Consider the following 190,843-nt stretch of genomic DNA (forward strand, 5'->3'; position numbering starts at 1 on the left):
AGGCCTTTACGTGGCTCGACCTCAGTGAGTACGGCAATGTCCGCATGCTCGGACAACAACGCAGCCAAGGTCTCCTGGGCGTTACCCAGGCGCAGGTTCACCGTGATGCCGGGGTAACGGGCGCGCAAACTGGCAAGCATCGGCATGACCAGGTGCGGCCCGTCCGCCGCCACCTCCAGGCGCCCGGTGAGCAACTGCCGGTTAGCCTCCAGCATCACCTGCGCTTCCTCGGCCAGGCCAAACATCGCCCGGGTGATCGCCGCCAGTTTGGTGCCTTCCTCCGTCAGTTCTACCCGTCGCGCAGTACGGCGCAACAAGGTGATCTGGTAATGCTCTTCCAAAGCCTTGATGTGCCCGGTGACTGCCGGCTGGCTGATGAACAGCCGTGCGGCGGCCCTTGTGAAGCTGCCTTCGCGCGCCACCGCATCGAAGGCGCGCAGCTGGAACAGATTCATGAATAACCCTCACTGATGGCTGGCATAACAACAAACAATTTGATTGATAGCACGGCAAATTGCAATTTAAGTCCCGTAGCTTCATGCCATCGATTGCGAGGACACGAGAATGAGTACTGCCGAACCCATCCTGCTCACCCCCGGCCCGTTGACCACTTCGGCGCGCACCCGTCAGGCGATGATGGTCGACTGGGGTTCATGGGATGACCGCTTCAACCACCTGACCGCCAGCGTCTGCGAGCAATTGCTGGTAATCATTAACGGCGGCGACAGCCACCACTGCGTGCCACTGCAAGGCAGCGGCACCTTTGCGGTAGAAGCGGCCATCGGCACTTTGGTGCCCCGTGACGGCAAGGTGCTGGTGCTGATCAACGGCGCCTATGGCAAACGGCTGGCTAAAATCTGCGAGGTCCTCGGTCGCTCTTTCAGCACTTTCGAGACCGCCGAAGACGAGCCCACCACGGCGGCCGATGTCGACCGTCTGTTACGGGCGGACGCCAGCATTACCCACGTCGCGTTGATTCACTGCGAAACCAGCACCGGCATCCTCAACCCGCTGCCGGAAATCGCCCAGGTCATCGCGCAACAGGGAAAACGCCTGATCATCGACGCCATGAGTTCCTTCGCAGCCTTGCCGATCGACGCACAGCAGGTCCCGTTCGATGCGCTGATCGCCGCCTCGGGCAAATGCCTCGAAGGCGCACCGGGCATGGGTTTTGTTTTCGCCCGCAAGGAAGCCCTGGCCAATGCCGCCGGCAACTCCCATTCGCTGGCCATGGACCTGTTCGACCAGCACACCTACATGGCCAAGACCGGCCAATGGCGCTTCACCCCGCCGACCCACGTGGTCGCGGCGCTGCATGAAGCCCTGCTGCAATACAACGAAGAAGGCGGCTTGCCGGCCCGGCACCAGCGCTACGCCAACAACTGCCAGGTATTGCTCGACGAAATGGCCAAACTGGGCGTGCGCAGCTTTTTGCCCGCTGCGATCCAGGCGCCGATCATCGTCACTTTCCATGCGCCCAAGGACCCGCGCTATCAGTTCAAGGAGTTCTACGAACGGGTCAAGGCCAAGGGTTTCATTCTCTACCCCGGCAAACTGACCCAGGTCGAAACCTTCCGCGTCGGCTGCATCGGCCACGTCAACGAGGCTGAGATGCACGCGGCTGTGGCGGCGGTGGCTGAAGTGCTGCGGGAGATGGAAGTGCTCGAAATCTAGTGCCCCTGCTCGCGATGACGCCCGCTCAGTCAACACACCTGAATGAAGACCGCTTTCGCGAGCAGGCTCACCCCTACATAAGTCAACCCTTTGAACATTGTGCCCACACAGGAATTCGTCACCATGAACTACAACAACCCAACCAAACTCCAGGCCGCCATCCTCGACTGGGCCGGTACCGTCGTCGACTTCGGCTCTTTCGCGCCGACCCAGATCTTTGTCGAAGCCTTCGCCGAGTTCGACGTCCAGGTGTCCATCGAAGAAGCTCGCGGGCCGATGGGCATGGGCAAGTGGGATCACATCCGCACCCTGTGCGATCAGCCACAAGTCGCCGAGCGTTATCGCGCGGTGTTCGGACGCACCCCCACCGACGACGACGTCACCGCCATCTACAAACGCTTCATGCCCCTGCAGATCGAGAAAATCGCCGAGCATTCGGCGCTGATCCCGGGCGCACTGGATACCATCGCCAACCTGCGCCAACAAGGCATCAAGATCGGTTCCTGCTCCGGTTACCCGAAGCAGGTCATGGACAAAGTGGTCGAGTTGGCGGCCACCAACGGTTACGTCGCCGACCACGTGGTCGCCACCGATGAAGTTCCAAACGGTCGCCCATGGCCGGCCCAGGCGCTGGCCAACGTGATAGCCCTGGGCATCGACGACGTCGCCGCGTGCGTGAAGATCGACGACACCGTGCCGGGCATTCTCGAAGGACGTCGCGCGGGAATGTGGACGGTTGCCCTGATCTGTTCGGGTAACGCACTGGGCCTGGACTACAAAGGCTATCGCGCCCTTGGCAGCGAACAGCTCGACAGCGAGCGCCAGCGCATTCACGCCATGTTCGAAGGCTCGCGCCCGCACTACATGATCGACACGATTTCGGACCTGCCCAAAGTCATCGCCGACATCAACCAACGCCTGGCCAACGGCGAAATGCCACAGACCCGTTGATCACGCAGTCGTGATCCTGCAAGGCGCCAGCCCCCGTCGGGCCTGGCGCCTTTTTGTTGACTGTTGGTTGACCCAGGGCATTGAAAGAAGGGTCGCGACAGGCGCACGGGACGAAACGGGCTTACAGTTAAGGCACACCGTCGAAAGAGCGGTGAACCTGCAAACCGCCCGTGAGGAATACCTGTATGCCGTGGAAGAGTTCTGAATCACGTTACAGCACCGTATCCATCACCTTGCATTGGTTGATGCTGGTCCTGCTGGCGCTGGTGTATGCCTGTATCGAGTTTCGTGGAGCGTTCCCCAAAGGCAGTGGCGGGCGGACGTTGATCACCGAATCGCATTTCATGCTTGGCCTGACGGTCTTCGTCCTGGTCTGGCTGCGCCTGTTGGCGCGCAGTGTCGGCCCCGCCCCCAGAATATTCCCGGCCTCACCGCGCTGGCAGAACGCACTCGCCAAGGCGATGCACTGGGCGTTGTATCTGTTCATGATTGCCATGCCGATGCTGGGTTGGCTGACCACCAGCGCCAAGGGGCATCAAGTGATGTTCTACGGCTTCGACCTGCCGCTACTGATCCCGGAAGACAAGGCGCTGGCGAAACAGATCGAGGGCTGGCATGAGCTGGGTGGCACGATTGGCTACTGGCTGATCGGGCTGCATGCACTGGCGGGGCTTTATCACCATTACGTGGTGCGTGATAACACCTTGTTGCGGATGATGCCTAAACGGGGCTGAGGCGAACCCGGGGCTCAGGGACTTGGCGCCGCCAGAAATCCTCGCCGGCCTTGCAAGCCGCCCGTATGGATGAAAATCAGGCGCGACCCTGGCTTGAGTTTGCCGGCGTCGATGTGCTGTTTTAGCGCGAGCAGTGCCTTGCCGGTGTAGAGCGGCTCCAGTGCAATACCGCTGGCCTGCTCGGTCTGCTCGATGAATTCAAGTAACGGCGCATCGACCTTTGCGAACCCGCCGCGACTGGCGTCGAGCAATTGATAAGCGCTGTGGGGCGAACCGGCCTGCTGCATGATTGCTTCGACCTGCTGCGCCACGCCATGGTCATGCGGCACCGCCAGCGCGCCGTGGACCGGATGCGCACCCGCCTCCGCGAGCACCAGGCCGGCCAGGGTGGTACCGGTGCCACAGGCCAGCCACCAGCCGTCGTAACCACTCCAGCCGAGGCCATGCAATTGCCGGGCGACCATCGACTTGAGTTGCATGCAGCCTCTGGCCCCGAGCAAACCGCCGCCCCCTTCCGGCACTGCCAGCAAGTCTGGATACAGGGCGCGCCAGGGCTCCCAAAACCCTGCCTCATGCCGCGCACGATATCCGCCATAACCCAGCCAGTGCAATTGCATGCCGTACGCTTGCAGGTCCAGAACTGTCGGCGTGTCCTGGGGATGACCGCGCAACAGCCCTACAGTGCCGAAGCCGAAGCGCTTGCCTGCCGCCGCTAATGCGTGGAGATGATTGGAGTGCGCGCCGCCGAGGCTGATGATGCCCCTGGCACCGACGAGGTCTGCGGCCTTGAGATGCTCAATGAGCTTGAACCATTTGTTGCCGCTGATCAGTGGGTCGATCTGGTCGAGGCGCAGGACGGCGACTTCGATACTGGATCGTGTGAGCCAATCGAGCTGAAGGCGTTCGAGGGGGGCGTGGGGGAGCCAACTGGAAGGAGGAAAAAGCATTCGCGTCTGATTGTACCTGGAAAGACCCCCTATTCTAGTCGTTCGAAGGACGCCATCGCGAGCAGGCTCGCTCCCACACTGAATCTGTGGAAGCGAGCCTGCTCGCGATGGCCACTGGCAAGCTGGACCTGCTGTTACAACTGCGCAGCCAGTCGCGATCCCTGGTTGATGGCGCGCTTGGCGTCCAGTTCGGCCGCCACATCCGCGCCGCCGATCAGGTGAACGTTCTGTCCCGCCGCGACCAGGCCATCGTGCAACTCGCGCAACGGGTCCTGCCCGGCGCAGATCACGATATTGTCCACCGCCAGCACCTGCGGCTCGCCGGTTTCGCCAACGCGGATATGCAAACCCTCATCATCGATCTTCAGGTACTCGACACTGTTGAGCATCTGCACCTGTTTGTTTTTCAAGCCGGTGCGGTGGATCCAGCCGGTGGTCTTGCCCAGACCGTCACCGACCTTGGATTTCTTGCGTTGCAGCAAGAACACTTCACGGGCCGGAGCATGGGGCTCTGCCTTGATTCCGGCTACGCCGCCGCGGGCCTGCAGAGCAGTATCGATGCCCCATTCTTTCCAGAACGCGGTCCGATCCAGGCTGGTCGATACGCCTTGATGTACCAGGAATTCCGAGACGTCGAAGCCGATACCCCCCGCACCGATCACCGCCACGCGCTTGCCCACCGGTTTACGCTCGAGGATCACGTCCAGGTAACTCAACACCTTGGCATTTTCCACCCCCGGAATCGCTGGCGTTCTCGGCGCGATACCGGTGGCGAGAATGATCTCGTCGAAACCGCCCTCGACCAGTTGCGCGACGTCTACACGGGTGTTCAGGCACAGTTCCACGTGGGTGGTCTGCAGCTTGCGCCCGAAATAGCGCAAGGTTTCAAAGAACTCTTCCTTGCCCGGCACGCGCTTGGCGATATTGAACTGGCCGCCGATCTCACTCGCCGAATCGAACAGCGTCACCTGATGGCCGCGCTCTGCGGCCACGGTGGCCGCCGACAAACCGGCAGGACCGGCGCCGACGACAGCAATTTTCTTGATCTGCTGCACCGGCAGGTAGTTGAGCTCGGTTTCATGACAGGCCCGCGGATTCACCAGGCAGCTGGTGAGTTTGCCGCCAAAGGTGTGGTCCAGGCACGCCTGGTTACAGCCGATGCAGGTATTGATTTCATCGGCGCGGCCAGCGGCGGCCTTATTGACGAAGTCGGCGTCGGCGAGGAATGGTCGCGCCATCGACACCATGTCGGCGTCGCCTTCGGCCAGAATCTGTTCGGCGATTTCCGGTGTATTGATGCGGTTGGTGGTGATCAGGGGAATGCTCACCGAGCCCCGCAGCTTGGCCGTGACTTTGCTGAACGCGGCTCGCGGTACCTTGGTGGCGATGGTCGGGATGCGCGCTTCGTGCCAGCCGATACCGGTGTTGATGATAGTCGCGCCAGCCTGTTCGATGGCCTTGGCCAGGGTGACGATTTCTTCCCATGAGCTGCCGCCTTCCACCAGGTCGAGCATCGACAGGCGGAAGATGATGATGAAGTTCGGGCCTACCGCTTCGCGCACTCGCCGGACGATTTCCACCGGCAGGCGCATGCGGTTTTCGTAGCTGCCACCCCAGCGGTCGGTGCGATGGTTGGTGTGAGCCGCGAGGAACTGGTTAATGAAGTAACCTTCGGACCCCATGATTTCCACGCCGTCGTACTCGGCTTTCTGTGCCAGGGTCGAGCAGGTGACAAAATCGCTGATCTGCTTCTCGATGCCTTCCTCGTCCAGCTCTTTAGGCTTGAACGGGTTGATCGGCGCCTGGATCGCACTCGGCGCCACCTGCTTGGGGCTATAGGCATAGCGGCCAGCGTGCAGGATCTGCATGCAGATCTTGCCACCGGCCTCGTGCACGGCGCGGGTGACGATCTGGTGTTTGAGTGCCTCTTCCTCGGTGGTCAGCTTGGCCGCGCCGGAGTAAACCCCGCCCTCGTCGTTCGGGCCGATGCCCCCGGTGACCATCAGGCCGACACCGCCACGAGCGCGTTCGGCAAAATACGCCGCCATGCGCTCGAATCCACCCGGCTTCTCTTCAAGGCCGGTGTGCATCGAGCCCATCAGGGTACGGTTGCGCAGCGTGGTAAAACCCAGGTCCAGCGGGGCCAACAGGTGCGGGTAATAAGCGGCGGCCATCGGTAACTCCACAACGAGCGATCACGGAAAAAGTGCAGGAGCTCTACGGCCCCGTCATTCATGCTGAACAGACTAAGAGCCGCGCCGCCATCGCTCAATGACCGAAACTGACAACTTATTGATCCAAATGCGCAGCGCCCCTTGGCAAGCGCCGGCATGGGCCCTACCCTAGTCGCGAACCCTGCACACGGCCGTTGACTGTTTTCCCATGCGCAAACTTCTGTACCTGACCTTATCCATGGCATTGATTGCCGCCCTGACGACCTACGCGATGTGGGCCGCAGACCGTCCCGTGGGACATTACCTCTCCGACCTGCGCATCGATCTCGCGGTCGACCAGGGTATTCCGGGCACTCATGGCAACCTGCTGGGTATCCAACCCGAGTTGTTCCCCACCGATTATCAAAGCCCGGCGCGCCTGCATCGCAAACTGGCGGCTTACCTGCAAAAAGCCGAACAACAGGGCCTGCTCAACGAAAAAACCATCGTCGTACTGCCGGAACACGTCGGGACCTGGCTGATGGTGAGCGGCGAAAAAGACGAGTTGTACCAGGCCACCACGCTGAAGGAAGCCATGAACTGGCTGGCCGCGAGCAACCCCTTGAAGTTCGCCCGGGCCTGGATCGGCGCCGAAGGCGACAATCGCCTGGACGACGCGCATTTGCGGATGAAGGCCAAGGGCATGGCCAAGGACTACCAGGCCCTGTTCGGTGGCCTGGCAAAAGAATTCAACGTGACCCTGGTCGCAGGGTCCATCGTGCTACCCGAACCGAGCATCATCGACGGAAGGCTGAAAATCGGCCGTGGTGCGCTGTTCAACAGCAGCGTGGTGTTTGGTCGTGACGGATTGCCAATCGGCCAGCCACAACGGCAGATCCATCCGGTGTTCGATCAAACTGACGTGATCGCGGCCAACGGCGAGCACGCCATGAATGTCGTCGACACGCCGGCCGGACGCCTGGGCGTATTGATCGGCAGTGACAGCTGGTATCCGGACAACTACCGCAAACTCAACGAACAGGGTGCGCGACTGGTAGCAGTACCGGCCTATGTCATGGGACGCGGCGCCTGGGATCAACCATGGCGCGGCTACAAAGGGCTGGCCACTCCGAGCTCGGTCAGCCTCAAGGCCGGTGAGCTCAGTGAAGGCCAGGCCTGGCAACGGCTGACCCTGACTGCGCAACCACCGAGCAGCCAGGCCATCGGCGGCATAAGTGTGTTCCTGCGTGGCCAGTTCTGGGACAAGGGCAGCGCCGGGCATAGTTTTCTCAGCAGCAACGGCCAGCATTTTGCCGACGGCGATGCCCGTGGCGCACGTCTGCTGAACCTCTGGTTGTAGGCCATGAAACCGCTGCCGATGCGCCTCGGGGACCTGTCGGTGGGCTTCGTCCACAGCCTGGCCGATGCGGTGCGCAGCCACGATCTGGACCCGCAACCCTTGCTCGAGCAATATGGGCTCGACGCCGCGCGCTTGAGCGAAGCCGGTGCGCGGTTATCGATCCCTCGCTACATGCGCCTGGGCCACAGCGCAATCCAACTGACCGGCAATCCCGCATTGGGTCTGCGCATGGGCCAGCTCAGTCGCCTGAGTCAGGCCGGCCTGGCGGGCATCACCGCCGCCCAGGCGCCGACAGTACGCGAAGGGGCCCGCTGCCTGATTCGCTTTGAAGCCTTGTACGGGTCCAATTACCGCGGCCAATCGAGCTTTCACGAAGACGCCCAGGGTGCCTGGTTGCGGTTCTATTCCATCAGCCCGTACAACAGCTACAACCGCTTTGTGGTGGATTCGATCATCTCGGGCTGGTTGCATCAACTGTCCAGCCTGTGCCCTGCCCCGTTGCGCGCCGAACGCATCGAAGTCGAGTTCCAGACCCCGGACTACACGCAAGCTTACGAAGGCCTGGGCGACTGCCCGATTCAGTTTGGCAGCGAGCACAACCAACTGCGCTTGAGCGTTGCCAGCCTCGGCCAGCGTAACCCGGAGCACTGCCCCAGCACTTGGCGCCACCTGTTGCAGCTGTGTGAGCGGGAACTGGAACAATTGACCCGCACGCGCAGCCTGCGTGAACGCATCACTCAGCTGCTGGGGCCGTTATTGAATGGCGGCCGGGAACCCGACCTGGAAGAAGTGGCGGCACGCCTGAAGCTGCCCACCTGGACCTTGCGTCGCAAGCTTGCTGAAGAAGGCACGCAGTTTCGTGCAATCCTCAACGATACCCGTCGCGACCTGGCCATGACCTACATCCGTGACACCGAACTGGCATTCGGAGAAATCGCCTATTTGCTGGGCTTCGCTTCAGCCGAAGCCTTTCAAAGGGCGTTCAAGCGCTGGAGCGGCCAGACCCCCGGCGAATTTCGCCGAAGCCATCGCCAATCAGCTTGACGCCTAGAGCTCGGTAGCGTCTTCGGCAGGTTCCAGCGGATCGAGTTCGAATGCCTGGTACTCGAGCAGTTCTTCTTGATAATCGTCCATTGTTACATCCCTCACTGCTCGTTAAAAAATCTGCCTGAATAAATGACCAGCGCCTTGAGCATAAAGTGCCCGCATGAAAGAAAAATGACGCAGGTGCGCCGCTCGGCGGCTACTGATTAAAACGTAGCAGGCGTCAGGGAATTTATCGCGGGGTATTTTCTAGACAGGCCGTAGAGCTACGGCCTGGGTGACATGGATCAATGACCGAATATTACTGACCTGAAGCGGGCATGGCCGGGATCGGTTCGCTGGGCGGCGGCAGGCTCGATTCTGGCGGTGGCATGACTGTTTCAGTCGATGGCGCAGGCTCGCTGACTTCGGTTGGCGTAATTGGTGCCGCTTCAGCCGGTGGCGTAACCGGCTCGGAAGCCGCAGGAGCCGTTTCGATCGGCGCCGGGGCAGGTTCCGTTACCGGTGCGGCTGGCGCTGGGTCGGCTGCTGGCGCTGGTGCTGGTGCTGGTGTTGCAGCGGGTACCAGCGCAGCCGGTGCGGCCTTGGTTTCAGGCATGCCCAGATCGGTTTTCGGCTTTTCCGGAATGTGTGCAGCTTTTTTTGCTTCCGGGGGCAGGAACAGCTCGACCAGGGCAAAAAAGCGTTCGTAGAACTTGGCGGACGATACCGTTTCGCTGGCCACCTTCACCATCGAATCATCCGACGAACCGATCGGCATCGATACCGAGCCCAACACACCGACACCCAGGCTTGCGGAATTGTTGGTCTTTTTCAACGCATAGCGGTCTTGCAAGGCGTTGGCGAACATAGTCGCGTGGTGCCCTTCGCTGCCGTCATCGGCGCACACCACACTGAAACTGATTTCCATGTGGGTTTCGCCAGTCTGCTGAAAGCTCTTGTGGCCACTCACCAGTTTTGGATCGCTGCTGGTGATGATATAGCCCTGGCTCAACAGAGCCCGACGAGCGGCTTCACAGGTTTGTGCGTCGGTCACCGGGTAATTGCGTGAAAACGTACCGGAGTCATCGAAGTTCTCATGCTCGTAGATGGCGGCTTTTTTCGACGAACAGCCGGCAGCAGCGCCCAGCACCAATGCCAGCCCGACAACACGCATGGGAAATGATTTAAACATTGAACATCCTGGAGAAAACGATTCGGGGCGTATTGTGCAACAGATCGATGCTTAGCGTCGCATCGATTGCGTCTTGTAACAATTACAGGTGGTTGACCATCATTTCACCCTCCCATTCCATCTGGCGTATCAGCAATGTCACTTAACCGAATGCGAGCTCAAAAAAAAAACCCCAGCCGGCTGGCTGGGGTTTTCGTCTAGCGTGTAGCGTGCCAAGGCATCAGAAACGCTTGATGTCTGCAGCACTTTCCAGCTGTTTACGGTACGCGGCGAAGTCCTGCTGGCCAATGCGCGAGGCAAGGAAGCGACGGTATTGAGCCTTCTCTTCGTCGGTCGGTGCAGCGGCTTCGTTGACCGAATTCAGTCGCACGATTACCAGGCTGCCATCTGCCAGGGTCACGCTGCTGTAGGTCGGTTGGTCTTTGGCAGCCGGCTTCGGCATGCGGAACAACGCCTGCAGCACAGCCGGGTCAACCCCTTCCTGAGCGCGGGTGGCGGCTTCGATGACTTTCCAGCCTTGACCGTCAATCGCCTTGTCCGCTGGGGCCTTGCCCTCGCGCAGGCTGGCGATCAACTCGTCGGCCTTGGTCTTGGCGGCAGCACTGGCGTGCTCCTTGGCCAACTGCGAACGAATGCTGGCATTCACGCTTTCCAGCGGCAGTTGAGCTGGCTTGAGGTGTTCCTTTGCGCGCAACACGATCACAGTTTCAGGGTCCAGCTCGATGGCGGTGCTGTTGGCACCTTCATCCAGTACTTCCGGGCTGAACGCTGCAGTGACCACGGCACGATTGGCCGTAACACCTTCGCCACCCTCGCGGCCGAACGGCTTGGAGGTGTGCACGGTCAGGTTCAAGTCCTGGGCCGGCTGGGCCAGGTCGGAGGCTTCGAACGAGGAGTCTTCGAGCTGCTTGGTAGCCTCGACGAAACGCTGTTCAACCTGCTGGGCTTTCAGTTCGCGGGTCAGCTTGTCTTTCAGGCTGGCCAGCGTCGGCACTTCAGGTGCTTCCACGCCCAGCAGCTTGATCAGGTGGAAACCGTAGTCGGTGCGAACCGGTGCGGAAACCTGATCCTTGGCCAGGGTGTACAAGGCCGTTTCGAAGGCCGGGTCATACACACCCGGACCTGCGTAGCCGAGGTCGCCACCGTTGTTCGCCGAACCCGGATCCTGGGAGAACTCCTTGGCCAGAGCCTCAAACTTCTCGCCCTTGGCCAGGCGCGCCTGAATGTCTTCGATCTTCGCCTTGGCTTGCGCTTCGGTGACCTTGTCATTCACTTCGATCAGGATGTGCGCCGCCCGACGTTGCTCGGACAGGTTCGCGATCTCTTTCTGATAAGCCGCCTGCAGGTCCTCGTCCTTGACGCTGACCTGATCGAAGAAGGAAGACTTCTTCATTTCGATGTAATCGATGACCACCTGGTCCGGCGTCATTAACTCCTTGGCGTGCTCGTCGTAGTAAGCCTTGACCTCATCGTCAGTCAGCTTCACAGCCGCCGGATCGGCCTTGACATTCAAGGTGGCGAAATCACGGGTCTGTTTTTCCAGGCGAGCAAACGCCAGCACTTGGGCGTCGGTGACAAAACCGCTGCCTGCCAGGCCTGCACGCAACTGGCCGATCAGCATTTCCTGAGCCAGCATCTGACGGAATTGCATCCGGCTGTAGCCCAGTTGACGAATAACCTGATCAAAGCGCTCGGCGCTGAACTTACCGTCCACCTGGAACTCAGGCGTCTGCAGGATCACTTGATCCAGAGCAGCCTCGGAAAATGCGAACTTGGAGTCCTGCGCACCTTGCAGCAGCAGCTTGCGGTCGATCAGGCCCTTGAGGGCAGATTCGCGCAGCATTTTCTCGTCGAGCAGCGAGGCATCGAAATCCTTGCCCAGCTGTTGCATCAGCTGACGGCGTTGCATATCAACCGCCTGGCTGAGCTCGCTCTGACTGATTTCTTCACCATTGACCTTGGCCGCGTCCTGGCTGTTGCTAGTCGCCTGGAATATGGCTTCGACACCGGTGAAAGCCATCAGTACAACGATGATCCCGATAATGGTTTTGGCAATCCAGCCTTGTGAATTGTCCCTGATATTTTGCAGCATGCGTCCCCCAGAAACGGTTGAACTTCAAAATTAGGCAACCGTGGAGCGTGGGTAGAATCCGGATAGAAGAAAGGCGCATCCGAGGATGCGCCTTCTCGTAACTGGCGGAGCGGACCGAGGGGATCGAACGTGCGACCCTCGGCGTCTCGGACCGGCGACTCGCCGACTGGACTACCGCTCCGCTGCCAGGTCAGGTATGACCCCGACCCGGATAGGCAAAAACCTGAATCGAACTTAGTTGACAGCTTCTTTCAGCGCTTTACCGGCTTTGAAACCTGGTTTCTTGGCGGCTGCGATTTCCAGCGTCTTACCGGTCTGTGGGTTACGACCAATGCGAGCAGGACGATCAGTCACGGAGAAAGTACCGAAGCCAACCAGAACAACAGAGTCGCCAGCCTTGAGAGCGCCAGTGACGGATTCGATTACAGCGTCCAGCGCACGGCCAGCAGCAGCTTTCGGGATATCAGCGGATGCAGCGATAGCATCAATCAGTTCCGACTTGTTCACTCTAAGTCCCCTTATATCTATTTGAGTATGATTCTAAGTTTTTTGGTGAAAGCAAAAACGAGTGCTGAATGGCCTACAGACACTATAAGAGCCGCTTTATAACAAGGGCTCTAAAAAGCTGTCAAGGAAGCCCCCCAGGCAAATGCGTATTAATGCGTGCTAATTCTTTCCTTAGAGTCAGACTCGCGTTTTTCATCCTTTGCGACTATCTCGGGAGCCACATCAGGCAAGGGCTCCGGCGCGTATTGCAGCGCAATTTGCAGGACCTCGTCAATCCATTTAACCGGTTTGATCTGCAGATCCTGCTTAATATTGTCAGGAATTTCCTTCAGATCGCGTACGTTCTCTTCAGGAATGATCACGGTCTTGATTCCACCGCGGTGTGCCGCGAGCAGTTTTTCCTTCAGACCACCAATCGCCAGCACTTGGCCACGCAAGGTAATTTCACCGGTCATGGCGACATCCGCGCGCACCGGGATACCGGTCAGGGCCGATACCAGGGCCGTGCACATGCCTACACCAGCGCTAGGGCCGTCCTTCGGGGTCGCCCCTTCCGGCATGTGGATGTGCGTATCGCGCTTCTCGTGGAAGTCCAGGGGAATCCCCAGGCTCTTGGCCCGGCTGCGCACCACCGTCAAAGCGGCGGTGATCGACTCGACCATCACATCACCCAGGGAACCGGTCTTGATCAACTGGCCCTTGCCTGGCACGACTGCGGCCTCGATCGTCAGCAGTTCGCCGCCCACCTGGGTCCACGCCAGCCCGGTTACCTGACCGATCTGGTCCTGGGACTCAGCCAGGCCGTAGCGGAATTTACGCACGCCCAGGAAGTGCTCCAGCATGTCGGCAGTGACCTTCACCGAGAAGCGTTTTTCCAGTGCGTGCTCTTTGACCGCCTTGCGGCAAACTTTGGCTATCTGGCGCTCCAGCCCCCGTACACCGGCTTCGCGGGTGTAGTAGCGGATGATGTCGCGGATGGCTTCGGCGTCGAATTCCAGCTCGCCCTTCTTCAAGCCGTTGGCAGTGATCTGCTTGGGCGAGAGGTACTTGACGGCGATGTTGATCTTCTCGTCTTCGGTGTAGCCCGGCAGACGAATGACTTCCATCCGGTCGAGCAGCGCCGGCGGGATGTTCATGGAGTTGGAGGTGCACAGGAACATCACATCGGACAAATCGTAGTCGACTTCCAGATAGTGATCGTTGAAGTTGTGGTTCTGCTCTGGGTCGAGCACTTCCAGCAACGCCGACGCCGGATCGCCGCGCATGTCGCTGCCCATCTTGTCGATTTCATCGAGCAGAAACAGCGGGTTACGCACACCCACCTTTGTCATCTTTTGAATCAATCTTCCTGGCATCGAACCGATGTAAGTACGGCGATGACCACGGATTTCAGCTTCATCACGCACGCCACCGAGGGCCATGCGCACGAATTTACGGTTGGTGGCGTGGGCAATCGACTCCGCCAGGGACGTTTTACCGACCCCTGGAGGACCGACCAGGCACAACACCGGGCCGCGAATCTTCTTCACGCGTTTTTGCACGGCGAGGTATTCGAGGATCCGCTCTTTGACTTCTTCCAGACCATAGTGGTCGGCATCGAGGATGTCTTCGGCGCGGGCCAGATCCAGGCGAACCTTGCTCTGGGCCTTCCACGGCACCTGCACCAGCCAGTCGATGTAGGAACGCACCACGGTCGCTTCCGCCGACATCGGCGACATCTGCTTGAGCTTGTTCAATTCGCCCTGGGCCTTGGCCAGGGCATCCTTCGGCAAGCCAGCGACATCGATGCGCTTTTTCAGCTCTTCGATTTCGTTGTGGCCTTCGTCGCTGTCGCCGAGCTCCTTCTGAATGGCCTTCATCTGCTCATTCAGGTAGTACTCGCGCTGGCTGCGCTCCATTTGTTTCTTGACCCGACCGCGAATGCGTTTTTCGACCTGCAGCAGGTCGATCTCGGCATCCAGCAGCGCGAGCACGTGCTCGACCCGGGCCGACAGATCAATGATTTCGAGGATTTCCTGCTTCTGCTCGATCTTCAGGGCCATGTGCGCGGCCATGGTGTCGACCAGGCGGCCTGGCTCGTCGATGCTGTTGAGCGACGACAGGACTTCAGCCGGGACCTTCTTGCCCAACTGCACATATTGTTCGAACTGGGCCAGCAGGCTGCGGACGAAAACTTCCGACTCGCGCTCCGGTGCGTCGACTTCGTCGATCAGGGAGACTTCTGCACGGCAATGGCCGTCCACTTCGCTGAAGCGCTCCACGGCGCCCCGCTGCTCACCTTCGACCAGAACCTTGACCGTGCCGTCAGGCAGCTTGAGCAGCTGCAGGACAGTCGCAATGGTACCTACACGGTAAAGGGCATCTTCACCGGGATCGTCGTCAGCAGGGTTTCTCTGGGCCAGCAGAAGGATCTGCTTGTCACCCGTCATCGCGGCCTCGAGGGCTTCGATAGATTTCTCGCGCCCCACGAACAGCGGGATAACCATGTGCGGATAAACCACAACATCACGCAATGGCAGGAGAGGCAATTCGATGGTTGTCTTCATGATTTCGCCTCTACGGCGGCCATAAGGCCGTAAACAGATGGAAGTAAGCTTGAAACCAAGATGGGGGCTGCCTTGAAAAAAAACAAGCGCAATGACTGTGTTAAAACCTGCAAAAAGCAAAGGGGCCCGAAGGCCCCTTCTTTATTCCAGCTGCGTGACGCTTAAGCGTCTGGCGCGGCCTTGGCAGCCGGCTCACTGTTTTCGTAGATATACAGTGGCTTGGACTTGCCTTCTATCACGCTTTCATCGATCACCACCTTGCTCACCTCGGATTGCGAGGGGATTTCGTACATGGTGTCGAGCAGTACACCTTCGAGAATCGAGCGCAGTCCACGGGCACCGGTCTTGCGTTCCAGGGCACGTTTGGCAACCGATTTCAGCGCGTCAGCCCGGAACTCCAGGTCAACACCTTCCATCTCGAACAGCTTGGCATACTGTTTGGTCAGAGCATTTTTCGGCTCGGTGAGAATCTGCATCAGCGCAGCCTCATCAAGCTCGTCCAGCGTGGCAAGTACCGGCAGACGACCGACAAATTCAGGGATCAGACCGAACTTGACCAAATCGTCAGGCTCGACTTCACGAAGGGATTCACCGACCTTCTTGCCTTCTTCCTTGCTGCGCACTTCGGCGTTGAAACCGATGCCACCCTTGGTGGAACGGTTCTGGATGACTTTCTCCAGACCGGAGAACGCACCGCCGCAGATGAACAGGATGTTACGGGTGTCGACCTGAAGGAATTCCTGTTGCGGATGCTTGCGACCACCTTGAGGCGGAACGGAAGCGACCGTGCCTTCGATCAACTTGAGCAGCGCCTGCTGCACGCCTTCACCGGAAACGTCCCGAGTGATCGACGGGTTGTCGGACTTGCGCGAGATCTTGTCGATCTCATCGATGTAGACAATGCCCATCTGGGCCTTTTCCACGTCGTAATCGCACTTCTGCAACAACTTCTGAATGATGTTCTCGACATCTTCCCCTACGTAACCCGCCTCGGTGAGGGTGGTAGCGTCGGCGATGGTGAACGGAACGTTCAGCAAGCGGGCAAGTGTTTCGGCAAGCAGGGTTTTACCCGAGCCTGTCGGGCCGATCAGCAAGATGTTGCTCTTGCCGAGTTCGACGTCGTCATTCTTTTTGTCGCGCTGGTTCAGACGTTTGTAGTGGTTGTACACCGCTACGGCCAGAACCTTCTTCGCACGCTCTTGACCAATCACATACTGATCAAGGATGCCGCTGATTTCTTTAGGCGATGGCAATTTATGCGCGCTGCTTTCGGCCTGGGCTTCCTGCACCTCCTCACGGATGATGTCGTTGCACAGGTCGACGCACTCGTCGCAAATAAAGACCGAGGGACCGGCAATCAATTTGCGCACTTCATGCTGGCTTTTGCCACAGAAGGAGCAATAAAGCAGTTTGCCGTTGTCCTCGCCGTTGCGGGTGTCAGTCATTCGATCGATCCAAATCCGATAGGCTTGCAACACAAGATGAAGGCTATTGCAGGCTTTTTCAAGTCCGCAGGTGATCAGACAAGCCGACCAGCCCTATTTTGAGCTGCTTATTTTAAGCTGGGCGCTGGGCGATCACTTCATCGATCAGCCCGTACGCACGCGCGGCTTCCGCACTCATGAAATTATCGCGGTTGGTATCGCGCTCGATTTCTTCAAGTGTGTGCCCGCTGTGCTTGGCCATCAGCGTATTGAGACGCTCGCGAATGAACAGGATTTCCTTGGCATGGATTTCGATGTCCGAAGCCTGGCCCTGGAAACCGCCCAGTGGCTGGTGAATCATCACGCGCGAGTTCGGCAGGCAGAAACGCTTGCCCGGGGCACCGGCCGTCAGCAGGAATGCGCCCATGCTGCAGGCTTGTCCGATGCAGGTGGTCGACACGTTCGGCTTGATGAATTGCATGGTGTCGTAGATCGACATGCCTGCAGTCACCGAACCGCCCGGGGAGTTGATGTAGAGATGGATGTCCTTGTCCGGGTTTTCCGCTTCAAGGAATAGCAGCTGCGCACAGATCAGGTTGGCCATGTAGTCCTCTACCGGGCCAACCAGGAAAATCACGCGCTCCTTGAGAAGACGCGAGTAGATGTCATAGGCGCGCTCGCCACGAGCGGATTGCTCGACAACCATCGGGACCAGGCCGCCTGCGGCCTGGATATCAGAGTTCTGCTGAATATAAGAATTACGGAACATGCTCTGCAGTCGCTCCCAAATAGTTATGTCTTGAATACGCATAAGCCAGCGCGAAGGCTGGCTTATGGTGTGTACTTCTTAGCGCAAAAACGATCAGGCGGCTGGTGCAGCTTCTACCGGCTTGACTGCTTCTTCGTAAGAGACCGATTTGTCGGTCACGTTAGCCTTCTGCAGAACAGTATCCACAACTTGTTCTTCCAGCACAACCGAACGAACTTCGTTCAGTTGCTGGTCATTCTTGTAGTACCAGGACACGACCTGCTCAGGTTCCTGGTAGGCCGAAGCCATTTCCTGAATCATTTCGCGAACGCGGGCTTCGTCAGGCTTGAGGTCGAACTGCTTGACCACTTCAGCCACGATCAGACCCAGTACAACGCGGCGCTTGGCTTGTTCTTCGAACAGCTCGGCAGGCAGTTGATCAGGCTTGATGTTGCCGCCGAATTGCTGAACAGCCTGCACACGCAGACGGTCAACTTCGTTGGACAGCAAGGCTTTTGGCACTTCGATCGGGTTGGTGGCCAGCAGACCGTCCATTACCTGATTCTTGACCTTGGACTTGATGGCCTGGCGCAGCTCGCGCTCCATGTTCTTGCGAACTTCGGCGCGGAAGCCTTCCAGACCGGTTTCCTTGATGCCGAATTGAGCGAAGAATTCTTCGTTCAGTTCTGGCAGTTTCGGCTCGGACACAGTGTTCACGGTAACGGTGAACTCAGCGGTCTTGCCGGCCAGATCGAGGTTCTGATAATCCTCAGGGAAGGTCAGGTTCAGAACGCGCTCTTCACCGGCTTTAGCGCCAACCAGGCCGTCTTCGAAACCAGGGATCATGCGACCCGAACCCAGCACCAGCTGAGTACCTTTGGCGGAACCGCCAGCGAACACTTCGCCGTCGACCTTGCCAACGAAATCGATGTTCAACTGGTCATCGTTCTGAGCAGCGCGATCAGTTTCTTCAAAGCGGGTGTTCTGCTTGCGCAGCACGTCCAGCATCTTGTCCAGATCAGCATCAGCTACGTCAGCGCTCAGGCGCTCGACAGCGATACCTTCGAAACCGGCAACGGTGAACTCAGGGAACACTTCGAAGATGGCTACATATTCCAGATCTTTGCCAGCTTCCAGAGATTTTGGCTCGATCGAAGGTGCGCCAGCCGGGTTCAGCTTTTGCTCAACGACGGCTTCGTAGAACGAAGACTGGATCACGTCGCCAACAGCTTCCTGACGGGCATCAGCACCAAAACGGCGCTTGATTTCGCTCATTGGCACTTTGCCTGGACGGAATCCAGCAATCTTGGCCTTTTGGGCAGTCTGCTGCAGACGCTTGTTGACCTGAGTCTCGATGCGCTCAGCCGGCACGGTGATGCTCATGCGGCGCTCAAGAGCAGAAGTATTTTCAACAGAAACTTGCATGGATATTCCTCGTTGCACAGACGTTGGCCGGCCGTTTCCGACCCCAGAATCAAGGGCATGCATTCTAGTAGGTCAAACTCAAGAAGTCACCCTACTGAAAACGGGTAAAAACGTGGCAGGCAATTTATAGGGGCGGATACACCAATGCAGCCCGCCCCAATGGCAAATACGGTCAATCACGCCAGGGCTCTGCACCAACCCTCCTATATATAGAAGCGGTTGCCGGGCAGACCCCGGACAACCGACCTTGCGAGCAAGGCCGGCGGGAGCGCGGCATCATCGAGAAACATAAATACGACGAAACGCCCCGCTACTACGACCCAGTAACTGCGGCCGTGAATCACTGAAACCACTGAAACAAAAAAGGCGCCAGACTGTTAAATCTGGCGCCTTTCGAAATATGGGGTGGACGAAGGGGATCGAACCCTCGACAACGGGAGTCACAATCCCGTGCTCTACCAACTGAGCTACGCCCACCATGTAGCATGACAAGGGAACCGGAGTTTCTCGTCGAACCCCACTCAAGCCAAGCGGCATGACTGAAGCTTTATTTGGTGCGGATGAAGAGACTCGAACTCTTACACCTTGCGGCGCTGGAACCTAAATCCAGTGTGTCTACCAATTCCACCACATCCGCGGGTTGAAGCTGTTAAAGCAAAGGCGCCAGACTGTTAATCTGGCGCCTTTTGAAATATGGGGTGGACGAAGGGGATCGAACCCTCGACAACGGGAGTCACAATCCCGTGCTCTACCAACTGAGCTACGCCCACCATATCGCCTACTTGTGCCAAAGCTGCCTAATGGCGCACCCGGCAGGACTCGAACCTGCGACCATCCGCTTAGAAGGCGGATGCTCTATCCAGCTGAGCTACGGGCGCCTTGTTAATCTGTACTCTTGGACGACTACAAACTAAGTGCTTTCCAGCCTCGCAGAATCGGAACTCCGCTCAACCTTCTTAACCAGTGCTAGGCTGTGCCCGACAAGTGCGACGAATAGTATAGACCGCCCCAAAGGGCGTCAAATCCTTTTTAAAAAAAATTCATTTAATTAAAGGGGTTAGAGGAATTTGCAGACCAAGCGCCTTTGCCCTCACCGCATGACATGCGAGAATGCGTTCTCTTTTTTTCCCCTCTCGATGGTTAATCACGCGCAATGACTGCACAACTAATCGACGGCAAATCGATCGCCGCCAGCCTGCGCCAGCAGATCGCCAAACGCGTCACCGAGCGTCGCCAGCAAGGCCTGCGCGCGCCCGGTCTTGCGGTGATCCTGGTCGGCAGCGATCCTGCCTCTCAGGTTTATGTCTCGCACAAGCGTAAAGACTGTGAAGAGGTCGGCTTCCTGTCCCAAGCTTATGACCTGCCTTCAGAAACCACCCAGGAAGCACTCACCCAGCTGATCGATCGCCTCAACGACGACCCGGCAATCGACGGCGTCCTGCTTCAACTGCCCCTGCCGGAACACCTGGACGCTTCCAAGCTGCTGGAACGCATTCGCCCGGACAAGGACGTTGACGGATTTCACCCTTACAACGTCGGCCGCCTTGCCCAGCGCATCCCGCTGCTGCGCCCGTGCACACCCAAGGGCATCATGACCTTGCTGGAAAGCACCGGCGCTGACCTGTACGGCATGGACGCGGTGATCGTAGGCGCATCGAACATCGTCGGTCGCCCGATGGCCATGGAACTGCTGCTGGCCGGCTGCACCGTGACGGTCACCCACCGCTTCACCAAGGACCTGGCCGGTCACGTCGGCCGCGCTGACCTGGTGGTGGTCGCCGCCGGCAAGCCGGGGCTGGTCCGGGGCGAGTGGATCAAGGAAGGCGCAATCGTTATCGACGTCGGCATCAACCGTCAGGACGACGGCAAGCTGGTCGGTGACGTGATCTACGAAACCGCCCTGCCCCGCGCCGGCTGGATCACCCCGGTGCCTGGCGGCGTAGGTCCGATGACGCGTGCGTGCCTGCTGGAAAACACCCTGTACGCAGCAGAAACCCTGCATGGCTGATGGCATTGTGTGTCTTGCACGCTGAGCCAACAAACCCCGCCAATGGCGGGGTTTTTTGTATTCGCCGAACCCAACCTACCATTCGCCGGAAACCCGCTGTTTTGTACGTCTTTTCAAGGACTTTGACCTGTTATTTGATCAACCATCGACAGTTCTTCAGCCATACTCCTAAAATGCGTCGGTTTTAAGAAATAGCCCGTTACAAAACGGCTTATCCACCTCTTATGAGTCTGCCAGCGTGAAAATCCGTCTTTCCATCCTGACCCTGGTTTTTGCAGTTACAGGGACATTCATCACGCCATCGGTCAACGCCGCCGAAACCACCTCGGCGCCTCGGGATGCCACACAACTGAAGATCGCCTCCGGCAGCGCGTTGCTGATGGACATGCAGACCAACAAAGTCATCTATGCGAGCAATCCGGACGTGGTCGTGCCCATCGCGTCTGTCAGTAAGCTGATGACGGGGCTGGTGGTGGTTGAAGCGCGCCAGAACATGGACGAATACATTTCCATCAACATCAGCGACACGCCGGAAATGAAGGGCGTGTTCTCCCGGGTCAAGCTCAACAGCGAAATGCCGCGCCGGGAAATGCTGCTCATTGCCCTGATGTCTTCTGAAAACCGCGCCGCGGCCAGCCTCGCCCATCACTACCCGGGCGGTTACGTCGCGTTCATCGCCGCCATGAACGCCAAGGCCAAGGCCCTGGGCATGTCCAGCACTCACTTTGTCGAGCCTACCGGACTTTCCCCTCGCAACGTTTCGACAGCGCGGGACCTGAGCAAACTGCTGGTGGCCGCCCACAAGTACCCGCTGCTGACGACGCTAAGCACCACCAAGGAAAAAACCGTGTCGTTTCGCAAACCCAACTACACCCTGGGCTTTCGCAACACCGACCACCTGGTGAACAAGCCGAACTGGGACATCCGTCTGACCAAGACCGGCTTCACCAACCAGGCCGGACATTGCCTGGTGCTGGTGACGACCATGGGCAATCGCCAGGTCGCCCTGGTGATACTCGATGCGTTCGGCAAATACACCCATTTCGCCGATGCCAGCCGGATTCGCAGCTGGGTAGAAACCGGCAAGGGCGCGAACGTGCCATCGGTGGCGCTGCAATACAAGTCGGAGAAGAACCTGAAGAGCCGCCAGAGCGGTGTGGTCGAGGCGTCCAAGTAAACGCAGCCGAAAAAAAAAGCCCCGATCGTCCGGGGCTTTTTATTGCCTGCCATCAGTCGTTCGGCAGCGGCATCTGGTCATCATCCGGAATGCCATCTCCCGCACTTGGATCCCTGTGGTGTTCGGCCGGCGTCACCAGCGGACGCGCCATTGGATCGCGCAGTGGACTGTCCGGATCGAGGACGGGGTCTATATCGTCCTCAGGCGTAGTCGGGACACTGTCCGGACGCTTGTCATTGAAACTCGAATCGGTAGACATACGCACCTCACAGAAAATCAGGGTTTGAGGTCACTTAGCGGGTCGTAAGGCTTGGCCGGTGCCTTCTCGTTCTTGTTCGGATCCTTGTCCAGCGGCGCGATGGCGGGCCCGACGGGATCGACTTGCGGGTCTGCAGCGTCAGGCGAATCAGGATCAAAACCCAGGTCATCACCGGACGAATGCTCCGATGAATGCGGGCCGGCGGGAGTATTTGAATGTGCCATGGGCGCCTCCTTGGTCTGGCCCGGAAAACCCGGGCCTTGTACTTCAGAGGCTTGCGACGCGCGACGGTGCCCGGCAGATGACGAACGGACTACTGAGAGCCCAGCGCCCTCTTCGCCCGCGCGGCAGCTTGCTCCTGACCGGCCTGGGCCAGATCGTTCGCGGCCTTCAGCCAGCGTTGCTGATCAACATTGGCAGGGATCTGCTCCGGCTTCTGAAGCAGTACCGCCCAGCCGCCGCCGTCCTTGAACGCCGACTCGAATGAACTGAAGCTCATCAGGGTCCGGCGATCCATCCCGGCGCGCAACAGAACGGTCTGCTTCTGGGTGTTGTAGCCGGACAGAATGGCGTAGCGCGGCCCAGCCCAGAACGCCGAGCCTTCGTTGAACCGCACCATCACCGGATAACCGGCGGCCACCTGGGTGAGCAATGCTGGCAGATCGTCGTCGAGGGGGTAGACCACCAGGCCATATTCCCGGGCAAGGTTGACCATGTTCTGCTGCAGCTGAGCCTCGGCTGCCGGCAGACGCAGCGGCTTGTCGAGCAAACCGGGCGTGATCGCGATGCCCTGTTGCGACAGCAGGCTGGCCAACACCTGCGGACCGCTTTGATGGGTCTGCCCGCGATAGAAGGTGCCACTGAGCTCGACCCGTTCCGGCAGCCGTTTGATTTGCGGCGAGACGCTGCCGGCGCAGCCAGTCAGGCTCGCAAGGCTCCAGGCGAACAGCGCTGCAGCCATAATTCGAGGAAATACCCGTACCATCATCTCTCTCTTGTTCAAATGCCGGCAATCGATCGACCGGCCAGGTCGTCGATCATAGGGCGACAGGCAGCCAGGGTATAGCCTCAAGTGCCAGTAGCGGCGCTTCGATAGAGCGAACTGGTTGGTGACAGGCGACCTTTGGTCAATAGCCTGCAACATGGCAACGGCTAGACTGTCATTTAGCAAGAGTGGTTGCCCGCAGCAGGGCAAAGAGGAGGCACTGATGAGCCTGGCAATGATCATACTGATGCTGGTAACCGGATGGCTGGCGGTCGCGGCCGCCATGCTGTGGGGCGTGCTGCGTATTGCCCGCCGCCATCATCACCCGGTGCAACCTGCCCCCCTGGCGCAGCCCCGCAAAACCGTATCTGCGCACTGACTGGCCAGGGTTCAACAAACAAAAACGGCCGCCTGGTTACCAGGCGGCCGTTGCGTTTTCAGTCAGCGTCAAGCTTCAGCAGTCGCACGCTTCTGCTTGGCCCGTCGCGACATCATGTTCAGGCATTCGATCGTGGCAGAGAAAGCCATGGCCGCATACACATAGCCTTTTGGAACATGGGCGCCGAAGCCTTCGGCGATCAACGTCATGCCGATCATGATCAGGAAGCCCAGCGCCAGCATCACCACGGTCGGGTTGTCGTTGATGAACTTGGCCAGGGGATCAGCCGCCAGCAACATCACCAGCACCGACACCACCACCGCGATGATCATGATCGGCAAATGCTCGGTCATGCCGACAGCGGTAATGATGCTGTCGATGGAGAACACCAGGTCCAGCATCAGGATCTGCCCGATGGCCGCCGCGAAGCCAAGCGTCACGGTGGAAGTCGCCGACTTTGGATCTTCCGGCGCCGGGTCCATGCTGTGATGGATCTCAGTGGTTGCCTTCCACAACAGGAACAGGCCACCGGCGATCAGGATCATGTCTTTCCAGGAGAACGCGTGGCCGAGGATTTCGATCACGGGTGCCGTCAACTGGACGATGAACGCAATGGTGCTCAACAGCGCCAGGCGCAGGATCAGCGCCATGCCGATACCGATGCGTCGTGCTTTTTGCCGATGCTGCTCGGGCAGTTTGTTCGTCAAAATGGAAATGAAGATCAGGTTATCGATGCCGAGCACGATCTCCATGACCACCAGCGTAGCCAGGGCAACCCAGGCGGTAGGGCTTACAGCAAGTTCTAAAAGATATTCCATGGGTCAGTCCTGACTCGTTGAGACGGTTTAGATTTCCTGGGACGAAGATTCAGTGTCGTCTTTTTCTTCGGCCGATGATTCTTTCTTGCTGATCAAACCGCCGGTGGCGTCGCTGATCGCTTGCTCTGCAGCTTTATGCGTATCGTCGATAGCCTGTTTGGCAGTCTCGGCGGCCTTGCCCATCAACTGCTGAGCGCTTTTTTCAGCCTGGTCGCAGCCCGCCAGTAACAGTAAAGACGCGACCAACAATGCCGTGGTTTTAAACTTCATCAAATTCCCTCGTTAGAACAAACGCAGCCAATACAGTGGCCCGTTGATAGCGCTGCATTCTAGAGATCGAAACAGTTCAGTAAAATTCGTATTTTTGGCTGTTATACTTCGGTTTTAACGAACTGTTGATCGACATGCTCAATTATCGCCAGCTTCACTATTTCTGGGTCGTGGCCAAAACCGGCAGCATTGTGCGCGCCTGCGAACAGCTCAACCTGACGCCGCAGACCATCAGCGGGCAGATCTCGCTGCTGGAACAAACCTATGGGATCGAACTGTTCCAGCGCGTCGGCCGGCAGCTGGAGCTGACCGAAGCCGGGCGCCAGACCCTGCCATTCGTCGAGCAAATGTTCCAGCTGGGAGGCGAACTGGAGCTGATGCTGCGCGCCCAGCCCAACGAACAACAGATTCTGTTTCGGGTAGGGGTGGCGGACGTGGTGCCCAAATCCATCGTCTACCGCCTGATCGCGCCGACCATGGAGTTGAGCGAGCCGATGCGCATCACCTGTCGCGAGGACAAACTCGAACGCCTGCTCGCCGACCTGGCGATCCAGCGCCTGGACCTGGTGATCTCCGACAGCCCCATGCCTTCGCACCTCGACATCAAGGGCTACAGCCAGAAACTCGGGGAGTGCGGCATCAGTTTCTTCGCCACTGCGCAATTGGCGGCGCTATACGGCCAGGATTTTCCCCGCAGCCTTCACGGTGCCCCGCTACTGATTCCCGGGCCGGAAACCGTGGTGCGCAGTCGCTTGCAGCGCTGGTTCGCCGAGCAGCAGATACAGCCAAGAATTGTCGGCGAGTTCGATGACAGCGCGCTGATGCAGGCCTTCGGGCAATCCGGCAGCGGGATTTTCATCGGCCCCAGCGTGATCGCCGATGAAGTCAGACGCCAATATGGCGTGGAGGTGATCGGCCAGACGGACGCGGTCACCGAGTCGTTCTACGCCATCTCGGTGGAGCGCAAGGTCAAGCACCCCGGTATCGTTGCGATTACCGAAGGCGCCCGACGCGAGCTGTTTCCCGGGGTTTAACCCCTCAGGCGCAAACTTCCCTGGGTTTGAAGGTCATCAGGGCGATGGCCAGCAGGATCGAGGCAAGGATAAACGCCGCCCCGGCGAACCCGAGGCCTTGCAGGCCAACGCTGTCGATCACGCGACCACCTACCATGGCGCCCAGGCCGATGCCGAGGTTGGCCCCGGCAATGTTCAGCGACGCGGCAAACGCTGGCGCTTCGGGGGCGGCCTTCATGAGCCGAACGTGGCTGACCAGGAACAACGCAGCCTGGGTCACGCCCCAGATCCCCATCGCCGCCGCCAGGCCCAGGGTCGAATGAATGTTCGGCACCAGCGTCACCATGCCGGCAATCATGAATGCGCAAAACATCACCGAAGCAATCAGCGGATGGCGATCCACGGCACGGCCGCCCAGGGAGTTACCGATCAGGCCGACCGCACCAAAGCCCATCAGGCACCAGCCGACCAGGGTGCCGTTGAAACCGGCAAGCCGCTCGAGGATATCCGCCAGATAGGTGTAGGCGGTAAACATGCCGCTGAACACCAGGATCGACAACAGCACATGGCCGATCATCAACGGGCTGCGCAGGATCTTGAATTGCGAGCGGAAACTGACTTGGTGCTGATGCAGGCTGGTCCTGGGCAGGTAGATAAACAGCAGCAATGCCTTGGCAAACGCGATCACCGCCAGAATGCCGAAGGCACTGCGCCAGCCGAACGCATCGGAAATCAGCGTGCCCACCGGGATGCCAAATACAGTGGCGCAGACGATGCCAAAGCCGATCTTGGCGATTGCCCGCCCGGCGAAGTCAGGGCCCACGATGTCCACTGCCGTTTCACTGGCCAGTGCCCAAAACACCGGCAGCCCCAGCGCCGGAATCAGGCGCGCAGCGGCCATCACCCAGATGTTGGGGGCAAACGCGGCAAGCGTGTTGGCCAGGCCAAACATGATCAATATCGAAATAAACAATTTTCGCCGTTCGAACCGGGCGAAGTACGCGGTCAGGAACGGGCCGAATGCAGCGACCGTGAAGGCGAACAGGGTCACCAGAAGGCCCGCTTGCGGGATGGTGACAGCCAGGTCTCGAGCGATTGCCGGCAACAGGCCGACGATGATGAACTCCGTGGTCAGCACGGTGAAACCGGCGGCCGACAACAGAAGGATGGGCAACAGCATGCAGAACTCCAGGAAAACGACGACACCAGCGCTAGCCCGAAGGCCCACTGGCAGAACTTGAAAATGAGGATCGGCCATCCTACCAGAAGTGTTTGCGCACCGGGATGCACGAACCTGCAAAACCGGTTGAACAACCCGGCGGCCAATCGTCACAGGCCTGAAGGATCGAGCCTGCGCTGTGATAAAGTCCGCGCCCCGCGATATGCACACCCTGTTCGTCGGCTAGCCCGCACCTAAAAAATCAGAGATGCCCGCTTTATGACCCCTTCATCCCCTTCCCTGCTGCACCGCCTGAAAAGCACCGGCCTGGTTACCCAAATCATCATCGGCCTGATCGCCGGCATTGCCCTGGCGCTGCTCGCGCCGGACGTGGCGAAGTCCACTGCATTCATCGGCAAGGTATTCGTCTCGGCGCTGAAAGCAGTCGCGCCGATCCTGGTGTTCGTGCTGGTCATGGCGTCGATCGCCAATCACAAGCACGGCCAGGAGACTCACATCCGGCCGATCCTGTTCCTGTACCTGCTGGGCACATTCGCTGCGGCGGTGGTCGCGGTCGTTGCCAGCATGATGTTCCCGTCGAGCCTGGTGCTCTCCACCCAGGACGTGGCTGTAACGGCACCTGGCGGCATCGGCGAGGTATTGCAGAGCCTGCTGTTAAGTGTGGTGGACAACCCTGTCAGCGCGCTGATGAACGCCAACTTCATCGGCATCCTGGCCTGGGCGATCGGCATGGGAGTGGCCATCCGCCATGCGGGCGACACCACACGCGAAGTACTGGGCGACCTGTCCAACGGCGTGACCCTGATCGTGCGCATGGTGATCCGCTTCGCCCCGCTGGGGATTTTCGGCCTCGTGGCCTCGACCCTGGCCACCTCGGGCTTTGGTGCCCTGGTCGGCTACCTGCACCTGCTGGCGGTCCTGCTCGGTTGCATGCTGTTCGTGGCGCTGGTGATGAACCCGGCCATCGTCTATTGGAAACTGCGTCGCAACCCTTACCCGCTGGTGCTGATGTGCCTGCGGGAAAGCGGCATCACCGCATTCTTCACCCGCAGTTCGGCGGCTAATATTCCGGTGAACCTGGAGTTGAGCAAGCGCTTGGGCCTGCACGAAGACACCTACTCGGTCTCGATCCCGCTGGGCGCGACGATCAATATGGCGGGTGCGGCGATCACCATTACCGTCCTGACCCTGGCTGCCGTGCATACGCTGGGCATTGCCGTGGACATACCCACCGCCATTCTGCTCAGCGTGGTCGCGGCCATCTGCGCCTGCGGCGCCTCGGGTGTGGCCGGTGGTTCGCTACTGCTGATTCCGCTGGCCTGCAGCCTGTTCGGCATCCCGAGCGAGATTGCCATGCAGGTGGTGGCGGTCGGTTTTATCATCGGGGTGATTCAGGATTCGGCGGAGACTGCATTGAATTCGTCGACGGATGTCTTGTTTACTGCGGCCGCTTGCCTGGGTGAAGAAGAGAAGGCTCAGAGACTGGCGTAAAGCTGGACAGCAAAAGATCGCAGCCTGCGGCAGCGCCTACCGGGTGAACACAAATCCACTGTAGGCGCTGCCGCAGGCTGCGATCTTCTGACTTTAAAACTAAAAGCCCGGCAAGGCGCAAACCCTGGCGGGCTTTTTTGTGCCTGGGCAGCTTAGAACGCGCCCATGTAATCGCGCTTGCCCACTTCCACACCGTTATGACGCAGCAAGGCGTAAGCGGTGGTGACGTGGAAGAAGAACTGCGGCAAGCCGTAAGTCAGCAGGTAGGCCTGGCCGGTGAAGCGCTTCTCTTTAGGCGTGCCCGGACGCGTCACGATCTCGATACCTTCCTGGCCGTTGATCTGCTCGGGTTTGATTTCGCCGATGTAGCCCAGCACCTTGGTCAGCAGCGCTTGCAACTCGGCGAAGGTGGTTTCGGTATCTTCGTACTTCGGCACTTCAATCTCGGCCAGGCGCGAGGACACGCCCTTGGCGAAATCGACGGCGATCTGCACCTGGCGCACCAGCGGGAACATGTCCGGGAACAGGCGCGCTTGCAGCAGCGCGTTCGGGTCGATGTTCTTTGCGCTGGCGTGGGCTTCAGCTTTTTTCAGAACGTCGCTCAGGGCGGTGAGCATTTGCGTGAAAACCGGGATGGAGGCGTCGTACAGGGAAATGGTCATGGCAGTCTCGTGTGATGACAGTAGGGAAACGTGGGGGCGATTATAGCCTTGGAACGGATCGACACGCTGATGTGCATGCATGCGTGTCCATTGGCCACTGCCGCAGATTCGGGATAGTCTCTTTAGCGCAAGATTCCCGGCTCGATTGATATGGGGATGAGTCGTGGTTGCCGACCCGACTGCCAATTAGGGATAGAAAAAAATGAGCACTGAACAACAAACGACCCTCGACGAACCGCGGCTCAACAGCACGGAAATCCGCATCCTGGGCTCGTTGATCGAGAAACAGGCGACCAGCCCGGAAACCTACCCGCTGACGCTCAATGCGCTGGTGATTGCCTGCAACCAGAAAACCAGCCGCGAGCCGGTGATGAACCTCACTCAGGGCCAGGTCGGCCAGAGCCTGCGCGCGCTGGAAGGTCGCGGCTTCACCAAACTGGTGATGGGCAGCCGCGCCGACCGCTGGGAGCATAAGGTCGACAAGGCGCTGGAACTGGTGCCGGCACAAGTGATCCTGGCGGGACTGTTGTTTCTGCGCGGCCCGCAAACGGTCAATGAACTGCTGACCCGCAGCGGTCGCATGCATGATTTCGAAGACGCCGAGCAGGTAGTGCATCAACTGGAACGCCTGATCGCACGCGGGCTGGCGCTGCTGATCCCGCGCCAGGCGGGACAGCGCGAGGACCGCTACATGCACGCGCTGGGGGATCCGGCGGACATCGAGGTGATTCTGGCCGCACGGCATAACCCTGCGGAACGCGGCTCGAGCGGTGGCGTTTCGGTGGAAAGGATCGAAGAGCTGGAAGCGCGGATTGCCGCGCTGGAAGAGCGCCTTTCCCGCCTGGAATAACCTGACGAATGTATTTCCTGACATGAACACCCGGGAAATGCGTTCCCCTGACTTGAACAACACGGAAGATGCGTTTTCCATGTAGGGCGCATTGCACCCTATCAATAGGTGGATGACGCCCCCGCGCGGGCACGTCAGCTGCGTGCGAACTCTACCGCCAGGCGAAACTGCTCATCCGTCGGCCGCACGCCGGTGTATAGCACGAACTGCTCCAGCGCCTGGATGGCGATCACTTCAAGCCCTGTGATCACTCGCTTGCCCTCGGCACGTCCGCGCATGATCAGCGGCGTTTCCGAGGGGATTGCCACCACATCGAAGATGGTTTGCGCTTTTTCAATCGCATCTGCCGCAAAGGCCAACTGCTCCGCTTCCGGCCCACCAGTCATGCCGATCGGCGTGACGTTGATCAGCATCTGTGCCCGCTCATTTCCCAGCTCTGCTTGCCATTCATAGCCCAGCGAAGTGGCCAGGGCGCGCCCGGCCTGTTCGTTGCGGGCGACGATCAGGCCATTGCCGTAACCGCCATCGCGCAGCGCACTCGCCACCGCCTTGGCCATGCCGCCGCTTCCGCGCAGGGCGAAGGTTGAATCCTTGGGCACCTGATGGGTTTCAAGCAGCTGCGCAATGGCGATGTAATCGGTGTTGTAAGCCTTGAGGTGGCCATCGGTGTTGACGATGGTATTGATCGACTGGATGGCCGCAGCCGATGCGTCCAGCTCATCGACCAGGGCGATGCAGGCCTCCTTGAACGGCATCGACACCCCGCAGCCACGGATGCCCAACGCGCGAATGCCGCCCACCGCACCAGGCAAGTCCTGGCTGCTGAACGCCTTGTAGTAAAAATTCAGGCCCAACTGCTCGTACAGATGATTGTGAAAGCGCAGGCCAAAATTCCCCGGACGCCCCGAAAGGGACATGCACAGCTGGGTATCTCGGTTGGGGTTCATCTGCATGAAAAAATCTCCATCAAGTGCACTTTCAGATGGACGGGATTGGCCATTCCATCCTGTTCTGTTCGATCATAAAGGTCAGCGTTCGCTTGGGAACGGGACCGTCGGCAAGCCGTTACAGACCTTACACAAAATTTACCCAGCGGCTGTGCTGATTTTGCAAAAAGTGCTGTCTTAGTTGTATCCCCGCGACGATCCTTGGGTCTATTGCAGACGCGAGCGCCGGGTCGAAAAACCGAGGAATTATCATGATCCGTAAAATCTCCACAGTGGCCCTGCTGATCGGCGCTCTCGCGATCACAGGGCAATCACAGGCCCATGGCGGTGGTGGCGGTTGGCAAGGTCCAGCGGTATTTGGTGCGATCGTGGGCTCGGCCATCGTCGGTTCGGCCCTGATCAACGCCAACCGGCCGGTGTATGTGCAGCAACCGGTCTACGCCCAACCACAGCCGGTTTATGTGCAACAGCCGCCACCGGTCTATTACCAGCCGGCGCCGGTCTACGTTCAACAGCCGGTCTACTATCAGCCAGCGCCGGTGTACTACGGTCCACCCCGCGGCTACTACGGTCCACCGCGCGGCTATTACGGCCCGCCCCGTGGTTATTACGGCCGCCCGCACTACTGATAGACCCATCAGGCCCCGCCTCGAAAACGGGGCTTTTTTGTGCCCGCTGATCGGCTCAGGTCTGGATCGATTTTGCCGAGGTCGCTGTCGGAACAGCGCTTGCAAGCAAATTCGGCAAGATTGACTCGATCCTCTTTCCCCGTTTTGGATAAAACAGTCATATTTATGTCATGTCAGGTCCGCAAGCTTGGGCCTGTCCGCCAATAACAGGTTGATAACAACAAGGACGACCTCATGCCCACACAGAATCCGCATCGCAATGTCGGCCTGTGCACCTCCAGCAAGGTGTATGACACGCTGACCGAACTCAAGCACCTGGAAGGCCACCGCAACGCCAAGTTCCTCTCGCTGCTGACCGAAAACCTGGTGCGCAAGGGGGTGCTCAATGAGCAGGAAGTGGTGCATATGCTGGACCTGGTGGTCGACTGAACGCAGCACTCACTGGCGTCAATGACGACTATCGAGAGCGTTGATTGTTCCTGTCGGCGCCGGGCCCGTAAGGTAGCTCCATCGATTGATGGAGGTAGTTATGTCCCAGGTCCAGATCATGTCCGTAGTTGGCAGCGCAGTCCCCGCCCCCTTGAGGGAGCTGGGTCTGCTGGCCTGTTGGTATCTTGTGCAGGACGGTGAGCCAATCAGCGGCCCGCTGACTTCACTGCCGGCCGCACAGGCGTTGTCGCAACGGATCGACCATGGCCGCCTGAATGCTTAAGGCAATTGCACCCGCGGCTTGGTTTCACTGAAGATCGCCCAGCTCGACATGAACAGCGCGGCGATCAGTGGCCCGATCACAAAGCCATTGAGGCCGAACACCGCCATGCCGCCCAGCGTTGAAATAAGGATCATGTAGTCCGGCATCTTGGTGTCTTTGCCCACCAGGATTGGACGCAGTACGTTGTCCACCAGGCCGATGACGAATACCCCGAACAACCCCAGTACCACGCCCTGCCAGATCGCCCCGGTCAGCAGGAAGTAAGCGGCCACCGGCCCCCAGACAATGCCCGCCCCCACCGCCGGCAACAGCGACAGAAACGCCATCAGCACCGCCCACAGCAACGCACTCGGAATATCCAGAAACCAGAACATCAGTCCCCCCAGAGCGCCCTGCGTGACAGCCACCAACAGATTGCCTTTAACGGTCGCGCGCACCACGCGATTGAACTTGAGCTGCAGCCGGCGTTTCTGGTGTTCCTGCAGCGGCACTGCCGCGCGAACCTTGCGCGCCAGCTCGGGGCCGTCGCGCAGGAAGAAGAACAGCAGGTACAGCATGATGAAAAAACTCACGACAAACTCAAACGTGCCCTGGCCAAAACTGAAGGCCTGGGATGCCACGACCTGGCCCCCGGTCATTGCGCTCTTCACCAGTTTTTCCCGCAAGCCGTTCAACTCGCCCATGCCGAAGCGGTCGAGCTGGTGCTGGAAGTAGGTCGGCAGGCTGTGTTTGAACTGGGCCACATAGGCCGCAATATCCAGCTCGCCGCTTTCCACACTCTTGTAGAACACCGCGCCTTCCTGCACCAGCAATGCACTGATGATGATCACCGGCAAAATCGCGATCACCAGGCATACACTCAGGGTGCACAGCGAGGTCACGTTGCGCTGCCAGCCGAATTTCAACTGCAGGCGGCGCTGCAAGGGTGCAAACACAATTCCCAGAATCACCGCCCAGAACACCGCACCGTAAAATGGCAGCAGGATCCAGATGAAGGCGGCGGTGACCACGAACAGCAGTATCACCAACGATTTATTCTGTAGCGTCTTTTCGTTCATGTCCGATCCATGTCAGTCCACAGGCCGCAAGTTCGCGACCTGATGCTTAGTCCACCACGGTCCGCGCGAGTGCCATCCGTTTGTGGATAAAGCATAGATGGAGATCGATAGACCCCGAGGGACTTACAACCCCGCCGCCGCCCAGGCATTTTCACCCAAAAAAAAGCCTGACAGGCAGATGCCGTCAGGCTTGCGAATACAACGACTGATTAATCCGGCACGGTCGCCTGGTGCCGTTTAGCGACGATCATCTGACAGCGGCGAAGGTTCATCCGCTGGCGGCATGTCTTCGTCCGCAGTGGGGTCCATCCAGTCTTCAGGACGATCCGCATCCGCCTCGGACGGATCCCGCGAGGGGTCCATGCCAGGGGGCGCATCGTGATCCATCAACGGCTCATCCGTGCCGGGCATGGGTCTGGCGGGGTCGGTGTCGGGGGTTGTGCCGGGGAAGTTCGTTTCGTTAGCCATGACGCACCTCATTGATGAGGTCCAGCAAATCTGGGCCGTACTTGTTGGAAAGGGGTTAGGGCGCCGCGTGCTGTCCGCGAGACGGACGGTCAGGTGTGATCGGCGAGAAAGCGGTCGCGACTGTTGGTCAGGTGCAACCACATGGCAGCGCGCGCCGCGTCAGTGTCCTGGCGTTTGATCGCATTGAGGATTGCCTCATGCTCAAGGTTGGCCAGCAGGCCCAGCTTGCTCAAGTCCGCCGCGCCGCGTTCGGCGGCGTTGACCCGGGTTCGAGGAATCATCGCGTTACCCAGATGCTGCATGATTTCACTGAAGCAGGCATTGCCGGTGGCTTCGGCGATCAGCAGGTGAAAACGCCTGTCGGCTTCAACGCAACTGTCGTTATTCGCCAGCAAGCGCTGGTAGTCGTCGAGCGCTTGGCGCATTTGCACCAGGTGCTGATCCGAACGGCGCATAGCTGCCAACGCGGCGGCCTGGGTTTCCAGCCCCATGCGCAGCTCCAGGATGCTGCGCACCCCCAGCGCGGTATCGACGTTCAATCGCAGGCCCTGCTGCGTCTCACGCTCCAGCACAAAAGTACCGATGCCGTGACGTGTCTCGACATAACCCGACGCCTGCAGCTTGGAGATTGCCTCGCGCACCACGGTGCGACTGACCCCGTGTTCCTGCACGATCGAGTTCTCGGACGGCAGCTTGTCCCCTGGCTGCATCTGCCCCAGCAGGATGCTCTGGGTCAGCTTGGCGACCAGGTCATGGGCCAGGTTATGGGTGCGCTTGCGAGCGGGTGCTTCGAGGTCTTCTTGCATGGCGTCATCCGAAAGCGGAACTGCTGCAATCGTAGCACTGCGCTGCTCGGGAATCTCTGGAAAAGACAGTTAACTTGTATGACAACATTCAACCAAACCCTAGTAAATAGCTCATTACAGCACCAACACCTCCGCTACAGATTAAAAATACCACCTACTTCTGCCGGTTTACTGAGCAGAACACCTTGCAGACATAAAAATAGCAGTTGTATGATGTCTATCAACAACGCAGCAGAAAGCTCCACCCCGCATAAAAATAATCAGTGGGAGAACATCTGTGAAATCATCCATACACAGGATGAACCAGGCCGCCGATCCGGTCCTGAGTTCCGCCATCTCGAAAGTCAAACGCCACGTCTTGCCGCTGTTCGTCATCATGTTCATCGTCAACTACATTGACCGGGTAAACATCGGCTTCGTCCGCGCCCACATGGAACACGACCTGGGCATCGGCGCTGCTGCCTACGGCCTTGGTGCCGGCCTGTTCTTCATCGGTTACGCGCTGTTCGAAGTCCCCTCCAACATCCTCCTGCAGAAAGTCGGTGCACGTATCTGGCTGACCCGCATCATGCTGACCTGGGGCCTGGTAGCCGCATGCATGGCATTCATCCAGAACGAAACCCACTTCTACATCCTGCGATTCCTGCTGGGCGTAGCCGAAGCCGGATTTTTCCCCGGGGTGATTTACTACTTCACCCGCTGGCTGCCAGGCGTGGAGCGCGGCAAAGCAATCGCGATCTTCCTCAGCGGCTCAGCCATTGCTTCGCTGATTTCCGGCCCTCTGTCGGGGCTCCTGCTGCAAATCAACGGATTGGGGATGCACGGCTGGCAGTGGATGTATTTCATCGAGGGCATGTTCTCCGTCTGCCTGTGCGTGTTTGTCTGGTTCTGGCTGGACTCCAAACCGCACGACGCCAAGTGGCTGAGCCGCGACGAACAGGATGCACTGGTCAAGGCCATCGACGATGAACAACTGGCTCGCGAAGCAGCAACGCCGATCAAGCCGTCACTGGGCAAGCTGCTCAGGGACCGCCAGATCATCCTGTTCTGCGTGATTTACTTCTTCATCCAGCTGACCATCTACGCCGCGACCTTCTGGCTGCCGAGCATCATCAAAAAGATGGGCGACCTCAGCGACATCCAGGTCGGCTTGTTCAACTCGATCCCCTGGTTACTGTCGATCATCGGCATGTATGCCTTCGCGTCTCTCTCAGCCAAATGGAAACACCAGCAAGCCTGGGTGGCCGCCGCGTTGCTGATTGCCGCCGCAGGGATGTTCATGTCCACCACTGGCGGGCCGATCTTCGCCTTCGTCGCGATCTGTTTCGCGGCACTGGGTTTCAAATCGGCTTCGTCGCTGTTCTGGCCGATCCCACAGGCCTATCTGGATGCACGGATCGCTGCCGGGGTGATTGCCCTGATCAACTCGGTGGGCAACCTCGGCGGCTTCGTCGCGCCCACCACCTTCGGCCTGCTGGAAGAGCACACCGGTTCGATCCAGGGCGGGCTGTACGGCCTGGCCGCCACCTCGATCATTGCCGCGATCATCGTCTTCGCCGCACGCAACACACCCAAGCCCGCTCCCGACGTTGTACTGGACCCTGCGCCCAACCACGCCTGAACCCGGTCATAAGGACAAGAAAATGCACGCACAAGACACCGCAAAAGCCCCGATCATTACCAGTATGCAAGTGGTGCCGGTGGCAGGCCACGATGGCATGCTGCTCAATCTGAGCGGCGCCCATGGCCCGTTTTTCACGCGCAATATCGTGATCCTCAAGGACAATGCCGGGCACACCGGGGTCGGCGAGGTACCCGGTGGCGAGCGTATTCGCCAGACGCTGGAAGACGCTCGCTCGCTGGTAGTGGGGAGCCCGATCGGCACCTATCAGAAGATCCTCAATCAGGTGCGCCAGACATTCGCCGACCGCGATGCCGGTGGTCGCGGTCTGCAGACTTTCGACCTGCGCATCACGATCCACGCGGTGACCGGCCTGGAAGCCGCTCTGCTGGACCTGCTTGGTCAGCATCTGGAAGTGCCGGTCGCCGCCCTGCTCGGCGAAGGTCAGCAGCGCGATAAAGTGAAGATGCTCGGGTATCTGTTTTACCTGGGTGATCGCACCGAAACGGACCTGGCCTACCGCAGCGAACCGGACGCGGATAACGACTGGTTCCAGGTGCGTCACGAAAAGGCCATGAGCACCGACGCGGTGGTCCGCCTGGCAGAGGCCGCCCATGCGCGGTACGGGTTCAAGGACTTCAAGCTCAAGGGCGGCGTGTTGTCAGGGGATGAGGAAATCGAAGCCGTGACGGCCCTGGCCGAACGCTTCCCTGACGCACGCATCACCCTGGACCCCAACGGCGCATGGTCGTTGAAAGAAGCGATTCGCCTGTGCAGGGATCAGCATCATGTGCTCGCTTACGCCGAGGACCCTTGCGGAGCGGAAAACGGCTATTCGGGCCGTGAAGTGATGGCCGAATTCCGCCGTGCCACGGGCTTGAAAACCGCCACTAACATGATCGCTACCGACTGGCGGGAAATGGGCCATGCGATCCAGCTGCAATCGGTGGACATCCCCCTCGCCGACCCGCACTTCTGGACGATGCAGGGCTCGGTCCGGGTGGCGCAGATGTGCCATGAGTGGGGCCTGACCTGGGGCTCGCACTCCAACAATCACTTCGATATTTCTCTGGCGATGTTCACCCACGTCGCGGCCGCCGCGCCGGGCGACATCACCGCCATCGACACGCACTGGATCTGGCAGGACGGCCAGCGCTTGACCAAGGCGCCTCTGCAAATCGTCGACGGCTGCGTGCAGGTGCCGAACAAGCCAGGGTTGGGGGTTGAGCTGGATGAGGATCAATTGGCCAAGGCCCATGAGCTTTATAAAGGAATGGGCCTGGGTGCGAGGGACGACAGCGTGGCGATGCAGTTTCTGATTCCGGGCTGGAAGTTCGATAACAAGCGGCCGTGTCTGGTGCGCTAGGGCTTTTTGGCGGTGTACAGATCCGTTTCCTGGGCTTGCGCGTAGTGACACCTGTGGGAGCAAAGCGTCGCTTGCTCAGGATTCACTCCCCACCCAGCCTGTACACTGTGCAAAACACCAAGGACAACCACCCCCCATGCACACCTCCAGCCTCAGCAAAACCCTGGCCTGCAGCGCATTCGGACTCCTCCTCGCCACGACCCACTGCATCGCCGCCGCGCCCTCCGATCAACAAATCGAAGCGACCGTGAAGGCCGCCGTGACCCCCGTCATGCAGCAACAAAACATCGCGGGCATGGCGGTAGCCGTCACCTACAAAGGCCAGGCGCATTATTTCAACTTCGGTGCAGCCTCCAGGGAAACCGGCAAGGCGGTCACTGAAAACACCTTGTTCGAGATAGGCTCACTCAGCAAAACCTTCACCGCGACCCTGGCCGCCTACGCCCAGGCCAGCGGCAAATTGTCCCTGTCGACAAAGGCCAGCCAGATTCTCCCGGCATTGCAAGGTAGCGCCTTCGACAACATCAGCGTGCTGCAACTGGGCACGTATACCGCCGGTGGTCTGCCGTTGCAGTTCCCCGAAAATGACGACTCGCCAGACAAGATGATCGGCTATTTCCAGCAGTGGAAGCCGACCTATGACGCTGGCAGCCATCGACTATATTCCAACCCAAGCCTGGGGCTCTTTGGCTATCTGGCCGCGCAAAGCATGGGGGCGCCATTTGACCAGTTGATGGAAAAGACCTTGCTGCCAAAACTGGGCCTTTCCCATACCTGGCTCAAAGTCCCAACGGCCGAAATGGCACTGTACGCCCAGGGCTACAACAAGGAGGACAAACCCGTCAGAGTCGGCCCGGGAGCGCTCGATTCCGAGGCGTACGGGGTCAAAACCAGCGCCGTCGACATGCTGCGCTATGTCGAGGCAAACATGCGGCCGACGAAGCTGGAAGCGCCGATGCAACAGGCTATCGCTACCACCCACACCGGCTACTACAGCGTCGCAAACATGACTCAGGGGCTGGGTTGGGAGCTGTACAGCTACCCCATCACACTCGACCAGCTGCTGGCCGGGAATTCAACGGAAATGGCGATGCAGGCGCATCAAGTCAAGTGGCTTACCCCCCCGCAACCACAGCCGCAGAATGTACTGATCAACAAGACCGGCTCGACTGGCGGCTTTGGCGCCTATGCGGCGTTCGTGCCGTCCAAGGAGATAGGCATCGTGATTCTTGCGAACAAGAACTTTCCAATCCCCGACAGGGTCAAGATCGCTCACTCGGTTCTGGGCGTGCTGGCACACTGATCGAAACTACCTTTCGTGTGAACACTAAAATGGGCGACCTGTGCAGGTCGCCCATTTTGTTTCAGTCGTCGGGCATTTCAGGCGGCTTGGCGGGTTTAGCCGGTTTGGCAGGTTTCGCGCCCTTGGCGCCCTTGGCCGGCTCGGCTTCGGCCGGTGCCGCCACCGCCGCTGCCGCCGCTTCTTTTTCAGCCATCGGCATGGCATCGATAGTGCTGAAAATCTGCTTCAGGTCTACCGTCCCCAATTGTTCAAGCTTCTTCTCACCATCCTTGCCCACAAGAATGACCTTGGTCTGCGCCCCGGCCCCCATCTTCAGTGCACGAATCAGCGCCATCGTACTTTGCGGGTCGAGGTCTTTGCCCTCTCGCTGGCCCATGGTGTTGATCACCGAATAAAGCACCATGTTGCGGTCGGTGAAGCCTTTTTTGTTGTCGGGCTCTTCCAGGGATTTTTTCAGGCTGACCCACGTCGGGTCCACCGTGCTGGGCGCGATCACGATCAGCGGACGCGAGCGGCCCTTGTCCATGTCCAGCGGTGAATCGCCGTCAGCGGCGAGCAAGGGGCCGGCGAGTACCAGCAAGGTAGTCAGGGTCAAAGACCTGATGAGCATGCGCATCTCCTTTTGTAATCCACGCTCTAATGATTGCGCATCGCGGTGATTGTTCCGGGTGACGCACCGCAATAATGTTTCGCCTTGTTCAAAGCTTAGGTCAGGGCGATTATTGCGCAACCGCCATCCTGTGCGCAGTTGATGACTTGAAACGAACATTCTATGGTCGGCGCACGACAAGCCAGCGTCATGAAAAGGAGCTTCAAGCGCCATGCAAATCGACTACCTGTGCGACCACCCAGCACTCATCCCCGAGTTGGCCGAACTCAATTTCAACGAGTGGGGTCAATACCGTCCCGGCGACACACTGCAAGCCAGAACCGTGCGCATGCGGGCGGCCTGTAGCAAAGGTGCAGTGCCCTCGGTTGTGGTCGCCATTGAAGGTGCACAATTGCTCGGCGGCGCCCTGCTGATCGACAGCGACCTCGACTCCCGCCCGGATCTGACGCCGTGGCTGGCTGGAGTGTATGTGAAGGTCGAGCATCGCGGCCGGGGCATTGCCTCGGCGCTGGTGAACCGAATTGTCGACGAAGCGGCAGCACTGGGCATCGCCGAGTTGTATCTCTATACCGACCAGGCCCAGTCGCTGTATGCCAGGCTGGGTTGGGAAGTTGTCGAGCATACGGTCGATGACGAGGGGCTCGACATCACTGTGATGAAGCGTCTGATCCAAAAGGCCTGACGCACGGCTCACTCAGAACGCCAATTTGTAACCGATCAATACCAGCATGGTCGCCAGGCAAGGTCGCAGCACTTCATCGGAGATCCGTCCGGTGAGGTGACTGCCCAGCCAGATGCCCGGCAGCGAGCCGATCAACAAATAGCCCAGCACGTGCCAGTCCATGTTGCCCATGCTCGCGTGGCCAAGACCGGCGACGAGGGTCAGCGGTACGGCGTGGGCGATTTCGGTGCCCACCAGACGCCGGGTTGGCAGCAGCGGATAGAGGATGAACAAGGCCACGGTGCCCAGCGCGCCAGCGCCAATGGACGTCAGTGCGACCATTGTGCCAAGGACCAGACCGGTGATGACAGTCATCACATTGAGGCGCGGACCGCTCGGGTTGTAGTTGCCGCCAGCTCGTTTGTGGGCGAAATCGAGCAGGCGTTTCTTGAAGAAAATTGCCAGTGCCGTCGCGAACAGTACGAAACCCAAGGCCTGTTTGATAACGGCATTCATGGCATCCGGAGAGCTGTGCAGCGTGCTCAGGAACCACAATGTCATGACCACTGCGGGGACACTGCCGAGGGTCAGCCAGCCGGTGATCGCCCAGTCGATATTCTTGTTTTTGCGGTGAACCAGAACACCACTGGATTTGGTGATGGCCGCGTACAGCAGGTCAGTGCCGACCGCTGTGGCGGGATTGACGCCGAACCACAGCAGGATGGGAGTCATCAACGACCCGCCACCGACGCCGGTCATGCCGACAATAAAACCCACTACCAAGCCTGCAACGACTAACCCGAGGTTTCCAAAGTCCATAAATCGCCCAAACAAACCGCAGGAAAAAACTGGCCCGCAGCATAGCGATTTTTCTTATAACTACTTATATCAATGCGGACTATGGTTATATCGATTCGGCAATGATGTTGAATGGCGGACCGCTCGCGAGCAAGCTTTACTTCCACAGGGGTGCGACGCAGGCAGCCGTGGCAGGCAAGCGTGGCTCCCACAGAATGAGTTCGGATCATTGCAGGTCAGTGCGACCGCCGCCCCGGCTTGAAGCTGTAATGGCTATTAACAAAAACCGTAGCAAACGCCACCAGCGACAAAATCAGCAACGCCCAGGGAAACGCCATCGCGCCCACCCGGTCCAGCAGCAGACCACCGAACAGTCCGCCCCCGGCAATGGCCACGTTCCAGGAAGTCGTCAGCATCGCCTGCACCACATCAACGTTCTCCCCCGCAGAATCTGCAGCCGCCGTCAGCAGCAACGTTGCCGACCCGCCAAATGACAGACCCCACACCGCCATGCAGCCATACACCACCCAAGGCGACGACGCAGCCATGGCCAGCACCAGCGCGGTAAGCGAAAAAACCGCGAGGCTGATCAGCGCCAACCGGCGCAACCAACGGTCCACCAGCAGGCCAATCACCCAGATACCCACCAGCGAACTGACACCGAACACCAGCAGCACCAGGTCCACCCGTTCACCCAGACCCGCCTGGGTCAGGAACGGATCGATGTAGGTGTACAGAATGTTATGCCCCAGCATCCACGTCAGCACCACAAACAACACAGGACGCACGCCCTTCATGCTGAACACCTTGGCCAGGGGCAGGCGCTCGGTGTCGGGCTGGCCGGGACGGTCCGGCACGGCGACCATGATCCAGGCCGCCAGCAGCAGCGCCAGGGCCGACATGATGCCGAACGAGGCGCGCCAGCCAATCAGGTTACCCAGCCAGGTCCCGGCAGGCGTGCCGAGCGACAGCGCGACCGGGGTGCCAAGCATCGCGATCGCCAGCGCCCGACCTTGCAGGCGCGGGGTGACCAGCCCCCGGGCGTAACCGGCCATGATGCCCCACGCCAGGCCCGCCGCCATGCCCGCCAGGAAGCGCGACACCAAGGTCAGCCCGTAGTGACTGGAGAACGTCGTGACTGTGTTGAACAACAGAAATCCGCACACCGTCATCATCAGCACTCGCCGACGCCGCCAGCCGCGAGTCGCCACAGTCAGCGGAATGGCCGCCACGATCGAGCCAAGGGCATAGAGCGTTACCAGCTCGCCGGCCCACACTTCGCTGACCTGCAACCCGGCGCCGATCTGCGTCAGCAACCCGGCCGGCAGGGTTTCGGTGAGCACGGCGATAAAACCGGTCATGGCGAACGCCAGCAGCGCAGCGTAAGGCAGCTTTTCGCTCTTGGCAGAGTGTTCGGTGCGCGCACGTTCGACGGCGGCCTGGTCTGTCATGAAGGTTGCAGCTCCCTTTCAAGCGAGATGAATTGTATACAACTTCACACTGTAACTGACTCGGATCACTGCACCGGTAAAAAATTCAGAAACAGCAGGCTCTGCGCGTAGTTCAGGCCGATCCGTCGATATCGCTCGTCGAGCATCTGGGTCAACAGGTCCAGGCGCGCAACGATCTTGCCGAATTCCACGGCAAAACTCAGGTTGCTGCCCTCCTCCGAGATCTCGTTTGAAAACAGCAAGGGTCCGCCCTGGGGGTTCTGCCGCTGACTGAGGATCCAGGTGGCTTTCTCGATGTTGCGCGCGGCGTTGTTGACGAAGGTCGGATTGATCGCATCCGTCATGTAGAACTCCAGCCGGTCACCGTGGGCCGTCACCAGCATGCTGCCGATGGCATAGAGTCAGGGTGGCCATGCGGTCGACGCTGGTCTGGAGAAATTCCTGGGGTTTGCCTTCGCGAAACTGGCTGATGACGTCCCGTCCCTGCTGCTGGCTGCAACCGGTGACGAACAGCAGCGTCATGCAGGCGATCAGCCAGCGTTGGCCGCGGATGTGCGCGGTGATGAGGGACAACAATTGGGCCATGAATTTTGCGACTTGGGCATTGGCCGGCGGTGGGGATCGCCGCGGGCAGGCCATGGATAGAGCCGCGAATGCTGAAAAAGTGCAGTGCCGACGGTCCGTAAACCTGCACGAAGGATGCGCCATTCAACAACGTCCACCGGCTGCGGTAGCCTGGAGCCTTGCAGCAATGAACCTCATGCCATTCATGCTGCCGAACGTACACCAGCGAATTTTTCAGGAGGTTTGAATGCGCACTTTGCAATTGGCCGGCGTCGAGGTACCGGTCATCGGCCAGGGCACCTGGCGCATGGGCGAGGATTCGTCGCAATACGCCAGCGAAGTCGCGGCCTTGCGCCAGGGCATCGAGCTGGGCATGACCCTGATCGACAGCGCCGAAATGTACGCCGAAGGCGCAGCAGAGGAAGTGGTGGGCGAGGCGATCGCGGGTCAGCGTGACAAGGTCTTCCTGGTCAGCAAAGTGTACCCGCACAACGCCAGCCGCCAGGGTATTCCCTTGGCGTGCGAGCGCAGCCTGAAGCGCCTGGGCACCGATTACATTGATCTTTATCTGCTGCATTGGCGCGGCCAGTATCCGCTGGAGGAAACTGTCGAAGCCTTCGAACGCTTGCGCGAGGCCGGCAAGATCGGCCGCTGGGGCGTATCCAATTTTGATCTGGATGACCTGCACGAACTGGCTGCACCGGCCTGCGCCACCAATCAGGTGCTGTACAACCTGGAAGCGCGCGGCATCGAATTCGACCTGCTACCTTGGTGCCAGCAACAGAGGCTGCCCGTCATGGCCTACTGTCCCATTGGCCAAGGTGGGCATATGCTGGCCCACGCCACCCTTGGACAAGTGGCAGCCCGTCACGCCGCGACACCGGCGCAGGTGGCACTGGCATGGATTCTGCGACAGGACGGGGTGATCGCCATCCCCAAGGCGGTGCGACCCGAGCACGTCAAACTCAACGCCCAAGCCCAGGACATCAGGCTTGAACCCGGGGATCTGGAGGCGCTGGACCAAGTGTTTCGTGCGCCACAACGCAAACAGCGACTGGCCATGGTCTAGGCCATCGGTTTCATCAGAGGGCTTCTACATGAGAAGCACCGATCCGCTGGACTCCTTCAACCTGGACCGCTTCCTCCAGGCGCAGGACCCGGTGTTCGACTACGTCCTCGAGGAACTGGCTGCCGGCTGCAAGCGCCGGCACTGGATGTGGTTCATCTTCCCGCAGATCGCCGGGCTGGGTGGCAGCGAAATGTCGCGGCGCTTCGCTATCCAGTCGGCTGCAGAAGCGATGGCCTATCTGGATCATGCAGTGCTGGGTACACGCCTGCGCACCTGCACTCAATTGGTGCTCAACATCAAGCATCGGTCCATTGGTGACATTTTCGGCCACCCCGACAACCTGAAATTTCACTCCTCCATGACCCTGTTTACGCAGTTCAGCCCTGGGGACAGTCTGTTCCATCAGGCCCTGGACCGTTATTACCACGGCATTCCGGACGAGTGGACCCTGTCGCTACTGGACTCAAAAGAGCCCCAGTTGCCCTCCAATCAGGGTTGAAAAGTCGTCATCGACAAACGGCAGGATGGCGTCCGCGATCGGTTGCAGTTGCCGCGTGACGTAATGGTCATAGTCGACAGGCGCGCTGCGCACCTCCAGCGGCTCAGGGCCGGCTACGGTGATCAGGTAACTGATCCAGCCGCCGTTCTGGTACTGCCGAGGCCGGCCCTGCTGGTCGTTGTAGGCATCGGCGATGCGCGCCGCCCGCACATGTGGAGGCACGTTGCGCTCATAGTCGTCGAGGGTGCGGCGCAGGCGTTTGCGGTAGACGAGGCGCTCGTCGAACTCGCCGGCCAGGGTCTTGCGCACGTAGTCACGCACATAATCCTGATAGGGCTTGCGGTGGAATATCAGCGAATAGAGTTCCTGCTGGAATTGCCGGGCCAGCAGTGACCAATCGGTACGCACCGCTTCAAGGCCCTTGTAGACCATCTCGTCGGTACCATCGGCACGGCGGACCAATCCTGCATAACGCTTTTTACTGCCCTCCTCCGCACCGCGAATGGTCGGCATCAGGAACCGCGTGTAGTGGGTTTCATATTGCAGTTCAAGCACGCTTTGCAGCCCATACTGCTGCTGCACGTGCTCACGCCACCACTGGTTCACGTGATCGACCAGGGCCCTGCCGATCTGCGCGGCTTCTTCCTGGCCATGGGCCCGACGCAGCCAGACGAAGGTCGAGTCGGTATCGCCATAAATCACTGTGTGTCCCTGGGCCTCGATCAGCTGACGAGTGCGCAGCATGATTTCGTGCCCGCGCAAGGTGATCGACGAGGCCAGGCGCGTGTCGAAAAAACGGCAGCCGCTGGACCCGAGCACGCCGTAGAACGCGTTCATGATGATCTTCAGGGCCTGGGACAGCGGCGCGTTGTGCTCGCGCTTGGCAGTTTCCCGGCCTTCGGCCACCCGCGAGACTATTGCCGGCAGGCAGTGCCGCGTGCGGGAAAACCGCGCGCCGCGGAAACCGGGGACCGAGTCGTGGTCGTCAGGGTGCTTGAGGCCTTCGATCAGACCGACCGGGTCGATCAGGAACGTGCGGATGATCGAGGGGTAGAGGCTCTTGTAGTCCAGCACCAGCACCGATTCGTAGAGCCCCGGCTGTGAGTCCATGACAAAACCGCCAGGACTGGCCTGCGGTGGCCGCCCACCGAGGTTCGGCGCAACAAAGCCCTGGCGGTGCATCAGCGGCATGTAAAGGTGGGTGAAGGCCGCTACCGAGCCGCCGCTGCGGTCCGCCGGCAAACCTGTAACGCTGGCGCGCTCGAGCAGGAAGGTCAACAGCTCGGTCTTGGCGAAAATCCGCGTGACCAATTCGCAGTCCTTGAGGTTGTATTTGGCCAGGGCCGGCTTGTCCTCGGCGAACATGCGGTTGATTTCGTCCATGCGCTGATAAGGCGTGCTGATCGCCTTGCCCTCCCCCAACAGGGTCTGGGCGACGTTTTCCAGACTGAACGAGGGGAAACTCCAGGTCGCTGAGCGCAGGGACTCGATGCCGTCGATGATCAAGCGGCCAGCCGCTGCCGCAAAAAAGTGATTGCGGCTGCCATGTTCACGCCACTGCATCTCTTCGCCACCACGCCCCAGCTTGAGCGGCACCGCCAGGCGCCGGGCATGCTCGTGCAGCACCCGCAGGTCGAACTGCACGACGTTCCAGCCGATGATCGCGTCCGGGTCGAAACGGGCAAACCATTCGTTGAGTTTCTTCAGCAACAGGGTGCGTGACTCGCAGTATTCAAGTCGGAAGTCCACCTCGCTGTCGTCACCGTTGGGCGGACCAAGCATGTACACCTGACGCTCGCCACACCCTTGCAGCGCAATCGAGTAAAGCTCGCCACGGGCGGTGGTTTCGATATCCAGGGACACCAGCCTGAGCGTGGGCCGGTAAGCCGGATCGGCTTTCATCTGCGCGTCGAGCACCAGGCCATCGGCATTTGGCGTGCCACCGAAGACCACCGGTGCGGTGATGAAGCGCTCCATCATGTAGCGTTCGGGTGGTCGCACATCGGCTTCGAACATCTCGACGCCGACCTTGCGCAGGGCAGTTTCCAGGCGCATCAACTGGCCGTGTTGCTGACAGTACAGGCCGAGCACCGGGCGATGCTCGAAGTCCAGCAGAGCCAGGGGCCGTAGCTCGACGTTTTTTTCACCCTGTAGCACCTGCTCTGCCTGTCCCCGCTGTTCGGCGGGAATGAACGCCACCGACGGTTGATGGGGCAGGCGAATGCGCCGGGGACCGTTATCGGTCGCCAGCCAGAACTCGACTTCCGTGCCGGCCGGGGTGTCACGCCAATGCCGGGTCAGGACAAAACCCTGCTGTAGATCCACCAGTGCAGCCTCGAGAACGATTCAGGTGGGGATTCTACGCGTATCCTCGTCACAGCTGCCGAGCCAGCGAGGTTATGTGGCGTTGGAACGGGAAATTGTATAAAAAAACTGCCAAATGACGTTTTTTGCATCATATCCGCCGCTTTGCGTCTTGCCCTCGACGCCCGGGTCTATGATTCTTCTAGAACAACGACAACACCAGAGTACCCACCATGAAAACCGTCGCCCAACTGCTCAAGTTGAAAGATCAGAAGAATCAGGAAGTGCACCAGATCAAGCCCGACCACATGGTGCTGGAAGCGTTGATGAAGATGGCCGAGAAGAACGTCGGCGCCCTGCTCGTGGTGGAAAATGACCAGGTGCTGGGGATCATCAGCGAACGGGATTACGCGCGCAAACTGGTGTTGCATGGTCGTTCCTCGGTGGGTACGCCAGTGCGCGACATCATGGTCTCGCAAGTGATCACCGTGGACACCCACCAGACCGTGGACACCTGCCTGGGCATCATGTCCGATAAACGGCTGCGTCACTTGCCTGTGGTCGAGAACGGCAAGCTGATCGGCCTGCTGTCGATCGGCGACCTGGTCAAGGAAGCCATTGCCGAACAGGCCGAGCTCATTCGGCAGCTGGAGCAGTACATTCGCGGCGAATAGTTCGGGTCCCACTTGTGGGTGATCCTGCTCGCGATGGAGTGTCAGTCGACATCATTGGATCTGACATTCCATCGCGAGCAGGCTCGCTCCCACAGTATTGTTCACGTTGGCCAATGCCGGGCAAACACCGGTGCCAATGTCGGATGCCGGTCGATTCGCTCCAGCCACGCATAAAATCCTGGCCGGGTGCTACGCAGATGTTCGCGGCTACCCGCCCAGCGGCTGACCACGGCGGCCAGAACGTCCAGAGCGCCTGGCGCCTCGTCGCCCAGGTACAACTCGCCGGAAAACTGGTCGGCGAACACCTCCCAACTCCAGTGCAGGCGCTGGCGCGCGCCGGCCATGAGGTTCTGCCGGGACTTCTCATCCGATTCGTCCAGCCAGCGCTCGGGGTAGTCGATGATGCCGATCGCCGCATAACAATTGCTGACAATGAACGCCAGACCGCGAATGGCCTGGTCGCGTTCGGCGACGTCGTCCGGCAGCAGGTTCGACTGGGGAAAGGTCAGCCCCAGGTGGATGAGGATCGCGGCGCTCTCGGTCAGGACGCTGCCGTCGGGCAATTGCAGGGTTGGTATCTGCTTCAGCGGATTGAGTTTCTCCAGGGCCTGGGCCGACTCTGGTGAGGCCTCGACATCGATGAAACGATAGGGAATCTCGCAGAGTTCCAACGCCGCCTCAATCGCCGCAGCGCCGGAGTTCCTGTGTCCGTAGAGCTGGTACATACACACCTCCTTTGCAGTTCTCTCTTTGTAGCAGCTGACTCGGCTCCTGCGGAAAAATTTCTTTTTTCGCCTCTGCATCCAAATCGCCCCGTGGCGGGTAGTACCTGTAGCAGCCCTGATGCTGCACAGCGGATTACCCACTTTCGGAGTGCTATCAATGAACGCCAAACAGCTGATGTGCCTTGCCGGTTTGCTTGCCACCACTAACGCCGCCTTCGCCCAGACCGGGTTGCCCGACAGCATCAAGGTGCCGGACGGGCACAAAGTGGCGATGGAGACCACCGGGGTCGGCGAGATCACCTATGAGTGCCGAGACAAGGCCAACGCCGCCGGCATGACCGAGTGGGTTTTCGTGGGGCCCAAAGCGGTACTTAACGATCGCAGCGGCAAACAGGTCGGCACCTATTTCGGCCCGCCGGCCACCTGGCAGGCGAAGGACGGCTCGAAGGTCACCGGTACCCAACTGGCCGTAGCACCTTCGACACCGGGTAACCTGCCTTACCAGTTGGTCAAGGCCAATCCGGCCGAAGGCAAAGGCGCGATGAGCGGCGTGAGCTATATCCAGCGCGTGGCCCTCAAGGGCGGCGTGGCGCCGGGTACCGAATGCACCTCCGCCAACAAGGGCAAGCAGGAAGTGGTGAAGTACCAGGCGGATTACATTTTCTGGGCTGCCAGCTGATTCCGGCACCCACCTCGAATAAACGCCTGGACACTGCAATATTCTGGAACACATGCATTATCCGTGATCCGGGACACCTGCAATTTCTGTGACCTGGAACAGCTGTAGCAGCTCTGGCAGCTGTGGGAACAGGGCTTATCCGCGAGGGTGGTCGGTCAGCAGATTCAACATTTGCTGACAAAAAGCCATCGCGGGCAAGCCTTGCGCCTACAGGAGTCGTGTTTGTTTGCTAGATTGCATGCCAGGTCCCAACAATGGCTGAGCACAGTGTCCTTGCCCGAACCCTTATTCGATTACGAAGCACACCTGGCCGCCTGCGGGCGAGGCGAGCGGCAGGCCTTGCGCGATTTATACGTGCAGGAGAGTCCGCGCCTGCTGGGCGTGGCCAAGCGCCTGGTCCGCGACACGGCACTGGCCGAAGACATTGTCCACGATGCATTTCTGAAAATCTGGAACGGTGCCGCGCGATTCGATCCCGCGCGAGGCTCGGCGCGGGGCTGGATGTACAGCGTAACGCGGCACCTGGCGCTGAATTTCCTGCGCGACCATCGGCGCGAAAACCACGACGAGACCGAAGTGCCGGACGTTGCCGAAGCTTTCGATGACCAGGCCGATTCCGGGCGCATCCATCACTGCCTGGAGCAATTGGATCCGGCACGGCGCACTTGCATCGTGCATGCGTACGTCGACGGTTATTCCCACGCCGAGATATCACACAAGCTCGGCACCCCGCTGGGCACGGTCAAAGCCTGGATCAAGCGCAGCCTGACGGCGTTGCGGGAGTGCATGGGATGATCAGCAGACCCTTGAACGAAACCCCTGAAGAGCGCGACGAACTGGCCAGCGAGTATGTACTGGGCACGCTCCCGGCCGAGTTGCGAGTTCAGGTGCGCCTTCGCCTCGAGGACGACGCCGAGTTGCGCACGGCGGTCGACAGCTGGGAACGTCGCCTGCTCGGCCTGACCGACCTCGTCGAGCCTGTGCTTCCCTCTACCCAATTGTGGCCGAGGATTGAGCGCAGTGTGCAGGTCCTGGAGCCCAAACCCCGGTCACCTGCCCCGCGCGCGCCCTCCTGGTGGAACCTGCTGCCCTTATGGCGCGGGCTGGCCGGTGCCGGGCTAGCAGCCAGTCTGCTGCTCGGTGCATTGCTGTTGACGCAGACCACGGCCAAGCCGACCTACCTGGTGGTATTGGTCGGCCCTCAGGACAAGGCGCCGGGCTGGGTCGTCCAGGCGAGCAACCCAAGGGAGTTGCAGCTGATTCCGCTGGGGGTGGTTGAAGTTCCAGCCGACAAGGCGCTGGAATTCTGGACCAAGGCTGACGGTTGGCAAGGACCGGTATCCCTGGGTCTGGTCAAACCGGGGCAAACCCTGTCGGTGCCGCTGGATAAGCTGCCACCACTGGTCCCGGATCAACTGTTCGAGCTGACTCTGGAGAACCCCAATGGCTCGCCGATCGGCAAGCCGACCGGGCCGATTCAATTCATCGGCCGGGCAGTGAAGGTCATTTGATTGAATTTACCCTGGGCCGTCTGATGCAAACAACCGCGCGATCCCACTGAGGCCTGGGCCCGCTCAGCGGGCTCGGGCCATGCAACGCTGATAGCGCTCATCCACCCGCTTGGCGAACCAGGCGGTGGTGAGTTTTCGAGTAATTTTCGGGCTTTGCAGGACGATTCCCGGCAACACCGCCCGGGGCAATGACCGGCCTTCATTTTGCTCTGCCAATTCGAACACCCGCTGATACAGTTCCGTCTCCTCGAACTCCAGGCTCTTGCCCTTCTCCAGTTGAGCGCGGATGGTCGGATTGCGCATGTCCAGTTGCTTGCCAAGGCTGCGCACCGCCAGTTCGGTGGTCCCGGGCATGATTGCGTCGTAGCGCACCAGATCACCGTCCAGCGCCAGCGGGATGCCAGATGCGCGACTCACGGCATTCTGAAAGGCGGCATTGCGACTGGCGTACCAGCCGGCGTTGAAATCGGCAAAGCGGTACAGGGGTTGTTCGTAGCTCACCGGGTAACCCAACAGGTGGGCGATACCGAAATACATGCCGCCGCGACGACTGAACACTTCACGGCGAATCGTGCCCTCGACCGGATACGGGTACTGTCGCGCATGCTCTTCGGCGAAATCGATGCTGACCTGCATCGGCCCACCGGTATGCACCGGGTTAAATCCGCCGAACAGCGTCTGCCCCATTGGCACCATGCCGATGAAATCATCGAAGATCGCGCTCAGTTCCTTTTCACTGCGTGCGGCATTGAGCCGGGTGCTGTAGCTCTTGCCGTTAGGCGATTTGACCTGCAGCGCGCCACTGACCAGCAGGCGGGGGATATGCACCTTGGCGGCCCGGCGGTCGATCTCTTCACGGGCGATCTTGCCCAGCCCGGGCACTGGCGGGTCCACTTGGAACGTCGACTCCTGCTCGGTGACGGCGAGCACCGAGCAGAGGTTTTGCGTACTAGGATAAATGCCCTGCGCGGCGAATGCGGCATAGATGTCCGTGGCCCAGCCCTGGCGATCGGCTGTTTTGGCCGGCAACAGACGCACCAGTTCCGCCTTGACCTCTGCGGGCTTGCGCGCAGGCGGTTCCGGTGTCCTTTGCGTGGCGCAACCGGCGAGTACCAGTAGCGCGGTGACGCTTGTGATCAATCGATTGGCTTGCATGGTGTTCCATCAGATTCTTCGGGACGGTTAACCATACGATCAATGGCATGGCGCAGGCTATGACTCTTGCCGCCGCTAGCTGTTCCCCCGACTAAACCGGGTGCGATTTGCGCGGGATCTGCATGCAATCCGGGTAGGAGCTGGCGAGAGAAACGAGGCTGCGATCTTTTGATCGGAACGCCGTCCCCAGCAGGCATGCTTTCACCAGAGGGCTTTTTCCGTTGGGCAGGCCGTCTGGACGCGGTTTCGGGCTGGACCATACTTGAGCAACACGGCGAGGAGACCAGCCCCATGAATCGAAGCGATGTGCTGATTGTCGGCGCCGGCCCCACTGGACTGGTACTGGCGCTGTGGTTGAGCAAACTGGGGATTCGGGTGCGGATCATCGACAAGAGCTCGGCGCCCGGCACGACCTCCCGGGCGTTGGCGGTGCAGGCGCGCACCCTTGAACTGTATCGCCAGCTCGACCTCGCCGACGCCGTGGTGCAGAACGGTCATCGCGTTGCCGCGGCGAATTTCTGGGTCAAGGGCGGGCCTGTCGCGCGCTTGCCCCTGACGGCCGTCGGCGAAGGCCTCACGCCCTACTCTTTCCTGGAAGTATATCCCCAGGACCAGCACGAGCGACTATTGATCACCCGCCTCCAAGCCTTTGGAATCAAGGTTGAACGCAGTACCGAACTTGAAAGTTTCGAGGAAACCGGCGACGGCGTCAGCGCGCAATTGCGCTTGCCGGACGGCCAGCAGGAAATTTGCCAGGCGTGTTACCTGGCCGGGTGTGATGGCGCCCGATCGATCGTGCGCAAGGCCCTCGATACCGACTTTCCCGGCGGCACCTACCAGCAGATTTTCTACGTGGCTGATGTGCATGCCAGCGGCGAGGCCCTCAATGGCGAATTGCACGTGGACCTGGATGAGGCCGACTTCCTTGCGGTGTTTCCCATGGCCGAGCAAGGTCGCGCACGGCTGATCGGCACAGTGCGCGATGAGCGCGCGGAACAGTCGGAAAACCTGAGGTTCGAGGATGTCAGCAATCACGCGATCCAGAACATGAACGTGCAGATCGAGCAGGTGAACTGGTTCTCGACCTACCGCGTGCATCACCGGGTGGCGGATCACTTTCGCACCGGTCGCGCGTTTCTGCTGGGGGACGCCGCCCACGTCCACAGTCCGGTCGGCGGCCAGGGCATGAACACCGGGATCGGCGACGCCATCAACCTGGCGTGGAAACTCGCCGCCGTGTTGAGTGGCGGTGCCGAAGCGCGGTTGCTCGACAGTTATGAACCGGAACGCATCGCTTTTGCCCGCAAACTGGTCGCCACTACCGACCGGGTATTCAGTTTGGTCACCGCCCAGGGCCCCATGGCCGACCTGCTGCGCACCCGCCTGGCGCCGTTGCTCATTCCGAGAATGGCCGCGTTCGAAACATCCCGCGAATTTCTGTTTCGCACGGTTTCGCAGATCACTCTGAATTACCGGGCGATGGCATTAAGTGCAGGCGTGGCCGGGCATGTCCATGGCGGGGACCGACTGCCTTGGGCGCACGATGGCGAAGGCGACAATTATGAATCGCTCAAGCAACCGGTCTGGCAGGTGCATGTGTATGGCGACACCAGCGACGAAATGATCGCCTGGTGCGTGGAGCATCACCTGCCGTTGCAGGTATTTGCCTGGCGGCCTGCGTTCGAAGCGGCCGGCCTGGGACGTAACGGGTTCTACCTGTTACGACCGGATACCTATGTGGCGATCGCCGAGAACAGCTCGGATCCGAAGGTGATCGAACGCTATTTCCGTGATCACGGGATTCGTACGTTTTTCACCAACCCCTGACACCCTACACAACAAACATGTGGCAGCGGGCTTGCCCGCTGCCACAGGCAGGTTGCTATTGGTTAGATCCCGGCCAGCGCCAGGTCCATCGCGAAGTAGGTGAAAATCAGATCGGCACCGGCGCGTTTGATCGCCCCCAGGCTTTCGCGGACCACCCGGTCTTCGTCAATGGCCCCGGCCTGGGCGCCGAACTTGATCATCGCGTATTCGCCGCTGACCTGGTACGCCGCCAGCGGCAGGCGCGAGGCCTCGCGGATGTCGCGGATGATGTCCAGGTACGCGCCGGCCGGCTTGACCATCAGCGCATCCGCGCCTTCCTGCTCGTCCAGCAAAGACTCGCGCACCGCTTCGCGGCGGTTCATCGGGTTCATCTGGTAGCTCTTGCGATCGCCCTTGAGGGCACTGCCACCGGCTTCACGAAACGGGCCGTAAAGCGCCGAAGCGAACTTGGTCGAATAGGCCATGATCGGCGTGTGGGTGAAACCGGCGGCATCCAGTGCCCGGCGAATTGCCTGGACCTGCCCGTCCATCGCCGCCGAAGGAGCGATCACATCGGCACCGGCCTGGGCTGCAGCAACGGCCTGCCGGCCGAGGTTGACCAGGGTCTGATCGTTGTCGACTTCATGGTTGTGCATGACCCCGCAGTGGCCATGGTCGGTGTATTCGCAGAAGCAGGTGTCGGACATCACGATCATGTCCGGCACTGCATCCTTGGCGATGCGCGACATGCGTGACACCAGCCCGTTTTCGTTCCAGGTATCGCTGCCGTTGCTGTCCAGGTGGTGGGACACGCCGAACGTCATCACCGAACGGATACCGGCACGGGCGTAGCGCTCGATCTCGCCGGCAAGTTTCGATTCGGGAATGCGCATCACGCCCGGCATGCTCTTGATCGGCACGAAGTCGTCGATTTCTTCCTCGACGAAGATCGGCAGCACCAGGTCATCGAGACTGAACTCGGTTTCCTGGAACAGGCTGCGCAGGCTCGCATTGCGGCGCAGACGGCGTGGACGTGCTTCGGGGAACTGACTGGACATGGGGGTTCCTGGGACAAGACAAAAGTCGTAGGGGGCGAAAGCTTATGCGTTGTGCGGCGTACCGCACAAACGCTTGTTGACCAAGAGTGCGTTACCGGTCGGGCAATAATCACCAGACGGTAAGGTCGGTCTAGAGGGTCAAAGTGCCGCTGATGCAGGTTACCACGGGGCCACCGACCCAGATTTCGTCGCCCACCTGCTCGACCTGGATTCGCCCGGCGCGACCCATGGTCACACCCTGGCTGACCACATAGCTCGGCGGTGCCAGCCCTTCCATGAGTAGCCACTGCGCCAGCCCGGCATTCAGGCTGCCGGTGGCCGGATCTTCAGGCATGCCGTCGCCGCTGATAAATGCACGCACTTCGAACTGCGCGGCATCGCCATCGCGTGCCGGCTGCCAGGGCGCAACGACCCCGACCGCGAGGCCGAGCATTTGCGCATGGTCGGGCTGCAGGTCCAGCACTTGCTGGCGATCAGCCAGCATCACCGCCAGCCAGCCGGCGCCATTATCGACCCACTGACTGCGCAGGATCGCGCCGCGCTCCAGGCCCAATCCCAGGCGCACCCGTTCTACAATCCCGGCATCCACCGGCCCGGTCCTGATCAGCGGCGGCGCCAGGAAGGCCAGCTCCGCGCCCTGGCGACGAATGCGCACCAGCCCGACTCCGCACTCCTGAATCACCTCCTCGGCCATGGGCACGCCGCCGGCTTCCAGCCAGGCATGACAAGTCCCCAGGGTCGGATGACCGGCGAATGGCAGCTCCTTGAGCGTGGTGAAGATCCGCACCCGGTAGTCGGCCCGCGGGTCACGGGGCTGGAGGATGAAGGTGGTCTCGCTGAGGTTGGTCCAGGCGGCAAACGCCGCCATCCGCTCGTCACTCAGTTCATCAGCGCCGAACACCACCGCCAGCGGATTGCCTTTGAGCGGGCTGCGGCTGAACACATCTACCTGCTTGAAATCGAATGAATGCATGGCCTTTCCCTGGTCTTGTTGAATGGACTACTTCGGAATTTCCAGCCCGCGCATGACTGCCGGCCGCGCCAGGAAGCGCTCAAGCACCCGCGTCACGTTCTTGAAGTCGTTGATGCCCACCAGGTCGCCCGCTTCATAGAAGCCGATCAGGTTACGCACCCAGGGGAACGTGGCGATGTCGGCAATGGTGTAGCGCTCGCCCATGATCCAGTCCCGCCCTTGCAGCCGGGTATCGAGCACCTTGAGCAGGCGCTTGCTTTCGTCCACATAGCGACCGAGTGGGCGTTTATCCTCGTAGTCCTTGCCGGCGAATTTATTGAAGAAGCCGAGCTGGCCAAACATCGGCCCGATGCCACCCATCTGGAACATCAGCCACTGGATCGTCTCGTAACGCGCCGTCGATTCCTGAGCCAGTAACTGCCCGCTCTTGTCGGCGAGGTAGATCAGAATCGCCCCGGACTCGAACAGCGCCAAGGGTTGATCGGCCGGACCATGGGGATCGAGGATCGCCGGAATCTTGTTGTTAGCGCTCAGCGAAATGAACTCCGGGGACAGTTGGTCATGGGTTTCGAAGCTGACGCGATGGGGCTCGTAGGGCAGTCCGATCTCTTCGAGCATGATCGAGACCTTGACCCCATTGGGTGTCGGCAGGGAGTACAGCTGGATCCATTCAGGGTACTGGGCCGGCCATTTTTGCGTGATGGGGAACGCGGACAAATCAGTCATGGGAGCATCCAAAGGAAGATGTCAGCCGATGATAATCCGTAGGGGCTGCCGAAGGCTGCGATCTTTTGATCGTGATCCTGATTTTTCAAGGTTGCTGAACATCAAGCGCAAAAGATCGCAGCCTCCGGCAGCTGCGACGACAAGTTGTAACATCCTGTCGGTAACTTTTCCTACATCCGAGAAAGCATCCCGGTAGAGTGCGGCGCACCTCTCGGGATCGAACCAAATGGGCTTCAGGCACTCTGATCCTTGCCCCTTCGGAAACGGACCGGCTCAACGACATGGAAATCACCCGACGCTGGATGCTCGCGGTGTAAAGGTTTGTCAGCCTTAACCGAATGCGCTGAAGAACCCCTTATTCGATGATGAAACTCTTGAAATTTGCCAATCGCTTCAAGCATCGTGCCTATCTGTTCCTGCCGGCGCTGCTTGCCACCAGTGCGGTATTCCTGTCGCTGGAGTCCAGCGAAAGCCGCGCCCAGCCCGCTGACGGTACTCAGACCCTGGTCTTCCTGCGCCATGCGGAAAAACCCGAGGGTGGCCTGGGCCAGCTCAACTGCCAGGGCCTCAATCGCGCCATTGACCTGGCGACCCTGCTCCCGGAAAAATTCGGCAAGGCCGACTACGTGTTTGCGGCCAACCCGACCCGCAATGTCGAAGAAGGCGAGCTGGACAACTCCTACAGCTACATCCGTCCCCTGATGACCATCAGCCCGAGCGCGATCAAGCTCGGCCTGCCGGTGAACATCAAGTTCTCGGCCAACGATACCAGCGACCTGGCCGACGAACTGCTCGACGACAAATACCACAACTCGGTGATCTACACCGCCTGGTCCCATGGCTACCTGCCTGAGCTGATCAACAAGGTGGCGGGCGACGCCCTGGGCAAGAAGCAGAAGATTACCGAAGACTGGGAATCGAACGATTTCGACTCGTTGTATGTGCTGACCCTGACCTGGCACAACGGCAAGGCCAGCCTGGAAAGCCACACCTACAAGCAAGGCCTGGATAACGGTCGCGAGACCTGCCCAACGTAAGTGTCTGCGCCGGGAGGAGGAGCTGGGCTATCATGAACCCTTTCCTTCTTGCCCCGGAACCTCCCCATGTCACTCTCATCCACAGCTGCCCCCTCCAGGGGCTGGTCGTTCTGGTGGAAACCTGCGCTCTTCGTCCTGGTCGCCTGTATCGGTCTGTATTACGTCAAATGGTCGCCCTACTACGCCAAGGCTTTCCTGGCCGCTGACAACCACAGCATCGGCGCCTCCATCCTCAACGACGCCCAGACCGCTCCCCTGGCCGCTGCACTGACCTATGCCAAGGTGTATTTCCTGGCGATCTGGAAAGCTGCAGTGCTGGCAGTGATTCTCGGCTCGTTGCTGCAGGTATTGATCCCCCGCGACTGGCTGCTGCGCCTGTTCGGCCGCGCCGGTTTTGCCTCGACCTTGCGCGGCGGCCTGTTCGCCCTGCCGGGCATGATGTGTTCATGCTGCGCGGCACCGGTGGCGGCCAGCATGCGTCGCTCCAATGTGTCGGTCGGCGCCGCGCTGGCGTTCTGGATCGGCAATCCGGTGCTCAACCCGGCCACGCTGGTGTTCATGGGCTTCGTGCTGGGCTGGGGCTTTACGGCGCTGCGCCTGGTGGCGGGTATCGTGCTGGTGTTTGGCGTGTCCTGGGTGGCACAGCGCATGTCCGGCCCTCAGGTGCTGCCTGAAGCGGCTGTGGAAGCAGTGAGTGAAGCGAGCACGGTGGATGTGCAACCGTTCCTGGTGCGCTGGGGCCGCACGCTCTGGCAACTGTTCTGGAGCACCATCCCGATTTACATCCTGGCAGTGCTGGTGCTCGGCGCAGTGCGGGTCTGGGTGTTTCCGCACATCGATGGCGCCATGGCCAACAGCCTGATGTGGCTGGTGCCGCTGGCGATCATCGGCACTTTGTTCGTGATTCCAACAGCAGCGGAAATCCCCATCGTGCAAACCATGATGACCCTCGGCATGGGCACTGCCCCCGCCGTCGCGCTGCTGATGACCCTGCCGAGCATCAGCCTGCCGTCGCTGCTGATGCTGCGCAAGGATTTCGATGCGAGGGTGCTGGTGAGTGTGGCGCTGATGACCATGGGGATTGGTGTGGTTAGCGGGTTGATCGGGGCGGCTTTGCTGTAGATTCTGTGGCGCCCGTTAGGGCGCCAGCACAGGCAACATCACCCCCGCTGAACAGCACGCTCGAGCAGATACTCGAGCACCGCGTCCCGCTCCCCGGCAAACTCGATTCGCGCGCCCTTTTTCTCGCGCTGGAACGCATACATCGGGTCGTAATACTCGCTCAACAAGCCCTCGATCCATGCCCGATGCAGGTCCACCGAGCCGGTGCGCGCCTGCTGTTCCAGGGCATCCTCCATCAACAGCAGCATGCGCCGGTGCCGTTCGCCACCCAGGCGTTTTTGCACATTATTGAGGCTTTCCAGCAACCGCTCGGAGAACAGCGCAAACCCGCCATCACCATGCACAGTGATGAATTCGGCGCACAGGTCTACCACGTAATCGCGCAGGATCCGCTCGACCCGCCCTTGCAGGCTGTCTTCCAGCCAGACCATCGGATACTGCTGCATGCCCTGGAACAACGGCAGCGGCAAGGCGCAACTGCCGACCGTGCGGCTCTCGTCTTCCAATACGAAGCGCTCGATGCCAACCGCACGTTTTTTCAGGATGTCCACGGCCAGGCGGTTTTCAAAATCGATGTTGGAGGGCTGGTCAGTGGCGCGTTTGCCAAAACTGGAGCCGCGGTGATTGGCATGGCCTTCCAGGTCCAGACCGTTGCTCAACTGCGTGAGCACCTCGGTCTTGCCGGTACCGGTCATGCCGCCCAGCAACACGAAATCACACTGGGTCACTGCCTGGTCGACCGTGTCCAGCAGGAACGAGCGCATGGCCTTGTAGCCGCCACCGACTCGTGGGTACTCGATGCCTGCCTCGTCCTTGAGCCACTGCTGCACAAGCTGCGAGCGCAAGCCACCGCGAAAACAGTACAGATAACCTTCAGGATGGGCCCGGGCAAAATCGGCCCAGGCCTGGATACGTTCGGCCTTGATCGCACCGGACACCAGTTGGTGCCCGAGGGTGATCGCTGCCTCCTGCCCGTGCTGCTTGTAGCAGGTGCCGATGCGCTGGCGCTCGTGGTCATTCATCAGCGGCAGGTTGACCACGCCGGGAAACGAGCCCTTGGCGAATTCCACCGGTGCACGAGCATCGAGCATGGGTCGGTCGTTGAGGAAAATGGCGCGGTAGTCGGTGCAGTCGATTGGCATCAGAACACCTCGACCGCGTGGGTCTGTCGCTCAACCAACTCACCGATGGGCTCAAGGGTCAGTCCCAGTTCGGCGGCCACGCTCAGAAACTGCGGGTTGCCTGCCGGAGTGACCGCGATCAGCAGGCCGCCGCTGGTTTGCGGGTCGCACAGCACACGCTTGTGCAGTTCCTGCAGACGTCCCAGTTTGCTGGCATAGCTGTCGAAATTGCGCAGGGTGCCGCCTGGGACACAACCCTGCTCAAGGTAATACTCAACACCGGCCAGGCGCGGCACGCGGTCGTACTCGATACGCGCGGTCAAGTGGCTGCCGTCGGCCATTTCCACCAGGTGCCCGAGCAGGCCGAACCCGGTGACGTCGGTCATCGCGGTCACGCCCTCAAGCTTGCCGAAACGGCTGCCGGGCTTGTTCAGGGTGCACATCCAGTCCCGGGCCAGGCCGATATCGGCGTGGCGCAACTTGCCCTTTTTCTCGGCGGTGGTGAGGATGCCGATCCCCAGGGGTTTGGTGAGGTACAACAGGCATCCGGCGGTCGCGGTGTCGTTGCGTTTCATGTGGCGTTTTTCCACCAGACCGGTCACGGCCAGGCCGAAAATCGGTTCGGGCGCGTCGATGGAGTGCCCGCCGGCCAAGGGAATGCCTGCTTCATCACAGATCGAGCGACCGCCACGAATCACTTCCCGGGCGATTTCCGGGGCCAGCACGTTGACCGGCCAGCCGAGAATGGCGATTGCCATCAGCGGATCGCCGCCCATGGCGTAGATGTCGCTGATGGCATTGGTGGCGGCGATGCGACCGAAGTCGAACGGGTCATCGACGATCGGCATGAAGAAGTCGGTGGTCGAGACCACCCCACGTTCTTCGTCGATGGCATAGACCGCCGCATCATCACGCGAGGCATTGCCGACCCACAGATTCGGGTCCAGGTTCTGCGCCCCGCTGCCTGCCAGGATCACTTCCAGCACCTGGGGGGAAATCTTGCAGCCGCATCCTGCACCGTGGCTGTATTGGGTCAGACGAATCGGCTCGCTCATGGGGGCACCTTGTGTAGTCAGGTCGACAATCGTACAGCAATCACCTGGGCGATCAGAGCCGGCCTGTGATCTTTGGGCCTTCAGGCCAAAAAACCACGTGCAGGTTCCCTCAGCTATATAGTCAGTTTCAGGTTGGGAGCCCATCCCGGCTCGCTGCCGTCTGACAATCCGACTGAATTTTCCGGCCCGCCGATGATCCTTCTAATACCACAGGGAGAATCACGGGCTTTATGAACAACGCAAAATTATTCGTCATTGAGTACACCCTTCATGGCGCCCCCAAGTCTTTCATTATCCGTCTGGACAAGATGGACAACGCAGAGGCTTGGCATTGGGCAAGCTGTGACGCCGGTGTGGGTCGGATCCCGCGCTTTGGCCGGGAGAAGGTGCAGAAGACCAGCAAACCGATGGCCGAGAAATTCGGCGTCGAGAACGTGACCTGGCGGCCGGCTGGCTGACCCACGAAGCATGGTTTGCCCACAACAACAGTGGAGCCTGAAAAGGCTCCACTTTGTTTGGGTGACCGGTTATTGGGTGACCGGTTACCTGTGGGCGCACTTGCAGCCTTTGGATGAACACTCTTCGCCATGCTCGTGGTGCCTGGCGCAAGCTTCGCAGCAGTAATGCTTGCCGTGTCGAGCGATCGGGTGCTCACCCAGCTCACACTTGCATTTGGGGCAGTCGCAGGTATCGGTCCTGGTCACGGTCATGGTCTTGACTCCATCGTTATGGTCGTCCGGATGCAGCGGATGCCCACCCGTGATTACAGTGTAGGACCATCAACCATCAACGTTACGCCTGCCGCGCATTACTGCGGTACATGAACACCAGTGCCAGCGCCAGGCACACCATGGCCAGGATCCGGCTGCCCGACAACTCGATTGCCGGGTTGCCCAGCCAGCCGAAATTGTCGATCAGCATGCCCATGCCCAACTGCCCGACGATAACCGCCACAGTGGCGACAGCCGCCCCTACCCGTGGCACTGCGCCGACCATCACCATCATGTAGACCACGCCGAAGAGGGCGCCGCTGAGCTGCCATTTCGGCACGTCGAGCAGACTCACCGCATGGGTTGGTTCGAAGAACAGGATCAGCAAGCCGGTGACCACAGCGCCGACCACGAAGGTCAACAGACTGCTGCGCAACACGCCTACCGTTTCACCCAGGCGTCCATTGATCGCCGCCTGCACACTCAACACCGCACCGGCCGCTACGACCACCGCCAACAAAATAAACAGACTCATGATCAACCCCTGGCAATCAGAACAAGTGCGGCAACAATCAACACCAACGCCAGCCAGCGTTCACCGTTGACCTTTTTGCGCGTTGCGCCGAACCAGCCGAAATGGTCGATCAGTACGCTTTTGCCTACCTGCCCTGAAAGAATCGCGATCATCGTCATGGCGATGCCGATATGCGGCGTGGCCAGCGTGAGTACGATCACGTAAACGGGGCCCAGGAATCCGCCGATCAGTTGCCAGCGCGGCAAGGTGTTCAACGCCGGCCCCTGTTGCGGGCCGCTCATCAACAGCAGCAGAAACAAGATGGCCGAGCCAACGCCAAAGATGCTCAAGGTCGCCCACAGATGCCCGACCTGACCCCCCAGCGGCCCCAGCAACCCGGCCTCCACGGAAAGCCCCATGCCGGCCAGGATCACCAGCGGCAACAGCAGCAGCCGTAGCCCCGGTTTGGTGGCAGGCGTCGCAGCGACCTGTTCGATTGAAGATTGCATAAAGATAACCTGTGGTCAGTTAACACAAACCCATGTGGGCGCGAGCCTGCTCGCGAAAACGCTGCTCGGGTCGGCAACAAGCCGGTGAGCGATGATTTCGCGCGCAGACTTGCGCCCCATGGGCGAAGGAGGCGTGCATTATCGGCTGGTTTCCCTTTGCGATAAATGGGAGCATCCAGACAACACTTTTGCGCATTACGCACAGCAGGATTGATCATGCAGGGTCTCAACCAATTTGGATTCAAGGCGCTCAGGCTGTTTGTCGCGGTGCTCGACCATGGCAGTTTCTCTGAAGTCGCCCGTCGCGAAGGCCTGGCACCCTCCTCCATTTCGCGGCAGATCCAGCTGATGGAACAGGCCCTGAGCCAACAACTGCTGTACCGCCACACCCGCGCCGTCACACCTACCGAAGCCGGGCGCATGCTGGGGCACCATGCGCGGCTGGTGCTGGTGCAGCTCGAGGAAGCCGAACAGGCACTGCAGGAGCAGCGAAGCGAGCCGAGTGGACTGGTCCGGATAAACGCCCCGGTGGTCTTCGGGCAACGGCACCTGACGCCCTGGCTTGGCCAGTTGTGCGAGCGCTACCCGAAGCTGCAACTGGATATCCAGCAGACCGACAGCTACGTCGATCCGCTGCAGGAAGGTGCCGACCTGCTGTTCCGCATTGGCCCCCTCCACGACTCGAGCATGCAGGCGCGAATTCTGGCGCCCCATCGTTTCCAGGTGGCGGCCAGCCCGGCGTATCTTGAGCGTCGCGGCACCCCGAGGCATCCCGACGAGCTCGTCTCCCATCAGTGTCTGGCCTACAAAGGCGTGGCCGGTCAGCAGCGCTGGTTTTTCCGCAAGGATCAGCAGGACTGGGTGCCTTACTCGGTGAAGGGGCCCATCACCGGCAACCATGCCGACACCCTCACTCAAGCGGCGGAACAGGGCCTGGGGCTGGTGATGTTTCCGTCATGGCTGATTGGCGAAGCGGTGCGTAACGGCACGCTGGTGCCCGTGCTGGAGGAGTATCAGGTATCCAACAGCCTGGAACCGCAACAGATCGTCGTCCTCTGGCCCGGTAGCCGACGGTTGTCGGTGAAGGTCAGGACGGTGATCGATTTTTTTGTCGAATGCTTCGGGGCGGTGCCGTACTGGGACCGACCCTAGCTGGCGAGGCGGGCAGTGCGCTATGGCACCATCCTGGAGCAGGCAACCTGCCCCCTCGCCACAGGAGCTCTATTGCCATAGGCATGTACTGGCCACCAAAAACGTCAGGCGTCAGATACGAAACTGCCCAACCAGTCCGCCCAGCCGCTGCCCCAGATCCGCGAGGCTACGGGTGGTTTGTGCGCCGAGCTGGGTTTCGTCAGCGACGCTGTCCACGGCTGCCGCAATCTGATGCACGCTGCGGTTGATCTCTTCGGCCACGGCAGTCTGCTCTTCGGCGGCGCTGGCGATCTGCGCGTTCATCGAGTTGATCGTGCCGATCAACTGCGCCATCGCATCCAGCGAAGCGCCCGCCTCGTTGGCCTGGGCGCTGGTGCCGTCGCCGGCCTCGCTGGAGCGACGCATCGCCTCAACCGCTGACTGCGTGCCCGCCTGTAAACGGTCGATCATGCCCTGGATTTCCTGGGTGCTGATTTGCGTACGACTGGCCAGCGCCCGCACTTCGTCCGCCACCACAGCAAAGCCGCGGCCCGCCTCACCGGCGCGAGCCGCTTCGATCGCGGCATTGAGGGCCAGCAGGTTGGTCTGGTCAGCAATTGAGCGAATCACCCCGAGCACGCTGACAATCGACGACACGTCCTTCTGCAAACTGTCCAGCGACACGCCGCTGCTGCGAATGTCGTCCACCAGCGCATGAATCTTCACGATGCTGCCGGCCACTACCCGCTTGGCCGCCTGGCCCTCTTCATCCGTCTGCTGAGCTGCTACCGCAGCGTTCTGCGCGCTTTTGGCGACTTCCTGGGCGGCCGCCGACATTTCATTGATCGCCGTGGCCACCTGATCGGTCTCGTGACGCTGGCGTTCCATCGCCTGGTCCGAGCGTTGGGCCTGAGCGGATACCTGTGTCACCAGGCCGGTCAGTTGCGAAGTCATTTCAGTGATCTGGCGCACCAGCCCATGGATCTTGTCGACAAAACGATTGAACGAGCCCGCCAGTTCGCCAAGTTCATCCTGGCTGGTAATGGTCAGGCGGCGGGTCAGGTCACCCTCGCCGGCCGCGATGTCATCGAGGTTGGCTTTCATCAGGTGCAGTGGACGCAAGATCGTGTTGGACAGCAACACGCCAGCAGCGGCGATCACCAGCAACACCACGGCAGCGATGCCGACGATGCTCCACACCACCCCTTCCATGCGTTCCTGTACCTTGGCCTCGACCAGCGCCACCTGCGCTTCAATGCCGTCGAGATTCACCGACGTACCCACCGCCATGTCCCATTTGGCCAGGTACTCGGTGTAGCCAAGCTTGGGCACCAGAACCTGGGTGTTGCCCGGCAACGGTGAACTGTATTGCAGGTAATGAGTGCCGTCTTTTGCGACTTTCACCAGGTCGCGGTTGACGTACACGCCGTTCGGGTCGCGGTTGTCCTTGAAACTCTGGCCGACGCCTTCCGGGCTGTTGGCCTTGAACAGGCGCACGGTGTTGGAGTCATAGCCGAAGAAATAGCCATCCTTGCCATAGCTGATGCTCGACAGCAATTTGATCGCCTGGGCCCGCGCGCCATCGTCGCCGGGGGCGGCGGCTTCGTAGAGAGGTTTGATCGTGGACATGGCCACGGCCACGTAGCTTTGCAAGGTGGCCTTGGCGTCAGTGAGCAGGCGCTGGCGGGTTTCCTCGACTTCGTTGCGCGCCTGTTGCTGCAGGATAAAAAGTGTGGTCAGGCTGATGACCAGCGCAAAGAGCAGCACCGGGAGGACGGCGAGGGACAGGACTTTAGCCTTGAGGCTCATGCGCATGACATTCACTCTTTTGATTTATTGGCGTGCCTGAAAGCTTTAACGGCACGCCGGAGCAAAAGTTGAATGTCACTCACTCCCACAGGGGAGACCAGTGAGGCGTGGGGATCACAACACCATCGCCGCCACCCAGCCGAAGGCCAGCAGCGGCAGGTTGTAGTGCAGGAAAGTCGGCACCACAGTGTCCCAGATATGGTGATGCTGGCCATCGACGTTCAAGCCGGAGGTCGGGCCGAGGGTCGAATCCGAGGCTGGGGAGCCCGCATCCCCCAGTGCACCTGCTGTGCCGACGATGCACACGATCGCCAGCGGGCTGAAGCCCAGCTGCACGCACAGTGGCACGAAAATCACCGCCAGGATCGGCACCGTCGAGAACGACGAGCCGATGCCCATGGTCACCAGCAACCCCACCAGCAACATCAACAAGGCACCAATGGCCTTGCTGTGACCGATCCAGGAAGCGGAGGTTTCGACCAGCGACTGCACATCGCCAGTGGCCTTGATCACTTCGCCAAACCCCGAGGCGGCGATCATGATGAAGCCGATCATCGCCATCATCTTCATGCCTTCGGTGAACAGATCGTCGGTATCACGCCACTTCACAATCCCCGACACCGAGAAAATCAGGAACCCTGCCAGGGCGCCAATGATCATCGAGTCGAGCAGCAGCTGGATCACGAACGCGGCGATGATCGCCAGGCCCGCGACCATCAGGCTCAGCGGGTTGTACTGCACCGCCACCTGCTCGACCTGCTCGATCTTGCCCAGGTCGTAGACGCGCTTCTTGCGGTAGCTGAAAAACGCGATCGTCAGGCCAAACACCATGCCCAGCGCCGGGATACCCATTGCGTGGGTGACGTTGATGCCGCTGATATCGACGCCGCTGCGGGCGACGTTGGCCAGCAGGATCTCGTTGAGGAAGATGTTGCCAAAGCCCACCGGCAGGAACATGTATGGCGTGATCAGGCCGAAGGTCATGACGCAGGCGATCAAACGTCGATCCAGTTGCAGCTTGGTCAGCACGTATAAAAGCGGCGGCACCAGCAACGGAATAAAGGCGATATGTATCGGCAAGATGTTTTGCGAGGCGACGGCCACGACTCCCAGCAGGCCGATCAGCAACCACTTGACCCGGCCGCCACCACTGGCGTGCTGGCGATCAACCATGGCCAGCGCCTTGTCCGCCAGGGCATGGGCCATCCCTGACTTGGCAATCGCCACCGCGAACGCCCCCAGCAAGGCATAGGACAGCGCAACGGTAGCCCCGCCCCCAAGGCCGCTGTTGAACGCTTTAAGCGTGGCGTCGATGCCCAGGCCGCCGGTCAGGCCACCGACCAGCGCGCCCACGATCAGCGCGATCACTACGTGTACGCGGGACAGGCTGAGTATCAGCATGACGCCGACCGCAGCAATTACTGCATTAATCATCGTTACCTCAAGGCAAGCGGAATGAGCTCAGCCGGCAGTCTGCGAAGAGCCGCCAGCGGATTTTAGAATGGGTTTTATTAGAGGGCGCGCACTGTGCCGCAGCGCTGCCAGCTTGTCAAAGCCAGTGACAGCAACGCGCACACACATGTGACACCCACACATCCCCGCAATATCTCTCGATCAGTGACTTCAAGAATCCCGAGCAACGGCCGCTACAGTACCAAGCCGCAGATATTTATCGAATAAGGATGTCTCCATGTCGCTCAGACAACTTTCCATTCAATGGAAAATCACCCTGCTGGCCGGGCTTTGCCTGGCGGGTATCGTGACCCTGCTGGTGGGTCTTTCGCTGTATCGCATGGAGCACAGTTCCGCCTTGGTGAAGGCCTCGAGCACGGAGATGCTCAATGAAGCGGCCCAGGCACGGATTCAATCCCAGGGTGAAAACCAGGCGCTGGTCATTCGCCAGCAGTTCATGGACGCCTACCAATACGGCCATGGCTTCTCGCGCCAGGTGCTGTTCCTGCGCGACCAGGCGGAAAAGCGTTTCCTCGACGCCTTCGACCTGCGCGAAGACCTGACCCGCCAGGTCAAGTCGGCGCTGCAGGCCAACCCGGAACTGCTCGGCCTGTCACTGGTGTTCGAAGCCAATGCCCTGGACGGCAAGGACGAACTGTTCGCCGGCCAGGCCGAGCTGGGCAGCAACGACAAGGGCCGCTTCGCCCTGTACTGGTCGCAGCCGACTCCGGGCCAGGTAACGTCCATGGCGTTGCCGGAAAGCGACATGGCCGACACCAATGCCGGCCCCAGCGGCGAACCGGCCAACGCCTGGTTCACCTGCCCGCGCACCTCGCTCAAGCCGTGCGTCATCGAGCCGTACTTCTACAAGATCGACGGCCAGGACGTGTTGATGACCAGCATCGTCTTTCCGCTGATGGTCAACGGCAAGGTCATCGCTTCGCTGTCGGTGGACATCAACCTCAACAGCCTGCAATCAATCAGCCAGGCGGCGAGCAAGAAGCTTTACGACGGCCAGACCCACGTCAGCATCATCAGCCCGGTCGGCCTGCTGGCCGGCTACAGCCCGGACTCGAGCAAACTCAGCCAGCGCCTGGACAGTATCGACAAGAGCAGCGGCGCCGAGCTGATTCGGTTGCTGGCGACCAGCGACAAGACGGCCAGCCTGCACAGCGACCAACAGCTCAAGGTGCTCGCACCCTTCGAGCCGATCCCCGGTGGCAAATCCTGGGGCGTGCTGCTGCAAGTGCCGGAAAAAGTCCTGGTCGGCCCTGCCGAAGCCCTGGAACGACAACTCGATGAGAGCAACACCACCGGCACGCTGGTCGAACTGGGCCTGGGCGTGCTGGCCGCGTTGATCGGCCTGCTGCTGGTGTGGCTGATGGCCCGCAGTGTGACCAAACCGATCCTCGGGGTGGCGCGCATGCTCGAAGACATCGCCAGCGGCGAAGGCGACCTGACCCGCCGACTGGCCTACGACAAGCAGGACGAACTGGGCCAGTTGGCCGGCTGGTTCAACCGCTTCCTGGACAAGCTGCAGCCGATCATCGCCGAAGTGAAACGCTCGGTGCAGGATGCGCGCAGCACCGCTGACCAATCCTCCGCGATCGCCACTCAGACCAGCGCCGGCATGGAGCAGCAGTACCGCCAGGTGGACCAGGTTGCCACCGCGTCCCACGAAATGAGCGCCACCGCCCAGGACGTCGCCCGCAGTGCAGCGCAAGCCGCCCAGGCCGCCCGCGACGCGGACCATGCGACTCGCCGTGGCCTGACCGTGATCGACCAGACCACCACCAGCATCGACAACCTTGCCGCCGACATGAGTGCGGCGATGGTGCAGGTCGAAGGCCTGGCGGCCAACAGCGAGAAAATCGGCTCGGTGCTGGAAGTGATTCGCGCCATCGCCGAACAAACCAACCTGCTGGCCTTGAACGCCGCCATCGAAGCCGCTCGCGCGGGTGAAGCCGGGCGCGGCTTTGCCGTAGTGGCCGATGAGGTGCGCAACCTGGCGCGACGTACCCAGGAGTCGGTCGAGGAAACCCGTCTGGTGATCGAGCAGCTGCAAAGCGGTACACAGGAGGTGGTGGGCTCGATGAGCAACAGCCATCGCCAGGCCCAGGGCAGCGTCGAGCAGGTTGGCCAGGCCGTGACCGCCCTGCGCCAGATCGGCGACGCGGTGACGGTGATCAGCGACATGAACCTGCAAATCGCCAGTGCGGCGGAAGAACAGAGCGCCGTGGCTGAAGAGATCAACAACAACGTGGCGACGATTCGCGACGTCACGGAGTCGCTGTCGGGGCAGGCGAATGAGTCGGCGCGGGTCAGCCAGTCACTCAACAGCCTGGCGAATCAGCAGCAGAGCTTGATGGATCAGTTTCGCGTGTGAGCCAGTCCACAGCGCACGGCCGATCCAATGTGGAAAAGCCACTGTGCAAGAGCAATGTGGGAGCTAGCAGGCTGGCTCCCGCAGGGACTTTGGGGCTGCTTCAGGTCTCAGCGCCTGGGCAGTTCAATCACCACCCGCAACCCGCCCCACTCACTCTCCTCCAGGCGCAACACCCCGCCCCACGTGTCGACGATATCGCGCACGATCCCCAGCCCCAGGCCGTGCCCATCGGTCTGCTCATCCAAACGGGTGCCGCGGCTGAAGACCTGGGTCCGTTGATCCTCGGGAATACCCGGCCCGTCATCCTCCACATTCAACTCAAACCCTGCCGTCGTCTCCACTACGCTCAAGCGCACCTCGGCATCCGCCCATTTGCAGGCGTTGTCCAGCAAATTGCCGAGCAGTTCCAGCAGGTCTTCACGATCCCAGGGCAGGCGCAGCCCCTGGGGCGCGCGGTAGCTCAGGTGCAGGTGTTCACCGTGGATCATGTTCAGCGTCGCCAGCAGCCCCGGTAACTCGCCAGCGCAATCGAACAAGGCGCCCGGCAGCGCATCGCCGGACAACCTTGCGCGATTGAGCTCTCGATTGAGCCGTTGACGGACCTGCTCCAGCTGCTCCTTGAAGATCCTGCGCAACTCGGGGTGGTCATCGAGTTTTTCACTCGAGGCCAGGCTCACCAACACCGCCAGCGGGGTTTTCAAGGAGTGGCCAAGATTGCCCAGGGCATTGCGCGAGCGCTTGAGGCTGTCCTCGGTGTGCGCCAGCAGATGGTTGATCTGCGCCACCAGAGGCTCCAGCTCTACCGGGACCTGATCGTCCAGCTGCGAGCGCTGCCCCTGTTGCAACTGGGCGATCTGCTCGCGGGCCTTTTCCAGGGGACGCAACGCCCGACGTACGGTGACCCGTTGCAGCACCAGAATCAGCAGCAGCCCCGCCAGTCCCAGCCCGAGGCCGACCTGTTGCATGCGCAGGAAACTGTCGCGCACCGGGGTGTAGTCCTGCGCCACGCTGATGGAAATCGACTGTCCCAGCCGCCGATAGTCGGAACGCAACACCAGCAACTGCTGGCCCTCGGGCCCCAGTTGCAGGTTGCTGTGCAGCCCCGACTCAGTGAGGCGGGGAAACTCCTGGTCCCACAGGGATCGCGAGCGCCAATGTTTGTCGGCGAAATCGATGCGGAAGTAGTGCCCGGAGAACGGCCGCTGATAGGCCGGCGACAGGTGCCGCTCATCCAGTTGCAAACCCTGGGGCCCGCGTACCAGTGCCACCAGCAGGTTCTCGCTGTCGTTACGCAGGCCCGCCTCGAGGTAGCGCTGCAAACCCATTTCGAACAGCCACAGGCTGGTCTGCGCCAACACCAGACCGACAATCACCATCACGCTGATCAGGCCCAGGCTCAAGCGGCGCTGGATCGACTTCACTTGGCTTGCCCGCCGAACAGGTAGCCCTGGCCGCGACGGGTCTCGATCACGCTGCGGCCCAGCTTGCGTCGCAGATGATTGACGTGGACCTCCAGCACGTTGGAATCACGCTCTGTTTCACCGTCGTAGAGGTGCTCGGCCAGGTGGCTCTTGGACAGGATCTGTTCGGGGTGCAGCATGAAATAGCGCAGCAGGCGAAATTCCGCAGCGGTGAGCTGTATGTCGGCACCGTCCCGCGTCACACATTGGCGGCCTTCATCCAGATGCAGGCCCGCCGCCTTGAGCGTCGGCTGGTTGGCCTGGCCGTGGGAGCGGCGCAACAGCGCCTGGACGCGCAAATGCAGCTCTTCGGGGTGAAAGGGTTTGGTCAGGTAATCGTCGGCGCCGGCCTTGAGGCCTTCGATGCGTTCGGACCAGGAACCGCGCGCGGTCAGGATCAGCACGGGTGTCGACAGGCCACCGGCGCGCCATTGCGCCAGCACCTCAAGCCCGGGCAAACCGGGCAGGCCAAGGTCGAGGATGATCAGGTCATAAGGCTCGCTGCTGCCCTGATACACCGCATCGCGGCCGTCGGCCAGCCAGTCCACGGCATACCCCTGGCGGTTCAGACCGGCCATCAATTCGTCGGCCAGGGGCACGTGGTCTTCAACGAGAAGCAAGCGCATCGGTCAATCTTCCTTGTCTTTCAGTAACTGGCCAGTGGTGGCGTCGAGGTCCAGCTCGCGGACTACGCCTTCGGCGGTCAACAGTTCGACTTCATAAATGTAGACGTCGTGTTTTTCTTCAAGCTCGGCCTCCAGCAATTTGGCCCCCGGGTAGCGATCCAGGGCCTGCTGCAGCAGCTGTTCCAGGGGCATGATCACCCCTTGCTGGCGCAGGCGCAGGGCTTCGTCCTGATCCAGGTCGCGGGCCATCACCACCGAACAGAAAACCAGCAGCGCCAGCCCCACTCGGAGGCTGGCGCGCGTGCCGGACAAAAATTGCACCTTCATTACGTATCCTGTTGATCCTTGAGAACCTGCCCGCTGACAGCGTCCAATTCCATGTCCCAATCGAGACCCTGGGGGTCACGCATCTCCACCTGGTAGATGAACTTGCCGTACTCTTCTTCCAGTTCGGTCTCGGTGATGGTGGAGCCCGGGTGTTTGGACAGGGCTGTAGCATTAAGCTTCTCGAAAGACACAATGGTACCAGCGTCGCGCAGCCGCAGGGCTTCATCAGGGCCCAGGTCACGGGCATGGGCGAGGCTGGCGGTCATGGCGATGAGGGAAGCAGCGAACAGGGCAGTCAGGGTTTTCATCGGTGTCTCCGAATTTTCTGGGTGTTGCTTACGGGAGCCACCTTAACGATTCGAACTTAACTGAAACTGAATGGCCATCATGCATTGCGCAAGGGTTTGACGTTCAAATCTCTTATAATCGCTCCCGCTTGCCAGAATCGAGATCCGGTATGACCGCAATCCACATCAAGTTCCCCGCCCTGACCCTCAAGGCCGGCCCTCGCGCCTTTGCGCGCATCCGTGAACAAGGGCTGAGCGCCGCCGACGTCGGCACCCTGCCCGGCGCCGCCGGTGGTCCCAAAGCCCTGGGGATTCAGGGACTGGACCTGGCGTTGTTCGGTGAGTGGTTGCCGGCCGCCCCGCGGGAGCGCTCGCTGATTGGCGCCTCGGTGGGCTCCTGGCGTTTCGCCAGCGCTTGCCTGCCGGACGCCGCCGAGGGCATCCGGCGTCTCGGCCGGCTGTACACCGAGCAGGATTTCAACAAGGGCGTGACCATGGCACAGATCAGCCAGAGCTCGCGGCGCATGCTCGAGGAGCTGCTCGACGGCCGCGACTCGGCGATTCTCGATAATGCGCATTATCGGCTGAACATCATGGTGGTCAAAAGCCACGGCCGGCTCGCGCAAGACCATCGCGGTCACCTGGGCCTGGGGTTGTCGGCGGTGATCGCCGACAACCTGCGCAACCGCTCTCGCCTGTCGCGGCATTTTGAACGCCTGATCATCCACGATCCACGTCTCCCCCCGCCGGTGCACCCACTGACCGATTTCCCCTCGCGCTTCGTCGCATTGAACGCCGCCAACCTGCGCCAGGCACTGCTCGCATCCGGCTCGATCCCCATGGTCATGGAAGGTGTTCGGGACCTGCCGGGCGCTGGCGCCGGAACCTTTCGCGACGGCGGCCTGCTCGACTACCACCTCGACCTGCCCTACAGCGGCAATGACATCGTGCTGTACCCGCACTTCACCGACCGGATCATTCCCGGCTGGTTCGACAAGACTCTGCCCTGGCGCCGCGCCTGTACGACGCGGCTGCAGGACGTGCTGTTGCTGGCACCGTCGAAGCAATATCTGGCGCGCCTGCCCTTCGGCAAGCTGCCCGACCGCAATGACTTCAAGCGCTTCATGGGCGACGCGCCAAGCCGGCAGAAGTACTGGCGCGCGGCGATGGACGAAAGCCGTCGCCTGGGCGACGAGTTCCTCGAACTGGCCGCCAACGGTCGCCTCGGCGAACGCTTGCTGACCCTTTAGTCAGGACAAGCTGTTAAACTCGCCGCCTGCCCCTATCGCTGCGGCGATCGCCACCTGACAGAGCTCAAGACACTGTGGAAATCTTCAAAGAGTTTACGTTCGAATCCGCCCACCGCCTGCCCCACGTCCCGGACGGCCACAAATGCGGCCGCCTGCACGGTCACTCGTTCAAGGTGGCGATTCACCTCAGTGGCGACCTTGATCCGCATACCGGCTGGATTCGCGATTTCTCCGAGATCAAGGCGATCTTCAAGCCGCTGTATGAGCGACTGGATCACAACTACCTCAATGACATTCCTGGCCTGGAGAATCCAACCAGTGAAGTGCTGGCCAAGTGGATCTGGGGTGAGTTGAAGCCATTGCTGCCGGAACTCAGCGCGATCCGCATCCATGAAACCTGTACCAGTGGCTGCATCTATCGCGGCGAATAACCCCGACCAACACATCCCTGCTGCAGGAGCGAGCTTGCTCGCGAAAGACCTCAGAGCGCCGCTGGGTGCCAGGCTTCAAGCGTTATCGTTGAAGACCATCGCGAGCAAGCTCGCTCCTACAGATTGACGACATGCGTTTCGTCAGTGAAACACCCGAACAGCCCCCTGGGCTGTTTTTTTATGCCTATGCTTTTGGGCTCTTTCCCACCGAGAGGACATGGGCATGACTGACTGGCCGCTGCCCCAAACCTATCGCTTCAACGGACACGCCATCCGCTTCGCCGTACGCGGCGACGGCCCGCCGCTGGTGTTCATCCACGGCACACCCTTCTCGTCCCATGTCTGGCACCGCATCGCGCCGCATTTCATTGCCTCCCACCGCGTGCACTACTTCGACCTGCTGGGCTACGGGCAGTCGGAGAAGATCGACGGCGATGTGTCACTGGGCATTCAGAACGAGCTGCTGGCGCGACTGCTGGAACATTGGGGGCTGGACCGCCCGGATGTGGTTGCCCATGACTTCGGCGGCGCCACGGCGTTGCGCGCGCACTTGCTCAACGGCAAGGATTACCGCAGCTTGACGCTGATCGACCCGGTGGCGCTCACGCCCTGGGGCTCACCTTTCGTGCAGCACGTGCGCCAGCATGAAGCAGCGTTCAATGGCTTGCCCGATTACATCCAGCGCGCCATCGTGCCGGCTTATATTCGTGGAGCGATCAAGCGTGATATCCCCGATGAGGAACTCGCGCCCTATGTTCAGCCCTGGCTGGGTGATCCGGGGCAGGCAGCGTTCTATCGACAAATAGCGCAGATGGACGAGCGTTATACCCGGGAAGTCGAAAACCAGTACCCAAACGTTCGGTGTCCCGTGCAGATCTTGTGGGGCGAGGACGATCAGTGGATTCCCATCGACCGCGGGCGGGCGCTGCACCAGTTGATTGCAGGGTCGCAGTTTCATCCGATCGGAAATGCCGGGCACCTGATGCAGGAAGATGCCCCGGAGGCCATCGTTGCGGCGCTATTACGTTTCCTCCCGCTACTCCCCTGAGCCCAGACCCGCAACATTGGCACGACCACTGCAACCCTCCTCGCGTCCTCCCTCCAGCAAAGGAACGCCCCATGACGCAAAACGCCCCCGGCAACGACTATCCCCTCAGCGAAGTCCCCCTGCACGCGCGCAAAGGCCTGGCCTCCACCGCCATGGTGTTACTGGGATTCACCTTTTTCACCGCTACCATGTTCGCCGGCGGCAAGCTTGGCGTGGCGTTCAGTTTCGGCGAAATGATGGCGGTGATTGTTGTCGGCAACCTGCTGTTGGGGCTCTACGCCGCAGCCCTGGGATACATCGCCTTCAAGAGCGGTCTCAATTCGGTGCTGATGGGGCGCTTCTGTTTTGGCGAAGTAGGCAGCAAGCTCAGCGACCTGATCCTGGGATTTACCCAGATCGGCTGGTACGCCTGGGGGACCGCGACCGCCGCCGTGGTGCTGGGCAAATACTTCGGTCTGGGCGACGGCCCCGTGCTGGGCTTGATGGTGCTGTTCGGCCTGGCCTTCTGCGCCACCGCGTATGTGGGTTATCGCGGCCTGGAAATTCTTTCCTACATCGCCGTGCCCGCCATGATGTTGCTGCTGATGCTGTCGATGTGGGTGGCCACGGTGGAAGTTGGCGGCATCGACGGCCTGCTGGCCGTCGTGCCCACGGGCACGCTGGATTGGTCGACCGCCATCACGCTGGTGTTCGGCACCTTCGTCAGCGGCGCTACCCAGGCGACCAACTGGACACGCTTCTCGCGCTCGGCGCGGGTGGCGGTGCTGGCGAGCCTGATCGGTTTTTTCGTCGGTAATGGCCTGATGGTGTTGATCGGCGCCTACGGGGCCATCGTCTACCAGCAACCGGACGTGGTCGAAGTGCTGTTGCTGCAAGGTTTTGCCATGGCCGCAATGGCGATGCTGCTGCTCAACATCTGGAGCACCCAGGACAACACCATCTACAACTTCGCAGTTGCCGGCTGCAACCTGCTGCGCACCGGTCGACGCAAAACCGTGACCCTGGCCGGCGCAGTGATCGGCACGGCGCTGGCCCTGCTGGGCATGTACGACATGCTGGTGCCATACCTCATCCTGCTCGGCACGGTGATTCCGCCGATAGGCGGAGTCATCATGGCGGACTTTTTCTTCCGCTATCGCGGTCAATATCCACGACTGGCCGAAGCGCGCCTGCCGGCATTCAACTGGCCCGGGCTGGGCGCTTATGCGGTCGGCACCGTGGCCGCTTTCAGTTCGCCTTGGGTCGCGCCTCTGGTAGGGATTGCCGCTGCCGCGCTAACGTATGTGCTAATGACCAGTGTACTTGGCGCCCGAGTCGCCAACGCACCACTACAAGATCTCTAGAAGGATTCGCCTGATGCATATCATCAACGCCCGCCTGCGCAACCAAGAAGGCCTGCATGAGCTGCACCTGGAAAACGGCCTGATCAGCAACATCGCCCGGCAGACCGAAGCCCCGACCCTGGGCCCCGAAGACCTGGACGCTGGCGGCAACCTGGTGATCCCGCCCTTTGTCGAACCGCACATTCACCTCGACGCCACCCTCACCGCCGGCGAACCGCGCTGGAACATGAGTGGCACGCTGTTCGAAGGCATCGAGTGCTGGAGCGAGCGCAAGGTCACCATTACCGAGGAAGATACCAAGACCCGCACCCGCAAAACCCTGCAGGCCCTCGCCGCCCATGGCATCCAGCATGTGCGCACCCACGTCGATGTCACCGACCCGCAGCTCACTGCGCTAAAGGCGATGCTCGAAGTGCGGGAGGAAAGCCGGCACCTGGTGGACATGCAAATCGTCGCGTTCCCCCAGGAAGGCATCGAGTCCTATCGCAACGGTCGCGAGCTGATGGAAGAAGCCATTCGCATGGGCGCCGACGTGGTGGGCGGCATTCCGCATTTCGAGTACACCCGGGACCAGGGCGTAAGCTCGGTGAAGTACCTGATGGACCTGGCCGAGCGCACCGGCTGCCTGGTGGATGTGCACTGCGACGAAACCGACGACCCGCATTCGCGCTTCCTTGAAGTGCTGGCCGAAGAGGCGCGCAGCCGCGACATGGGTTCGCGCGTCACGGCCAGTCACACCACGGCCATGGGCTCCTACGACAATGCCTACTGCGCCAAGCTGTTCCGCCTGCTGGGCCATTCGGGGATCAGTTTTGTTTCCTGCCCGACCGAAAGCATTCACCTGCAAGGCCGCTACGACAACTTCCCGAAACGTCGCGGGGTGACACGGGTCAACGAACTGCTCGAAGCGGGCATGAACGTGTGCTTCGGCCAGGACTCGATTGTCGACCCCTGGTATCCGCTGGGTAATGGCAACATCCTGCGGGTACTGGAGGCCGGTCTGCACATCTGTCACATGCTCGGCTACCGCAACCTGCAAAGCGCCCTGGACCTGGTCACCGACAACAGTGCTAAAGCGATGGCCCTGGGTGACCGCTACGGCCTGGAACGCGGGAGGCCGGCGAACCTGCTGATCCTGTCGGCAGACAGCGACTACGAGGTGATTCGCAGCCAGGGTTTGCCTTTGTATTCGGTGCGCAATGGCAAGGTGCTGATGAAACGGACGATGCCGCAGGTTGAGTTGTTTGGTCCGCGTTGAGTGATGGGTTGACTGCAACGCCTGTGCCACGATGTGCCCCTGCCTGACCGAACCTCACAGGACAGTCGCTGTCCCTTGGGGACGCGACGTTTTAACCAAGGATTGCAATGAGTAACCTCAACACCCCCACCACCTTCATCCCCGGACGCCTGGAGCAAATGTCCACGCGGGTCGCTTTTTTCATCGCCGGTTTTGGCATCGCCGCCTGGGCGCCCCTGGTGCCTTATGCCAAGGCCAGGGCCGGGCTGGATGAGGGCACGCTGGGGCTGCTGCTGTTATGCCTGGGGGTGGGCTCGATCCTTGCGATGCCAATGGCCGGTATCCTGGCCACGCGCTTCGGCTGTCGGCGAGTGGCGGTCGGCGGCACGTTGCTGATTTGTGCGGCGCTGCCATTGCTGGCAACGGTGACGTCGATACCGGCGCTGATCGCCGCCCTGTTCATGTTTGGCGCAGGCCTGGGCACGGTGGATTCGACGGTCAACCTGCAAGCGGTGATCGTCGAACGCGCCAGCGGCAAGACCATGATGTCGGGTTTCCATGGGTTGTTCAGTCTAGGCGGGATCGTCGGCGCAGCGGGGGTCAGTGCCCTGCTCGGCTTTGGCCTTACGCCGCTGATGGCGATGCTGGTGGTGGTGGTGATGCTGCTGATCGCGCTGTGCAAGGCGGCCCCCCACATGCTGCCTTACGGCAGCGAAAGCTCCGGTCCGGCGTTCGCCATTCCTCATGGCATCGTGCTGTTCATTGGCGGGATGTGCTTCATCGTGTTCCTCGCCGAGGGCGCGGCGCTGGACTGGAGCGCGGTGTTCCTGGCGCAGGAGCGCGGCATCGACACGGCCTATGCCGGGTTGGGTTACGCGGCGTTTGCCTTGACCATGACCGTGGGCCGCTTGACCGGTGACCGGATTGTCCGGCATCTGGGCGCCACCCGGGTGATTGTGTTTGGCGGGCTCACGGCGGCCGCGGGGTTGTTCCTGGCGACCTTTGCACCCAACTGGGAGTTTGCCCTGGTGGGGTATGCGCTGCTGGGCGCGGGTTGTTCGAACATTGTGCCGGTGCTTTACACCGCGGTCGGTAAGCAGACAGTGATGCCCGAGAGCGTCGCGGTGCCGGCTATCACTACCTTGGGTTACGCAGGGATCCTTGCGGGGCCGGCGGTGATCGGGTTTATCGCCCATGGCAGCAGTTTGAGCTTTGCGTTTGGGTTGATGGCGGTGTTGCTGGTGGCGGTGGCTATTGGCGGGAAGGTGTTGAAGGTTTGACTGCCGTATTCAGGTTTGGGTCCAGACCCGTTTCGGCGGTCTCGGCGCTCATGGCTCCGCGCCTACTGCATCTGATGTTTCGAGCTGCCGTAGGAGCTGTCGTTGGAGCTGTCGTAGGAGCTGTCGTAGGAGCTGTCGAGTGAAACGAGGCTGCGATCTTTTGATCTTGCTTTGTGTGCATATCCATTGCTGCGGTAACGGCGGCTTATGGTTCCGCTCTTACGGCGGGTCACTTTCGAAAAGGCTGCGCGCCCCGGCGCAAAGTAACCAAAGCGCTCTTGCCCCACCACTCGGCACCTCGCTCAGGCTCGGTGTGCCCTCACTCCGGCATTGCTCCGCGGGTCGCCGCGATGGGCCATCCCTGGCCCAGCGCGGCTAAACCGGCATCCTTGCCGGTTTCCCCGCTGCGCAATGCCTGCGTTCGGCCAGCGTGGTTTAACGGGGCGCCTGCGATCAAGAGCTTCGCCGTGGCGGCCTTCGGGCCGACCAAGGCATCAAGCCGGCGCGCTTCGCGCGTTTGTGTGCACACCCCAAGTTTGAAATCCACCTGTGGGTGGTGATGCCTGCGGGAGCAAAGCTGAACTGGCCTAATGATTTTGGACACTTCAATCCGTCGCTATGAACGCGACATGATCTTAAAACCCAACACTACCCTGCACAAAAAACGTCCGCGGCGCCCCCACATACATCCCCGCATTATTGTCGCTGGATCGGGTGAAGTACTGCTTGTCGAACACGTTCTTCACCCCCGCCCCCAGCTTCAGGTTCGACAGCGTCGCGCCAAAGTCATAGCCGCCACGCACGTTCCAGGTGACGTACCCCGGAATGTCGCCGTACTGACCATCCGCGGTGCCTTCGGTGATGTAATTGCCGCTGAAACTGCCATCGGCGTTCACTGCCGTGCCCGGTGAGCGCTGTTTTGACTGGGCGAACGCGTCCACGTTCCAGGTCCAGCGATCGACGTCGTAGCGCAGCCCGGCGGTGGCTACCTGACGCGAATAGAACGGCAAGTCGCGCCCCTTGAAGCCTGGAATTTCTCCTTCATACACCGCCCGGGTGTAGGTGAAGCCGGCGTTGGCCGTCAGGCCGTCGAGTCGTGGGTCCAGCGCGGCAAGGTCGTAATGCACCGAGGCTTCGAGGCCCTGGTGAGTGGTCGCACCGAGGTTGGTCCAGCCCGCGTCATTGCTGATGTACTGCAGTTCTTTATCGAAGTCGATGTAGAACAGCGTCACCTCCCCGCCCCACACGTCATCGTTGTAGCGAGTGCCGATCTCATAAGTCTTGGCCTTTTCCGGGTTCAGGCCGTTGGCCGTCTCGTCACCGGTGCCGCCCTGGCCGAGCTGGAAATATTGCAGGCTGCCAAAGGACGTTTCGTAGTTGGCGAACAGCTTCCAGGCGTCGGAGAGGTGGTACATCACACTCAGCGCCGGCAGCGGTTCGTTGCTTTCGATGCTGCGGTTTTTTTCCGCTACCGGCCTGCCCGCCGTGTCCAGTACCGGGCGATCGTGCCAGTCGGTGCTGATGTGTTCGAAGCGGATGCCCGGCGTTACTGTCCACTTGCCGACGTCGATCTTGTTGTCCAGGTAGACCGAGTTGGCCTCGGTGCCACCCGTGCGGTCCTGGTACACGTGCCCGTCGGCGCCCGGACTGACCACCGGCTCGTTGCTGTCGTTCAGGCCCAACCGGCTGGCCGATTCGTGCATGCCCTCCTTGAGGTAGCGATAACCGACGCTGACTTCCTGGGTGGTCTGGCCGAGGTCGAACACATGAGACACCCGCGGCTCGATGCCGAAGGTGTAGTAGGTGCGCGGGAAGGAACCGAGGGTTTTCTGATCGCGCGCGGCGATTTTGCTGCCACGAAAGCTGTCGTAATAATAAGTCAGCACTTCAGCCTGGGTGCGGTCATCGATCTGCCGCGCCCACTTGAACGATACCTCCTTGCGACGTCCAGTGAAGCTGTCGTTGTTGCGGTCGGACTGGAAAGGATTGGCGTCGTACTGCGCCTGGGTCAGACCGCCGGGCATATCGGCACTGGCGTCGTAGTAATGCAGATTGAGGCTGAAATCATCCACATCGGTGGGCGCCCAGTGGGTCTTGAGCATCACGTCATCGATGTCGTTGCCATTGTTGCGCTCACGGTAACCGTTGCCGTTGACGCCCGAATACAACAGCGCCACGCCCATGCCGTTGTCCGCCGTACCGCCGACGAACGCCGTATCGATGTGCTTCCAGCCACCGTGCCGCGAGGTTTCCAGGGTGGTGCCTATCTCGGCGGACGCTTGTTCAGGAATCGCCCGGGTGACGAAGTTGATCACCCCGCCCACGTTCTGCGGTCCATAACGGACCGAGCCGGCGCCGCGCACGACATCGATGCTGTCGAGGTTGCCGGAGGAGATCGGCGCCATCGACAGTTGCGGCTGACCATAGGGTGCGAAGGCTGCCGGTACGCCGTCAATCAACACAGTGGAGCGTGGCGACAGGCGCGACGTCAGGCCGCGCACGCCGACGTTCAGGGAAATATCGCTGCCCCCGGTGCCGTTGGCGTCCTGCACCTGCACGCCCGGTACCCGCTTCAACACGTCGCCGACTGTCATTGCGCCTTGCTCGACCATGGCCTCGCGACGGATCACCGTGCGTGCGCCGGCGTGGTTCTGCACCACGGCTGCATCGGCATCGCCGAGCCAATTGCCGACCACCTTGATATCCGTCACGCCGAGCTCCAGCGGCCCTTCCTGGGCGGAAGTCGGTGTGGGGGTCAGGGTCACCGAGCCTGCATCGATCTGATAATCCAGGCCGCTGCCCTGCAGCAGCTGGCGCAAGGCCTGCTCGGGGGAAAGGTTACCGTCCACGGCAGGTGCCTGTTTGCCGGCGACCAGCTCCGGGCTGAAAAAAACCTGCAGCGAAGTCTGCTGGCCCAGCTGACTCAAGGCCTGCCCCAACGGCTGCGCCTCGATGTGGATGGCGTCGGCAGCAAATGCCTGGGGCAGCGCGCAGTTGGCGGCCAAGGCCAGGGCCAGCGGCAACCAGGGTGATTTTTTGTTATGGGCGATGGTTTTTTTCACGTCGAAACTTGTCCTGTGAATCGCAAGAGCATGCGTTTGTTAATGCAAACCAGTTGCAGTTGGACAAGAAGACGAAGAACTCGAAAAAAACCTGAATCTATTTTGAAATTATTTCCTGACTGCCGTCATCGAGGGTGCGCACGGCTACCGGGAGAATGCTTGGCAAGGCCTTCAACAGGGCATCGGTGTTGTCAGATTTGAACACGCTGGTCAGGCGTAGATTGGCCACTTTGTCGTTGGCGACCGTGATCGGCTTGTCACGATAACGGGAGGCTTCGGCGGCCACTTCGCTCAGGCTCGCGTTATTGAACACCAGCTTGCCGCTGCGCCAGGCGGTCAGCTGCGCTGCATCCACCGCATACGCCGCGGCGACCTTGCCCTGGAGATCGACACGGGTGCCCATGCCGGCGACGAGGTCGATGGATGGGCCATCGGCAACGTCCCGTCCCTGGACCTTGACGGTGCCCTGCTCGACCACTACGCGGGTTTCGCCGACGTCGCGGCGCACATCAAAACGGGTGCCGGTCACCGTGACTCTGCCACTGCCCGACTCCACCACGAACGGACGATCGGCGTCGTGCTCGACGCTGAACATCGCCTCGCCTTCGGTCAGCTCGACGGCGCGACGGTGCTGCACAAAATGCACTTGAATGCGGCTGCGACTGTTGAGGTCGATCATCGAACCGTCCGGCAACGCCACTTGCCGACGCTCGCCCAGCGCCGTGGAAAACTCGCCAGTGTAGGTAGCCGGCTGATCCATCGTGGTGAACCAGCCCAGCCCCAGAGCCACGGCCAGCACGCTGGCGGCCACGGCATAACGCAGGATTGGCTGACGCGTGCTGCGCGCTGGCGGCACGTCACACAAGGCCTGCATACGCGCCGCCGGCAGCAGGTCCGCCGCCGACCACATCCCCTCAAGTACCTGGAATTCATAGTGGTGCTGCGGGTGCTCGGCCAACCAGGCTGCAAACTGCTGACGCTCCAGGACATCCACCACCGGCTCCTGCAAAACCACGAACCAGCGCGCCGCCTCATCGCGGACCGCCGTGGGTCCGCACGCGCAATCACGGGTATCCATCATGGAAGTTCCTGTTTGGCGGAGAATGGAAAGACGCGACCGATCATGATTGCAACCCATCCAGGCGATCGCGTAGATGCCGCAGCGTGCGGATCATATACTTTTCCACCATGTTCTTGGACAGTCCCAGGCGTTCGGCGATCTCGGCCTGGGTCAGACCTTCGATCTTCTGCCACACGAACACCTTGCGGCAATTGACCGGCAACTCGGCCAGCGCGCGCTCAATGGAATCGGCCAACTGGATCGCCTGCACGAAATGCTCCGGGTCGCCGCACGAGGACACACTGTGATCGATCGCCCCCGACTCCATGGCGCCTCGTCGATCCTCGCGACGATAGCCGTCCACTGCAATGTTGCGCGCTGTCTGGTGCAAATATGCACGAGGCTGCTCCACCGCCGCCGAATCCGACTCAAGCACTCGCACGAAGGTATCGTGGGCCAGATCCTCAGCCTGCTGACGATTTCTCAGGCGACGGGTCCAGGTGCCAACCAACTCTTCGTAATGCTCGAAAAAGCCGGGCCTGCGGGGCAGCTTGGGGGTCATTGCGGCGTGCTGTGGAGACGGGGCGTGAATAGTAATGCTTCCTATTAAACCTAAGCAATGGATTCAAGGCAGTTACCCAAGGGCAACTGGCATGCCCTTGTGACGTAACAGTTGATTTAGGCACAAAGCCCAAGGATTCTGGCAGGCAAACAAAGAAAGCCCTTCGCTGGCTGTAGCAAAGTGCAGGTATGCCGGTCACCTGCTGTCCTCAAGGAATTCGCCCATGTTCACCGCCGTCAAATTACCGATAAAAAAGCCCCTGGCCCGACTCGCACTGTCCGTGGCATTTAGCGCATTGTGCCTGCCTGGCTGGATTCCAAAGGCCACCGCCCACGGCGGGCATGCCGAAATGGTGCCGTTGCAGGCGGGCCTTGAGGAGTTTGGCGCGACGGTGAAGTGGGACGACTATGCCAACGTCTTCGTGATTACCCGGGACGGGGTGTACCTCAAGGTCAAGCCGGACACCAAGGTGGCGATGCTCAACGGCAAGCGCATCGAGCTGACCGTGCCGGTGGTGTTCAAGGGCAACACGGCCTACATGTCCAAGGACTTCATCAACCAGGTGTTCCAGTCCGGCCTGGACAAGACGTTCGTGGTCGAGACCAGGCCCAACCCGCTAAACCCCCTGAGCGCCGATGAAATCGGTCGTGCGGTGGAGATCGTCAAGCAGTCGGTGCACTACAAGCCCGGCTTTCGTTTCACCGATGTGTCCATCCACGAGCCGCCCAAGGATCAAACCTGGAACTTCGCCCTCACCGGCCAGGCCGTGAAGCAGCCGCGCCAGGCCAACATCGTGGTGCTCGATGGCAAGCACGTGATCGAAGCGTTGATCGATCTCGACAGTCGCATGCTCCTTTCCTGGCAACCGGTGGAAGGGGCCCACGGCATGGTGTTGCTGGATGACTTTGCCACCGTGCAGGCGGCCATCGAGGCCAGCCCCGAATACGCCCAGGCCCTGGCCAAACGCGGCATCGATGATGTGAAAAAGGTCGTGGCCACACCTTTGACCGTCGGTTACTTCGACGGCAAGGACGGCCTGGCGCAGGACAAGCGCCTGCTGAAGATCGTCAGTTACCTCAACATCGGCGACGGCAACTACTGGAGCCACCCCATCGAGGGGCTGGTAGCGGTGGTCGACCTGGAACAGAAGAAGCTGATCAAGATCGAGGACGGCGGCGTGATCCCGGTGCCGATGAAGCCCACCCCCTATGACGGGCGAGGACGGCCGGTGGTAGCCGTCAAACCGCTGGAAATCACCGAGCCCGAGGGCAAGAACTACACCATCACCGGCAACAGCATTCACTGGCAGAATTGGGACTTTCACGTGCGCCTCGACTCACGGGTAGGCCCGATTCTGTCGACGGTCACCTACGACGACCAGGGTAAAAAACGCAAAGTCATGTATGAGGGCTCCCTGGGTGGCATGATCGTGCCCTATGGCGATCCCGATGGCGGCTGGTACTTCAAGGCTTACCTGGACTCCGGCGATTACGGCATGGGCACCCTGACCTCGCCGATCGCCCGGGGCAAGGACGCGCCGGCCAACGCCGTCCTGCTGGACGCCACGCTCGCCGATTACACCGGCAAGCCCACCACCGTGCCGCGCGCCATGGCGATCTTCGAGCGCTACGCCGGCCCGGAATACAAACACCAGGAAATGGGCCAACCGAACCTGAGCACCGAGCGCCGCGAACTGGTGGTGCGCTGGATCAGCACAGTGGGCAACTACGACTACATATTCGACTGGGTATTCCAGCAGAACGGCACGATCGGCATCGACGCCGGCGCCACCGGAATCGAGGCAGTGAAGGGCGTCAAGACCAGCACCATGCGCGATGCCACGGCCAAGGAAGACACCCGCTATGGCACGCTGCTGGACCACAATATCGTCGGCACGACCCACCAGCACATCTACAACTTCCGCCTCGACCTGGACGTGGATGGCGAGAACAACTCGCTGGTGGAAGTGAACCCGGTGGTGGCGTCAAACGACCGGGGTGGTCCGCGCACCAGCACCATGCAGACCGAACAGCAAGTGGTCGGTACCGAACAGCAGGCGGCACAGAAATTCGACCCCTCGACCGTTCGCTTGCTGAGCAACTTCAGCAAGGAAAACAAGGTGGGCAATCCGGTGTCCTACCAGTTGATCCCCTACGCCGGCGGCACTCATCCGGTGGCCAAGGGGGCCAATTTCGGCAAGGACGAATGGCTCTATCACCGCCTCAGTTTCATGGACAAGCAACTCTGGGTGACGCGTTACAGCCCGGATGAAAAATACCCTGAGGGCAAGTACCCCAACCGCTCGGACAAGGACTCGGGGCTGGGGCAGTTCACCCAGGACAATCAGGCCATCGACAACACCGACAACGTGGTCTGGCTGACCACCGGTACGACCCACATCGCCCGCGCAGAAGAGTGGCCGATCATGCCGACGGAGTGGGTACACGTGCTGCTCAAACCGTGGAATTTCTTTGATGAAACGCCGACGTTGAATCTCAACAAAAGATAAACGCAGATGGAGCCAGGCACAAAACAACCTGAGGGAGCGAGGCCTGCTCGCGATGGCGGTGGGCCAGATACGATGATGTTTATTGACCAACCCATCGCGAACAGGCTCGCTCCCACAGGGGGTCGCCTTTCAGGCATGTTGCTTGCGGTATTCACCGGGTGAAATGCCGAAGCGTGATTTGAATGCCGTTGAAAAATAACTTGAATCGCAGAACCCCCAGGAATACCCCAGCACCGACAATTTCTGCTCGGACCGCGACTGGCGCAAGGATTCAGCACACAAATCCAGACGCCGGTTTTTGATGTACCGAGCCACCACCAGCCCTTTCCTGGCAAACATCCGATACAACCCGCGAGTCGACATGCCGACCTCCCGCGCCAGCCATTCGGGGCACAGCTCCTCGCAGCGAATGTGCTGGTCGATAAAGCTCAGGGTCCGGCGAAAGGCACGCTCGTGCACATCTGCGCAGTCGTCGGTGTGACTGATCGCCGGGCGCAGCAGGCTGACAATGGCCTCCAGCGTCGCTTCACTTTCCTGGCGGCTCAGGCATTTCTGCCGGGTCGCGTCGAGGATCAGGCGTCGGGACAACAGGGCAATCGGCGAACTTGCGGCGATCCGGTGACCGCAGCGCACCTGATTAAAACGCAAGGTCTGCTCGACCAACTGCGCCGGCAGGATCAACGACAACTGCCGGGAGTTCTCGCTGTAGGTAAAGTCGCTGGGACGCGAAGCATCGATCAGAGTGATGTCGCCGGCCGACAGCAACACCTTGTTATCGGCCTGGGCCATACCGGCAGTGCCATCGAGCTGGAACACCGCAAAGTATTTCCCCCCCTCCCCCGCCGCGACTTCCAGCGGAGTTCGATACAACCGCGCCTGGCACGCCTCGACAAAGCTGGCCTTCAGCGCGCCGTCCTGATGCTCCTGGATCTGGCCGGCAAAGTCGCTGCCCAGGGGTTGCGCATTAAAGGCGCCGCAGATCTGGTTGATCTGCTGGATCCACTGGTCGAACCCGTCACGGCGCTGTGCAATAGAAGAAATCATGTGGGGCCTCACGCAGGCTTGTTTTTATTATCTACGCCAATCCACGCATCCTCCCTGACCGCCACGCTCCTGCCTCTGGTGAGCTATTTCAGTCCACCGAAGCGTCGATAGAAGCTTTCTCCGACGTCGGGCAACGGGCCATCAGCGGTTTCCAGCGCAGTGTTCAGCCATTCCTCGGCCTTGGCGTAGATCAATCGGTAAATGTTGCGGCACAGCTGGCGTGCAGCACGGCCTTCCCAATCCCCGGGGAGTAATTCGTCCGGCAGTTGAGGATCGCGCAGCAGCAGTTTGCGGTACTCGTGAATAAGCAGGACGCGTGCCAGGAAGCAGTCGGCCGGCTGCAGGTTTTCCTGCTCGCGAAGCGCCTGCCAGAGCGGCCGGAACAGCTGGATGAACTCGCTGTAGTGGGTCGCCAGTTCTTCGATGTTCCAACTCTCGCGCACCTGCAGGCGCAGGGCTTTGGAGGCCAGCACATCCTGGGCCGTGGTCTCGAAAACAATGGTTTCTTCCTGGGCACCCAGGTCGAGCAAAGTCGCGTTCAGATCGCCGCGGTCACTGCGCGGGCAGGCCAGCACTGCCGGCGAGATCGCACCATAACCTTGCCACTCGAGCTCTTCGCGCACCTGTTTGCGCTTGTCCTGGGTCAGCTGGGTGAGCATCACCAGACTCCAGGAACCATCCCACGCCGGCACGGTTGAGCTGTAGACCCGCTTGAAAGCCTTGTCGAAACGCCGGCGGCCGGTGCCGGTCAGGCTGTAATAACTGCGCCGCCCGACCTTTTCGGAGGTCAACCAGCCTTCCTTGGTCAGGCGAAAAATCGAGGTGCGGATCAACCGCTCGTTAATGCCGATGGGTTCGAGCAATTGAATCAGGCTACCCAGCCAAACCGTTCCGCCATGCGGCTCGATGGCATCACCGTACAACGTGATGATCAGGGAGCTGGCGCGGATCGGCGTCTGTTCCTGGAAGCGGGTAATCAGATGGTTCAGGGGAATCAGGGACGACATGGGCGTACCGGGTTGAAAAAAGAAAAGGAATATACCGAAAGCCAGCCTGTGAACCCAATTCCCTTGTTGTTCACCAAGTGCTGCTCTTTGGCCGCAGGCCGCTGTCGCTGATTCGCCGGCGCTCGGGCTCCGGTTGCGCCAGCGGCTCGCAAACCTGCATCTGCTCCAGGCAGCGCTTGGCCAGTTGCTGATATTCGCGGGTGCCGGCCTGCTTCCATGCCACCTCTTCATCGCTGAGTGCGCGTTTGACGCTGGCCGGCGTGCCCATCACCAGGGACTGTTCCGGGCACTCGAATCCGGCTTTGACAAAGGCCGCCGCCGAAACAAAGGAACGCGGGCCGATCCGCGCGTTGTCCATCACCACCGCGTTCATGCCCACCAATGCATCGGCGCCGATCCGGCAACCGTGCAACACCGCGCCGTGGCCGATATGACCATTACGCTCGACCACCGTGTCGCTGTCCGGAAAACCATGCATCACGCAGGTGTCCTGCACATTGGCGCCCTCCTCCAGCACGATCCGGCCGAAGTCGCCCCTCAGGCTGGCCAAAGGTCCTACGTAGCAATGAGGACCAATGATCACATCACCGATCAACACCGCCGAGGGGTGCACATAAGCGGTGGGATCAACCACCGGGGTCAGGCCATCGAGGCTATAGCAGGTCATGGGACGTTCCTTGAAGCACGTGACAAAGCGTGATCGCAAAGCGATGCCTTTATGGAAGTATTTTGTATCACATCGTTTTTGTTAGCACAAAGACTAAAAAGCGTATCACTTGCCTCGCAGTGATCAATCGGCGGCGACCAGGGTCGCAGGATCAGCTTTAAACCCAATGATTACGAGAGTTCATAACCAGCTAAGCCCGAGAATCCGCTTTAACAGGAAAACCAAAGAATCTTTAATAAGACACGTTATTCTAATTTTACAGTTGCATTTGCGTATCACGTTGCAGGTATACTCCGGCAAAACCGGCCCACCGCGCCGATCCAATAATGAGCCGGCGTCACCGCCGAGCGTGCACCGTGAGGGCATCCGCCATGCCTCTAACCCTTGCTGTCGAGTTCATCGAGCCGGGTGTCCGCCTGATTACCTTGCAGCGCCCGCAAGCGCTGAATGCCCTGACCACCCAATTGCTGGGCGAACTGGCCGACGAACTGCAGGCCGCACAGGCCGATGCCAACACCCGCGTGGTGGTTCTGACCGGCAGCCGCAAAGCCTTCGCCGCCGGCGCCGACATCAAGGAAATGGCCGAGCGCAATCTGGTCGGCATCCTGGATGACCCGCGCCAGGCGTCATGGCAGACCATCACCCGCTTCAACAAACCACTGATCGCTGCCGTCAACGGTTTTGCCCTTGGCGGCGGCTGTGAACTGGCGATGCACGCCGACATCATCATTGCCGGTGAAGACGCGAGGTTCGGCCAGCCGGAAATCAATCTGGGGATCATGCCCGGGGCCGGCGGCACTCAACGCCTGCTGCGTGCCGTGGGCAAATCCCTGGCAATGCAAATGGTCCTGACCGGCGAGGCGATCGACGCCCGCCAGGCGCAACGGGCCGGCCTGGTGAGTGAAGTGACTCAACCGGAATTCACCGTCGAGCGCGCCCTGCACATCGCCCGCAGCATCGCCACCAAGGCCCCGCTGGCTGTACGCCTGGCCAAGGAAGCACTGCTCAAGGCCATGGACACCGACCTGGCAAGCGGCCTGCGTTTCGAGCGCCACGCCTTCACCGTGCTGGCCGGCACTCGCGACCGTGATGAAGGCATCCAGGCCTTCCAGGAAAAGCGCACGCCGAGCTTTACCGGGCAGTAACCGGTCCATACCCGAATTCGAACCTCGCAGAGAGCCCCCATGACCATGAACTTCGAACACATTCTGTTTTCCATCGAGGCTGGTGTTGCCCTGCTCAGCCTCAATCGGCCAGACCAGCTCAACAGTTTCAATGCACAGATGCACGGCGAAGTGAAGGAAGCGCTCAAGCAGGTTCGCCAGAACACAGACGTGCGCGTACTGCTGCTGACCGGTGAAGGCCGCGGCTTCTGTGCCGGGCAGGATCTGAGCGACCGCAACGTCGCGCCAGGCAGCGCCGTGCCGGATCTGGGCGAGTCGATCGAGAGGTTCTACAACCCGCTGATCCGCCAACTGCGCGACCTGCCGCTGCCGGTGATCTGTGCGGTCAATGGCGTGGCGGCTGGCGCCGGCGCCAACATTCCCCTGGCCTGCGACCTGGTGATTGCCGCCCGTTCGGCGAGCTTCATCCAGGCCTTCTGCAAGATCGGCCTGATCCCCGATTCCGGCGGCACCTGGACCTTACCGCGCCTGGTGGGCATGGCTCGCGCAAAAGCGCTGGCCCTGCTGGGCAATCGCCTGAGTGCCGAACAGGCCGAGCAATGGGGGCTGATCTACCGCGTGGTGGACGATGGCGAACTGCGCAACGAAGCCCTGACCCTCGCCCGTCATCTGGCCACGCAGCCCACTTATGGGCTGGCGCTGATCAAACGCAGCCTGAATGCGAGCCTGAGCAATACCTTCGACGAGCAACTGGAGCTGGAAAAGGACCTGCAACGCCTGGCCGGGCGTAGCGAGGATTACCGTGAAGGCGTCGGCGCGTTCATGGAAAAACGCACCCCAAGTTTCAAGGGGCGCTGAGTCATGACAGCACTGAACATCAACGCGCAGATCGCCGTGATCGGCGCCGGAGCCATGGGCGCCGGGATTGCCCAGGTCGCGGCACAGGCTGGCCATCCGGTGCTGTTGCTGGACAATCGCCCGGGCGCCGCCGCGCAAGCCATCGCAGGAATTGACCGGCAACTGGGCAAACGTGTCGAGAAAGGCAAGCTGTCGGCCCAGGCGCGGGTGGCAACTGTCGCTCGCCTGCAAGCGGTGGACAACATCGAGGCGCTGGCCGATTGCGCGCTGATCATCGAAGCCATCGTCGAGAACCTGGAGGTCAAGCGCGAGCTCTTTCGTCAGCTGGAAAGCCTCTGCGGCGAGCACTGCATCCTGGCCAGCAATACCTCGTCGCTGTCGATCACCAGCATTGCCGCGCAACTCGACCATCCGCAACGCATGCTCGGCCTGCACTTCTTCAATCCCGCGCCGGTGATGGCCCTGGTGGAAATCGTCTCTGGCCTGGCCAGCGATCCGGCGTTGGCCGCGTGCCTGTACGACACCGCAAAGTCCTGGGGCAAAAAACCGGTACACACCCGCTCGACGCCGGGCTTTATCGTCAACCGCGTGGCCCGGCCGTTCTACGCCGAAAACCTGCGTCTGCTGCAGGAAGGCGCAGCAGATGTCCCGACGCTGGACGCCTTGATGCGAGAGGCCGGCGGCTTTGCCATGGGTGCCTTTGAACTGACCGATCTGATTGGGCATGACGTCAACTATGCCGTGACCTGCTCGGTATTCGATGCCTATTACGGCGACACGCGCTTCCTGCCGTCATTGATCCAGAAAGAGCTGGTGGATGCGGGACGCCTGGGACGCAAGAGCGGCCAGGGGTTCTACTCCTACGCCGATGGCATCACCCGTGCGCAGCCCACTGAAGTCAACAGCCGCGCCGTCGTTGACACCTGCGTGGTGGAAGGCGATCTGGGCGTCGCCAATGCGCTCCTTGCGCGGCTGCGCGAGCGCGGAGTTGAAGTCATACAGCGCGATGGCCATGGCGTGCTGCGGGTCGGTGACGCGGTGCTCGCCCTGAGCGACGGGCGCATGGCCTGCCAGCGGGCCCGGGAAGATGGCCTGGACAACCTGATTCTGCTCGATCTGGCGTTTGACTATGGCCAGGCCAGCCGGATCGCCATCAGCTGCGGCGCCGACATCGACCCTAACGCAATGCAACAAGGCATCGCCCTGCTGCAACGCGCGGGGTTCAGCGTCAGCCAGCTCAGCGACAGCCCGGCGCTGGCCGTGTTGCGCACCGTCGCCATGCTCGCCAATGAAGCGGCCGATGCCGTGCTGCAAGGCGTGGCTTGCGCCGCCGACGTCGACCTGGCCATGCGTGCCGGGGTCAATTATCCCCAGGGTCCACTGGCCTGGGCCGACACCATCGGCCTGGCGCACGTTCTCAGGGTCCTGGAAAACCTGCAAGCCGGATACGGCGAAGAACGCTATCGCCCCTCGCTGCTCCTGCGGCGTCGGGTTGCCGAAGGGAGAACCTTGCATGACTAACCACGAAGCGATGCACCTGGCCAGCAACTGCGCGCAAACCATGCTCCAGCGCGACGCCGCCAGCCAGGGCATGGGCATGCGCCTGCTGTCGGCCGCACCAGGCTGTGCCCGGGTCGGCATGAGCGTGCGCGCCGACATGATCCAGGGGCACGGCACCTGCCACGGCGGCTACCTGTTCGCCCTGGCCGATTCGGCATTTGCCTTTGCCTGCAACAGCTACAACGACGCCACGGTAGCCATCGGTTGCAGCATCGACTACATCGCCCCGGCGCACCTGGGCGACACGCTGACGGCCGATTGCATCGAGCAGAGCCGTTCCGGTCGCACCGGAAATTACGACGTACGCATTGAAAACCAACAGGGCCAGCTGATCGCGCTGTTCCATGGCAAATCCTACAAAGTGCGCGGCACGGTGCTCGCGCAGGAGAACCCGAATGAATGATGCCTTGATCATCGATGCGGTGCGCACCCCCATCGGCCGCTACGCAGGCGCCCTCAGCAGCGTGCGCGCCGACGACCTCGGCGCCGTGCCGCTGCGTGAACTGCTGCGCCGTCACCCGCAGGTCGACTGGGCATCGGTGGACGACGTGATCTATGGCTGCGCCAACCAGGCCGGCGAAGACAACCGTAACGTCGCGCGCATGTCGGCACTGCTGGCCGGGCTGCCGGTTAGCGTTCCGGGCACCACCCTCAACCGCCTGTGCGGCTCGGGGCTGGATGCGATCGGCACGGCGGCACGGGCGATTCGTTGCGGTGAGGCCGGACTGATGCTGGTGGGTGGCGTCGAATCGATGTCCCGCGCGCCACTGGTGATGGGCAAGGCCGAGCAAGCGTTCTCCCGGGATGCAAACCTCTACGACACCACCATCGGCTGGCGCTTCGTCAATCCGCTGATGGAAAAAACCTTTGGCATCGACTCGATGCCGCAGACTGCCGAAAACGTCGCCGAGCAGTTCAACATCTCCCGCGCGGACCAGGACGCTTTCGCCCTGCGCAGCCAGCAACGGGCAGGCGCAGCGCAGGCCAGCGGACGCCTGGCACGGGAAATCGTCGCCGTGCACATCCCCCAGCGTAAAGGCCCGGCGAAAATCGTCGAACACGACGAGCATCCCCGTGGCGACACCACGCTTGAGCAACTGCAAAAACTCGGCACGCCCTTTCGCGTCGGCGGCAGCATCACCGCCGGTAACGCCTCGGGAGTCAACGACGGTGCCTGCGCCCTGCTGCTGGCAAGCCCCGAAGTCGCCAGGCGCCACGGCTTGAAAGCTCGCGGCCGGGTCGTCGCCATGGCCACTGCCGGCGTCGAGCCGCGCATCATGGGCATCGGCCCCGTACCGGCCACGCGCAAGGTGCTGGAACTGGCCAACCTCAGCCTGGCCGACATGGACGTAATCGAACTCAACGAAGCCTTTGCCGCACAAGGCCTGGCCGTGCTGCGCGAGCTCGGCCTGAGCGACAACGACCCGCGGGTCAACCCCAACGGTGGCGCGATCGCCCTCGGCCATCCACTGGGCATGAGCGGCGCGCGACTGGTCACCACCGCCTTGCACGAACTGGAAGAACGTCAAGGTCGCTACGCCCTGTGCACCATGTGCATCGGCGTGGGCCAGGGTATCGCGCTGATCATCGAGCGCCTGTCCGTCTAAAGAACCGCGATTCCCGGGGAGCCGAGAGGTATCCTTGGGGCATGCACTCAAAGCCCTGGCGTGACAGGGTTGAAACACAAAAACAATTCGAGTGAAATCATGAACATGCCAATTGCCAACGCCGTGCTTGACCCACAGCTGGACCCTCTGGAAACCGCCAGCATCGACGAGCTCCGTCAGCACCAGCTGGATCGCCTGCGCTGGAGCCTGAACCACGCCTACAACAATGTGCCCCTGTACCGTCAACGCTTCGATGCACTGGGCGTGCACCCGGACGACATCAAGTCCCTCGAAGACCTGGCGAAGTTCCCCTTCACCACCAAGACCGACCTGCGCGACAACTACCCCTACGGCATGTTTGCCGTGCCGATGCACGACATCGTGCGCCTGCACGCATCCAGCGGCACCACCGGCAAACCGACCGTCGTTGGCTACACCCAGAACGACATTGACACCTGGGCCAATGTGGTGGCCCGCTCGATCCGCGCCGCCGGTGGCCGCCGCGGTGACAAGGTGCATATTTCCTATGGCTACGGCCTGTTCACCGGTGGCCTGGGTGCGCACTACGGGGCCGAGCGCCTGGGGTGCACGGTGATTCCGATGTCCGGTGGCCAGACCGAGAAACAGGTGCAACTGATCAAGGATTTCCAGCCGGACATCATCATGGTCACGCCTTCCTACATGCTCAACATCGCCGACGAGATCGAGCGCCAGGGCATCGACCCGCACAAACTGGCCCTGCGCCTGGGCATCTTCGGCGCAGAACCCTGGACCGGCGAACTGCGCAGCGCCATCGAGAATCGCCTGGGCATCACCGCGCTGGACATCTACGGCCTTTCGGAAATCATGGGGCCGGGTGTCGCCATGGAATGCGCAGAGACCAAGGACGGGCCTACGATCTGGGAAGACCACTTCTATCCGGAGATCATTGACCCGGTCACTGGCGAAGTGTTGCCGGACGGGCAGATGGGCGAGTTGGTGTTTACCTCATTAAGCAAGGACGCCTTGCCGATGATCCGCTACCGCACCCGCGACCTGACGCGCTTGCTGCCGGGTACCGCGCGACCGATGCGGCGGATCGACAAAATCACCGGGCGCAGCGACGACATGCTGATCATTCGCGGGGTGAACGTGTTCCCGACGCAGATTGAGGAGCAAGTGCTGAAGATCAAACAGCTTTCGGAGTGTTATGAAATTCACCTGTATCGCCATGGCAACCTGGACAGCGTTGACGTGCACGTGGAGCTCAAGGCCGAGCATCAGAGTATGAGTGATGATCAGCAGAAGGCGGTCTGCGCCGAGTTGAGTCGGCATATCAAGACGTATATCGGGATCAGTTCGCGGATTGTTTTGCAGCCTCTGCATTCGATCAAGCGGTCTGAGGGTAAGGCTTGTCATGTGATGGACAAGCGTCCCAAGGGATGACTGCTGCACCTCTTTTGGCCCCGCTTTGGCGGGGTTTTTTTTGGGTTTTGATTGGGGACATATCCGTTTTTTGGTGATGGCAGCTGCCGGTTCCGCTCTCACAGCGGATTACGTTGAAACGCGCAAAGTAATCCGCCGCAAGCGCGGAACCATAAGCAGCCGCTACCCCGGAAACGGATTTGCACCCCAAAGCGATACAAAAAAACAAACGACACGATATTTTATGTTTGATATTAATTTCCGTATCGCTTATAAAGTTCTCCATGCCATCAAACAGATTCACGGCGGGAGACCCCCATGTACGCACAGCTAGTAGAAACAGGCGTAAAGCGCATAAAAGACCTATCGGAAATGACCGAACAGGAACGCGCCTTCCAGGAAAAAATCGATTCGGAAATAAAGATCGAAGCCAAGAACTGGATGCCTGATGCCTATCGCCAGACCCTGATCCGGCAGATCTCCCAGCACGCGCACTCGGAAATCGTCGGCATGCTGCCCGAAGGCAACTGGGTCACTCGCGCGCCATCGCTCAAACGCAAACTGCAACTGATGGCCAAAATCCAGGATGAAGCCGGTCATGGCCTGTACCTCTACAGCGCCATGGAAACCCTGGGTGCAGACCGCGATGAAGAAATCGCCAAACTGCACAGCGGCAAGGCCAAGTACTCCAGCATCTTCAATTACCCAACCCTGAACTGGGCCGACATGGGCGCCGTGGGCTGGCTGGTGGATGGCGCCGCGATCGTCAACCAGGTGGTACTGCAGCGCACCTCTTATGGCCCCTACTCCCGGGCCATGGTGCGGATCTGCAAGGAAGAAAGTTTCCACCAGCGCCAGGGCTACGAGATCCTCCTGACCATGATGCGTCACGGCAACCAGGCGCAAAAAGACATGGTCCAGGACGCCATCAACCGCCTGTGGTGGCCGTCATTGATGATGTTCGGCCCCAGCGACGAACACTCGCCCAACAGCGCCCAGTCCATGGCCTGGAAAATCAAGCGCCAGAGCAACGACGAACTGCGCCAGCGCTTCATCGACCAAACCATCCCGCAACTCGAACTACTGGGCTGCACCTGCCCCGATCCGGACCTGAAGTGGAACGCAGAACGCGGTCACTACGACTTCGGCGATATCCAGTGGAGCGAGTTCTACGAAGTGCTAAAGGGCAACGGTCCGTGCAACCAGGAACGGGTCGCCACCCGGCGCAAGGCCATCGAAGAAGGTGCCTGGGTCCGCGAAGCCGCCGTTGCCCACGCCCGGAAAAAACACAACAGGAACGCCGCCTGATTCGGCACGTTTGATCTTGATCCTCGGCGGCTCCATGCCGCCAACAGATCGCAGGCTGCGCCAGCTCCCACAGGAGCCGGTGCCCCATGTAGGAGCTGCCGAAGGCTGCGATCTGTTGATCTTCAGCCGCGCCAGCAAAACCGAACAGATGTGGAGTAACTGAAATGTCCGAATGGACCCTTTTCGAAGTCTTCGTGCGCAGCAAGCACGGCCTCAATCACAAGCATGTCGGCAGCGTGCATGCCGCCGACACCACCATGGCCATCGAGAACGCGCGCGAGTTGTATACCCGCCGCAGCGAAGGCGTGAGCCTGTGGGTAGTGCCTTCGGCGCTGATCACCGCCTCGTCTCCGGATGAAAAAGACCCGCTGTTCGACCCCTCGGACGACAAGGTCTATCGCCACGCCAGCTTCTACGAGTTGCCGGCCAAAGTCGGGCACATGTGAGGTCGACCATGAATTCCAAGACTGATCTGATCGAATACCTGCTGCGCCTGGGCGACAGCGCCCTGATCCAGGGCCAGCGCCTGTGCCAATGGTGCGGCAAGGCGCCCGCGCTGGAAGAAGAGCTGGCGCTGATGAACGTCGGCCTCGACCTCGTCGGCCAGGCCCGCAACTGGCTCGAATACGCCGCCGAACTGCTGGACGACGGTCGCGACGCCGATCACCTGGCGTTCCGCCGCGATGAGCGTGACTATCGCAACCTGCTGCTGGTGGAACAACCCAACGGCGATTATGCAGTGACCATCCTCAAGCAGTTCCTCTACGACGCCTGGCACCTGCAAGTGCTCAGCGGCCTGATCCAGTCCACGGACGAGCGCATTACCGGGATCGCAGCCAAAGCGGTCAAGGAAGTCACCTATCACCTGCGCCGCTCCGGTGAGTGGGTCGAGCGCCTGGGTGACGGCACCGAGCAAAGCCACCAACGCATGCTCGCGGCGATCCCTGAGGTCTGGCGTTTCACCGTTGAATTGACCAGCGCCGATGACAGTGAACGGCGTCTGTGCGAGGCCGGCATCACCCCAGACACCGCGCAAGTCGCCGCGGCGTGGCAAGCCAAAGTCAGCGAGATTTTCGCCAGCGCCACACTGCCAGTGCCCGCCGCACCGAGCTATTTCTACCTGGATGCACGCAAGGGCCTGCACACCGAACACCTGGGCATTTTACTGGCCGAGATGCAGTTCCTGCCCCGAGCGTACCCCGATGCAACCTGGTGAACTGATCGCCAGCGACCAGGGCGCACGGCCGGCACAACCGACCGACCTGGCCGCCGCGTGGGCAACCCTCGCGCAGGTCATGGACCCGGAAGTGCCGGTGGTCAGCGTGGTCGATCTGGGCATCGTGCGCGATCTCGACTGGCAGGCCGGCCATCTGCACGTGGTGGTCACACCGACCTACTCAGGTTGCCCCGCCACCGAAGTGATCGAGAGCGACATCCGCGATGCGCTGGAATTGGCCGGTTTCAAGGCGCCGCAACTGGAACGCAAATTGACCCCGGCCTGGACCACCGACTGGATCACCGACATTGGCCGCGATCGCTTGCGCGCCTACGGCATTGCACCGCCCGACGGCAGTACCAGCAAACGCAGCCTGCTCGGTGAGAGCCCGGTGATTGTCTGCCCGCAATGTGGCAGCGCGCACACCGAAGTGCTCAGCGAGTTTGGCTCCACTGCGTGCAAGGCGCTGTATCGCTGCGTCGATTGCCGGGAACCGTTCGACTATTTCAAGTGCATCTGAGCGGCGCTCGGCCGTCCCAGCTGGAGAATAAAAATGAGTAAATTTCACAGCCTGACCATCAAGGACGTGCGCACCGAGACCCGTGACGCGGTGTCCATCGCCTTCGAGATTCCACAACACCTGCAGGACAGTTTTCACTTCACCCAGGGCCAGCACCTGGTCATGCGCACTCAGATGGACGGCGAAGAAGTGCGCCGTTCCTACTCGATCTGCACCGGGGTGAATGACGGCGAACTGCGCATCGCGATCAAGCGCGTGGTCGGCGGGCGTTTCTCGGCGTTTGCCAATGAGCACTTGAAAGCCGGGCACAGCCTGGAAGTGATGCCGCCAGCCGGACACTTTCACGTCGAGCTCGACCCGACCCGCCACGGCCACTACCTCGCGGTGGCGGCGGGCAGCGGCATCACGCCGATCCTGTCGATCATCAAGACGACTCTGCAAACCGAACCATACAGCCACGTCACCTTGCTGTACGGCAACCGTTCCAGCTCTGGCGCGCTTTTTCGCGAACAGCTTGAAGACCTGAAAAACCGCTACTTGCAGCGCCTCAACCTGATCTTCGTGTTCAGTCGCGAGCAGCAGGATGTCGACCTGTACAACGGCCGGATCAACGCCGAGAAGTGCGAGCAACTGTTTTCCCGCTGGCTCGACGTCAAGGCCCTCGACGCAGCTTTCATTTGCGGCCCGCAGGAGATGACCGAAACCGTGCGCGACAGCCTCACAGCCAAAGGCATGCCGGCCGAGCGTATTCACTTCGAACTGTTTGCCGCCGCCGGCAGCCCGCAAAAACGCCAAGCCCGCGAGGCCGCTCGGCAGGTTGATGCCGCGGTCAGCCAGATCACCGTCATCAGCGACGGCCGCGCCCTGGCGTTTGACCTGCCGCGCAACACGCAAAGCATCCTTGATGCGGGCAACGCCCAGGGTGCCGAATTGCCTTATTCGTGCAAGGCCGGCGTGTGTTCGACCTGCAAATGCAGGGTGATCGAAGGCGAAGTGGACATGGACAGCAACCACGCCCTGGAAGATTACGAAGTGGCCGCCGGCTATGTGCTGTCATGCCAGGCGTTTCCGGTGAGCGACAAAGTGGTGCTGGACTTCGACCAGCTCTAACCAACCCCTGCAGGAGCGAGCTTGCCCGCGAAGAACCCGAGAGCAACGCGTTTATTCAGGAAGCACGCGTAATCGTTAACGACCATCGCGAGCAAGCTCGCCCCTACAGGGGGGCACCTGTGACTTTGCTTCACCCACAACAAAAACAACAACAGAGAGCGCGCCATGACCCCCACAGACGTAGAACTCATCCGCCAACACCCCGATTTCATCCAGCTGGTCCGCCGTAAACAGAACCTCTACTGGTCACTGTCGCTGATCATGCTGGTGATCTATTTCGGCTTCGTCCTGCTGGTAGCGTTCTCCCCCAGCACCCTCGGCCAATCCTTGAGCGGCGGCGTGACCAGCGTGGGCATGCTGGTGGGTGTGGTGATCGTGTTACTGGCATTCGCACTGACCGGTTTCTACGTCTATCGCGCCAACAACGTGATCGATCCACTGAACGAAAAGCTGAAACAGGAGTGCGCCCGATGAGCCGCCTTTGCGGGTTACTGCTGCTTCCCCTGGCCTTTGTCGCGGACTTTGCCGCCGCGGCCGACGGCGCCTCCCGCCCACTGAACTGGAACGCCATCGGCATGTTCCTGGTGTTCGTCCTGTTCACCCTCGGCGTTACCCGCTGGGCGGCGTTGCGCACCCGGTCCGCCAGTGATTTCTACACGGCCGGCGGTGGCATGACCGGTTTCCAGAACGGCCTGGCGATTGCCGGCGACATGATCTCCGCAGCATCCTTCCTCGGCATCTCGGCGATGATGTTCCTCAACGGGTATGACGGTCTTCTGTACGCGCTGGGCGTGTTGGCAGGCTGGCCAATTATTCTGTTCCTGATTGCCGAACGCCTGCGCAACCTGGGCAAATACACTTTCGCCGACGTGGTCTCCTACCGACTGGAACAAACCCCTGTGCGCCTGACCTCGGCCTTCGGCACCCTGACCGTTGCGCTGATGTACCTGGTGGCGCAGATGGTCGGTGCCGGCAAGCTGATCGAGTTGCTGTTCGGCATCGATTACCTGTACGCGGTGATGCTGGTCGGCGTGTTGATGGTGTTCTACGTGACCTTCGGCGGCATGCTCGCCACCACCTGGGTACAGATCATCAAAGCGGTGATGCTGTTGTTCGGCACCACCTTCATGGCCTTCATGGTGCTCAAGCATTTCGGTTTCAGCACCGAAGCGATGTTCGCTGGCGCCACCGCCGTGCACGCCAAGGGCAACGCCATCATGGCCCCTGGCGGTTTGCTGTCGAACCCGATCGATGCGATATCGCTGGGGCTGGGCATGATGTTCGGCACGGCTGGCCTGCCGCATATCCTGATGCGCTTCTTCACCGTCAGCGATGCCAAGGAAGCGCGTAAAAGCGTGTTCTACGCCACCGGTTTCATCGGCTATTTCTATCTGCTGCTGATCATTGTCGGCTTCGGCGCGATTGTCATGGTCGGCACCGACCCGGCGTTCCGCGATGCCAGCGGCGCGATCATCGGCGGCGGCAACATGATCGCCGTGCACCTGGCGCAAGCAGTGGGCGGCAATCTGTTCCTCGGCTTCATCTCGGCCGTCGCCTTTGCCACCATCCTGGCCGTCGTCGCCGGTTTGGCGCTGTCCGGCGCCTCGGCGGTGTCCCACGACCTGTATGCCTGCGTGATGCGCAAGGGCCAGGCCACCGAGCAGCAGGAGATCCGCGTGTCGCGAATCGCCACGCTGTGCATCGGCGTGCTGGCGATCATCCTCGGCCTGTTGTTCGAATCGCAGAATATCGCCTTCCTCTCCGGCCTGGTGCTGGCCATCGCGGCTTCGGTGAATTTCCCGGTGCTGTTCCTCTCGATGTACTGGAAGGGCCTGACCACTCGCGGCGCAGTGACCGGTAGCCTGGCGGGCCTGATCTCGGCGATTGTCCTGTTGGTGCTGAGCCCGGCGGTGTGGGTCAACGTGCTGCATTACGAAAAGGCGCTGTTCCCTTATTCCAACCCGGCACTGTTCTCCATGAGCCTGGCTTTTTTAAGTGCCTGGGTGTTTTCCGTCACCGACAGCTCGCCCCGTGCCGCTCTTGAGCGTGGCCGTTATCTGGCGCAGTTCATCCGTTCGATGACCGGCATCGGTGCCTCCGGCGCCAGCAAGCACTAACCAACGACGATCCGATGGCAGGGAATAAAAATAATGAAGCCCGCACGCACCGCACCTTACGAATCACTGTTTTCGTTAGCCGCCGCATTAAGTCTGCCACTGCTCGCACCCTGCGCCATGGCCGACTTCATCGACGACAGCAAGGCCCGTATTGAAATGCGCAACCACTATATCAATCGCGATTTCCGTCAGGACAACGCGCCGCAGTCCAAGGCCGAGGAATGGGCCCAGGGCTTTACGGCGCGCGTCGAGTCGGGATTCACCGACGGCACATTCGGCTTCGGCCTCGACGCACTCGCGGAGCTTGGGCTGAAACTCGATTCCAGCGCTGATCGCCGGGGCACCGGGCTGTTGCCCTTCGGCCCGAACAGCCATGAACCGGCTGATGAGTTCAGCGAACTGGGGCTGACCGCAAAGCTGCGCGTGTCCAAAAGCGTTTTGAAGCTGGGCACTCTGCAGCCCATGCTGCCGGTGGTGACCTACAACGACACCCGGCTGCTGGGGTCGACCTTCGAGGGTGGCTTGCTGAGCAGCCAGGAGATCAGCGACCTGACGCTTAACGCCGGGCGCCTGACCCGGGCCAACCTGCGAGATTCCTCAAGCAATGATGATATCGGCTACGGTGCCGCCAGCAGTGATCACTTCGATTTTGCCGGCGGCACCTACGCCTTCAGCCCCCAACTGAACCTGAGCTACTACTACGGCAAGCTCGAGCAGATTTACCGCCAGCAGTTCGTCGGGCTGGTGCATACCCAGCCGCTGGGCAAAGGTTTTAACCTGCGCAGCGACATTCGCTATTTCGACAGCCGGGGTGATGGCGCCGAGCGTGCCGGGCGCATCGACAACCGCAACTTCAACAGCATGTTCACCGTGGCCCATGGTGCCCACAAGGTCAGTGCAAGCTACCAGCAACTGTCCGGTGACAGCGCCTTTGCGTTCCTCAACGGCGGCGACCCCTACGTGGTCAACCTGGTGACTTACAACACCTACACCCGCGCCGACGAGGACTCCTGGCAGCTGCGCTACGACTACGACTTCGCCGCGCAAGGCATTCCCGGCCTGACGTTCATGACCCGTTATACCGACGGCAACCACGTCAAGGCCGGCAGCGTCGACAACGGTCGCGAGCGCGAACGCGATACCGACCTCAGTTACGTGATCCAGAGTGGCGTGTTCAAGAACGTCAGCCTGCGCTGGCGCAACGTCACCTTCCGCTCCGGCAATGGGTTGACCACCGACCTCGACGAAAACCGGCTGATCGTCGGTTACACCCTGACACTTTGGTAATCCCTCAATGGCACGGTCTCGGTCGCGCCCACACTTTTCACAACCTGGAGGAATCGTGATGCCTCACGCCCCTACCCTGCAAAGTTTCATCGCCGGTCGCTGGATCGGCCAACACGGTGCCCAGGTGCTGCGCAGCGCCATAGATGGCCATGAAATTGCCCGCACTCATGAGGAACGCCCGGACTTCGCCGAAGCCATTGAGCACGGTCGCCGCCAGGGCGTCAGCGGGTTGCTGGCGCTGGATTTCCAGCAGCGCGCCCAGCGGTTGAAGGCCCTGGCCTTGTACCTCAGCGAGCGCAAGGAACAGCTCTATGCCATCTCCCATCACAGCGGCGCCACCCGCGCCGACAGCTGGATCGATATCGAAGGTGGCAACAGCACGCTGTTCACCTACGCCAGCCTCGGCTCCCGGGAGTTACCGTCGGGCAACATCGTCCACGAAGGCCCGGCGCTGCAACTGAGCAAGCTGGGCAGCTTCGCCGGCACGCACATCCTGGTCCCGCGCGGCGGCCTGGCAGTACACATCAATGCGTTCAACTTCCCGATCTGGGGCATGCTGGAAAAGTTCGCCCCAAGCTTCCTGGCCGGCATGCCGTGCATCGTCAAACCAGCCAGCGCCACCAGCTACCTGACCGAAGCCGTGGTGCGCCTGATGGACGAGTCCGGCTTGCTCCCGGCCGGCAGCCTGCAACTGGTCATTGGCGGCACCGGTGACCTGCTCGACCGCCTGCAGGGCCAGGACGTGGTGACCTTCACCGGGTCGGCCGACACCGCCGCGAAGCTACGGGTCAATCCGAACCTGATCCGCAACTCGGTGCCGTTCAATGCCGAGGCCGACTCGCTGAACTGCGCGATTCTGGCCCCTGATGTCACGCCGGATGATGAAGAGTTCGAACTGTTCATCAAGGAAGTCGCCCGGGAGATGACCACCAAGGCCGGGCAGAAATGCACCGCCATTCGCCGGGCGATCGTGCCGGCCACACACATCGATGCCGTGGCTACCCGCCTGCGCGAGCGCCTGCGCAAAGTCGTGGTCGGCGACCCGTCGGTGGAAGGTGTGCGCATGGGTGCGCTGGCTTCCCACGATCAGCACAAAGACGTCACCGAGCGTCTGGACAGCCTGCTGCAAAGCAGTGACCTGCTCTTCGGGGCCAGTGATGGGTTTGAACCGCGCGGGCAAAACGTCAGCCAGGGCGCGTTTTTCGCTCCGACCCTGCTGCGGTCCCGTGATCCTCATGCAGAAGGTGGCGCTCACGATATAGAAGCCTTCGGCCCGGTCAGCACCCTGATGGCCTACGACGACCTGGACGAAGCCCTGGTGCTGGCGGCTCGCGGCAAGGGCAGCCTGGTCGCCAGCCTGATCACCAAGGACCCGAAAATTGCCGCCAAGGCTATTCCCGTGGCAGCGGCCTGGCATGGTCGCCTGCTGGTGCTGGACCGCGAATCCGCGGCTGAATCCACCGGCCACGGCTCGCCGCTGCCGCAACTCAAGCACGGTGGTCCGGGCCGGGCTGGCGGCGGTGAAGAACTGGGTGGCCTGCGTGCCGTGAAGCACTACCTGCAACGCGCCGCCGTACAGGGTTCGCCGACCATGCTGGCGGCCGTTACCGGTGAGCACGTGCGAGGCGCCAAGGTGATCGAAACTGAAGTGCATCCATTCCGCCGGTTCTTCCAGGACCTGCAGATCGGCGAGTCGCTGCTGACTCATCGTCGCACTGTGACCGAAGCAGACCTGGTGAACTTCGGATGCCTGTCCGGCGATCACTTCTACATGCATTTCGACGACATCGCGGCCAAGGAGTCGCAATTCGGCAAACGTATTGCCCACGGTTACTTCGTGCTGTCGGCAGCGGCCGGCCTGTTCGTCTCCCCAGCACCGGGGCCGGTGCTGGCCAACTACGGGCTGGACACCTTGCGCTTTATCACCCCGGTGGGAATCGGTGACACGATCCAGGCGCGCCTGACCTGCAAACGCAAGATCGATCAGGGCAAGAAGAGCCCGCAGGGTATCCCGCAGGGGGTGGTGGCCTGGGATGTGGAAGTGACCAACCAGCTGGGTGAGCTGGTGGCCAGCTATGACATTCTGACCTTGGTGGTTAAGCGCGAGGAGTGACGCAAAAGATCAAAAGATCGTAGCCTTCGGCAACTTCTACAGGGCGAACGCATTTCCATGCAGGAGCTGCCGAAGGCTGCGATCTCTTGAATTTCAATGCTGGCGCAGCCAATCGATAAACAACGCAAACAACTCCGACTGCGACCCCACTTCCAGCTTCAAGTACAGATTCTTGCGATGCATGCGCACTGTCTCCGGGGATATGCCAAGTTCGCTCGCCGTGGACTTCACCGAGTGCCCCCTGAGCACCATGTGCGCCACTTCGCGCTCGCGTTCGGTCAGCACGTTGCCGCCGAAATGCTCGAAGGCCCACTGCACGCGTTGCTTGAGATTGTCTCCTGCTGCAGCATCCTGCGGCCTCTGGACGGCCGTGATGCGCTGCATGCCACGCTGGCTGAACTCACTGATGAACTCACACACCAGCGGTTCGACCGCGCGCAGCAAATTCAACTGCTCACCCCGCAGGCATTCGCCACCGAAACCCTGGAACAGGCTCACCGAAATCTTCGTGTCATTGCCGGTATCGACAATGTAATAACTGTCTTCCGAGCACCCCGCCTTCAGGTAATAGGTGCGGTAATACTCACTGTCGAAAAAGTCATCCGGCGCGATTTCCTCCAAGTGGTAAAAGCCCTGCGCCAGGCCTTGCTCCACTGCCAGGCAGAAAGGATCTAGCAAATACCCGCCGGAGAAATAGCGATCGAGAATCGACACCTGGTACTGCTGGGCGATGCCGCGCTGATACAACAGCTGAGGTGGCCGATCGCGGTGCTCCAGGCTGATCATCACCGACTCGATACCCACCAGATGCTCCAGGGCCGACGCCAGGTCAGCCAGTGCATCAGGTGCGTCCACATGCGCAAACGCCTCGCGCATTTGCCCGTGCCATTTGTGCAGGGCCCCGAAGGGCAATGCGATCAGCGTATCGTCGTCTGGTTTGCTCATGCCCCGCAGTCTAGCGGGTGAGCGGGTTCCTGGTAACAGCCTGTTCGACGCCATCATTGGCCCTGGTACTGCCCGCTCGCCTGGAGCTCGGCCGCCACCTCAAGAATACACTCGCGCAGGGTCTCGACGATTTCATCGACCTGGGCGCAGGTCAGGATCAACGGCGGCGACATGACATTGAGGTGCATGATCGGGCGTACCAGCAAGCCCTTCGACTGCGCCCGGGAATGAATCCTCTCGCCAATGTTGATCTCGTCGGCAAACAACGCCTTGCTGCGCTTGTCAGCCACGAACTCGACGCAGGCCATGAACTTCTGGCAGCGCACATCTCCAACCAGCGGCAGGTCGCCGAGGGTCGCCAGGCGTTCTTCCAGATACGTGCCGACTGCATCGACGTGCTCCAGCAGCTGTTCGCGCTCGATGATTTCGATGTTCTTCAGCGCAGCGGTACAGCACACCGGATGCCCGCTGTAAGTGAAACCGTGACTGAAGCAACGGCCCTTGCCCGGCTCGGCGATAACCTTCCAGATGCGCTCGGAAAAAATGCAGGCGCCCAGCGGCAGGTAAGCCGACGTCAGGCCCTTGGCGGTGGTGATGATGTCTGGTTGCACGTCGAACAGATCCCACGAGGCGAAAAACTTGCCCAGCCGTCCGAACGAGGTCACCACTTCGTCGGCGACGAACAGGATGTCGTAGCGTTGGCAGACTTCCCACATACGCTTGAGGTAGCCCTTGGGCGGAATGATCACCCCGCCCGAGCCCATGATGGGCTCGGCAAAAAAACCCGCCACCTGGTCGGCGCCGATGGCGAGGATCTTGTCTTCGAACTCCTTGACCAGGAACTCTAGGAACTGTGCTTCGTCCATGCCGTCCGGTGCGCGATACGGATTGGGGTTGGACACGTGGTGAATACGCTCGTGGGCGTAGTCGAATTCCGGGACGCGGTCGGCGGCCTTGTTACCGATCGACATGGTCAGGGTGGTCGAGCCGTGATACGCGTTGTAGCGAGCAATGATGTGCTTTTTTTCCGGTTTGCCACGGCAGTTCTGGTAGTACTGGATCAGCCGGTAGGCGGTGTCCACGGCGGTCGAGCCGCCCGTGGTCAGGAACACGTGGTCGAGATCGCCCGGGGCCAGGCTGGCGAGTTTCTCGCAGAGCTGGATAGCCACGTTGTTGGACATGTCGCAGAACGGGTTTGAATAGGCCAGCTGGCGCACCTGGTCGGCTATCGCCAGGGCCATTTCTTCGCGTCCCAGGCCAATGTTGGTGCACCACATGCCGCCCACGGCATCGAGAAAACGGTTGCCCTGGGTGTCGTAGATATAAGCGCCATCTCCAGCGACGATGTTCAGCGAGCCCTGCTCGGCGTGTTCGTCGAACATGTGATAACCGTGCATGTAGTGGGCTTTATCGGCCTTGACCAGCCGGGACTCTTCAGCAGCGGAAAAAATGTGTTGAGTTGGGGTAGCCATAGGAAAAACCTCGAACCGAATAGTTGAACGCTCAAATCCCGCTTTTCACCGTGCTCCAGACTCGCGTCATCGCGCGCATGTCCTTGGCGTCCTGAGTCTTCTGTGGAAACAGCCGCGCGCGGGTCTCGTCATCGGGATAAATCGCCAGGTTGTTGCGCACTTCGGCGTTCACCAGGGGCGTGGCAGCCGCGTTGCTGTTGGCGTAGTGGATGTAATCGGTGACATCGGCCATCACCTGAGGCTGCATCAGGTAGTCGAGGAACTTGTGCGCATTGGCGACGTGCGGCGCATCGGCCGGGATGTACAGGTTGTCGAACCAGATCAGCGAACCTTCCCTGGGGATGAAGTACGCCAGGTTGATCTTCAGCTTGGCCTCCTCGGCGCGCGCCATGGCCGTGGCGTAGTCGCCGGACCAGGTCATGGCCATGCACACATCGCCATTGGGCAGGCTGGTCAGGTAGTTGACAGAGTCGAACTTGCGAATGAAGGGGCGCACTGACAACAGCAGTTCCTGCGCGGCCTTCAGGTCCGCCGGCGCGGCACTGCGCGGGTCGCGGCCGAGGTACTTCAGGGCCAGGGGAATCACTTCGGTCGGGGCATCCACCAAGGTCACGCCGCAGTCGGCGAAGCGCGAGACAATCTTGGGATCGAAGATCATTGCCAGCGAGCCGATCGGCGCATCCGGCATGCGCTCCCTGATCTTGTCGACGTTGTAGGTGATGCCGTTGCTGCCCCAGGTGTAGGGCGCGGAATACTGCGTGCCGGCGTCGAATCCCTGCAGGTCCTGCAGCACCTTGGGGTCAAGGTTGTTCCAGCCCGGCAATAATTTCTTGTCCAGCGGCTGGAATACTTTCGCCTGGATCAGGGGCGGCGCGAGGGACGCGTTGAGCACCACCAGGTCATAGCCGGAGTGTCCGGTGAGCAGCTTTGCCTGGACCGTTTCGTAGGCATCGAAGGTGTCGTAGATGACCTTGATGCCGCTGGCTTTTTCAAAGTCGGAAAGGGTTTTCTCGCCAATGTAATCCGCCCAGTTGTACAACCGCAGCGTTTTCGCACCGTCGACTTCGGCGGCGTGCACATTGAGTGACAAAGGAACCAGGATCACACTGAACATCAACTTGAAAGCCTTGCGCATGGCAAATTCACCTTCTCAAGCGTTCTAAATGAGCGGATGCAGCCACTATCGAGTGATCAGGGCGGCGGCACCATACCCCGAATGGGTGTGTCGCCAACCTCACGGCCTTGCAACATGGCAAAAAGAAGCAGGTGCGTTGACCCGTTTTGTCATAGATCCGGTGCAGGTCCCGCGCTTAGAGTGGCCGATGCATCGAACCACAGAGTCGCTTATGAACGATCTGATCAAACAGGACCGCGACGCCGGCGTACTGACGCTGACGTTTGACCGTCCCGACAAGCTCAACGCGCTGAACAACGCCATGTACACGCAGCTCGCCGACCTGTTGCAGGCCGCAGACGAGGACCCGGCCATCGGCGTGGTCATCATCACCGGTGGCGACAGCTGTTTCACCAGCGGCAATGACCTGGTGGATTTCCTGCAGTACCCGCCCACTCACCTGGACAGCCCGGCATTTCGCCTGATGGGGGTGGTGACCCAGTTGCAAACGCCGTTGATCGCGGCGGTATGTGGCGCGGCCATTGGCATTGGCACGACCTTGCTGCTGCACTGCGATCAGGTGGTGGTCAGCCGTAATGCCAAGTTGCGCATGCCGTTCGTGAACATCGGCCTGTGCCCGGAATTCGGCGCCACCCTGCTGTTGCCGCGGTTGCTTGGCCACGCCCGCGCCGCTCGTTTGCTGCTGCTGGGAGAAACCCTGGGCGGCGCCGACGCGGTGCAGTGGGGCCTGGCCAACGAACTGTGCGAGGACGGCCCGCAATGCCTGACCGCCGCGCGGCAACTGGCCCAACGTCTGCTGGCATTGCCGCAAGGTGCATTGCGCCAGTCCCGGCAATTGCTCAAGCAGGCCTCGCTGGCGGAACTGCAAGCGACGATCCGCCAGGAAAACCTTCTGTTTATCGAACGCCTGAACACCCAGGAAGCGCAAACAGCGCTGAGCGCCCTGCTCAATCGCAGCACTGAAAAGAATCCGTCGAAAGGAACACCCCCATGAACACTCCAGAAGTTTTTGTCGTCAGCGCCGCCCGCACCGCCATTGGTACTTTTGGCGGTTCGCTCAAGGACGTGCCACCGGCCGATCTGGCGACCACTGCGGTCAAGGCCGCCCTGCAACGCTCCGGCGTCGATCCGGCGCAGGTCGGCCATCTGGTGATGGGTAACGTGATCCCCACCGAAACCCGCGACGCCTACATTTCCCGTGTAGCGGCAATGAACGCCGGCATCCCCAAGGAGACGCCCGCCTACAACGTCAATCGCCTGTGCGGCTCTGGTTTGCAAGCCATCATCAGCGCGGCCCAGACGTTGCTGCTCGGCGATGCCGAAATCGCCATCGGCGCCGGTGCCGAGTCCATGAGCCGCGGGCCATACCTGCTGCCGTCAGCGCGCTGGGGTGCGCGTATGGGCAACGTGCAGGCCGTCGACTACATGCTGGGTATCCTGCATGACCCATTCCACGGCATTCATATGGGCATCACCGCCGAGAACGTCGCGGCGCGCAACGGCATTACCCGCGAAATGCAGGACGCCCTCGCCCTGGAGGATCAAAAGCGCGCAGCCTTTGCCATTGCCAACGGGTATTTCAACGAACAGATCGCGACAGTAGAAATCCAGGGGCGCAAGGAAACCATTCTGTTCAACGTCGACGAACATCCTCGGGCGACCACCCTGGAACAGCTGGCGCAGATGAAGCCGGCGTTCAAGAAGGACGGTTCGGTAACGGCGGGCAACGCTTCGGGGTTGAACGATGGCGCTGCGGCATTGGTGATGGCCACCGGGGACGCGGTGCAACGCAACAGCCTGCGCCCGCTGGCGCGCCTGGTCAGCTATGCCCATGCGGGTGTCGAGCCCGAACTCATGGGCCTGGGCCCCATCCCCGCAACGCGCCTGGCGCTAAAGCGTGCGGGGCTCTCAGTGCAGGATATGGATGTGGTCGAGGCCAACATCGCCTTCGCCGCCCAGGCTTGCGCCGTCAGCCAGGAGCTCGGCCTTGATCCGGCCAAGGTCAATCCAAATGGCTCGGGCATTGCGCTGGGGCACCCTGTAGGCGCGACGGGGGCAATTATTGCGACCAAGGCCATCCATGAGCTGCACCGCATCAACGGCCGGTATGCGCTGGTGACGATGTGCATTGGCGGCGGCCAGGGCATTGCAGCGATATTTGAGCGGGTCTAAGCACCTCTTGCACGGCTCCCACACTGCGCCCTAGCCAGGTGAATATCCAATGTGGGAGCCACTGTCTTCCCCAGTCACCTCAATGTTGAATGTGCAGACGCAATCGTGGGCAAGCCCGGCTCCCACAGTGATCTGCGCCGAACACAAATGCTGCGTCCACCACCAATACCCTGTGGGAGCGAGCCTGCTCTCGAATGGCGAATACGCTCCAGATCCAGTCCTTGCTCCCTTCTGACGGTCGGTACGAAAAAGGAATTGCCTGAAAATATTACATGCGTCATATTATGATCGTAATAATATATCTCCCCCCACAGGTATTTCGTCATGACCAGCATGCCCAGCCCCGATCCAGAAGTTGCTGTGAAGGCACAATCCAGGTCTCCCCTGTTCAAACGCCTGGCGCTGCTGAGTGCAGTCATCGCGGTGCTGATTGCGGCGGTCTTTTACACTTCACACTGGTGGACCAGCGGCCGCTTCATCGAGGAAACCGACGATGCTTACATCGGCGCAGACGTGACGGTGATCGGGCCCAAGGTCGCGGGCTACATTGACGAGGTGCTGGTCACCGACAACCAGAGGGTCAAGGCCGGTGACGTGCTGATCCGTCTTGATTCCCGGGACTACCGCGCCAGCCTGGCCAAGGCCGAAGGCGCAGTCGCGGCCGAAGAAGCGTTGCTCGCCAATCTCGACGCCACCGAACAACTGCAGCACGCCGTGATCGGCCAGGCGCGCGCCGGCATTGACGCGACCAGCGCCGAAACCGCGCGCTCGCGCGATGACAACGTGCGCTACAAACGCCTGGTTGGCAGCAACGCGGTCTCGGTGGAAAGCGCCCAACGCGTCGACGCCACGTACAAGACCGCGCAAGCGTTGAGCGCCCGGGCCCAGGCCGAACTGCTGGCCGCGCAACGCCAGCTCAACGTCATCGCCACCCAGAAGCAGCAAGCCCGCGCCGCCCTGATGCAGGCTCGGGCCGAGCGCGATCTGGCGCAGCTGGATGTGGGCTACACCGAGTTGAAAGCCCCCGTGGACGGCGTGGTCGGCAATCGCCGGGCGCGGGTCGGCGCGTTTGCCCAGGCCGGCTCGCAATTGCTCTCGGTGGTGCCCGCCAGCGGCCTGTGGGTGGATGCCAATTTCAAGGAAGACCAACTGGCGCACATGATCCCTGGCCAACGGGTCATCATTCATGCGGACGTGCTCTCGGGCCGTGAATTCCACGGCCGCCTGGACAGCCTGGCGCCGGCCAGCGGTGCGCAGTTCAGCGTGCTGCCACCGGAGAACGCCACCGGCAACTTCACCAAGATTGTGCAGCGGGTGCCGGTGCGCATCCTGCTCGATCCGGCGGATGGCGTGCTCGGCCATCTGCGCCCGGGGCTGTCGGTCACGGCCGAAGTGGACACCCGCGCCGAACCCGCTGCACCCGCCGTGGCCAGCGCACCATGAGCCGCGCCGTCGCCGCCCCCGCGCCGCCGTTCGATGCCGCCGGGATGACCACGGCGACCAAGGTCTTCGCCTTCGCCAGCATGTGCATCGGCATGTTCATCGCCTTGCTGGATATCCAGATCGTTTCGGCGTCATTGCGCGACATTGGCGGGGGGCTGTCCGCCGGAACAGACGAAACTGCCTGGGTGCAAACCAGCTACCTGATCGCCGAGATCATCGTCATCCCGTTGTCGGGCTGGCTGTCCCGGGTGTTCTCGACACGCTGGCTGTTCAGCGCATCGGCGGTGGGCTTCACCCTGGCCAGCCTGTTGTGCGGCCTGGCCTGGAACATCCAGAGCATGATCGCCTTCCGTGCCCTGCAAGGATTTCTCGGTGGTTCGATGATCCCGCTGGTGTTTACCACCGCGTTCTTTTTCTTCACCGGCAAACAACGAGTAATCGCGGCGGCGACCATCGGCGCGGTCGCGTCCCTGGCCCCCACGCTGGGCCCGGTGATTGGCGGCTACATCACCGACATTTCATCCTGGCACTGGCTGTTCTATATCAATCTGGTTCCAGGAATATTCGTTGCGGTGGCCGTGCCCCTGCTGGTAAAAATCGACCAGCCTGAACTGTCACTGCTCAAGGGCGCCGACTACCTGAGCATGCTGTTGCTCGCCCTGTTCCTGGGCTGCCTGGAATACACCCTGGAAGAAGGCCCGCGCTGGAACTGGTTCAGCGACTCCACTATTCTCACCACTGCCTGGATCAGCGGCCTGTCGGGCCTGGCCTTCATCGGCCGGACCCTGCACGTGGCCAACCCGATCGTCGACCTGCGCGCCCTGAAAGACCGCAACTTTGCCCTGGGATGTTTCTTCTCGTTCGTCACCGGCATCGGCCTGTTCGCCACCATCTACCTGACACCCCTGTTCCTCGGCCGGGTGCGCGGTTATGGCGCGCTGGATATCGGCCTGGCGGTGTTCTCCACCGGCGTGTTCCAGGTCCTGGCGATTCCGCTGTACGCCTTCCTCGCCAACCGTATCGACCTGCGCTGGATCATGATGACTGGCCTTGGCCTGTTCGCGCTGTCGATGTGGGATTTCAGCCCGATCACTCATGACTGGGGCGCCAAGGAGTTGATGCTGCCCCAGGCCCTGCGCGGCATCGCCCAGCAACTGGCAGTGCACCCCGCCGTGACACTGACCCTCGGCGGCCTGGCCCCGGCACGACTCAAACACGCCTCGGGCCTGTTCAACCTGATGCGCAACCTCGGCGGCGCCATCGGCATCGCCGCCTGCGCCACCATCCTCAACGACCGCACCAACCTGCACTTCACGCGCCTGGCGGAGAATCTGAACAGCACTAACGAGGCGCTGAATCAGTGGCTGTCCCAGGTCGGCCAGAACTTTGCCGCTTTGGGCCAGAGTGGTGACGCAGGTGTTACGGCGAGCCTGCGACAACTGTGGCTGCTGACGTATCGGGAAGCGCAGACGCAGACGTATGGGGATGCGTTTTTAATGATCATGCTGTGTTTTGTGATTGCGACAGCGATGGTGCCCTTGATGCGCAAGGTGCAACCGCCGGCAGCGCCTTCGGCGGATGGGCATTGATTTGCTCAGTCCTGCGGCATCTTGCGAAAGCCTACCGCCAGGCGGTTCCAGCTGTTGATCGTGGTAATCGCCACCGTCAGGTCGACCATTTCCTTGGCGCTGAACTCGGCGGCCAGTTGTTCGTAGTCTTCATCCGGCGCATGGGTCTGGCTGAGCAGGGTCAGGGACTCGGTCCAGGCCAGTGCGGCGCGTTCGCGCGGGGTGAAGAACGGGGTTTCACGCCAGGCCGACAGCGTGTACAGGCGACGCTCGGCTTCGCCGCCTTTGCGCGCATCGGCGCTGTGCATGTCCAGGCAGAAGGCGCAGCCGTTGATTTGCGAGGTACGTAGCTTGACGAGTTCGATCAGGGTCTTTTCCAGCGGCAGTTTCGAGACGGCGGTTTCCAGCGCGATCATGGCTTTGAGTGCGTCTGGGGAAGCGGTGTAGAAATCGATGCGAGGTTTCATGACGGGCTCCGGGAACAAGTGAAGGTGGAGCTACGTTAAACCCCTCGGTGGGTTGCTCAAATAGCCAATATTTCAGAACTTGGGTAGGCCATTGGTGAGTGTGCGGTGACGGTGATGGCCTCATCGCGAGCAGGCTCGCTCCCACAAGAGTGACGGGGTGACGGGAGAACGGTCAACTGTGGGTGTTAGCATCAGTACAGGCAACGAGAGCGCTGTTAGCTTTCGCTGCGGCGCCGCAGCCATTGCAGGAACCCTTTTTTCTCCACCGCCTTGGGCGTTTCCATGGTCAGGGTTCGGGCTTTTTCCAGGCGGTAATCCAGCAGCGCCGTCATGGCCTCGCTGATGTCGTGGCGCGCGTCGAGGCAGGGTTTCAGGTAGTCCTTTTCGATGCGGTACAGGCTGCAGAAGGTCTTGGCGGTGAAGTCCGCCGGCAGCGCGGTATCGGAGAGTATCCCGCCTTCGCCGATTACTTCACCTGGCCCCATGCGCCCGGACTCGAACCTGACGCCATCACGGCTCAGCTCGACCGACACCACGCCGGATTCGATGATGAACAGATGGTCGCTGACCTCACCCGCCGGAAGGATCAGTTCGCCGGCGCGGAAGTTCTGCAGCTTCATGTTCTGGCTGAAGGTGTCCTTTTCTTCCTGACGCAGGGTCGAGAAGATGCTCGAGCTGTCCAGCAATGCCAGTGGCCGTGACAGCCCGGCAGGCGCATTGGATTCGACGCTCGACAGCAGGCTTACACCCGAGGCCTGCAAATGGCGGAACGCCAGGTCGAACAGCAGATTACGCACCATGCGCTTGTGCTCCATAGACGCCACGAAGCCGCTGATCTCATACTCCACGCCGGCGGCACTGGAGCCTTTGAGCGCGACGCACGGCGCAGGTTTGTCCAACAAATAGCGGCAGCCCTGCATGGCTCGCTCCAGGGCATCGATGATTTTCTGCGGGCGCGCGTGCGGGCTCAGTTGCAGGCTGATGGAGACGCCAAACATGTCAGTTGGCCGGCTGAAATTGATGATCTTGGCCTTGGCCGCCAGCGAATTGGGAATCACCGCCATGCTGCCCTGGGAGGTCTGCAGGCGTGTGGCGCGCCAGTCGATGTCGGTCACCCGGCCTTCGGTGCCGTCAATGGAGATCCAGTCATCGAGTTGATAGGGTTTGGTGGTGTTGAGGACGATCCCGGAAAACACGTCGCTCAAGGTGCTTTGCAACGCCAGGCCGACGATGATCGCCAGGGCGCCGGAGGTGGCCAGTACACCCTTGACCGGCAAATCCAGCACGTAGGCCAGGGCGGCGATGATGGCGATGAGAAAAATCACTGCCCCAAGCAGATCCTGAAGCAGGCGACCGGTGTGCCCGACCCGCTGCATCATCACCGCGCCAATCAATACCGTGAGCGTGCGTGCGCCGAACAGCCACCAACCGATTTGCAAGCCGGTTGCGGCCAGGTGCAACGGCACATTGTCGGCCCAGGGCGCCGGTTCCAGAGGGTTCAAGCCTTCGTTGAACAGCAGGACGCTGAACAGCGAAAAGATCACCAGCCGCGCCACGAGTTTCCACTGGCTGCCATTGGCACTGATCAGGCGCCACAACCCCAAGTCGATGAGGATCAGGGCCAGCGCACAGAACAACGGGTGATCGGTGAGCAATGACAGCATCGAGCGGCTCCGGCAGGGACTCATTTACGCAACCATCGCACGCATTGCAGGAGCTGGCGAAGCTTGCGATCTTTTGGAATCTCGAAAGATTAAAAGATCGCAGCCTTCGCCAGCTCCTACAAGGGGCGATGGGCGCGCTTACTTGCTGGTCAGCGTGTTGTAGCTGGTCATCAGGTTGCGGTAGTCCGGGATGTGGTTGGAGAACAGAGTGGCCAGGCCTTCCACGTCGTTGCGCCAGTCGCGATGCAGCTCGCAGGCCAGGCCGAACCAGGTCATCAACTGCGCGCCGGAGGACGACATGCGATCCCAGGCCGATTGCCGGGTCAGTTCGTTGAACGTGCCGGAAGCGTCGGTCACCACGAAAACTTCAAAGCCTTCAGCCAGGGCCGACAGCGCCGGGAATGCCACGCAGACTTCGGTCACCACACCGGCGATGATCAACTGCTTCTTGCCGGTCGCCTTGATCGCCTTGACGAAATCTTCATTGTCCCAGGCATTGATCTGGCCAGGACGAGCGATGTAGGGCGCGTCGGGGAACAGTGCCTTGAGCTCCGGCACCAGCGGGCCGTTCGGGCCGGTTTCAAAGCTGGTGGTCAGGATGGTCGGCAGCTTGAAGTACTTGGCCAGGTCGGCCAGGGCCAGCACATTGTTCTTGAAACGATCCGGATCAATGTCGCGCACCAGCGACAGCAAGCCTGCTTGATGGTCGACCAACAGAACCGCGGCGTTATCCTTGTCGAGACGTTTGTAGGAAGTAGTCATGGGGTAATCCTCGCTATTTATCGATGCCGATCAAGCCGGCGCAGTGATTTCGGTTTTTTTGTTTACATCGCGGTCAGGCAAGCGTAGTCACACGACCCGGCCGCGCCACAGCGGTGCAGCATTGAGTTCAACCGCTCATCCGGCCGAAGCGGCCCGATTGAAAGTCAGCAAAGGCCTGGTGGATTTCCTGCTCGCTGTTCATCACGAACGGACCATGGCCGACGACGGGTTCGTCGATGGGCTCGCCGCTGAGCAGCAACACCACCGCGTCGCTATTGGCTTCCAGGCTGAGCTGGTGACCATCACGGCCAAACAGAACAAGCTGGCCTTCTCGGACCCGTTCCTGGCCGTTGACCTGAACCGTGCCACGCAACACCACCAGCGCCGTATTGCGGCCTTCGTGCAGATCCAGGGTCAGCGGCTTGCTCGCCTTGAGGCGCAGGTCCCAGACGTCGATCGGGGTAAAGGTGCGCGCCGGGCCGGTGTGGCCGTCGAATTCCCCGGCGATCAGGCGCAGGCTGCCGGCATCGTTCTTCAGCGCGATGGCCGGGATGTCGCCGTCAAGAATCGTCTGGTAACCGGCGTCGGCCATTTTGTCCCTGGCCGGCAGGTTGACCCACAGCTGCACCATTTCCAGGGTGCCGCCGCTTTTGGCAAAGGCTTGGGAGTGAAACTCTTCATGGAGAATCCCCGAAGCCGCAGTCATCCATTGCACGTCACCCGGACCGATTTTGCCGCCACTGCCAGTGGAATCACGGTGTTCCACTTCGCCCTTGTAGACGATCGTCACGGTCTCGAAGCCGCGGTGCGGATGCTGACCAACGCCGCGGCGCGCCGTGGTCGGGCTGAATTCAGCAGGACCGGCGTGATCCAGCAGCAAAAACGGGCTGATGTGCTTGCCCAGGTTGTCATAGGAAAACAGCGTGCGGACCGGAAAACCGTCACCGACCCAATGACCGCGCGGGCTGGTGTATATACCGATGATGTTTTTCATGTGGCCTCCGAATCTGTGGTTTGCTGCGATGGATAAAGCTTAAAACCGAAGCCTTTGGTGCGCTAGACTGCAAAAATCAGTCATAGCGTTCTATTTGGAGAACGATGGTGGAAGATCTCAACACCCTTTATTACTTCACCCAGGTGGTGGAGCATGGTGGGTTTGCTGCGGCCGGACGTGCGCTGGACATGCCCAAGTCCAAGCTCAGCCGGCGCATCGCCGAGCTTGAAGAGCGCCTGGGTGTACGTCTGCTGCATCGCACCAGCCGGCATTGTTCGCTGACCGAAATCGGCCAGGCCTATTACCAGCGTTGCCTGGCCATGCGGGTGGAAGCGGAGAGTGCTGCCGAACTGATCGAGCGCAACCGCTCCGAACCCCAGGGCCTGGTGCGCATCAGCTGCCCTACCGCCCTGCTCAATTCCTGGGTCGGGCCGATGCTGACCCGCTACATGCTCAAGTACCCGCTGGTCGAGCTGTTCATCGAGAGCACCAACCGCCGGGTCGACCTGATTCACGAGGGCTTCGACATCGCCCTGCGCGTGCGCTTCCCGCCACTGGAAAATACCGACATGGTGATGAAGGTGCTGGGCAACAGCACTCAGTGCCTGGTGGGCAGCCCGGCCTTCGCCGAACGCCTGTCATCCCCTGCCACCCCGGCAGACCTCAGCGGCTTGCCGAGCGTGCACTGGGGCGCGGCGCAGCGTGATTACCAGTGGGAGCTGTTTGGCGCAGAGGGCGCCAGCGCGTTGATCCGGCATGCGCCGCGCATGGTCACTGACGACTTGTTGGCCTTGCGCCATGCGGTGCTGGCAGGCGTCGGCGTGGCGCATTTGCCCAGCGTGGTGGTGCGCGACGACATTGCTGCCGGGCACCTGATGGAGCTGGTGCCGGGATGGGCGCCAAAGTGCGGAATCGTCCACGCGATTTTTCCGTCACGTCGCGGTTTGCTGCCGTCGGTGCGGGCGTTGATTGATTTTCTTGGGGAGGAGTTCAGTCATGCGGATATTGCTTAGGGCACGGGCCTTCAAACCTGAGCGAGGCTGATTTCCAGGCGCTGTATGCCTGTTGCCAGGCGACGCCCATGCAGCAAGACGTTCACTCAGATCAAGCGGTTGCGCAAGGCGAAATCCCGCAGGTGGACCGCCGATTTGACGTCGAGTTTTTTAATCAGCCGCGTCTTGTAGGTGCTCACGGTCTTGTGGCTCAGGTGCAGGTTTTCGGCGATCTGCTTGTTTGATATGCCCATGGCCAGGTAGCGACAGATGGTCAGTTCACGACTGGACAGGACATCTATCCGCTGCTTTTCACTGCATTGCGATGCCCTGAGCGAAACCGCGGTCGAGAGCTGGGCAAAATAGGTGTAGCCGACCGTAACCGCGTGTATGGCCTTGTGCAAATGCTGCAGGTCGTTCGACTTGGCGACGTAGGCTGCGGCACCGGCGCGAATGCATCGGTCCTGGAAGAGCATCGCCTCGTGGGCGGAAAAGACCACCACCGGGCATCGCTCGCCACTGTCGTGAAGCCTTGCCAGTACTTCCAGCCCGTCGAGCTCGGGCAGGGAAATATCCAGCACCACCACGTCCGGTTGGTGCTCGCGGACCATCGCCATGACCTCGTTACCGCAACTGGCCTCGTAAATCCGCTGAAAACCTTCCTGTTGGAGCACTATTTTGACTGCGGCGCGAACCACCGGATGATCGTCCACAATCAGTGCTGACTTCATCACGACTCCATGTACAAAACACGACGATTGACCTACCTGACAGAAATGCCTGTCCCGGCGGACGGTAGGCGACGATCGATCAGCGCCATCAGGCGGCTGATCGAAGCCAGATCCGGCAGGGATGTGTGGCTGACCTGGATGTTCTGCTGCTCACCGTCGGGAGTCGGCGGCAGCCGTGCACGCTGGCCTTCATAGATGAAGGCGTGGCGAACCTGGGCATTGTCACGAAAGAAATCCAGCAGGTTAAAGGCATCACCTGCCATCGAAGCGTTGATCACCACCAGGTCGAACGGCTCGCAACCGTACTCGACCAGCGTCAGCAATTCCTCAAGGCTGTGAACCGGTGCGACCCGGTAATAGTCGAGCTGATTGAACAGCCGTTCGATTCTCATGCGCTGAAAATGCTGCTCGTCGGCAATCAGGATACGCAAGGCTTTGTTCGACAAAGTAGGCCCCCAGCAGGGTGTCAAATTCGAGATGACGCAAGGCTACGCATGCGAGACGGTGCTTTATGTAGGACTTTTCCGAAACTCCCACTGCATTTGTCTACGCATCGCCATCAGCGACCGCCTGGGGATTGGCCGTGCAGCTGCAACCAGGCCAGCAAATCCTCGCCACTCATGGGGCGTGCGAACCAGTAGCCCTGCCCCTGAACACAGCCGAGCGACATCAGGTGCAGGCGCTGCGCATCGGTCTCGATGCCTTCGATGACCACCGACATGCCCAGACTGTCCCCCAGCGCCAGGGTGCTGGTGATGGCTGCCCGACAGCGCGGCTCGTGCGCCAGGCCGCGGACGAATTCGGCGTCGAGCTTGATCTCGTTGAAAGGCAGCTGACACAGGCGCTGCAATGAAGAGAACCCGGCACCGAAGTCGTCGATGGACAGCCGGCAACCCATCATTCGCAGGCGCACCAGGTTCTCCAGGCTGGTGGCGGGGGCCTGCAGCAAACCGCTTTCGGTGAGTTCGAAGGTTAATCCGGAGCCCGGCATGCCATGGCGGAGCAAGAGACGCCGGATGCTGGCCGTCAGTTCGCTGTCGGCCAGTTGCGTGCTTTGCAGGTTGAACGCCATGTTCAGGGTAAAACCGCGGCTTGCTGCGGTCCGCTGCAGCATCAGCGCCTGTTCCAGCTGGGCGAACAGCAGCCGGTCCATCTGCCCGTTCCGCTCCAGTATCGGCAGGTACACCGCCGGCGACAGTACGCCCCTTTGTGGGTGCAACCAGCGGCTGAGCACCTCGACGCCGCAGACCTGGCCGGTGTGCAGATGGAATTTGGGCTGGTACCAGGACTGGATCTGTCCTAGAGCGAGCGCTGCATTCACCTCCTCCTCGCTGGCCAGAAGCAGCGGCGTTGCCGGCGCGTATGTCACCGGCCGATGGCTCGGGTGTTTGTCGAGCAACTCGCGCAGCGCCTGGGGGTGCAGTGGTTTGCCGACATCCCCCAGTAACTCGAGCCCCAGCAGGGAGACGATCTGGTGCACCGCCCGCCGCAGGTCTGCCGAGAGCGAACTGCTGATGATGATCGACCTGACCTGCCCGCTGGCCCCCAGGCGGCGAAAGAACTCCAGGCCGTCCATGCCTTCCATCTGCAAATCGCACAGGGCGATGTCGACCGGCCCCACCTCCTGCAGGATGGCCAGCGCCTGCGCTCCGTCGCAAGCTTCGAACACCTCGCGACAGCCTGCCTGCCGGAACATGCTCACGGCCACTGAACGTTGAAAGGCGTGGTCTTCGAGTATCAGAACGCGCGGTGGCGGGCAGGTCATGTCATCTCGACTCGTCTTGGAAGGGAAGACGATTATCCAGCGGATCATATTTAGGAAACGCCCCAAACCTTGTAGGAAATTTCCCAAGTGTTTCCTGATGATGTCTGAGTGCGGTCACGCCAACCGCTGCGCCAGTCGCTCCATCGCCTGATGCAACTCGTCAACGGCCTCGGTTAACTGCGCCGGGTTCACCACCTCGCAAGCCGTTTCCAGACGCTCGCATGCGCCGATCAGCCCCTGAGCCTTGATGATTCGCGCACCGCCCTTGATGCGGTGAGCCAGGTTCGCCAGCCCCGGCACGTCATTTTGCGTGAACAACCGCATCAACCGCGCCATATCGTCATCGTTGCTGGACGCGAGGTCATCCAGCAGGCGCTTGATGGAGGCCTCGTCGCCCCGGGTCAACTGGTGCAGCCCGGCCAAGTCAATCTCGTCCGTGAGCGGGGTGGCTGCCTGCTCGGCACTCGGGGCGAGGCTCGACAGCCGGGCGCCGAGGTCCTCGAGGCTGATCGGCTTGAACAGGCAGTCATCCATTCCCGCATCCAGGCAGCGCTGCTTTTCCTCGGCTTGTGCATTGGCGGTAAATCCCAGGATGAGGCTGGGCGCGAGGCCCTTGTCGCGCTCTTCCTGGCGGATCGCCCGGGCCAGTTCGTAGCCTGTCATGACCGGCATGTTGCAGTCGCTGATGACCACATCAAAAGGCTGGCTGCGCCATGCGCGCAAACCCTGCGCGCCGTCTTCGGCATCCCGCACCCGGTGGCCGAGGTAGCTCAGTTGCTGGGACAGCAGCAAGCGGTTCGCCGGGTAATCGTCGACTATCAGGATACTCAACGCACGATGCGCCGGTGCCGGTGCGACCGGCACCGGCGCTGGCTCATGCCGAGGTTGCAGCGTGGGCAGATCGAGGACAACGTCGACCCGGGTGCCCTTCCCCACATGGCTGTGCAACGTCAGCTGGCCGCCCATCATCTCGCACAACGTGCGGCTGATGACCAGCCCGAGGCCCGAGCCGCTGCGCGCCGACTGGCGATTATTGCTGGCCTGGGTGAATGGGCTGAACAACCGTTGCTGATCCTCATCGCTAATGCCGATGCCGGTGTCGGCAACCTGCAGCTGCAGCGTCAGACGCTCGTCTGCCCCTGGATGAACCCTGACTTGCAGACGGACCTCGCCAGCTTCGGTGAACTTGATGGCGTTGCTCAACAGATTGGAGATGATCTGCTTGAGGCGCAGCGGGTCGACCAGCACCTCGCGATGGGCTGCAACATCCAGCTCAAGGCTCAGGCGCAGGTGTTTCTGTCGCGCCAGCCCCTCGAAAATACGCGTGACGGCGATCACCAGCTGACCCAGGTTGGCGCGTTCCGGGGCCAGGCTCAAGTGTCCGGACTCAATGCGCGAGACATCCAGGATATCGCCGATCAGATCAAGCAGGCTGCGCGCGGCACCTGAGGCCACCTCGATGGCAAAACGGTCGGTCAGCCCCTGCTCGGCCTTCTTCATTGCCAGTTCCAGCATGCCGATCACGGCGTTCATTGGCGTGCGGATCTCATGGCTCATCGTGGCCAGAAAAGTGGTCTTCGCCCGGTTCGCATCGTCGGCGTCGTCCTTGGCTTCGCGCAGCGCCTGCACCAGGCGCTGGCGCTCGCTGATATCGATCCAGCCCCCGATCAGACCACTCACTTCACCGTTACTGGTACGGTAAGGCAGCATCCAGTGGTAGATGGTCAGCACGTTGGCGCCCAGGGTCAGCTGGCGATCCTGGACCTGGGGCCGGCCGTCCTTCATCACCTGCAAATAACTCTCATGGTAGGCCGCCGCTTCCTGCACGTTCTTGAACATACCCTCGATCACGGTCTTGCCGACCACCTCGTCGCGCTCGATGCCAAACACGTCGAGGTAACCCGAATTGCAGATCAGCAGCCGTGCCTGGCGGTCGCGCACGTAGATCGGGTGCGGCGTGCCGTCGATCAGCACGCGCATGAATTCCAGCTGATCGCTGAGGGCCACTTCCGCCTGCTTGCGTTTGGCAATCAGCTGGCGCAGGTAGGCGATCCAGCCCAGTGCCAGCAACAGCAACACGGCTGCCAGGGCAAAGCCCTGAATGATCGCCGCGCGATGCCGTAGCCAATAGCTGTCATCCACCACCACTTCGCTGCCCCAGCGATTGGACACTTCGTCCAGCTCGTCGGGGGGAATACTCAGCAGGGTTTTGTCGAGGATCGAATACAGCTCTGTGGCGTCGCGGGCGGTGGCGAAACCCAAGCGGGCGGAAGTGGTGCCAACCGTGCTGGTGATCCGCAGCCGGTCGCGATACTGCCGGGAAATCATGTAGCGCGCGGAGATCAGTGCGCTGACTGCGGCATCGGCCTGACCGTTGGCCACCAGGGTCATGGCGTGCTCGGCGTTGTCGGCATCAATCAATTGAATGCCTGGGTACTGCTCGATCAGCTGGTCGCGCACGGGCGTGCCGAGAATCACCGCCAGGCGTTTGTTGGCCATTTCGTCCAGGGTTGCGGGATTGCCGCCGGACGTTCGGCTGACCAGCACGTACGGCGTGCTGAGGTAGGGACGGGTAAACCGCAAGGACTTCTCGCGCTCCGCGCTGGGGGTCAGGCTGATCAGCAGGTCCGCCCGGCCGGATTCGACCTGCCGGATCAGTCTGGGGACGGTGTGCAGGCGCTGAATGTCGAACTTCAACCCGGTGCGCAGCGCGACCTTGGCCAGCACATCGGCACCCAGGCCGCGAAACTTGCCGTCCTGACCGTAAAACGACACCGGCAGGAAACTCTCGTCTATGGCCACCTTGACGTGGGGATGCTGCTCCATCCAGCGCCGTTCGGCGGCGCTGAATTGCAACACATGCACTCCGCTCATGTTCGCCCCGCCCGCGCTCCAGCGTCGCTGGATGCTCACCTGCTCGCTCGCCGGAATCACCGCCAGCGCCGCATTGACGATGCGCAGCAGGCGCGGGTTGTCCCTGGTCACGGTAAAGGCGAAGTCGTTGACGTTGGTGTCGAGAAAAGCCGCCAATTGCACGTTGTTCAGGTAATTTTTGTTGATCAGGTAGTTGGCGCTGATGGAGTCGCCCAGGTAGACGTCAGCCGTGCCGAAGGCTACCGCACCGATCGCGCTCAAGGTCGAGGGATAGAGTTGCAAACGCGCGTTGGGAAAGTGCGCCTTGACGGCTTCCGGCGGCAGGTAGTGGTAAAGCATCGCCACCTGTTTTCCAGCCAGGTCCGGCGTGGCGTTCTGGCTATCGCCGATGCGGGTGACGAGGGTCGGCTGGTCTTCGGCGTAGGGGCTGGACATCACCAGCTGCGGGTCCGCCGCCTCGAAGTCGTTGGACGTCCCGAGCAGGTCAACTTCGCCCTGCTGGACCGCGTGCACCACATCCGCCCGGGACGGATAACGCCGCACCTCGATGCGCACCTGCAGCAGCTCGGCGAGCAATGCCGCGTAGTCGGCCGTCAGCCCTTCATAGTCACGCCCGGTGCCAGTGATGCCAAACGGCGGGTAGTCCGGTGCCGAAGCGCCCAACACCAATACGCCCTTGTCACGCAGCCATTGCCGGTCGGGCTCATCGAGCGCCACCTGGTAGCCATCGACCTGGGAACGCCCCAGCAACCGCAGGTTTTCCACCGGCGCTGCTACGGCCCATACGCAATGAACGGTGCCCGACAACAGCACCACGGCCAGCCATTTACCCCATGCCCGACTCATTCACACCAACTGATTGCGCTTGGCGAAATCGGCGAGGTACACCACGGACTTCACGTTGAGTTTTTCGATCAGGCGGGTCTTGTAGGTGCTGATGGTCTTGCTGCTCAGCAGCATGGCTTCGCCGATCTCCTTATTGCTCATGCCGTTGGACAGTTGCTGCAAAATCGTCAGTTCTCGATCGGACAGGCTCTGGATCAGTTCAAGGTCAGTGGCCTGGGCATCACTGCGCCGCACTGAGCTGCTCGCCAGGTTTGGAAAGAAGGTGTAGCCGGTCAGGACGGCCTTGATGGCCCTGACCAGTTCATCGAGGTCGTCATTTTTGGAGATATAGCCGGCGGCACCGGCCTTCATGCAGCGCATGGCGTAGAAGATCGGCAATTGCGAGGTCAGTACTACGATTTTGCAATGCGGTTGGTCGGTCATGATCCGGCTGATGACTTGCAGGCCATCAAGCCTGGGCATGGCGATGTCGAGGATGATCAGGTCCGGGGCGAGTTCGCGGGCACGTTGCACGGCGTCCGCGCCGTTGCCGGCCTGAGCGATCACCTCGATGTTTTCCTGCTGCAGGAGCATTGAGACTGATGCCCGAATGAACGGGTGATCGTCTACCACCATCGCTTTGACCATAAGCACCTCTGCAAGACATGACGGGCATTGTAGCGAGAGGGCGCGGCGATGGCTGCCTGATGGCGTTTTTTTTGATGGGGTATAGGTTGCAAGCGCGCTAACCCTGCAGGAGCGCGGCTAGGGGCGATGGCGGTGGATCATTGATGTTGGAGCAAAGCTTGCTCGCGATGGCGTTGTACCCGTCAGTTCAAATGTTGAATGCCTGACAGAAATCGCGAGCCAGCTTTGCTCCCACAAAAGCGTTTGGAACTAACCTCTGGAATCTCAGCTAGCCGTCGCCAACAACAAATCCACCACCGAGCGGCTATGCCCACGATTCTTGCCATGCTCATACAACGACCCGGCAATCTCGTCTGCGCGAATCGGCAGGATTGACAGCAAGGTGTCGCTCAGTCCGTGGCTGGCCTGACAAAATCCCTGCATGTAAATGCCCGCTTTGCAGCGCTCGTCGGTGATGAGTTTGTAGTGGCGATCCACCTCGAACTCGCCCAGGTATTGTTCCAGCGGCGCCAGCAGTTTGCGGTGCATCTGGCGTTCGTAACCGGTGGCCAGCACCACGGCGTCGTACAGGCGAACCGTGACTTCACCGGTGGCGTTGTTGCGCACCGCCAGCTCGATGCCGCGCTCGGTGGCGCTGGCTTTTTCGATGGTGGTCAGGGTGCGGAAAGCGTGGCGGGCGATGCCGGAGACTTTCTGGCGATAGAAAATGCCGTAGATGCGCTCGATCAGGTCAATGTCCACCACCGAATAGTTGGTGTTGTGGTACTCGTTCACCAGCCGCTCACGTTCAGTGCTGGCCTGCTGGAACACCAGGTCGGTGAATTCCGGCGAGAACACTTCGTTGACGAAGGGGCTGTCATCCGCCGGTTTCAACGCCGAGCCGCGCAGGATCATGTCCACCTGCACCGACGGGAAGCTGTCGTTAAGATCGATAAAAGCTTCTGCCGCGCTCTGGCCGCCGCCAATGATCGCGATGCTCATTGGCTGGTTGTTCACGCAAGGCTGACGGGCCATCTGCGCCAGGTATTGCGAATGATGGAACACCCGGCTATCGCCCTTGAGTGACTTGAACGCCTCGGGGATGCGCGGGGTCCCGCCGGCGCTGACCACCACCGAACGGGCGGTGCGCACGTGCTGCTGGCCCTGTGCGTCACGGGAGATCACTCGCAGCGCCTCGACCTGCTGGTTGTGCAGCACCGGCTCGATGGTCAGCACTTCTTCACCGTAGCGGCTCTGCGCGTCGAACTGCGCGGCGACCCAGCGCAGGTAGTCGTTGTACTCCATGCGGCACGGGTAAAAAGTGCCGAGGTTGATGAAGTCCACCAGGCGCCCGTGGTGCTTGAGGTAATTGACGAACGAGTAAGGGCTGGTGGGGTTGCGCAGGGTCACCAGGTCCTTGAGGAAGGAGATCTGCAGCTCGCTCTGGGTGACCAGGGTATTGCCGTGCCAGCGGTAATCGGCCTGTTTGTCGAGGAACAGTACGTCCAGTTCACCCTGGGTCGGCCCACGCTCTTGCAAGGCGATGGCCAGTGCCAGGTTCGAAGGGCCGAAACCGACGCCAATCAGGTCGTGAACGATGGGCGATGCAATTGCCTGTGTCATTTCCAGTGTCCTCTGGATGAGCCCCTCAACAGCGGGGAGAAAAAGCTGAGTGACCTAGGCGGCGAGTGCCAGGTCGTCTGTTGATAGGAAACGAGGACAGTGAAACAAAATTTAATACTTACCCTTGACGAGAGCGTCAGGGTCAATGGCCATCCCATTGCCGCATCCGCACCCGGCAATGTTTCATCGCATTGACGATGTGTTTTTCCACCAGGGCTCGGGAAATGCCCAGGTGCTCGGCAATTTCGGGATGGGACAGGCCATCGATCTTGCGCAGCATAAAGCTCTCCCGGCACAGCCGGGGCAGTTCCGACAAGGCGCGCTGGAGCATTTCCAGGCGCTGGCCGTGGTCAAGGCTGTTGTGGGGCGACGGGGTGAAGTAGCGCTCCTCGCTATCGAGCACTTCCAGCGACTCGACCTGGCGCAGGGCATTGCGTCGGTGATCGTCGATCACCAGGTTGAGCGCAGTGCGATAGAGAAAGGCCCGCGGTTGTTCGATCGGTGTGGTGCTGGAGCGTTCAAGTACACGCAGATAGGCGTCATGCACCACGTCTTCAGCCACCTGACGGTTGCCTAGCTTGGCGTTCAGGAAACACACCAGCTCCCGATAGTAGTTCTCCAACATGACTCCCAGCCGCATGGGTGCGGATTCAATCCTTGAGCCACCCCGCCGACCGCCGAAATAGGCAGTGGCAAGATAGTGGCAGAGCGAGGCGCGTAATTTATAGTAATTCTCATATAGATTTAAAGTATTGCTTGATCTTGCCCGACAAATTGTCATGGTCTATATGTGTGCCCACATGTGTCCGCGCCTAAATTCGCTGCGGCATTTCTCGTATTAAGGACAGCTCCCCGTCTCTGCCGGCCTGCCGGCAGCGTTCAACTATCGCCGGATACTCACCGGCAGAGCGCACGACGGGTCGATTTCCATTGGCCGGAACCCTGCATGAAACGTCCCCGACACACCCGACGCGCCCTGCTTGCAGCCCTGTGTCTGATTCCCGTTATCGCCGTCGCCGCCTGGCAGATGATCCCGCCCGGTCGGGACAAGTTCGCCACCGTGCAGGTCACCCGGGGTGACATCGAAAGCAGTGTCACCGCGCTGGGCACCCTGCAACCCCGGCGCTATGTCGACGTCGGCGCCCAGGCTTCCGGGCAGATCCAGAAGATCCACGCGGAGGTCGGTGACGTGGTCAAGGAAGGTCAGTTGCTGGTGGAAATTGATCCGTCCACCCAACAGGCCAGGCTCGATGCCGGGCGCTTCTCGATTGAAAATCTCAAAGCGCAGCTTGAAGAACAGCGGGCCCAGCACGCGCTGGCGCGGCAAAAATTCCAGCGCCAGCAGCAGCTCAAGGCTGGCGGGGCAACCCGCGAAGAAGACGTGCAAACGGCCCAGGCCGAACTGCGCGCCACCCAGGCGCGCATCGACATGTTCCAGGCACAGATTCGCCAGGCCCAGGCCAGCCTGCGCAGCGATCAGGCGGAACTTGGCTACACCCGCATCTATGCGCCGATGGCCGGCACCGTCGTCGCCCTGGACGCCCGGGAAGGCCAGACCCTCAACGCCCAACAGCAAACTCCGCTGATTCTGCGCATCGCCAAGTTGTCGCCGATGACGGTCTGGGCCGAAGTTTCGGAGGCCGATATCGGCCACGTCAAACCCGGCATGCAGGCCTGGTTCACCACCTTGAGCGGCGGCAACCGCCGCTGGAGCAGCACCGTACGGCAGATACTTCCGGTGCCGCCCAAACCTCTGGACCAAACCAGCCAGGGCGGTGGCAGCCCGGCCAGTTCGAGCAAGAGCGGCAGCGCGCGAGTGGTCTTGTACACCGTGTTGCTCGACGTCGACAACGCCGACAACGCCCTGATGGCGGAGATGACCACCCAGGTATTTTTCGTCTCCGACCAGGCCAGGAATGTCCTCACCGCCCCCATCGCCGCCCTGCAAGCCGGTACCCAGGCCGACCAGCAGACCGCCCAGGTTGTCGCTGAAAATGGCAGCCTGCAGCAACGCATTGTGCGCACTGGCATCAGCGACCGCCTGCGGGTGCAGATCCTCGACGGCCTGGAGGAAGGTGATCACCTGCTCATCGGCACGGCCAGCGGGAGTGGCGGCTGAATGCTGACGCCCCTGATCGACCTGCAGGACATTCGCAAATCCTATGGCGGTGGCGACGCCCCTGAAGTCCACGTGTTGCGCGGTATCGACCTGTCGATCCACGCCGGGGAGTTCGTGGCGATCGTTGGCGCCTCCGGCTCCGGCAAGTCGACCCTGATGAATATCCTCGGCTGCCTCGACCGCCCGACCTCGGGTGAGTACCGCTTCGCCGGAGAAAATGTCGCCGGCCTCGACAGCGACGAGCTGGCCTGGCTGCGCCGTGAAGCCTTCGGGTTCGTCTTCCAGGGTTACCACCTGATTCCGTCTGGCTCCGCCCAGGAAAATGTCGAGATGCCGGCCATTTATGCCGGCACGCCAGCGGCCCAAAGGCACGCACGCGCAGCCGCCCTGCTCGACCGCCTGGGTCTGGCCTCACGCACCGGCAATCGTCCGCACCAGCTTTCCGGCGGCCAGCAGCAACGGGTGTCGATTGCCCGCGCCTTGATGAACGGCGGCCATATCATCCTCGCCGACGAACCCACTGGCGCCCTCGACAGCCACAGCGGCGCCGAGGTCATGACCCTGCTCGACGAACTGGCGAGCCAGGGCCACGTGGTCATCCTGATCACCCACGATCGCGAAGTGGCGGCGCGGGCCAAGCGCATCATTGAAATTCGCGACGGGCTGATCATCAGCGACAGCGCGCTGGACAATCCCCAGGTGCAGACCTCGGCCAATCCTGGCGCGCTGCAGGCGGTGGACCTGCGCAAGCGCCTGGCCGAGGGCGCCGAAGCCACTGGCGCCTGGAAAGGTGAACTGGTGGACGCGGTGCAAGCCGCCTGGCGAGTGATGTGGATCAACCGCTTTCGCACCGCGCTGACCCTGCTGGGGATCATCATCGGCGTCGCATCGGTGGTGGTGATGCTGGCCGTTGGGGAAGGCAGCAAACGCCAGGTCATGGCGCAGATGGGTGCATTCGGTTCCAACATCATTTACCTCAGCGGCTCATCGCCGAACCCGCGGACACCCTTGGGCATCGTCACCCTGGACGAGGTCAAGGCGGTCGGCAGCCTGCCGCAGGTGACCCGCATCATGCCGGTCAACGGCCAGGAAGCCGGGGTGCGTTTTGGCAACCTGGACCACCTGAGCTACGTCGGTGGCAACGACACCAACTTCCCGGCGATCTTCAACTGGCCCGTGGTCGAAGGCAGCTACTTTACCGAGGCGGACGAACAGAACGCTGCGGCGGTCGCTGTGATTGGCCACAAGGTGCGGCACAAGCTGCTGAAGAATGTCGCCAACCCGATCGGCCAGTACATCCTCATCGAAAACGTGCCGTTCCAGGTGGTCGGCGTGCTCGCGGAAAAAGGCGCCAGCTCCGGCGATTCCGACAGCGACGACCGCATTGCCATTCCGTATTCAGCGGCGAGTGTGCGCCTGTTCGGCACCCAGAACCCGGAGTACATCGCCATCGCCGCGGCTGATGCGCGCAAGGTCAAGGAAACCGAACAGGCCATCGAGCAGTTGATGTTGCGCCTGCATAACGGCAAGAAAGATTTCGAACTGACCAACAACGCGGCGATGATCCAGGCCGAAGCGCGCACGCAAAATACCCTGTCGCTGATGCTCGGTTCGATTGCCGCGATCTCCTTGCTGGTGGGCGGGATTGGCGTGATGAACATCATGCTCATGACTGTCCGCGAGCGCACCCGCGAGATCGGTATCCGCATGGCCACCGGTGCCCGTCAGCGCGACATTCTGCGCCAGTTCCTGACTGAGGCCGTGATGCTCTCGGTGGTCGGCGGGCTCGCCGGCATCGCCCTGGCGCTGATCGTCGGCGGCGTGCTGATTCTCAGTGAAGTGGCGGTCGCGTTCTCCTTGATAGCGGTGCTCGGCGCCTTTGGCTGCGCCCTGGTCACCGGTGTTGTCTTCGGCTTCATGCCGGCCCGCAAAGCTGCCCGACTCGACCCGGTCACGGCCCTTACCAGTGAATGATCGATTTATGAAGCCGCCACTCCGCCTCTTAACTGTCTGCCTGTTGCTCAGCGCCTGCGGCACTCCCGCCCAGCGTCCAGACAGTGGCCTGCAGCCCCCTGCCGCCTGGCAATCGCCGCACAATAATGGCGCCGCCCGCAGCAATACGCAGTGGTGGTCGCAGTTCGGCAGCCCGCAGCTTGGCCTGCTGGTGGAACAGGCCCGCGTGGGCAGTTTCGACCTGGCGGCGGCGATGGCCCGGGTCCGTCAGGCCCAGGCCGAGACGGTGGTGGCCGCCGGCTCGCAGTTACCTGAGCTCAAGGCCGGCCTGAATGGCAATCGCCAGAAGCTGCTGCGCGGTAATGGTTACAGCCAGCTGGACGCCGACAGCAGTAACAAGGCGGTGGACTACTTCGACGCCAATCTCAGTGCCAGCTACGAAATCGATTTTTGGGGCGGCCAGCGTGCGTCTCGCGACAGTGCGCTATTTGCGCTGCAGGCCAGCGAATTCGATCAGGCCACGGTCGAGTTGACCCTGCAGAGCAGCGTCGCCAATGGTTATGCACAAACCTTGTCTCTGCGCGAACAGCAGCGCATCGCCGAGTTGAACCTGGCCAACGCCCGGAGCGTGCTTGACCTGGTGCAGACCCGTTACGACTCGGGCTCGGCCACGGCACTGGAACTGGCGCAGCAGAAGAGCCTGGTGGCGGCGCAGCAACGGCAATTGCCGCTGGTGCAGCAGCAGGCCCAGGAGGCGCAGGTCAACCTCGCTGCCCTCCTTGGCCAGCCAGTGCAACAGCTGTCGTTGGGCCAGGAGCGCTTCGATCAACTGGTATGGCCCACCATCGCCGCCGGCGTGCCCAGCGAGCTGCTCAGCCGTCGCCCGGACATCGCCAGGGCAGAAGCGCAGCTGGCGGCCGCACAGGCCGACGTGACCGTCGCCCGGGCGGCCATGCTGCCCACGGTCACCCTGAGTGCCGACCTGGGTTCAGGCGCCGATCACGCGGCGGATATCCTGCGCAGCCCGTTCTACAACCTCACCGCAGGATTGCTCGCACCGGTGTTCAACAATGGGCGCCTGGGCGCCGAACGTGACAAGGCCACGGCTCGCCAGGAAGAGCTTCTGGAGAACTATCGCGGGGCGATCATCAATGGTTTCGCCGACGTGGAAAAAGCCCTGAACAGCATTCGCGGGCTGGATCAGCAGCGGCAGTGGCAAGGGGAGGAGCTGAACCAGGCCCAGACGGCGTTCAACATCGCGCAGAATCGCTATCAGGCCGGGGCCGAGGATTTGCTGACGGTGCTGGAGACCCAGCGTACCTTGTATGCGGCGCAAGACCTGAATGTACAGCTGCGGCTGGCGCGGTTGCAGGCCAGTGTAGCGCTGTACAAGGCGTTGGGTGGAGGGTGGCGAGCGCAGTGATGGGCGTGTCCATGAGGCCCCCTTCGCCGGCAAGCCTTGCTCCCAAAGGTATGGCGTGTGCCGCATGATGGGGACATACACTGAGCCTGTGGGAGCAAGCTTCTGTGGGAACAAGGCTAGCCCGCGATGAACGATAACGCGGTCTTCAAGCCTGGCTTTTCCTGGCCTTCAAATGCCGCGCATACCAGGGCCGCTGCGGTACCTTGCGCAACAGCCCGGCCAGTTTCTGCTCATCCTCACCAAAGGTAATGCGCAGCGCCAGCTTCATGGTTTCCGGGTCCATCTCCATTGACTTGCCCGCCTGCAAACCCGGCGTGGTGCTGCAACCATGAGTCCCCGGGCCCAGCCACGGGTCATCCACCTCAACCCAGCGCCCCGGCGCAAACCACGCCACGCCATTGACCTCCAGGCGACTGACCTGCCCCGGATGAAAACGCTCGTGGGCGCGGAACCAGTCTTCCAGTCGATCATCGATCCAGCCGTGAAAATGCCAGAATACCGGGCTCACATGGGAGGAAAAGGGGTCGCCGAGAAAATCGTTCTCTGCGGCAAACCAGCGCGCGGAAAAGTCCGAGGGGTCACGGGCAAACGGCACCGGCTGGCCATTGGACGGATCGCGCGGCACCGAGGCCCAGCGCATGTGCAGCCAGTCGTGCAGGCCCAACTCGACCTCGGAACCGAACTGCCCCAGTGTCAGCTTCGACAGGTAACGTGGATCACGATAACGCGACTCCCACACCTGGAAATTGCTGTGGTAGGTCTCGGCCGTCTTGATGTCGGCCACCCACTGCGAGTACTCGGCATCGTCGTCGGCCAGCCAGGTGGGCGGCAAAGACGTGCCATCGTGATTGTCGAAGTAGCGGGCGAAGCCGACTCGATCCCGCGCCAGTTCCGGCTGCGGCAGGGGAAAATGCGGCCACGACGGCAGATCCTGCATGGAGCGCGCCGTACCGAGCATGTGCCGGTGCATGAAGAAAAAATCCACACCGGAGCCATTGCGATCCTTGCGCGTGCCCCGGGCATCGCGCTCTTTGTTCCGCGGCCCGGGCTGCCAGCCGATGCCGCGCAGGGCGTTGCGCTTGTCTTCGGACAAGGTATGCCACTTGTCCCGGGAGGCGTGCCACAGCTGGTGGAACAGCCGATGCTCCGGCGAAATCAGCCAGGCCAGCAGCGTGGGGTTGAGGCCGGTGCGCTCACGCGCTTCGGGAAACACCCGCTTGAGCGCGATAAAACGATTGTCCTGGGCAGTCATCATCAAGGGCCGATCCAGGTTCAACACCCGGCCGCTGAGCGTCGCGCTGCCGGCGTTGCCGAAGCCCGCCCAGACTTCATCCAGGGACATGCTGAATTCGTAATCCGGGGTGTCGTGCAGGGCATTGGCGCTGATCAAGCGCCAGCTGAGCTCGGCGGGCTTGGCATCCGCCAGGTCACCCAGCACCCGGTAGCGTGGCGCTGCAGTGGCGCGCAAGCGCTCGGCGGTGTCGAGGTAACCGATGAGGCCGCGGCCCTTGTGGCCGATGTCGAGAAACAGCTCCAGGCCGTCCCGGGGCAAGCCTTCGATACCGGCATCATGGCCCTCGAAGCGGATCTGCCAGACACCGCGCAGCGTGTCCGCCAGGTGCTGGCCAGCGACATCCGCCACGTCGAACGTCGCTTCGCCGGGGGTGATCGTCGGGTCCGGCCGGGTCCATTCACGATGCCCATAAAAAGCCGCAGGCACGGCGGCACCGGTCAGCGCCAGGCCTGCCATGAACCATCGTCGAGAAATCGTCATTGCCCTACCTGTGTCAGCCATTAAGCAGGCTTTATCCAAGCTAGAACGTTTGTTGCCTTCAAGAATTTAAGCGCATCGCGGGCAAGCCTTGCTCCCACAGGGATCCCCATATGGGCCCGCACGCTCATCTAAATTTTCCCACCGGTCAATCGTTCTTCCCAGATAACCGTTCTTCCCAGATGGCCCCTGCGGCCGGCGAACCTGACTGAGATGGCAATGACAAAACCACGTTCGAAAAAGGCGCTCTACATCGGCCTGCCGCTGGTGCTGGCCATCAGCGCCGGAGCCGGCTTTGCGGCCTGGGGCTACTGGTTCAAGGACAACCCCGGCTACCCGGTCAAGGTGATGAAGCAAGCCGATGAACTGCAAGAGCGCATCCTCTCCTTCGACAGCCACGTCACCCTACCGCTCGACTTCGGCACCGCCGGCAACGAGGCCGACAAGGATGGCAACGGCCAGTTCGACCTGGTCAAGACCGCACGCGGGCGCCTGTCCGGCGCGGCCCTGACCATTTTCGGCTGGCCGGAAATCTGGAATGGTGAAAACGCGCCGCACCGCCCCACTGCGGGCTTTGTCGACGAGGCGCGATTCGAGCAGGAAACCCGCTACAAGATCATCAGCACCCTGGTGCGCGACTTTCCCAACCAGGTCGCCATCGCCTACACCCCGGATGACTTCCGGCGCCTGCATGGCGAAGGCAAGTTCGCCATCTTCATGAGCATGCTCAATGCTTATCCGCTGGGCAACGACCTCAGCGCCCTGGACAAGTGGGCTGCGCGCGGCATGCGCATGTTTGGCTTCAGCTACGTGGGCAACAACGCCTGGGCTGACTCCTCGCGGCCGCTACCGTTTTTCAACGACTCGCGCGACGCCCTCGGCGGCCTGTCGGAGACCGGCAAGCAGGCCGTGCACCGGCTCAACGACCTCGGGGTGATCATCGACGTGTCGCAAATGTCGACCAAAGCCCTGGAGCAAGTCGCGCAACTAAGCCGCACACCGATGGTGGCCTCGCACTCGGCGCCACGGGCGCTGGTGGACATCCCGCGCAACCTCAGCGACGCGGAGATGCAGCTGATCAAGCAGAGCGGCGGCGTGGTCCAGATCGTTGGCTTCCCGACCTACATCCGCCCGCTCAGCCAGGCGACCCAGGACAAGCTCAACGCCTTGCGCGCACGCTTCGACCTGCAACCGCTGCAGGGGCTGGAGATGGCCTTGATGCCCGGCGACCCGATCATCACCGTCTGGCCGGAGCAACGCTTCGGCGAGTACGCCAGCCAGCTGTACGCAATAGTCGACGAAGAGCCCAAAGCCACCCTCAAGGACTACGGCGACGCCATCGACTACGCCGTGAAAAAAATCGGCATCGACCATGTCGGCATCAGCTCGGACTTCAACGACGGCGGCGGTCTGGACGGCTGGAAAGATGTCAGCGAAGCCCGCAACGTGACGGCGGAGCTGATCAGTCGCGGCTACAGCGAAGCCGACATCGCCAAACTCTGGGGCGGCAATTTCCTGCGGGTGTGGGACCAGGTACAGCAGTCGTCGAAACCGCTGGCGAACAACTGATGCCCACTTTGCAAAAGCGAACCTGACCCATGACCAACCGTCGATCATTCCTCAAGCAGGCCGGCATCCTCGCGGCGGGCCTGCCCCTGGGTGCCGCTGCAGGCCTGCCGGCCCTGGCGGCTAATCCGGCGCCGTTGCCGAAAGACAAATGGGCGCAGTTGCGCCAGCTGTTCCACCAGGACCCCGACTACCTGCACTTCGCCAACTTCCTGGTGACTTCGCACCCAAGGCCCGTGCGCGAGGCCATCGAGAGGCATCGCGCCCACCTTGATCGCAACCCCGGCCGGGCCATGGACTGGGACCTGGGGGAAACCGAGAAGCGCGAACAGCAAGTGCGCGAATGGGCCGCACGCTACCTCAACGCCAGGCCCGAACAGATCGCCCTCACCGGCAGCACCACCGAAGGCTTGTCGCTGATCTACGGCGGCATCCATGTGCGTGCGGATCAGGAAATCCTCACCACCGAGCACGAGCATTACGCAACCCACTACGCGCTGGACTACCGCCAGCAGAAAGACGGCGTGAAAGTGCGCAAGCTCAAGTTGTTCGAGAACAGCCGCGAGGTGTCGGTGGATGAAGTGCTGGGTTCGATTGCCAAGGGCATACGCCCCAACACCCGGGTACTGGGCATGACCTGGGTGCAATCAGGTTCCGGCGTGAAGCTGCCCATTGCTGAAATCGGCAAGCTGGTGCAAGAACAAAACCGCAACCGTGCGGACCAGGATCGCATCCTGTATGTGGTTGACGGCGTGCATGGTTTTGGCGTCGACGATCTGGATTTTCCCGACATGCACTGCGACTTCTTTATTGCCGGCACCCATAAATGGATGTTCGGCCCGCGCGGCACCGGGATCATCTGCGCCCGCTCGGCCGAGCTCAAGGACGTGACGCCGACCATACCGACCTTTTCCGAAGCTACCGCTTTCTCGACCATCATGACCCCCGGTGGCTACCACAGCTTTGAACATCGCTGGGCGCTGGATGAGGCGTTCAAGCTGCACCTGGAACTGGGCAAGGCCCAGGTGCAGGCACGCATCCATGGGCTGAACACCTATGCCAAGAATCGCCTGCTGGAGCACCCGCAGATGGAACTGGTCACCCCCTTGAGCCCGGACCTGTCCGCCGGCTTCAGCTTCTTCCGGGTCAAGGGGCGCGACTGCGAACAGGTCGCCGCACAGCTGATGAAGAACCGAGTGGTGTGCGACTCGGTGGACCGCGATGTCGGCCCGGTCATTCGCATTGCGCCTGGCCTGCTCAACAGCGAACACGAGATCGACCGCTTCATGGCCTTGTTGGGCAACACCATCTGATGCCTGCCCTTCGGTATGACACGTACTCCTTGTGGGAGCGCACTTGCTCGCGCCCACAGGGGAATGTCCACGCCCTCAATTTTTCTTTCGACGAGACACCCATGAAAAGCAATCTGATAGTCCTGCCGCTCAAGGCACTCGCCCTCACCGCACTCATCGCCGCACTGGCCCCGACCACCGCCCAAGCGGCCGCCGCGCCGCCACCGGGCAACGTATTCAAGGACTGCCGCGACTGCCCGGAAATGGTCGTGCTGCCCGCCGGCACTTTCACCATGGGCACGCCGGAAGACGAAGTCGGCCGCGAACCCGACGAGGGCCCGATGCACGAGGTGACCTTCGCCAAGCCATTCGCCATGAGCCGCTTCCAGGTCACCGCCGGCGAGTGGGACAGCTACGTGCGCGAAAGTGGCGTGACCATCGCCAATGGCGACACCCGCCCCGGACGCGAATGCATTGCCAGCAAGCCACGCTATCCCCAGGGCGCGCGCCAGCCGGCGGTGTGCATGAACTTCGATGACGTGAAGAACTACGTTGCCTGGCTGTCGAAAAAGACCGGCCAGACCTACCACATGGTCAGCGAGGCCCAACGCGAATACGCCGCCCGCGGTGGCAGCCAGGGCCCCTTCCCTTTTCCGTTCGACGAGGGCAAGGCCTACAGCATCGCCAGCCACGCCAACACCTATGGCCCGGCCGACGGCTACAGCTACAGCTCGCCGGTGGGCAGCTACCCGGCCAATGCCTTCGGCATGTATGACATGCACGGCAATGTCTATGAGTGGGTGCAGGACTGCGAACACCCCAACTACGTCGGCGCGCCTGCCGATGGCAGCGCCTGGCTCGAAGCCAATTGCGAGGCCGTACGGATTCGCGGCAACGACTGGGGCGAAGCGCCGGTGTTTTCCCGCTCGGGCAATCGCAACAGCCAATACCCGCAAGAGCGTGGGGACTGGATCGGGTTTCGCGTAGTGCGCGATCTGTAGGAGCTGCCCTGCTAAATTAACCCCCGCACCAGACGTTCTACTGGGTATCTGCCTTTACACCCAAGGAACCGTCTTCCATGACCCAGCCTCCTCCCCGTGGCGCCATCGGCGAATTGTTCGCCCTGTTGAAACCCTTTCGGCTGATCGTCGCCGCCTCCATCTTCCTGGGCATGGTTGGCGGCCTGAGCGTCACGGTGTTGCTGGCGACCATCAACAACGCGCTGCACTCCGAAACAGGTTTGACCCAGGGTGTGGTCGCACTGTTCGCCGGCCTGTGCCTGCTGGCGCTGGCCAGTTCGATCTGCTCGGATATCGGCACCAACTACGTCGGCCAGCACATCATCGCCAAGCTGCGCAAACAGCTGGGCGAGAAGGTCCTCTCGGCCCCCATCGAGCAGATCGAGCGCTACCGCAGCCATCGCCTGATCCCGGTGCTGACCCATGACGTCGACACCATCAGCGACTTCGCCTTCGCCTTCGCACCACTGGCGATTTCGCTCACGGTGACCCTGGGGTGCATGGGCTACCTGGCCATCCTGTCGTGGCCGATGTTCCTGATCATGGTGGCCGCGATCCTGATCGGCACGGCGATCCAGGCCTATGCCCAGAGCAAGGGTGTGCAAGGGTTCATGGCCGCCCGCGATGCCGAGGACGAGCTGCAAAAGCACTACAACGCGATCGCCGAAGGCGCCAAGGAGCTGCGCATTCATCGCCCTCGCCGCCAGCGCATGTACGTCTCGGGCATCAAGGCCACCGCCGAATTCATCTGCAACACCCAGGTGCGCTCGATCAACACCTTCGTCATCGCCAAGACCTTCGGCTCCATGCTGTTCTTCGTGGTCATCGGCCTGGCCCTGGCGCTGCAAACCTACTGGCCCAGCGCCGACAAGACCGTGATGAGCGGCTTTGTGCTGGTGCTGCTGTACATGAAAGGCCCTCTGGAGCACCTGATCAGCACCCTGCCGATCGTCAGTCGCGCGCAAATCGCGTTCCGCCGGATCGCCGAGCTGTCCGAGCAATTTTCCACCCCTGAGCCGCACTTGCTCCTCAGCGATCAGGGCCAGGTCAAACAGGCGGTGCATGAGCTGAAACTGGCTGATGTGCGGTTCACTTTCCCAGCCGCCGAAGGTGCCGCGCCGTTCCAGCTGGGCCCGGTGAACCTGACGATCAAGCAAGGCGACATCACCTTTATCGTCGGCGAAAACGGTTGTGGCAAGACCACGCTGATCAAGTTGCTGCTGGGCCTGTACACCCCGCAACAGGGTGAAATCCGCGTCAACGGCGAGGCGATTGACTCGCACAATCGCGACGACTATCGCCAGCTATTCACCACCATTTTTGCCGACTACTACCTGTTCGACGACGTGATCCAGGGCGACCAGCACATCCCCGAAGACGCCAACCAATACCTGCAGCGCCTGGAGATCGCCCACAAGGTCAGCGTCAAGGATGGCAGCTTCACCACCACCGACCTGTCCACCGGTCAGCGCAAACGCCTGGCACTGGTCAATGCCTGGCTCGAGGAGCGCCCGGTGCTGGTGTTCGATGAATGGGCTGCCGACCAGGACCCGACCTTCCGCCGCATCTTCTACACCGAACTGCTACCGGACCTGAAACGCCTGGGCAAGACCATCATCGTGATCTCCCACGACGACCGTTACTTCGACGTCGCCGACCAGTTGGTGCGCATGGAAAGCGGTCGGGTGGTTACCGAACCCGTCACGGCCTGAAAACCGGCTGCACACACCTGTGGGAGCGGTCTTGCTCGTGCCGCTTTGGCGAGCAAGCCCGCTCCCGCAAATAGCGCTTCATCTGCCCCGGCGAATTTTATTTGCACGTTTCTTTCCGGTTTTACCTGCGCGCCCCGTCTTAATAATCATTCTTATTAACAAAAAAATCTGTACAACATTCCTCAGGAGCTCAGGTAAGTAATGCGACCTCTCACCCGCCGCACACCTCTCGCACTGGCCATACAGCGCCCGACGCTGCATCGCAGCCTGTTTACCAGCGTACTGCTGACCGCCACCTTGCTGGGGAGCTCGATGGCCAATGCGGCACCTGTAAAAGTGAGTATCCCGGTGCAGCCGCTGTCCAGCGCGCTGACCCAGTTGGGCATGCAGACCAACCTGCAGATCCTCTACAGCCCTGACCAGGTCGCCGGGATCAAGTCCCGCGCCGTCTCCGGTTCGCTGGAGCCGTCCCAAGCCCTGGCGGAACTGCTCAAGGGCAGCGGCATCTCTTTCCAGATCAACGGCAACACCGTGACGCTGGTGTCCGGTGGCAGCTCGAGCCTGCAACTGGGCGCTACCACCATTTCCGGCCAGGCGCTGGGCCTGACCACCGAAGACACCGGCTCCTACACCACCGGTGCAACGACCACGGCGACCAAGCTGCCATTGACCCTGCGCGAGACCCCACAATCGGTGACCGTGGTGACTCGCCAGCAGATGGATGATCGCGGCGCGCAGAGCGTCGGCGACGTGCTGCGCAACACCCCCGGGGTGACCACGCAAAAGTACGACAGTGACCGTACCGAGTTCTCCGCCCGTGGCTTTGCGATCACCAACTTCCAGTACGATGGCGTCAACCAGCCGTACGACGGTGTCTACGGCGAAAACCCCAACAACAGCGACGACTCGGCCAGCCTCGATCGCGTCGAAGTCATCAAGGGTGCTACCGGCCTGATGACCGGCGCGGGCGACCCGTCTGCCACCGTCAACCTGGTGCGCAAGAAGCCGACCAAGGATTTCAAGGCATCGGTCAGCGCCACCGCCGGCTCTTGGGACAACTACCGCACCGAAGGTGACATTTCCGGCTCGTTGAACGACTCCGGCACTGTGCGCGGGCGCTTCGTCGGCGCTCTTCAGGACAAAGATTCCTACATCGACCACTACAGCCAGAAGAAAGACCTGTTCTACGGCATCCTCGAAGCCGACCTGACCGACGATACCCTGCTGACGCTAGGCGTCGACAAGTCCAGCGCGACGCCGCGCGGCAGTTCCTGGACCGGTAATGCGCCCTACTTCACCGATGGCGGCCGCACCGATTTCTCCCGCAGTTTCAACCCGGGCGCAGACTGGAGCCGTCGTGATTTCGACAGCGTCACCTACTTCGCCTCGCTGGAACAGGCGCTGGCCAATGACTGGAAATTCAAAGCCAGCTTCGACCAGAAAACCACTGATCACGACACTCAACTGGCCTCTGCCAGCGGTGGCTACGCCGACCGGGCCACGGGCGAAGGTAACTTTCTGTACTGGGGGCGCTGGGAAGGCCATCGCGTGCAGAACACCGCTGACGTGAGCGTTTCCGGGCCTTTTACCCTGGGTGGCCGCGAGCATGAATTGGTTGCCGGCTTCATGGCATCACACTCGCGCCAGACCGGGGCAACCTACGACACCAGTGCCTTTGAACTGGTCCCGGGCAGCATCTACGACTGGAACGGCACCCTGCCCAAGCAGGAGTTTCCGAAGAACGGCAAGTACGAACGCACCCAAAGCCAAAACGGCCTGTACCTGGCCACCCGCCTGCGGCCGACCGACGACCTGTCGTTCATCCTCGGCAGCCGCCTGAGCACGTTCAAGTACAACGAAGATTACTCCTACTACCCAGGTGGCAGCCTGACCGACACCCATGCCAGCTACAAGGAACACGGGGTCGTCACGCCCTACGCCGGTGTGGTCTACGACCTGAACGAGACCTACTCGGTCTACGGCAGCTACACCAAGATCTACCAGCCGCAGATCAACAAGGACATTAACGGTTCGACCCTGGCACCGGTTGAAGGCGACAGCTACGAAACCGGTCTGAAAGCCGCCTACCTCGACGGTCAACTGAACGCCAGCCTGGCCTTCTTCCGCATCGAGCAGGATAACGTCGCGCAATCGATCGGTACCGATCTGAACACCGGCGATGGCATCTTCGAAGCCACCGACGGCGCCACCACCAATGGCGTGGAACTGGAAATGGCCGGCGAACTGGCCCCGGACTGGAACGTTTCGGCCGGCTACACCTACGCCCGCACCCGCGACAAGGATCATCAGCGCATCTACGGTTTCCCGCTGGCCACCAGCAAGCCGGAACACGTGATCCGCACGTTCACCACCTACCGCCTGCCCGGCGCGCTTAACCAGGTCACCGTCGGCGGTGGCATCAGCTGGCAGAGCGCGTTCTACGGCCAGAGCTACAGCCCGGACGTGGGCGGCGGCGAAGGCGGCGAGACCTCACTCAAGCAAGGCGGCTACACCCTCGTCGACTTGATGACCCGCTACAACTACGACGATCACCTGAGCTTCACCGTCAATGCCAACAATGTCTTCGACAAGAAGTACCTGTCGGGCCTTGGCAACTTCGGCACCACGTTCTACGGCGAACCGCGCAACCTGCAGCTGACCGCGAAGTATGATTTCTGAGCGATAGGCTGAAATGAAAATGCCCGCTTCTTTCGACGCGGGCATTTTTTTTGGAAGAAGGTTGAACGGCAAGATCAAAAGATCGCAGCCTTCGGCAGCTCCTACAGGTGTACCCACCATCCCGTAGGAGCTGCCGAAGGCTCGGGCCGCGTTCGGACGATATTTTGACTTTAATAGCTTTGACCGTCAGCAGCTACTCAGAACATCCAAGCTGATCCAGCGCCCGATTCACCGCCAATTCCCCCAGCATGATCACCTGCGCAATACCCAACAAGGCATTGCGCGAACTGCCCTCCAGTTGATCCACCAAATCGGTGGCCATGACATTGGCCGACGCCAGCGACTCGCAGGCATAGGCCAGCAAGGTTTCGGTGTCGAACTCGGGGTTGACGGTGAACAGCGTGCAGAGTTTGCGCGGGGTGGCTTTGATGTCGGCAATCGAGGGCCGGGGTGCGGCTGTTTGGTGGGGGCCGGGTGAATCGGAATTATCAGGGGCGGTTGTCGGATCAGTGTCCGGCGGGTTGGGCGTTACTTTGAACATAGATGAAACTCCTAATGCGAATACAAAAAGGAGCCATCACCCTCGCTACCAAACGATGGGTGGCGGCCATACGCGGGTTGGTAGACCGGTCGCATTAGGAACCCGGCGCCCCCGAAGGAGCCCTGCGCATGGCCACCATAAAACGGAGTCCGGATAGATCGACTGCGTAAGGTGACGCTATGCGCCTAAAACGAAACGGGCTACCAAACCCGGTCACTGTATTCCAGTGACCACGCAACGATAGAGCCCGCACCCAAGGCGCACAAGTCGGCGGATTCTGACGTACCTGTAGGCAATGGCGCAAGGCGTTGTAGCCTGCAGGAAGTAATCATGGGCACGATTAAACACACAGCATCAATCGCTGTTTAAAGAACAAAACTCTATTGGGTTGTGTCCTCAAGACATACGAAATTTTGCCCGCGATGACACTCGTCGCCGCACCACACAAACTTGCCCGGAGAATCAATCCCCGTTTGAGGGGTCGCGAGTGTTGAAGCTGCAGCTCACAATCTTGCCCGCACCCACCCCGCCACTTGCGCGTGAATCCCTTCCACTTCGCTCAACAACCCGCCCATGCGCATGAAGTCATGGGTCATCCCCGGTTGTTCCAGCAGCGTCATTTCATTTCCCGCCTCGCGCAGTCGTTCGGCGTATGCCAGCCCTTCGTCGTGCAACGGATCGTGCCCGGCCAGGTACACGAGTGCCGGTGCGAGTCCTGCCAGGTCTTGTGCCAGTAATGGCGAGCAGCGCCAGTCAGCGAGGTCGTCGGGGGTGCGGCTGTAGTGGCTGTAGAACCAGTCCAGTGTTGCGGTTTCGAGCAGGTAGCCTTCGGCGAAATCCCGGTGGGAGGGGCGTTTGGTGGTGGCGTCGGTGACGGGGTAGACCAGTACCTGGGCCTTGGGTTTGAGTTGCAGTTCTGCGGGGGTTTGTATCGCGATAATCGAGAGGACGGTGGCCAGGGTTGCACCGACGCTGTCGCCGGCCAAGGCTGCGCGGGTGGCGTCCAGGCCCTGGGCGGCGCCTTCTCGGGCCAGCCAGTTGGCGGCATCGCAGGCGTCCTGGATCGGGGTTGGGAATTGCCATTCAGGGGCCAGGCGGTAATCGACCGTCAGGAGGTCGAAGCCGCCTTGGGCAACCAGGCGCCGGCACAGGGCGTCGTGGGAGTCGAGGCTGCCGACGACGTAGCCGCCGCCGTGGAAGTACAGGATGACGGGTTGCAAGCCTTCGACCGGGTTGGCGTCGCGGTACAGGCGGGCCGGAAGGTTGTGGCCGTCTCTTGCGGGGAGGGTGAAGTGTTCGCAGTTGATGTGGGTCAGTGGGGTGTCGAGGAAGCTTGAGGAGGCTTCGAAATCGCTGCGAGCCTGTTCCGGGGTGAGGTCGTGCATGGGACGGCTTTTGCCGGTGAGACGGCCGAATTCGGCGAGTTCGAGGAAGGCTTCAAGTTCAGGCAGGACGGGCATGGGGGTATCCTTCTACACAATAATCGGTGGGGAACGCGCAATGTTGGAAACACCGGTATTCCCGTAGGAGCTGCCGCAGGCTGCGATCTTTTGGCGGTGTTCGATGCACCGATAAGATCAAAAGATCGCAGCCTGCGGCAGCTCCTACAGGGGGCCGTGTTGTCAGACGAAGGCCAGGGTGCGCTCCACGTGTCGTCAGGCGATGGCCAGGGTGCACTCCAATTGCAGTTCGAGATCGTCGAGCAATTCGTCACCGCGTAGCAGCTCGTAGTGCCCGCCGGCCAGCAGACGGTCCACACCGTGATGGCCGACCTGGGCCTCGAACACTCGACGCTCGTCGTCACGCCCGGCTACCCACCAGCGGTGCGCCGTGACTTTGATCGCGGGCAGTTGGAGCTGGGCCAGGGCCAATGCCTTGAGGCGTGAACCGCTGTTGAAGATTTGCGTGAGCTCTCCAGCGCCCAGTGCGGCTTGTTCATTGGAGCCATGCAGCGCGGCTTCGATGACGGCGGCGGCGGCCTGATGCTCAGGCAGACCTGCGGCGTGCAACGCCATTAACGCCTGTGCTTCTTCAGACGAATGACCGAGGACAAACTTCAGGAAATCCCCCAGGTCTTCGCGCCAGTTCCCCGCTTCGGCGGTGCCGGCCACGTAGCTGTCGACCAGGCCGGCGAACGCGACGGTCTCGCCTTGCTGTTCCAGCTCATGGGCGACCAATTGCGTCAACGCACCACCCAGCGACCAGCCCAGCAGGTAATACGGCCCCTTGGCCTGTTGGGCACGAATGCGCTGGGTGTAGGCCTGGGCCATGGCCAGCAGCGACTGATCCTGCCAGTGCGGATCGAGCAGCATGCGGCATTGCAGGCCGTACACCGTGCGCCGTCCTTCCAGGCGTCGCGCGAGCGGTTCGTAGTCGAATACCGTGCCAAAACCGGCGTGCAGGCAGAACAGCGCCGGCCTGTGCGCCAGCCGCGAGTTCAGTGCCAGCAATGGGTCTGGCGCAGCTGCGGCGGGCTCGGCGGCCTGGTAGCCGCAGAGTTCGGCAATGCTGGGTTTTTGCATCAGGTCGCGCAGTTTCAGTTCGAAGCCCAGTTCGGGTTGGCTGCGCACCCGCGAGATGACTTTGAGCACTTGCAACGAATCGCCCCCCAGCTCAAAGAAGTTGTCGTCGATACCCACTTGCGGCATGCCGAGTACTTCCTGCCAGATCCCGGTCAACGCGCGCTCCAAAGCATTGCGCGGTGCGCGATAACACCCCAGGGCCCATTCCGGCACCGGCAATGCACGACGATCGAGCTTGCCGTTGGCCGACAGCGGGAAGCGTTCCAGGACCAGGATCCGCGCGGGCACCATGTAGTCCGGCAGTTGCGCCTGCAGTTGCGATTTCAGGCGCCGATCAAGTCCCACCGTGCCGAGCGCCACCACGTAGCCCACCAGCTGTTTGCCGATTGGTGTGTCGTGCACCACCACGGCTGCATCCTGCACCCCTGCGCACTCACGCAGGCGCGCTTCAATCTCGCCCAGCTCGATGCGGAAACCGCGGATCTTCACTTGCTGGTCCAGCCGCCCCAGGTAGTCGATCAAGCCGCAGTCGCGCTGGCGCACCAGGTCGCCGGTGCGGTACATGCGCCCGCCCGCTGCAAATGGATCGGGAATGAAGCGTTCGGCGCTCATGCCCGGGCGCTGGTGGTAGCCCCGCGCCAGGCATTCACCGCCCAGGTACAGCTCCCCGCTGACGCCCACCGGCAGAGGGTTGAGGTCGGCGTCGAGCACATACAGGCCTCGCCCGGCGACACCGCGCCCGATCGGCGCATAGGCCGCGTCGCAGGTCTCGCTGGCCTCGGCACGCCACAACAAAGGCGTGACCACGGTTTCGGTCGGGCCATAGCCGTTGACCAGGCGCTGCGGGCGCAAGGCGCGCTTGACCTGCTCGAAACTGGCTTCAGGCACGGCATCGCCGCCGAAGCAATACACCTCGACTGCGGGCGGATTGCCCAGGCGTTCCGCGACTTCGGCCATCTGTTGCAGGTATGCCGGCGGGAAGCAGGCGACGGTGACGCCACGACGCTGCAGCACTTCCAGGGTTTGTTCCGGGGTCCACAGATTGTCATCACGGATCACCAGGCTGCCACCGGCCAGCATCACACTCAGCCAGCGCTCCTGCGCACCGTCGAAAGCGAACGACATGAAGTGCAACTCGCGGCTGCGCGGTGCCAGTTCATAGCGCTCGACGATGCTGCGGCAATGCCGGGCAATCGGTCCGCGCGCCACGGCCACGCCTTTCGGTTGCCCCGTGGAGCCGGAGGTGTAGATCAGGTACGCCAGGTGCCCCGGCAACGGATGGGAAACCGGGCACGCCGCGTTGTCGGCAACGCTCAATTGATCCAGCAGCAGACGGGGCGGGCTGTCGGCCAGGGTCAGTCGATCCCCCAGGTTGCTGTCACACAGCAACAGGCTGGCTGCCGAATCGCTCAACAGGTACGCCAGTCGTTCGGTCGGGTACGCCAGGTCCAAAGGCAGGTAAGCAGCCCCCGCCTTGAGCACCGCGAGGAACGCGACGATGGTGCGTTCGGAACGCGGCAACGCCACCGCCACCAGGGTCTCCGGCCCAATACCGCGAACGATCAGTTGCTGCGCCAGCCCATTGGCCTGAGCCTCAAGTTCGCCGTAACTGACTTGTCGATCCTCACAGATCAAGGCGATTTTCTGCGGCTGCGCTTTGACGTGTTGATTGAACGACTGCAGCAAATCAGCGCTGTCGTCTGACACCTGCGGCAGGCTCATGCGTGCTTGCGGCAAGCCAATATTGCCGAGCAGGCACGAAGCGTCCTCTGGCAACGCACGCAGCAATCCTTCGAGCTGCGCACGAATCCGCTCGACTTCAACGTCACTGAAGCGATCGCGCAGGAACAGGTACTCGACTTCCAGCCCTTCCTCGTTGGCGCTGACCATCAAGTCCATCGGGAAGTTGGTGACCCCGCCGCTGCCGACTTCGGCAAAGCGCAGCTCGCCCTCCTCGCCGCCTTTCAAGGCTCGGTCCACCGGGTGGTTCTCGAACACGATGATGCTGTCGAACAAGCCCTGGCCACCCTGCCCGGCCCAGCGCTGAATGTCGGACAACGGCGTGTGCTCGTAGTCGCGCACCATCAGGTTGTAATCCTGCAAGTCCCGCAGCCACTCGCCCAACGGCTGTTGCGGATCGAGGGTCTGGATCACCGGCAAGGTGTTGATGAACAGGCCAAGCATGTCCTGGGCACCGGCCAGCCCGGTAGGGCGGCCCGCCACCGTGGCGCCGAACGCGACGCTGCGCTGACCGCTGTGGCGTTGCAGCAACAGCAGCCACGCGCCCTGCACCAAGGTATTGAGCGTCACGCGCTGACGCTTGGCAAAGGTGTGCAGTTTGCGCGTCGCTTCGGCGTCGAGGTTGCTGTACATCACGCCGTGCCCGGAGCCTGCGGCACCCGAAGCCTTGGCCAGAATGGTCGGTTCCTCAAGCAACGCCAGGCGCTCACGCCAAAAGCCTTCGGCCTGCGCCCCATCCTGACGTTGCAGCCAGGCGATGTAGTCAGCGTAGCGCCCGGTCAGGGGCGCGAGGCTGCCGTTGTGATACAGGCGCAGCATGTCACCCAGCAACCGTGAGGCGCTCCAGCCATCGAGCAACAGGTGATGATAGATCCAGATCATCTGGTAGCGATCCTCGCCCAGGCGCACCAGGATGAATCGCATCAACGGCGGGCAGCTCAGGTCGAAGCCCTTGGCCTGTTCCGCTGCCGCCAGTTCGCCCAGGGCCTGTTCGGTGTCGCTGCGCTCACGCCAGTCGAACTCTTCGATCGGCAGCTCGACCTCGGCGAATACCGCCTGCAGCGGATCGGCCAGGCCGTCCCGCCAGCGGAACGCCGCCCGCAGCACTTCATGGCGCTCGACCAGCGCCTGCCACGCGGCACGGAAGCGTAGTACCTGCAAACCCTCCACCGCCACGCTCAACTGGTTGACGTAGGGGTTGAGTTCCGGCGAGTCGAGGCAGTGGAACAGCATGCCTTGTTGCATCGGCGACAGCGGATACAGGTCTTGCAGACCTTCGCGCGCGGCGATGTCGATGTGCGGTACCAGCGAGAACGCCTCGACTTTTGGCGCTTCAATCAATATTGCTTCACGGCTGCCGGCCACGGCGGCGAGCGCACGGATGGTCTGCTGTTCAAACAATTGCTTGGGACTGAACTTCAGCCCGTGCTGCCCGGCACGGCTTACCGCTTGCAGCGAGATGATCGAGTCACCGCCCAACTCGAAGAAGTTTTCGGTGACACCCACCGACTCCAGCCCCAGCAGTTCCTGCCAGATTTCCACCAGCAAGGCTTCGGCGGGCGACGCGGGGGCCACGTGATCGTGGTGCTGTCGAGTGGCTTGCGGCGCCGGCAGGCCTTGGCGATCAAGCTTGCCGTTCGGCGTCAGCGGCAACGCGGCCAGGCACATCAAATGCGCCGGCAGCATGTGCGCCGGCAAACGACTGCGCAGGTGGGCGGTCAGCGCTTCACGCAAATCCTGCTCATCGGCGAGCGGATCGCGCGGGACCACGTAACCGATCAACTGGCGGCTCACCGGGCCTTCGCGATCAATCACAAACGCTTCACGCACACCTTCGTGTTCCAGCAGGCAAGCTTCGATTTCGCCGAGTTCGATCCGGAAACCGCGAATTTTCACTTGCTGGTCGATACGGCCGAGGTATTCCACCACGCCGTCGGCACGGAACCGCGCGAGGTCGCCACTGCGATACAGACGGGCGCCCGGCACGAACGGATCCGGCACGAAGCGGTCAGCGGTCAAATCCGGACGCTGATGGTAACCCCGGGCGACGCCCTCGCCGCCCAGGTACAACTCGCCCGCCACGCCGACCGGCAGCGGCTGCAAGCCACCGTCCAGAATGTACGCACTGCGATTGCCCACCGGTCGGCCAATTGGCATGAACGCCGAGTCGAATTCGGTATCCGGATAGGCCAGCCAGATCAGCGGCGTGATCACTGTTTCGGTCGGGCCATAGCCGTTGATCAGGCGCTTGGGTTGCAGTACCTGCTGGACCTCGTCAAACGCATGTTTTGCCATACCTTCACCGCACGGCGTGTAGGAACGGATCGGCAAATCACGCCCCGCTTCGCCCATGAAATCGGCGATCTGCGAGAGATAGGTCGGGGTGAAGCAGGCGATGGTGATGCCATGCTTTTCGATCTCGGCGCAGGTGCGCTCCACGCTCCACAACTCGTCGTCGCGCGGCATCACTGCGGAACCGAACACCAGCGGCGTCAGCCAGCGCTCGTGGGCACCGTCGAAGCTGATCGAGGCGAATTGCAGTTCTCGATCGTCCGGGGTCATGCCATACAACTCGCCGATCGACAGGCAATGCATGGCCAATGGACCGTGGGCCACACTGACGCCTTTCGGTCGCCCGGTGGAACCCGAGGTGTAAATCAGGTAGGCGAGGTTTTCGCCACAGGTGAGGTTGATCGGGTTGCTGTCCGCCAAGAATTCCAGCGGCTCGCGGTCGATTTCCAGCACCGGCAGGCCTTCGGGCAACGGCAGTTTATCCCGCAGCCGAGATTGGCTGATCATCAGCGCAATGCCGCTGTCTTGCATCAGGTAGCGCAGGCGTTCCGTCGGGTAGGCCGGGTCCAGCGGCACGTAGGCGCCGCCGGCCTTGAGGATCGCCAGCAAGCCGATGATCATTTCCGGCGAACGCTGCATGGCCAGGCCGACCCGCACTTCCGGACCAATGCCCAGTGCGCGAAGACGATGGGCTAATTGGTTGGCACGACGGTTGAGTTGGTCGAAGCTCAATTCCAGATCGTTGAAGATCAGCGCCGTGGCGTGCGGACGAATGAACGCTTGGGCCTCGATCAACTGATGCACACACAGCGGGTTTTGCGCTGCGGTAAATGCCGGGTTCCACTCGATCAATTGTTGCGCGCGCTCAGGTGAGCTCAGCAGGTCCAGCTCACTCAATGCAGCCTGTGGCGCGGCGACCATCGCCGTCAGCAACGCGGCCAGGTGTTCGCTCATGCGAACAATCGCTTCGCTGTTGAAATGGGCGCACTGGTAGCTCCAGTTCAGGCTCAATTGACTCTCGGCGGTGGCCGCCAGGGTCAGCGGGAAATTGGTGCGCTCATGGTTCTGTGGAATCGAAAAGCTCAACCCCGCAGGTGCGCTCTGTTGCAGCGCGTCGGCCACCGGGAAGTTCTCGAACACCAGCAGGCTGTCGAACAGCGGCTCACCGGCACGTCCGGCCCAGCGCTGGATGTCACCCAATGCGGTGAATTCATGTTCACGCAATTCCAGGTTTTGCGCCTGCAAACGGATGAGCCACTGGCCGACGCTTTCTACCGCATCCGGGCGGCTGATCACCGGCAAGGTGTTGATGAACAGGCCGAGCTGGCTTTCAGCCCCCGGCAAGTCTACCGGGCGGCCTGCCACAGTCGCGCCGAACGCGACGCTGCGTTGGCCGCTGTAGCGTTGCAGCAGGAGTGCCCAGGCACCTTGCACCAAGGTGTTGAGCGTGATTTTTTGCTGACGGGCAAACTCGCTGAAGCGCTGGCTGGTGGCGACATCGAAGGTCTGGCGATGGTCAGCGAACTCAGCTGTCGACAGGTTTTTACTGCCGCCGTGGGCCAGGCTCTGCGCCAGCAGGGTCGGGTTATCGAGGGTCGCCAGTTGCTCGCGCCAAAAGGCCTCGTCGGCCTGCGCATCCTGACGTTGCAGCCAGCCGATGTAATCGGCAAAACGCCCGGTTGGTGCCTGCACGTCTTGTCCGGCATAACGCTGCAAGACTTCGCTCAACAGCAGTGAATTACTCCAGCCATCAAGCAACAGGTGATGGTGGGTGTAGATCAGTTGCTGACGCTCACCTTCGAGGCGCACCAGGGTCAGGCGCATCAGCGGTGCCCGGGTCGGATCGAGTTGCAGGCGCTCGCTGTCGATCAGCTGCGCCAGTGCTTCAGCCTGATCGCTGCGGCCACGCCAGTCGAGGCAGGTCATCGGCAATTGCAGATGACGATGGACCAACTGCACCGGCGCTTCGAAGCCGTCCGGGAAATGGAAGCTGCTGCGCAGGATCCCATGGTTGTCGAGCACCGCTTGCCAGGCGCGGCCCAGCCGATCGGCGTCGAGGCCATGGGCTTCGACGCTGAGCTGGTTGACGTAGGCGCCGCTGTCGGATTCGTAGAGGCTATGGAACAGCAAGCCGGCCTGCATGGGCGACAGCGGATACAGGTCCTCGATCTGCGCCGGTGGCACCGGCAGGCCATCAAGTTGCGCCTGGCTCAAGCGCGCCAGGGGGAAGTCCGCCGGGGTCACGCCGCCTGCGCCATCGCTCAGGCAATGGTCAATCAGGTCTAACAGCTCTTCACGGAAATTCGCCGCGAGGGTTTCGATTTCGTGCAGGTCGAAGCATTCGCGACTGAAGGTCCAGTCCAGTTTCAGTTCGCCGCCATACACCTGGCCATCCACCGACAGCCAATTGGGCAGCGGCGCATCCGCGGCCTGCGCAGCGCCGCTGGATTCACGAGCTGGTGTGAACAGTGCGTCTTCGGCAAAGCTCTGGTCAAACTGGCCAAGGTAGTTGAAGGTGACGCGCGCTTGCGGCAACGCGGCCAGCGCGGCTTGCGCCGAGGCATCGCCCATATAGCGCAGCAGGCCGTAGCCCATGCCCTTGCCGGGGATTTCGCGCAACTGCTGCTTGATGGCTTTGATCGAACCCGGCAGGTCGGCGGTTGGGGTCAGGCACACCGGGAACAGGCTGGAGAACCAGCCCACGGTGCGGGTCAGGTCGATGTCGTCGAACAGCTCTTCGCGGCCATGGCCTTCGAGCTGGATCAGCGCCGAGGGGTGACCGGTCCAGCGACTGAGGGTGCGGGCCAGTGCGGTCAGCAGCAGGTCGTTGACCTGGGTGCGGTAAGTCGCCGGTGCCAGCTGCAGCAGCTGGCGAGTGTGTTCGCGGTCCAGGCCGATGCTGACGCCCTGGCGCAGATGCCCGGCCTGGCTGGCCTGCGGGTTGGCGGCTGGCAGCAAATCGTTGCCGAGGCTGAGTTGCGCCTGCCACCAGTCCAGTTCGCTGGCAGCCGCTTTGGAACGTGCGTAGGTGTCGAGCTGCTCAGCCCAGGCCTGGAAGGAGCTGGTCTTCGCCGGTAGCTCCTGCCCTTGATAAGCCGCTTGCAAGTCCTCCAGCAACACCCGCCACGACACGCCGTCCACCGCCAGATGGTGAATGACCAGCAGCAGGCGCTGGGTGCCGTCCGCCTGTGCGATCAATGCGACTCGCAGCAGCGGGCCGTCTTGCAGGCTGAGGCTGCGCTGGGCTTGATCGCACACCGACTCCAGGGATGCATCGCTGGCCACGCGCGCGGTCCAGAGCATGTCGACGACATCGGCGCTGTCCGCGCCAACATAGCGCGCAGACCACTCTGTGGCAGCGAGCCTGCTCGCGATGAGCTCAGCACCGGCAACATGGAGGTCGCCTGCCCCACCGCCCTCGCGAGCAGGCTCGCTCCCACAGGGATTTGCGGCGTCGGTCACACGCGGGACCTGCTGGCTGAAGCGCAAGCGCAGGGCGTCGTGTTGCTTGAGCAAGCGCTGCAGCGCGGCCTGCAGGCGCGGCAGTTCCAGGGGCTCGCGGGGGGTCAGCAAGACGGCCTGGTTCCAGTGCGCGCGTTGCGCGATTGGCTCGTCGAAGAACCAGCGCTGGATGGGAGTGAGTTTTTGCAGGCCGTACACCGGTCCTTGCTGGGCCAGCGGAGCGGCCTGTTCCTTGACCACGGCGGCCAGCGCCTGGAGGGTTTGCTGCTGGAACAGATCCCGCGGTTGCAGGCTCAAGCCGGCGCGACGGGCACGGCTGACCACCTGGATCGAAATGATCGAGTCGCCACCCAGCTCGAAGAAATTGTCCTGGCGGCCGACCTGCTCAACGCCCAGCACCTCCTGCCAGATCTGCGCCAGCACCTGTTCGTGCTCGCTGCGCGGCGCTTCGAAGGCGCGCTGGCTGACCTGCGCGGTTGGCGCCGGCAGGCGTTTGCGCTCGAGTTTGCCGTTGGGGCTCAGGGGCATTTGCTCGATCATTAGGGTCTGCGCGGGCACCATGTAGTCCGGCAGGCTGGTGAGCAGATGGGCCTTGAGCGCTTCGCGCCAGGCACCTTGTTGCCCGGCATCGGCGGTGATCAGGGCGCGTTCCCGGGGCACGATGTAGGCGACCAGTTGCTTGCCGCCCGGGCCATCGACGGCCAGCACCACGGCTTCCTGCACCTGGGCATGCTCTTGCAGGCGCGCCTCGATTTCGCCCAGCTCGATGCGCAGGCCGCGAATTTTCACTTGATGGTCGATGCGCCCGCAATACTCGATGGCGCCATCGGCGCGATAGCGTGCCAGGTCGCCAGTGCGGTACAGGCGCTCGCCGCTGCCGAACGGGTCGACCACAAAACGTTCGGCGGTCAGCGCACCTCGACGGTGATAACCCCGCGCCAGGCCGACCCCGCCCAGGTACAACTCGCCCACGGCACCCAGGGGCAAGGGCTGCAGTTCGCTGTCCAGGACACAGGTACGCAGGTTGGCAATCGGCCGGCCGATCGGCACGCTGTCGCGGCCTTCTTCCACGCACGTCCAGTGGGTCACGTCGATGGCCGCTTCGGTGGGGCCATACAGGTTATACAGGTTGGCTTGCGGCAGGCTGCGCAAGGTCTGGCGTTGCAGCTCCATCGGCAGCGCTTCACCGCTGCAGATGATCCGCTGCAACGAGGTGCAGGCCAGCGCTTCGTCGGCACCGATAAACGCCGCGAGCATCGACGGCACGAAGTGCAGCGTGGTGATCGCCTGCTCGACGATCAACCTGGCCAGGCGTTGCGGATCGCGATGTTCGCCGGGGGCGGCGATGACCAGGGTGGCGCCCTTCATCAGCGGCCAGAAAAACTCCCACACCGACACGTCGAAACTGAACGGCGTCTTTTGCAGCACGCGGTCCGCCGGTTGCAAGTCGTAGGCTTGCTGCATCCATTGCAGACGGTTTTGCAGCGCCACATGACGGTTGCCGGCGCCCTTGGGTTTGCCGGTTGAGCCTGAAGTGTAAATCACGTAGGCGAGGTTTTCCGCCACCGCAAGGTTCGGCAGATCGGTACCGGGCAACTCCCCGAGCCAATCGCCTGCGGCCTGCAGGCACAGGGTGCGCACGCTGTCCGGGGTCGGCAGTTGTTCCAGCAAATGTTCCTGAGTCAGCAGCAAGGCGATGCCACTGTCTTCGATCATGTAGCTGAGCCGATCAAGCGGGTATTCAGGGTCCAGCGGCACATAGGCGCCGCCGGCCTTGAGAATCGCCAGCAGGCCGACGACCATCTCGAACGAACGGTCGCAGGCGATTCCCACCAGCACTTCCGGACCGACGCCCTGGGCGCGCAGGTGATGGGCCAGGCGGTTGGCGCGCTGGTTCAGCTCGGCGTAACTCAGGGACTGGCCGTGGAACACCAACGCCGTGGCCTCGCCATTTTCAACCACGCGTTGCTCGAAATGCCGCTGCACGCAAACTTCGCCCGGATAGGCATGAGCGGTGTGGTTGAGGTCGTCGAGAATGCGCAGACGCTCGTCGGCGTCCAGCAAAGGCAACTCGGCAAGCGGGCATTGTGGGTTGGCCACCACACCGGCCAACAGGTTGCGCCAGTGACGCGAAAAGTGCTCGATGCGTTCGGCGTCGAACAGATCGGTGGCATAGGTCAGGCTGGCAAACAGCAGGTCGCCCTGTTCCTGGGTGTCCAGTTGCAGGTCGAACTGGGTGGTGCGCGCGGGAGCATGCAGTGGCTCGACGCGCAGGCCAGCAAGTACACCGCTGGCGCCAGCCGGCCTGGCTTGCTGGTGATTGAACATGACCTGGAACAATGGGCTGTGGCTGAGGCTGCGTTCGCCCTGCAGGGCTTGCACCAGTCGCTCGAATGGCAGGTCCTGATAGGCCTGGGCATCCAGCGCCCCGGCGCGAGTCTGGTCGAGCAACTGGCTGAAAGGCTGACGTCCATCGAGCTCGGCGCGCATCACCTGGGTGTTGACGAAGAAGCCGATCAGGCCACGGGTTTCTGCGCGATTGCGGTTGGCAATCGGCACCCCGACCCGCAGGTCCGACTGGCCGCTATAGCGATAAAGCAGCGCCTGGAAACTCGCCAGCAACAGCATGAAGGGAGTCACGCCGTGCTGCCTGGCCAGGGTCATCAGGCCGCTGGCCAAGGTTGCATCGAGGGCGAAGTCCAACCGTGCACCGCGTTGGCTGGGTTGCGCAGGACGTGGACGATCAGTCGGCAATTCGAGTAGCGGTTGCTCACTGCCTAACGTGTCACGCCACCAGTTGAGTTGACGCTCCAGCTCCCCCGCTTCCATCCAGCGGCGTTGCCACAGCGCGTAGTCTGAATACTGGATCGGCAATGCTTCAAGCACAGCTTCCTGGCCCTGGCAATGTGCGGCGTAAAGCCGGGAAAACTCCTCAACCAGCACGCCCATCGACCAGCCATCGGTGACGATGTGGTGCAGGGTCAGCAGCAGTACGTGGTCTTCGGCGTCGAGCTGCAACAGGCTGACTCGCAACAGCGGCCCCTGTTGCAGATCGAACGGCCGGGCGATGTCCTGCTCGACGCTGTGCATGGCAAGATCGAGGCGCAGGGACTCGGGCTTGCCGCGCAGGTCGATACGCTCGATCGGCAGTGAGGTGTACGGCGCAAGCGTCTGCAGCACCTTCCCGTCGTCCTCGACGAAACGGCTGCGCAAACTTTGATGCCGCTCCAGCAGCACGTCAAAACTGTGCTGCAACGCCGCGACATCCAGCGGCCCGTACAGGCGCAGCGCCGCCGGAATGTTATACGCCGAACTGTGCGGATCCAGCTGCCAGAGAAACCACTGGCGCTGCTGCGCGTAGGACAGTTCGAAGCGCGTTTGCGCCTCAAGGGCAGGCGGAATCGGCAGCTGGCCAAAGCTCACGCCCTGCTCCTGCATGCGGCTCAGGAACTCGCGGCGCTTGTCGGCTGGCAGGCCGGCGAAGCGGCTGGCGATACGCTGGGCAGTGGTGTGTTCCATCAGTTGATCTCCATCTCGTCCAGAAGCGACTCAAGCGCATCCAGGCGTGCATCGTTGTCAGCCGGGGCGTGTTGCCCGGCCATGGCGGCATAAGCCTGAAGGTCGGTGGACTCGAACAGCGCACGCAGCGGCAGCTCGATGCCCAGGTCCAGTTCCACCCGGGCGCTGGCCTGGGCGGCGAGCAGCGAATGCCCACCCGATTCGAAGAAGTTGTCGCGCCGACCGATCTGCGCCACGCCCAGCACCTCGGCCCAGATCGCCGCCAGTTGCTGTTCGAGCTCACCTTCAGGGGCTTCGAACGGTCGTTGCCAATCCCCGGCATCCGGCAGCGGCAGGGCCTGGCGATCGAGCTTGCCGTTGCCGGTCAGCGGCAAGGCGTCCAGCAGCAGCCAGTGACTGGGTACCATGTAGTCCGGCAGGCCGACCTTGAGCGCGGCGCGCAGTTGATCGCGCCAGGCGATCGGGTCGAGCGGGGTTTGCGCAGGCACCACGTAGGCACACAGCTGCGGGCCGCCCTCACCGGCGTGCACACTCAACACCGCGTGGCGCACACCCGGCAGGGCCAGCAATGCAGCCTCGATCTCGCCCAGTTCGATGCGGAACCCGCGGATCTTCACTTGCTGGTCGATCCGGCCCAGGTAATCAATGCTGCCGTCGGCGCGCTGGCGGGCCAGGTCGCCACTGCGATACAGACGCTGTGACGCGTCGAACGGGCTTGGCACGAAGCGCTCGGCGGTCAGGCCGAAGCGGCCGTGATAACCCCGCGCCAGGCCAGCACCGGCGATATACAGCTCGCCCGCCACGCCCACCGGTACCGGGTGCAACTGGCTGTCGAGCAGGTACCAGCGCAGATCGCGAAGCGGCAGGCCGATCGGACTTTGCGCCTTGCCTTCGAGGTCGGCCAGGCAGATGGCGCGGCAGGTCACGTGCACCGTGGTTTCGGTGATGCCGTACATATTCACCAGGGTCGGCCGCTGGTCACCGAAACGTTCGAACCAGGGGCGCAGGCTCGCGACTTCCAGCGCTTCACCGCCGAAAATCACCTGACGTAGCGCCAGGGTGCGCGGGCTGGCGCAGGCGATCGGCAGCAACTGGCGGAACGCCGTGGGAGTCTGGTTCAACACGGTCACGCCTTCGTCGCACAGCAAGCGGTGCAATTGCTGCGGGTCACGGCTGATGTCATACGGCACTATCACCAGGCGCCCGCCCGTGCACAGCGAACCAAACAGTTCCCATACCGAGAAATCGAACGCGTAGGAATGAAACAGGGTCCAGACATCGTGCGGGCCGAAGTTGAACTCGCCAGCGCTGGCCGTGAGCAGTCGGCCGACATTGCCATGGCTGAGCAACGCGCCCTTCGGCCTCCCCGTGGAACCGGAGGTGTAGATCACGTAGGCGAGGTTGTCGGGTGCCGCCAGTGGCGGCAGGTTAGCGTCGCTGAAGCCCTCCAGTTGCAGTGATTGGAGGCTGAGGACTCGCACGCCATCCCGGGCTGGCAAGCCGTCGACCAGGTGCTGTTGCGTGAGCAGCAACCGGATGCCGCTGTCCTCGATCATGTAGCTCAGGCGCTCGGCCGGGTACTGCGGATCGAGCGGCACATAGGCGCCACCGGCCTTGAGAATCGCCAGCAAGCCGATCACCAGTGGCATCGCCCGCTCGGTCGCAATGCCGACCCGCACCTCGGGGCCCACGCCTTGCTCGCGCAGGTGGCGCGCCAGGCGGTTGGCCTGGGCGTTGAGCGCGGCGTAGGTCAATTGTTCGCTTTCACAGACCAGCGCCACGGCGTTCGGGCGCAGCTCGGCCTGTGCTTCGAACAGCTGATGCAAGGTGGGCGACAGCGGCTGTGCCTGGAACGCCGGGTTCCAGTGCTGCACCAGTGCGTCGCGCTGTGACTGGCCAATAAGCGGCAGTTCGGCGACGCGTTGCTGCGGGTCCGCGACCACGGCACGCAACAGATTCAGCCATTGCGCGGCGAGTCGCTGCATCGACGCCTGGTCGTACAGATCGGTGGCATAAGTCAGGCTGGCATCGAGCTCCTCGCCATGCTCCTGGGTATCAAGCACCAGGTCGAATTGCGTGGTGAGTTGCGACCAGTGCAGAGGCTCGACCTGCAGGCCGGCCACCGTACGCTCGACGCTCGCGCCCAGTTGCTGCTGATGGTTGTACAGCACCTGGAACAGCGGGCTGTGAGTGAGGCTGCGATCCGGCTGCAAGGCATCGACCAGTTGCTCGAACGGCAGGTCCTGATGGGCCTGGGCAGCCAATGCCGTCTGCTTGACCTGTTGCAACAAGCCACTAAATGGCTGCTGCCCGTCGATCTCGGCGCGCAGCACTTGAGTGTTGATGAAGAAGCCGATCAGGCCTTCGGTCTCAAGACGCGAACGGCCGGCGCTCGGCACTCCCACGCTGATGCCCGACTGCCCGCTCTGGCGATGCAGCAACGTCTGGAAGCTCGCCAGCAGCAACATGAACAGCGTCACCTGTTGGTCCTGGGCGCATTGGCGCAAACCGGCCAGCAAGTCGCGATCCACGTTAACCATCAAACTGGCACCGCGCTCGCTGCGGCGTGCCGGCCGGCTCAGCTCGCTTGGCAACTCCAGCGGCGCCTGGCTGCCAGCCAGTTGCTCGCGCCACCAGGTCAGTTGTCGTGCGCCCTCGCCCGCCTCCAGCCAGTCGCGCTGCCAGCGGGCATAGTCGCTGTAGTGCACCGCCAGCTCAGCCAGACCGGCTTCGCTACCGCAGACGGCCGCCTGATACAGTGCGCTGAACTCATCGACCATGACCTGCATCGACCAGCCATCAGCGGCAATGTGGTGCACGGTCAGCACCAGCACGTGTTCGTCGGTGTTCACTTGCAGCAGCAGCACGCGCCACAGCGGGCCGTTGCGCAGGTCGAAGGGCCGGGAAATTTCCTCAGCCACCGCCTGGTCGAGCGACAACGAATCGATTGTGCGATGCTCCAGGCACAACGCCAGGTCATCGTGCAGCACCGGACGCGCCACCTGGCCGTCCTGTGTGAAGGTGGTGCGCAGGGTCTGGTGACGGGCTTGTAAATGGTCGAAGGCTTCGCGCAGGGCGTCGCGGTTCAGTGCGCCCCTCAGGCGCAGCGCGGCGGGAATGTTGTAGGCCGGGCTCTGGGGGGCCAGCTGCCACAGGATCCATTGACGCTGCTGGGCGTATGACAGCACCGGCGGCTGATCAAGCGGTGCCTGCTGCAGGACGGGTTGGACGCTGGCCTGCGCCCGCGCCACTCGTTGGGCGAACTGCGCCAGGTTCGCGGCACTGAACAGGCTGCTCACCGACAGTTCGAGCTGCCACTGCTGACGCACACGGGAGATGACCTGCAGCACCAGCAACGAGTGCCCGCCCAGTTCGAAGAAGTTGTCGTCGCGGCCTACGCGCTCGACCTGCAGCACGTCCTGCCAGATCAGCGCCAACTGCGCTTGCAACCCTTCTCCAGGCGCTATGAATGGGCGTTGCGCATCGCCGGCTTCGACCCGTGGCAGCGCTTTGCGGTCAAGTTTGCCGTTGGTGTTCAGCGGCAGTCCCGGCAGCAGAATCAGCTCCGTGGGCACCATGTAGTCCGGCAACGACTGGCGCAAGGCCGCTTTGAGTATCTTGAGGTAATCAACCGCAGAATCGACCTCGGCGCTGGCCACGATGTACGCCACCAGTCGCGTGCCGTCCTGGGCGATGACCGCCGCTTCGCGCACCTCATCCCGGGCTTGCAGGCAGGCTTCGATTTCGCCCATCTCGATGCGCATGCCGCGAATCTTCACCTGATGGTCGATGCGCCCGACGTACTCCAGGTTGCCGGCAGCGTTGCAGCGCGCCAGGTCGCCGCTGCGGTACAGGCGGGCGCCGGGTTCGCGGGCGAACGGGTCCGGCAGGAAACGCTCGGCGGTCAGCGCCGGGCGGTCGAAATAGCTTTGCGCCAGGCTGGCCTGGGCGCCGATAAACAGTTCACCCACGCCGCCATCGGGCAGCAGGTGCCCGGCACTGTCGAGCACATACAGCGCCCGGCCGGCGATAGCGCGACCGATGGGGATGCCAGACACGTCGCTGGCATCTTCCAGGCGGCAGTCATGAAGGCTCGACACCACGGTCGCTTCGGTCGGGCCGTAGGTGTTGAGCAGTCGCACCTGAGCCAGGCCGGCTTGGTGCCACAGGCGCAGGCCTTCCACCGACATGGCTTCGCCGCCCACGTGCACCTGGCGCAGAGCGCCGAGATTGCGGATGACGCCGCTGGCGCACTCCCGGGCCAGCAGGTACCAGTACGCAGCCGGCAAGTCGGCCACGGTCACACCCTGCCGGACGATTTCGGCGGCCAGGCGCCCGGTGTCCCACAGCTCATCACCGCGCATGATCAACGCGGCGCCCACGCACAGCGCCGGGAAGCACTGCTCGACGAAGCCATCGAAGCTGAAGGTGGCGAACTGCAGCACGCGGTCTGACGCTGACAGGCCTGAATAGTCGGCGGCGGTCTGGCAGAACTCGCGGAGGGCGGCGTGGGTGATGGCTACGCCTTTGGGTTGGCCCGTGGAGCCGGAGGTGTAGATGATGTAGGCCAGGTTTGCGGCGTCCGGGAGGGCGCTATCGCGAGCAAGCTTTGCGCCTACAGGGTTTGGTCCCACCGGCTCTGCTCCTGCAGCCGCAGGGGTGGTGGTTTCGGGCAGGGTCAGGCGCGGGATGTTTTTGATATTTTGCAGCAGGCCGGGTTCGCAGAGCAGTTGATCGAGGCGGCTGTCTGCGATCATGTAGGCCAGGCGTTCACCGGGGTATTGGGGGTCCAGTGGCACGTAGGCCGCGCCGGTTTTCAGCACGGCGAGCAGGCTGACGATCAGTTGCGGACCACGGTGCAGTGCCAGGCCGACACGGGTACCCGGGCCGGCACCGTTGGCGAGCAGGCGCTGGGCCAGGTCGTTGGCCTGGGCATTCAACTCGCCGTAGCTCAAGGACTGACCGTCAACCTGCAACGCCAGCGCGTCGGGATTGGCCGCAGCCTGGGCAGCAATCTGCTGGTGGGCGAACAGTGTTGTGGATAACTCGACGGCAGATGATCGATTGGCCGCGATCGTCGCCCGGGTTTCGACCTCGTCGAGCAGCTGCAGCGCGCCCAGCGGGGCGTCCGGCAACGCTGCAAACTGCACCAGCAGATGCTGCAGATTGGCGGCCAGCTGAACAATGTGCGCCGCACTGAAGCGCGCCGAGTCGTAGCTGAAATCCAGGCTCAGGCCGTCGCCCAGCTCGATGCCCAGGGTCAATGGATAGTGGGTGCGTTCGTGGTTGTGCAGGTTGCTGAACGACAACCCGGCCGGGGCGCCTTGCTTGAGCGCTGCCGCTACCGGGAAGTTCTCGAACACCAGCAGGCTGTCGAACAGCGCGGCCCCCTGCTGGCCCGCCCATCCTTGAATGTCGTAGAGCGGCACATGCTCGTACTCGCGCATGGCCAGGTTCATCTCTTGCAGCTCGCCCAGCCATTGGCTGACGGTGCAATCGGGCTTCATCGCGCAGACCAGCGGCAGCGTGTTGATGAACAGCCCAAGCTGTTCTTCGATCCCCGGCAATGGCGCCGAGCGACCGGCGACCGTGGCCCCGAACACCACGCAATCCTGGCCGGTATAGCGCTGCAGCAACAGGCTCCAGGCAGCTTGCAGCACAGTGTTGAGGGTGACCTTCTGCTGGCGGGCGAACTCGGCCAGGCCTTGGGTCGCGGGGCCGTCGAGGGCAACGCGGTAGTCCTCGCTACCTTCGGCTCCCACCGGCGGGCGCAAGGCTTCAGCCAGCAACGTTGGGGCTTGCAAGGGAGCCAACTCAGCCTTCCAGAAGCGCTCGCCCGACACCGCGGACTGCTGCTGCAGCCAGCCCAGGTAGTCGCGGTATTGCCCGCGTTTTTGCCCCGTCAATGCCGGGATCGAAGGGCCAGCGGCGTAGTGCTCGATCACTTCGGCCAGCAGCTGCGCGTTGCTCCAGCCGTCCATCAAAATATGGTGGCTGGTGTAGATCAGGTGCCAGTCCTGGTCGCCCGTCTGCACGAGTTTCAAGCGAAACAACGGCGCGCTGCCCAGCTCAAAACCTTGAGCACGTTCGGCGTCGGCCAGGGCATCGGTGTCAGTCGCGTCCAGCACCTCAAGCGGCAAGGCGACCTGACGGACAATCGCCTGATGCGCGCTGTCGAGGCCCTGCCAATGGAAGCTGCTGCGCAGGATGTCGTGCCGGGTTAGCGCAGCCTGCCAGGCTTGGGCGAAACGCTGCGGGTCGAGGCCCCGAATGTCCAGGCGCAACTGGCTGATGTAGGCACCGACCTGCGGTTCATACAGGGTGTGGAACAGCATGCCTTGCTGCATGGGCGATAACGGATACAGGTCTTCGAGCGTCGCGATCGACAAGCCGTCGAGTTGCGCCTGGCTGATGCGCGCAAGCGGGAAATCCGAGGGAGTGGCCTGGGGCGCTTCAACGCCGCAGCAGTGTTCGATCAGCGCGTTGAGTTCAAGTGCGTATTCGTCCGCCAGGCGCTGGACCGTCGCCGTGTCGAACATTTCGCGACTGAAGCCCCAGCTCAGCGCCAGCTCACCGCCGTACACCTGGCCTTCAATGGATAGCCAGTTGCCCAGGGGCGCCGATGGATCCTGCGCCACACCGCTGCCTTCAGTGGAGGGCAAAAACATCGCGGCATCGTCGAACTGGCGGTCGAACTGCCCCAGATAGTTGAAGGTGATACGCGGTTGCGGCAGTGCCGCCAGTTCAGCGCGAATTCCCCGGGCGCCGAGGTAACGCAGCGCGCCGTAACCCAGGCCTTTGTCCGGCACGGCACGCAGTTGTTCCTTGATGGATTTGATCGACGCGCCGAGGTCTTGCGACGGCATCAGGTTGACCGGGAACAGGCTGGTGAACCAACCCACTGTGCGCGTCAGGTCGATATCGTCGAACAGGTCTTCGCGACCATGGCCTTCGAGCTGAACCAGCGTACTGCCCTGCCCGCTCCAGCGACAAACCGCCCGTGCCAGCGCCGTCAGCAGCAGGTCGTTAACCTGAGTGCGATACGCCGCCGGCGCGTGTTGCAGCAGCTTGCGGGTCTGTTCGGTGTCGAGCCTGATCTCGAGTTTTTGTTCGAAGCGGTTTTGCAGGGCCCCGGCTGGACGCTCGCACGGCAAATCGTTCGCAGCCTCGCGCAACTGGCTTTGCCAGTAAGGCAGGCTGCTTTCAAACGCTGGCAGATGATCTTGCAGGCGCGCAACCCAGCGTTGATAGGTGCTGGTTTTCACCATCTTCCCGGCGCTGGCGCTGTAGCACTGCTGCAGATCCTCCAGCAGCACGCGCCATGAAACACCGTCCACCGCCAGGTGATGGATGACCAGCAGCAAACGCTGGGTGCCATCGGCCATTGCCACCAACAGCGCGCGCATCAGTGGCCCTTGGTGTAAATCCAGACTGCGTTGGGCTTCATCGCACACAGCGTTGAGCGCTTCGACCGACTGCGCCTGACGTTGCCATAATACCGATTCAGCGGTCGCTGCCGAGTAGGTCTGCTGCCAGCCTTCGGCGGTCTGTGCATAACGCAGGCGCAAGCTGTCGTGATGGCTCAGCAATTGCTCAAGCGCACGCTGCAGCGCCTCGACGTTCAGCGCCTCGCGCGGCACCAGCAGCAGTGACTGGTTCCAGTGGTGCCGCTCAGGGATCGCCTGGTCGAAGAACCCCTGTTGCACCGGCGCCAGCACCACCGCGCCACTCGCCGGCCCCTGGTCAATCAGCGCCTGCTCGCCGCTACGGGCGGCCTGGGCCAGGCTGCGAACCGTCTGGTGCTGGAACAGATCCTTGGGGCTCAGCACGATGCCGGCCTGCCGCGCGCGGCTGACCACTTGCATGGAAACGATGGAGTCGCCGCCCAGTTCGAAGAAGTTGTCTTCCAGACCGACGCTGTCGAGAGCCAGCACGTCCTGCCAGATCACCGCGAGGGACTTTTCCATGACCGTGCGCGGCGCTACGTGCTCGCGCTGTTGTGGCGAGCCATCGACGGCCGGCAAAGCCTTGCGGTCAAGCTTGCCGTTGGGCGTCAGCGGCAGTTGTGCGAGGAACAGCAGGGACGCCGGGACCATGTAGTCCGGCAGATGCTGGCGCAGCGCGGTCTTGAGGCATTCACGCAGGTTGGCTTGCGCATCGAGGTCGTCCAGCAACGCCGGATCGCCGGGCACGATGTAGGCCACCAGTTGCTGCCCGTTGACACCGTCTTGCGCCAGCACTGCCAACTCGCGGACGGATGTTTGCTGCAACAGCCGCGCTTCGATTTCTCCCAGCTCGATACGAAAGCCCCGCACCTTGACCTGATGGTCGATGCGCCCGACGTATTGCAGCGCACCATCGGCCTGATAGCGGGTCAGGTCGCCGGTGCGGTACAGGCGCTCGCCGTTGCTGGCGAACGGGTTGGGCACGTACTTTTCGGCGGTCATGCCCGGGCGTGCGAGGTAACCGCGGGTGATGCCTGCGCCGCACACGTACAGCTCGGCGGACACCCCTTGCGGCACGGGTTGCAGGTCGGCGTCCAGCAAATAGCTGGCGCTGTGCTTGAGCGGTCGGCCGATGTTCGCGCGGCCGCCCGCCTCACGGCGAGTCCAGGTGGAATAGGTGGTGTCTTCCGACGGGCCGTACAGATCGTACACGTGCTCCACGCCCGGTTGCTGGTACAGCGCCTCGACCAGGCTTTGCTTCAGCGGTTCGCCCGCAAGGTTGATGATGCGCACGCTCGACGGAATCTGGTCTTCGCGCTGCAAGGCACTGATAGCCGACGGTACAGTGTTGATCAGGCGCACCTGATCACGGGCCGGGAGTTGCGGCAGTTCCAGGGCGTTACGGGCGATGATCAGCGAGCCGCCGTTGGCCAGGGTTACGAACAGCTCCCAGACTGACAGGTCGAAGCACACCGAGGTCGACGCCAGTACGCCCTGAATATCTGCGTGGCTGTAGACCGATTTCGACCAGTCGATCAGCGCCAGCACGTTGCGGTGGGTGATGGCGACGCCTTTGGGTTTGCCTGTGGAGCCGGAGGTGTAGATCACGTAGGCCAGGTTGTCCGGCGTGACGCGGGTGACCGGGGCGCTGGTCGGGTAGTCGGCGACCTGCAAATCGTCCATGAGCAGCACTTGGGTGTCGGTGGACACGGCCAATGTCGCCGTAACCAATGGCTCCGTCAGCAACACCAGGGCGCGGCTGTCTTCGAGCATGTAGGCGACGCGTTCGGCCGGGTAATCCGGGTCCAGCGGCACATAGGCGCCACCGCTCTTGAGTACGGCGAGCAGCGCGACCAGCAAGTTCTCGGAGCGCTGCATGGCTACGCCGACACGCACTTCCGGGCCAACGCCCAGTGCGATCAACCTGTGAGCCAGGCGATTGGCCTGGGCATCGAGTTGGGCGTAGGTCAGTTGCCGGGTGGCGAAGGTCACTGCCAATGCGCCGGGGTCTGCCGCGACTTGCCGGCTAATCAGTTCGTGAACGCACAGCTCTTGCGCGAACGCTTCGTCAGCGCGATTCCAGTCATGCACGATGCGCTGGTATTCAGTGGTTTCCAGCATTGGCAATTCACTGATGCGCTGCCGGCAATCGCTGACCATGCCCTGCAGCAAACGCGTCCAGTGCTGCGCCATGCGCGCGATGGTCGGGGCGTCGAACAGGTCGTTGGCGTAGGTCAGCGCAGCATGCAACCTGCCGCGTTTTTCATAGGTGTCGAGGGTCAGGTCGAACTGGGTGGTGCGCCCTTCCCACTCGATCACCCCCAGAGCCAGGCCGGACGCAGTGCTGACGGTGGAGATGTCCGCGACCTGCGGCTGGTGGTTGTACATCACCTGGAACAGCGGTGTGTGACTAAGGCTGCGCTCGAGCTTGAGCGCTTCGACCAGGCGCTCGAACGGCAGGTCCTGGTGGGCCTGGGCGCCGAGGGCGGTTTCCTTGATGGCGCGCAGCAAGTCGTCGACCCGGGTCTGACCGTCCAGTTGGGTGCGCAGTACCTGGGTATTGACGAAGAAGCCGATCAGGCCTTCGATCTCGGCGCGATTGCGGTTGGCAATCGGCACGCCGACGCGGATGTCGGTCTGCCCGGTGTAGCGATGCAGCAGCGCGTTAAAGGCGCCCAGCAGAAGCATGAACAGGGTGATGTTGTGTTGCTGGGCCGTGGTTCGCAATTGCTCGGCCAGTTGCGGGTCGATGGCGAACTCGTAACGGGTGCCGCGATGGCTGGGCAGCGCCGGGCGCGGGTGGTCGGTGGGCAGCTCCAGCACCGGGTGTTCATTGCCCAGTTGCGCCTGCCAGTAGTCGAGCTGCCGCGCCTGCTCGCCCGCTTCCAGCCAGCGCCGCTGCCACAGGGCGTAGTCGCTGTACTGGATCGGCAATGGCGGCAGTTGCGGCTGTACGCCGGCTTCAAAGGCGTCGTAGCAGCAAATGAATTCGTCGATCAGCACGTTCAACGACCAGCCGTCGGACACGATGTGGTGCAGGGTCAGCAGCAGGACGTGTTCCTGTGCTGCGAGCTTGAGCAAGGTGACTCGCAGCAATGGGCCGGTGGATAGATCGAAGGGTAATTGCGACTGCTGCCCGGCGGCGTTCGCGACGGCGAGTGCTCGCTCATCGGCGGATAAATGGCTGAAGTCGACCTGATCGATGGCCAGCGACGCAGAGCCAGGTACTTGCCGCAAGCTGTCGTCGGCCTGGCGCTGGAACAGGGTGCGCAGGGTTGCGTGACGCGCCACCAGACTGGCGAAGGCCTGTTCCAGTGCGCCCAGGTCCAATCGCCCGCTCAGACGCACCGCCCCCGGCAGGTTGTAGGCGCCACTGTGGGGATCCAGTTGCCAGAGAAACCACATGCGTTGCTGGGCGTAGGACAGCGCCTGGCGATCTTCGGCTTCGACGCCGGCAGGAATCGGGAACCGGGCGAAATCAACGCCTTCCTTGTGCAAGGCCGCGAGGAACATCTGGCGCTTTTCCAGGGGCAACCCGATAAACCGGCGAGCAAGTTTCAAGGAGTCTTCAGCGTTCATTTCTGGGTATCCGGATCAGTGGCGGGAAGCACAAAGGCGCGTCGTCCCTATAAAACGAATGCAGACCGGAAAAATTAGCGAATGAGAATAACTATCAGAGAGACGAGGTTTGATGAGGACAGTGGCTGCGCGGCAAACCAAAATGCGGGAGCGGGGGTTACCCGCTCCCACAGTGGAATGGTGGTGGGCGCGGCATTTATGTACGGCGCAGACCACTGTGGGAGCCAGCCTGCTGGCGATGGCGTCTGCACATTCGACATTGATGTGGCAGGGAGATTGCCATCGCGGGCAAGCCCCGCTCCCACAGGGTAGTGGTGGTGGACGCAGCATTCATGTACGGCGCAGACCACTGTGGGAGCCAGCCTGCTGGCGATGGCGTCTGCACATTCGACATTGATGTGGCAGGGAGATTGCCATCGCGGGCAAGCCCCGCTCCCACAGGGTAGTGGTGGTGGGCGCGGCATTTATGTACGGCGCAGATCACTGTGGGAGCCAGCCTGCTGGCGATGGCGTCTGCACATTCGACATTGATGTGGCAGGGAGATTGCCATCGCGGGCAAGCCTTGCTCCCACAGGGTAGTGGTGGTGGACGCAGCATTTATGTACAGCGCAGACCACTGTGGGAGCCAGCCTGCTGGCGATGGCGTCTGCACATTCGACATTGATGTGGCAGGGGGAAGACAGTTGCTCCCACAAAGGCGTTGCATCAGGCGCTGGCGACGATGGCGTGCCGGCGATGGTGGATGTCGAGTTGATCCTTGATCACCTTCAGCACCTTGGCCTCGTGTTCATGGATGAAAAAATGGCCACCGGCAAGCATGTCCACCGAGAAACTACCGCGGGTTTCCCTGCTCCAGCCAATCAACTGTTCGGTGCTGGCGCGATCGTCCTTGCCACCGAGGACATGCACCGCACACTTGAGCGGCGCACGCTCGACAGGTTCGAAGCGGCCGCACAGCAGGAAGTCGGCGCGCAGCACTGGCAAGGTCAGGCTCATCAACTCTGCGTTGGCCAGGACTTCCTCGCTGGTGCCGTTTAGGTTGCGCAGTTGCTCAATCAGCTCGGCATCGGATTTGGGCTCGGCGAAACCCCGGTCGTAGTCGGCGCGCATCGTCGGTGCTGCGGTGCCCGAAGCGAACAGCGCTACGGGTTCCGGGCTACCCAGCGAACGCAAGGCATGGGCCATTTCACAGGCCAGCAGCGCGCCGAGGCTGTGGCCGAACAAGGCATACGGAGCCTCGAGAGTGACCAGTTGTTCCTCGGCCAATTGCCGCGCCAGGCGGCGCATGTCGGTGTGCAGCGCCTCGCCAAAACGTGCGCCGCGTCCCGGCAGTTCCACCGGTTGCAGCTTGATCCACTCCGGCAGCTTGCGCCGCCAGCGGCTATAAACCATGGCGCTCGCGCCTGAATAGGGCAGGCACAGCAATGTCAGCTGGGTCACCGGGCTCACCTCGATAGTTGTCTGGTTGGAGAACGTATGAGGCGGTCGGTGAATTAGTCGGATCGCAATCGCGAGCAAGCTCGCGCCTACAATTTACGGAAGCTCTGGATGGCCGAGCCCAGCACCACGACGCCGGCCGCAATCGCCACCCAGAACCCGCTGGGTGCGCCGAATGCGTCCACCAGCCAACCCGAACTGGCCGCACCGATGGCCACGCCGATGCTCAAGCCGGTGACGAGCCAGGTCAGGCCTTCGGTCAGCTTCGCCGCAGGCACGATCTGCTCAACCAGTGCCATGGCGACGATCAGGGTCGGGGCGAAGAACAGCCCGGCGACGAATACCGCCAGGGACAGGCCGAGGATGTTGGTCGCCAGCAACAGCGGCAGGGTCGTCACCGCCGTCGCCACGCCGCCGTAAAGGAACAGTCGCGGCAGCGGCACTTTCGAACGCAATGCGCCGAACGCGAGCCCCGCCATGCACGAGCCGATGGCGTACACCGACAACACAATACTGGCCGCCGCCGGCTGACCCTGATGCCGGGCAAACGCCACGCTGACCACATCGATCACGCCGACGATGGTGCCCATGGCAACCATCAGCAACACCAGCAATCGCAGCTCGACGGAGCGAATGATCGAGCCCTGGTGGTGCGCTTCGTGGGGATGAATCGCAGGTTCGGTTGCCCTTTGCAGGACAAATGCAGTCACGCCGATCGCCAACATCAGCAACGCCGCCAGCGGCCCGGCTTCGGGGAAGACCACCACGCATAACCCCACCGACAACGGGGGCCCGACGATAAAGCAGACTTCGTCGAGCACCGACTCCAGTGCATAGGCGGTTTGCAGCTCGGGCTTGCCGCGGTATACCTCGGTCCAGCGTGCCCGCACCATCGCCGACATGCTGGGCATGCAACCGGCCAGCGCCGCGAACAGGAACAGTGTCCAGTGCGGGGCCTGCAGTCGAGTGCAGAGCAGCACCATCAGCAGCGCACCGCCACCGATCAGCGCCGACACCGGGAGGATGCGGCGCTGGCCGAAACGGTCCACCAGACGGGAAACCTGTGGTGCGCAAAAGGCAGTGGCCAGGGCAAAAGTCGCCGCCACCGCCCCAGCCAGGCCATAGCCCCCCTGTAACTGCGAGAGCATGGTGATCAATCCGATGCCGGTCATGGAAATCGGCATGCGCGCGATCATCCCGGCCAACACGAAGGCTCTGCTGCCCGGGGCCCTGAACAGTTCGCGGTAGGGATTTGCCATGGTCTGACTGTCTCTGGAAGGGAGTGCAAATTGCCATAAGGCGGGGGGCGGGGAAAGCGCTGAATTGTTGGTTGAATGTTAAAGCCCCAGGATCAAAACATCGTCCGATCGCGGCCCGAGCCTCCGGCAGCTCCTACAGGGGCTCGCATTCCAACGCAGGCTCGGGCCGCGATCGGACGATCTTTGATCTTGCTGGTGAACTCTTGAAGTCCGAAACCAGTCAGCTGATAAGGCCCTCAACTCAAGGCGCTAACCCTTATGCTGATTTCCCTGGACCAACAGGTCGCCCTCATCACCGGCGCCAGCTCCGGTATCGGTGCCGGCGCCGCCAAGGCCCTGGCCGCTGCCGGTGCTGCCGTGGTGCTCAACTACAACTCACAGGCCGCCCCGGCTGAAGAACTCGCCCGGCAGATCAAGGAGCAAGGCGGTCGCGCCATCGCCATCGGCGCAGACGTTGCCAAGGAGGAAGACGTCGAACGACTGTTCGCGCAAACCCTCGAAGCCTTCGGCTCGCTGGATATCCTGGTGGCCAATTCGGGCCTGCAGAAAGACGCCCCGGCAGTCGACATGAGCCTCGCGGACTGGAACCAGGTGATCGGCGTGAACCTTACCGGCCAGTTCCTGTGTGCCCGCGCTGCCCTGCGGGTTTTCAATCAACAGGGCATTCGCGAAGGCGTGTCCCGGGCCGCCGGAAAAATCATTCACATGAGTTCGGTGCACCAGCGCATTCCCTGGGCCGGCCATGTCAATTACGCCGCCTCCAAAGGTGGCGTCGACATGCTGATGCAGAGCCTCGCCCAGGAAGTCAGCCACCAGCGCATTCGCATCAACGGCATCGCCCCGGGCGCGATTCGTACCGCTATCAACCAGACAGCTACTGAGGGCGCCGCTGCACAGGAACTGCTCAAACTTATTCCCTATGGCCGCATCGGTGACGTCGAGGACATTGCCAATGCCGTGGTCTTTCTCGCCTCCGATGCCTCTGACTACATCGTCGGCACCACCCTGTTCATCGACGGCGGTATGAGTCTCTATCCGGAGTTTCGCGGCAATGGCTGATCATCATCCCGAACGACAAAGCGCTATCGACGCCCATGGCATCATCGGCGACATGCGCAGCGCTGCACTGGTCAATGATCGAGGCAGCGTGGACTTTTTCTGCTGGCCCGAATTCGACAGCCCGTCGATCTTCTGCTCGCTGCTGGACACCCCCGACGCCGGGATTTTCCAGCTGGCGCCGGACTTGCCGGATGCGCGTCGGGAGCAGATTTACCTGCCGGACACTAATGTCCTGCAAACCCGCTGGTTGAGCGACCACGCGGTGGTCGAAGTCACTGACCTGTTGCCGATCGGCGACAGCGAGGACGACCTGCCGGTGTTGATGCGCCGGGTTCGCGTTGTCAGCGGTCGGGCGACCTTTCATATGCGCTGCGCTGTGCGACACGATTACGCCCGCGCCAGCACTCGCGCGCAGATGGCTGATCAGGACGTGGTGTTCGAGGCGACCGACCAGCCTGCCCTGCGCCTGTCCTCCGATCAGGTGATGCGCATCGACGCGGACGCAGCCGTAGCGCAATTCAGCCTGGAACAGGACCAGAGCGCGCAATTCATGCTCGGCGGCGTGGATGACCCGCGCTTTGATCAGGGCGCGGCGGACATGTGCATGGAGCGCACCCTGAAATTCTGGCGCGACTGGAGCGGCCAGTCCAATTACCGAGGCCGCTGGCGGGAGATGGTCAATCGTTCGGCCCTGGCGCTGAAGCTGCTGACTTCACGCAAGCATGGCGCCATCCTTGCGGCCGCCACCTTCGGCCTGCCGGAAACACCTGGCGGGGAGCGCAACTGGGACTATCGCTACACCTGGATCCGCGACGCTTCGTTCACTGTCTATGCGTTCATGCGCCTGGGTTTCGTCGAAGAGGCCAATGCGTACATGGGCTGGCTCCGTGGACGGGTCAGCGATTGCCGCGGCAAGTCGATGAAGCTGAACATCCTCTACGCCGTCGATGGCCGTCAGGAACTGCCGGAATCCGAACTGTCCCACCTGGCCGGCCATGGTGGTGCAACGCCAGTGCGCATCGGCAATCAGGCTTACGACCAGGTGCAACTCGACATCTTCGGCGAGCTGATGGACGCGGTGTACCTGGTGAACAAGTACGGCGACGCGATCTCTCACGAGGGCTGGAGGCACGCGGTTGAGGTGGTCGATCAGGTCTGTGAAAACTGGCAGCACAAGGACGTCGGCATTTGGGAGATGCGTGGCGAACAGCATCACTTCCTGCACTCTCGACTGATGTGCTGGGTGGCGCTGGACCGGGCCATTCGCCTGGCGTCCAAGCGCTCGCTGCCCGCGCCTTTTGCGCGCTGGGATGAGACCCGACAGGCCATTTACGCGGACATCTGGAATAATTTCTGGAATGAAGAGCGCGGTCATTTTGTCCAGCATATCGGCGGCACGGCCCTGGATGGTTCGATGTTGTTGATGCCGCTGGTGCGCTTTGTCAGTGCCAAGGACCCCCGCTGGCTATCCACCCTGCAGGCCATCGAGAAGACCCTGGTGCGTGACGGCATGGTCTACCGCTATCGTAACGAGGATGCAGGAATTGACGGTCTGGAAGGCACTGAAGGTGCATTCGCAGCGTGCTCGTTCTGGTACGTCGAATGCCTGGCCCGGGCAGGCCAGGTGGAGAAAGCGCATCTGGAGTTCGAGCAGCTGCTCAGGTATGCCAATCCGCTGGGTTTGTATGCCGAAGAGTTCGACACCCGAGGGCGGCACCTGGGCAACACACCGCAGGCCCTGACCCATTTGGCGTTGATCAGTGCGGCGAGTTTTCTCGATCGCAAGTTGAGTGGCGAAAAAAATTATTGGCAGCCATGATGAAGGCCTAAACCTTAACAGTTCACTCGCACGCAGGAGCCGCCGCAGGCTCCTACAGAGGCTCGCGGAGATTGCTGCATGACTGGCCATCCCATCCAGTTCATCCGAACATCAATGCTCACAATCGCCTATGAAGAACACGGCCCGGCCAATGGTGAGCAGGTGATTCTGCTGCACGGGTTTCCCTATTCCCCGCGCGCGTTCGACTCGGTAGCACCCGTGCTCGGTGCACAAGGCTATCGAGTTATCGTGCCGTATCTGCGCGGCTACGGTCCGACCCGTTTCAACAGCCCGGGTACCCCACGCTCCGGGCAGCAGGCAGCCCTCGCCCAGGATCTGCTGGAGCTGATGGACACCCTCGGGATTGAGCAGGCAGCGCTTTGCGGCTACGACTGGGGCGGACGCGCGGCGTGCATCGTGGCGGCACTGTGGCCGCAGCGGGTTCGTTGCCTGGTCACTGGCGATGGGTACAACCTCCAGGACATTCCCAACTCGGTTAAGCCGCTGGATCCGCAAACCGAACATCGGCTCTGGTATCAGTACTACTTCCATAGCCCGCGTGGAGTCGAGGGCTTGACCCGAAATCGGCATGCACTGTGCGAGTTGCTCTGGCGCCTGTGGTCACCGACCTGGGACGAGGGCCCCGCGTTGTACGCGCGCAGTGCAACGGCCCTTGATAACCCGGACTTTGTCGAGGTGGTGATTCACTCCTACCGGCACCGATTCAAGTATGTCGATGGCGATCCGGCGTTGGAATGGATGGAGCAGGCGCTGACTCGCCAGCCGCCGATCAGTGTGCCCACTATCTCCCTGTGCGGCGCAGACGATGGCGTCGGACCTGCAACGGCAAACGATGAAGATCGGGACTTTTTCACCGGTGACTACGAGCGGCGTATTCTGGCCGGGGTCGGTCACGACATTCCCGAAGAAGCCCCCCAAGCCACCCTCAAGGCACTACTGGATCTGCTGCAGCGCTGATGCAAAAGCGTTCCCGATAGGCTTGCGGAGTCACCCCCATCGCCCTCAGGAAACTGCGCCTGAGGGTCTCTTCGCTACCGAACCCGCATTGCATCGCCACGCGCTTGATCGGCACACCGGTGTCGCTGAGCAACCTGCGCGCCGTTTCCACTCGAATCGACTCAATCGCCCGGGCGGGGGTCTGGCCGGTGTCGGCGCGGTAGTGGCGCACGAAACTGCGTTCGCTCATGCCCGCCTGGGCGGCGAGTGTTGGAATCCCCAGGTCCAGGGGAAGATTTTCGCTGATCCAGGCATGAAGTTCGTCAAACCGATTACCTTTTTTTTGCAACGACAGGGTCACGCTGAACTGCGACTGGCCACCGGGACGCTTGAGAAACACCACCAGTTGGCGGGCCACTTCCATGGCCATCTCGCGACCGAGGTCCTGTTCCACCATGGCCAGCGCCAGGTCGATGCCGGCAGTGACGCCGGCCGAGGTCCACACCGGGCCATCGTTGATGAAGATCGGGTCGGGTTCCACCCGCAGCTGCGGATGCTGCCGGGCCAACTGCTCGCACCGGGTCCAGTGAGTGACCACCCGCCGGCCATCGAGCCAGCCGCTGGCGGCCAGCAGAAAAGCCCCGGTGCACACCGAGGACACGCGCCGGCAAAGGGTTGCGTGGCTGCGCACCCAACTCACCAGTGCCGGGTCCTGAGCCGCTTCATACACGCCCCAGCCGCCGGCGATGATCAAGGTGTCGCTGGCCGTCTGCGGCAGCGGTTCAGCCAGCATTGCCAACCCGGCAGAGGACATGACCGCCCCGCCACCGCTGGCGATCACCGTCGGTGCGTAGGGTGCCGGCAGGCCTTGCTGGCGGACGATGTCATTGGCCGAGGCAAACACTTGCAGCGGCCCGGTGACATCGAGCAACTGCACCTTGGCGAACGCGAGCACATGAATGACTTTAGGCATGTTGGCGTAATTCGTGGGTTGATTGGCGTATGCGCCACATCCTAGAGAGCTAGAGTGAAGTCGTCCACCCACTTCATGAGAAATCACCATGGCGTTGCAGATAGGTTTTCTGTTGTTCCCCCAGGTCCAGCAATTGGACCTGACCGGGCCTTATGACGTGCTGGCGTCCCTGCCGGACGTGCAGGTGCATCTGGTCTGGAAGGACCTGGGGCCAGTGACAGCAAGCACCGGGCTGGTCTTGCAACCGACTACGACGTTCGAGGACTGTCCGGCTCTGGATGTGATCTGCATCCCCGGCGGCAGTGGCGTCGGCCCATTGATGGAGGATGAGGTGACGTTGGCGTTCATCAAGGCCCAGGCGGCCAGTGCACGGTATGTGACGTCAGTGTGCACCGGCGCCCTGGTACTCGGCGCGGCGGGCCTGCTCAAGGGCAAGCGCGCCACCACTCACTGGGCGTATCACGAATTGCTCAAGCTTCTGGGGGCGATTGCGGTTCAGGACCGTGTGGTGCGCGACGGCAATCTGCTGACCGGTGGCGGGATCACGGCGGGTATCGATTTTGCCCTGACGCTGGCTGCGGAGCTGTTCGATGAGGGCACTGCGCAGTTGGTGCAGTTGCAACTGGAGTACGCTCCCGCGCCGCCCTTTGCTTCGGGGAGCCCGGACACTGCGCCGGCCGCAGTGCTGGAAGACGCCCGGCGCCGCGCAGCGCCATCGCTTGAGCAGCGAACACGGATTACCGAGCGGGCCGCAGCCAGGCTGTAACCTCTTACTGTAGGAGCGAGCTTGCTCGCGAAAAATGAATGAACGCCGCGGGGTATCAGGGTTCCCGCGTTATCGTTCACGCCCATCGTCGGGACGCCGCCCGTAGCGTGCTCCTACAGAGATCGGAGAGGCGCCTCTCGTCGTAACGGCGGTTTTGTACAGACGAAAAAAAACCCGCCGAAGCGGGTTTTCCCAAGACCATGTCGACTCCCTGTCGATAGCGTTCCGTGCTGATGGTCGATCGTCCCTGATCCCGAGGCACTTCCTGTGCCTCGGTTGATGGGGTCAGAATACGCATCGGATCCAAAATGTAACAGACGATATCAGTACCATAGCGTGTAGGACATTCGCTATAGCTACTAGCGGGGAACCCTTGGCGCTCCCCTCGCTGAAAGCTGCAAGCCTGGGACGCGGGGGTTCTGCAACACTCAGCTGGGCGCGGCGCTTCAACCATGGGCAGAACCTGCGGGCATTTACTCTTGCTGGGGCTCCGGTGCCTTGTGGCTGATTTTGAGGAACTCCTCGATATTGTTCATCTGCTCATCCCAGCCCCGGCTGTCCATGCGGAATGCCTTGAGACGGCGCTCCTGGGGGATATGATCGAAGCCGGACTCGGTGACCTTGAGCAACGTGCCGCCATCCATATCTTCCAGCTCGAACAACACCAGGGTGGTCGGCTCCTGGGAATAATCGATGTGCCGCTCCACGGCGTAGGGATGCCAGCGAAACGAGAACACCCGCTCCGGCTCAACCCGCTCCACGAGTACGTTCCACAGCAGGTGCTCATAACCGGGGTAAGTGATCTGCCCCTGGGTCCACTCACCGGCGACAAATCGCTTGCCCTCCAGTGCCACGCCAAACCACTGGCCGAAGGCTTCGGCATGGGCGATTACGCGCCAGACCTGCGAACGCGGGGTCCTGAGCAGGATTTTCCTTTGGATACGATCTGATGCTGGGTTCATATGTCACCTCCTGTAATGAACAGTAGGCCTGTAAGACCACAAGACCAACCCTAAAGTTGTACCAAGCGCATACTGTAATCAACCCATGGCGCTCATTCGGCTGGGAAATGACTGCAGCGCAGCGGCTTTTACGCGACTGGTAACTGACCTCGCCGGGGTTCGCTACACTGCCCTTCTCTTTAAGATGTCATAGCGAGAACTCCCATGTACCCACGCTTTCTCCTGGCGCTGACGCCCCTGCTGTTTACCCACCTGGCCCTGGCCGCAGATTGCGATAACGCCACCGACCAGGCGACGATGAACCAGTGCGCCACCCAGCAGAACAAGGCTGCGGACAAGGAACTGAATGCGCTTTACCAGCAGATTACCGGGCGGCTGAAGAGCGATCCGGACCGCAAGAAGCTGTTGATCGGCGCGCAACGCTCGTGGATTGCGTTCCGGGATGCGGAGTGCAAGTTTTCAGCATCGGGGGTGGAAGGTGGGAGCGTTTACCCATTGATCTACGGTAATTGCATTACAGAGCTGACCCGCGCACGGGTGGAGACTTTCAAGAATTATTTGAAATGCCAGGAGGGCGATATGGGGTGTCCTGTGCCTGGACAGTAAATAACGGGGGGTGCTCCAGGGCCTCACCGCGGGCAAGCCTTGCTCCCACAGGTTCAGCGTTGTCCACAAGTAAGTGGTCCACCTTGGTCACTGTGGGAGCGGGGCTTACCCGCGACCGCGATCGGACAGCCCCCATCTCACTCAGAGCCGCCACACCTGGGCATTCACAAAAAACGCCCGGGCATTGTCTTCCAGACTCTCCAGGTGATACCCACCCTCCTGCACAATCAGGCACGGCAACCCAAGGCTACGAATCCGTTCGCCCAGCACCGCAAACCCTTCACGGGTCACCGCCACTTTGCTCTGGGGGTCCAGTTCGAAAATATCGAATCCCAGGGACAGCACCAGCACCTCGGCGCCAAAGTCCTTGACCGCCGTCAACGCGACTTCAAGCTGTGCCAGAAATTCCGCCTCGCTCGCACCATGGGCCATCGGCAAGTTGAGGTTAAACCCCTCGCCTGCCCCGACACCGCGCTCATCGCCGAAGCCGGCAACCCCTGGGTAGAAATTGGTCGGATCGCCATGCACCGAGACGTACAGCACGTCATCGCGGTCGTAGAAAATCTCCTGAATGCCCTGACCGTGGTGCATGTCAGTGTCGAGCACCGCGACCTTCTTGAACCTGGCGCGTAAAACCTGCGCCGCCACCGCGGCATTGTTCACATAACAAAATCCGCCAGCCGCCTCGGCCCGGGCATGATGACCCGGTGGACGACACAGCGCGTAAGCCGCCGGCTCGCCGTCAAGCAACGCTTGAGCACCGGCCACCGCGCTTTGCGCCGACCAATAAGCCGAACGCCAGGTCTGTTCGCCCACCGGGCAACTGCCGTCCGCCAGATAGCGGGCGGCTTGAGCGAGAATCCCGCGCAAGGCGTTGGGCTCGCGCACGAATATGTTCGACATCACCTCATCGCCCCAATCCTCGGGGATCTCCTTCCAGCGCTGGTGCGCTTCTTGCAGAAACCGCAGGTACGAAGCGCCGTGGACCGCCAGCAATGGCGCCAGCCCCGCATCGACGGGCTGCTCGACTTTGAAGCCGAGGGAATGAGAAGCCTGCACCAATCGCTGCAAACGCTCCGGCACTTCCTGCGGCGTGCGCATCTGCCCGCGGGAGTAGTAACTGCGTGGATGGTGGAGCAATTGTTCGGGGTGGAAAAAACTGCGCATGGATCAAATACCTGTCAGTTAACGTAGATCTTGAAGCTGAGTGTGTCTCTGTAGGAGCAAGCTTGCTCGCGATGAGGCCAGCACATTCGACATCAATGGCGACTGATCCACCGCTACCGCGAGCAAGCCCGCACCCACAGGGACTGTGTTTATTCAGCTTTTTCGGCGCGGGCCAGCACGGCGTTGAGCAACACATCAGTGCCCTGTCGCACATCCTCGGGCAGCACGTCTTCGGCTTCGTTGTGGCTCAACCCGCCAACGCACGGGATAAACACCATCGCCGTCGGGCAGAACCGCGCCAGGTGAATTGCATCATGCCCGGCGCCGCTGACAATCGACTGCTGAGCGTAGCCCAGCGCGTCCACGGCGTGCTGCACGGCTGCCACGCACTCGGCATCGAACGGCGTCGCCGGGCTGATCCAGTGCGGGGTGATCGTGAGGTTCAAGCCACGGCCGTCGGCAATCGCCTGCAGTCGTGTACGGACCTGTTGCTCCATAGCCTCGATGGCTTCATCACGGTGATGCCGCAGGTCGACGGTGAAATTCACCAGGCCTGGAATGGTGTTGCGCGAGGATTTGTTAATGCTCAACTCGCCCACGGTGGTCAGGCCTTCAGGGGCGAAATCGGTGGCCAAACCTTCAATGGCCTGGATCATCCGCGCCACCCCATACAAGGCGTCCTTGCGCAGCGGCATCGGCGTAGTGCCGGCGTGGGCGGCCATACCTTCGACCCGCACGTCGAGCCAGCGAATCGCCTGGCCGCCGCTGACCACGCCGATACTTTTGGCGTTGTCTTCGAGGATCGGGCCCTGTTCGATGTGCGCTTCAAAGTACGCATCCACCGCGCCGCCCAGCGGGCGTTCGCCGGCATAACCGGTGCGTTGCAGCGCGTCGGCGACGCTGATGCCATCGACGTCCCGCACCGCCAGCGCCGCGTCCAGCGACATGATGCCGGTGAACACCGCCGAACCGAACATCGCCGGGGTGAAGCGTGCGCCTTCTTCGTTGGTCCAGACCGCCACTTCCAGTGGTTTGCGGGTCTGGATGCCGAGGTCGTTGAGGCAACGCACCACTTCCAGCCCCGCGAGTACGCCGTAGACGCCATCGAAGCGCCCGCCTTCAGGCTGGGTGTCGAGGTGGCTGCCCATCATCACCGGTGCGGCATCGGGGTCGGTGCCGGCGCGGCGGGCGAACAGGTTGCCGATGGCGTCCACGCTCAGGGTCATGCCGGCTTCGCGGCACCAGTGGGCAAATAGTTCGCGACCTGCCTTGTCCTCATCGCTCAAGGCCAGACGGCAGCTGCCACCACGGGCGGTGGCGCCGATTTCGGCCATTGCCATCAGGCTCGCCCACAGGCGTTCGCCATTAATTTTCAACATGAGTCACTCCTGGAAATCATTGATTAAGCGCTGGCCATTTCAATGCGTTCAGCACTGGCATGGCGGCGGGCAAGGGACAAGACACAGATGAGAGAAGTCGCGGCGATCAGGCTATAGAACACCGCCATCGGCCACCATTGGCCGGCAAACTTGTGCGCCAGCATCGTGCCGATCAGCGGCGTCAGGCCACCGGCCAGCGCACCGCATACCTGATAGGCCAACGAGATCGCGGTGTAGCGCACGCGGGTCTCGAACATGCCGCTGACATAACCGGCGATCACCGCGTAGAACGAAGCCATGCACACCACTGCCAGGGCGATGCCAAGGATGATCAGCGGCGCCTGGGCCGAGCTGACCAATACGAACATCGGATAGGGCGAGGCGATCGCCAACAAGGACACCAGGCACAGGAAACGTGTCGCCCCCATCTTCTCCGCGACCCACGCGGCCAGTGGTTGGATGCAGAACTGAATGATCGCCACCACAAACAGACACTCAAGAATCAGTGAACGCGGCAGTTCGAGTTGCTGGGTGGTATAGGCAATCATGAAGGTGTTGGTGAAATACACCCCGGCGATCCCCAGGGTGTTGGCGCCGATGCACAGCAGCAATGGACGCCACGCGGTGCGCAGGACTTCCATGACCGGCGCCTGCTCTTTGCGCGTGCTCTTGCTGGCCAGTTCACGGCTGGCGAGAAATTCCGGCGATTCATTCACCCCCAGCCGGATCGCCAGGCCCACCAGCAGCAGCAACGAACTGGCGAGGAACGGCAGGCGCCAGCCCCAGCTCATCAGGTCCTCTTCCGGCAAACGGGTGACCGCGCTGAACGCCAGCAGCGACAGGATCAAACCAGCCGGGCTGCCCAGCTGCGCAAAGGAAGCGAAGAAGTTGCGTCGACCTTTCGGCGCATGCTCGCCGGCCATCAATACTGCCCCGCCCCACTCGCCACCGACGGCGATGCCCTGGACGATGCGCAGCACAATCAGCATCACTGGCGCCACCGCGCCGATTTGTGCGTAGGTCGGCAGCAAACCGATGCACACCGTGACTACGCCCATCATCAATAACGTGATGATCAGCGACTTCTTGCGGCCGATCCGGTCACCGATATGGCCGAAGATGATCCCGCCCAACGGCCGCGCAAAGAAACCGACGGCGAAGGTGCCGAACGCGGCCATGGTGCTGAACAGTTTGTCGTCGGAGGGGAAAAACAGCGCGCCGAACACCAGGGCGGCGGCGGTCGCGTAGATATAAAAGTCGTACCACTCGATCATGGTGCCGATGAAGGCTGCGGCTGCCGCACGGCGCGGCTGAGCAGAAGCTTGAGGCTTCATGGGTCGGGCTCCTTTGGTTATTTTTTTGGCAGGAGTGAAAAAGCAAAATCAAGGCACTCTGGCGGCGCCTGTCTGGGAATGATTTATCGTCCCGGGGCTATAATTAGTCAATTTTCTATTTATTATGCAGACTATTACGACAGCTTATAATCGAGAGCCGCCATGGCCGAACGTGATGTACATCGCCTGCTCAATGACCGTCTGGATTGGAACCTTCTGCGCACGTTTCGGGTAATCGGTCAGGAGCTGAGCATCAGCCGCGCTGCCGCCCGCCTGCACCTGACGCAACCGGCGGTGAGCCAGGCGCTCAAGCGTCTGGAGGAGCAACTGGGTCGCCAATTGATCGCCCGTCGCGGTCCGCGTTTTGCCCTGACCGAAGTCGGCGAACAGATCTTCGACCTGGCCGGAGAGATCTACGGGCAGATGTCCCAGGTCAGCAGTGTGCTGGAGCAACCGGCCGACGAAGTGATCGGCAAGGTTCGATTGCTAATCATCAGCCGGATCTTCTCGGAGCGCTTCGACGACTTCCTCGCGGACTTTCATCGCCAGCATCCGCGCGTAGACCTTGAAGTGGATGTGATGCGCAGCTCCGACATCGTCAGTGCCTTGCAGGAAAAAACCGCGACCCTCGGCCTGAGCCTCAATCGCCGCCCCCAACCGCGCCTGGAGCAACGGCTGTTCCTGCGTCAGCGCTATGCGTTTTTCTGCGGCAAACACCATGCGATGTTCGGGCGGCAGAACGTGGTCGAAGGGGATTTGCAGCGGGAGAACTTCGTCAGTTTCACCAGCGACCAGATCGGCGGCATGCTTTCGCCGCTGACGATCTTCCGCGATCAGCAGGGTTTCAGCGGACGCATCGTCGCGTCGTCACCGAGCCTGGAAGAAGTCCGGCGGCTGGTGATCGCCGGATTTGGTATCGGCTGTTTGCCCGAGCACGTGGTGGCGGCGGACGTGAAAGCCGGATCGCTCTGGCGCCTGCCGCCACACGAAGGGATTGCCGATGTGGACATTCATTTGCTGTGGAACCGCGAGCAACGCATGAGCCGGGCCGAGACGATCTTCATAGATAGCCTGCAACGCAGCCTCACGACCTAGACCCGCAACACCTGCGCCACCGGCTCACCCGCACGCAATCGCTCAAGCAAACGCGGCTCGGCACGATCGGACGCCAAGGCCTGTTCGATGACACCGGCCGCGGTTTGCCAGTCCAGAAACAGCACGCCGTTGTCGTCCGCAAGCACCAGCACCCCCGGATGCACAGTGACGCCGGCGCAGTGTATTGGCTGATTGATTTCGCTGTCACCACGACCGTGCAGTTTGGTGGTCAGCACACTGGTGCCGCGAGCGAAGACCGGCAGCCCGGCTTCACGCAGTTCCAGGAGATCGGTGACCGCGCCGTCCACCACGATGCCCACCGCCCCCGCACAGAGCGCAGCACAACTGGTCACCGCACCGACCGGGGCGTGTTGCCAATCGCCGTCGGTGTCGATCACCAGCACGTCGCCCGGTTGTATCAGCGCCAGGGCCTGGTTGACGGCAATGGCATCGGCGCCCACCAGCTTCAGCGTCAACGCCCGGCCGACCAGTTTCACATTGGGCACCATGGCCCGCAGTTGCGAGTCCGCGAAGCCCTCCTCCAGGAAATGCCCGAGGGTCGCAAAGCTCACCGCCTTGAACTGCTCGATCAGTTTTGATTCATCCATGTTGCGACTCCTTTGCGATCAACTGGGCCACACAATCGATCTCCAGCGAGACGCCCCAGAGCGCCACACACACCGTAGTGCGAGCCGGTGGCGCGTGGCCAAGAAACTCGCGATAGACCGCATTGAACGGTTCGAGTTGCGCCGGATCGGTCAGGTAGGCGTTGACCTTGATCACGTGGCTGAAATCGGACCCCGCTTCAATCAGGATCGCCTCCAGATTGCGCAAGGTTTGCCGCACTTGTTCGGTAAAATCCTCGGGTTGGTCATCAAGCCCGTTCTGGGCCGGAATCTGTCCGGCGGTGAATACCAGGTGGCCGCTGACCACTGCTTGAGAGTAAGGGCCGACCGGGCCGATGAAGCCCGGGGCCGACTGGATTCTGCGCATAAGGTTGAACTCCATGGATCAGGCGGCTGCCGATTTGAAGGGTTTGCGAACGGGCTGATCGTCGTCGGTCACCGCCTTCGGTATTTCGCTGATGTCGCGCTTGAAGGTTTCGGTCAGCAGCAACAGCGCTACCAGCGAAATGAGCGCCGCTCCGATCATGTACCAGGCGACGGACGAGCCTTTGCCGGTGGCCGCCAGCAACGCCGTCGTGACGATAGGTGTCGCCGCACTGCCGAGCAGGCCGGACAACATGTAGCTGATCGACAGCCCCGAATAGCGCACCCGGGTGCCGAACAACTCGGCCAGAAAGGTCGCGATCGGCCCATAGTTGGCGGCGAATGCGGTCATCAACAGCAAGTAGCCGAAGATCACCCAGGGCAGCTCCCTGGTGTCCATCAACCAGAACATCGGGAACGCGACCAACGCCTCAGCGACAATACCGGCGACGATAATCGGCTTGCGTCCGAAACGGTCCGACAACGCACCGAACACCGGCAACATGACGATGCACCAGGCGCAGGAGAGCAGCACGACGCCGAGCATCACGCTGCGGCTGAAGCCAAGATTCTGGGTGCCGTAGGTGAGGCCGAACGCAACGATGATGTTGAACGATGCACCGGTCGACATGGTGGCGATCCCGCCCAGCACCACTTGTTTCCAGTACTTGCGAAAGACCTCCGCCAGCGGCATTTTCACCTGCACCTCGGCTTCCTTGACCTTGTTGAAGGCCGGGGTTTCAGCGATGTTCAAGCGGATGTACAACCCGACGGCAATCAGCAGTACGCTGGCCAGGAACGGGATACGCCAGCCCCAGGCCAACAGGTCTTCGGGGGACATCAACGCCGCGATCAACAGGAAGGCCAGGTTGGCAATCATGGTCCCGGCCGGAACGCCGATCTGCACCCATGAGCCGTACAAGCCACGTTTGTTGGCGGGGGCATGTTCCACCGCCATCAACACCGCCCCACCCCACTCGCCGCCGAGCGCCAGGCCCTGGATGACCCTCAGCAATAGCAACAGGATCGGCGCCCAGATTCCGATGGCCGCATAGTTCGGTAATAACCCGATGGCGAAAGTCGCAGCCCCCATGGTCAACAGCGAAACCAACAGCATCGATTTGCGTCCCAAACGATCACCGAAGTGCCCGAACAGGGCCGCACCGACAATCCGCGCCAGATACGCCGAAGCAAACGTACCGAAAGCCAGTAAGGTGCCGATCAACGGATCGAAGTCCGGAAAAAATACTTTGTTGAACACCAGCGCCGACGCCGTGGCGAATACAAACAGGTCGTACCATTCCACCGTGGTGCCGATGACACTGGCAACGGCCACCTTCTTCATATTTGCAACTTGCGCAGGTGCGCCGGGCTTTTCTGCGGACGATAGATCGCTCATCACTGTCTCCAGGAATTCATCAAGAACTCGTTTATTTAATTGTTTTACTGGCAGTAAATAGTTTGAGAGTGCGAGATTGTTGTTATAGGTCGCCTGATTTAATGGGCGAGTTTTTGAGATCAATAACCCAGTAACCGGTCGGCGCTATTCAATAACGGTTCACCGGCATTCAGTCGTCGCAAGTTCTCCGCTACTTGTTCGGCAATACAGTCGTGGGAGGCCGCCGAGGCCATGTGTGGGGTGATCGTCACGCCGGGCATTGTCCAGAGACGGTCATCGACCGGCAGCGGTTCCTGTTCGAAAACATCCAATAATGCACCGCGCAACTTTCCTCGTTGCAGGGCCAGTTCGAGGTCGTCGATATTGAGATGCCCGCCTCGTCCACAATTGACAATGGCAGCGCCGTTGGCGAGGTGTTCAAACGTTGCCCCACCCAGGATGCCCCGTGTTTCGCGGGTCAGGGGCAACAGATTGATCAGCAGTTCCAGACCGTTCAGAAACGAATTCAGGTGCGGCGCACCGGCGAAGGTCTGGACACCAATGATTGTCTTGCTGCTGCGCGCCCAGCCACGCACGTCGTAACCGGCGGCAGCGAGGTCGAGGGCAATGGCACTGCCCAACGAACCTAGCCCCATGACCCCAACCTTGAACTGCCCCGCCGCTCGTTGCACCGGGCGCTCCCAGTGCTGCTCCTGTTGCTGTCTGAGTACCTGATCGAAGCGCCGGTGGTAGTGAATCACCGCCCAGCGCACGTACTCGGTCATGCCTTGCCGGTGGCCGGGATCGACGACCCGGCACACCGGCAAATCCGGGCACGTCGGGTCGTGGTCCAGGTGATCGATGCCCGCTGCGACCGAGTGGATGACTTGCAGGTTCGGCAATGCGACGAGGCTGCCCGGTGGCGGAAACCAGCACGCGGCAATCTGCGCATTGACGGCTTGTGGATCGTCGGCCAGTACGGTGGTGAGTTGCGGTGCACTGCGGGCAAATGCGGCTTGCAGTTGCTTGAGCAGCAGGGAGTCGCGGGAGAGCAAAACCACGGTGTTGATGACTGTTTTCAAGATAAGTAGGACTCGCGCTGGGATTCGATCAGGGTTAAAGCGGCCTCCCAGGCCAAGTCGATGATGTTGTCCTGATCATCGCGGTCAAACTGTTCGGCGGTGTGCGCGCAGACTTCCGGGGACGGGTAATGCAATGCCGAACCACCGGCCAGCGCCGCGACCTGCGCCTGACAGGCACGTTCCAGAAAGTGAATCTCCTGGAACGCCTGGGCCACTCCGGAACCACCGACCAGCAAACCGTGATTGCGCAAAATCATCGCCCGGTGCGGCCCGAGGTCGGCAATCAGACGCTCGCGCTCATGCAGCGACAACGCGATGCCTTCATAGGTGTGATACGCCAACTTGCCGTAGAACTTCAGCGCATGCTGACTGATTGGCAGCAGGCCATGCTTTTGCGCCGCAACGGCCATGCCTGCGGCGGTGTGTGTGTGAATCACACAGTTCAGATCCGGGCGGGCCATGTGGATCGCCGAATGGATGACGAACCCGGCAGGGTTGACTCGGTGACCTTGGTAAGCCGGATCGACGACCCGTCCGTCCTTATCGATGCGCACCAGATCCGAAGCGCGCATACGGTCGAAAATCACGCCATAGCGGTTGATCAGGAAATGATGCTCAGGACCGGGAATCCGCAGGGTGATGTGGGTGTCGATCAGGTCAGTCATGCGAAAGTGCGCGACCAGGCGATACAGCGCCGCCAGTTCGCAACGGGCCTGCCATTCAACCGGGCCGATGTGTTCAGGTTTACTCACGAATACACCTCTTTAGCAGCGTGGGTGACGACCGGGTTGGCGCGCAGGCGAGCCAGGCCGCAAACACCTATCAAGGACAGGGCCGAGAGCAAGGTGAAGAACACCGCCAACGGCAACCATTGTCCGGAAAACTTGCTTGCCAGCAGCGTGCCTATCAGCGGCGTGGTACCGCCTGCCAACGCGCAGCTGAGTTGGTACGCGATGGAAATGCCCGAGTAGCGCAGATGCACCGGGAATGCCTGAGTCATGTAGCCGGCGATCACCGCATACAGCGCCGAAAGAATCACCACCGCCAGGGCGATGCCGACTGTCATCAGCACGATGTTTTGTGTGCCCACCAACATGAACATCGGGTACGGCGTGACCATGCACATCAGCGCGACAAGTTTGAGGAAGCGCCCTTCGCCGATGCGCTCGGCGAGCAGTGCGGAAAGAGGTTGCGAGGCCAACTGGATGACGGTCACCAGGAACAGGCAATCAAGAATCGTCGAGCGCGCGATGCCCTGGTACTGGGTGACATAAGTGATCATGAACGTGTTGGTGAAAAAGAACCCGGCCGAGCCGATGGTCACGGCCGCGGCGGCGAACAGGATCTGCCGCCAGCAGGTGCGGATCACATCCTTCACCGGGTATTGGGCGGTCTCGTTGTTGTCCCGCGCCTTGGCGAATTCCGGCGACTCGTCGACACCGGAGCGGATCATCAGGCCAACCATCATCAGCACACCGCTGGCGAGAAACGGCAGGCGCCAGCCCCAGGCGAGGAAGTCTTCCGGTTCCAGGGACGTGACCAGACGAAAGGCGATCAACGCCAGCAGTAGACCGGCCGGACTGCCGAGTTGGGCGAAAGATGCGTAGAAAGTCTTGCGCTTGGCCGGCGCGTGTTCGCTGGCCATCAGCACCGCCCCGCCCCACTCGCCACCGACCGAAATCCCCTGGATCAAACGCAGGACAATCAGACTGATCGGCGCCCAGATACCGACGCTTGCATAGCTGGGCAACATCCCGATCCCGGCGGTCGCCAAGCCCATTAGCGCCATGGTCACCAGCAGCATTTTCTTGCGCCCCAGGCGATCGCCCAAGTGACCGAACACCATGCCGGCCATGGGACGGGCGATGAAGCCGACCGCGAAACTGCCAAAGGCTGCCAGCGTACTCATCACCGGGTCGCTGCTGGGAAAAAACACTTGCCCGAGCACCAGCGCCGCCGCCGTGGCGTAGATGTAGAAGTCGTAGAACTCGATGGTCGTGCCAATAAAGGCTGCCGCCGCCGCTCGACGCGGTTGAGGGGTAGTGTGCATGCAAGGACCCTGTGTATTTATAGTTTTGGGCAGGTGCTGAAGGCTGTTTTACGGTTGCACTCTGTGGCGCTTGTTGGCTTTATCGCTTTCATGCCAGGATTAGTCAATTTTCAAATTCTTATCTTTACTATTAGCCCTGCTACTACATGGAGTTTTTATGCCCTCCACTTCCAACCCGTGGGTCGGTCGCCGCTTCCTCAATGACCGCCTCGACTGGAACCTGTTACGCACTTACCTGGTGATCGGTCAGGAAGGCAGCATGAGCCGGGCCGCTGCGCGCTTGCACATCACGCAGTCGGCGGTGAGCCAGGCGCTTAAACGGCTGGAGGAACAGTTGGAGTGCGTGTTGATTGCCCGCAGCGGGCGACGATTTGACCTGACGGAAACCGGGGAAGAAGTCCTGCGTATTGCAGCGGATATCTACGGGGATATTTCGCGACTGGGCACGGTGGTGGAGAGCCGTCACGACGATGTCGTGGGCAAGATTCGTATCCTCACGGTCAGCGGTGTGCAAGCGCGCCACTACGATGAGTTCCTTGCCGATTTCCACGAAACTCACCCGAAGATCGAGTTGGAAGTCGAGGTGATGGGCAGCTCGAACATTATCAGTTCGCTGCTGCAAAAGACCGCGACCATCGGTGTTGGGCTGTGTCGGCTACCGCAACCAAGGCTGGAGCAGCGGGTGCTGTTTCGCGAGCGTTATGCGTATTTCTGCGGACAGCGGCATCGGTTGTTCGGGCAGGAAAACTTGACCCTGGAAGAGCTCGCGGCAGAGAATTTTGTCAGTTTCACCAGCGACCAGCTCGGCGGTAATCTTTCCCCTTTGACGCTGTTTCGCGACCAACAGGGCTTTACCGGGAAGATCGTTGCATCATCGACGAGCTTTGAAGAGATTTACCGCTTGATCTGCGCCGGGTATGGAATCGGTTGTTTGCCAACGCATCTAGTGCGCCGTGATGTCGAGCAGGGTCTGCTGTGGCGATTGCCGCCCGAGGATGGGGTGGTGGATTTCGATATTCAGCTGTTGTGGAACCGCGAACAGAAGATGAGTCAGGCCGAAACGGTCTTCCTCGAAAGCTTCCAGCACATGCTCAGCATTCGTGAGCCTGTGCTGTGAAGCCTTGAACGCTTAAACGTGAGGGTCGCCCGGTGCTTTGCTCGGCGTGGCGTATTGCGGCTTGAGATGGCCGTCCTGATCGAGTAACCAGGCGTCCATGATCTGCCGCACCACCGGGCCGGCAACGCGACCACCGGCCTCCCCGTTTTCAATCATCACCGAGATGACAATCTTCGGATGCTCGGCCGGGGCGAAGCCGACGAACAAGGCATTGTCGCGGTTGCGCTCCAGGGTTTTCGCCCGGTTGTAGCGCTCGCCTTGCTTGATCGCGACAACTTGCGCGGTACCACTCTTGCCGGCAATGCGGTACTGAGCGCCCTGCGCGGCCGCTCGGGCAATCCCTCGAGCGTCGTGCATGACCATCTGCATGCCGTGGTTGACCTGCTCCCAGTCCCGGGGATCCTTGAGCAGGATATTCGGCATCGGGTGTTCGTCTACCGGGGCGACACCGTCTACGGTTCTGGCCAGATGTGGTCGGTTCCACACGCCTTTGTTGGCGATCAAGGCGGTGGCCTGAGCCAGTTGCAGTGGCGTGACCTGCATATAGCCCTGGCCGATGCCGAGGATCACTGTCTCGCCCGGGAACCAGGGCTGGCGACGCGTAGCGCGCTTCCACGCCTGGGAGGGCATCAGGCCGGCAGACTCTTCGAACATGTCCAGCGAGACCTTTTCGCCAAGCCCGAACATGGCCATGTAGTCGTGCAGGCGATCAATGCCCAGCTTGTGGGCCAGGTCGTAGAAATACGTATCGTTGGAACGCATGATCGCTGCGTCCATATCGACCCAGCCATCACCGCTGTGATTCCAGTTGCGGTACTTGTGATCGAAGTCCGGGAGCTGATAGTAGCCGGGGTCGAAGACGCGGGTCTGGGGAGTGACTACACCGGCATCTAGGCCTGCGATGGCCACTTCAGGCTTGATGGTCGAGCCGGGGGCGTAGAGACCGCGTAGCACGCGGTTGAACAGCGGCCGGTCGATAGAGTCGTGCAGCGCGGCATATTCCTTGAAGCTGATGCCGGTGACAAACAGGTTGGGATCGAAGCTGGGCTTGCTGACCATCGCCAGCACTTCGCCGGTTGCCGGATCAAGTGCTACCACGGAGCCGCGGCGGTCTCCCAATGCTTGCTCGGCAGCTTCCTGCAGTTTGACGTCAAGGCTGAGCACGATGTTTTTGCCGGGGATCGGATCGGTGTGCTTGAGCACTCGCAACACCCTGCCCTGGGCATTGGTTTCGACTTCTTCATAGCCTACGTGACCGTGCAGCTGCGACTCGTAGAATTTCTCGATGCCGGTTTTACCGATCGACTGGGCGCCACGGTATTCAACCGTATCGAGCACCTTGGACTCTTTCTCGTTGATTCGTCCTACGTAGCCGATGGAATGCGCGAAATGGGCGCCCATCGGGTAATGGCGAACAAACTGTGGTTCCACATCGATGCCCGGCAAGCGGAACTCGTTAACTGCAAGCACCGCGATCTGCTCTTCGGTGAGCTCATAGAACAACGTGACCGGGACGAACGGGTGCCGCACCTGCTTCATCGCCTTGTCGAACAGCGCGCGATCCTCGACTGGAAGGTGCAGGAGGCTGACAACCTGATCCAGCTCGTCCTTGACGTCTGTGGCGCGTTCACGGGTGATGGTCAGGTTGAAGCTGGGACGGTTGTCCGCAAGCACCACGCCGTTGCGGTCGTAGATCAAGCCACGGGGCGGGGTGATCGGGAGGACATGGACGCGGTTGTTTTCCGAGATCGTCGAGTGGTAGTCGAATTCGAGTACTTGCAGCACGTACAGGCGCACAACCAGTGCGCAGGAGATCGCCGCAACGAACAAGGCGCAGGCCATGAGTCTCCTGTTGACCAGGCGCGTCTCTTTTTCGTGGTCTTTGATCGGTATCGGTTGGGGCATTTCTGCAGGAGCTCTATGGATATGAAAAGAAGTGCCGGTCCATAGGCGTTGCTAGCAGTTCCTTGAAAAACGAGGTGCACCTTACCAAAAAGTGCCGACGATTTCTCGCGGACAAAAACAAAACCCCTACCTGCATACGCAGATAGGGGTTTTGGAATTTAATCTTGACGATGACCTACTCTCACATGGGGAAACCCCACACTACCATCGGCGATGCATCGTTTCACTGCTGAGTTCGGGATGGGATCAGGTGGTTCCAATGCTCTATGGTCGTCAAGAAATTCGGGTACCGAATCGTGGCCAGCTGGCCGCGCTTCAGCAAATTGGGTATGTGACAGCTTTCGGTGTTTTGTGAGCATCGAACTTTCGGTTCATTTCGTCTTCACACACCGCAATCTGATGCTTCTACTTGTTTCCAAGTCAGGAGTAGTCAAATTGCTTGGGTGTTATATGGTCAAGCCTCACGGGCAATTAGTATTGGTTAGCTCAACGCCTCACAGC

Annotated in this window: 152 protein-coding genes, 4 tRNA genes, 1 rRNA gene and 1 pseudogene (1 of these 158 only partly in view); 72 read left to right on the plus strand and 86 right to left on the minus strand. The window is 61.5% G+C overall.

The window, feature by feature from the left end; genetic code table 11:
• Positions 1 to 455: the 5' portion of a LysR substrate-binding domain-containing protein gene (locus tag EQV97_RS14375; RefSeq protein ID WP_240889127.1), read on the minus strand. It extends 406 nt beyond the left edge of the window; the window shows 455 of its 861 coding nt (coding positions 1–455); it begins with the start codon at positions 453 to 455; its stop codon lies off the left edge, out of view.
• A gap of 109 nt (positions 456 to 564) precedes the next feature.
• Between EQV97_RS14375 and EQV97_RS14380 the strand changes: the two genes are divergently transcribed.
• The 3 genes from EQV97_RS14380 (at position 565) to EQV97_RS14390 (ending at position 3,359) form a co-directional block, all read left to right on the plus strand.
• The gene (locus EQV97_RS14380) at positions 565 to 1,674 is read left to right on the plus strand and encodes a 2-aminoethylphosphonate--pyruvate transaminase (RefSeq protein ID WP_240889128.1); all 1,110 of its coding nucleotides are present in this window, start codon (positions 565 to 567) and stop codon (positions 1,672 to 1,674) included.
• Between the two features lie 123 nt (positions 1,675 to 1,797).
• Positions 1,798 to 2,625 (plus strand): phosphonoacetaldehyde hydrolase, encoded by an 828-nt coding sequence (phnX, locus tag EQV97_RS14385; RefSeq protein ID WP_240889129.1) that lies wholly within the window; start codon positions 1,798 to 1,800, stop codon positions 2,623 to 2,625.
• 185 nt (positions 2,626 to 2,810) lie between these two features.
• Positions 2,811 to 3,359: a cytochrome b gene (locus tag EQV97_RS14390; RefSeq protein ID WP_122839339.1), complete on the plus strand. Its 549-nt coding sequence runs from the start codon at positions 2,811 to 2,813 to the stop codon at positions 3,357 to 3,359.
• A 14-nt stretch (positions 3,360 to 3,373) separates the two neighbouring features.
• On the opposite strand, the gene EQV97_RS14395 is transcribed toward EQV97_RS14390, so the two are convergent.
• Together EQV97_RS14395 and EQV97_RS14400 are read right to left on the minus strand one after the other, a co-directional pair.
• Complete coding sequence (locus tag EQV97_RS14395; RefSeq protein ID WP_122839340.1) at positions 3,374 to 4,306, minus strand: pyridoxal-phosphate dependent enzyme; 933 nt, start codon at positions 4,304 to 4,306, stop codon at positions 3,374 to 3,376.
• A 134-nt stretch (positions 4,307 to 4,440) separates the two neighbouring features.
• Positions 4,441 to 6,480 carry an NADPH-dependent 2,4-dienoyl-CoA reductase gene (locus tag EQV97_RS14400; protein ID WP_122839341.1) on the minus strand — a complete coding sequence of 680 codons (2,040 nt, stop codon included), beginning with the start codon at positions 6,478 to 6,480 and terminating at the stop codon, positions 4,441 to 4,443.
• Positions 6,481 to 6,688: 208 nt separating this feature from the next.
• Between EQV97_RS14400 and EQV97_RS14405 the strand changes: the two genes are divergently transcribed.
• Both EQV97_RS14405 and EQV97_RS14410 read left to right on the plus strand, forming a co-directional pair.
• A complete protein-coding gene (locus tag EQV97_RS14405; protein ID WP_122839342.1) occupies positions 6,689 to 7,819 on the plus strand; it encodes a carbon-nitrogen hydrolase family protein in 1,131 nt (376 codons plus the stop codon).
• 3 nt (positions 7,820 to 7,822) lie between these two features.
• Positions 7,823 to 8,863: an AraC family transcriptional regulator gene (locus tag EQV97_RS14410; protein WP_240889130.1), complete on the plus strand. Its 1,041-nt coding sequence runs from the start codon at positions 7,823 to 7,825 to the stop codon at positions 8,861 to 8,863.
• Positions 8,864 to 9,164: 301 nt separating this feature from the next.
• Here EQV97_RS14410 and EQV97_RS14415 read toward each other — a convergent pair whose 3' ends face one another.
• The 11 genes from EQV97_RS14415 to EQV97_RS14465 form a co-directional block, all read right to left on the minus strand.
• Positions 9,165 to 10,037 (minus strand): DUF2242 domain-containing protein, encoded by an 873-nt coding sequence (locus EQV97_RS14415; RefSeq protein ID WP_240889131.1) that lies wholly within the window; start codon positions 10,035 to 10,037, stop codon positions 9,165 to 9,167.
• Positions 10,038 to 10,257: 220 nt separating this feature from the next.
• The gene (locus EQV97_RS14420) at positions 10,258 to 12,129 is read right to left on the minus strand and encodes a SurA N-terminal domain-containing protein (RefSeq protein ID WP_240889132.1); all 1,872 of its coding nucleotides are present in this window, start codon (positions 12,127 to 12,129) and stop codon (positions 10,258 to 10,260) included.
• Positions 12,130 to 12,363: 234 nt separating this feature from the next.
• Complete coding sequence (locus EQV97_RS14425) at positions 12,364 to 12,636, minus strand: HU family DNA-binding protein (RefSeq protein WP_002552737.1); 273 nt, start codon at positions 12,634 to 12,636, stop codon at positions 12,364 to 12,366.
• Between the two features lie 149 nt (positions 12,637 to 12,785).
• Positions 12,786 to 15,182 carry an endopeptidase La gene (gene lon, locus EQV97_RS14430; protein ID WP_240889133.1) on the minus strand — a complete coding sequence of 799 codons (2,397 nt, stop codon included), beginning with the start codon at positions 15,180 to 15,182 and terminating at the stop codon, positions 12,786 to 12,788.
• A 161-nt stretch (positions 15,183 to 15,343) separates the two neighbouring features.
• Positions 15,344 to 16,627, minus strand: coding sequence for an ATP-dependent Clp protease ATP-binding subunit ClpX (gene clpX, locus EQV97_RS14435; protein ID WP_007946893.1), 1,284 nt, complete (start codon positions 16,625 to 16,627; stop codon positions 15,344 to 15,346).
• A gap of 112 nt (positions 16,628 to 16,739) precedes the next feature.
• Positions 16,740 to 17,375 carry an ATP-dependent Clp endopeptidase proteolytic subunit ClpP gene (gene clpP, locus EQV97_RS14440; protein ID WP_122839346.1) on the minus strand — a complete coding sequence of 212 codons (636 nt, stop codon included), beginning with the start codon at positions 17,373 to 17,375 and terminating at the stop codon, positions 16,740 to 16,742.
• A gap of 93 nt (positions 17,376 to 17,468) precedes the next feature.
• Positions 17,469 to 18,779: a trigger factor gene (tig, locus tag EQV97_RS14445; protein WP_122839347.1), complete on the minus strand. Its 1,311-nt coding sequence runs from the start codon at positions 18,777 to 18,779 to the stop codon at positions 17,469 to 17,471.
• 401 nt (positions 18,780 to 19,180) lie between these two features.
• A tRNA-His gene (locus tag EQV97_RS14450) sits at positions 19,181 to 19,256 on the minus strand.
• A 75-nt stretch (positions 19,257 to 19,331) separates the two neighbouring features.
• Positions 19,332 to 19,416 (minus strand) — tRNA-Leu (locus tag EQV97_RS14455).
• A gap of 57 nt (positions 19,417 to 19,473) precedes the next feature.
• Positions 19,474 to 19,549, minus strand: a tRNA-His gene (locus EQV97_RS14460).
• A 31-nt stretch (positions 19,550 to 19,580) separates the two neighbouring features.
• Positions 19,581 to 19,657, minus strand: a tRNA-Arg gene (locus EQV97_RS14465).
• Between the two features lie 275 nt (positions 19,658 to 19,932).
• Here EQV97_RS14465 and folD point away from each other — a divergent pair.
• A complete protein-coding gene (gene folD / locus EQV97_RS14470) occupies positions 19,933 to 20,787 on the plus strand; it encodes a bifunctional methylenetetrahydrofolate dehydrogenase/methenyltetrahydrofolate cyclohydrolase FolD (RefSeq protein WP_240889134.1) in 855 nt (284 codons plus the stop codon).
• Between the two features lie 238 nt (positions 20,788 to 21,025).
• Entirely contained in the window at positions 21,026 to 21,964 is a 939-nt protein-coding gene (gene pbpG / locus EQV97_RS14475; protein ID WP_122839349.1) for a D-alanyl-D-alanine endopeptidase, read from the plus strand.
• 52 nt (positions 21,965 to 22,016) lie between these two features.
• Here the strand turns inward: pbpG and EQV97_RS14480 are convergent, their stop codons facing one another.
• The 3 genes from EQV97_RS14480 to EQV97_RS14490 all read right to left on the minus strand — a co-directional run bounded on the left by EQV97_RS14480 (position 22,017) and on the right by EQV97_RS14490 (position 23,208).
• Positions 22,017 to 22,223 (minus strand): hypothetical protein, encoded by a 207-nt coding sequence (locus EQV97_RS14480; RefSeq protein ID WP_122839350.1) that lies wholly within the window; start codon positions 22,221 to 22,223, stop codon positions 22,017 to 22,019.
• A gap of 17 nt (positions 22,224 to 22,240) precedes the next feature.
• Positions 22,241 to 22,447, minus strand: coding sequence for a DUF6021 family protein (locus EQV97_RS14485; protein WP_122839351.1), 207 nt, complete (start codon positions 22,445 to 22,447; stop codon positions 22,241 to 22,243).
• Between the two features lie 89 nt (positions 22,448 to 22,536).
• Positions 22,537 to 23,208 (minus strand): peptidase C39 family protein, encoded by a 672-nt coding sequence (locus EQV97_RS14490; RefSeq protein WP_122839352.1) that lies wholly within the window; start codon positions 23,206 to 23,208, stop codon positions 22,537 to 22,539.
• Positions 23,209 to 23,431: 223 nt separating this feature from the next.
• On the opposite strand from EQV97_RS14490, the gene EQV97_RS14495 reads away from it, so the two are divergent.
• Positions 23,432 to 23,587 (plus strand): hypothetical protein, encoded by a 156-nt coding sequence (locus tag EQV97_RS14495; RefSeq protein WP_163019420.1) that lies wholly within the window; start codon positions 23,432 to 23,434, stop codon positions 23,585 to 23,587.
• A 68-nt stretch (positions 23,588 to 23,655) separates the two neighbouring features.
• On the opposite strand, the gene EQV97_RS14500 is transcribed toward EQV97_RS14495, so the two are convergent.
• Both EQV97_RS14500 and EQV97_RS14505 read right to left on the minus strand, forming a co-directional pair.
• Entirely contained in the window at positions 23,656 to 24,405 is a 750-nt protein-coding gene (locus EQV97_RS14500) for a TerC family protein (protein WP_045060158.1), read from the minus strand.
• 27 nt (positions 24,406 to 24,432) lie between these two features.
• The gene (locus EQV97_RS14505; RefSeq protein ID WP_045060157.1) at positions 24,433 to 24,675 is read right to left on the minus strand and encodes a hypothetical protein; all 243 of its coding nucleotides are present in this window, start codon (positions 24,673 to 24,675) and stop codon (positions 24,433 to 24,435) included.
• Between the two features lie 134 nt (positions 24,676 to 24,809).
• On the opposite strand from EQV97_RS14505, the gene nhaR reads away from it, so the two are divergent.
• A complete protein-coding gene (nhaR, locus tag EQV97_RS14510) occupies positions 24,810 to 25,709 on the plus strand; it encodes a transcriptional activator NhaR (RefSeq protein WP_122839354.1) in 900 nt (299 codons plus the stop codon).
• Positions 25,710 to 25,713: 4 nt separating this feature from the next.
• Here nhaR and EQV97_RS14515 read toward each other — a convergent pair whose 3' ends face one another.
• Positions 25,714 to 26,868, minus strand: a complete 1,155-nt coding sequence (locus tag EQV97_RS14515) for an MFS transporter (RefSeq protein ID WP_240889135.1) — start codon at positions 26,866 to 26,868, stop codon at positions 25,714 to 25,716.
• 258 nt (positions 26,869 to 27,126) lie between these two features.
• Here EQV97_RS14515 and sstT point away from each other — a divergent pair, with 258 nt between their 5' ends.
• Positions 27,127 to 28,359 (plus strand): serine/threonine transporter SstT, encoded by a 1,233-nt coding sequence (gene sstT, locus EQV97_RS14520; protein ID WP_225570701.1) that lies wholly within the window; start codon positions 27,127 to 27,129, stop codon positions 28,357 to 28,359.
• A 152-nt stretch (positions 28,360 to 28,511) separates the two neighbouring features.
• Here sstT and EQV97_RS14525 read toward each other — a convergent pair whose 3' ends face one another.
• Positions 28,512 to 29,021 (minus strand): DUF1993 domain-containing protein, encoded by a 510-nt coding sequence (locus tag EQV97_RS14525; protein WP_045060247.1) that lies wholly within the window; start codon positions 29,019 to 29,021, stop codon positions 28,512 to 28,514.
• Positions 29,022 to 29,223: 202 nt separating this feature from the next.
• Here EQV97_RS14525 and EQV97_RS14530 point away from each other — a divergent pair, with 202 nt between their 5' ends.
• Positions 29,224 to 29,871, plus strand: coding sequence for a DUF480 domain-containing protein (locus EQV97_RS14530; protein ID WP_122839356.1), 648 nt, complete (start codon positions 29,224 to 29,226; stop codon positions 29,869 to 29,871).
• A 134-nt stretch (positions 29,872 to 30,005) separates the two neighbouring features.
• Here the strand turns inward: EQV97_RS14530 and EQV97_RS14535 are convergent, their stop codons facing one another.
• Positions 30,006 to 30,824: a shikimate 5-dehydrogenase gene (locus EQV97_RS14535; protein ID WP_240889136.1), complete on the minus strand. Its 819-nt coding sequence runs from the start codon at positions 30,822 to 30,824 to the stop codon at positions 30,006 to 30,008.
• A gap of 245 nt (positions 30,825 to 31,069) precedes the next feature.
• Between EQV97_RS14535 and EQV97_RS14540 the strand changes: the two genes are divergently transcribed.
• The 3 genes from EQV97_RS14540 (at position 31,070) to EQV97_RS14550 (ending at position 32,159) form a co-directional block, all read left to right on the plus strand.
• Positions 31,070 to 31,447, plus strand: coding sequence for a hypothetical protein (locus EQV97_RS14540; RefSeq protein WP_122839358.1), 378 nt, complete (start codon positions 31,070 to 31,072; stop codon positions 31,445 to 31,447).
• A 234-nt stretch (positions 31,448 to 31,681) separates the two neighbouring features.
• Positions 31,682 to 31,876, plus strand: a complete 195-nt coding sequence (locus EQV97_RS14545; protein WP_122839359.1) for a hypothetical protein — start codon at positions 31,682 to 31,684, stop codon at positions 31,874 to 31,876.
• A 100-nt stretch (positions 31,877 to 31,976) separates the two neighbouring features.
• Positions 31,977 to 32,159 (plus strand): hypothetical protein, encoded by a 183-nt coding sequence (locus EQV97_RS14550; RefSeq protein ID WP_122839360.1) that lies wholly within the window; start codon positions 31,977 to 31,979, stop codon positions 32,157 to 32,159.
• Here the strand turns inward: EQV97_RS14550 and EQV97_RS14555 are convergent.
• The 3 genes from EQV97_RS14555 to EQV97_RS14565 all read right to left on the minus strand — a co-directional run bounded on the left by EQV97_RS14555 (position 32,156) and on the right by EQV97_RS14565 (position 34,491).
• Positions 32,156 to 33,217 (minus strand): AI-2E family transporter, encoded by a 1,062-nt coding sequence (locus tag EQV97_RS14555; RefSeq protein ID WP_122839361.1) that lies wholly within the window; start codon positions 33,215 to 33,217, stop codon positions 32,156 to 32,158. The two genes, EQV97_RS14550 and EQV97_RS14555, sit on opposite strands and share 4 nt — an antisense overlap.
• Positions 33,218 to 33,454: 237 nt before the next feature.
• Positions 33,455 to 33,685, minus strand: a complete 231-nt coding sequence (locus EQV97_RS14560) for a hypothetical protein (protein WP_122839362.1) — start codon at positions 33,683 to 33,685, stop codon at positions 33,455 to 33,457.
• A gap of 89 nt (positions 33,686 to 33,774) precedes the next feature.
• Entirely contained in the window at positions 33,775 to 34,491 is a 717-nt protein-coding gene (locus tag EQV97_RS14565) for a FadR/GntR family transcriptional regulator (RefSeq protein WP_045060970.1), read from the minus strand.
• A gap of 277 nt (positions 34,492 to 34,768) precedes the next feature.
• Between EQV97_RS14565 and EQV97_RS14570 the strand changes: the two genes are divergently transcribed.
• From EQV97_RS14570 to ampC, 3 genes are all read left to right on the plus strand, one after another.
• On the plus strand, positions 34,769 to 36,112 hold the full coding sequence (locus EQV97_RS14570) for an MFS transporter (protein WP_240889137.1): 1,344 nt from the start codon (positions 34,769 to 34,771) through the stop codon (positions 36,110 to 36,112).
• Positions 36,113 to 36,134: 22 nt separating this feature from the next.
• Positions 36,135 to 37,478, plus strand: coding sequence for a glucarate dehydratase (gudD, locus tag EQV97_RS14575; protein ID WP_225570698.1), 1,344 nt, complete (start codon positions 36,135 to 36,137; stop codon positions 37,476 to 37,478).
• A 136-nt stretch (positions 37,479 to 37,614) separates the two neighbouring features.
• Positions 37,615 to 38,781, plus strand: a complete 1,167-nt coding sequence (ampC, locus tag EQV97_RS14580; RefSeq protein WP_240889138.1) for a class C beta-lactamase — start codon at positions 37,615 to 37,617, stop codon at positions 38,779 to 38,781.
• 61 nt (positions 38,782 to 38,842) lie between these two features.
• Here ampC and EQV97_RS14585 read toward each other — a convergent pair whose 3' ends face one another.
• Positions 38,843 to 39,391 carry a DUF4174 domain-containing protein gene (locus EQV97_RS14585; RefSeq protein ID WP_201147137.1) on the minus strand — a complete coding sequence of 183 codons (549 nt, stop codon included), beginning with the start codon at positions 39,389 to 39,391 and terminating at the stop codon, positions 38,843 to 38,845.
• Positions 39,392 to 39,602: 211 nt separating this feature from the next.
• On the opposite strand from EQV97_RS14585, the gene EQV97_RS14590 reads away from it, so the two are divergent.
• On the plus strand, positions 39,603 to 40,073 hold the full coding sequence (locus EQV97_RS14590; RefSeq protein ID WP_240889139.1) for a GNAT family N-acetyltransferase: 471 nt from the start codon (positions 39,603 to 39,605) through the stop codon (positions 40,071 to 40,073).
• Between the two features lie 12 nt (positions 40,074 to 40,085).
• Here the strand turns inward: EQV97_RS14590 and EQV97_RS14595 are convergent, their stop codons facing one another.
• The 3 genes and pseudogenes from EQV97_RS14595 to EQV97_RS14605 form a co-directional block, all read right to left on the minus strand.
• Positions 40,086 to 40,871, minus strand: a complete 786-nt coding sequence (locus EQV97_RS14595) for a sulfite exporter TauE/SafE family protein (RefSeq protein ID WP_045060964.1) — start codon at positions 40,869 to 40,871, stop codon at positions 40,086 to 40,088.
• Positions 40,872 to 41,086: 215 nt separating this feature from the next.
• A complete protein-coding gene (locus EQV97_RS14600) occupies positions 41,087 to 42,301 on the minus strand; it encodes an MFS transporter (protein WP_240889140.1) in 1,215 nt (404 codons plus the stop codon).
• Positions 42,302 to 42,366: 65 nt separating this feature from the next.
• Positions 42,367 to 42,886, minus strand: a pseudogene (locus EQV97_RS14605) (hypothetical protein).
• Between the two features lie 226 nt (positions 42,887 to 43,112).
• On the opposite strand from EQV97_RS14605, the gene EQV97_RS14610 reads away from it, so the two are divergent.
• Both EQV97_RS14610 and EQV97_RS14615 read left to right on the plus strand, forming a co-directional pair.
• Positions 43,113 to 43,934, plus strand: coding sequence for an aldo/keto reductase (locus tag EQV97_RS14610; protein WP_225570693.1), 822 nt, complete (start codon positions 43,113 to 43,115; stop codon positions 43,932 to 43,934).
• 28 nt (positions 43,935 to 43,962) lie between these two features.
• Entirely contained in the window at positions 43,963 to 44,433 is a 471-nt protein-coding gene (locus tag EQV97_RS14615) for a DUF1810 domain-containing protein (RefSeq protein WP_122839371.1), read from the plus strand.
• Here the strand turns inward: EQV97_RS14615 and EQV97_RS14620 are convergent.
• Complete coding sequence (locus EQV97_RS14620; RefSeq protein WP_240889141.1) at positions 44,398 to 46,758, minus strand: DNA polymerase II; 2,361 nt, start codon at positions 46,756 to 46,758, stop codon at positions 44,398 to 44,400. The genes EQV97_RS14615 and EQV97_RS14620 overlap by 36 nt on opposite strands.
• Positions 46,759 to 46,970: 212 nt before the next feature.
• Here EQV97_RS14620 and EQV97_RS14625 point away from each other — a divergent pair, with 212 nt between their 5' ends.
• Entirely contained in the window at positions 46,971 to 47,411 is a 441-nt protein-coding gene (locus EQV97_RS14625) for a CBS domain-containing protein (RefSeq protein WP_045060957.1), read from the plus strand.
• A 101-nt stretch (positions 47,412 to 47,512) separates the two neighbouring features.
• On the opposite strand, the gene EQV97_RS14630 is transcribed toward EQV97_RS14625, so the two are convergent.
• Entirely contained in the window at positions 47,513 to 48,136 is a 624-nt protein-coding gene (locus EQV97_RS14630) for a glutathione S-transferase (RefSeq protein ID WP_122839373.1), read from the minus strand.
• A 157-nt stretch (positions 48,137 to 48,293) separates the two neighbouring features.
• Here EQV97_RS14630 and EQV97_RS14635 point away from each other — a divergent pair, with 157 nt between their 5' ends.
• The 3 genes from EQV97_RS14635 to EQV97_RS14645 all read left to right on the plus strand — a co-directional run bounded on the left by EQV97_RS14635 (position 48,294) and on the right by EQV97_RS14645 (position 50,326).
• Positions 48,294 to 48,815: a DUF3455 domain-containing protein gene (locus tag EQV97_RS14635; RefSeq protein WP_122839374.1), complete on the plus strand. Its 522-nt coding sequence runs from the start codon at positions 48,294 to 48,296 to the stop codon at positions 48,813 to 48,815.
• Positions 48,816 to 49,088: 273 nt separating this feature from the next.
• The gene (locus EQV97_RS14640; RefSeq protein WP_240889142.1) at positions 49,089 to 49,610 is read left to right on the plus strand and encodes a sigma-70 family RNA polymerase sigma factor; all 522 of its coding nucleotides are present in this window, start codon (positions 49,089 to 49,091) and stop codon (positions 49,608 to 49,610) included.
• On the plus strand, positions 49,607 to 50,326 hold the full coding sequence (locus tag EQV97_RS14645) for an anti-sigma factor (protein ID WP_240889143.1): 720 nt from the start codon (positions 49,607 to 49,609) through the stop codon (positions 50,324 to 50,326). Before EQV97_RS14640 ends, EQV97_RS14645 begins: the two co-directional genes overlap by 4 nt.
• Before the next feature lie 63 nt (positions 50,327 to 50,389).
• Here EQV97_RS14645 and EQV97_RS14650 read toward each other — a convergent pair whose 3' ends face one another.
• Positions 50,390 to 51,481, minus strand: coding sequence for a DUF1615 domain-containing protein (locus EQV97_RS14650; protein ID WP_240889144.1), 1,092 nt, complete (start codon positions 51,479 to 51,481; stop codon positions 50,390 to 50,392).
• Positions 51,482 to 51,772: 291 nt separating this feature from the next.
• Between EQV97_RS14650 and EQV97_RS14655 the strand changes: the two genes are divergently transcribed.
• Positions 51,773 to 53,308: an FAD-dependent oxidoreductase gene (locus EQV97_RS14655; protein WP_240889145.1), complete on the plus strand. Its 1,536-nt coding sequence runs from the start codon at positions 51,773 to 51,775 to the stop codon at positions 53,306 to 53,308.
• Positions 53,309 to 53,370: 62 nt separating this feature from the next.
• Here EQV97_RS14655 and hemB read toward each other — a convergent pair whose 3' ends face one another.
• The 3 genes from hemB to EQV97_RS14670 all read right to left on the minus strand — a co-directional run bounded on the left by hemB (position 53,371) and on the right by EQV97_RS14670 (position 56,044).
• Positions 53,371 to 54,345 (minus strand): porphobilinogen synthase, encoded by a 975-nt coding sequence (hemB, locus tag EQV97_RS14660; RefSeq protein WP_045060950.1) that lies wholly within the window; start codon positions 54,343 to 54,345, stop codon positions 53,371 to 53,373.
• 130 nt (positions 54,346 to 54,475) lie between these two features.
• On the minus strand, positions 54,476 to 55,318 hold the full coding sequence (locus EQV97_RS14665) for a PhzF family phenazine biosynthesis protein (RefSeq protein ID WP_201147123.1): 843 nt from the start codon (positions 55,316 to 55,318) through the stop codon (positions 54,476 to 54,478).
• A gap of 27 nt (positions 55,319 to 55,345) precedes the next feature.
• The gene (locus tag EQV97_RS14670) at positions 55,346 to 56,044 is read right to left on the minus strand and encodes a glutathione binding-like protein (RefSeq protein WP_225570686.1); all 699 of its coding nucleotides are present in this window, start codon (positions 56,042 to 56,044) and stop codon (positions 55,346 to 55,348) included.
• 362 nt (positions 56,045 to 56,406) lie between these two features.
• Here EQV97_RS14670 and EQV97_RS14675 point away from each other — a divergent pair, with 362 nt between their 5' ends.
• Complete coding sequence (locus tag EQV97_RS14675; RefSeq protein WP_225570685.1) at positions 56,407 to 57,081, plus strand: histidine phosphatase family protein; 675 nt, start codon at positions 56,407 to 56,409, stop codon at positions 57,079 to 57,081.
• Between the two features lie 66 nt (positions 57,082 to 57,147).
• Positions 57,148 to 58,203: a permease gene (locus tag EQV97_RS14680; RefSeq protein WP_122839382.1), complete on the plus strand. Its 1,056-nt coding sequence runs from the start codon at positions 57,148 to 57,150 to the stop codon at positions 58,201 to 58,203.
• A gap of 38 nt (positions 58,204 to 58,241) precedes the next feature.
• On the opposite strand, the gene mnmH is transcribed toward EQV97_RS14680, so the two are convergent.
• Positions 58,242 to 59,345: a tRNA 2-selenouridine(34) synthase MnmH gene (gene mnmH, locus EQV97_RS14685; protein ID WP_122839383.1), complete on the minus strand. Its 1,104-nt coding sequence runs from the start codon at positions 59,343 to 59,345 to the stop codon at positions 58,242 to 58,244.
• The gene (selD, locus tag EQV97_RS14690; RefSeq protein ID WP_045060944.1) at positions 59,345 to 60,379 is read right to left on the minus strand and encodes a selenide, water dikinase SelD; all 1,035 of its coding nucleotides are present in this window, start codon (positions 60,377 to 60,379) and stop codon (positions 59,345 to 59,347) included. The genes mnmH and selD overlap by 1 nt, the downstream gene beginning before the upstream one ends.
• A 230-nt stretch (positions 60,380 to 60,609) precedes the next feature.
• Between selD and EQV97_RS14695 the strand changes: the two genes are divergently transcribed.
• Positions 60,610 to 60,837, plus strand: a complete 228-nt coding sequence (locus EQV97_RS14695; protein WP_045060943.1) for a DUF6555 family protein — start codon at positions 60,610 to 60,612, stop codon at positions 60,835 to 60,837.
• 84 nt (positions 60,838 to 60,921) lie between these two features.
• On the opposite strand, the gene EQV97_RS14700 is transcribed toward EQV97_RS14695, so the two are convergent.
• The 3 genes from EQV97_RS14700 to EQV97_RS14710 all read right to left on the minus strand — a co-directional run bounded on the left by EQV97_RS14700 (position 60,922) and on the right by EQV97_RS14710 (position 62,112).
• Positions 60,922 to 61,089 (minus strand): metallothionein, encoded by a 168-nt coding sequence (locus tag EQV97_RS14700; RefSeq protein ID WP_240889146.1) that lies wholly within the window; start codon positions 61,087 to 61,089, stop codon positions 60,922 to 60,924.
• A gap of 82 nt (positions 61,090 to 61,171) precedes the next feature.
• The gene (locus EQV97_RS14705; protein ID WP_122839386.1) at positions 61,172 to 61,624 is read right to left on the minus strand and encodes a DMT family transporter; all 453 of its coding nucleotides are present in this window, start codon (positions 61,622 to 61,624) and stop codon (positions 61,172 to 61,174) included.
• 2 nt (positions 61,625 to 61,626) lie between these two features.
• Positions 61,627 to 62,112, minus strand: a complete 486-nt coding sequence (locus tag EQV97_RS14710) for a DMT family transporter (protein WP_122839387.1) — start codon at positions 62,110 to 62,112, stop codon at positions 61,627 to 61,629.
• A gap of 216 nt (positions 62,113 to 62,328) precedes the next feature.
• On the opposite strand from EQV97_RS14710, the gene EQV97_RS14715 reads away from it, so the two are divergent.
• Positions 62,329 to 63,264 carry a LysR family transcriptional regulator gene (locus EQV97_RS14715; RefSeq protein ID WP_240889147.1) on the plus strand — a complete coding sequence of 312 codons (936 nt, stop codon included), beginning with the start codon at positions 62,329 to 62,331 and terminating at the stop codon, positions 63,262 to 63,264.
• Between the two features lie 111 nt (positions 63,265 to 63,375).
• On the opposite strand, the gene EQV97_RS14720 is transcribed toward EQV97_RS14715, so the two are convergent.
• Positions 63,376 to 65,058, minus strand: coding sequence for a methyl-accepting chemotaxis protein (locus tag EQV97_RS14720; protein WP_122839389.1), 1,683 nt, complete (start codon positions 65,056 to 65,058; stop codon positions 63,376 to 63,378).
• 108 nt (positions 65,059 to 65,166) lie between these two features.
• On the minus strand, positions 65,167 to 66,483 hold the full coding sequence (locus EQV97_RS14725; protein WP_163019423.1) for a Na+/H+ antiporter NhaC family protein: 1,317 nt from the start codon (positions 66,481 to 66,483) through the stop codon (positions 65,167 to 65,169).
• Positions 66,484 to 66,742: 259 nt separating this feature from the next.
• Here EQV97_RS14725 and EQV97_RS14730 point away from each other — a divergent pair, with 259 nt between their 5' ends.
• Positions 66,743 to 68,890 (plus strand): methyl-accepting chemotaxis protein, encoded by a 2,148-nt coding sequence (locus tag EQV97_RS14730; protein WP_122839391.1) that lies wholly within the window; start codon positions 66,743 to 66,745, stop codon positions 68,888 to 68,890.
• A 107-nt stretch (positions 68,891 to 68,997) separates the two neighbouring features.
• Here EQV97_RS14730 and EQV97_RS14735 read toward each other — a convergent pair whose 3' ends face one another.
• The 4 genes from EQV97_RS14735 to EQV97_RS14750 are packed head-to-tail and all read right to left on the minus strand — an operon-like array spanning position 68,998 to position 71,611.
• Entirely contained in the window at positions 68,998 to 70,311 is a 1,314-nt protein-coding gene (locus EQV97_RS14735) for an ATP-binding protein (RefSeq protein ID WP_201147130.1), read from the minus strand.
• On the minus strand, positions 70,308 to 70,976 hold the full coding sequence (locus tag EQV97_RS14740; protein WP_122839393.1) for a response regulator transcription factor: 669 nt from the start codon (positions 70,974 to 70,976) through the stop codon (positions 70,308 to 70,310). The genes EQV97_RS14735 and EQV97_RS14740 overlap by 4 nt, the downstream gene beginning before the upstream one ends.
• 3 nt (positions 70,977 to 70,979) lie before the next feature.
• On the minus strand, positions 70,980 to 71,303 hold the full coding sequence (locus tag EQV97_RS14745) for a PepSY domain-containing protein (RefSeq protein ID WP_240889148.1): 324 nt from the start codon (positions 71,301 to 71,303) through the stop codon (positions 70,980 to 70,982).
• Positions 71,303 to 71,611 carry a PepSY domain-containing protein gene (locus tag EQV97_RS14750; protein ID WP_122839394.1) on the minus strand — a complete coding sequence of 103 codons (309 nt, stop codon included), beginning with the start codon at positions 71,609 to 71,611 and terminating at the stop codon, positions 71,303 to 71,305. Before EQV97_RS14750 ends, EQV97_RS14745 begins: the two co-directional genes overlap by 1 nt.
• 149 nt (positions 71,612 to 71,760) lie before the next feature.
• Between EQV97_RS14750 and EQV97_RS14755 the strand changes: the two genes are divergently transcribed.
• The 6 genes from EQV97_RS14755 to EQV97_RS14780 all read left to right on the plus strand — a co-directional run bounded on the left by EQV97_RS14755 (position 71,761) and on the right by EQV97_RS14780 (position 78,179).
• Entirely contained in the window at positions 71,761 to 72,840 is a 1,080-nt protein-coding gene (locus EQV97_RS14755; protein WP_122839395.1) for a patatin-like phospholipase family protein, read from the plus strand.
• A 74-nt stretch (positions 72,841 to 72,914) separates the two neighbouring features.
• Positions 72,915 to 73,271: a 6-carboxytetrahydropterin synthase QueD gene (gene queD, locus EQV97_RS14760; RefSeq protein ID WP_028621713.1), complete on the plus strand. Its 357-nt coding sequence runs from the start codon at positions 72,915 to 72,917 to the stop codon at positions 73,269 to 73,271.
• 223 nt (positions 73,272 to 73,494) lie between these two features.
• On the plus strand, positions 73,495 to 74,319 hold the full coding sequence (locus tag EQV97_RS14765) for an alpha/beta hydrolase (protein WP_240889149.1): 825 nt from the start codon (positions 73,495 to 73,497) through the stop codon (positions 74,317 to 74,319).
• 71 nt (positions 74,320 to 74,390) lie between these two features.
• A complete protein-coding gene (gene codB / locus EQV97_RS14770) occupies positions 74,391 to 75,662 on the plus strand; it encodes a cytosine permease (protein WP_122839397.1) in 1,272 nt (423 codons plus the stop codon).
• Positions 75,663 to 75,675: 13 nt separating this feature from the next.
• Positions 75,676 to 76,920: a cytosine deaminase gene (gene codA, locus EQV97_RS14775; RefSeq protein WP_240889150.1), complete on the plus strand. Its 1,245-nt coding sequence runs from the start codon at positions 75,676 to 75,678 to the stop codon at positions 76,918 to 76,920.
• 107 nt (positions 76,921 to 77,027) lie between these two features.
• On the plus strand, positions 77,028 to 78,179 hold the full coding sequence (locus tag EQV97_RS14780; RefSeq protein ID WP_240889151.1) for an MFS transporter: 1,152 nt from the start codon (positions 77,028 to 77,030) through the stop codon (positions 78,177 to 78,179).
• A 635-nt stretch (positions 78,180 to 78,814) separates the two neighbouring features.
• Here EQV97_RS14780 and EQV97_RS14785 read toward each other — a convergent pair.
• From EQV97_RS14785 to EQV97_RS14795, 3 genes are all read right to left on the minus strand, one after another.
• Positions 78,815 to 81,241: a TonB-dependent siderophore receptor gene (locus tag EQV97_RS14785; protein WP_240889152.1), complete on the minus strand. Its 2,427-nt coding sequence runs from the start codon at positions 81,239 to 81,241 to the stop codon at positions 78,815 to 78,817.
• A gap of 97 nt (positions 81,242 to 81,338) precedes the next feature.
• Positions 81,339 to 82,322 carry a FecR family protein gene (locus EQV97_RS14790; RefSeq protein ID WP_240889153.1) on the minus strand — a complete coding sequence of 328 codons (984 nt, stop codon included), beginning with the start codon at positions 82,320 to 82,322 and terminating at the stop codon, positions 81,339 to 81,341.
• A gap of 40 nt (positions 82,323 to 82,362) precedes the next feature.
• Positions 82,363 to 82,863 (minus strand): sigma-70 family RNA polymerase sigma factor, encoded by a 501-nt coding sequence (locus tag EQV97_RS14795; protein ID WP_122838715.1) that lies wholly within the window; start codon positions 82,861 to 82,863, stop codon positions 82,363 to 82,365.
• Between the two features lie 223 nt (positions 82,864 to 83,086).
• On the opposite strand from EQV97_RS14795, the gene tynA reads away from it, so the two are divergent.
• A complete protein-coding gene (tynA, locus tag EQV97_RS14800) occupies positions 83,087 to 85,372 on the plus strand; it encodes a primary-amine oxidase (RefSeq protein WP_240889154.1) in 2,286 nt (761 codons plus the stop codon).
• Between the two features lie 129 nt (positions 85,373 to 85,501).
• Here the strand turns inward: tynA and feaR are convergent, their stop codons facing one another.
• The 3 genes from feaR to paaY form a co-directional block, all read right to left on the minus strand.
• Entirely contained in the window at positions 85,502 to 86,416 is a 915-nt protein-coding gene (gene feaR, locus EQV97_RS14805) for a transcriptional regulator FeaR (RefSeq protein WP_122838713.1), read from the minus strand.
• 83 nt (positions 86,417 to 86,499) lie between these two features.
• Positions 86,500 to 87,423, minus strand: a complete 924-nt coding sequence (paaX, locus tag EQV97_RS14810; protein WP_122838712.1) for a phenylacetic acid degradation operon negative regulatory protein PaaX — start codon at positions 87,421 to 87,423, stop codon at positions 86,500 to 86,502.
• A 70-nt stretch (positions 87,424 to 87,493) separates the two neighbouring features.
• On the minus strand, positions 87,494 to 88,090 hold the full coding sequence (paaY, locus tag EQV97_RS14815) for a phenylacetic acid degradation protein PaaY (RefSeq protein WP_240889155.1): 597 nt from the start codon (positions 88,088 to 88,090) through the stop codon (positions 87,494 to 87,496).
• A 371-nt stretch (positions 88,091 to 88,461) separates the two neighbouring features.
• On the opposite strand from paaY, the gene paaF reads away from it, so the two are divergent.
• The 15 genes from paaF (at position 88,462) to paaZ (ending at position 104,314) form a co-directional block, all read left to right on the plus strand.
• Complete coding sequence (paaF, locus tag EQV97_RS14820) at positions 88,462 to 89,235, plus strand: 2,3-dehydroadipyl-CoA hydratase PaaF (protein ID WP_122838710.1); 774 nt, start codon at positions 88,462 to 88,464, stop codon at positions 89,233 to 89,235.
• Positions 89,236 to 89,280: 45 nt separating this feature from the next.
• Positions 89,281 to 90,072 (plus strand): 2-(1,2-epoxy-1,2-dihydrophenyl)acetyl-CoA isomerase PaaG, encoded by a 792-nt coding sequence (gene paaG / locus EQV97_RS14825; RefSeq protein WP_122838722.1) that lies wholly within the window; start codon positions 89,281 to 89,283, stop codon positions 90,070 to 90,072.
• A gap of 3 nt (positions 90,073 to 90,075) precedes the next feature.
• The gene (gene paaH, locus EQV97_RS14830) at positions 90,076 to 91,593 is read left to right on the plus strand and encodes a 3-hydroxyacyl-CoA dehydrogenase PaaH (protein WP_240889156.1); all 1,518 of its coding nucleotides are present in this window, start codon (positions 90,076 to 90,078) and stop codon (positions 91,591 to 91,593) included.
• Complete coding sequence (paaI, locus tag EQV97_RS14835; RefSeq protein ID WP_122838708.1) at positions 91,586 to 92,035, plus strand: hydroxyphenylacetyl-CoA thioesterase PaaI; 450 nt, start codon at positions 91,586 to 91,588, stop codon at positions 92,033 to 92,035. Before paaH ends, paaI begins: the two co-directional genes overlap by 8 nt.
• Positions 92,028 to 93,239: a 3-oxoadipyl-CoA thiolase gene (gene pcaF, locus EQV97_RS14840; protein WP_240889157.1), complete on the plus strand. Its 1,212-nt coding sequence runs from the start codon at positions 92,028 to 92,030 to the stop codon at positions 93,237 to 93,239. The genes paaI and pcaF overlap by 8 nt, the downstream gene beginning before the upstream one ends.
• Before the next feature lie 99 nt (positions 93,240 to 93,338).
• Positions 93,339 to 94,664: a phenylacetate--CoA ligase PaaK gene (gene paaK, locus EQV97_RS14845; protein ID WP_240889158.1), complete on the plus strand. Its 1,326-nt coding sequence runs from the start codon at positions 93,339 to 93,341 to the stop codon at positions 94,662 to 94,664.
• A gap of 297 nt (positions 94,665 to 94,961) precedes the next feature.
• On the plus strand, positions 94,962 to 95,951 hold the full coding sequence (gene paaA / locus EQV97_RS14850) for a 1,2-phenylacetyl-CoA epoxidase subunit PaaA (RefSeq protein ID WP_122838706.1): 990 nt from the start codon (positions 94,962 to 94,964) through the stop codon (positions 95,949 to 95,951).
• A gap of 164 nt (positions 95,952 to 96,115) precedes the next feature.
• On the plus strand, positions 96,116 to 96,397 hold the full coding sequence (gene paaB / locus EQV97_RS14855) for a 1,2-phenylacetyl-CoA epoxidase subunit PaaB (RefSeq protein ID WP_240889159.1): 282 nt from the start codon (positions 96,116 to 96,118) through the stop codon (positions 96,395 to 96,397).
• Positions 96,398 to 96,405: 8 nt separating this feature from the next.
• The gene (gene paaC / locus EQV97_RS14860) at positions 96,406 to 97,167 is read left to right on the plus strand and encodes a 1,2-phenylacetyl-CoA epoxidase subunit PaaC (protein WP_122838705.1); all 762 of its coding nucleotides are present in this window, start codon (positions 96,406 to 96,408) and stop codon (positions 97,165 to 97,167) included.
• On the plus strand, positions 97,154 to 97,687 hold the full coding sequence (gene paaD, locus EQV97_RS14865) for a 1,2-phenylacetyl-CoA epoxidase subunit PaaD (RefSeq protein WP_122838704.1): 534 nt from the start codon (positions 97,154 to 97,156) through the stop codon (positions 97,685 to 97,687). Before paaC ends, paaD begins: the two co-directional genes overlap by 14 nt.
• A gap of 33 nt (positions 97,688 to 97,720) precedes the next feature.
• The gene (gene paaE / locus EQV97_RS14870) at positions 97,721 to 98,797 is read left to right on the plus strand and encodes a 1,2-phenylacetyl-CoA epoxidase subunit PaaE (RefSeq protein ID WP_122838703.1); all 1,077 of its coding nucleotides are present in this window, start codon (positions 97,721 to 97,723) and stop codon (positions 98,795 to 98,797) included.
• 165 nt (positions 98,798 to 98,962) lie between these two features.
• Complete coding sequence (locus EQV97_RS14875) at positions 98,963 to 99,271, plus strand: DUF485 domain-containing protein (RefSeq protein ID WP_122838702.1); 309 nt, start codon at positions 98,963 to 98,965, stop codon at positions 99,269 to 99,271.
• Positions 99,268 to 100,914, plus strand: coding sequence for a cation acetate symporter (locus EQV97_RS14880; protein WP_205895987.1), 1,647 nt, complete (start codon positions 99,268 to 99,270; stop codon positions 100,912 to 100,914). The genes EQV97_RS14875 and EQV97_RS14880 overlap by 4 nt, the downstream gene beginning before the upstream one ends.
• A gap of 33 nt (positions 100,915 to 100,947) precedes the next feature.
• Positions 100,948 to 102,201 carry an OprD family porin gene (locus EQV97_RS14885; protein ID WP_240889160.1) on the plus strand — a complete coding sequence of 418 codons (1,254 nt, stop codon included), beginning with the start codon at positions 100,948 to 100,950 and terminating at the stop codon, positions 102,199 to 102,201.
• Between the two features lie 58 nt (positions 102,202 to 102,259).
• On the plus strand, positions 102,260 to 104,314 hold the full coding sequence (paaZ, locus tag EQV97_RS14890) for a phenylacetic acid degradation bifunctional protein PaaZ (RefSeq protein ID WP_122838700.1): 2,055 nt from the start codon (positions 102,260 to 102,262) through the stop codon (positions 104,312 to 104,314).
• A 93-nt stretch (positions 104,315 to 104,407) separates the two neighbouring features.
• On the opposite strand, the gene EQV97_RS14895 is transcribed toward paaZ, so the two are convergent.
• Genes EQV97_RS14895 through EQV97_RS14905 form a run of 3 tightly spaced genes read right to left on the minus strand, consistent with a single transcriptional unit; the run spans position 104,408 to position 107,866 of the window.
• Positions 104,408 to 105,316, minus strand: coding sequence for a helix-turn-helix transcriptional regulator (locus EQV97_RS14895; protein ID WP_240889161.1), 909 nt, complete (start codon positions 105,314 to 105,316; stop codon positions 104,408 to 104,410).
• A complete protein-coding gene (locus tag EQV97_RS14900) occupies positions 105,313 to 106,731 on the minus strand; it encodes an aminotransferase (RefSeq protein ID WP_240889162.1) in 1,419 nt (472 codons plus the stop codon). Before EQV97_RS14900 ends, EQV97_RS14895 begins: the two co-directional genes overlap by 4 nt.
• Positions 106,732 to 106,762: 31 nt before the next feature.
• Positions 106,763 to 107,866, minus strand: a complete 1,104-nt coding sequence (locus tag EQV97_RS14905; protein ID WP_045062637.1) for a polyamine ABC transporter substrate-binding protein — start codon at positions 107,864 to 107,866, stop codon at positions 106,763 to 106,765.
• Positions 107,867 to 108,077: 211 nt separating this feature from the next.
• Between EQV97_RS14905 and EQV97_RS14910 the strand changes: the two genes are divergently transcribed.
• From EQV97_RS14910 to EQV97_RS14925, 4 genes are all read left to right on the plus strand, one after another.
• The gene (locus EQV97_RS14910) at positions 108,078 to 108,860 is read left to right on the plus strand and encodes an enoyl-CoA hydratase (protein ID WP_201146895.1); all 783 of its coding nucleotides are present in this window, start codon (positions 108,078 to 108,080) and stop codon (positions 108,858 to 108,860) included.
• On the plus strand, positions 108,857 to 110,038 hold the full coding sequence (locus tag EQV97_RS14915; protein WP_045062634.1) for an acetyl-CoA C-acyltransferase family protein: 1,182 nt from the start codon (positions 108,857 to 108,859) through the stop codon (positions 110,036 to 110,038). The genes EQV97_RS14910 and EQV97_RS14915 overlap by 4 nt, the downstream gene beginning before the upstream one ends.
• Positions 110,039 to 110,362: 324 nt before the next feature.
• Positions 110,363 to 111,481, plus strand: a complete 1,119-nt coding sequence (locus EQV97_RS14920; protein WP_240889163.1) for an HlyD family secretion protein — start codon at positions 110,363 to 110,365, stop codon at positions 111,479 to 111,481.
• Positions 111,478 to 113,070 (plus strand): DHA2 family efflux MFS transporter permease subunit, encoded by a 1,593-nt coding sequence (locus tag EQV97_RS14925; protein WP_240889164.1) that lies wholly within the window; start codon positions 111,478 to 111,480, stop codon positions 113,068 to 113,070. The genes EQV97_RS14920 and EQV97_RS14925 overlap by 4 nt, the downstream gene beginning before the upstream one ends.
• A 5-nt stretch (positions 113,071 to 113,075) precedes the next feature.
• Here EQV97_RS14925 and EQV97_RS14930 read toward each other — a convergent pair whose 3' ends face one another.
• From EQV97_RS14930 to EQV97_RS14945, 4 genes are all read right to left on the minus strand, one after another.
• Positions 113,076 to 113,516 (minus strand): carboxymuconolactone decarboxylase family protein, encoded by a 441-nt coding sequence (locus EQV97_RS14930; protein WP_122838694.1) that lies wholly within the window; start codon positions 113,514 to 113,516, stop codon positions 113,076 to 113,078.
• Between the two features lie 215 nt (positions 113,517 to 113,731).
• Positions 113,732 to 115,180 carry a mechanosensitive ion channel domain-containing protein gene (locus EQV97_RS14935; RefSeq protein ID WP_240889165.1) on the minus strand — a complete coding sequence of 483 codons (1,449 nt, stop codon included), beginning with the start codon at positions 115,178 to 115,180 and terminating at the stop codon, positions 113,732 to 113,734.
• 138 nt (positions 115,181 to 115,318) lie between these two features.
• Positions 115,319 to 115,942, minus strand: a complete 624-nt coding sequence (ycaC, locus tag EQV97_RS14940) for an isochorismate family cysteine hydrolase YcaC (protein ID WP_122838692.1) — start codon at positions 115,940 to 115,942, stop codon at positions 115,319 to 115,321.
• Positions 115,943 to 116,069: 127 nt separating this feature from the next.
• A complete protein-coding gene (locus tag EQV97_RS14945) occupies positions 116,070 to 116,936 on the minus strand; it encodes a pirin family protein (RefSeq protein WP_122838691.1) in 867 nt (288 codons plus the stop codon).
• Between the two features lie 104 nt (positions 116,937 to 117,040).
• Here EQV97_RS14945 and EQV97_RS14950 point away from each other — a divergent pair, with 104 nt between their 5' ends.
• The gene (locus EQV97_RS14950) at positions 117,041 to 117,949 is read left to right on the plus strand and encodes a LysR substrate-binding domain-containing protein (RefSeq protein WP_122838690.1); all 909 of its coding nucleotides are present in this window, start codon (positions 117,041 to 117,043) and stop codon (positions 117,947 to 117,949) included.
• Between the two features lie 86 nt (positions 117,950 to 118,035).
• Here EQV97_RS14950 and EQV97_RS14955 read toward each other — a convergent pair whose 3' ends face one another.
• From EQV97_RS14955 to EQV97_RS14985, 7 genes are all read right to left on the minus strand, one after another.
• Positions 118,036 to 118,659 (minus strand): response regulator transcription factor, encoded by a 624-nt coding sequence (locus tag EQV97_RS14955; RefSeq protein ID WP_122838689.1) that lies wholly within the window; start codon positions 118,657 to 118,659, stop codon positions 118,036 to 118,038.
• Positions 118,660 to 118,691: 32 nt separating this feature from the next.
• Positions 118,692 to 119,105 (minus strand): response regulator, encoded by a 414-nt coding sequence (locus tag EQV97_RS14960; protein WP_122838688.1) that lies wholly within the window; start codon positions 119,103 to 119,105, stop codon positions 118,692 to 118,694.
• A gap of 113 nt (positions 119,106 to 119,218) precedes the next feature.
• Positions 119,219 to 120,424, minus strand: a complete 1,206-nt coding sequence (locus EQV97_RS14965) for an EAL domain-containing response regulator (RefSeq protein WP_122838687.1) — start codon at positions 120,422 to 120,424, stop codon at positions 119,219 to 119,221.
• Between the two features lie 114 nt (positions 120,425 to 120,538).
• Entirely contained in the window at positions 120,539 to 124,144 is a 3,606-nt protein-coding gene (locus EQV97_RS14970; protein WP_240889166.1) for a transporter substrate-binding domain-containing protein, read from the minus strand.
• Positions 124,145 to 124,771, minus strand: coding sequence for a response regulator transcription factor (locus EQV97_RS14975; RefSeq protein ID WP_122838685.1), 627 nt, complete (start codon positions 124,769 to 124,771; stop codon positions 124,145 to 124,147).
• Between the two features lie 264 nt (positions 124,772 to 125,035).
• Positions 125,036 to 126,373 carry a SidA/IucD/PvdA family monooxygenase gene (locus EQV97_RS14980; protein WP_122838684.1) on the minus strand — a complete coding sequence of 446 codons (1,338 nt, stop codon included), beginning with the start codon at positions 126,371 to 126,373 and terminating at the stop codon, positions 125,036 to 125,038.
• Positions 126,374 to 126,515: 142 nt separating this feature from the next.
• On the minus strand, positions 126,516 to 126,998 hold the full coding sequence (locus EQV97_RS14985) for a sigma-70 family RNA polymerase sigma factor (protein WP_122838719.1): 483 nt from the start codon (positions 126,996 to 126,998) through the stop codon (positions 126,516 to 126,518).
• A 321-nt stretch (positions 126,999 to 127,319) separates the two neighbouring features.
• Between EQV97_RS14985 and EQV97_RS14990 the strand changes: the two genes are divergently transcribed.
• Genes EQV97_RS14990 through EQV97_RS15000 form a run of 3 tightly spaced genes read left to right on the plus strand, consistent with a single transcriptional unit; the run spans position 127,320 to position 131,868 of the window.
• Positions 127,320 to 128,492: an efflux RND transporter periplasmic adaptor subunit gene (locus EQV97_RS14990; RefSeq protein ID WP_122838683.1), complete on the plus strand. Its 1,173-nt coding sequence runs from the start codon at positions 127,320 to 127,322 to the stop codon at positions 128,490 to 128,492.
• Entirely contained in the window at positions 128,493 to 130,466 is a 1,974-nt protein-coding gene (locus tag EQV97_RS14995) for a MacB family efflux pump subunit (RefSeq protein WP_240889167.1), read from the plus strand.
• Between the two features lie 7 nt (positions 130,467 to 130,473).
• Positions 130,474 to 131,868: an efflux transporter outer membrane subunit gene (locus tag EQV97_RS15000; protein ID WP_240889168.1), complete on the plus strand. Its 1,395-nt coding sequence runs from the start codon at positions 130,474 to 130,476 to the stop codon at positions 131,866 to 131,868.
• 145 nt (positions 131,869 to 132,013) lie between these two features.
• Here the strand turns inward: EQV97_RS15000 and EQV97_RS15005 are convergent, their stop codons facing one another.
• Entirely contained in the window at positions 132,014 to 133,642 is a 1,629-nt protein-coding gene (locus EQV97_RS15005) for a PvdJ/PvdD/PvdP-like protein (RefSeq protein WP_225570899.1), read from the minus strand.
• 216 nt (positions 133,643 to 133,858) lie between these two features.
• Here EQV97_RS15005 and pvdM point away from each other — a divergent pair, with 216 nt between their 5' ends.
• From pvdM to EQV97_RS15030, 5 genes are all read left to right on the plus strand, one after another.
• Positions 133,859 to 135,208, plus strand: coding sequence for a pyoverdine-tailoring dipeptidase-like protein PvdM (gene pvdM / locus EQV97_RS15010; RefSeq protein ID WP_240889169.1), 1,350 nt, complete (start codon positions 133,859 to 133,861; stop codon positions 135,206 to 135,208).
• 29 nt (positions 135,209 to 135,237) lie between these two features.
• Positions 135,238 to 136,518, plus strand: coding sequence for an aminotransferase class V-fold PLP-dependent enzyme (locus EQV97_RS15015; RefSeq protein WP_240889170.1), 1,281 nt, complete (start codon positions 135,238 to 135,240; stop codon positions 136,516 to 136,518).
• A 101-nt stretch (positions 136,519 to 136,619) separates the two neighbouring features.
• Positions 136,620 to 137,498, plus strand: a complete 879-nt coding sequence (locus EQV97_RS15020; RefSeq protein WP_122838677.1) for a formylglycine-generating enzyme family protein — start codon at positions 136,620 to 136,622, stop codon at positions 137,496 to 137,498.
• A gap of 77 nt (positions 137,499 to 137,575) precedes the next feature.
• On the plus strand, positions 137,576 to 139,228 hold the full coding sequence (locus tag EQV97_RS15025) for a cyclic peptide export ABC transporter (RefSeq protein WP_240889171.1): 1,653 nt from the start codon (positions 137,576 to 137,578) through the stop codon (positions 139,226 to 139,228).
• Between the two features lie 201 nt (positions 139,229 to 139,429).
• Positions 139,430 to 141,907 carry a TonB-dependent siderophore receptor gene (locus EQV97_RS15030; protein ID WP_240889172.1) on the plus strand — a complete coding sequence of 826 codons (2,478 nt, stop codon included), beginning with the start codon at positions 139,430 to 139,432 and terminating at the stop codon, positions 141,905 to 141,907.
• Positions 141,908 to 142,100: 193 nt separating this feature from the next.
• Here the strand turns inward: EQV97_RS15030 and EQV97_RS15035 are convergent, their stop codons facing one another.
• From EQV97_RS15035 to EQV97_RS15060, 6 genes are all read right to left on the minus strand, one after another.
• The gene (locus EQV97_RS15035) at positions 142,101 to 142,448 is read right to left on the minus strand and encodes a DUF6124 family protein (protein ID WP_240889173.1); all 348 of its coding nucleotides are present in this window, start codon (positions 142,446 to 142,448) and stop codon (positions 142,101 to 142,103) included.
• Positions 142,449 to 142,951: 503 nt separating this feature from the next.
• Positions 142,952 to 143,908 (minus strand): alpha/beta hydrolase, encoded by a 957-nt coding sequence (locus EQV97_RS15040; protein ID WP_240889174.1) that lies wholly within the window; start codon positions 143,906 to 143,908, stop codon positions 142,952 to 142,954.
• 195 nt (positions 143,909 to 144,103) lie between these two features.
• Positions 144,104 to 155,983 (minus strand): non-ribosomal peptide synthetase, encoded by an 11,880-nt coding sequence (locus EQV97_RS15045; protein WP_240889175.1) that lies wholly within the window; start codon positions 155,981 to 155,983, stop codon positions 144,104 to 144,106.
• Positions 155,983 to 167,007, minus strand: a complete 11,025-nt coding sequence (locus EQV97_RS15050) for a non-ribosomal peptide synthetase (protein ID WP_240889176.1) — start codon at positions 167,005 to 167,007, stop codon at positions 155,983 to 155,985. Before EQV97_RS15050 ends, EQV97_RS15045 begins: the two co-directional genes overlap by 1 nt.
• Before the next feature lie 706 nt (positions 167,008 to 167,713).
• The gene (locus EQV97_RS15055; protein WP_240889177.1) at positions 167,714 to 168,448 is read right to left on the minus strand and encodes an alpha/beta fold hydrolase; all 735 of its coding nucleotides are present in this window, start codon (positions 168,446 to 168,448) and stop codon (positions 167,714 to 167,716) included.
• Between the two features lie 86 nt (positions 168,449 to 168,534).
• Positions 168,535 to 169,704 (minus strand): MFS transporter, encoded by a 1,170-nt coding sequence (locus tag EQV97_RS15060; RefSeq protein ID WP_122838669.1) that lies wholly within the window; start codon positions 169,702 to 169,704, stop codon positions 168,535 to 168,537.
• A gap of 258 nt (positions 169,705 to 169,962) precedes the next feature.
• On the opposite strand from EQV97_RS15060, the gene EQV97_RS15065 reads away from it, so the two are divergent.
• The 3 genes from EQV97_RS15065 to EQV97_RS15075 all read left to right on the plus strand — a co-directional run bounded on the left by EQV97_RS15065 (position 169,963) and on the right by EQV97_RS15075 (position 173,560).
• Entirely contained in the window at positions 169,963 to 170,763 is an 801-nt protein-coding gene (locus EQV97_RS15065) for a glucose 1-dehydrogenase (RefSeq protein WP_240889178.1), read from the plus strand.
• Positions 170,756 to 172,582, plus strand: a complete 1,827-nt coding sequence (locus EQV97_RS15070; RefSeq protein WP_240889179.1) for a glycoside hydrolase family 15 protein — start codon at positions 170,756 to 170,758, stop codon at positions 172,580 to 172,582. Before EQV97_RS15065 ends, EQV97_RS15070 begins: the two co-directional genes overlap by 8 nt.
• A gap of 78 nt (positions 172,583 to 172,660) precedes the next feature.
• Positions 172,661 to 173,560: an alpha/beta hydrolase gene (locus EQV97_RS15075; RefSeq protein ID WP_225570885.1), complete on the plus strand. Its 900-nt coding sequence runs from the start codon at positions 172,661 to 172,663 to the stop codon at positions 173,558 to 173,560.
• On the opposite strand, the gene EQV97_RS15080 is transcribed toward EQV97_RS15075, so the two are convergent.
• Entirely contained in the window at positions 173,529 to 174,512 is a 984-nt protein-coding gene (locus EQV97_RS15080; protein WP_122838665.1) for a GlxA family transcriptional regulator, read from the minus strand. The genes EQV97_RS15075 and EQV97_RS15080 overlap by 32 nt on opposite strands.
• A gap of 88 nt (positions 174,513 to 174,600) precedes the next feature.
• Between EQV97_RS15080 and inhA the strand changes: the two genes are divergently transcribed.
• On the plus strand, positions 174,601 to 175,278 hold the full coding sequence (inhA, locus tag EQV97_RS15085; protein ID WP_201148115.1) for an isonitrile hydratase: 678 nt from the start codon (positions 174,601 to 174,603) through the stop codon (positions 175,276 to 175,278).
• 473 nt (positions 175,279 to 175,751) lie between these two features.
• Here inhA and EQV97_RS15090 read toward each other — a convergent pair whose 3' ends face one another.
• Complete coding sequence (locus EQV97_RS15090; protein WP_122838663.1) at positions 175,752 to 176,240, minus strand: SRPBCC family protein; 489 nt, start codon at positions 176,238 to 176,240, stop codon at positions 175,752 to 175,754.
• A 204-nt stretch (positions 176,241 to 176,444) separates the two neighbouring features.
• Here EQV97_RS15090 and EQV97_RS15095 point away from each other — a divergent pair, with 204 nt between their 5' ends.
• Positions 176,445 to 176,846, plus strand: coding sequence for a lysozyme inhibitor LprI family protein (locus EQV97_RS15095; protein WP_240889180.1), 402 nt, complete (start codon positions 176,445 to 176,447; stop codon positions 176,844 to 176,846).
• 141 nt (positions 176,847 to 176,987) lie between these two features.
• Here EQV97_RS15095 and EQV97_RS15100 read toward each other — a convergent pair whose 3' ends face one another.
• The 3 genes from EQV97_RS15100 to EQV97_RS15110 all read right to left on the minus strand — a co-directional run bounded on the left by EQV97_RS15100 (position 176,988) and on the right by EQV97_RS15110 (position 180,726).
• Positions 176,988 to 178,013 (minus strand): histone deacetylase family protein, encoded by a 1,026-nt coding sequence (locus EQV97_RS15100; protein WP_122838661.1) that lies wholly within the window; start codon positions 178,011 to 178,013, stop codon positions 176,988 to 176,990.
• Positions 178,014 to 178,162: 149 nt separating this feature from the next.
• Entirely contained in the window at positions 178,163 to 179,392 is a 1,230-nt protein-coding gene (locus EQV97_RS15105; RefSeq protein ID WP_122838660.1) for a Zn-dependent hydrolase, read from the minus strand.
• Positions 179,393 to 179,415: 23 nt separating this feature from the next.
• A complete protein-coding gene (locus EQV97_RS15110; RefSeq protein WP_122838659.1) occupies positions 179,416 to 180,726 on the minus strand; it encodes an MFS transporter in 1,311 nt (436 codons plus the stop codon).
• Between the two features lie 162 nt (positions 180,727 to 180,888).
• Here EQV97_RS15110 and EQV97_RS15115 point away from each other — a divergent pair, with 162 nt between their 5' ends.
• Complete coding sequence (locus EQV97_RS15115; RefSeq protein ID WP_225570882.1) at positions 180,889 to 181,821, plus strand: LysR family transcriptional regulator; 933 nt, start codon at positions 180,889 to 180,891, stop codon at positions 181,819 to 181,821.
• Here the strand turns inward: EQV97_RS15115 and EQV97_RS15120 are convergent.
• The 6 genes from EQV97_RS15120 to EQV97_RS15145 all read right to left on the minus strand — a co-directional run bounded on the left by EQV97_RS15120 (position 181,818) and on the right by EQV97_RS15145 (position 187,320).
• Positions 181,818 to 182,429: an RraA family protein gene (locus EQV97_RS15120; RefSeq protein WP_122838657.1), complete on the minus strand. Its 612-nt coding sequence runs from the start codon at positions 182,427 to 182,429 to the stop codon at positions 181,818 to 181,820. The two genes, EQV97_RS15115 and EQV97_RS15120, sit on opposite strands and share 4 nt — an antisense overlap.
• Positions 182,422 to 182,814, minus strand: coding sequence for a RidA family protein (locus EQV97_RS15125; protein WP_122838656.1), 393 nt, complete (start codon positions 182,812 to 182,814; stop codon positions 182,422 to 182,424). Before EQV97_RS15125 ends, EQV97_RS15120 begins: the two co-directional genes overlap by 8 nt.
• A gap of 18 nt (positions 182,815 to 182,832) precedes the next feature.
• On the minus strand, positions 182,833 to 184,209 hold the full coding sequence (locus tag EQV97_RS15130; protein ID WP_122838655.1) for an MFS transporter: 1,377 nt from the start codon (positions 184,207 to 184,209) through the stop codon (positions 182,833 to 182,835).
• A gap of 119 nt (positions 184,210 to 184,328) precedes the next feature.
• Positions 184,329 to 185,270, minus strand: a complete 942-nt coding sequence (locus EQV97_RS15135) for a glyoxylate/hydroxypyruvate reductase A (protein ID WP_225570881.1) — start codon at positions 185,268 to 185,270, stop codon at positions 184,329 to 184,331.
• A complete protein-coding gene (locus EQV97_RS15140; RefSeq protein WP_122838654.1) occupies positions 185,267 to 186,022 on the minus strand; it encodes a class II aldolase/adducin family protein in 756 nt (251 codons plus the stop codon). Before EQV97_RS15140 ends, EQV97_RS15135 begins: the two co-directional genes overlap by 4 nt.
• Entirely contained in the window at positions 186,019 to 187,320 is a 1,302-nt protein-coding gene (locus EQV97_RS15145) for an MFS transporter (RefSeq protein ID WP_122838653.1), read from the minus strand. The genes EQV97_RS15140 and EQV97_RS15145 overlap by 4 nt, the downstream gene beginning before the upstream one ends.
• A gap of 157 nt (positions 187,321 to 187,477) precedes the next feature.
• Here EQV97_RS15145 and EQV97_RS15150 point away from each other — a divergent pair, with 157 nt between their 5' ends.
• Positions 187,478 to 188,437 carry a LysR family transcriptional regulator gene (locus EQV97_RS15150; RefSeq protein ID WP_122838652.1) on the plus strand — a complete coding sequence of 320 codons (960 nt, stop codon included), beginning with the start codon at positions 187,478 to 187,480 and terminating at the stop codon, positions 188,435 to 188,437.
• Positions 188,438 to 188,449: 12 nt separating this feature from the next.
• Here EQV97_RS15150 and mrdA read toward each other — a convergent pair whose 3' ends face one another.
• A complete protein-coding gene (gene mrdA, locus EQV97_RS15155) occupies positions 188,450 to 190,342 on the minus strand; it encodes a penicillin-binding protein 2 (RefSeq protein WP_240889181.1) in 1,893 nt (630 codons plus the stop codon).
• A gap of 162 nt (positions 190,343 to 190,504) precedes the next feature.
• A 5S ribosomal RNA gene (rrf, locus tag EQV97_RS15160) occupies positions 190,505 to 190,620 on the minus strand.
• Positions 190,621 to 190,843: the final 223 nt, after the last annotated feature.

Source organism: Pseudomonas sp. TMW22090 (assembly GCF_022496665.1).
In the GTDB taxonomy this organism is placed as follows: Bacteria; Pseudomonadota; Gammaproteobacteria; order Pseudomonadales; family Pseudomonadaceae; genus Aquipseudomonas; species Aquipseudomonas gregormendelii.

Excerpts from the sequence above, each read along its gene's own strand:
- EQV97_RS14380 (WP_240889128.1), top strand. The coding sequence starts at position 565 with ATGAGTACTGCCGAACCCATCCTGCTCACCCCCGGCCCGTTGACCACT.
- phnX (WP_240889129.1), top strand. The coding sequence starts at position 1,798 with ATGAACTACAACAACCCAACCAAACTCCAGGCCGCCATCCTCGACTGG.
- EQV97_RS14390 (WP_122839339.1), top strand. The coding sequence starts at position 2,811 with ATGCCGTGGAAGAGTTCTGAATCACGTTACAGCACCGTATCCATCACC.
- EQV97_RS14395 (WP_122839340.1), bottom strand. The coding sequence starts at position 4,306 with ATGCTTTTTCCTCCTTCCAGTTGGCTCCCCCACGCCCCCCTCGAACGC.
- EQV97_RS14400 (WP_122839341.1), bottom strand. The coding sequence starts at position 6,480 with ATGGCCGCCGCTTATTACCCGCACCTGTTGGCCCCGCTGGACCTGGGT.
- EQV97_RS14405 (WP_122839342.1), top strand. The coding sequence starts at position 6,689 with ATGCGCAAACTTCTGTACCTGACCTTATCCATGGCATTGATTGCCGCC.
- EQV97_RS14410 (WP_240889130.1), top strand. The coding sequence starts at position 7,823 with ATGAAACCGCTGCCGATGCGCCTCGGGGACCTGTCGGTGGGCTTCGTC.
- EQV97_RS14415 (WP_240889131.1), bottom strand. The coding sequence starts at position 10,037 with ATGTTTAAATCATTTCCCATGCGTGTTGTCGGGCTGGCATTGGTGCTG.
- EQV97_RS14420 (WP_240889132.1), bottom strand. The coding sequence starts at position 12,129 with ATGCTGCAAAATATCAGGGACAATTCACAAGGCTGGATTGCCAAAACC.
- lon (WP_240889133.1), bottom strand. The coding sequence starts at position 15,182 with ATGAAGACAACCATCGAATTGCCTCTCCTGCCATTGCGTGATGTTGTG.
- clpX (WP_007946893.1), bottom strand. The coding sequence starts at position 16,627 with ATGACTGACACCCGCAACGGCGAGGACAACGGCAAACTGCTTTATTGC.
- clpP (WP_122839346.1), bottom strand. The coding sequence starts at position 17,375 with ATGTTCCGTAATTCTTATATTCAGCAGAACTCTGATATCCAGGCCGCA.
- tig (WP_122839347.1), bottom strand. The coding sequence starts at position 18,779 with ATGCAAGTTTCTGTTGAAAATACTTCTGCTCTTGAGCGCCGCATGAGC.
- folD (WP_240889134.1), top strand. The coding sequence starts at position 19,933 with ATGACTGCACAACTAATCGACGGCAAATCGATCGCCGCCAGCCTGCGC.
- EQV97_RS14480 (WP_122839350.1), bottom strand. The coding sequence starts at position 22,223 with ATGTCTACCGATTCGAGTTTCAATGACAAGCGTCCGGACAGTGTCCCG.
- EQV97_RS14485 (WP_122839351.1), bottom strand. The coding sequence starts at position 22,447 with ATGGCACATTCAAATACTCCCGCCGGCCCGCATTCATCGGAGCATTCG.
- EQV97_RS14490 (WP_122839352.1), bottom strand. The coding sequence starts at position 23,208 with ATGGTACGGGTATTTCCTCGAATTATGGCTGCAGCGCTGTTCGCCTGG.
- EQV97_RS14495 (WP_163019420.1), top strand. The coding sequence starts at position 23,432 with ATGAGCCTGGCAATGATCATACTGATGCTGGTAACCGGATGGCTGGCG.
- EQV97_RS14500 (WP_045060158.1), bottom strand. The coding sequence starts at position 24,405 with ATGGAATATCTTTTAGAACTTGCTGTAAGCCCTACCGCCTGGGTTGCC.
- EQV97_RS14505 (WP_045060157.1), bottom strand. The coding sequence starts at position 24,675 with ATGAAGTTTAAAACCACGGCATTGTTGGTCGCGTCTTTACTGTTACTG.
- nhaR (WP_122839354.1), top strand. The coding sequence starts at position 24,810 with ATGCTCAATTATCGCCAGCTTCACTATTTCTGGGTCGTGGCCAAAACC.
- EQV97_RS14515 (WP_240889135.1), bottom strand. The coding sequence starts at position 26,868 with ATGCTGTTGCCCATCCTTCTGTTGTCGGCCGCCGGTTTCACCGTGCTG.
- sstT (WP_225570701.1), top strand. The coding sequence starts at position 27,127 with ATGACCCCTTCATCCCCTTCCCTGCTGCACCGCCTGAAAAGCACCGGC.
- EQV97_RS14525 (WP_045060247.1), bottom strand. The coding sequence starts at position 29,021 with ATGACCATTTCCCTGTACGACGCCTCCATCCCGGTTTTCACGCAAATG.
- EQV97_RS14530 (WP_122839356.1), top strand. The coding sequence starts at position 29,224 with ATGAGCACTGAACAACAAACGACCCTCGACGAACCGCGGCTCAACAGC.
- EQV97_RS14535 (WP_240889136.1), bottom strand. The coding sequence starts at position 30,824 with ATGCAGATGAACCCCAACCGAGATACCCAGCTGTGCATGTCCCTTTCG.
- EQV97_RS14540 (WP_122839358.1), top strand. The coding sequence starts at position 31,070 with ATGATCCGTAAAATCTCCACAGTGGCCCTGCTGATCGGCGCTCTCGCG.
- EQV97_RS14545 (WP_122839359.1), top strand. The coding sequence starts at position 31,682 with ATGCCCACACAGAATCCGCATCGCAATGTCGGCCTGTGCACCTCCAGC.
- EQV97_RS14550 (WP_122839360.1), top strand. The coding sequence starts at position 31,977 with ATGTCCCAGGTCCAGATCATGTCCGTAGTTGGCAGCGCAGTCCCCGCC.
- EQV97_RS14555 (WP_122839361.1), bottom strand. The coding sequence starts at position 33,217 with ATGAACGAAAAGACGCTACAGAATAAATCGTTGGTGATACTGCTGTTC.
- EQV97_RS14560 (WP_122839362.1), bottom strand. The coding sequence starts at position 33,685 with ATGGCTAACGAAACGAACTTCCCCGGCACAACCCCCGACACCGACCCC.
- EQV97_RS14565 (WP_045060970.1), bottom strand. The coding sequence starts at position 34,491 with ATGCAAGAAGACCTCGAAGCACCCGCTCGCAAGCGCACCCATAACCTG.
- gudD (WP_225570698.1), top strand. The coding sequence starts at position 36,135 with ATGCACGCACAAGACACCGCAAAAGCCCCGATCATTACCAGTATGCAA.
- ampC (WP_240889138.1), top strand. The coding sequence starts at position 37,615 with ATGCACACCTCCAGCCTCAGCAAAACCCTGGCCTGCAGCGCATTCGGA.
- EQV97_RS14585 (WP_201147137.1), bottom strand. The coding sequence starts at position 39,391 with ATGCTCATCAGGTCTTTGACCCTGACTACCTTGCTGGTACTCGCCGGC.
- EQV97_RS14590 (WP_240889139.1), top strand. The coding sequence starts at position 39,603 with ATGCAAATCGACTACCTGTGCGACCACCCAGCACTCATCCCCGAGTTG.
- EQV97_RS14595 (WP_045060964.1), bottom strand. The coding sequence starts at position 40,871 with ATGGACTTTGGAAACCTCGGGTTAGTCGTTGCAGGCTTGGTAGTGGGT.
- EQV97_RS14600 (WP_240889140.1), bottom strand. The coding sequence starts at position 42,301 with ATGACAGACCAGGCCGCCGTCGAACGTGCGCGCACCGAACACTCTGCC.
- EQV97_RS14610 (WP_225570693.1), top strand. The coding sequence starts at position 43,113 with ATGCGCACTTTGCAATTGGCCGGCGTCGAGGTACCGGTCATCGGCCAG.
- EQV97_RS14615 (WP_122839371.1), top strand. The coding sequence starts at position 43,963 with ATGAGAAGCACCGATCCGCTGGACTCCTTCAACCTGGACCGCTTCCTC.
- EQV97_RS14625 (WP_045060957.1), top strand. The coding sequence starts at position 46,971 with ATGAAAACCGTCGCCCAACTGCTCAAGTTGAAAGATCAGAAGAATCAG.
- EQV97_RS14630 (WP_122839373.1), bottom strand. The coding sequence starts at position 48,136 with ATGTACCAGCTCTACGGACACAGGAACTCCGGCGCTGCGGCGATTGAG.
- EQV97_RS14635 (WP_122839374.1), top strand. The coding sequence starts at position 48,294 with ATGAACGCCAAACAGCTGATGTGCCTTGCCGGTTTGCTTGCCACCACT.
- EQV97_RS14645 (WP_240889143.1), top strand. The coding sequence starts at position 49,607 with ATGATCAGCAGACCCTTGAACGAAACCCCTGAAGAGCGCGACGAACTG.
- EQV97_RS14650 (WP_240889144.1), bottom strand. The coding sequence starts at position 51,481 with ATGCAAGCCAATCGATTGATCACAAGCGTCACCGCGCTACTGGTACTC.
- EQV97_RS14655 (WP_240889145.1), top strand. The coding sequence starts at position 51,773 with ATGAATCGAAGCGATGTGCTGATTGTCGGCGCCGGCCCCACTGGACTG.
- hemB (WP_045060950.1), bottom strand. The coding sequence starts at position 54,345 with ATGTCCAGTCAGTTCCCCGAAGCACGTCCACGCCGTCTGCGCCGCAAT.
- EQV97_RS14665 (WP_201147123.1), bottom strand. The coding sequence starts at position 55,318 with ATGCATTCATTCGATTTCAAGCAGGTAGATGTGTTCAGCCGCAGCCCG.
- EQV97_RS14670 (WP_225570686.1), bottom strand. The coding sequence starts at position 56,044 with ATGACTGATTTGTCCGCGTTCCCCATCACGCAAAAATGGCCGGCCCAG.
- EQV97_RS14675 (WP_225570685.1), top strand. The coding sequence starts at position 56,407 with ATGATGAAACTCTTGAAATTTGCCAATCGCTTCAAGCATCGTGCCTAT.
- EQV97_RS14680 (WP_122839382.1), top strand. The coding sequence starts at position 57,148 with ATGTCACTCTCATCCACAGCTGCCCCCTCCAGGGGCTGGTCGTTCTGG.
- mnmH (WP_122839383.1), bottom strand. The coding sequence starts at position 59,345 with ATGCCAATCGACTGCACCGACTACCGCGCCATTTTCCTCAACGACCGA.
- selD (WP_045060944.1), bottom strand. The coding sequence starts at position 60,379 with ATGAGCGAGCCGATTCGTCTGACCCAATACAGCCACGGTGCAGGATGC.
- EQV97_RS14695 (WP_045060943.1), top strand. The coding sequence starts at position 60,610 with ATGAACAACGCAAAATTATTCGTCATTGAGTACACCCTTCATGGCGCC.
- EQV97_RS14700 (WP_240889146.1), bottom strand. The coding sequence starts at position 61,089 with ATGACCGTGACCAGGACCGATACCTGCGACTGCCCCAAATGCAAGTGT.
- EQV97_RS14705 (WP_122839386.1), bottom strand. The coding sequence starts at position 61,624 with ATGAGTCTGTTTATTTTGTTGGCGGTGGTCGTAGCGGCCGGTGCGGTG.
- EQV97_RS14710 (WP_122839387.1), bottom strand. The coding sequence starts at position 62,112 with ATGCAATCTTCAATCGAACAGGTCGCTGCGACGCCTGCCACCAAACCG.
- EQV97_RS14715 (WP_240889147.1), top strand. The coding sequence starts at position 62,329 with ATGCAGGGTCTCAACCAATTTGGATTCAAGGCGCTCAGGCTGTTTGTC.
- EQV97_RS14720 (WP_122839389.1), bottom strand. The coding sequence starts at position 65,058 with ATGCGCATGAGCCTCAAGGCTAAAGTCCTGTCCCTCGCCGTCCTCCCG.
- EQV97_RS14730 (WP_122839391.1), top strand. The coding sequence starts at position 66,743 with ATGTCGCTCAGACAACTTTCCATTCAATGGAAAATCACCCTGCTGGCC.
- EQV97_RS14740 (WP_122839393.1), bottom strand. The coding sequence starts at position 70,976 with ATGCGCTTGCTTCTCGTTGAAGACCACGTGCCCCTGGCCGACGAATTG.
- EQV97_RS14745 (WP_240889148.1), bottom strand. The coding sequence starts at position 71,303 with ATGAAGGTGCAATTTTTGTCCGGCACGCGCGCCAGCCTCCGAGTGGGG.
- EQV97_RS14750 (WP_122839394.1), bottom strand. The coding sequence starts at position 71,611 with ATGAAAACCCTGACTGCCCTGTTCGCTGCTTCCCTCATCGCCATGACC.
- EQV97_RS14755 (WP_122839395.1), top strand. The coding sequence starts at position 71,761 with ATGACCGCAATCCACATCAAGTTCCCCGCCCTGACCCTCAAGGCCGGC.
- EQV97_RS14765 (WP_240889149.1), top strand. The coding sequence starts at position 73,495 with ATGACTGACTGGCCGCTGCCCCAAACCTATCGCTTCAACGGACACGCC.
- codB (WP_122839397.1), top strand. The coding sequence starts at position 74,391 with ATGACGCAAAACGCCCCCGGCAACGACTATCCCCTCAGCGAAGTCCCC.
- codA (WP_240889150.1), top strand. The coding sequence starts at position 75,676 with ATGCATATCATCAACGCCCGCCTGCGCAACCAAGAAGGCCTGCATGAG.
- EQV97_RS14780 (WP_240889151.1), top strand. The coding sequence starts at position 77,028 with ATGAGTAACCTCAACACCCCCACCACCTTCATCCCCGGACGCCTGGAG.
- EQV97_RS14790 (WP_240889153.1), bottom strand. The coding sequence starts at position 82,322 with ATGATGGATACCCGTGATTGCGCGTGCGGACCCACGGCGGTCCGCGAT.
- EQV97_RS14795 (WP_122838715.1), bottom strand. The coding sequence starts at position 82,863 with ATGACCCCCAAGCTGCCCCGCAGGCCCGGCTTTTTCGAGCATTACGAA.
- tynA (WP_240889154.1), top strand. The coding sequence starts at position 83,087 with ATGTTCACCGCCGTCAAATTACCGATAAAAAAGCCCCTGGCCCGACTC.
- feaR (WP_122838713.1), bottom strand. The coding sequence starts at position 86,416 with ATGATTTCTTCTATTGCACAGCGCCGTGACGGGTTCGACCAGTGGATC.
- paaX (WP_122838712.1), bottom strand. The coding sequence starts at position 87,423 with ATGTCGTCCCTGATTCCCCTGAACCATCTGATTACCCGCTTCCAGGAA.
- paaY (WP_240889155.1), bottom strand. The coding sequence starts at position 88,090 with ATGACCTGCTATAGCCTCGATGGCCTGACCCCGGTGGTTGATCCCACC.
- paaF (WP_122838710.1), top strand. The coding sequence starts at position 88,462 with ATGCCTCTAACCCTTGCTGTCGAGTTCATCGAGCCGGGTGTCCGCCTG.
- paaG (WP_122838722.1), top strand. The coding sequence starts at position 89,281 with ATGAACTTCGAACACATTCTGTTTTCCATCGAGGCTGGTGTTGCCCTG.
- paaH (WP_240889156.1), top strand. The coding sequence starts at position 90,076 with ATGACAGCACTGAACATCAACGCGCAGATCGCCGTGATCGGCGCCGGA.
- paaI (WP_122838708.1), top strand. The coding sequence starts at position 91,586 with ATGACTAACCACGAAGCGATGCACCTGGCCAGCAACTGCGCGCAAACC.
- pcaF (WP_240889157.1), top strand. The coding sequence starts at position 92,028 with ATGAATGATGCCTTGATCATCGATGCGGTGCGCACCCCCATCGGCCGC.
- paaK (WP_240889158.1), top strand. The coding sequence starts at position 93,339 with ATGAACATGCCAATTGCCAACGCCGTGCTTGACCCACAGCTGGACCCT.
- paaA (WP_122838706.1), top strand. The coding sequence starts at position 94,962 with ATGTACGCACAGCTAGTAGAAACAGGCGTAAAGCGCATAAAAGACCTA.
- paaB (WP_240889159.1), top strand. The coding sequence starts at position 96,116 with ATGTCCGAATGGACCCTTTTCGAAGTCTTCGTGCGCAGCAAGCACGGC.
- paaC (WP_122838705.1), top strand. The coding sequence starts at position 96,406 with ATGAATTCCAAGACTGATCTGATCGAATACCTGCTGCGCCTGGGCGAC.
- paaD (WP_122838704.1), top strand. The coding sequence starts at position 97,154 with ATGCAACCTGGTGAACTGATCGCCAGCGACCAGGGCGCACGGCCGGCA.
- paaE (WP_122838703.1), top strand. The coding sequence starts at position 97,721 with ATGAGTAAATTTCACAGCCTGACCATCAAGGACGTGCGCACCGAGACC.
- EQV97_RS14875 (WP_122838702.1), top strand. The coding sequence starts at position 98,963 with ATGACCCCCACAGACGTAGAACTCATCCGCCAACACCCCGATTTCATC.
- EQV97_RS14880 (WP_205895987.1), top strand. The coding sequence starts at position 99,268 with ATGAGCCGCCTTTGCGGGTTACTGCTGCTTCCCCTGGCCTTTGTCGCG.
- EQV97_RS14885 (WP_240889160.1), top strand. The coding sequence starts at position 100,948 with ATGAAGCCCGCACGCACCGCACCTTACGAATCACTGTTTTCGTTAGCC.
- paaZ (WP_122838700.1), top strand. The coding sequence starts at position 102,260 with ATGCCTCACGCCCCTACCCTGCAAAGTTTCATCGCCGGTCGCTGGATC.
- EQV97_RS14895 (WP_240889161.1), bottom strand. The coding sequence starts at position 105,316 with ATGATGGCGTCGAACAGGCTGTTACCAGGAACCCGCTCACCCGCTAGA.
- EQV97_RS14900 (WP_240889162.1), bottom strand. The coding sequence starts at position 106,731 with ATGGCTACCCCAACTCAACACATTTTTTCCGCTGCTGAAGAGTCCCGG.
- EQV97_RS14905 (WP_045062637.1), bottom strand. The coding sequence starts at position 107,866 with ATGCGCAAGGCTTTCAAGTTGATGTTCAGTGTGATCCTGGTTCCTTTG.
- EQV97_RS14910 (WP_201146895.1), top strand. The coding sequence starts at position 108,078 with ATGAACGATCTGATCAAACAGGACCGCGACGCCGGCGTACTGACGCTG.
- EQV97_RS14915 (WP_045062634.1), top strand. The coding sequence starts at position 108,857 with ATGAACACTCCAGAAGTTTTTGTCGTCAGCGCCGCCCGCACCGCCATT.
- EQV97_RS14920 (WP_240889163.1), top strand. The coding sequence starts at position 110,363 with ATGACCAGCATGCCCAGCCCCGATCCAGAAGTTGCTGTGAAGGCACAA.
- EQV97_RS14925 (WP_240889164.1), top strand. The coding sequence starts at position 111,478 with ATGAGCCGCGCCGTCGCCGCCCCCGCGCCGCCGTTCGATGCCGCCGGG.
- EQV97_RS14930 (WP_122838694.1), bottom strand. The coding sequence starts at position 113,516 with ATGAAACCTCGCATCGATTTCTACACCGCTTCCCCAGACGCACTCAAA.
- EQV97_RS14935 (WP_240889165.1), bottom strand. The coding sequence starts at position 115,180 with ATGCTGTCATTGCTCACCGATCACCCGTTGTTCTGTGCGCTGGCCCTG.
- ycaC (WP_122838692.1), bottom strand. The coding sequence starts at position 115,942 with ATGACTACTTCCTACAAACGTCTCGACAAGGATAACGCCGCGGTTCTG.
- EQV97_RS14945 (WP_122838691.1), bottom strand. The coding sequence starts at position 116,936 with ATGAAAAACATCATCGGTATATACACCAGCCCGCGCGGTCATTGGGTC.
- EQV97_RS14950 (WP_122838690.1), top strand. The coding sequence starts at position 117,041 with ATGGTGGAAGATCTCAACACCCTTTATTACTTCACCCAGGTGGTGGAG.
- EQV97_RS14955 (WP_122838689.1), bottom strand. The coding sequence starts at position 118,659 with ATGAAGTCAGCACTGATTGTGGACGATCATCCGGTGGTTCGCGCCGCA.
- EQV97_RS14965 (WP_122838687.1), bottom strand. The coding sequence starts at position 120,424 with ATGACCTGCCCGCCACCGCGCGTTCTGATACTCGAAGACCACGCCTTT.
- EQV97_RS14970 (WP_240889166.1), bottom strand. The coding sequence starts at position 124,144 with ATGAGTCGGGCATGGGGTAAATGGCTGGCCGTGGTGCTGTTGTCGGGC.
- EQV97_RS14975 (WP_122838685.1), bottom strand. The coding sequence starts at position 124,771 with ATGGTCAAAGCGATGGTGGTAGACGATCACCCGTTCATTCGGGCATCA.
- EQV97_RS14980 (WP_122838684.1), bottom strand. The coding sequence starts at position 126,373 with ATGACACAGGCAATTGCATCGCCCATCGTTCACGACCTGATTGGCGTC.
- EQV97_RS14985 (WP_122838719.1), bottom strand. The coding sequence starts at position 126,998 with ATGTTGGAGAACTACTATCGGGAGCTGGTGTGTTTCCTGAACGCCAAG.
- EQV97_RS14990 (WP_122838683.1), top strand. The coding sequence starts at position 127,320 with ATGAAACGTCCCCGACACACCCGACGCGCCCTGCTTGCAGCCCTGTGT.
- EQV97_RS14995 (WP_240889167.1), top strand. The coding sequence starts at position 128,493 with ATGCTGACGCCCCTGATCGACCTGCAGGACATTCGCAAATCCTATGGC.
- EQV97_RS15000 (WP_240889168.1), top strand. The coding sequence starts at position 130,474 with ATGAAGCCGCCACTCCGCCTCTTAACTGTCTGCCTGTTGCTCAGCGCC.
- EQV97_RS15005 (WP_225570899.1), bottom strand. The coding sequence starts at position 133,642 with ATGACGATTTCTCGACGATGGTTCATGGCAGGCCTGGCGCTGACCGGT.
- pvdM (WP_240889169.1), top strand. The coding sequence starts at position 133,859 with ATGACAAAACCACGTTCGAAAAAGGCGCTCTACATCGGCCTGCCGCTG.
- EQV97_RS15015 (WP_240889170.1), top strand. The coding sequence starts at position 135,238 with ATGACCAACCGTCGATCATTCCTCAAGCAGGCCGGCATCCTCGCGGCG.
- EQV97_RS15020 (WP_122838677.1), top strand. The coding sequence starts at position 136,620 with ATGAAAAGCAATCTGATAGTCCTGCCGCTCAAGGCACTCGCCCTCACC.
- EQV97_RS15025 (WP_240889171.1), top strand. The coding sequence starts at position 137,576 with ATGACCCAGCCTCCTCCCCGTGGCGCCATCGGCGAATTGTTCGCCCTG.
- EQV97_RS15030 (WP_240889172.1), top strand. The coding sequence starts at position 139,430 with ATGCGACCTCTCACCCGCCGCACACCTCTCGCACTGGCCATACAGCGC.
- EQV97_RS15035 (WP_240889173.1), bottom strand. The coding sequence starts at position 142,448 with ATGTTCAAAGTAACGCCCAACCCGCCGGACACTGATCCGACAACCGCC.
- EQV97_RS15040 (WP_240889174.1), bottom strand. The coding sequence starts at position 143,908 with ATGCCCGTCCTGCCTGAACTTGAAGCCTTCCTCGAACTCGCCGAATTC.
- EQV97_RS15045 (WP_240889175.1), bottom strand. The coding sequence starts at position 155,983 with ATGGAACACACCACTGCCCAGCGTATCGCCAGCCGCTTCGCCGGCCTG.
- EQV97_RS15050 (WP_240889176.1), bottom strand. The coding sequence starts at position 167,007 with ATGAACGCTGAAGACTCCTTGAAACTTGCTCGCCGGTTTATCGGGTTG.
- EQV97_RS15060 (WP_122838669.1), bottom strand. The coding sequence starts at position 169,704 with ATGGCAAATCCCTACCGCGAACTGTTCAGGGCCCCGGGCAGCAGAGCC.
- EQV97_RS15065 (WP_240889178.1), top strand. The coding sequence starts at position 169,963 with ATGCTGATTTCCCTGGACCAACAGGTCGCCCTCATCACCGGCGCCAGC.
- EQV97_RS15070 (WP_240889179.1), top strand. The coding sequence starts at position 170,756 with ATGGCTGATCATCATCCCGAACGACAAAGCGCTATCGACGCCCATGGC.
- EQV97_RS15075 (WP_225570885.1), top strand. The coding sequence starts at position 172,661 with ATGACTGGCCATCCCATCCAGTTCATCCGAACATCAATGCTCACAATC.
- EQV97_RS15080 (WP_122838665.1), bottom strand. The coding sequence starts at position 174,512 with ATGCCTAAAGTCATTCATGTGCTCGCGTTCGCCAAGGTGCAGTTGCTC.
- inhA (WP_201148115.1), top strand. The coding sequence starts at position 174,601 with ATGGCGTTGCAGATAGGTTTTCTGTTGTTCCCCCAGGTCCAGCAATTG.
- EQV97_RS15090 (WP_122838663.1), bottom strand. The coding sequence starts at position 176,240 with ATGAACCCAGCATCAGATCGTATCCAAAGGAAAATCCTGCTCAGGACC.
- EQV97_RS15095 (WP_240889180.1), top strand. The coding sequence starts at position 176,445 with ATGTACCCACGCTTTCTCCTGGCGCTGACGCCCCTGCTGTTTACCCAC.
- EQV97_RS15100 (WP_122838661.1), bottom strand. The coding sequence starts at position 178,013 with ATGCGCAGTTTTTTCCACCCCGAACAATTGCTCCACCATCCACGCAGT.
- EQV97_RS15105 (WP_122838660.1), bottom strand. The coding sequence starts at position 179,392 with ATGTTGAAAATTAATGGCGAACGCCTGTGGGCGAGCCTGATGGCAATG.
- EQV97_RS15110 (WP_122838659.1), bottom strand. The coding sequence starts at position 180,726 with ATGAAGCCTCAAGCTTCTGCTCAGCCGCGCCGTGCGGCAGCCGCAGCC.
- EQV97_RS15115 (WP_225570882.1), top strand. The coding sequence starts at position 180,889 with ATGGCCGAACGTGATGTACATCGCCTGCTCAATGACCGTCTGGATTGG.
- EQV97_RS15120 (WP_122838657.1), bottom strand. The coding sequence starts at position 182,429 with ATGGATGAATCAAAACTGATCGAGCAGTTCAAGGCGGTGAGCTTTGCG.
- EQV97_RS15125 (WP_122838656.1), bottom strand. The coding sequence starts at position 182,814 with ATGCGCAGAATCCAGTCGGCCCCGGGCTTCATCGGCCCGGTCGGCCCT.
- EQV97_RS15130 (WP_122838655.1), bottom strand. The coding sequence starts at position 184,209 with ATGAGCGATCTATCGTCCGCAGAAAAGCCCGGCGCACCTGCGCAAGTT.
- EQV97_RS15145 (WP_122838653.1), bottom strand. The coding sequence starts at position 187,320 with ATGCACACTACCCCTCAACCGCGTCGAGCGGCGGCGGCAGCCTTTATT.
- EQV97_RS15150 (WP_122838652.1), top strand. The coding sequence starts at position 187,478 with ATGCCCTCCACTTCCAACCCGTGGGTCGGTCGCCGCTTCCTCAATGAC.
- mrdA (WP_240889181.1), bottom strand. The coding sequence starts at position 190,342 with ATGCCCCAACCGATACCGATCAAAGACCACGAAAAAGAGACGCGCCTG.